The sequence below is a fragment of the Streptomyces sp. NPDC085927 genome (genome assembly GCF_044540975.1).
Taxonomy (GTDB): domain Bacteria; phylum Actinomycetota; class Actinomycetes; order Streptomycetales; family Streptomycetaceae; genus Streptomyces; species Streptomyces hirsutus.
On the sequence record NZ_JBITSN010000001.1, the window covers coordinates 864,258 to 1,070,640 of the forward strand.

Sequence of the window (206,383 nt, forward strand, 5' to 3'; positions counted from 1 at the left end):
AGTAGTCTGCCGCCACGATCTGGTGTGAAGCAATCGCGGCAGCCGGATCGCTGCTGGTCATGTCGAAGCCTGTCGGGTCGAAGCCGGTCGGATCGACGCCGGTCGGTTGCCGCACGTCCGCCCCTCGCTGTTCGACGATCTGTACGCACGGGAGTCTAGGCCCTGATAAGTGCCCCGTAAGCAGCCCGTCACCCCCTGGCACGGGGGTGGGGATTTCCCCAGTGGATATCAGGGGTCCACCTCATGGCGTGGGTCCCCGGGGCCGTGCACGCTATGACACATGACCGAGCCCTTCCCTTCTCCTGCCGACCGCCCGCCACCGGCGCGTTTCGCCTATGACCGGCACACCTGGAAGGAGATCGCCCATCTCCTGGCGAACCTTCCGGTGTCGCTGGTGGGCTTCACCTATGTCGTGACCGTGCTGTTCCTGGGTCTCGGGCTGACCGTCACGGTGGTCGGGTTCCCGCTGCTCGCGGCCGGTCTGATGGGGACGCGGCTGCTGGGCAGGGGGGAGCGGGCGCGGGCCAGGGCGCTGCTCGGAGTGCGGGTGGAGGAACCGAGCCGGCTGCCGCTGCACGGCGCCGGGGGGTTCCTGCCGCGGCTGTGGATGGCGCTGAAGGACCCGGTGGGCTGGCGCACGGCACTGTACGAGGTGATACGCCTGCCGTGGGGCATCGTCACCTTCACCGTCACGCTGACCTCGCTGTTCGTGTTGTGGCCCGTGCTGCCGTTCATCGCGCGGGGGCTGGCCAACGCGGACCGGGCGATGGTGCGCGGCCTGCTGTCGCCGTCCGACGAGCTGGAGCGGCGCATAGCCGAGTTGGAGTCCGACCGGGGGGCCGTGGTCGACACGGCCGCGGCGGATCTGCGGCGGATCGAGCGCGACTTGCACGACGGTGCGCAGGCCCGGCTGGTCAACCTGGCCATGGGGCTGGGCCTGGCCAAGGAGAAGCTGCTGGAGGATCCCGACGCGGCGGCGTCGATGGTCGAGGAGGCGCACGGCGAGGTGAAACTGGCGTTGCAGGAGTTGCGGGACCTGGCCCGCGGCATCCACCCGGCCGTGCTGACCGACCGCGGTCTCGACGCGGCCCTCTCGTCGGTCGCCTCGCGCTGCACGGTGCCGGTGAGGGTGACGGTCGATCTCACCGAGCGGCCGGCCGCGGCCATCGAGGGCATCGCCTACTTCACCGTCTCCGAGCTGCTGCAGAACGTCAGCAAGCACAGTGCGGCGCGTACGGCCTCGGTCGAGGTGTGGCGTTCGGAGGGCCGCCTGCTCATCCAGGTGGAGGACGACGGCCACGGAGGCGCGAGCCTGGACGGCGGTACGGGGATGCGGGGTCTCGCGGACCGGCTGGGCGCGGTCGACGGTCTGTTCGTCGTGGAGTCGCCGGAGGGCGGCCCGACGACGGTGACGGCGGAGCTGCCGTGGCGGGACCGTTCCGGCGCTCTCGCCGAGGACATGCGTACGCCCACGCCCACGCAGGACTCCGTACGGCCGGCCACGTAGCGCGCCCGACCGACTCAGCCGCGCCCGCCTCACGCGCACCCCACACGGTCGCACCCCACACGGTCGCACCCGACGCACCGCCGTGCGCACGGCCGCGCGCACGGCTGTCCGTCCCGGTCGGAGGTAGGGAAAACCCCCCGTCCAAGACTGCGACGTACTCCATGGTCCACCGGCCTGCTGCGGAGGAGCCTGGGGATACGACAGCACAGCCGCCGGACGAGGAGAAGGACGACGCCGATGGCCACCGAGTACGGACAGGGCTACGGGCTCCACAGCACGCCCATCGGACACCCCGGGAGTACCGGCGGTGCCGGGAGGGCGGGTGAGCGGCGGCACCGGGTGCCGGCCGTGCTGCGGGCACCGGTCGAGGCGCGGACCTGGCGCGAGCTGGTGTACGTCCTGCTGAGTCTGCCGATCAGCGTTCTGCTCTTCACCTACGCGGTCACGATGGTGTCGCTGGGGGCCGGTCTGCTGGTGACGTTCCTCGGCGTACCGGTGCTGGCCGCCGGGCTCGCCGGCTGCCGCGGGTTCGGGGCGCTGGAGCGGATGCGGGCGCGGGGGCTGCTGGGCCTGGACGTGGCCGAGCCGGAGCCGCTGCGGATGAAGCGCCAGGGGTTCGTGGCCTGGATGGGGGCGGTGCTGAAGAGCGGCGCCTCGTGGCGGTCGCTGCTGTACGCGATGCTGCACCTGCCGTGGGCGGTGTTCGCCTTCGCCGTCGCGGTGACCGTCTGGTCGATCGGCTGGTCGCTGCTGACCTACCCCCTGTGGTTCTGGGTGTTCCCGATGTACGCCGGTCAAGGCGGGATACAGCTGTACGGCGACGGGCAGCACCAGATCTATCTGGACAACCCGTTCGAGATCACGGTGACCGCGTTGATCGGACTGCTGTTCACCCTCGCCACGCCGTGGATCGTGCGGGCGCTGACCATGGTGGACCGGCTGCTGGTGCACGGGCTGCTCGGGCCGTCGCGGCTGGCGACGCGGGTGGTCGAGCTGGAGTCCGACCGGGGCGCCGTGGTGGACACGGCGGCGGCGGACCTGCGGCGCATCGAGCGCGATCTGCACGACGGGGCGCAGGCCCGGCTGGTGGCGCTGGCCATGGACCTGGGGCTGGCGAAGGAGAAGCTGAGGGAGGACCCGCGGGCCGCGGCGCACATGGTCGACGAGGCGCACGGCGAGGTGAAGACGGCGCTGCAGGAGCTGCGGGACCTGGCGCGCGGCATCCACCCGGCCGTGCTGACCGACCGCGGTCTCGACGCGGCCCTGTCGTCGGTGGCCTCCCGGTGCACGGTCCCGGTGCAGGTCGAGGTGGATCTGGTGGAGCGCCCGGCGCCGGCGATCGAGGGCATCGCCTACTTCACCGTCTCCGAGCTGCTGCAGAACATCAGCAAGCACGCGCGGGCGACCCGGGCGGCCGTGGAGGTGTGGCGGACGGAGAACCGGCTGATGGTGCAGGTCGAGGACGACGGCGTGGGCGGCGCCGAGGTGTCCGAGGGCTCCGGACTCGCCGGTCTCGCGGAGCGGCTGGACGCGGTGGACGGAATCCTGGTCGTCGACTCACCGGCCGGCGGCCCGACCCGGGTGACGGCGGAGCTGCCCTGGCGGACGGAGCGGATGCAGTGACCGGGAGAGCGCGCCGGTGGATGAACAGGACGGCGGTCAGCGCATCAGCAGGTCAACAGGTCAGCCGACCGGCAGATGAGCGGGTGAGCGGGTGAGCGGATGAGCGGCGGCTGACGACGCGGAAGCGACCGACAGGTGTGCGGGTACGGGCGGCGGGCCCGGACCCGCACACACTCCTGTGCCGGGAAACGCCCCTGCCCCGTGCCAGAACATGGCCCTGTCCCGTGCCAGGGCATGGCCCTTCGACCGGTGCGGGCCCCTGCCCGCGAAGACTTCTCCCCTATGCCCCTCCGCATCGCCCACCGGATGCTGGGATGCTGATGCCCTCAGCCGGACCCGCCGCACGGGCGGGCGCGGAGGAGGGGCGTGGGGGCCGAGGAAACATGGAGGACAAGGTGCGCGTGGTCATCGCCGAGGATTCAGTGCTTCTGCGGGAGGGTCTGACCCGGCTGCTGACCGACCGGGGGCTCGATGTCGTGGCCGGGGTCGGCGACGGCGACGCGCTGATCAAGACGATCGCCGAGCTGAACGATCAGGGAGAGCTGCCGGACGTCGTGGTGGCCGACGTCCGGATGCCGCCGACGCACACCGACGAGGGGGTGCGGGCCGCCGTCCAGCTGCGCAAGCAGCATCCGGGTGTCGGGGTGCTGGTGCTGTCGCAGTACGTGGAGGAGCGCTACGCCACGGAGCTGCTCGCCGGTTCCAGCCGGGGCATCGGCTACCTGCTCAAGGACCGGGTGGCCGAGGTGCGGGAGTTCGTGGACGCGGTGGTGCGCGTGGCCGAGGGCGGTACGGCACTGGACCCCGAGGTGGTGGCGCAGTTGCTCGGGCGCAGCCGCAAGCAGGACGTTCTCGCGGGACTCACCCCGCGTGAGCGGGAGGTTCTGGGGCTGATGGCCGAGGGGCGGACGAACTCGGCGATCGCCCGGCAGCTGGTGGTGAGCGACGGAGCCGTGGAGAAGCACGTCAGCAACATCTTCCTGAAGCTGGGGCTCTCCCCGAGCGACGGTGATCACCGCCGGGTGCTCGCGGTCCTCACCTACCTCAACTCCTGAACCTCTGCGTACCTGTCACTCCTGAACCCTGCGCCCCCTGCCTCCCTCCGTCCTTGCGTCCCTGAGCCCTTCCGCCCCTCCGCCCCTCCACCGGAACCCCCTGACCCACCTTCGGGTGACGTCGGCACGCCCCGGCTGACACCGGCACGCTCCGGTTGAACCGCCGGTGGGCGGGGGACGTCCTGGAAGGCAGGAGCCGGTGGGTCGGCGACCAGGGGGGATCCGGGCAGGAGGCGGGACACGTCGGCGCTCCGTATGTCGTACCGGCGTCGCGTGGGACGTCGCCAAGTCGTGTCCAAGATGCGAATGACCCGAGGAAGGCGACCCTTACGGACGTAGGGTTGATCCAGGGACGGCCCGAGGGAGGGCCGGTCCCGGACAGCCGCCCTCGAGGAGGTCCAGTTCAGTGACCAGTCAGGTCAGCAGCCCAGCGGAGCAGGCCGACGGAACAGTCCTAGGAGAGCAGCGCAAAGCGGCGGGTGGGAAGGACGTCCGCCGTCTGGACCGGGTGATCATCAGGTTCGCGGGAGACTCGGGTGACGGTATGCAGCTCACCGGTGACCGCTTCACCTCGGAGACGGCCTCCTTCGGCAACGACCTGTCGACCCTGCCGAACTTCCCCGCCGAGATCCGTGCCCCGGCCGGCACCCTGCCGGGTGTCTCGTCCTTCCAGCTCCACTTCGCCGACCACGACATCCTCACCCCCGGTGACGCGCCGAACGTACTGGTGGCGATGAACCCGGCCGCCCTGAAGGCGAACATCGGGGATCTGCCTCGCGGTGCGGAGATCATCGTCAACACGGACGAGTTCACCAAGCGGGCGCTGCAGAAGGTCGGCTACGCGAGCAACCCCTTGGAGGACGGCTCGCTCGACGGTTACAGCCTCCATCCGGTGCCGCTGACGACGCTGACGATCGAAGCGCTGAGGGAGTTCGACCTCTCCCGCAAGGAGGCCGAACGCAGCAAGAACATGTTCGCGCTCGGCCTGCTGAGCTGGATGTACCACCGGCCGACCGAGGGCACGGAGAGGTTCCTGAACTCGAAGTTCGCCAAGAAGCCGGACATCGCGGCGGCCAACATCGCCGCGTACCGCGCGGGCTGGAACTTCGGGGAGACGACGGAGGACTTCGCCGTCTCCTACGAGGTGGCCCCGGCCGCCACGGCGTTCCCGCCGGGCGTGTACCGCAACATCTCCGGCAACCTGGCCCTGGCGTACGGGCTGGTCGCGGCGTCCCGGCAGGCGGACCTGCCGCTGTTCCTGGGGTCGTACCCGATCACACCGGCGTCGGACATCCTGCACGAACTGAGCCGGCACAAGAACTTCGGTGTGCGGACCTTCCAGGCCGAGGACGAGATCGCCGGCATCGGCGCCGCACTGGGGGCGGCCTTCGGCGGTTCGCTGGCCGTGACGACGACGTCGGGTCCGGGGGTGGCGCTGAAGTCCGAGACGATCGGTCTCGCGGTGTCGCTGGAGCTGCCGCTGCTGATCGTGGACATCCAGCGCGGCGGCCCGTCCACGGGCCTGCCCACCAAGACCGAGCAGGCGGACCTGCTCCAGGCGATGTACGGACGCAACGGCGAGGCGCCGGTCCCGGTGGTCGCGCCGCGCACACCGGCCGACTGCTTCGACGCGGCGCTCGAGGCGGCCCGCATCGCGCTGACGTACCGGACGCCGGTCTTCCTGCTCTCCGACGGCTATCTGGCCAACGGCAGCGAGCCCTGGCGCATCCCGGACACGGAGGAGCTGCCCGACCTGCGAGTGCGGTTCGCGCAGGGCCCCAACCACACGATGGACGACGGCACGGAGGTGTTCTGGCCGTACCAGCGGGACCCGCGGACGCTGGCCCGGCCGTGGGCGATCCCGGGCACACCGGGTCTGGAGCACCGGATCGGCGGCATCGAGAAGCAGGACGGCACGGGCAACATCTCGTACGACCCGGCCAACCACGACTTCATGGTGCGCACCCGGCAGGCGAAGATCGACGGGGTCGACGTCCCCGACCTGGAGGTCGACGACGCGGACGGCGACGCCAGGGTGCTCGTGCTCGGCTGGGGATCCACCTACGGGCCCATCACCGCAGCCGTACGGCGCATCAGGGGCGCAGGGGGCGCGATCGCGCAGGCCCATCTGCGCCACATCAACCCCTTCCCGCGGAATCTGGGGGAGGTCCTGAAGCGTTACGAGAAAGTGGTCGTACCAGAGATGAACCTCGGCCAGCTCGCCACCCTGATCCGGGCGAAGTACCTGGTCGACGCCCACTCCTACAACCAGGTCAACGGCATGCCGTTCAAGGCGGAGCAGCTTGCCGAGGCGCTGAAGGAGGCCATCGATGACTGAGACACTGGCAGACGGCCCGTCCTCTCTCGGCGACTCCCCCCGCGGGGACTCCTCCCACGAGGACTCCCCGTTCGGCGACGCGCTCGCCCTGGTGCCCAAGGCCGAGGCCAAGCAGTCGATGAAGGACTTCAAGTCCGACCAGGAGGTGCGCTGGTGCCCCGGCTGCGGCGACTACGCCGTCCTGGCCGCCGTGCAGGGCTTCATGCCCCAGCTCGGGCTGGCGAAGGAGAACATCGTCTTCGTCTCCGGCATCGGCTGTTCGTCCCGCTTCCCGTACTACATGAACACCTACGGGATGCATTCCATCCACGGCCGCGCCCCCGCGATCGCGACGGGCCTGGCGGCGTCCCGGCGGGACCTGAGCGTGTGGGTCGTCACCGGTGACGGGGACGCGTTGTCCATCGGCGGCAACCATCTGATCCACGCACTGCGCCGTAACGTCAATCTGAAGATCCTGCTGTTCAACAACCGGATCTACGGTCTGACCAAGGGCCAGTACTCGCCGACCTCCGAGATCGGCAAGATCACCAAGTCGACGCCGGTGGGTTCGCTGGACGCGCCCTTCAACCCGGTGTCGCTGGCGATCGGCGCGGAGGCGTCCTTCGTGGCCCGTACGGTCGACTCGGACCGCAAGCATCTGACCGAGGTGCTGCGCCAGGCCGCCGCCCATCCGGGCACCGCCCTGATCGAGATCTACCAGAACTGCAACATCTTCAATGACGGCGCCTTCGAGGTCCTCAAGGACCGGCAGCAGGCCGAGGATGCGGTGATCCGGCTGGAGCACGGCAGCCCGATCCGCTTCGGCGCGGACCGTGCGAAGGGCGTCGTCCGGAACCGGACCACCGGGGACCTGGAGGTGGTCACGGTGACGCCGGAGAACGAGGCGGAGATCCTGGTCCACGACGCGCACTCGGCGTCCCCGACCACCGCGTTCGCGCTGTCCCGGCTCGCCGATCCGGACACCCTGCACCACACCCCGATCGGTGTCTTCCGCTCCGTGGACCGTCCGGTCTACGACACGCTGATGGCGGAGCAGCTGGACAGCGCCGTCGAGCAGCACGGCAAGGGCGAACTCGGCGCGCTGCTGGCGGGCAACGACACATGGACGGTCGTCGGCTGAGCAGTCGCCCGAGGCGGTACGGCCTCCTGAGGTGAGGCCTCCCGCTGTACGGCCGCTCCAGGGACGACCGCACGCGGAACGCCCCGCACGAGGCCCGGACGCTTCAGAGCGTCCGGGCCTTGTCGGCGTGCGTCCGCCGGGCCTCGTCGTACGCCTGGCGGGCGGCCAGTACGCCGTCCATGCGCCGCTCGGTCCACAAAGCCAGCGCGCGCACCTGTTCGGCGGCCTCGCGCCCCAGGTCGGTGAGGGAGTAGTCGACGCGTGGCGGGATCACCGGTTTGGCGTCACGGTGGACGAGGCCGTCGCGCTCCAGCGTCTGGAGGGTCTGGGTGAGCATCTTCTCGCTGACCCTGCCGATCGCTCGGCGCAGCTCGCTGAAGCGGTGGGGCCGCTCCAGGAGCCGGATCAGCACGAGCACGCCCCAGCGGCTCGTCACATGTTCCAGGACCAGGCGGTGCGGGCACATCGCCTCCTGCTCGCTCAGCAGGGGCCCGGACGCCGGCACGGGAGGCGCGAACACACTCGCACTTACTGTCATGCCAGTACCTTACTTCAAAGTGGGTACTTACAAAAAGTTAGTGTGGGTCCTAGCGTTGGCGCCAACGCACCCCCACAAGGAGTTCTGATCATGAGCATCGTCGTCACCGGAGCCACCGGAAACCTCGGCCGCCACGTCGTGGAGCAGTTGCTGGAGAAGGTTCCGGCCGAGCAGGTCACCGCCGTCGTACGCAGCCCGGAGAAGGCTGCCGACCTGGCGGAGCGCGGCGTCCGGCTCGCGGTCGCCGACTACAACGCCCCCGAGACCCTCGACGGCGTGTTCGCGGCGGGCGACAAGGTGCTGCTGATCTCGGGCAACGAGTTCGACAAGGGCCGGGTGCAGCAGCACCGGCGGGTCATCGAGGCCGCCAAGGCCGCCGGTGTCGCCCTCCTCGCCTACACCAGCGCCCCCCGGACGCTGACCGCCGCGCTCGCCGACGACCACCGCGGCACCGAGAAGGCCCTGCTGGACTCCGGCGTGCCGTACGTCCTGCTGCGCAACGGCTGGTACCACGAGGTCTACACCGAGAACCTCGCCCCGGTGCTGGAGCACGACGCGGTCGTCGCCGCCGCCGGTGAGGGCCGTATCTCCTCCGCCGCGCGCGCCGACTACGCCGCGGCCGCCGTGGCCGTGCTCACCGGCGAGGGCCACGAGAACAAGACGTACGAGCTGGGCGGCGACGAGGCGTGGAGCCTCGCCGAGTACGCGGCCGAGCTGAGCCGGCAGACCGGCAGGGAGATCGCCTACCAGCCGGTCACGGCCGAGGAGCTCACCGGCATCCTGGCCGGTGCCGGACTCCCCGAGCCCGTGGCCGCCATCTTCGCCGGCGTGGACCTCTCCATCGAGAAGGGTGAGCTGGTCGTCACCAGTGGCGACCTGGCCCGTCTGGCCGGCCGCCCGGCCACCCCGCTCGCGGACGCCATCGCCGCCGCCCTGAAGGGCTGACCTCCCGCAGGTCCGCAGCCCGGACGCCCCTGCATGTCATGACCGTATTCCGATACGGGCATGACACCCGGGGGCGTCCGGCGTTACCGTCGTCCGGGCGGGCGTCGGGCGTCGTTCGCAGCAGGGCACGCGCCGGGTGCGCCGGTCGCGTCGAGTACGTCCGGTGCATCAGGTGAGAAGGAGGGCCCGTGACCGAGAAGTCGGCCGGCGAGCGGCGCAAGGGACTGCTGAACGGCTTCGCGGCGTACGGCATGTGGGGACTCGTCCCCCTCTTCTGGCCCCTGCTCAAGCCCGCGGAGGCCGTGGAGATCCTGGCCCACCGGATGGTCTGGTCGCTGCTCTTCGTGGGCGCCGCCCTGCTCTTCATACGCCGCTGGGCCTGGCTCGGGGAGCTGCTGCGGCAGCCTCGCAGACTGGCCCTGGTCACGGTCGCCGCGGCGGTCATCACCGTGAACTGGGGCGTGTACATCTGGTCGGTGAACTCCGGGCACGTCGTCGAGGCCTCCCTCGGCTACTTCATCAACCCGCTGGTCACCATCGCCATCGGCGTGCTGCTGCTGAAGGAACGGCTGCGGCCCGTGCAGTGGACGGCGGTCGGGGTCGGTTTCGCCGCGGTGGTCGTCCTCACCGTCGGCTACGGCCGCCCGCCGTGGATCTCGCTCTGCCTCGCCTTCTCCTTCGCCGTCTACGGGCTGGTGAAGAAGAAGGTCAACCTCGGCGGTATCGAGTCGCTGGCCGCCGAGACGGCCATCCAGTTCCTGCCCGCGCTCGGCTATCTGCTGTGGCTGAGCAGCCGGGGCGACTCCACGTTCGGCGCCGAGGGCGCGGGACACGCGGCGCTGCTCGCCGCCACCGGGATCGTCACCGCGATTCCCCTGGTCTGCTTCGGTGCCGCCGCGATCCGTGTGCCGCTGTCCACGATGGGGCTGCTCCAGTATCTGGCCCCGGTGTTCCAGTTCCTGCTCGGCATCCTCTACTTCAAGGAGGCCATGCCGCCCGAGCGCTGGGCCGGATTCGCACTGGTGTGGCTGGCGCTCATGCTGCTGACCTGGGACGCGCTGCGCACCGCCCGCCGCAGCGCCCGCACGCTCGCCAGGGAGCGGGCGAAGGTGGTGGCGGCGGCGGCAGCGACCGGCGCGGCGACCAGCGCGGTGGACCCCTCGGTCGTGGCGAAGCCGGTGGACGCGGTGAAGCCGATGGACGCGGTGAACACGGTGGACGCGGTGGACGCGGTGGACGCGCCGAAGGTCGGGCCCTGACGCTTCTCAGCGCGTTGAATGGCTCCATGACTCAGCCACCGGCATCACCCACGCCCGGCTCGTCCGAGACCTCCGACACTCCTGTCGCTGCCGTCGCTCCCCTCCACTGGAAGCTCGTCATCGACGCGGTCGATCCCCACGCACAGGCCGACTTCTGGGCCGCCGCCCTCGGGTACACGGTCGAGGACAACAGCCCGCTCATCGGGAAACTGCTCGGTCTGGGCGCCGTGACGGCCGACCTCACCGTCGAGCGCCACGGCCGTCGCGCCTTCCGGGACCTGATCGCGGTGCGGCACCCCGACGACCCGTACGAGGAGGAGAGCGGTACGGGTCTGGGGCGGCGGCTGCTCTTCCAGCGGGTCCCGGAGACGAAGACGGTCAAGAACCGGCTCCACCTCGACCTGCACCCCGGTGAGGGGCGCCGCGAGGAAGAGGTGCGGCGACTGGAGCGGCTCGGCGCGAAGGTGCTCCGGCACGTGCGGGAACCGTCCGGTTCATGGAGCGTGATGACGGACCCGGAAGGCAACGAGTACTGCGTGCACTGACGCACTCACCCGTGCTGGGCGCGGGCGCGGTCGGTCAGGCGGCCCATGCGGGCGCGGGCGGACTCCAGTTCCTCGATCTCGTCGGCGGCCGGGCCGTCCTCGGTGGCAAGTGCGGTCCACAGCTCGATCAGGTCGCGCCCCAGCTCCAGCCCGCGCAGCGGGTCGCGCACCGCGCGCCAGGCGGTGGCCGCGCTGCAGACGCTGCCGTAGGCGGCCTCCGCGTCGCCCGCCCGGCGGTGGATCCCGGCGAGCTCGAGAGAGAGCCGGAAGGCGTGCAGCGGCTCGTCGCCGAGGTAGGCGATGTACGCGGTCAGCTCGCGCAGCCGGAGTACCTCGGGATGCTCGGGCCCCAGAGTCCGCGAGGCCTCGGTCACCGTCTCCCCGGCCAGTCGTGCCGCCGTGTCGATCCGGCCCGCCCGGACGGCGTCGTTGATCCGGCCCATGGGCTCGGCCAGACGGGTCTCGCCCGGCACGGCCGGCGGCTCGTCGGCGAGCACCGCCTCCGCCACGGCGTCGAAGCCGCGGGGCGGGGTCGGCTTGGGATCGAGGTCGGTGCCGGTGCCGTGCACGGCCTCCGGGCGCGGTGCGGGCGTCCGGGGACGAACCGCTTCCGGCGCCGGGTCGGCCGTCGCGGGCAGGGGGCTCGGTATCCGGTCGGCCGGGGGGAGGGGAGGCGCCGGGGGCCTCGGGGGCGCCGGCGGGGTCCAGGAGAGGCCGTCGGCCCCGGGAGCGGGGTGCGGCCGCGCGTCCATGGACGGAGGCGGGCCGAACTCGCCCGTCGGCGGCGCGACCGTCCCCGGGGGTGTCGCTCCCGCCGCCCCGGGCACCGGACGCGGCCGGAAGGCGGGGGCGGAGTCCCGTACGAGGTCAGGTGCCGGATCCGGGGCAGGGATCGATGCCGGGGCCGGGTCCGGGTCCGGGGTCGGCTCCGGGTCCGGTGTCGGCGCCGGGTCCGGTACGGGGCGCAGAACGTGGGTGGGCCGGTCACGCCCGGAGCGCGGGGACGGGACGGCAGCCGGGGCCGGGACCGGGACCGGGGCTGCGGAGAAGGGCAGGGCGCCCTCGTGCGGCGCGGCCACCGGCTGCTGCTGGGCTACACCCCGGCCCGGCACCCGTGCCGGGCCGGGCTCCGACGTGGGCTCCGGCCTCGCCCCCGGCTCTGGCTCCGTTTCCGGTGCCATCGGCCTCGGCTCCCCCCTGAAGCGGCTGGCGCCGTCCGGGTCGACCTGGAGCGGGACGACGTAGCCGATGCGTTCGTCGTGGATGGTGGCCAGGACGGAGTGCCCCGAGGCGACGGCGATGCGGTGGAGCCGGTTCAGCACCGCCTGCTGGACCTCCTCACCGGGTCCGGCGATCACCAGCACCCCACCGACGGATGCCCTCCGCGTGCCCGCGCCGCCACCCCCGGCGACGGGCACATGGACATCGATCGGCACTGCCGCAAGATTCGCCGCGTGTGCGGCCTGCTGCTGTTCCCGCTTCTTCTCGCGGCTGAGTCGCGCCATCGTCCCCTCATTCGGGTCGTGAACCTACCGACGAGTCTGTCCGCTGAGCCCGGCTTCTCACGTCACCGCGTTGTCACAGGCTCGTCCCAACGGCCGTCCCCCATTCGGGACCCTTCCCGTGCCCTTCTCACCGTGCCCTTCTCACCGTGCCCTTCTCACCGTGCTCTTCTCCCGTGTCCGCTGTCCGCTGTCTTCTGCCCGCCGTCTTCTGCCCGCTGTCCACCGGCATGGGGACCGGGATGACGAGGCAGGAGAGTGGGCATGCGTACAGACATGCGACAGGGGCCGGAGATCTGGATCCGAGGGCCGGTGGGGGCGCCGGAACCGGGCCCGCCGGAGCCCGCCCACGCCCATGCGGCAGCCCGGCGCTTCTCCTGGGTCGGCGCCCATGGCGGCGCCGGCGTCTCCACGCTCGCCGCGGTGCACGGCGGCCACGACAGCGGCCGCGCCTGGCCCGGACCGGGCGATCCGCAGGCGGTGCTGCTCGTCGCCCGGACCCACGCGTCCGGACTGGAGACCGTCGTCCCGGCCGTGGAGATGTTCCGGCGCGGTGAGGTCCCGTACGGTCTCGATCTCGATGCCGTGGTCCTGGTGGCGGACGCTCCGGGCCGCCTCCCCCGCCCCCTCTCCCAGCGGGTCCGCCGCATCGAGTCGATGATCGACGTCTACCGCGTGCCGTGGGTGCCCGAGTGGCGCCTGGGCAACCTGAACGGCCGCCTGCCGCGCGAGGCCGGGCCACTGGCCCGCCTGACGGGATCGACGCGCTGAAAGGCCCGGCTGCGGAACATCCTCCCCATACCCACCCCTAAATTTATTTCTCTCGCGAGAGAGATACCTTGGTGGAGGCCGGGTTCCGGTGCCGCACAGGCACTCCATGCCCGGAGGTCTCGCACGCATGGAGGAAAGCCGTGACCCTGCCCGCCCTGTCGCCGCCCGCCTCGTCGCCCCGGCCGGCGGCTCCTCCGGCGCAGCGCCGGCCGGGCCGGGCCGTCGTCGCCTTGCTGACCACCACCGACCACAAGCGGATCGGCACCCTCTACCTGGTCACGTCGTTCACGTTCTTCTGCGTCGGTGGCGTGATGGCGCTGCTCATGCGCGCCGAGCTGGCCCGGCCCGGTCTGCAGATCGTGTCGAACGAGCAGTTCAACCAGGCGTTCACGATGCACGGCACGGTCATGCTGTTCATGTTCGCGACCCCGCTCTTCACCGGTTTCGCGAACTGGATCATGCCGCTGCAGATCGGTGCCCCCGACGTCGCCTTCCCGCGGCTGAACATGCTCGCCTACTGGCTCTACCTGTTCGGCTCGCTGATCGCGCTCGGCGGTTTCCTCACCCCGGACGGCGCGGCCAGCTTCGGCTGGACCGCCTACTCCCCGCTGTCGGACGCCATCCGCTCGCCGGGCCTCGGCAACGACCTGTGGATCATGGGACTCGCCCTCCAGGGCTTCGGCACCATCGCGGGCGCGGTCAACTTCATCACCACGATCATCTGCATGCGCGCTCCCGGCATGACGATGTTCCGCATGCCGATCTTCACCTGGAACGTGCTGCTCACCAGCGTGCTGGTCCTGCTCGCCTTCCCGGTCCTGGCCGCCGCGCTCCTCGCGCTCGAGTACGACCGGAAGTTCGGGGCCCATATCTTCGACGCGGCCAACGGCGGGCCGCTGCTGTGGCAGCACCTGTTCTGGTTCTTCGGCCATCCGGAGGTGTACATCCTGGCGCTGCCGTTCTTCGGCATCATCAGCGAGGTCATCCCGGTCTTCTCCCGCAAGCCGATCTTCGGCTACATGGGCCTGATCGGCGCGACCATCGCGATCGCGGGCCTGTCGGTGACGGTGTGGGCACACCACATGTACGCCACCGGGGCTGTGCTGCTGCCGTTCTTCTCCTTCATGACCTTCCTGATCGCGATCCCCACCGGGGTGAAGTTCTTCAACTGGATCGGCACCATGTGGAAGGGCAGCCTGTCCTTCGAGACACCGATGCTCTGGTCCGCGGGCTTCCTGGTCACCTTCCTCTTCGGCGGCCTGACCGGGGTCATCCTGGCCTCGCCGCCGCTGGACTTCCACGTCACCGACTCGTACTTCGTGGTGGCGCACTTCCACTACGTGGTGTTCGGCACCGTGGTCTTCGCGATGTTCGCCGGCTTCCACTTCTGGTGGCCGAAGTTCACCGGCAAGATGCTCGACGAACGGCTCGGGAAGATCACCTTCTGGACGCTGTTCGCCGGCTTCCACGGCACCTTCCTGGTCCAGCACTGGCTGGGCGCCGAGGGCATGCCCCGCCGCTACTCCGACTACCTGGCGGCCGACGGCTTCACCGCGCTGAACACCGTCTCGACCATCGCCTCGTTCCTGCTCGGCATGTCGATGCTGCCGTTCTTCCACAACGTCTGGAAGACGGCCAAGTACGGCAGGAAGATCGAGGTCGACGACCCGTGGGGTTGGGGCCGTTCACTGGAATGGGCCACCTCCTGCCCACCGCCGCGGCACAACTTCCTCACCCTGCCGCAGGTCCGGAGCGATTCGCCCGCCTTCGACCTCCACCACCCCGATATCGCCGCGGCCGAGAACCGGGAGACGCAGCAGCAGGTGACCACCACCGGTCGGAACTGACAGGCCCGGCCCCCCTCCGTCCCGGATCGAGAACGAAACCGTTCAGGAGACATCCATGGATACCCGTCATGAAGCCGCCCTCGGCCTGCACCAGCTCGAGGGGTTCCTCTACCGTGAGGCCGGCCGTCGGGAGGCGCACCGCAAGGCGCGGGACTTCGCCTGGGAGCTGCCCGGTCTCACCACGGACCAGCGCCGCATCGTCGAGGAGGCGTACGCCCAGGAGCAGCTGGCGAACGCCCGCGAGACCACCCGCCGTATCGCTGAACGGATCCAAGAGGTCGAGGCCCAGTACGCGACCCGCCACCGCCGCTTCACGCGGCAGGCCGCCGTCGCCATGACCGTGGTCACCATGGGCCTGATCGGTCTCTGCATCGCGGTGATTCTCGGAACGGCGGCGGGTGCGGCCTGACACCGCCTGCCGCCGTTCCGTTCCGCTCCGCCGTTCCGCTGTTCCTGCTCTGCCGTTCCTGTGTTCCTGCTCTGCCGTTCCTGTGTTCCTGCTCCGCTGTTTCGTCAGCGGGCCTCGTCCTCCAGGGACGCCAAGAGCTTGCGCAGGCCGTCCTTGACCGCGGCCCGCTCCTCCGGCTCCAGAACGGACAGCACCTTCCGCTCCAGGCCGAAGTGCTGTTCCATGACGCCGGCCAGTCTCGCCCGGCCCTCCTCCGTCAGACGGACCAGAGTGCTTCTTCCGTCGTCGGGGGAGGGGCCGCGCTCGATCCAGCCCTCCCGTTCCAGACGGTTGAGCCTCCCGGTGAGACCGGCGGAGGACACGATCAGCGCCCGGCGCAGTTGTCCCGGCGTCAACGCGTAGGGCGGGCCGCTGCGGCGCAGGGCGTGCAGCACATCGAAATCTCCGAGATTGGCGATGGGCCCGCCGTCGGCGCGGCGCAGCTGCGTCACCAACAGCTCTTCCAGGAGTCGAGCGGTTCGCACCAGACGGGCGATCACCTCAGTGGAGGAGACGTCCAGTTCCGGCCACTCGCTCCGCCACTCGCCCACCATCGCGTCCACGCTGTCACCGTCGACGGCGGCCTGGGTCTCTTCGTCCTTACGCATCTCGGCTTCAGCGTATCGGCAGCACGACCTGGGCAGGTCTTCGCCAGGGTTTCCGGCCGTCCGTGCCGGGGAGCCCGGTGCGTCCGCCGAGGAGACCGTGGGAGCCGGGTGGGGATCGAGGGGATCGGTGCGCTGAACAGTGAGGGAGCCGAGGCCCGGGCGTATGCCTCGGCGGTGGAGATCGCCTCCGCGGTGCGTACGGGGACGGTGTGGGCCGTCGATGTGGTCGCGGAGGCGTTGGAGCGGATCGGGCGGGCCGATCCGGTGCTGTGCGCGTTCACCGAGGTGTGGGCCGAGGAGGCACTGCGGCGGGCGGGTGAGGTGGACGCCCTGGTCGAGGCGGGTCCGCCGCGTCCGGTGCATCCGGTGCGTCCGTCCGGTCCGAGCGGGGGTGAAGGTCCCGGGGCCCGCGCGTGGCTGCCGCTGGCCGGGGTGCCGGTCGCCGTGAAGGGACGGCACGGGTTGCGGGCGGCGGTTCCGCTGCTCGCGGCCGGTGGTGTCGCGGTGGGCGCCACCGCGGTGCCCGGGCCCGGCACCGCATGGCAGACCTGGGGTCTCGGGGCACGTGGACGCACCGTCAATCCGTGGCGGGCCGACCGTACGCCGGGGGGTTCCTCGGCCGGGGCCGCGGTCGCGGTGGCGGCCGGTCTGGTGCCGCTGGCGACGGGCAGCGACGGGGCGGGATCGGTCCGCATCCCGGCGGCGTGGTGCGGGGTCGTCGGCCTCAAGGTCACCAACGGTCTGCTCCCGTCGCGCGACCGCACGGGTCTCGCGGCGCCCGGAATCCTCGCCCGCACGGCGGCCGACGCGGCGGCCTGGTGGCGGGCGGTGTCACCGCCGTCCACCGCCGTCGACGTGCCGCCGTCCACCACCGTCGACGCGCAGCCGTCCCTCCCGCGCACCGCTGTCTGGTCTCCCGACCTCGGCTTCGCCCGTCCCTGCCCGGAGCCCGTCGCGCTGGCCCGGGCAGCGGTCGACCGGCTCGTCGACGCCGGGGTCGTACGGCTCGTACGGCCGCCGGCGCCGCCGCTGCTCCTGGACCCGGCCTCGGCCTGGCTTGCCCTGCGCGATCCCGGCACGGACCCGGCGGGACTCGCCGACGCCCACCGTGTCCGGGCGGAGAACAGCCGGCGCCTGGCCCGCCTCTTCGCCGGCGCCGAGCTGCTGCTGACACCTACGGCGCCCACCGCGCCGCACGGCCACGAAGGACCGGGCGATGTCTACTCCACCGCACTCACCTGGGCGTTCAACGTGAGCGGGCACCCGGCGCTGAGTCTCCCGGCCGGGTTCGGCACCGACGGCTGCCCGGCCGGGCTCCAACTGGTGGCACCGCACGGACGGGAGGCACTGCTGCTCGCCGCGGCAGGGGCGGTGGAGAAGGGGGCCGCGGAGAAGCTGAGCGGCTGAAAGGGCCGAAGGACATCCTCGGAGCCGGGACCGTCGCCGGAATCCCTTGGACATTTACTTGCATGTGCATATGATGCACATGCCTGTAATTGGCGTACGCCGATCATCTGGGGGATGACCATGACACGCCGTTTCCTCTTCGTTCTGGGCAGCGCCCGACGCGACGGCAACTCCGCGCTGCTGGCCCGCCGGGCCGCCGAACAGCTGCCCGCGGGTACGGAGCAGCACTGGATCGACCTCACCGAGCATCCGCTGCCCGACTTCGAGGACCTCCGCCACGACAGCGACCACGTCCGCCCCACGGAGGGCAATGTCGCCCTGCTGCTCGACGCCACCGTCGCGGCGACGGACCTGGTGATCGTCTCGCCGCTCTACTGGTACTCGGTGTCCGCGCAGACCAAGCGCTACCTGGACCACTGGTCGGGCTGGCTGCGCACTCCCGGCCTGGACTTCAAGGCGACGATGGCGGGGCGCACGCTCTGGGGCGTCACGGCGCTCGCGGACGACGAGCCGGTGGTCGCCGACCCGCTGATCGGCACGCTCCACCACTCCGCCGCCTACCTGGGCATGCGCTTCGGCGGGGTACTGCTCGGCAACGGCAGCAAGCCGGGTGACGTACTGAAGGACACCGAGGCCCTCGCCCGCGCGAAGACGTTCTTCGCGCCGGACGCCCCCGCCCCGCTCGCCCGCTTCCCCTGCGGGGCCGGGTCTACGCGGTGATGTCCTTCGTGGTGAACCTCGCCCACGCCGCCGAGCCGAACACGGCCGCGTACAGGGCCTGGAGGCCGAGGTTCTTCGTCAGGTCGTCCCAGTAGACCGGTTCGCGCATCAGGTCGGCGAAGGAGAGCCAGTAGTGGGAGAAGAAGTACGGGTGGAGGGCGTCGAGCTGCGGGATCTGGTCGAGGATCTGGACGGTGATCAGTAGTCCCACCGTCGTCGCCATCGCCGCGATGCCGCTGCTGGTCAGCGTGGACACGAACAGGCCGAGCGCCGCCACCCCGATCAGTGACGCGGCGACGACCAGGGCGATCAGCAGGGCTCTGCCCAGTCCCTCCGCGAAGCCGATCCGGGTGCCGGAGATGGTCGTGAGGTCGCCGAGCGGGAACAGGAGTGCCCCCACGGCCAGGGCGGAGAGGGCCACCACGAGAGTGGCGGCCAGGCAGAAGACGAGGACGGTGGCGTATTTGGTGAGCAGCAGCCGGGTACGGCCGGCGGGGGCGACGAGGAGGTAGCGGAGGGTGCCGGCGTTCGCCTCGCCGGCGAGGGAGTCGCCCGCGACCACACCGATCGCCATGGGCAGGAAGAACGGCAGCGTGGCCGCCAGCGCGGTGAAGACCAGGAACAGGCCGTTGTTGGTGATCTGCGAGATGAAGGCCGGTCCCGCGCCGCCCCCTCCCCCGCCGCCGTCCGCGGAACCGTCACCGGTCTCGATCTTCACGGCGATCCCGACCAGGACCGGCACGGCGGCCAGGACTCCGAGCAGGGCGAGGGTGCGCCAGCGCCGGAAGGTGGTCAGCAGTTCGCTGCGGAACAGACCGAAGGCCCCGAGGGCGCGCACGGTCCGCGTCCCCGGCCGGTCCGGTGCCCCCGGCGCTCCCCGTGGTTCCGGTCCCGCTGTCCCCTCCGGCTCCCGGACGGTCTCAGCCCGCGACATCGAAGCCCTCCCCGGTCAGCGCCACGAACGCGTCCTCCAGCGAGGCCCGTTCGACCCCGAAGCCGCGCACCCGGACGCCGCCCGTCACCAGCGCGGCGTTCACCTCGGCGAGGTCGCGCTCGGGCACCTCGCCGGTCACCCGGTCGTCGGTGACCACGACATCGCCGATCCCCTGCTCCTTCAGCACCCGCGCCGCGTCCGCCGGGTCCGGTGTGGTCACCACCAGCCGGCCGCGGCTGCCCGCGGCCAGGTCGGCGACGGGTCCCTGGGTGAGCAACCGCCCGCGCGCCATCACGGCGGCATGCGTGCACACCTGCTCGATCTCGTCGAGCAGGTGCGAGGAGAGGAAGACGGTCGTGCCGTCCGACGCCAACTCCCGTACCAGGGCGCGGATCTCCCGCATGCCCTGCGGGTCGAGTCCGTTGGTCGGCTCGTCCAGGACGAGCAGTCGGCGGGGCTGGAGCAGGGCCGCCCCCAGCCCGAGGCGCTGCTTCATGCCGAGGGAGTACGCCTTCGCCTTCTTGCCCGCGGCGGCCGTGAGGCCCACCCGGTCCAGGGCGGCGGCGACGCGAGCGTGCCGGGTGCGCGGATCGGCGGTCGGGTCGGCGGCGTCGTAGCGCAGGAGGTTGTCGCGGCCGGAGAGGAAGCCGTACAGGGCGGGGCCCTCGATGAGGGCCCCCACCTGCGGGAGCACGGCGCGCGCGAAGCGCGGCATGGGCCGGCCCAGGACGTGCGCCGTGCCCGAGGTGGGCTCGATCAGGCCCATCAGCATGCGGATGGTGGTGGTCTTGCCGGAGCCGTTGGGACCGAGGAAGCCGAAGACGCTGCCCGTCGGGACGGTCAGATCGAGACCGTCGACGGCGAGCTGTCCGCCGCGGTAGCGCTTGGTGAGCGCACGGGTGACGATGACGCCGTCACCCGTGCTCTGCGTGGCGGACGCCTCGCCCATCGGCTCCCTCGTTCCCTGTCGTGCTGTTCCCCGGCGCCGTTCCCCGGGTTACTTCCCTTCGTTGGCCGCCTTCACCAGCGCGTCCTGGGTGACGGCGCCCACGTAGACCTTGCCGTCCTCGGTGAACAGGGCGTTGACCAGGCGGGTGCTGAACACGGTGCCCGTGCCGAACTCGCCCTTCACCTGGTCGCCGAGCGAGCCGAGGAAGCCGTCGAGGTCACCGCCTCCGGAGCCGGTCGGCAGACCGCCCTCGCCGCCGGTGTCGAAGGTGGCGACGGAGTTCCAGCCCTCGCCGAGCACCTTCAGCCCGTCGAGTCCCTTGGCCAGGTCCTCCTCGGACTTCGGGGCGCGCTCCGGCTTCCCGTGCTCCCTGCCCTTCTCACCGCTGCCCTTCTCACCGCTGTCCAGCTCGCCCTCCTCGGTCACCTTGGCGCCCTTGGGCGGGGTGAAGTCGAAGGTCGACGCGGCCGGCCGGTCGAAGCTGACCTTGGTGAAGCCGACGTCCACGACGGCGGCACCGCCGCTCGCCGGGGTCAGCGTGAACTTCAGCGGCGTACCGGTCTTGTGGTCCACCGCGATGCTGATGGCGCCGACCGTGGAGCCGGACTGCTTGGGCTTGACGACCAGCTTGTACGCATCCCGGCCGGCCACCTGCGCGGTGCCGTCGACGGTGACGGAGGTGGTGTCGTCGACCGACTTCAGCGCCTCCTCGGCGAAGTCCTGGGGCGTGGCCGGGGGCTGGTGCTCCCTGTCCTCGTCCCCGGCGGACTCCTCGGTGGTGCTGTGGAAGACCTCGTTGGACTCGCTGTCGTAGCCCCAGACGTCCTTGCCGTTGTGGATCAGGCTGTACTCGGAGGCGTTCCCGAGCAGCGACACCTTCTGCCGGTCGGGGCCGTCGGCCGCGATGCGCAGGGTGTGCGTGCCGGAGGCCAGCTCGGTGAGCTTGGCCGTCGGGTCGGCGGAGGAACCGCCGTCCTCACCCTGGCCCATGGCGCCGGAGGTCAGGCTGCTCTCCAGGCCGCCGAGGTCCGGCAGCCCGAGGTCAGTGGTGATCTTCACGGTGCCGGAGAGCTGCTCGACATCCGACTGGGCGATCTTCTCGATCAGCTGCGCGGCGGTGATCTTCGGCAGGTCCGGGTCGCCGGAGTCGGCGAGCGCGGGGACGAGCCCGATGGTCGCGGCCGCCACTCCCATCACCGTGACCGGGACGACGTACCGCGCGGCCCTGCTCCGGCGTGCGCTCGGCTCGCCGGTCTCACGAGCAGTCGTCGTGTCGTCGGATTCGTACGGTGCCATGTGTGCCCTACCTCCGTGGTCGGCGGCGGCCTGCGTCTCGTGTCGCTCGCACCAGTCACACCCTGAGCCGCCATTCTCACCCGAATCGGTGAGGAGTGGTGATGTCCGTCGTGTTCCATCTGACCAAACCCGGCGGGCAGATGCGTCAGACCCCGGACGCAACTCCGTGTACTGCTGCGGTATGACACGGGGCGATGTTCTGTCCCCCGACCAGTAGGGGTCGGAGGAACTGCCGTAAGGGCCGGCGACGACCGGAGCGGGGCAGTGCGGACCGCTGCGGGCCGGTGTGGGGCACTCTGCGAGCCGGTGCGGGCCGCACCGGGGCCGGAACCGAAGCGGCGGACAGGGACGGCAGGCGGGTCAGCCGGCCCGGTGCACCACCGCGTCGCACAGCTCGACCAGGGCCGTCTTCGACTCGCACTCCGGCAACGGAGCCAGTGCCGAGCGCGCCTCCTGCGCATAGCGCACGGTGTCCCGGCGGGCCTGCTCCAGCGCGGGGTGGGCGCGCAGCAGCCGCAGTGCTTCGGCGTGCCGGGCGTCGTCGCTGAGGTCGGAGCCGAGCAGCTCGCACAGGGCGATGTCCTCGGCCAGCCCCAGCCGGGCCGCCCGCTCGCGCAGCCGCAGCACGGGCAGCGTCGGGATGCCCTCACGCAGGTCGGTGCCCGGGGTCTTGCCGGACTCGTGGGAGTCGGAGGCGATGTCCAGGACGTCGTCGGCGAGCTGGAAGGCCACCCCGAGCCGCTCGCCGTACTGGGTCAGCACGTCCACGACCGTGTCGTCCGCACCGGACATCATGGCGCCGAAGCGGCAGGAGACGGCGACCAGCGAACCGGTCTTGCCGCCGAGGACGTCCAGGTAGTGATCGACCGGGTCCCGGCCGTCCTGCGGCCCCGCGGTCTCCAGGATCTGGCCGGTGACCAGCCGCTCGAACGCCTCGGCCTGCACCCGTACGGCCTCCGGTCCGAGGTCGGCCAGGATGTGTGAAGCGCGCGCGAACAGGAAGTCGCCGGTGAGGACCGCGACGGAGTTGCCCCAGCGGGTGTTGGCACTGGGCACCCCGCGCCGTACGGCGGCGTCGTCCATCACGTCGTCGTGGTACAGCGTGGCCAGGTGGGTCAGCTCCACGACCACGGCGGACGGCACGATGCCGGGAGCGTAGGGGTCGCCGAACTGGGCGGCGAGCATCACGAGCAGTGGCCGGAACCGCTTGCCACCGGCCCGCACCAGGTGCTGGGCGGCCTCGGTGATGAAGGGGACCTCACTCTTCGTGGCCTCGAGCAGCCCTTCCTCGACAGCCGTCATACCGGCCTGGACATCGGCCTCCAGAGCCTGGTCCCGCACGCTCAGCCCGAACGGCCCGACGACGGTCACGAGGGGTCTCCTGTCTGCTGGTGTCCACTGGCGCTTAGACGTCTTGCACAGTTTGTCGATAGGTCGCTGACATCACTCGAGTCAGCGTATCCGGTCATGTTTCGATCACCGCCAGCACCCACATTCCCCGGACTCACCTGCACACGCGTACACGGCGTCTCACGGCACCCTCCGATATCGGATCACCATCAGACCTTTTCTGATCAGTTGGTAACAAAGGATATTCCTCGCCTTTCGGGCATGACGATCCGCCCCGGGGTTCACCCTCGGGACGCACCCTCAGGGCGCCTCCGAAGCACGATCCGGCACGCGATCCGGCACGCAGACCATCCTGCCCGCCCGGGCGCGCGATTTGTCGTAATTACCAAGTAAATCCCTTTTGGTGGCACATGTGAACGCGCGGTGCGGCCAGTGAAGTGAGTCACGCACCCCCCGGCGCGCCCACCCCTCACGCCCACCGGCGATTTCCCTTGCCCCGAAAGCGAGTTGACCCTTGGCGTCCGCAAAGGGGCAAGTGCCGCAAACGCCTCGATGCAAGATCAAACAGCATGATCCGTGACGGTCGCACTTGTTCCCGACAAGTGCACTCGCATACGTTCCCGGCCTGTCGGGCGGACGCCGAATCCTGCCACCGCCCGCGCCACCCATCGATGAACTCACGCACGGCAGGAGCGGGGGACCCAGGTAAGCCGCCGGACCGGTTCGCACCCGGAACGGCTCGGGGTGAAGCCATGCCCGCAGGGGCACGGCCGGGCACTCTCCCGCCCGAACCCGACAGCTCACCTCGCAGGCGTAGGAGAGGAACACAGACATGACCGCATCCGGTTCGCCCCGCCGCTTCGGCCGCTCCCGCCTCGTCCGCTCCTTCGCCGTGGCCGGCGTCGCGGCGGTCGCCCTCCCGCTGTTCGGCGCCACCGCCGCCTCCGCCGCGCCCGCCACACCCGCCGCTGCCGCGACGTCCGCCGCCGGCACCGTGACCGCGTACCCGGACAACCTCGACGGCTGGATCCGCGAGTCGCTGTCCGTCATGGCGCAGCACGGCATCCCCGGCAGCTACGACTCCATCCACCGCAACATCCTGCGCGAGTCGTCCGGCAACCCGCAGGCCGTCAACCTGTGGGACTCCAACGCCATGGCCGGCACCCCGTCGAAGGGCCTGCTGCAGGTCATCGACCCGACCTTCCGGGCGTACCACGTGCCCGGCACGGCCTTCGACCCGTTCGACCCGGTCGCGAACATCACGGCGGCCTGCAACTACGCGGCGGACCGCTACGGCTCCATCGACAACGTCTTCGGCGCCTACTGAGACGCCCGGGCCCCTCGGGACACCGGGACACCGGAACGCCGGCGGCACCGGCCACACCGGCGGTACCGGGGCCTACCGGGGCACCCTCCCGGACCTGGGGCGGGGCAGTACGTGTTGGGGCACGTACGACTCCGCTCCGCCGAACAACCGCTCGAGGACGACGGCCACCCCGTCGTCCTCGTTCGACGTGGTGACCTCGTCGGCCACCGCCTTGAGCTCGGGGTGGGCGTTGGCCATGGCGACCCCGTGGGCCGCCCAGTCGAACATCGGGATGTCATTGGGCATGTCGCCGAAGGCGACGGTCCGCCCGGGCTCCAGCCCCAGGTGCTCGGCGGCCAGCGCGAGACCGGTCGCCTTGGTCACACCGCACGGCTGGAGCTCCACGGTGCCCGGACCCGACATGGTGACCGTGGCCAGCGAGCCGACCGCCGAACGGGCCGTCGCCGCCAACTCGTCGTCGGTCAGGTGGGGATGGCGCAGCAGTACCTTGCTGATCGGCCGGGCCCACAGGTCGTCCCGCCGTTCGACCCGCACGGCGGGCAGCGTCGGGTGCGGCATCAGATAGCCCGGCTCGATCAGGGTGAGTCCGTCCACCCCGTCCTGGTCGACCGCGGCGTACAGCTCCCCGACCTCGGCCTCGATCTTGCCGAGCGCGGCCTCCGCCAGTTCCCGGTCCAGGGTGACCGACCACAGCAGCCGGTCCGTGCCGGCCTCGTACACCTGCGCGCCCTGTCCGCACACCGCGAGCCCGGTGGCCCCCAGATCGTTCAGGAGCGGCCGCACCCTGGGCGCCGGGCGCCCCGTCACCACGAGGTGCCGGGCACCGGCCCGCGCCGCCAGCGCCAGCGCGGCGAGGGAGCGGTCGGAGAGGGTGTCGTCGCCGCGCAGCAGCGTCCCGTCCAGGTCGGTGGCGATGAGCGAGCAATCGGTGGGTGCGGCCATGATCAGAGAATACGGATACCGGGTCCGCCCGACTCACCACGCCCGGCCCCGCCCCACCCGCCCGACCCCGCCCCACCCGTCCCGCCCCGCCCGTCTCACTGCGTCCGTCTCGCCCCGTCCCACCCAGCCCGGCTCTCCCCGCCTCGCCCGCTCCGCCTCGCCGGTTCCGCCTGGCCCGCTCCGCCCGAGGTGCCGCGCCCGGGGCACCATCCGCGGCCTCTGCACCACTTGGCAACAACATGCTCCGCTACCTACCGCCCTCGTGCTCTTGGGCGGTACCTTCCAAGTGTCCAGGGGGGACTTGATCGGGGGGTCAGGTGAGCAGTGGACGCACGCGTGTGCTGAGGCTCGAGGAGCTCGGCGAGGGGGAACGGGAACGGTGGCGTGAGCTGCGTGCCGCGACGGAGGCACCGCGCAGCCCTTTCATGGAACCGGAGTTCGCCACCGCCGTGTCCAGGGTGCGCCCGCAGGCCCGGGTCGCGGTGCTGTACGAGGGGGCGTCCGCCGAGCCGGCCGGATTCCTGCCGTACGAGCGGGGCGCGCTGGGGCAGGGCCGGGCGATCGGGCTCGGCGTCTCGGACTGCCAGGGCGCCGTCCTGCGTCCGGGTCTGGCGCTGGAGACCGGTGAACTGCTGCGTGCCTGCTCGGTGTCGAGCTTCGCCTTCGACAACCTGGAGGCGGACCAGACCCTGTTCGTCCCGCACGCGGCCGAGGAGCACGCCACCTTCGTCATCGACGTGGAGAAGGGGTACGAGACCTACGAGTCCGTACTGCGCGGCCAGTCGCCGAAGTTCCTGAAGACCACCCTGGCCAAGGAGCGCCGGCTGGATCGCCAGGCCGGACCGGTGCGGTTCGTGTTCGACGAACGCGATCCGGCCGTGCTCCGCACGCTCATCGGATGGAAGTCGGCGCAGTACCGCAGGACCGGGCGCCGCGACCGGTTCGCGCAGGAGTGGATCACCCGGCTCGTGGGCCGCCTGGCCGGGACCCGGGCTCCGGAGTGCACGGGCACGCTGTCCGTCCTGTACGCCGGGGACCGTCCCGTCGCGGCCCACTTCGGCCTGCGCTCGGCCTCGGTACTGGCCTGCTGGTTCCCGGCGTACGACCCGGAGTTCGCGAAGTTCTCGCCGGGGCTCGTACTGCATCTGCGGATGGCCGAGGCGGCGGCCGGCGAGGGCATCGGCCTGCTCGACATGGGACGCGGCCCGGCCGAGTACAAGGACGCGCTGAAGACGGGTGAACGCGCCGTCTACGAAGGGGAGGCGACGCGTCCGGGCCTGGGCGCCACGCTTCAGTTGCTGCGCCGAGAGCCCGCCCGCCGCGCGCACGGCTTCGTCGTCGCCCGGCCGCGTCTCGCCTCGCTGGCGTCGCGGACCTTGAGGGGGGCGGCCCGGCTGCGCCGGCCGTGAGTGGTCCCGGCCGCGAGGGCCACTGCGGACGGCAACGGCCGCTCGTGGCAACCGTTCAGCCATTCAACCGTTCGTGAGGAGGGGAGGGCTCATGTCCCGCACAGCACGTACGCAGGAGGAGATACGGCGGTTCCTGGACATCGGTGCGGTTCAGGTCGCCGAACTGGACCTGAGCGGTGAGGAAGCCGCCCTGAGACCCGGTCCGGGGAGCCCGCCGGTGACGCACGGCGAGGTGTTCCTGCTGGTCAGGAGAGACGGCCTGCCGGTGGGCACGCTGCTGGGGAGGGTCCCGGAGGGCGACGATCCGGCGAAGGTCCTGACAGCGCTCGCCCGGCAGGAGCAGGGGCAGGGGCAGGGGCAGGGACAGGAGAAGGGGGAGGCGCAAGGACAGGGGCGAGGACAAGGGCACGACACGGCGGAGGCGGCCATGGAGACCACCGGGCCGCCACCACCCTTCACCTCGGTCGTCGTGGCCACCCGGGAGCGGGCCGGACAGCTCGCCCGCGCCCTCGACTCGCTCCTCACCCAGGACCATCCGCACTTCGAGATCGTCGTCGTCGACAACGCGCCCGTGACGGACGGGACACGCGACCTGGTGCACCGGAAGTACGGGGAGCGCGTGCGGTACGTGCACGAGCCGGTCCCCGGACTCGCGACCGCGCACAACACCGGGCTCGCCCACGCCCTGGGCGAGGTGATCGCGTTCACCGACGACGACGTCGTCGCCGACGCCCGCTGGCTCACCGAGCTGACCGCGCCCTTCGCCGCCGACCCGGAACTCGGCTGTGCCACCGGCCTGATCCTGCCCGCCCGGCTGCGCACCCCCGCCCAGGTCCTGCTGGAGAGCCACGGCGGCTTCGCGAAGGGGTTCACGCCGACGACGTACGACCCGCGGAACCCGCCCCGCGACGAACCGCTGTTCCCCTTCACCGCGGGCCGGTTCGGCTCCGGGGCGAACATGGCGTTCCGTACGGAGGTGCTGCGCGCGGTCGGCGGTTTCGACCCGGCCACCGGTGCCGGGACGCCCGCCCGGGGCGGCGACGACCTGTACGGGTTCGTCCGGGTCCTCGCCCAGGGGCACAGGCTCCACTACACGCCCCGGGCGCTGGTGTGGCACCACCACCGGGAGACCTGGGCCGATCTGGAGACCCAGGCGTTCGGCTACGGCGCCGGCCTCACCGCCTACCTCACGGCGATCCTGGTCAACCGGCCCGCGCTGCTGCCCGCGTTCCTCGCCCGGCTGCCCCGCGGCCTGTCCCACGCCCGCGGCCTCACCGCCGTACGGGAGACCGGGGACGCCGGGGGCGCCGGGGGCGGCTCAGCCGCTCCGGGCAACCACGACACCCGCACCACCCATCCCTGGCCGCGCCGCCTCTCACGGCTGCAGCGCAGGGGGATGCTGTACGGCCCGCTCGGCTATCTGCGGGCCCGGCGGGCGGCGGGCGGTACGACGGGGAAGTCGCCTTCCGGCGGGCGGGCGGCCGGGGGTGCGCGATGACGGCGTCGTCCTCGCAGGATCCGGCGGTGCGAAGAACCCGGGACGCATCGGGTGACAAGGGCGGCGGGGAGGCCGCGGAGCGTCCGGCCGTCCCGGTGTTCCTCTACCACGCCGTGATGGACGACCCGCCCGACTGGATCGCCGAGTTCACCGTCACGCCGAGGGAGTTCGCGGCGCATCTCGACGCCCTCGAGGACAGCGGCCGCACCCCCGTCACCATCAGCACCCTCGCCGCCCATCTCGCCGGGCGGGCGCCCCTTCCGCCCCGGCCGGTGCTCCTCACCTTCGACGACGGCTTCGCCGACCTGCCCGGTCCCACCGCCGACCTCCTGGCCCGGCGCTCCCTGCCGGCCACCGCGTACCTCACCACAGGCGCCATCACGCCGGGCGGCCGCAGCCTGCTTCCGCCGGCGCCGATGATGACCCTGGACCGTGTGGCGGAGCTGGAACGTTCCGGCATGGAGATCGGCAGCCATACGGTCAGCCACGCCCAGCTGGACACGCTGACCGGGAAACAACTGCGTGCCGAACTGTCCGACTCCAAAGCCGTGCTGGAGGACGCCCTCGGCCATCCGGTCCCCCATCTCGCCTACCCGCACGGTTACAACAGTCCCCGGGTGAGGGCCATGGCGTCCCGTGCCGGGTACGAGACGGCGACCGCGGTGCGGCACGCGCTCAGCTCGGAGCGGGACGAGCGCTACCGCATCGCCCGGCTCATCGTCCGCCGCAGCCACACCGTCGCCGACGTCACGGCCTGGCTGGCGGGCGACGGCGCCCGCGTCGCCCCCTACCGCGACGGCCCGAAGACGATCGCCTGGCGCTGGTACCGGCGCACCCGGGCAGCAATCCGTGGACCGGAGTTCGCCGGCTGACTCACGGGCCGGTTCGCGGGTTGCATCACGGGCCGGTTCGCGGGCTGATCCGGCAGGTCGGACGGATCGAGTGGGCAAACGGGCGGGCGGTCGCGGTCGCCCGCCCGGTCACTTCACCGGCTGGTTCAGATGCGGGTCGGCCGCCACCTTGCGCAGGCTCTCCCACGCCGCCTCGTCGGCCACGGCCAGGTTGCAGTGCGGACCGGGGTCGCGGTGGTTCCACTGGAGCGCGGCCTTGACGCCCTCCAGGCCTTTCAGCACGGGCGGCACCTGGGCGTACCACTCGGCCTGCCGCTCCGGCCGGGTGGAGTCGGCCGCGCTGCCGAACTCGGAGAGCATCAGCGGCTTGTCGGCGGAGATGTTCTCGCGTATCCACTCGTGCGTGGCCGTCTGGGTCTGCTCGAAGGTCAGCCACTCCGTCTTGTGGCAGCGGTAGTAGTTGTACTGGTTGTAGCCGATCCAGTCGACGTACTCGTCCCCCGGGTACATGCCCTTGAACAGGTCTCCGTGGTTCAGGTAGCCGGTGATGATCCAGGTCCACACCACGTTGTCCACGCCGAGTTCCCGGAACCGGTCGTGGATGTGCCGGTACGCCCGCACGTACTGGGCCGGGGTGCCGTTGGCCGGGGTGCGCGTGTCCATTTCGAGGTCGAAGGAGAGGAAGACCTTCTTCCCCGTGCGCTGCCCGTACTCCTTGATGCGCCGCGCCTGGACGTCGATCACGGTCGTGTCCAGGTCACCGGCGGCTATCTCCGACCACCTCGGCTGCTGCCCCTTCGTGCCGCCCCACCACTTGCTCTCCCAGGACAACAGCAACATGCGGTCCTCACCGACCCGTTGCTCCTCCGGGTTCAGCAACTGCCCTTCCCTTCGGGTTCCTTCGGGCAGGGACATGTCGTGGTACGTGTAGACGATGTCGAGCTTGCGGCCCACCTTCTCCTCGTAGGCCTCCACCTTCTCCTCCAGGCTGGCCCGTTCGTGCGGCACGAAGGCTCCGAACCAGGCGCCGCAGGGCGGTTCGAGCAGCTCCGTGGGCCGGCACTCCTCGTCCGTCCCGGAGGTCTCCGAGGTGTTCCGCAGCGCGAGTACGGCGACCAGCACCGCGCAGACGACCGCGGCCGAGGTGATCAGCGCCCGCCGGCGGCTCGCGACCACCGGCCCGGCCTTCGGCCTGCGGTGCTGGCCGGTTCCTGTGCTGCCGACGCCTGTACTGCCGGCGCCTGTGCCTGTGCCACCGGTCCCTGTGCGGGATTCGGGGCCGGCAGGAGGGTCGGGGGCCGGGCCGGTGGTCGAGCGGCCGGTGGCCGGGCCGGTTCCTGGTCGAACACCGCGCAGGGCGGCGGTGATACGGCGAAGAGGGCGAGCGAACCTCACAGGACGGAACCCTTCCGTGTCCTCGACGGCGGGGAGGCACGCAGCCGCGGGCAGAACGCGGCGAGCGTGGTCAGCAGGGTCAGGGCCAGCAGGACCCGCTGGGCGTTGAAGGTGTGCGTGGCGATCAGCACCGTCGCGACGATCATCACCGCGGCGATGCTGACGAGAACGGCCAGCATCATCCGCTCCAGCAGGTCGGAGTGGCGGGCGAAGGCGGGGTCGCGCCGTTCGACGGGGCCCCGTGCGGACCGTACGCGCAGCGCGGGACCGCAGAGGCCGACCAGCGCCGTGCCCGGCCCCGCCGCCAGGAAGACGACGACGGCCGCCCCGCGCAGCGGTGAACCGCCGGGCAGGGCGAGTGCGGCGAGCGCCAGCCAGCCGGCGAACGGCGGGAGCATCCGGATCACGAGATCCTGCGGTGTCATCGCTCCCCTCCCCCTTCCGTCCCCTCCACGGCCTCTGTCCCCTCTGTTCCCGCTGCTTCCTCGGGCTGTCTCAGTTCGTAGACCGCCCCCGCGCTGTTCTCCGCCACCAGCCGGAACCGCGGGGACGCGGCGACGGACTCCAGGACGCTGTTCACCTGGGCACCGGTGAGCTGCCCGTTCATTTCGGAGTTCGCCAGTTGGCCCTGGGTGAAGAGGAAGTAGGCCCGGCTCGGGCGGTCCACTCCCGCCATGTCGGTGGCGAGGGTGCCGGCCGGGTCCCGGACGATCTCGTCGACGTGGCTCCGGTCGTCCTCGAGGAACCAGTAGTGGTCGATGCTTCCGTACGAGGCATAGGCGAGCGGGTAGTTGCGGTTGGCGGCGACGACCAGTGAGCCCTCGGGGGCCTCGTCGAAGAGCTGCCCCACCAGGGCCACCTCCTGCGGCGGGAAGTAGTTGATCCGGTCCTTGCCCGAGTAGCTCGGGACGAACGCCGCGGTCCCGGCGAGCAGCACGAGCAGCGGGCCCCAGACCCGGACACCGAAGCCGGTGCGGAACCGGGCGCCGATGCCGCGGCGCGCGGACGGCTCGGCCTCCCGGCGGGCTCCGGTCTCCGCCGCCGCCTCCGCGGCGGCGAGGGTGCGCACCTTGGGCAGCAGTACGGCGGCGGCGAAGAAGGCCACGCCGGGCAGCATGAACATCAGGACCCGGAAGATCATCTCGCTGCCGTAGCTGCTCGCCACGAACATCGGCAGCGGGGCCGCCGTGATCACCAGCAGCGGCATCGCGCGGTACCGCAGTACGGGCTGCCGCCAGACCCCGGCCACCGCCAGCAGCAGAACGGAGCCCGAGAGCAGCCTGGCCGCCCACGAGGTCGCGATCGCGCCGGCGCCGGTCGGGGTGGCGCCGTACCCCCTCTCGACGTTGCCGCCGATGTCGCCCACGGCGCGGATCATGTCCGGCAGCGCGGCGGACAGGAAGGGCAGCGCGGCCGTCGCGCACCAGGCCAGGAAGATGACGACCGTGGTGGCCACCGGCACCCAGTCCCGGTGGCGGCGGAGCAGGACCAGCGCGAGCAGCGACACGACCAGCATGGCCGGGGTGAGCTGGTGCGAGATGACGATCGCCATCACCAGCACGGTGAGCACGACCGTCCAGACCGCCTGCCCCCGCCGCCCGCTGCCCCCGCCCGCGCCGGAACGGCCGTACCGGCGCAGCACCACGGCCAGCACTCCGAGGTGCAGGGCGAAGGCGACGGACTGCGGGGAGAAGTAGTCCTGGCCCACCCAGTTGGCGACGAAGAAGAGCCAGACCCCGGTCCAGACCAGCCGTCGGTCCTCGGTGAAGGTGCGGTAGATCAGCAGCAGCGGGAACAGCAGCAGCAGGCTGGACGCCAGCGGCCACCACGCCATGTACATCGCAGCCGAGTCCACGCCCAGCAGCCGCACCAGCGCCGCCTGCGCGGCGAAGAAGCCCGGCCACTGGTCGTAGACCGCCATGTCACCGATCTGGTCGGCGGTCTGGAGCCCGCCGGCGGTCAGCAGGTGGTCGATGACACCGTCGTGCTTCCACGCCCAGGCGTACAGCGGGGTCGGGTAGAGCACGGCCTGCGTGGCCCGCTCCATCACCAGCAGACCGAGCACGTACGCCGCCGGCCAGCCGCCGGGCCGGCGACGGTCCCGGACCGTGAACCAGAAGCCGGTGGTGAGGACGGCGAGGCCGGCCCAGAAGCTCGGGTGGAGCGCGGTGACCAGGCCGTAGTCGTCGAGCCGCGACACATCGGTGTGCCGTACCGCGTACAGCCACAGTGCGAGCGCCGCGAGCAGCGGCAGGGCGGGCCGGAGCGCGAGGGCGCGCCGCGCGGACCAGAGGGGCGGCAGGTCGGAAAGATCCGTCACGGATTCATGGGCCGGGGTCGACGACTCCGAGGAGGGGTGGGTCCGCGACTCGGTCCGCGAAGGCGGTTCCACGGGGGTGTCCCCAGAGGTGTCCGCAGGGGTGACGGGCGCCGGTGTGCTCTCCGGTGCGGGCTCGGACGAGGATCTCTCGCGTGGAGTGGCTGGCGGACGCACGGTGGTTCCCCCCTGGCGGTTCGGCTACGAAAGCTTGATTCGTTCGCTGGTTCAGCCGTTCGGTTGTCTGTGGTCGGGCAGCCCCGACGCCGGTACGCCACGGCGGAGCGGCGGAAGCCGGAGAAGGAGCAGCAGCAGAAGCAGTGCGGCGAGCAGCGGCGGTGACACGGGGGCGAGCGCGTCCCGCCACACCCAGCCGGCCACGGCGACGAGGTACAGCGCCCCCCAGCGCCCCGGCCAGGACAGCCGGTCGCCGCCCACCCGCTCGAACAGCAGCCACAGTGCGACGAGGCACAGCAACTGGCACGCCTGCGGTGCCCAGCGCAGCAGCGGCTCCGGCCCGTCGGTCCCCACCGCGTCCGCGAGGAATTCGGCGGTCCGGACGTACCACGCCCCGCCCACCGGCGAGGGTTCCCGGCCGAGCGCGACCGGTGCGGCGTACAGGGCGAGCAGGGCCGACCCCAGCGCGGTGCCGGGGAGCCAGGGGTCGGGCGCCGTGCACAGCGTCACCGCGGCGACGAAGACCAGGAGCAGCACTCCGCCCGCCGCGAGCGCCACGAGCGGCAGCCCTTCCAGCAACTGCCGCCCCGTCAGTTCGCCCCGTTCCTCCGGCGACGGCCCGCCGAGCCGGTGCAGCGGGCGTGTCGACGCCCAGAAAGCGACGGTGGCGAGTCCGAGCAGCCCCCAGAGGATGTCCCGCAGCCGCCGGTCGGACCCGTGGCCGACCGGCGACAAGGGGGCCCGGCCGGCCGTGCTCGCGGACGCTTCGGCGGCACCCGCGCCGTCCCGGCCCTCGTCCTCTTCTCCCCGTCCGCCCTGCTCATCGCGCTCATCGCGCTCGTGCGGAGTCTCGTCCCGGACCGGTGCGTGCGCGTTCCGTGGAGTGCGCCCCGCGTGATCGCCGGCCTCCTGGTCGCCCCCGGCCTCGCGCTCGTGCGCTTCGGCGCCCGGGTGCTCCCCGGGCCCGGCGCCCGCACCGGCGCTCGCCCCGGCGCCCGCGTCCGTGACCGGCTCCGAGCCCCCGTCCGGGCCCACAGCCGGCCCGGGGTCCACGTGCGGCTCGGGGTCCACGTGCGGCTCGGGGTCCACGTGCGGCTCGGGGTCCGCGTCCGTGGGGCGGGGCCGGACGATGAACGCCATCGTGTCCGCCTGGAGGGCCTCCCGTTCGTAACCGGGGCGGCCGATGAACAGGGTGACGGTGTCCGCGTCTTCCTGTTCCCGGCCCCTGCCCTCGTACGCGGCCCGGCGGGCCCAGCCCGTGCCGTACCCGGCGGTGGCGTTCAGCCGCGCCCAGCGCGTGCCGTACGCGGGACCGGCGGAGGCGCCCCCCGTCCGTCCCGTCCCGCTCGTCGTACGCGTCGTACCGTCCTTGCCCCCGGCCCCGCCCGCCCGGTCGACGAGCCCACCGCGACCGTCGCGCGTATCGCGCAGCGCCGAGCGCAGGCCGAACACCGAGACGACGGCGACCACCGTCATGCCGATCAGCACCGCCCACCCGGCGCCCGCGATGCCCGCGGGGGTGAACAGCACGGTCGCGCTGCCCAGGACCAGTACGCACATGGCCCCTTGGAGCACGGCGAGCACACCGGTGCGCCCCTGTACCCGCAGCACCCCGATGTACAGCTCCACGACCACCCGGGGCAGCGCCCCGAGTGCGAGCAGCCGCAGCACCATCGAGCCGTGCTCGGCGTAGTCCGCGCTGAACGGCGTGAGGATCAGCGGCGCGAAGACCACCAGGACCAGCACGACCGGCGCCAGCAGCAACGTCATCCGGCGCAGCGCCCCCCGGACCCCGTCCGCGAGCCGGCGCGGGTCGTGCGAGGCGTGGGCGGTGAGCGACGCGGCCATGTTGATGGCCATGAACTCCATGGTGCCGCCGACGGTGTACGCCACGTAGAAGTAGCCGTTCTCGGCGGCGCTGAAGCGGACCGCGACCATCACCGGCAGGAGGTTGATCATCGCCAGGCTGAACAGCGCGCCGAGCGAGTCACCGGCGAGGAAACGGCCCATGTCACGGATCCTGGGCGGTTCCCGGTCGCGGTCGGCGGCGGCCTGGCGCGGGATGAGCCGGCGGAAGATCAGCCAGCCGAGCGGGAGCGTGGAGAACGCGATCGCGACGGCCCAGGACACGAAGATGCCCAGCACGGGCAGCGCGCTCGCGAAGACGGCCAGCAGGACCAGCTTCCCGGTGGAGAAGACGGCGTTCCCGACGGGCACCCACGCGGTCCTGCGCAGACCCGTGAGCACCCCGTCCTGCAGGGTGAGCAGCGCCCAGGCCACACACGCCGCGACGAACAGCGCACCCGCCAGCGGGGTGCCGAGGGGCTCGTACGACGCACCCCACAGGTCGAGCGTGAGCAGGAAGACACCCGCGGCCAGTGCGACGACCAGTGAACTCGCCCCGTACACGCCCCACACCAGGCGCCCGGTCTCGCGCCCGGCGCGCGGCACGAAGCGGACCACGGCGCCGATCATCGTGGTCGCGGTGATGCTGGCGAGCAGCCGCATCGCGGCGATGGCCGCGGAGCCCTGGCCGACCGCGTCCTCGGAGTAGTAGCGCGCGGCCACCAGCCAGAAGCCCAGCCCGAGGACGGCGGACACGCCGGTGCTGAGCATCAGGAAGTAGGCGTTCTTGAACAGTGAGTCGGAGCTGTCGGAGCCGGGTGTGTCGTCGGCAGGTCCGGGCCCGCCGCCGCCTGTGCGCACCGCGGCGGGCTCGTGCACCTGGATCTCAGCCACGAGGCGGCCCCAGTCCTCTCGCCGCGGCCCCCTTCGGCGGCTCCGGTGGCTGCGCCGCCGATGCCTCCGGCGGCTCCGATCCTTCCGGTGACTCCGGTGGATCCGGTGGCTCGGCCGGCTGCGTCCCGGACCGCTCCAGCGCCTCCGCCGCCTCACGCGCCCGCAACGGGTCCACCGGCAGCGCGTGCCGTGCGAACCAGCGGGCGTTCCCGGGGGCGGGCGACGGGTCCGTGAACGCTGCTCCCGCGTAGTCGTCCAGGGGCGGGTCGTAGAGGTAGCCGACCACGATGCGGCGCCGGGCCAGTGCCGCGATCGCCGCGTCCCGGTCCGCCACCAGCAAGGGCACCCGGAACAGCGGTTGCACCGTGCCGTCCGCCGGCGGCCGGGCCCAGGGCGTCGACAGCAGCAGCTCCGTGCCCTCCCGTGAGGCCCGTAAGACGTCGTCCAGCCGCCCGAGACTGCGGTGGACGCGGCGCAACCGTACGGGGCCGGGCTCCAGCCGGTAGTCGTGCATGTCGACCCGCACCCAGGGGTCGTGCGCGCCCAGGTCCGGCGCGGAGCGCACGGCGCCGGCCAGCGCGTCCGGACGCAGCGGCATCCGGATCCCCTCGCGCTCCGTCAGTCCCAGCAGCCCCATCGTGGCCCAGGCGGCCCGGCGCAGCCCCAGCCGCCGCACGGTGGCCTCGGCGTACGGCCGTACCGCGTAGGTGAGTTCGGACGCCATGCTGCGCGGGGCGAGCAGGTCGGCGCAGGCCTCCCGCACCGCCGTGCTCCGGTCCGGGTCGGCCAGCGCGAGGATGCCCCCCGTCTGGGCGCCGGCATGCTTGGAAAGACTGAAAACGGAGGCGTCGCCCCAGGTCCCGACCGGCCGCCCGCCGACCTCGCTGCCGATGGCGTGTGCCCCGTCCTCGAACAACGGGATGCCCAGCGCATCGCAACGGGCCCGCAGTTCGGGTGCCGGGTCCGGGTTGCCGTACAGGTTCGTGGTCAGTACGGCGGACAGCGATCCCCACGTCTCGTCCGGCACCGCGTCGATGTCGATGGACGCGTCGAACGGGTTGAGCGGCGCCTGCACCGGGCGCAGGCCCGCCGCGAGCACCACGAAGAAGATGACGTCGTCGTTGACCGGCGACATCAGCACCCTGCCGCCCGGCGGGCACCAGTGGCGCAACGCCACGAACAGCCCCAACCTGCACGACGGCACATACACACATTCCCGGCCGAGCCGGTCGCGCATGGCATCTTCCAGCCTCTTCGGCTGCATGCCGGAACGCGCCGATCCCGGACCGGCCTCCCCAATGGCCATCCGTCCCCCTGTTGTGCCATCGGAACGCCCCCTCCCCGAGGCCTTCCAGCACCCGCCCAGAGTCGCCCCGTTCGCACCGCTCCGTCAAGATTGCGTCTCCGCCCCGTGGACAACTTCCGGCACGCGAGGGGGAGCAGCGCACGCGTCGTGCCGTCCGGACGCGCACGCCTTCCGCACCGCGGACCCGTCCTTCCGCCTCTGCCCAAGACCACCGCGACACCCGTAACGTGTGGCACGACCACGGACACGTGGAGCACCTGCGCACACGAGAGCGAGGCAGCACCCGATGCCCCCCTTCGATGTCCCCGAGGGCGATCCCTTCGGCCCGCACAATCTGCCGTACGGCGTCTTCTCGCCCCCCGGCTCGTCGGAGCAGAGGGTGGGTGTCCGGCTCGGCGACCACGTCCTCGACGCCGGCGCGGCCGCACACGCCCTGGGTTCCCCGTACGCCTCCCTGCTCGCCCGACCGACCCTCAACCCGCTGCTGGCGGCGGGCCGTACGGCCTGGTCGGACGTCCGGCGCGCCCTCACGGCCTGGGTGACCGTGCCGGCGCACCGGGAGACCGTCGAGCCGCTGTTCCACCCGCTGTCGTCGGTGACCCTGCACCTCCCCTTCGAGGTCGCGGACTACGTCGACTTCTACGCCTCCGAGAACCACGCCCGGAACGTCGGCCGGATCTTCCGCCCGGACGCCCCCGACTCCCTCACCCCGAACTGGAAGCACCTGCCGATCGGCTACCACGGCCGCGCCGGCACGGTGCTGGTGTCCGGCACCGACGTCGTACGCCCCTCGGGGCAGCGCAAGGCGCCCACCGATCCCGTCCCGGTCTTCGGCCCGTCGGTGCGGCTGGACATCGAGGCCGAGGTCGGCTTCGTGGTCGGGGCGCCGTCCGAGCTGGGCCGGCCGGTGCCGCTCGGCGGCTTCCGCGACCACGTCTTCGGCCTCTGTCTCCTCAACGACTGGTCCGCACGCGACGTCCAGGCCTGGGAGTACGTCCCCCTCGGCCCGTTCCTCGGCAAGTCCTTCGCCACCTCGGTGTCGGCCTGGATCACCCCGCTGGACGCCCTGGAAGAGGCCCGGGTGGCGCCGCCGGAGCGCACCCACGCGCTGCTGCCGTACCTGGACGACACGGACGAGGAACCCGGCGGTTACGACCTTCGGATCTCCGTGGCCGTCAACGGGCACGTCGTCTCCGAACCCCCCTTCTCCACGATGTACTGGACGGCCGCCCAGCAGCTCGCCCACATGACCGTGAACGGCGCCTCCCTGCGCACCGGCGACCTCTACGGCTCCGGCACGGTGAGCGGGCCCGCCGAGGGGCAGCGCGGGTCCCTGCTGGAACTGACCTGGAACGGTCGCGACGCCCTCGAACTCCCCGACGGCAAGCGGACCTTCCTGGAGGACGGCGATGTGGTGACCCTGTCGGCCTGGGCACCGGGCCCGGGCGGAGTCCGCGTCGGCCTCGGCGAGGTCACGGGACGGGTGACTCCACGGGCCGACCCCGCGAGCTGACTCCACGAGTCTTCCCCACGAGCTGACTCCACGAGCCTTCCCGACGGGCCGGCTCCGCGGGACGGCCCGCGGGCCGCGTCGTCGAAGCCGCCCGATCCACGCCCACCCCTGCCTCGCACCGCCCTTCGCCGTCATACTTACCTGGCGTCGGGCGGTGTGCGGCTCCCGCACGTCCCGCACCACACGTACCCCGCACGTTGCGCAGCACGCGGCGCACGCCTCATGCCCTCCGCACGTCAGGCAAGGCCCGCACCGCACGCACGTCCCTCACACACGTCCGAAGCTTCCCTCTTCCGACAGGATCCGGAGCCCGTGGCATGACCCTTTGCCTGCTCCTGCTGAGCGTTGTCGCCGTGACGGCCGCCGGGCCCGTGCCTCGTGCGCTGACCCGGGCGAAGTGGCCGGAGCGGGAGCCGGTGGTCGCCCTGTGGGTCTGGCAGTGTCTGGTCGCCACGGTCCTGTTGTGCTGCGTGACCGCCCTGGCCCTGGCCGCCGCGGCCGTCTTCGGCACGGTCCGCGCCCAGCTCTTCGCCCCGGCCCCACCCTCGGTGACCGCGGCGTACGACCTGTCCGCCGCCCCGCCCTGGACGGCCGCCCTCACCGTGCTGCTGGCCTGCGGTGCGGCCTGGACCACGGCCATGCTCGGACGTGAACTGGTCGACGCCCGCCGGCGCCGGGCCCAGGCACGGGCGCATCTGCGGGAGCGCGCCCCCGACCTGCCCGCCGGTCTCCCCGCGGCCCGCGGGCCCCTGCTGGTACTCGAGGACGAGTACCCGGACGCCTGGTGGATGCCGGGCAGCCCGCCCCAGCTGATCGTCACCACCGGCGCCCTGCGCCGCCTCACCGACCACCAGATCGACGCCGTCCTCGCCCACGAGCGGGGCCACGCCCGCGCCCATCACAACTGGCTGCTGCACCTCTCCACCGCCCTGGCCACCGGCTTCTCCCGCGTCCCGCTCTTCGCCCACTTCTGCGACCAGACCCACCGCCTGGTCGAACTGGCCGCCGACGACACGGCTTCCCGCCGCTGCGGCCACATGACCACGGCACTGGCACTGATCGAGCTCAACCAGCACCGAGGCGTCCTGTCCTGCGCCTCCAGCCACCGCCTGCTCGGCGAGCGCGTCGACCGCCTCCTGAAGCCCCCGCCCCGCCTCGGCCGCCGCGACCGCGCCCTGACGACGACAGCGGCAGCCCTGGTCCCCCTCCTCCCCCTCCTGATCACCTTCGCTCCGGGCCTCACCGCCCTGCCGTAACCCCCCGAAGCCGGAAAGCCGACGCCCCTGACGGCTGACGGCTGACGGCTACATCCAGTCCTCGGGCTCCGGCTCGGCGTCCATCTCCGGCCAGTAGTCCTCGGACACGGACCCGGCGTGAGCCTGCCCGGCGCCCACGCCGCCGGCGGCGCTCCCCTCGGCCGGACCCGAGCCTTGCGCCCCGGCCGGTGAGCCGACGGGTGATCCGGCCGGTGAGCCGCCCTGCGGCCCGCCCAGCGCCCCGAGCACCTCCAGCACGCCCTCCCCGTACGTCACGAGCTTCTTCTCGCCCACTCCGCTGATCCCGCCGAGTTCGGCGACCGAGCCGGGCCAGACCGTGGCGATCTCGCGGAGTGTGGCGTCGTGGAAGATGACGTACGCGGGAACGCCCTGCTCGCGGGCCTGTTCGGCACGCCAGGCGCGCAGTGCCTCGAAGGCCGGCAGGAGCTCCTCGGGCAGCTCGGCCGCCGCGGCCTTGGCCTTGCCCTTCCCCGAGCCCGACGATCCCGAGGCTCCCGACCTGGAGGTCACCGGCTTCTTCGGCTCCTTGCGCAGCGGCACCTCCCGCTCGCGCCGCAGCACGGTCCCGCTGGCCTCGGTCAGCACCAGCGTGCCGTAGTCCCCCTCGACCGCGAGCAGCCCCTGGGCCAGCAGCTGCCGGACGACGCCCCGCCATTCGCTCTCTTCCAGATCGTCGCCGATCCCGAAGACGGAGAGCTGGTCGTGGTCGAACTGGATGACCTTGGCCGTGCGCTTGCCCAGCAGGATGTCCACGATCTGCACCGCGCCGAACTTCTGTCCGCGCTCCCGCTGCAGCCGGACCACCGTCGACAGCACCTTCTGGGCCGCGACGGTGCCGTCCCACGTCTCCGGCGGGGTGAGGCAGGAGTCGCAGTTGCCGCAGCCCGCCGGGTCGGGGTTGTCCTGGCCGAAGTAGGCCAGGAGCTGCCCGCGCCGGCACCGGACCGTCTCGCACAGGGCGAGCATCGCGTCCAGGTGCTGGCTGGCCCGGCGCCGGAAGGCCTCGTCGCCCTCGCCCGACTGGATCAGCTTGCGCTGCTGGATGACGTCGTTGAGGCCGTACGCCATCCAGGCCGTGGACGGGAGCCCGTCGCGACCCGCACGGCCCGTCTCCTGGTAGTAGCCCTCGACGGACTTGGGCAGGTCGAGGTGGGCGACGAACCGGACGTCCGGCTTGTCGATGCCCATGCCGAAGGCGATGGTCGCCACCACGACCAGGCCGTCCTCCCGCAGGAAGCGGGACTGGTGCGCGGCACGCGTCCCCGCGTCCAGCCCCGCGTGGTACGGCACCGCCTCGACGCCGTTGCGGCTGAGGAACTCGGCGGTCTTCTCCACGGAGTTGCGGGAGAGGCAGTAGACGATGCCCGCGTCGCCCGCGTGCTCCTCCCGCAGGAAGCTCAGCAACTGCTTCTTGGGGTCGGCCTTGGGCACGATCCGGTACTGGATGTTGGGCCGGTCGAAGCTCGCCACGAAGTGCCGGGCGTCCGGCATGGCCAGCCGTTCGGTGATCTCCTGGTGCGTGGCGTGCGTGGCCGTCGCGGTGAGCGCGATCCGGGGCACGTCCGGCCAGCGCTCGCCGAGCAGCGACAGGGAGAGATAGTCCGGCCGGAAGTCGTGCCCCCACTGGGACACGCAGTGCGCCTCGTCGATCGCGAAGACGGAGATCTTCCCCCGCGACAGCAGATCCAGCGAGCTGTTCAGCCGCAGCCGCTCCGGCGCGAGATACAGCAGGTCCAGCTCGCCGGCGAGGAACTCGGCCTCGACGACGCGCCGCTCCTCGAAGTCCTGCGTGGAGTTCATGAACCCGGCGCGCACGCCGAGCGCCCGCAGCGCGTCCACCTGGTCCTGCATCAGCGCGATCAGCGGCGAGACGACGACTCCCGTACCCGGTCTGACCAGGGCCGGAATCTGGTAGCACAGCGACTTGCCGCCACCGGTCGGCATGAGCACCACGGCGTCCCCGCCCGCGATCACATGCTCGATCACCGCCTGCTGCTCACCGCGGAAGGCGTCGAATCCGAACACCCGGTGCAGCGCCGCCAGCGCCTCGCTCTCCATCACTGCCATCCCACCACTACCGCCCGTCCCACCCATCGTCCCGCCCCCCGTACGACCACTCGCGGCCGCCGCGTCCACTGCGGCCGCTCTCGACCACTGCGCCCACGATAGGCGCCTCCACCGACATCCCCGGAGTTGTCCACAGACCGCCGCCCCGGATGTATCCACAGGGCCCCGCATCGATCACCTCTGCACATCGGCGTTCACGGGCCGGTCACCCTCCGAACAACCGTGACCGGCCACCACGGCCGACCGCCACGTCCACCCGCCTCCCACCGCCCCTCACCCCGCCACGGCCAAGCACGGCAGGACGGCCCGGCGCCCCCCGAGCGGGTGCCGGGCCGTCCTGTCGTCGGCGGGCGCCGGGTCAGCGCACGAACACCCCCGCGTTCCCCGCCAGCTCCAGGAAGTACTGCGGTGCGACGCCCAGCACCACCGTGACCGCCACGCCCATCCCGATCGCCATCATCGTCAGCGGTGACGGCACCGCGACGGTCGGGCCCTCGGGCTTCGGCTCGCTGAAGAACATCAGGACGATCACCCGGATGTAGAAGAACGCCGCGATCGCCGACGCGATCACACCGACCACGACCAGCGGTACCGCGCCGCCCTCCGCCGCCGCCTTGAACACGGCGAACTTCCCGGCGAAGCCGGACGTCAGCGGAATGCCCGCGAAGGCGAGCAGGAACACCGCGAACACGGCCGCCACCAGGGGCGAGCGACGGCCGAGCCCCGCCCACTTGGACAGGTGCGTCGCCTCACCGCCGGCGTCCCGCACCAGCGTCACCACCGCGAACGCGCCGATCGTCACGAACGAGTACGCCGCCAGGTAGAAGAGGACGGACGAGATGCCCTCCGGCGTGGTCGCGATGACACCCGCGAGGATGAAGCCCGCGTGCGAGATCGCCGAGTACGCCAGCAGCCGCTTGATGTCGGTCTGGGTGATCGCGATGATCGCGCCGCCCAGCATGGTGACGATCGCGACGGCCCACATGACCGGCCGCCAGTCCCAGCGCAGGCCGGGGAGCAGGACGTACAGCACCCGCAGCAGGGCACCGAACGCGGCCACCTTGGTCGCCGCCGCCATCAGGCCCGTCACCGGCGTCGGCGCGCCCTGGTACACGTCCGGCGTCCACATGTGGAAGGGGACGGCACCGACCTTGAACAGCAGGCCCATGATCAGCAGACCCGCGCCCACCAGGAGCAGTACGTCGTTGCCCATGGTGTTGACGAGCGCCGGGTCGACCTCCTGGATCGTGCCGTCGACGACCTGCGCGATCGTCGCGTACGACATCGAGCCCGCGTAGCCGTACAGCAGCGCGATCCCGAAGAGGAGGAACGCGGAGGCGAACGAGCCGAGCAGGAAGTACTTAACCGCGGCCTCCTGCGAGATGAGCCGCTTGCGGCGGGCCAGCGCGCAGAGCAGGTACAGCGGGAGGGAGAGGACCTCCAGCGCCACGAAGAGCGTCAGCAGGTCGTTGGCCGCGGGGAAGACGAGCATGCCCGCGACCGCGAAGAGCAGCAGCGGGAACACCTCGGTGGTGGTGAACCCCGCCTTGACGGCCTTCTTCTCTCCGTCGCTGCCCGGCACGGAGGAGGCCTGCGCGGCGAAGGAGTCGACCCGGTTGCCGTGCGCCTCCGGGTCGAGCCTGCGCTCGGCGAAGGTGAACAGGCCGACCAGGGCCGTCAGGAGGATCGTGCCCTGCAGGAACAGGGCGGGGCCGTCGACGGCGATCGCGCCCATGGCCGCGATGCCCGCCTTGGTCGTGCCGTATCCGTCGGCCGCAAGCGCCACGACCGCGGCGAACGCGGCGACGAGGGCGACCGAGGCGACGAACAGCTGTGCGTAATAACGGGATTTGCGCGGTACGAAGCCCTCGATCAGGATTCCCAGGACCGCCGCACCGATGACGATCAGGGTGGGCGCGAGCTGCGCGTACTCGATCTTCGGCGCGTCGATCTTCGCGATCGGGTCGGCCGCACTTGTCCACAGGCTGTGGACGGCTGATGCGCTCACTTGGCCGCCTCCACCTCGGGCTGGGGGTCCTTCTGCTGGACGTCTGACATGGTCTGCTTCACCGCCGGGTTCACGATGTCCGTGACGGGCTTCGGGTAGACGCCCAGGAAGACCAGCAGCACGATCAGCGGCGCGGCCACGGCGATCTCACGCACCCTCAGGTCGGGCATCTTCGCGAGCTCGGGCCGCAGGGGGCCCGTCATCGTCCGCTGGTAGAGGACGAGGGTGTAGAGCGCGGCGAGCACGATGCCGAAGGTGGCGATGACGCCGATCACCGGATAGCGGGTGAACGTGCCGACCAGGACCAGGAACTCGCTGACGAACGGAGCGAGTCCGGGCAGCGACAGCGTCGCCAGGCCACCGATGAGGAACGTGCCGGCGAGTACCGGCGCGACCTTCTGCACCCCGCCGTAGTCGGCGATGAGCCGGGAGCCGCGCCGCGAGATGAGGAACCCGGCCACCAGGAGCAGGGCGGCGGTCGAGATCCCGTGGTTGACCATGTAGAGCGTCGCCCCGGACTGGCCCTGGCTGGTCATCGCGAAGATGCCCATGATGATGAAGCCGAAGTGCGAGATCGACGCGTACGCGATCAGCCGCTTGATGTCGCGCTGGCCGACCGCGAGCAGCGCGCCGTAGATGATGCTGATGACCGCCAGCACCATGATCACCGGCGTCGCCCACTTGCTCGCCTCCGGGAACAGCTGGAGGCAGAAGCGCAGCATCGCGAAGGTGCCCACCTTGTCCACGACGGCCGTGATGAGCACGGCGACCGGGGCGGTGGACTCCTGCATGGCGTTGGGCAGCCAGGTGTGCAGCGGCCACATCGGCGCCTTCACCGCGAAGGCGAGGAAGAAGCCGAGGAACAGCCAGCGTTCGGTGCTCGTCGACATCTCGAGCGAGCCGTTGGCCCGCGCCTCGGCGATCTCGGTGAGCGAGAAGTTCCCGGCGACCACGTAGAGCCCGATCACCGCGGCCAGCATGACCAGGCCGCCGGCCAGGTTGTAGAGCAGGAACTTGACCGCCGCGTACGACCGCTGTGTCGCCGCCGCCTTCTCACCGTGCTCGTGGGCCCGGTCCCCGAAGCCGCCGATCAGGAAGTACAGCGGGATCAGCATGGCTTCGAAGAAGATGTAGAAGAGGAAGACGTCGGTGGCCTCGAAGGAGAGGATCACCATCGCCTCGACGACCAGGATCAGGGCGAAGAAGCCCTGCGTCGGCCGCCACCTCTTGCTGCCGGTTTCCACGGGGTCGGCGTCGTGCCAGCCCGCGAGGATGATGAACGGGATCAGCAGGGCGGTCAGCGCGATCAGCGCGACCCCGATGCCGTCCACCCCCAGCTCGTAGCGGACTCCGAAGTCCGCGATCCAGGCGTGCGATTCGGTGAGCTGGTAGCGGTCGCCGCCCGGGTCGAAGCGCACCAGGATGACGACCGCCAGCGCCAGGGTGGCGATCGAGACCAGCAGGGCCAGCCACTTGGCGGCGGTGCGTTTCGTGGCCGGTACGGCGGCCGTGGCGATCGCCCCGATGGCCGGGAGCACCGCCGTCGCTGTCAGCAGAGGAAAGGACATCGGTATCAGACCGCCCTCATCAGCAGGGTCGCGGCGACCAGGACGGCCGCGCCGCCGAACATCGAGACCGCGTAGGACCGCGCGAAGCCGTTCTGCAGCTTGCGCATCCGCCCGGACAGGCCGCCGAACGAGGCTGCCGTCCCGTTGACGACCCCGTCGACCAGGGTGTGGTCGACGTACACCAGCGAGCGCGTGAGGTGCTCACCGCCGCGCACCAGGACCACGTGGTTGAAGTCGTCCTGGAGCAGGTCGCGCCGGGCGACCCGGGTGAGCAGCGACCCGCGCGGGGCGACGGCCGGGACCGGGCGGCGCCCGTACTGGCCCCAGGCGACCGCCACGCCGATGACCATGACGGCCACTGTGGCCAGCGTGACCGTGAGGGCGCTGACCGGCGCGTGGCCGTGGTCGTGCCCGGTGATGGGCTCCAGCCAGTGCACGAACCGGTCGCCGATGCTGAAGAACGCGCCGGCGAACACGGAGCCGAAGGCGAGCACGATCATCGGGATCGTCATGCTCTTCGGCGACTCGTGCGGGTGCGGCGGGGTGTACTCGCTCGCCACGGCCGGCTCCACGCCGGGCGCCGAGGCCGGGGACGGCTCCGGGGCCTCGCGCCAGCGCTCCTCGCCGAAGAACGTCATCAGCATCACGCGCGTCATGTAGTACGCGGTGATCGCGGCGCCCAGCAGGGCCACGCCACCGAGGATCCAGCCCTCGGTGCCGCCCTTGGCGAACGCCGACTCGATGATCATGTCCTTGGAGAAGAAACCGGACAGGCCCGGGAAACCGATGATGGCGAGGTAGCCGAGTCCGAAGGTGACGAAGGTGACCGGCATGTACCTGCGCAGTCCGCCGTAGCGGCGCATGTCGACCTCGTCGTTCATGCCGTGCATGACGGAACCGGCGCCGAGGAACAGCCCGGCCTTGAAGAAGCCGTGCGTCACCAGGTGCATGATCGCGAAGACGTAGCCGATGGGGCCGAGGCCCGCCGCGAGCACCATGTAGCCGATCTGCGACATCGTCGAGCCGGCCAGCGCCTTCTTGATGTCGTCCTTCGCGCAACCGACGATCGCACCGAACAGCAGCGTGACCGCGCCGACGATGGTGACGACCAGTTGCGCGTCCGGGGCGCCGTTGAAGATGGCACCGGAGCGGACGATCAGATAGACGCCCGCCGTCACCATGGTCGCGGCGTGGATCAGGGCCGAGACCGGGGTCGGGCCCTCCATCGCGTCCCCGAGCCAGGACTGCAGCGGCACCTGGGCGGACTTGCCGCAGGCGGCGAGCAGCAGCATGAGGGCGATCACGGTGAGCTTGCCCTCACTCGCGGCGCCCGCCAGTCCGGCTTCGTCGTGGCTGCCGAGCACCGGCCCGAAGGCGAAGGTGCCGAACCACAGGAACATCAGCATGATCGCGATCGACAGGCCCATGTCGCCGACGCGGTTGACCAGGAAGGCCTTCTTCGCCGCGGTGGCGGCGCTGGGCTTGTGCTGCCAGAAGCCGATCAGCAGGTAGGAGGCGAGACCGACGCCCTCCCAGCCGAGGTACAGCAGCAGGTAGTTGTCGGCGAGGACGAGGATCAGCATCGCCGCGAGGAACAGGTTCAGATAGCCGAAGAAGCGGCGGCGCCGCTCGTCGTGCTCCATGTACCCGATCGAGTACAGGTGGATGAGCGAGCCGACGCCGGTGATCAGCAGGACGAACGTCATCGACAGCTGGTCGAGCCGGAAGGCGACGTCGGCCTGGAACCCCTCCACCGGGATCCAGCTGAACAGGTGCTGCGTCAGGGTGCGGTCGGCGGTGGCCTCGCCCAGCATGCCGGCGAAGAGGACGACGCCGATCACGAAGGACGCCGCGGCGAGCGCCGTGCCGATCCAGTGACCGACGGCGTCCAGCCGGCGGCCGCCGCACAGCAGGACCGCCGCTCCGAGCAGGGGCGCCGCCACCAGCAGCGCAATCAGATTCTCCACGATTCAGCGACCCCTCACAGCTTCATCAGGCTGGCGTCGTCGACCGAGGCCGAGTGGCGGGAACGGAACAGGGACACGATGATCGCCAGCCCGACCACGACCTCCGCCGCGGCGACGACCATCGTGAAGAAGGCGATGATCTGGCCGTCGAGGTTGCCGTGCATGCGGGAGAAGGCGACGAACGCGAGGTTGCAGGCGTTGAGCATCAACTCGATGCACATGAAGACGACGATCGCGTTGCGCCGGATGAGGACACCGGTGGCGCCGATCGTGAACAACAGGGCTGCGAGGTACAGGTAGTTGACCGGGTTCACTTCGATGCCTCCTCGGTCCGCCTCGACGGTGGCGGCTCGATCTCCGTGCGCTCGAGCCGCTCCTCGGAGCTCTGCTCCAGCGCCCGCAGGTCGCTGAGCGCCTCCTGGGACACGTCCCGGATCTGACCGCGGTCGCGCAGCGTGCTGCTGACGGTGAGGTCGGACGTCGTCCCGTCGGGCAGCAGGCCCGGGATGTCCACCGCGTTGTGCCGGGCGTACACGCCCGGGGCCGGCAGCGGCGGGAGGTGCTTGCCCTCGCGGACGCGCTGTTCGGCCAGCTCCCGCTGGGTACTGGCGCGTTCGGTGCGCTCGCGGTGGGTGAGCACCATGGCGCCGACGACGGCCGTGATGAGCAGGGCGCCGGTGATCTCGAAGGCGAAGACGTACTTGGTGAAGATGAGGGCGGCGAGGCCCTCCACGTTGCCGTTCGCGTTCGCCTGGCCGAGGCCGTTGAAATCGGTGAGCGCGGCGTTGCCGATGCCGCCGACGAGCAGGATGCCGAAGCCCAGCCCGCACAGCAGGGCGAGCCAGCGCTGGCCCTTGATGGTCTCCTTCAGGGAGTCCGCCGCGGTGACACCGACCAGCATCACCACGAACAGGAACAGCATCATGATCGCGCCGGTGTAGACGATGATCTGGACGACGCCCAGGAAGTAGGCGCCGTTGGCGAGGTAGAACACCGCCAGGACGATCATGGTTCCGGCCAGGCAGAGCGCGCTGTGCACGGCCCGCCGCATCAGGATCGTGCACAGGGCGCCGATCACGGCGACCGTGCCGAGGACCCAGAACTGGACGGCCTCTCCGGTGGAGGTGGAGTAGGCGGCGAGGTACTCGTTCATCCCCGCACCACCTTCTCCGAGGCCGGTTCGTCCTCACCGAAGGTCGAGTCCGCCTCCTGCACGACCTCGCCCTCGGAGTGGGCGGTCTGCCGCTCCGTGCCGGGGGCGGCCTCGGTCACCAGGCCCCGGTAGTAGTCCTGTTCGTCGGTGCCCGGGTACATGGCGTGCGGGCTGTCCACCATGCCCTCCTCCAGACCGGCGAGCAGCTGCTCCTTGGTGTAGATGAGGTTGGCGCGGCTGGAGTCGGCCAGCTCGAACTCGTTGGTCATCGTCAGCGCGCGGGTGGGGCACGCCTCGATGCACAGGCCGCACAGGATGCAGCGGGCGTAGTTGATCTGGTAGACGCGGCCGTACCGCTCGCCGGGCGAGTAGCGCTCCTCCTCGGTGTTGTCCGCGCCCTCGACGTAGATCGCGTCGGCGGGACAGGCCCAGGCGCACAGCTCGCAGCCGACGCACTTCTCCAGACCGTCCGGATGGCGGTTGAGCTGGTGCCTGCCGTGGAAGCGCGGGGCCGTGGTCTTCTGCTGCTCCGGGTACTGCTCGGTCAGCCGCTTCTTGAACATGGCCTTGAAGGTCACACCGAAGCCGGCGACGGGGTTCTGGAAACCGGGCTTCGTCTGCCCGGCCTCCTTGGGCTCCTCAGCCATCGGACGCCTCCTTTCCATCCAGAGATTCGTCACTGTGAGTATCGGGCCCGCCACTGACAACGAGCTCCCGCTCCCGGCGCGAGCGGCGTCGCGGCACCGGGGGAAGTTCCTGTCCGGGCAGCGGTGGTACGGGGAATCCGCCTGCCATCGGGTCGAAGGCGGCCGGTTCCCCGCCCGGTCCCCCGGTCTCCTCGGCCTCCTTGCCCTTCGAGCGGAACATGTCCGCGACGAAGGACAGCAGCAGCAGGACGAGCACTCCGGCGGCGATGTAGAGGGCCATGTCCGCGAAGTCGTAGCCCTCGTTCCTCAGGGCCCGCACCGTGGCGACGGCCATCAGCCACACCAGGGAGACCGGGATGAGGACCTTCCAGCCGAGCTTCATCAGCTGGTCGTACCGCACGCGTGGGAGCGTGCCGCGCAGCCAGACGAACATGAACAGCAGCAGCTGGACCTTGACGATGAACCAGAGCATCGGCCACCAGCCGTGGTTCGCGCCCTCCCAGAAGGTGCTGACCGGCCATGGAGCGCGCCAGCCGCCCAGGAAGAGGGTGACGGCGACGGCGGAGACGGTCACCATGTTGATGTACTCGGCGAGCATGAACATCGCGAACTTGATCGACGAGTACTCGGTGTTGAAGCCGCCGACCAGGTCGCCCTCGGACTCGGGCATGTCGAAGGGGGCGCGGTTGGTCTCGCCGACCATCGTCACGATGTAGATGATGAAGGAGACCGGCAGCAGCAGGATGTACCAGCGGTCTGCCTGCTGCTCGACGATCGCCGACGTCGACATCGACCCCGAGTAGAGGAACACGGAGGCGAAGGCGGCGCCCATGGCGATCTCGTAGGAGATCATCTGCGCGCACGAGCGCAGTCCGCCCAGCAGCGGGTACGTGGATCCGGAGCTCCAGCCGGCGAGGACGATGCCGTAGATGCCGATGGAGGCGACCGCGAGGATGTAGAGCAGCGCGATCGGCAGGTCGGTGAGCTGCATCGTGGTCCGCTGGCCGAAGATCGAGATCTCGTTGCCGGACGGCCCGAAGGGGATCACCGCGATCGCCATGAAGGCCGGGACGGCCGCGACGATCGGCGCGAGGACGTACACCGCCTTGTCGGCGCGTTTGACGACGACGTCTTCCTTGAGCATCAGTTTCACGCCGTCGGCGAGCGACTGGAGCATGCCCCAGGGGCCGTTCCGGTTGGGGCCGACGCGCAGCTGCATCCAGGCGACGACCTTGCGTTCCATCACGATGGCGATCAGCACCGTCACCATGAGGAAGGCGAAGCAGAACACCGCCTTGACGACGACCAGCCACCAGGGGTCGCGGCCGAACATCGAGAGGTCTTCAGCGGCGAAGTACGGGCTCATGCCTCCACCTCCTTGAGGGCCTCGCCGGCGAGTCCCGCCGGGCCGATTCGGACGAGGGAGCCGGGCAGCGCCCCGGTGTCGGAGGCGACACCGCCGCCGGCGGAGTTCAGCGGGAGCCACACCACGCGGTCGGGCATCTCGGTGACGCTCAGGATCAGTTCGGCCGTCCCCGCGGGGCCGGTCACGGCGATCGGGTCGCCGTCCTTGACGCCGATCTCGGCGGCCGTGGCGGCCGACAGGCGCGCGTGCGCGGCGTGCCGGGTGCCGGCGAGCGCCTCGTCGCCCTGTTGCAGGAGCCCCTGGTCCAGCAGCAGGCGGTGCCCTGCGAGCACCGCCTCCCCGGCGGCCGGCCGGGGCAGCGCGCCCGCGGTCTCCAGCGGTTCGGTGGCCCGCGGGCCGTCCCAGGCGCCGAGCCGCTCGAGCTCCGCGCGGGTGGTGCGCAGGTCCGGCAGACCCAGGTGCACGTCCATGGCGTCGGCGAGCATCTGGAGCACGCGGGCGTCGGTCGGCGGGAGGGTACGGGTCATCTGTTCGGGCTTGAGCGCCGACTCGAAGGGCCGGACCCTGCCCTCCCAGTTGAGGAAGGCGCCGGCCTTCTCGACGACGGCCGCGACCGGCAGCACCACGTCGGCGAGTTCGGTGACCTCGCTGGGCCTCAGCTCCAGCGAGACCACGAACCCGGCCTCGGCGAGTGCCGTACGCGCGCGTGCGGGGTCGGGCAGGTCGGCGACCTCGACGCCGGCGACCAGCAGCGCCTGCAGCTGGCCGGTCGCAGCGGCCTCGACGATCTCGCGGGTGTCGCGGCCGTAGCGGTGCGGCAGGGCGGCGACGCCCCAGACGGCGGCGACCTCCTCCCGCGCGCGCGGGTCGGTCGCCGGGCGCCCGCCCGGCAGCAGCGACGGCAGCGCGCCCGCCTCGACGGCGCCCCGCTCCCCGGCACGCCGGGGGATCCACACCAGCCGGGCGCCGGTCGCGGTGGCGATCCGTACGGCGGCGGTCGGGCCGCCCTCCACGGCGGCGATCCGCTCGCCGACGACGATCACCGCGCCCTCGGCCCGCAGCGCCTCGGCGGCTCTGGCCCCGTCGCCCTCCAGGCCGACCCCGCTCGCGAGCGCGTCGAGCCATTCGGTCTCGGTGCCGGGAGCCGCCGGCAGCAGCGTGCCGCCGGCCTTCTCCAGTCCGCGCGTGGCGTGCGTGGCCAGCGAGAAGGTGCGCTGCCCGTGCGTGCGCCAGGCCTTGCGCAGCCGTAGGAAGACGCCGGGCGCCTCCTCCTCGGCCTCGAACCCGACCAGCAGGACGGCGGGCGCCTTCTCCAGCGAGGAGTACGTGACAGCGTCGGCGGAGTCCGTACCGGACGCGCCCCCGAGGTCACGTCCGCGGCCCGCGATCCACGCGGCGAGGAAGTCGGCCTCCTCGGCGCTGTGCACGCGCGCGCGGAAGTCGATGTCGTTGGTGTCGAGGGCGACGCGCGCGAACTTGCTGTACGCGTAGGCGTCCTCGACGGTGAGCCGGCCGCCGGTCAGGACGCCGGTGCGGCCGCGGGAGGCCAGCAGGCCCTGGGCCGCGATCTGCAGCGCGTCGGGCCAGGAGGCGGGCTCCAGCTCACCCTCGGCGTTGCGCACGAGCGGGGTCTGCAGCCGGTCCCGCTGCTGTGCGTAGCGGAACCCGAAGCGGCCCTTGTCGCACATCCACTCCTCGTTGACCTCGGGGTCGTGGGCGGCGAGCCGCCGCATGACCTTGCCGCGCCGGTGGTCGGTGCGCGTGGCGCAGCCGCCGGAGCAGTGCTCGCACACCGACGGCGAGGAGACCAGGTCGAAGGGGCGGGAGCGGAACCGGTAGGCCGCCGAGGTGAGCGCGCCGACCGGGCAGATCTGGATGGTGTTTCCGGAGAAGTACGACTCGAAGGGGTCGCCCTCGCCGGTGCCGATCTGCTGGAGCGCGCCCCGCTCGACCATCTCGATCATCGGGTCGCCCGCGATCTGGTTGGAGAACCGGGTGCAGCGGGCGCACAGCACGCACCGCTCGCGGTCCAGCAGCACCTGGGTGGAGATCGGGACGGGCTTCTCGTAGGTCCGCTTCTTGCCGTCGAAGCGGGACTCGGGGCTGCCGTGCGACATCGCCTGGTTCTGCAGCGGGCACTCGCCGCCCTTGTCGCAGACCGGGCAGTCCAGCGGGTGGTTGATGAGCAGCAGCTCCATCACGCCGTGCTGGGCCTTCTCGGCGACGGGCGAGGTGAGCTGGGTCTTCACCACCATCCCGTCGGTGCAGGTGATGGTGCAGGAGGCCATGGGCTTGCGCTGGCCCTCGACCTCGACGATGCACTGGCGGCAGGCGCCGGCCGGGTCGAGGAGCGGGTGGTCGCAGAACCGGGGGATCTCGATGCCGAGCTGTTCGGCGGCCCGGATGACCAGGGTGCCCTTGGGCACGCTGATCTCGGCGCCGTCGATCGTCAGCGTGACGAGGTCCTCCGGCGGGACCGCCGCCCGCCCTCCGCCGGAGGCGGCGTTGGTGGTCACGGTCATGCGTGCACCTCCGTGCGGTCGGCCCAGGCCGTCGACCTCGCGGGGTCGAAGGGGCAGCCCCGGCCCGTGATGTGCTGCTCGTACTCCTCACGGAAGTACTTGAGCGAGGAGAAGATCGGCGAGGCGGCGCCGTCGCCGAGGGCGCAGAACGCCTTGCCGTTGATGTTGTCGGCGATGTCGTGCAGCTTGTCGAGGTCGGACATCCGGCCCTTGCCGGCCTCGATGTCGCGCATCAGCTGCACGAGCCAGTACGTGCCTTCGCGGCAGGGCGTGCACTTGCCGCAGGACTCGTGGGCGTAGAACTCGGTCCAGCGGGTGACGGCCCGTACGACGCACGTGGTCTCGTCGAAGCACTGGAGGGCCTTGGTGCCGAGCATGGAGCCGGCGGCGCCCACTCCCTCGTAGTCGAGGGGGACGTCGAGGTGCTCGTCGGTGAACATCGGTGTGGAGGAGCCGCCCGGCGTCCAGAACTTCAGGCGGTGTCCCGGCCGCATGCCGCCGCTCATGTCGAGCAGCTGGCGCAGCGTGATGCCCATCGGCGCCTCGTACTGTCCGGGGCGTGCGACGTGACCGCTGAGGGAGTAGAGCGTGAAGCCGGGTGACTTCTCGCTGCCCATCGAGCGGAACCAGTCCTTGCCCCGGTTCATGATGGTGGGAACCGAGGCGATCGACTCGACGTTGTTCACCACGGTCGGGCACGCGTAGAGGCCCGCGACGGCGGGGAAGGGGGGACGGAGCCGCGGTTGGCCACGGCGGCCTTCGAGCGAGTCGAGGAGTGCGGTCTCCTCACCGCAGATGTACGCGCCGGCGCCCGCGTGCACGGTGAGTTCGAGGTCGAGTCCGCTGCCCAGCACGTTCTCGCCGAGGAGGCCCGCCGCGTAGGCCTCGCGCACGGCCTCGTGCAACCGCCGCAGGACGGGGACGACTTCACCCCGCAGGTAGATGAAGGCGTGGGACGACCTGATGGCGTAACAGGCGATGACGATGCCTTCGATGAGGCTGTGCGGGTTCGCGAAGAGGAGCGGAATGTCCTTGCACGTTCCGGGTTCCGACTCGTCGGCGTTGACCACCAGATAGTGCGGTTTTCCGTCTCCCTGGGGAATGAACTGCCATTTCATTCCCGTGGGGAATCCGGCGCCTCCGCGCCCCCGCAGACCGGACTCCTTGACGTACGCGATGACGTCGTCCGGGGACATGGCGAGCGCCTTGCGGAGCCCCTCGTACCCCTCGTGCCTCTTGTAGACGTCCAGCGTCCAGGACTTGTCCTCGTCCCAGAAGGCCGACAGCACGGGTGCGAGCAGCTTCTCCGGGCCGGTGTCCTTGAGTTCGGGTGCCAAGGTCATCACTCCCCCTCCTCGGCGGTGGGTCCGGCCGGGTGCGCCGGATCGGAGGCCGATGTGTCCTGCGGCGCGTCGTGCGAGCTGAGGTGCTCCGCCGGGGACGGGTCGTGCGGCGGGGTGTCCTGGGACGCCTCGCCGCGCGGGTGCACCACGCGCGCGGGGGCGGTCTCCCCCTTGGCCAGTTGCAGGCCGGCCAGGGAGGCGGGTCCCGCGCTTCCCGTGGCGTCGACGGCACCGTCCCGCTCGTCGGGGAAGCCGGCCAGGATCCGGGCGGTCTCCTTGAACGTGCACAGGGGCGCCCCGCGCGTGGGCGACACCGGGCGGCCGGCCCGCAGGTCGTCGACGAGGCGCTTGGCGCTCTGCGGGTCCTGGTTGTCGAAGAACTCCCAGTTGACCATCACCACGGGCGCGAAGTCGCAGGCCGCGTTGCACTCGATGTGCTCGAGGGTGACCTTGCCGTCGTCGGTGGTCTCGCCGTTGCCGACGCCCAGGTGTTCCTGGAGCTCCTCGAAGATGGCGTCGCCGCCCATGACCGCGCACAGGGTGTTGGTGCACACCCCGACCTGGTAGTCGCCGCTCGGCCGGCGCCGGTACATGGAGTAGAAGGTGGCGACGGCGGTGACCTCGGCCGTGGTCAGGCCGAGCACGTCCGCGCAGAACTGCATCCCGGTGCGCGTGACGTGGCCCTCCTCCGCCTGCACGAGGTGCAGCAGCGGCAGGAGGGCGGACCGGGAGTCCGGGTAGCGGGCGATGACCTCGCGCGCGTCGGTCTCCAGCCGGGCCCGGACGTCGTCCGGGTAGGCGGGCGCGGGCAGTTGGGGCATGCCCAGGCTGACGCCGCGGTCCGAAGGTGTGGTGGTCACCGGTCGACGCCTCCCATCACGGGGTCGAGGGATGCCACGGCGACGATGACGTCGGCGACCTGGCCGCCCTCGCACATCGCCGCCATGGCCTGCAGGTTGGTGAAGGACGGGTCGCGGAAGTGGACCCGGAAGGGGCGGGTGCCGCCGTCGGAGACGACATGCGCCCCGAGCTCGCCCTTGGGCGACTCGACGGCCGCGTACACCTGCCCCGGCGGTACGCGGAAGCCCTCGGTGACCAGCTTGAAGTGGTGGATCAGGGCCTCCATGGAGGTGCCCATGATCTTCTTGATGTGGTCGAGGGAGTTGCCCAGTCCGTCCGGGCCCATGGCGAGCTGGGCGGGCCAGGCGATCTTCTTGTCGGCGACCATGACCGGCCCGGGCTGGAGCCGGTCCAGGCACTGTTCGACGATGCGCAGCGACTGGCGCATCTCCTCCAGCCGGATCAGGAAGCGGCCGTAGGAGTCGCAGGTGTCCGCGGTGGGGACCTCGAAGTCGTACGTCTCGTACCCGCAGTACGGCTGCGCCTTGCGCAGGTCGTGCGGCAGGCCTGTGGAGCGCAGGACCGGGCCGGTCGCCCCGAGGGCCATGCAGCCGGACAGGTCCAGATAGCCGACGTCCTGCATACGGGCCTTGAAGATGGGGTTCCCGGTGGCGAGCGCGTCGTACTCCGGGAGGTTCTTGCGCAGCTTCTTCACCAGCTCGCGGATCTGGTCCACGGCGCCGGGCGGCAGGTCCTGGGCGAGTCCGCCGGGGCGGATGTACGCGTGGTTCATCCGCAGGCCGGTGATGAGCTCGAAGGCGTCGAGAATGAGTTCACGATCACGGAATCCGTAGATCATGATCGTGGTGGCGCCGAGTTCCATGCCTCCGGTGGCGACGCACACCAGGTGGGAGGAGAGCCGGTTCAGCTCCATCAGGAGCACGCGGATGACCGAGGCGCGGTCGGGGATCTGGTCCTCGATGCCGAGGAGCTTCTCGACGCCGAGGCAGTACGCCGTCTCGTTGAAGAACGGCGTCAGGTAGTCCATGCGCGTCACGAACGTGGTGCCCTGGGTCCAGTTCCGGTACTCGAGGTTCTTCTCGATGCCGGTGTGGAGGTAGCCGATGCCGCAGCGGGCCTCGGAGACCGTCTCGCCGTCGATCTCCAGGATCAGCCGGAGCACGCCGTGCGTGGACGGGTGCTGCGGGCCCATGTTGACGATGATGCGCTCGTCGTCACTGCGCTGCGCCGTCTCGACGACCTCGTCCCAGTCGCCGCCGGTGACGGTGTAGACGGTGCCTTCCGTGGTCTCGCGCGCCGAGGCGGCGGACGCCGCGGATGTCGCGGATGCCGTCGAAGAGGTGGTCCCGGAGGGACTCGATGAGGGGTGGTGGCCGGGCGACGGGTTGGGAGTGCTCATGAGTACGACCTCCGCTGGTCCGGAGCCGGGATCCGGGCGCCCTTGTACTCGACGGGGATGCCGCCGAGGGGGTAGTCCTTGCGCTGCGGGTGGCCCTGCCAGTCGTCCGGCATCAGGATCCGCGTCAGGGCCGGGTGACCGTCGAAGACGATGCCGAAGAAGTCGTACGTCTCGCGCTCGTGCCAGTCGTTCGTCGGGTAGACGGAGACCAGCGACGGAATGTGCGGATCGCCGTCGGGAGCGCTGACTTCCAGGCGGATCAGCCGGTTGTGGGTGATCGACCGCAGGTGGTACACGGCGTGCAGCTCGCGGCCCTTGTCGTTCGGGTAGTGCACGCCGCTGACGCCGGTGCACAGTTCGAAGCGGAGCGCGGGATCGTCGCGCAGGGTCGTCGCGACCCGGACCAGGTGCTCGCGCTCGATGTGGAAGGTGAGCTCGTCGCGGTCGACGACCGTCTTCCCGATGGCGTTCTCGGGGAGCAGGTCCTGCTCCTCCAGCGCGCCCTCCAGTTCGTCGGCCACCTCGTCGAACCATCCCCCGTAGGGGCGGTTCGACGCTCCCGGGAGCCGGACCGAGCGGACCAGGCCGCCGTAACCGGAGGTGTCGCCGCCGTTGTTGGCGCCGAACATGCCGCGCTGGACGCGGATCTCCTCGCCCCCGTCGCCCCGCTGGCCGGGAAGGTTCTCGGCGGAGAGGTCCTTCTCGGGGTTCACGCCGTCACCCGCGGTGTCGTTCGCGTCGCTCATCGCAGCAGCCCCTTCATCTCGATGGTGGGCAGGGCCTTGAGCGCCGCCTCCTCCGCCTCGCGGGCCGCCTCCTCGGCGTTCACGCCGAGCTTGGAGCCCTGGACCTTCTGGTGGAGTTTGAGAATGGCGTCCAGCAGCATCTCGGGGCGGGGCGGGCAGCCGGGCAGGTAGATGTCGACCGGGACGATGTGGTCGACGCCCTGCACGATCGCGTAGTTGTTGAACATGCCGCCCGACGAGGCGCAGACCCCCATGGAGATCACCCACTTGGGGTTCGGCATCTGGTCGTAGACCTGCCGCAGCACCGGCGCCATCTTCTGGCTGACCCGGCCGGCCACGATCATCAGGTCCGCCTGCCGCGGCGAGCCGCGGAAGACCTCCATGCCGAAGCGCGCCAGGTCGTAGCGGCCGGCGCCGGTGGTCATCATCTCGATGGCACAGCAGGCGAGTCCGAACGTGGCGGGGAACATGGACGACTTGCGCACCCAGCCCGCGGCCTGCTCGACGGTGGTCAGCAGGAATCCGCTAGGCAGCTTTTCTTCGAGTCCCATGGTCAAAGGCCCTTCAGTCCCATTCCAGCCCGCCGCGCCGCCATACATAGGCGTAGGCGACGAAGACGGTGAGCACGAAGAGCAGCATCTCCACGAGCCCGAAGATCCCCAGGGCGTCGAAACTGACGGCCCAGGGATAAAGGAAGACGATCTCGATGTCGAAGACGATGAAGAGCATCGCCGTCAGGTAGTACTTGATGGGGAAGCGCCCGCCGCCGGCCGGCGTGGGGGTCGGTTCGATACCGCACTCGTAGGCCTCGAGCCTGGCGCGGTTGTACCGCTTCGGACCGATCAGCGTGGCCATGACCACGGAGAAGATCGCAAAGCCTGCCCCGAGGGCTCCCAGTACGAGGATGGGCGCATACGCGTTCACCGCTCCTCGCTCCTCTCAGTCGGCACTGACTGCTGGCGAGCCGGGCTCACTTGCCGCCCCACGCGTCCCACGAACCACGCCCGCCCCGGCGAAGATCGAGAACATGTGAAGCAGGTCACAAGCCCAACCGCTCCGCATCCTATGCCCGCAGGTCTGTGATCTGCGACACGGGGTATTGCACAAGCTTTGTGATCTCCACCACCTGACGAACGATCATGAAGCCGGAGGAGCGGTGATCTTCACACGCGAAGCGTCCGCGCGGTCACCAGAAGTGACATTCTACCGCGTCGGTGCAGGCCAGAGAGGCGTCTCCATATCAAGAGGGTTCCTCTGCATGCAAATTGGTGCTGGACCCGATCACTTGCTAGAGGACGCGTTCACACATCGGGGGGATGCGGGGCGCGATGTGGACGTGTGCACGCGTTCACGAAGTCCGAACGCGGCGGACCCGCCGCGGACCCGACCGCGACCCCGGTGACGACCTCCGCCGCACCCCGACCGAGCGGGAACCCGGCCGGGAACCCGCTCGTGGACCCGGCCGCGAACCGGACGCGGTTCGCGGCCGCCCGACGCCCGACCCGGAACCCGGCCCGAAGCGCACCCCGGACTCGATCCAGGGGTCCGCCCGGACCCGACCCAGGGACCCACTCCGGACCCGACCCGGGGACGACTCCGAACTCACCCCGAGGGCGACTCCGGGCCCGACCCGGGGACGACTCCGGACCCGGCCCGAGCCCGGCTCCGGGCCCGGCCCGAGCCCGGCCCGGCCACGGCGCGGGCGTGGCCCCGCCGCGATCCGGCCGCGACCCCGCCGCAATCCATCCGCAATCCGCCCGTGGCTCGCACACCGGACGCAACGACAGGGGTAACCGTTCCGTGACCTCCGCCACATCCGCCGCGAGGGCACAGGAAGAGGGCTTGGCCAATCGTTTCAACCGATGGTAGGTGCGGGGCAATTCGGACGTAAAGACGAAAGGCCGTGATCACGGGCCCATTGCCCCGCGCCCGCAATGTCCGTTACGGCGTCAATAAGGAGCGACGCACCCGGGTTTCGGCGCCACGATTGAACAACTGTGGCGCAGCACACGTTTCTTGTGGATATGAAGGAGCCCCTGGTACCGGTTGTTCCCATGTCCCACACCGCTCACATACGAAGCCACCGGAAAGCCCGCCGCACCGCGCAGACCACGATGGCGATGCGGGCCGGAGTTGCCGGTGGCGTCCTCGGCACTCTGGCAGTGGCCGGGGCGTCGGCCTCGGCGGTCGCCGCCGAGCCGGTGACCCAGACCCTCGAACTGCCCACCCTGACGGCCGACCTGTCCACTCAGGTCGCCCAGTCCGCGGAGGCCACCCAGCAGGCCGCCGCGAACTACCAGCTGCAGGCCGAGCGTGACGCCGCCGCCGCCACGGCGGCCAAGGCGGCCAAGGCAGACCTCGCCGAGGCCAAGGAGAAGGCCGAAGCGAAGAAGAAGGCCGCCGAGGAGGCCCGCAAGGCCGCCGCCGAGCGCGCCACGCGCGATGCCGAGCGCGCCACCCTCACCGCCGACTCGGGCACCACGAGCACGGCGGCCACCACGACCACCGCCTCCGCGCCGGCCAGTGGCAGCGTCGCGACGGTGATCTCCTTCCTCAAGGCACAGGTGGGCGACGCCTACGTCATGGGCGCGACGGGTCCCAACGCCTGGGACTGCTCCAGCCTGGTGCAGGCCGCGTTCAAGCAGGTCGGCGTGGACCTCCCGCGCGTCTCGCAGGACCAGTCGACGGTCGGCACCGACGTCTCGCTGTCCAACCTCCAGGTCGGCGACATCCTGTACTGGGGCGGCAAGGGTTCCGCGTACCACACGGGTGTCTACATCGGTAACGGCCAGTACCTGGACGCCGCCAACCCGTCCAAGGGCGTCGTCATCCAGGACCTCTCCGGCTACCCCGCGTCGGGCGCCGTGCGCGTGCTCTGAGCGACGTCCGCACGAACCCAAACAACGACCCGGACCCATGGCGGTCCGGGTCGTCGGGCTCGGTTCGCACGGATCCGGGGCGCACGGGCCGGTCCCGCATGCCGGGGGACCGCTGCGCTCGGAGGCCGCTGCCGCTCGCGGGCAGCGGCTCTCTGCGTCCGTGCTCGCGCGCCCTGCTCACGCGCCTCTGCTCACGCGTCCCCCTCGCACTCCATCCGCTCGCGCGCCTTCCCTCCCACTCCGGCCGGCCCCTCCGGTCGACCGAGATCGCCCGCATGCCCGGATTGTCGGCCATTTCGCGAGGATTGACGGGGCGGTAGGCGCCGACCGGGCCGCGTACAGCCGCGTGGTGGGCCTTCACAGCGCCCCGGACACGCGTCGGCGGCCGCGAGCCCACCCCTCCGGCCCCGGCCGCCCACAGCGCCCCTCACGACTCCCGCGCCCCCGCGTTCGCCCCCGCGTACGACGGGACGCGGACACGTGGAGGCGCGGAACGCATCACGCCTTCGGCGCCACCTTGCTCAGACCGTTGATGACGCGGTCCATCGCGTCGCCGCCCGTGGGGTCCGTCAGGTTGGCGAGCAGTTTCAGGGTGAACTTCATCAGCATCGGGTGCGTCAGCCCGCGCTGGGCGGCGATCTGCATGATCTTCGGGTTGCCGATGAGCTTCACGAACGCGCGGCCGAGCGTGTAGTAGCCGCCGTAGGTGTCCTTCAGGACGCGCGGGTAGCGCTGGAGGGCGATCTCCCGCTGGGCGGGCGTAGCCCGCGCGTGTGCCTGGACGATGACCTCGGCGGCGATCTGCCCGGATTCCATGGCGTAGGCGATGCCTTCGCCGTTGAACGGGTTCACCAGGCCGCCCGCGTCACCCACGAGCAGCAGTCCGCGCGTGTAGTGCGGCTGGCGGTTGAAGGCCATCGGGAGCGCGGCGCCGCGGATCGGGCCGTTCATGTTGTCCGGGGTGTAGCCCCAGTCCTCGGGCATCGACGCGCACCAGGCCTTCAGGACCTCGCGCCAGTCCAGTTCCTTGAAGGAGTTCGAGGTGTTGAGCACGCCGAGGCCGACGTTGCTCGTCCCGTCGCCCATGCCGAAGATCCAGCCGTAGCCGGGCAGCAGCCGGTCCTGCGGGCCGCGACGGTCCCACAGCTCCAGCCAGGACTCCAGGTAGTCGTCGTCGTGGCGCGGCGAGGTGAAGTACGTACGGACCGCGACGCCCATCGGGCGGTCCTCGCGGCGGTGCAGGCCCATGGCCAGGGACAGCCGTGTGGAGTTGCCGTCGGCGGCCACCACCAGCGGGGCATGGAAGGTGACTTCCCGTTTCTCCTCGCCGAGCTTGGCCTTCACACCGGTGATGCGGCCGGTGCGGTCGTCGATGATCGGCGCGCCCACGTTGCAGCGCTCGTACAGGCGCGCGCCGGCCTTCTGGGCCTGCCGGGCGAGCTGTTCGTCGAAGTCGTCCCGCTTGCGGACCAGGCCGTAGTCGGGGAAGGAGGCGAGTTCCGGCCAGTCGAGCTGGAGGCGGACCCCGCCGCCGATGATGCGCAGGCCCTTGTTGCGCAGCCAGCCCGCCTCTTCGGAGATGTCGATGCCCATCGACACGAGCTGCTTGGTGGCGCGCGGGGTGAGGCCGTCGCCGCAGACCTTCTCCCGCGGGAACGCGGTCTTCTCCAGCAGGAGCACGTCGAGACCGGACCTGGCCAGGTGGTACGCGGTGGCGGAACCGGCGGGCCCCGCGCCCACCACGATCACATCGGCGGTGTTGTCGGAGAGGGGCTCGGTCACGGCGGGATCTCCCCAAGTTCGAAATCTGCGTGCCGACCGGCACTGGACACGGGCAGTCTATGCAGGACAATTGATCACCCGGCTGAAGGGCTGCCTCAATGCACCGAGCTCTGCCCGCTGTACGGCTTCGCGTACCCACCCACGAGGACGCCTTCACCTGGCACCGGATCTTCGCCGACCCGGACGTCATGGAGTTCCACGGCGGCAGGGCCGCGGAGCTGTCGGTCTACGAGGAGCTCACCGCCCGCCAGCGGCGGCACGACGCCGAACTCGGCTTCTGCCTGTGGACCATGGTCGACGAGACGGACCGCGTCATCGGCTTCACGGGCGCCCAGCCCTGGGAGCGGGACTGGGGTCCGACGGGCGAGATCGAGATCGGCTGGCGCCTCGGCCGGGAGCACTGGGGCAAGGGGTACGTCACCGCCGCGGCCCACCAGACGCTGGAACGGGTGCGCGCCACCGGCGTGCGGGACGTGGTCGCGATGGTCGACGCCCGCAACACCCGCTCGACGGCGGTCGCCCGGCGGCTCGGGATGCGTCTCGCCGAGGCGTTCGTGATCCCGGCCTCGCATCAGGAGGGTCACTGCTACCGGCTGGCCCTCTGAAATCGGAATCAGCAACTCCCACTTCAGTCACCTGCTGTGACCGATTGTCACAGTAAGCCACGGAATGCTTCCTTCCGGCGCGTGGTCATGCCTACGCTGCCGGTACCGCTGGGGGTGACATCCGTGCGTATACAACCCAGAACGCCCGAGGTGCGCGTTCCGCGCCTGGTCGGCCTGATGGCCGTGGACGCGCGCGAGTCGGCCCGTGCGCGCGGCCTGCACCTCGAGGCCCCGGACCGGCCGGACTTCCACCTGACCGTCGTCGAGTACGTCGTACGCCAGTATCCGCAGCCCGGTGCCGAAGTGCCGCGGGACTCCCTGGTGCACGTGTGGTTCGACTTCGGCGAGGGGGACGGCGGTGGAGGCGTGCGCGAGCCGCGCGGACCCGTACCGCCCGGCGGCGGCCTCCAGCGGGAACGGGACGAACCCGGCGCCCCCGACGCGGCCGTCCCCCGCGCGGCGACGGCCACCCTCGGCCCGCCCTGACCGGTCAGTGCCTTCCCCGGCTCGTCCTGACCGGTCGGGGCTGCCTTCCCCGGCCCTTCCCGACCGACCCCGGCCCGGCCCCTCCTCCGGCGGCCCGGCCCGCCTCGCCTCAGCCCGCCTTGAGGCCCCGGTGCAGCGCGACCACGCCGCCCGTGAGGTTGCGCCAGGCCACCTTCGTCCAGCCGGCGCCCTGCAGCCGCCCGGCCAGGGCGGGCTGGTCGGGCCAGTCCCGGATGGACTCGGCGAGGTAGACGTACGCGTCGGGGTTGGACGACACCGCGCGGGCCACCGGCGGCAGCGCGCGCATCAGGTACTCGGTGTACACGGTGCGGAACGGCGTCCAGGTGGGGTGTGAGAACTCGCAGATGAGGATGCGCCCGCCGGGCCGGGTCACCCGGTGCATCTCACGCAGCGCCGCGTCCGTGTCCTGGACGTTGCGCAGCCCGAAGGAGATGGTGACGGCGTCGAAGACGTCGTCCTTGAAGGGCAGCCGGGTCGCGTCACCGGCGGTGTACGGCAGCCAGTTCCGGCGCTGCTTGCCGACCTGGAGCATGCCGAGGGAGAAGTCGCAGGGGACGACGTAGGCACCGGCCTGCGCGAAGGGCAGCGAGGACGTCCCCGTACCGGCCGCCAGGTCCAGGACCTTCTCCGCGGGGCGTGCGCCGACCGCCTTCGCCACCTCCTTGCGCCAGATCCGGTCCTGACCGAGCGACAGCACGTCGTTGGTCAGGTCGTACCGTTCCGCGACGTGGTCGAACATCGAGGCGACTTCGTGCGGCTGCTTGTTCAAGGATGCGCGGGTCACGGGCCCATTGTGGCAGGACGGGCCCGCCACGGTCCCGGAGCCCCCGGGCGCCGGGCGGCAGGCCTGGCTACCGGCGCCGGTGCACCAGTCGTCCCGCCAGGACCGTCGCCACGCACGTGACGGCTCCCCGTTCGCCCAGCGCGGCCTCGTCGGGGACGTCGAACACGGCGAACGTCGCCGTCGAGCCCCGGCTCGGGAACGGCGTCACAAGCGCCTTGGCCGGAGACCGGCCGCCCAGCGGGTCGAGGCACGGCACGCCGTCCGAAGACGCGCCCCCTTCGCCGGCGGCCCCGGCAGCGACTCCGGCCGGCCTCGGCTCCACGCTCAGCCCGGCCCGGCGCACCGCGTCCACCACGGCGGGCCGGCGCAGCTCGCCCGCGACGGCGACGGTCCCGTGCGCCAGCATCCGCTGCACCCCGCGCCGCGCGCTCGCGCCCCAGCGGGCGTCCGTCATCAGCAGCGCCGCGAGCGCCTCGCCGACGAGTGGTTCGGTGCCCAGCTCGTCGGCCTCGCGCGGGTCGGGATGGTAGGCGTGCTCCAGCAGCTCGGAGCCGTACGGGTTCAGCAGACCGGGGGCGAGCAGTCCGGGCCAGCGTCGTACCCGGGCCGCGGGATGTGCGGCCGCCAGCTCCTCGTACGGGCCGACGGCCGCGACCGTCCGCCCGTCGACGAGTACCGCACCCCGTGGCACCGGCGGCCGGCCGTCCCCCGCGACCAGCAGATCAGCGGCGTGAAGTGTCGGCATGCGGAGCCTAGTTGGAGGCCAGGAGCTTCAGCTCCGGGTGGGCCGTGCCGCCCTCGATCGCCGTGGAGGAGATGTGGGAGGCCACGCGGTCGTCGACGGGGTCGTTCGCCGGGTCCTCGTGCACGACGAGGTGCTCGTACGTGGTCGACCGCTGGGCGGGCACCCGTCCGGCCCGGCGGATCAGGTCGATGATCTCCAGCCGGTTGGAGCGGTGCTTGGCACCGGCCGACGACACGACGTTCTCCTCCAGCATGATCGAGCCGAGGTCGTCGGCGCCGTAGTGCAGGGAGAGCTGGCCGACCTCCTTGCCGGTGGTCAGCCACGAGCCCTGGATGTGGGCCACGTTGTCGAGGAAGACGCGGGCGATGGCGATCATCCGCAGGTACTCGAAGAGGGTGGCCTGCGTCCGGCCCTTCAGGTGGTTGTTCTCGGGCTGGTAGGTGTACGGGATGAAGGCGCGGAAGCCGCCGGTGCGGTCCTGCACGTCCCGGATCATGCGCAGGTGCTCGATGCGCTCGGCGTTGGTCTCGCCGGTGCCCATGAGCATGGTGGACGTCGACTCCACGCCCAGCCCGTGCGCGATCTCCATGATCTCCAGCCAGCGCTCGCCGGACTCCTTCAGCGGCGCGATGGCCTTGCGCGGGCGCTCGGGCAGCAGCTCTGCGCCGGCCCCGGCGAAGGAGTCGAGACCGGCCTCGTGGATCCGGGTGATGGCCTCCTCGACCGGCACCTTCGAGATCCGGGCCATGTGCTCGACCTCGCTCGCCCCCAGGCTGTGGATGACGAGCTGCGGGAACTCCTTCTTGATGGCGGAGAAGTGCTTCTCGTAGTACTCGACGCCGTAGTCCGGGTGGTGGCCGCCCTGGAACATGATCTGCGTGCCGCCCAGCTCGATCGTCTCCGCGCAGCGGCGCAGGATGTCGTCGAGGTCGCGGGTCCAGCCCTTGGCGGTGTCCTTGGGCGCGGCGTAGAAGGCGCAGAACCTGCACGCCGTGACGCACACGTTCGTGTAGTTGATGTTGCGCTCGATGATGTACGTGGCGATGTGCTCGCTGCCGGCGTACTTCCGCCTGCGTACGGCGTCGGCGGCGGCGCCCAGCGCGTGCAGCGGGGCGTCGCGGTAGAGGTCGAGCGCCTCTTCGGGGGTGATCCGCCCACCGGCGGCGGCACGGTCGAGGATGGGCTGAAGGTCGGCCTTCTCGGTCACCGGGCGTCCCTTTCGTAAGGTTCGTAAGGGGTGTGGACGGGCTGAACCAGCCTACGCCAGCGGCCCACGACGCCCGACGTCAGGCCGATGGGCGCCCCGTCGCACCTGCCCCGCCGTCACGCCGTGTACGCGCCGATCAGCAGCCCGGCGAGCGCTCCGGCGATCAGGAACGGCCCGAACGGGATGGCCGTCCCGCGCCCCGCCCGCCGCGTGACGACGAGGGCGCCGCCGTACAGCGCCCCGAACAGGAACCCGGCGAAGGTGCCGAGCATCACGGTCGGCCAGCCGTACCAGCCGAGGACGGCCCCCGCGCCGAGGGCGAGCTTCACGTCGCCGAAGCCCATGCCGGCCGGGTTGACGAGGAACAGGACGAAGTAGCCGGCGCCGAGCGCCAGGGCGCCCAGCAGGGCGGTCGTCCAGCTGCCCGCGTGCTCGGGGACGAGGGCGACGACGCCGAGCAGGGCGAGGGCGGCCGCGGCGAAGGGGAGGGTGAGCGGGTCGGGCAGCCGCTGCACCCGGAAGTCGACGACCGCCAGCAGCACGCCGACGGGCGCGAGCAGCAGCCAGACGGCCAGCTCGGGCCGGGTCCCGGTGGCGGCGGCGAGGGCGGCGCACACGAGCGCGGTGGCGGCTGCGGGGGCGACGGGTCCGGTGCCGTACGACGTCCCGGCCGTGCTCCCTCCTTCTCCTTCTCCTTCTCCGTCTCCGCGCGGGGCGTCCTCTCCGCGCCGGACGCCCTTCCCCCGCGGGGCGCACTGGCCGCACCGGGCCCGTCCGAGCCACCCGCGCAGCGGGTGCCCCTCGGGGCACCGGGTGTGCCACGCCTCCCCCGCCGGGACGGCGAACCGGTACACCGCACGGGGCAGCAGCGCGCCCGTCACCGCGCCCCACACCACGGCGACCAGCACCACGGCCACGTCCGGCACCGGACCGGCGACCACCGCCGCCGGAAGGCCGCTCACGCGTCCCTCATCCCGCGGCCGCGGCCGCGGCCGTGTCGCGCCAGGCCGGCAGCAGTTCGTCGAGCAGTGCCTCGGTGCGCGGCGGCAGCCCACGGGCGCCGCTGCGGCCGATGAGGTCGGCGGCGAGGGCGGTGAGCCGGGAGGGGTCGTCGAGGGCGTGGGTGGCGCGCAGCAGTTCGTTCCACAGCCGCTCGTCGGCCGGGGCGGTGCGCAGGGCCGCGTCGAGCGCCTCGATGGCCTTCTCCGCGCGGCCCTTCTCCATGTGGAACTCGGAGAGGGCGAGCCCGGTGTCGGCGACGAGCAGCGGAAGCTGGGCGTCGACGATCTCGTGGGTGAGCCAGCGGTAACGGCCCTCGGCCCGGTCGGCGAGCAGCGGCCCGCGCACCAGCACCAGCGCGTCGGTGAGCAGCCGCCCGCGCACGGCCCGGCTGTCGACGCCCTTGCCCTGGGTCGCCTCGTGGTACAGCGACCGCAGCACGTCCAGGTCGGAGACGACGGACTTGGCGAGGGTGAGCCGCCCGGTGCGGTCGGTGCCGAGGCGAGGGGTGCCGTCGGGGTCGGTGCCGAGCCAGGCGCGCAGCCGGTCCAGGAGCGCCTCGCGCACGTCGTCGGTGACGCCGCGCGGCCACAGCGCGGACGACAGCACGCGCGGGTGCACGCCCTCGCGGTGCAGGAGCAGCAGGGCGAGCGCCTCGTGGAGCAGGGCGCTGCGCTCGCCGTCCGGGGTGTCGAGGCCGATGATCTCGTACGGTCCGACGAGTCGCGCGTACACGGCCGGCCGGCCCTGCTCGCTGATGTCGACGAGGAACGGCGGGGTGTTGACCGGCCCCGGCCCGTCGGGTCCGCGGTCCGGGTCGGCCGCCACGAAGAGTTCGACGACCGCGCGCTGCTGGGCGGCGGGCAGGAGCTGTGCGTCGAGTTCGAGGCCGAGCAGGGGCGCGAGCAGCTTGCCCTCGCCGGTGATCTCCATCTCCCAGGCCGCGCCCGGCAGGTCACCGCTCCCGGTGCCGACGAGGTAGCCGATGCCGAGGCGGCTCGCGTCGGCGGCGAGTTCGGCGAGCTTGACGGCGTCCTCGGCGGACGGCTCGGCGGCGAGCAGGACGAGCTGCGGGGCCCACCGGGTGTGCTGGGCCGGGCCGGTACGTCCGGTGAGGACGGAGTCGTGCCCGGCGGCGCCCAGCGCGCCCCGCCGCTGCCGTGTCTCCGCCTCCATGGTCTCGAGGAGCGCCTCGATGTCGTCGAGGTGGCGGAGCCGGTTGGGGGCGAGCGGGGTCAGGTCCTCACCGAACCCGACGAGGGTGATGGTCATACGGTCCGACCATCCGTTGGTCGCCAACTCGGCGGCGACGGAGGCGAACACGGCCGCCCGGTCGGCCTCGCTGCCGCTCAGCGAGACGATGCCGGGGACGGACTCCAGGTTGAGCAGCAGCCGCGAGTCGTCCATGGTGCCGAGGCTGACCAGACCGGGGTAGGGGGCGGCGGTGTCGACGTCCTCGTACTGCCCGGCGTCGTCCTTGGCCAGCATCCAGAACGTCTGGTCCTGCCCGAGCCGCCACGGCGCCGGGGGCTTGCCGGCCGGCTGGGCGAGCTGGAGGTGCAGGTCGCCGGCGCTGAGCCAGGCCGCGTACACGACCGGCAGGGCGCGCGACTCGGCGGCGAGGGAGGCGGCGAGCCCGCGCAGGGACCGGTCGAGCAGCCGTACGCCCTCGGGGTCGGCGCCGACGAGCAGCGCGTCCTGAACGTCCTGGGCATCGCCTTCCGGCGTGGGCGGCTCCATCCCGCGCCGCCCGCCGACCGCCCCGAACGCCGACTGCCACAGCGCCTGCCGGCGCCGGTGCCCGAGGGCACCGAGGAGGCCGGCGGCGAGGAGAGGGGCGGTGAGCAGGGCTTCGGGCAGGCCGAAGGAGTGCCCGGCCTCGGCGGGGGCGGCGTGCTCCTGCCCGGCGCTGGAAGCGGGGGCAGGGGCGGGAGCCGGGTTCGCCGGGGCGGGCGCGGGCCGCTGTTCGGGAAGGGAGACGCGGGCGTCGCTGCCGCCACCCTGGGATCCGGCTCCCCCGCCCCCTTGCGCGTGGTCCCCGGTCCGGGCGTAGTCGTGGATCTGCTGCTGCACCTCGGGCGAGACCTCGGGTGCCTCGTCGGGCATCTCGACCAGGTCGCCGCCGCGGGCGTCGCCGGGCATCTCCATGATCCAGCCGGGCCGGATGAGACTGGCCTCGGAGAGCTTGGAACCGTCCGGCTGGGTGCGGTCCTTGTTGAGGGCGAAGATCTCCTTGTACCGGCGTCCGTCCCCGAGGTGCCGCTCGGCTATCTCCCAGAGGGAGTCGTGGTGACGTCCCTCGGGCGGCTGGATCCGGTAGAACTTCGTGTCGTCCTGCCGGGCGGTGCCGCCACCCGCCTCGGCCTGCGCGGCGGCGTGGGACGCCTGCTCGGCGAGAGCGGCGGCCGTCCCGGCGGCCTGCTCCTGCTGCTGGGCGAAGAGCCCCGGCGTCTGCTGGGCGGTGGCGGCGGTGGGCTGCTGGTTCCCCTCGACGCTCTGCCCCAACTGCGAGAGCCCGGGCGTGAAACTCGCCGCGGCGGCGCCGACGAGCAGCAGCGCGGCCACGAGTTGACGCGCGAGCAGCTGACTGGGCCCGGCCCCGGGCACCCGCCCCGGCACCCCGACCCCGGACAGCGCGGCCTTCATCTCGACGAGCACGCAGGCGGTGAACTGGGCCCAGGCGAGCCAGACGAAGAACACCAGGATGTTCTGGAAGGTCTCGACGGAGACGTCCGCCTTGAGCCACTTCATCGGCTCGAACGTGCTCGGCAACGGCCAGCCCGCCACCGTCGCGAGTGCGGCCGGCACCCCCACCACCAGCACGAGCAGCGCCACGAAGGCGAAGAACGCCTTGACGAAGTCCCCGAACGAGCGCCTCCGTATCCGCACCGGCTGAGGCGTCCGGTTCCGCGGAGCGGCGGAACCCCCGCTGCGGTCTCCCGTCGCACTGGACGAGCTTGAACTACGGCGTCGTGGCATGGCGGGTGTCCCGGGTCGCGTGGTGGGGGAGGAGTCGTGGTGACGGCGTGGGGTGAGGCGGGATCAGGTGATGAAGGGCGCACTGAGCGTACTGAGCCTACAGAGATCCTATGGACTCGCACCGGCCCCGTCGAAGGGCATCCTCACCCTCACCACGCCACACTTCCCGCACATCCCTCCAACACCTTCAAGTGCCCGCCGCCATAAGCCGGAACCGCTCAGGCGCGGCGGTTCCGACAGTCACACGAACCCCGTCAGCGAAACAGATCCTCCGCCGCTTCCGCGTGCACCGCCCGCTGCGCCCAGACCTCGAGCTGCTCCAGGTCGGCGCACGCCAGCACCTGCTCCCGGACTTCGTCCGGGACGGGGATGCCGCGCCACTCCAGAATGCGGAGCGTCATCTCGGCACCTTCCTCGATCCGGCCTTCCTCCCGACCCTCCTCGCGCACCTGTTCGGCCACCGGGTGTCGGAAGAAGTAGTGGATCGCCGCCATCAGGTCCCTCCAGATTTCCTTCGCCTGGGAATCGACCAGGCACGAGTCGACGAACTGAACGAACACCGCCGCGCTCTCGGCATCGACGGTCCGCAGGGCGGTGGCCAACGGCTCCAGTATGGCGGTGGCCTGCTTCCCGCGGCCATGTGTCATGGCCGAGAGCACCGCGAGCGGCACATCCCGCTCGGCCTCCTTCTCGTCCACGATCAGCGGGACGTTCTCAGGTCCCAATACCAGCGGCCGAACGGTCAATGAATGCCACCCGGGCAGGCCAAGCCGAATAGGCCGTGCCGCCCAGCGCGCCGTGGCGCGGCTCGGGGAACGGAACGTGGAGTACGCGTTGCAGTGCTCTCGTCAGCAGCGCGGGGTCCTTCTGGAAAACCCGATGCAGTGCCTCGTGCGACGAGCTGACCATCAGCCCTCCCTCCTGATCTGCATGATCAACGCCTCAGACCCTCACAAGGTCACACCACACGTACTTGCCCCGGCTTCCCTCCCCGGCCAGCGGCTGCCAGCCCCACAGGTCCGCGCACGCTCGCACCAGGGCGAGTCCCCGCCCTTCCTCCGCCTCGGCAAGCGAATCCGGCATCCCCGGCGGCTCGGGCGGCTCCGGGTCCGCGTCCCACGCCCCGATCCGCAGCACGCCGGCCGACCACCGCACCCGCAGCGCGGCAGGCCCCTTGGTATGGCGTACGGCATTGGAGACCAACTCGGTCGCGAGCAGTTCGGCGGTGTCGACGAGTCCGATCAGGCCGTGCATGGTGAGGATCAGCCGGAGGGTGCGGCGGGAAATGGTGACGGCGCGTGGGTCGTTCGGGACGTGGAGGGTGTACTCCCAAGGGGTCGTCGAGTCGATGGGCTCGCTTTCGGGCATGAATGAACTCCGCTCGGAGAAGGGGGATGTCGGCCGGTGGCACCGCCGCTCCATCAGGGCATGACGAAGCAGTGCACTTCCGGCACCGAGTAATGCCGCACCGTGTGCGGCACGCCACCGACGGTATTTCCTAGTTTTAGGAAACTACAAGCGGCTGTCGTATTCTGACCCTCGAACGAGGTACGTGGGCTAGGTACTTGAAACCAGGAGGCATCGGTTGCCGCCGAAGAGACATCTCACGGCCCACAGGGTGCGATTGGGCGCTGAGCTGCGCAAACTGCGCGAGGCGATGGGCATGAAGTCCAGAGAAGCCGCGGAGCTGCTCGGCGCCGACTCCGTACAGATAAGCCAGATCGAGTCCGGTGTCGCGGGTGTGAGCGCCAAGCGCGTACGTCGCCTTGCGGCGCACTACGCCTGCACGGACGAGGGGTTGATCGACGCGCTGGTCACCATGGCCACCGACCGCACCCGTGGATGGTGGGAGGAGTACCGGGGAGTGCTGCCCCCGGTGTTCCTGGACACCGCCGAAGTCGAGCACCATGCGACAGCCCTGCGCGAAATCGTGATCACGCACGTCCCTGGGCTGCTTCAGACCCCTGACTACGCCCGCGCGGTGTACACGTACATGCTGCCGGGCCTGCCCGAGAGCGAACTGACCCCTCGCGTGGAACATCGGATGCGGCGACGTGCCGTGATCGAGGGGGACAACCCGACGCCGTACGAGACGATCATCCACGAGTTCGCCCTTCGGGTCCGCGTGGCCGGCCGTCAGGTGGCCCAGACGCAGCTCTGTCAGATCCTGGAGCAGATCGAGGACGGTCACGCGACCGTACGAGTCATCCCCACCAACCAGGATGGCTTCGCCGGCGCCGAGACCTCGATGATGCACGCACGCGGCCCCGTGCCCCAGCTGGACACTGTGCTCCGGGACTTCCCTATCGGGACTGCCTTCATCGACGCGGAACCTCAGCTGAACCAGCTTCGAACACTGTTCCGTAAAGTGGAGAAGGCGTCGCTGGACCCCGCAGCGTCGCAGGACTTCATCCACCGATTGACGAAGGAGCTGTGAGGCGAGCCATGACCGAGCCCTTGCATTGGCGGAAGTCCTCGTTCTCCGGCGGCGGCGACGGCAATACCTGCGTGGAGATAGCAACCCTTCCCGCCCGCATCGCCATACGCGACTCCAAACGCCCCACCCACGGCCCCCTCTCCTTCCCCCCCGGCGCTTTCGCGAACTTCGTCGCGACCCTCAAGGCCACCGACGTACCGGCCCTCCGGTGACCGGCAAGCCGAACACCCAAAGGAACCACAGCGACTGCGCCTCCCGCCGCAGCGTCGAGGGGGAGGGCCGGACAGTCCGGCCCTCCCCCCTGTGTGTATGGGGTGTTACTCGGTGACCTCGTGGTCGTGGCCCTCGTGCAGGCCACCACCGCTGCCCGCCGAGCCCTTGGTGTCCCGCGGCACCACCGGCTTGCTCAGCAGGCTGGTGTCCCAGGCGTACTGGCCCACCGCGTTGGCGATGACGTCGACGTTGACGTCGAACGCCTTCATGTTGATGTTCTTCAGGTTGTCGCAGGCGGCGTGGTAGCAGGCGTCGTACGCGACACCGGCCTTACCGCCGTACCGCTTTGCCTGCTCGGCCGTCTTGACGCCCTCGGCGCCGGTGAAGGTGCCTCCCGAGGGGATGCCCACCTCGATGAACGGCCCGTAGTCCGACCGGCCGGTGAAGTCGGTGCCCTCGTGCGGGATGCGCCGGCTGTCCAGGTAGTCGGTGATCTGCCGCTCCAGCTGTGCCGAGCCCTCCGGGCCGGGGCCGGCACCGACCTGGTCGGAGTCGTCGCCGTCGTAGACGAACTGGGCGTAGTTCGGTGAAGCGATCATGTCGAAGTTCAGGTACAGCTTGACCTTCGCACGGTCCGCCGCCGAGAGGCTGTCGACGTACGCCTCCGAGCCCAGCAGGCCGAACTCCTCGGCCGACCACCAGGCGAAGCGCACCTTGTTCTTGGTCTTCTCGTGGGCGAGGTTCAGGGCCACGTCGAGGATGCCGGCGGAGCCGGAGCCGTTGTCGTTGATGCCCGGGCCGTCCGCCACCGAGTCCAGGTGGGCGCCGAACATCACCACGTTGTCGGCCTTGCCGCCCTTGGTCTCGGCGATCACGTTGTAGGTGCGCCGGGTCTCCGAGAAGGTGCGGATCTCCAGGTTGACGGTCACGGTGCCGGCGGCGGTCTTGGCCGCGAGCGCCTCGCCGTCCGCCTGCGTGACACCGCCGGTCGGGATCCTGGCGACGGACGGGTCTCCCAGGGTGCCGCTGAGCGCGCCCTCGGTGTTGTTGTAGATGATCACGCCGACCGCGCCCGCACCGGCGGCGGTCTCCTGCTTCTCCGCGAAGGTGCAGCCGCCGCGCTTGATCAGCGCGATCTTTCCGGTGAACGTCTCGGAGGCGTAGTCCCCCGGCTCGCAGCCGGTGGTGTCGTCGACCGGAACCACCGCGACCGGGGCGGTGATGCCGCCGACCGGACTGCTGGCGGAGTACGTCATGGCGGTCACCGGGACGTCCTGCTGCTGCGGCGACACCACCCGCAGGCTCTGCGCCAGCGTCTCGGTGAACGGGAAGTCGAACGCGTTCCGGGTCACCGAGTACCCGGCCTTCCGCAGCAGGCGTTCGACGTACTCGGCCGACTTCCGGTGCCCCTCCGACCCGGCCACCCGGGTGTTCCCGTTCTTGTCGGCTATTCGCTGGAACTGTCTCAGATGCTCGTAGGCATCCTTGGCGTCGCTCTTCTTGACGAGCTTCTTCGCGAGCTTGGCAGCCTCCTTGGCAGGGTCGCTGTGGGCGGAGGCGGTGCTCGATCCGATCAGCAGCAGCGGCGCTATGAGCCCTGCGACGGATACGGCGGCTACCGTGGTGCGGCGGTTCCGAGCGTTCAAAACGCTTCCTTTCGGCGGTCCATGAGGAATGGGCGTACAACCGAAAACAGGCCGAACGACGTACAAGAGCACTCCGGGCAGGCAGGAACGGCCGGATCGCTCTGCCCTCCCCTGCCACCGGCAAGGAGAAAGGTATCTGCTCAGTAAACGCTTGGTAATGGGTTGACGGGAATCTCCGGTGCCGACGCCACCCGAGCGCACCAATCGGCTGCCGGCCCCACCGAAGTCGGCTGGAAGCCACCGGTGCCGACCAGGGCCGCATCAGACAACGTTCGCCCCGTGGTGATGTGTCACCCGGTTGCCACGACGGGCGGTGCCGGACGGCCGGAATGATCACGTGGCTGAACGTGTGCGGGTCCGGGAGACCGCCGACGACGAGGGCAGGCGGCTGCTGCGGATCATCCGCAGAGGCAGCGGACCGACGGTGATCCGGCGGCGGTCCCGGACGGTGCCGCTGTCCGTGCAGGGCCTGCCCGGGGCGACGTACGCCGGGCGGGCCGTCGGGCCGGGAGTCAGTGGCTGTCGGAGAGCTGGCCGGCCAGGCGTTGACGCATGCCGGCGCCTGGCTCGTTGAGGCCGATGATGGTGACCTTCTTGCCGCGCTGGGCGTACTTGGTCTCGATGGCGTCCAGGGCCGCGACGGACGGGGCGTCCCGGATGTGGGTGCCGGAGAGGTCGATGACGACGTCGTCCGGGTCGCCCTCGTCGTCGAACTGGTGGACCAGGTCGTTGGAGGAGGCGAAGAACAGTTCGCCGGTGACGGAGTGGACGACCTGCTTGCCGTCGGGGTCGACCACCCCGGAGACGTCGGCCAGGTGGGCGACCCGCTTGGCGAAGACGACCATCGCGGCGATGGAGCCGACGCCCGCTGCGAGACGCCGCGCGCCCGTTTGGAGATGGCCGGGGGCTTCGCGGGAACGCTGCGCCGCCTTCGCCGACTTCGTCGCATCCTTCAGGCTCCCGGGCACACCCACCCGCCGCTGACAAGCCGGTTGAGTCCGCTCATCCCCTCGAACAGCTCCTGGTAGGTCAAAAACGCTTTCTCGTAAGCGCGTTGCGAGTGTTACGGGGGTACACGCGTGCCGATCAGACCGACCGAGTGGCACATACTCGACTTGGAGCGGGATCCGACTCCGGGCGATCCGCAGCGGATCCGCAAGCCGGCCGGTGTCCTGCACAACTTCGCCGACGACGTCGGTGAGGCACTGCGGGACCTCAAGGGGATCGCCAAGGAGGACGAGATCCTCTCCTGGGCCGGCAAGACGGCCGATGTGTTCGCGGAAGAGTTCGCGGACGCCCCAAGAAGTTGCGGAAGCTGAGGAAGTCGTACGACCTGGCGGGCGACGCGCTGGCCACTTTCTGAACTTCGACGGCGTGCCGCTCTCCGCGACCGTCACCGTGTCCGTCCTCGGTGCCAAGAACCAGCAGGGGGCCACCCTGTCCACCGATCCCCGGGCCATCGCCGAGAACCTGGGCACGATCGCCGCTCGCCGCGAGGGCGACGCCTGGCGCAAGGTCACGACCGTCGACATCCCCGAAGTGGGCACGGCCGCGCGGACGTACGGGGTGGAGGACGTGCCCGTCGCGCGGGGCGACAGCCGTGCCCTCCGTATGGTGCTGACCCAGACGTACATTCCCGTGCCGGGAACCACCGCCCAGGTCGTCCTCATCTCCGGAGCCAGCCCGGTGCTGGACCTCGCCGAGGCGTTCCACGACATCTTCGACGCCGTGACCAGCACCTTCCGCTTCGTCTGAGCCGATCCGCAGAGAGGACTCCGGGCCATGAGCAAGAGCGACCTCGCACTCCCGCTGTCGGAGATGGAGGACTACGGGCACCGGCTGCGGTCGCTCGAGAAGCGGCTGAACCACACCAAGAAGCTCTTCGAGTCCTACCGGGACGACATCGGCGACGGCAGCGTCAATGACGCGCTCTCCGACTTCGAGTCCAACTGGGAGGACGGCCGCGAGGACATCACCCAGCAGCTCGACGCGCTCGCCAGTATGTCCGACGCCGTGGTCCGCGAGTTCAAGAAACTCGACGACGACCTCACCAAGCAGGTCAAGGACAAGGTGAAGGTCAAGGAGGAGCGGGGCGGCAAGGGCGACACGTAGCGTCCCACCGTGCCTCTGTACGCCGCTCCGCGGATGCGCCGTGGGCCCCGGTTCCGGAGGGGAACCGGGGCCCACGGCGCATGTCCTGTCAGTACTGGTCAGTACTGGTCAGTACTGGGTGACGGCGAGGCCCCCGGGGGAGACGGAGGCGCCCGCACCGGCGGTGATGCCGACGTTTCCGGCCTCGACGTGGACGCCGAGGGCACCCGGTTCGGCGTGGACCCCGAGAGCGAGGTTCACGGCGGCGCCGGCGCCCGCCTGGCCACCGGAGACGAGGTCCAGGTCGGCATCGGGGATTTCGGCGGTGTCGACCCGGGGGGCGAGGTTCATGGCGGACGGTCCCTTCGTATGTGAAATGAGCGGCGCGGAGTTCACCCGATTTCCGAATCCGGGGTCTCCCACCGGAAAACCGGCGAAATGGCGAACCGCGCGACCCGATCAAAGCACGCGGGGAATGAAGCGACCAGCGGCGCCCGAACCGCACTCCTCTTCCACGCGTCGTGGAATTCACGAGTGTGGTGAAGCGGTCGGCCGAACGTCTCACTTCCTTCACTCGTACTCGTCCGGAAGCGGCCCGTCGGCGGCCCGGGAAGGGAATGCGGCGCGGCTGCCCCGGGTCTCGTGCCCGTCGTACGACTTCGCAGTGAACGGTGTGCGGATCCTCGGGATTTTCCAGAACCGGGCGCCTGGGGAACGGGGTTCACCTGCCCGGTGCGGCCCGAAAGCAAGACCTTCAGAGCGACAGCGTCTGAGCGATGCCGTCCACGATGCCTTCCAGGGGTTCGTCCAGGACCGGCTCCGTCCAGGACACGGGGAGGGTGACCGCGGCGTCCGTCGTGGCCGGACGGACGCCGTAGAAGAGGGTGCGGATCACCGGGCGCGGTCCGAGGAGGCGTTTCCTGTCCTCGACGACGTTCTGGCGGATGCGCACGGCGTCGCCGAGGGGCAGCCGCGTCTCGCGGACGTCCGGTTCGCCGAAGTCCCGTGCCGACATGGACTCGGTGAGCAGGGCGAGGGTCACCTCGGGGCAGGTGGCGTCCGGACGGATGGCGTCGAGCTCCAGGACGGCCGCCACCGACTGGTGCCCGCTGACGTACCAGCCGAAGGCACCGAGGGGATCGCGGGTACGGCAGTCGGCGGCGGCGCGCTTGAGGTCGCGGGCCAGCAGGCGGGCGTTGCCCTTCTCCCCGTCGCGCTCGTACCGCTCGGCCAGGTCCTTCGCCTGGTACTTGGCCCAGTGGTCCAGGTCCAGCGTGCTCGGCAGGGGGAACGGCACCCAGTCCTCCGAGCACTCCAGGCCGAGGTTCGACAGGTCGTCGGTCATGTCCGTGGTCACTCCGTCCCGGGCCGAGGGAGGTGCCCGCGCCCTTCGAGGCCACCAGAGGATCGTTTCTGTCCCGTACCACGTGCAGCGGTATCCCCGCAGACCGCAGCAGCCCGGCCACCCCCGACCGGGCGAGCACCTGCTCCCCCTGCACGGACCTTGCGGGCAGCGCGGGTGCCTCGGGCAGCCAGTCCTCGATGTCGAAGCGGCCGATCAACGCCCCTTCTCTGTCCTGGAGTTATACCTCCCCCCAGGAGCCGGGGAGGTCGGGTCCCCCGCGTGTCCTGCCTCTGCGCGTCCTGCCTCCGCGCGTCTTCTCCCTACGCGTCCTGTCGCCGCCCGTCGCGCCCGTCGTGCCCGCCCCGCCCGCCGCGTCGACGAAGACGGCACGGGCGATTCCGGCGGTCCCGCCGACCGGGAAGCGGCGGGTACGGCCGGGGATGCGCAGGACGATATCGCCGTTCCGTACGAAGAGGCGGGAGGCGTGGCACCGCTCCAGGCCGGGGCCTCGCGAGGCGGCAGGCCGGAGGGCGTGCTCGGGGAACACCGGGTCGCCCCGTCGTGAAGAGTCCGCTTCCCGATCCCCCAGGGGGCTCCTCCCTCGCCCTCTCGCGTCAGCCGACCTCGTTCTCCGCCACCGCCTGGCCGCGGACCACCACGTCACCGCCGTAGAACACGCCGGTGAAGACGGGCGAGTACGTCAACTGGACCTGCACCTCCACCCCTTGGGCGCTGGCCGCCACGCAGTGGGTGCCGGCGACGTCCGCGCCGGACATGTCCATCTCGCGGGCGAAGGCCTTCACCCGGGCGTCGCAGTTCTCGTAGTTGATGGGCGCGGGCTCGTCCACGTTCTCGTACAGGGCCTCGCGGTCGATGTCCTGGGCGGCGTAGCGGGCGGCCTGTTCGGCGATGTCGGCGGCGCGCTCGCGCTGGGAGATGGAGAGACCGCCGTCGATGACGAAGGCCGCGAGGGAGATGAAGACCAGCGCGAAGACGATGACCGCGCCGGCGCCCGAGCCGCGGTCGTCGAGTCCCTGCCCGCGATACGTCAGCCACCTGCGCACACGTGCTCTCACGCCGTCCTCCGGTACGGGTCCAGCGGTGAGCTGAAGCTCGCTGACAGGGTCGTCGGGATGTTCAGGCCCAGGGTGGCCAGCCCACGGACCTCGCAGCTCACCTCGACCGTGAAGAGGGTGTCCGGTTCGAAGCCCTGGCTGGTCTGTACGACGTTCACCGGGCCCGAGCAGATGTCCGCGAGGTTCGCCTCCGCCGCCTGGCGTGCTTCGGCCATCGCCCGTACGTGGTCCTTCTGGATGGAGCCCGCGCGTGCCGCGTCCCGGGCCGCGCCGTCCAGCGCGCCGCGACCGCTGACCAGTTGGCCGAACGCCACCAGCACCAGGATGAACAGGATCATCACCGGGGCGAGGATCACCACTTCGACGGTGGACAGGCCGCGGTCGTCCACAGGTGTCCGGCGGGACGGGCCCCGGCCGGCCGCCGGTCCCCGGTGCTCCGGCCGAAGGGGGACGTCCATCTAGTTCTCCCCCTCTTCCACGAACCGCTCCACCGGCCCCGCCGACCGGGCGTGCACCGTCAGGTCGAAGCCCGGGAACACCGTCGGGATGCGTGCCGTGATCTCCACGCCCACCGTGTCCTGCTCCGGCTGGAGCATCCTCACGTCCGGCGACAGCACCAGCTGCGGCCCCAGCTGCCGGATGTAGCTGTCCACCACGTCCCGCGCCTCGCCCCGCCAGCCGCCCGGCTGGGCGTCCGCCGTCGCACGCGCCTTGCGCGCACCCGCCTGCGCCGCCGCCTGGGCGACGTGATCCGCGAAGAAGTACAGCGCGAACTGCACCGTCGCGAAGATCATGAAGAACAGGACAGGCGTGAGCAGCACGAACTCGATCGCGGTCATGCCGGAGTCGCCGCGGGCGGAGGCGGCCTCCACCCGTCGGCGTACCCAGCGACGTACGCGCACCGGCATTCCCCGTCCCAGTCCTGTCGCGGTCCTGTCCCCGACCTCGGCGTACGTACGCTCAGCAGGTGCTGCCGGCGTTCGCGCCCTTGATGCAGTCACCGACCTTGTTGGCGCCCTCGCTCAGCGCGGCGTTGATGATGGCGGCGACCACGCCGACGATCGCCACGACGACCGCGGAGATGATGACCCACTCCACCGCGGAGGCGCCGCGGTCCAGTTCGCCGGAGCGGGCACGCTGCACGCGGGCCCGCATGAAGGTGACCAGGAAGTCCACGGCGGGGAGGCCGGTGTGGAAGGTACGTCCGTTCATGACGCTTCGTCCTCTCGTATTCGGTTCACAGATGCTCTGACGTACGGGTCACGGTTGTCGGTTCGCGGTCGGCGGTGCACGGTTCGGTGCACGAGTCATGGTTCACGGCGCCACGGCTTTCCGTTCACGGTTCTCACACCTGGAACACCCGCATCGCCGCCGGGAAGATCAGGAACACCAGGAACCCCGCGCACAGCAGCAGCTGCGCCACGAGCATCGACTGGGACTTCTCGCCCGCGCTGCCCTCGATCTCGGAGAGTTCGCGGTGGCGCATGGTCTCCGCGCGGGAGGCGAGGGACTCGCGGACCTTGGCGCCGTCGTCCGCGACCAGGGCGAGGGAGGCGGAGAGGTCCTTCAGTTCCTCGACGCCCAGGTCCTCGCCGAGCTGTCCGAGCGCCTGCCACTGGCTGATACCGGTGATCCGGGCGTCGGCGAGGGCGTTGCGGATGCGCTGCGTCGCCCAGCCGTCGGACACCTCGGCCGCCGCCATCAGCGCCTCGGGGAGGCCCCGCCCGCCGGCCAGGCTCATCGACACCAGGTCCAGGTAGGCGCCGATGACCCGGCGCAGGTCGCGCCGCTTCTCGGCGGCGTCCCGGCGCACCTCCAGGTCGGGCAGGAAGAAGAAGACGACCGCGCAGAGCAGAGCCAGCCAGACCGGGACGATCGGGCTGCGGCTGAACCCGAGCGTCCAGACGACCGCGAAGAGGAACGGTCCGAAGAACAGGCCCCCCGCCGCCAGCAGCACCTTCGTCGCCAGGAACTTCTCCCAGCTCCGCTCCAGTACGGCCAGATCGGCGCGCAGCGAGCGCTGCTCCCAGCCCTGCTGGAGATAGAACTCGGCGATGCGCGCGCCCACTTCGCCGCGCAGGGACGCGAACCGGCCGGTGTCCTTCTGCGTGCGGGCCGACTCGTACGCCGCGCCCCGTGCCCGCATCGCGTCGATCCGGGCGACCTGGGCGACCGCGCTGCGCCTGGTGGGCATCAGGGCCCGGATCAGGACGTAGACGCCCAGTCCGAGGACCGCGCCGACGACCACCGGCATCGTCAGTTCGTCGTTCACCGTCGTACCCCCCTGCCCTGCTGGTCCCTGCCCTGCTGGTGCGGGAGCCGCAGCGACGGCGCGTTCCCCTGCTCCGCCTGCTGCTGGGCCGTGGCGGTCGCCGCCCCCGGCGTACGGGGCCGTACGAACTGGACCGCCGCCTCGTCGCGCACCAGGAAGCGTTCGGGGGTCTCGATGGTGGACAGCTTGCGCAGCCACCAGAAACCGAGTGCGAACAGCCCGCAGACACAGGCGAGTACGAGCTGGCCCACGGCCGTTCCGTACGGCTCGACGAAGTCCCGGTTGAAGATGGCCAGTCCGAGGACGAACGCGATCGTGACCGCGACGACGATCTGCACCGACCGACGGGTGGACGCCCGTTGGGCCATGACGCGCTGCCGCATGTCGACCTCTTCGCGTGCCGACTTGGCCAGCGCGCCCAGCACCTGCCGCAGACCGGGGCCGCGCAGCTTGGCGTTGAGGATGAGCGCGGCGACGATGATGTCGGCGGAGGCGTCGTCGATCTCGTCGGCGAGCAGCTGGAGCGCCTCGGGCAGCGGGGTCCGGGAGCGCAGCCGGTCGACGAGCGCGTCGAGATGGGGGCGCAGGACGGGCGCGGCCGCCCGTGCCGACGCCGGAATGGCCTGCTCGAGGCCCACCGCGCCGGCGATGGTGTCGCGCAGCGACTCCGTCCAGGACGCCAGGGCCTCCACGCGCCGCATGGCGGCCCGCTCCTCCGCGGCTCCGCCGAAGAGGCGGTCCCAGAAGAAGACGAGGATCGCGGCGGCGACACCGGCGACGGTCCAGCGGGTCAGCAGCAGCACGGCGAGGCCGACGATCGCGGCGAGGGAACCGCGCTGCCCCGCGAACCGGACCAGCTCGGCGGCGCGTCGGCTCGCCTTCCGCTTCTCGTGCTCCGGCTTGGCGGGCAGTCCGCGCACGGCGACGACGAGCAGCGCGAGGCCGCCGCCGACGGCGACACCGCATCCGAGCGCGTACAGGACGGTGGTGGAGAACAGGCTGCCCATCGAGCCGAGCGAGGCGGTCGCGGCGAGGTCCGTGGCCGTACGGATCACCGGGTCACCCCCACGTTCCGCTGGGCCGGTAGCCGTAGGCCATCAGTTCCTCCAGGCAGGCGATGGGGGCGTGCGGCACGACCCGGCCGTCGGACGACCGGGTGAACACCTCGCTGGACAGGACGCGTCCGTCGACGCCGTTGACCTCGCGGACGGAGGTGACCATGCGCTGGAGCCGGCCGCCGTTCTGGAACTCGTTGCGCCGCTCGATGAAGACGACGAAGTTCACCGCGCCCGCGATCAGCATCTGGCTGGCCTCGATGGGCAGCCGCTCCGTCGCCTGCAGCGCGTACGTCGAAATACGGTTGAAGACCTCGCTGGAGCTGTTGGCGTGGATCGTGGACAGCGAACCGTCGTTGCCCTGCGACATCGCGTTCAGCATCGTCACGATCTCGTCGCCGAGCACCTCACCGACGATGACCCGCGAAGGGTTCATGCGCAGCGACCGGCGCACCAGCTCGGCCATGGAGATGCTGCCCTGTCCCTCGGAGTTGGGCAGCCGCTCCTCGAACGCCACGACGTTCGGGTGGAGTTCGGGGAAGGAGTCGAGGCCGAGCTCCAGGGCGCGTTCGACGGTGATGAGCCGTTCGTGCGGCGGGATCTCGTTGGCGAGAGCGCGCAGCAGCGTCGTCTTGCCGGCGTTCGTGGCACCCGCGATCATGACGTTCTTGCGGGCCCGCACCGCGCAGGCCAGGAAGTGCCCCAGCTCGGGGGTGAGCGTGCCGTTCCCGACCATGTCGGAGATGAACACCTTGCCCATGCGGGCCCGTCGGATGGACAGCGCGGGGCGCCTGGTCACGTCCATGACGGCGGAGAGCCGGGAACCGTCCGGCAGCCGCAGGTCGAGCTGCGGGTTCGCGGAGTCGAAGGGCCGGGAGGAGAGACCGGAGTACGCGCCGAGCACCTGGATGAGCTCGATGAGCTCCTCGTCGGTCTCGGCGACGGGCTCGCCCTGCGCCTCGTGGCCGTCCGCGTAGCCGACGAACACCTGGTCGCAGCCGTTGATGTCGATGTTCTCGACCTCGGGGTCGTCGAGCAGCGGCTGGAGCCGCCCGACGCCGAACAGCGCGGCGTGCACGGCGGCCGCGTACTGCTCCTCGGTCTCGGCGTCCAGCGGCGTACGGCCCGCGTTGATCTCGGAGCGGGCGTGTTCCTCGAGGATCTGGGCTATGACGGCCCGCGCGAACTGGCGCTCGTCCTCGGTGGACATCGGCGTGACGCCGTTGACCTGGTCGAGGCGGCGCTGTTCGGAGATGCGGTCGCCGGCGTCCTGACGGAACCGCTTGACCAGTTGATGGTCGACAGCGGTCATCGCCCGGCTCCGGCACGGCCGTCGGACGACCGGCCGCCCTGCGAGGCGTCCTGCGGACCCGGCTGACCGGGCTGACCGGGCTGTCCCGGCTGGTGCTGTTGGGCCGCCGGTGCGTACCGACCCTGCTGGGACTGGGACTGGGACTGGGACTGGTGCTGGGCCTGCTGCGGGTGCTGAGGCTGATGGGACTGTGCGGCGTGGGCGGACGCGGCCCAGGCGGCGCCGTACTGCTGGTACAGGTCGGCGGTCACCTTGCGGGCGGTGCGGATCAGCAGCGACTTGTCGAGCCGGCCCCGCCGGCGGCCCGCCAGCTGCTCGGCGCCGGCCGGGTCGTCGGCGAGGGTGCCGACCACGCGGGCACCGGTCTGGGCGTGCACGAGCATGTCGTTGACCTGCGAGGCGAGCTTGGCCGCGCTGCCGGTGTCGGTGATCAGGACGACGCCGACCATCGGACTGCCCGGCCCGGCGACGCGCGCACCGCCGTTCAGCTTGCCGGCCAGGACGGCGGCACGGTCCCGGACCCGGGCGAGCGCCTCCGGTTCGGTACGCGAGACGAGCAGGACGAGGGAGGCGTGCGGGAACAGCTCGGCCGCCGGGGTGTCGCCGCTGATCCGCCCGCAGTCGGCGATGACGTCGGCGGCCGCGTGCGGGGAGTCGGCAAGGGAGGCGAAGGCGCGCCCGAGGGTCGGCCACAGCCCGGCGAGGCCGGCGGCCTGCTCGGAGTTGCCGAGTCCGACGAGCACTTCGAGACCGCCGCTCAACGGCTGGACGTGGTCCCACAGCTGGTCGGGCACGAGCCCGCGCCGTGCGGTGGCGGCGATGGACAGCATGCCGGTGTTGGGGTTGAGCGGACCGCCGTGGGCGGCGGCGCTGCGGTAGACGAGGTCACTGCCCGCCGGGTCGGTCTCGGCGAGCAGTACACGCCGCGGCCAGACCGCCGCGAGAGCGACGGCCGCGGTGGTGACGCCGGGGGAACCCTTGTCGGCGGCGAGGGCGATCAAGGCCATGAGTGAAGTGCCGCCTTCTAGTTGCCAGGAACGAGGACGAGAGCCACCTCGCCGTTGGAGGCGGCCTGGGCGAGTGCGGCAGCCTGGGCATTGTCGACGACCAGCGTCACGGGCAGGTTGGCGCTGCTGACGATGCTGCCGTCGCCGCCCTCCTGGTTGGGCACGGAGGCCACGCGAGCCTGCTCGACGATCACGGACCCGCCGGTGCCGGCCGCGGAGCCGCCGTCCTCGTCGGCCTCGTTCCCGGAACCCGATCCCCTGCCGCCGACGCGGTACGCGGCAACGGTGTCGCCGGCCTCGAGCCCGGCCGGATACTGCCCCTCCTTGAGGGACAGCCCGACGACGGACTTGCCGTCCGGAACCTTGGCCTCGTTGCGGAACATCTCACCGACGGCGACGACGTTGGCCGGGATGGTGCTGACGGCCTTGAGGCTCTTCAGCGCGTCCAGCTGGGTCCACGGAATGTAGTTGATCTCCGGATCCTCGACGACGAGCACGGACTCGACATTGCTGCCGCTGACCGACTGCCCCGCCGGAATCTCCTTGGTGACCTTGACGACCTCGATCCGGTCCCCCACCTGGAGCACCAGCATCGTGGCACCGAGCGCGCCCACGAGGATCAGCAGCACCGCGAGCGCGGCCAGCGCGGGTTTGCGCTCGCGAGGCGGAGTGGGAAGCCGGTCACCGACCGACGGCTGAACCGGAGCGGCGGAACGCCCCGCGCCCGCCCCCGTACGCTCCTGGATCTTCACGCAACCGCTCCCCGTACACCCAAGATGATGTCTGCCAAGTACCCCGGAAACCTGGACACTTCCCCCCACGTCCACTCGCGCACAGACATGCGGGACGCGGCCGGACCTACCGGCCCGACCTGGGCTGATATCCAGCGTCGAGGTGAGTGTCAAGCCATGGCACCGTACCAGTCACACATCAGCCCCTCAAGGCACACCCAACGTCACGGACACCACATGACACCCCGTTACTCATCTGCAATTTCACCCTTGAACAACCCAGTTGGCAGCAGCGCCGAACAGCAGTCCACCCCCTGTGCGCCGGCGAACCGCCAAGCCCGCCGGACACCCACCACACCCGCCCGTTTCCTCACGTGCCACCCATGAGGCCCGCACGAATCACCCACAAGGCCGCGGATGTGCCGTGCCATGATTTTTTCCGGATCGGCGACGGGGAGGACACGGGGAACGCTGATGGACCTTCTTCCGGTGAACAGTGCGGCCTTGGCATCCGACCCGCGGGTCCTGCAGGCAGTCCGCGCCGTGGGCGAGCGATACGGGGTGGACTACACCGACGACACGACAGTGACCGAGTTGCTCACGGAGCGACGGCGGGCATTGCAGGCACAGCAGCGCGGCCCGGTTGTCTGGCTCGCCGCCCTGACACTGGCCACGGGATCCCTCTGGCCAATCGTGGGCCATGCCGTTCCGGCCTTCGCCGGAAAGCCGGTGCTGGCATACGCCCCGGCAGGTCCGCTTCTTGTCGTCGCCGTCGCAGCGCTGGCCCTCGTCCACGTTCGCTGGAAGCGCGAACTGAATCACCCGACACTGGCCGGCTACCGCGTGGCCCTGGGTGTGGTCCGTGCCCACGGCATCCCCTTGGCCTACGTGCCGGCCTGGCTGGAGGGCCGTTCGTCAGGCGGAAGCGGAAAGGGGACGGCACCGATTCCGCCGTTCCCACCGGTTGAGCCCTCGACGGCCGAACCCTTGACGACCGAATCCGCGCAGACCGACCAACTGCCGACCAACACGCCCGACGCATCAGGTCTCGTGTCCTCCGCGACCGTACCTCCGAAGCCTCCGGCGGTGACGGCCTACGAACGACTTGCGGACGCGGGCGGCTGGCACGACGAGGCGGGCTACCTCTTGGTGGCAGCCGGCGCGGGCGGCGCACTCTGGGCGTGGGCCTCGGACGCGCCGATCGGCTACGGCGCTCTCCTCCTCATCCCCGCAGCACTTCTGGTCTGGCTCGCGGGCAGTCGTCAGGGCGACGAGAAACACCGCCTCCGCGAAGAGGCGGTGGCGTACGTCAGGGTGGTCGCGGCGGCGCAGGCGGCCGGGGCACAAGTGCCGAAGCTGTCACCCGTCCTGCAGAAACTGGTGGATGCCGACTGAGCCCCCGGCTCTACCGGCATCCCCTACCCCCCACCTCTTCAAGGAACCCAATGAAGCGCGTCACGTCGATCACCCTCTCCGCTCTGTCCCTGATCTCCCTCGCGGCGCTCAGTGCCTGCGGCGGGAACTCCGGCTCGGGTACGGACGAGGACGCGGCAGCAGACAAGCCGAAGGCGACCGCGTCCAAGGAGAAACAGGCCACTCCGGCGGAGCGGTTGAAGCAGTTGATGATCACGAAGGCCGATGTGTCCGACAAGAACGTGAACGAGCCCGACAGCGAGTTCGCCTTCGCCGCGTCCCAGAAGGAGGTCACGGTCGAGAAGCCGGTCTGTACCCCACTGGCCTACGCCATGAACCAACTTCCTCTCGGCGAGCCTCAGGCCGACCTCACTCGTGTCGTGAACGGCGGCCTGAACCAGGCGTTCACGTACGTCACGCTCACGACGTACGACTCCGGCCGGGCCGAGTCCGCCATGGCCGGCCTTTCGGAGGCGGTCGACGCCTGCGGCGGAGGCTTCACCGCCAAGACGAACGACGACACGAGCGCGTACGACTCCGTGACCGCCGAAAAGCCCGTCGCGGAGGCCGGCGACGAGTCCCTCGCGTTCCAGTCCACCCTGACGTTCCGGGGCACCCCCCACACCATGCACACCCAGGTCGTGCGCAGCGGCGACGTCCTCGCCGTGTACTTCTCCGTCGACGGCACGGCCATCGCCAACAGCAGGCCGAGCGACGCGAAACTGCCGGCGGCGGTGGTGAAGGCGCAGAACGCGAAGCTGGGGTGAGCCGGCGCACCGAGCTGCCCTCGGAGGGCATCGGGGCCGACGAGGCGAGCGATGTCAACCCTGCGCACGAGGGCTCCACCGAGAGGCTGAACACAGCTACGAGTCTCTTGCGCCAAGAAGTGCGGATATCTCCACAGAGTTCGCTGTGGCGAAACCAAGAAGCACACCGATACCGTCGTTGCCCGTGACCATGCATCTGTCTCACGGGGGAGTCACTGTGAAGCGCCGCTCTTTGCCCGTTGCTGCCGCGTTCGCCGCCACCGCAACCCTGCTACTGACCGCCTGCGGGGGCGGGGACAACAACGGGAAGGCCGCTGACAAGATCGCCGGCGCCGACCAGGGCACAGAGACGCCGACGAAGTCGGCGGAGCCCTCGGGAGCGCCGGCAGAGGACAAGCCGGACGGCGTGGACGTCTCCCTGCCCGCGGACATGAACCTGGTCTTCGACTGGGAGAAGCCGAAGAACGAGAACGAGGCGGCTGCCATGTCCGACGCGGCCAACTTCTTCCGTGCCATCTACCGAGGCGTCGACAAGCGCACGCCCAAGGATGCGTCCGTGGCCGCCTATGCCACCGGCGAGGGGCTGAACTACGCGGAAACGCAGATCAACGCCTGGATCGAAGGCGGCTGGACCGCCACCGGCACACTGCGCCACTACGACGCCACCACTCGGTCCGCCGAGAACGGCACGTCGGTGGAGGTGGCGTTCTGTGCTGACTCGGGCAAGTTCTACGGCAAGGAAATCAAAACCGAGAAGGTCCTCGAGACCGAGCCCGGCATCGAGGACTTCGATCATTACAAGATCATCATGGTCAAGTACCCCACAGGCACCGGCCTGTGGCAGGCGTCCAAGGTGTTTGTCGAGACGAAGGCGGCGAAGTGCCAGTGAAGGGAGCACTTCGCACGTTCATCGGCACCGCGACGCTGACGCTGGCCATCAGCACCCTCGTCCTCGCTGAATCCGCCTACGCAGCGAAACCGGTGGGTTCCGACAAGGGAGCCAGTACAGAGCAGACGGGCGGAGGCGACGGCACCGGCATCTACGCCGCCGCACGCATCCAGTACTCCGGCTCCGTCGCCAAGAACGGCAACACGGGAAACGTGACGTCCTCCGACGTCAACTGGGCTCCACCGCCCTGCTGGTACGCCCCCTACCTCGGTGCCGAGGACTTCAAGAAGAAGATGTCCAAGGACATCAAGGACGCCAAGGGTGCACCCGGCATGGGCGGGCACGCAGGCGCGGCGATCAACGAGCTGGAACGCCACTATGAGGACGAGTACGGATGGACCGACACCCCCGGCTACAAGGACTACAACGTCGAGAAGGACGGCGAGGGGATGTTCTGGGCCGGTGTCCAGAATCCCAACGAGCCTGACGTACTCAAGCGGAGCTCCTGCACCGACCTCCCCTTCTGGGTCGACAACGGGGAGGCCCCGCCGCCCCAGTACGAGGAGGCCATCACCCCGGAGATACTCGCCGCCCTCGCCTACCAGCACATGCAGCTTCCCGACACCGAGGTGAGCCTCGCCCCCGAGGGGACAACGAAGGTGAATCTGCCGACCTGGGCCTGGCTCGACAAAGCCGTCTTCGACGAGGTCCAGGCCACGGCGGCCATCAACGTCCCCGGCTTCGCCATCCAGGCCACGACGACCGCCAAGCCGGTGTCCCTGAAACTGGAGCCGGGCACCAAGGACGCCGAGACCTACCCCGCCTCTGGCGAATGCACCATCAACGCCGACGACTCCATCGGTGAGCCCTACGCCAAGGGCAAGGCCGACCGGACTCCGCCCTGTGGAATCAAGTATCTCCGCTCCTCCGGCGACGGGACCTACGCTCTCCAGGCCACCATCACCTGGGAGATCGCCTGGACCGGCACCGGCGGCGCCGGCGGCGACCTGCCCGACGGGAGCTTCGGCAACGAACAGGCGGTCACCGTCCAGGAGATCCAGGCCGTCAACCGCTGAAGGAAGGCAAGCACACGCCCGCAGCCGCATGGGACTGTCCCGTCATCGAGAGGTGCATACCGCCCTCGTATGCGTCAGCAGCCGCGCTGTGCAGCTACGACAAGGCCGTCCCCGGCGACCTCTGGGGGACTCCCCGGCGGCCCTTGGGGGAGACCCCTCCGGTCATACGCCCATCGCCGTTCCGAGGGCCCTTTGACGCCCGTCAGGTACCCGAAGACGATCTGGGATACCGCCGGACAGTGGTGGATTCCGGATGCGAAGGTCACCGAGGCCGAGTACACCGCATCACCGGCAAAGCGAAGAAGTACCGCACTACCACTCGGCTGTTGGTCTGCCGGGTCAAGCAGCTGAAGGACGTCCATGTCCTCAACGGGCAACGCGAGTTGTTCCCCGCCGGGAGCTCCCACGCCGGGGGCACCGACAGCCCGTTCCCGACCGTCGCAGCAGAGCGGTGCCACCGTGCGCACGCGATCGCCGAACACGCCTTCGCCCACCTGGCGAACTCGGCGTCGGCCCACCTGCAGTCGGGGAATGTCGCCGCGAACGTGGCAGAACGCCTTCGAGGCCCTATGGACAGCCACGGCTGCCGCCTGCGCACCTGACCTGCCCGTTGCTCTGCCGTCCACGCCTCAGGGCCTCGGGTCGTCCTGCCGCCGGGACGGCCGCCCGGCGGTCGCCCACGCTCACCGGCGGAAACCTGCACCGGAACTCCGGTGTCAGGCGCTGTTGCGGTACGAACGGGCCTCCGCCGCCGTCACCTTCTCGGGCTCGTTCCGGATGGCTGCGTCGACCAAGGGAAGCAACTTGTCGACCTGCTCGCCCAACTTCCTGTGACGACCCTGCAGTTCCCGGTGCCAGGCGCGGGCATTCTTCCCCACCCAGACCTTGTCGCCGCCGATGTCCTCGGCCGGCTTCTTCAGCGCCTTTCTGAGCTGTTCGACCTCCTTGGCCAGATCGCTGCGCAGTTTCTCCAGATCCGCCTTTCTCGGATTGTCCACCTTGACCTCGGGATCCGCCACAGTCGTCCTCTCATTCATGGAGTACCGGTAAGTCATGGGTCAATTCGCCGCGGCTCACCCCCTTTCCTTCAACAACTTACGGCGCCGCATCACCAGGAGGATCGTGCCACCCAGCAACAGTGGCGTGAATGCCAGCGTGATGAGCATGGGAAGCGTCATGAAGGGCGGATCCTCGACCCACTCCGCCGTCAATACTCGGGTCGGTTCCCGAGGGTCGTAGGTCACCGGCACCGCGGCTCCTTCAAGCAGACCTTCAGGGCGCTTTCCGCCCCAGTCGCCGAGCACGGTTTCAACCTCGCCATTGGGGCCGCTGAATCGAACCTTGACGTTCCCCGCCTCGCCGTACTTGTTCTTCGGCGAGGCCGTGATCTCGGCCGCGACGGACACTCCGCGGGAGCGCAGATCGTTCACGAGCGACTGCGAGGGCAACCAGAACACGAGGAAGGCTACGCATGACCCCAGCGCCATGACGAACAGCGTCAGTATCAGGCGCCGTTGCGGCAACGGCGGCTGGCGCACCGCAGTTCGAAACTGTTTCGACTCCCGGTCTAGAGACTGTCGTTCCGCCGACTTCGGAGGCAGTGTCCAGTCGTCCCGCGACCGCTTCTTTTTCTTCTTTTCCATGAGATCCAGTTCCTGTGCGTCAAAAACCTAGCCAGCCCCCCACTTTTTTGGCCGCTCCTCCAATGCTCTTACCTATGTCCTTGGCTGTGTCGGTCACGGCATGCACAACCTTTTTCCCGGTATCGGTATTGAGGGCGTAGTAAGCAGCGTATCCAAGACCCGCGCCCACTACGATGCCTGCTGCCACACCCCAGCCCACCGGCCCGCCAAGTGCCGCCACGGTTGCCACACCGGCCCAGGTGCCCGCCATTCCGGCCCCAAGGGACGCGACGTTCGAGGCGATCGCCACATCGGTGTCCGCGTCGTTGACCTTGATGTCGTACGCGATGCCGCCGATGGTCAGCAGTGAGCCGACCAGCGGCACACGGCCACCTGCCCTGAAGGCCTTGCCGAGCCAACCGCCCTTCACAGCGGCCGGAGCCTTAATGTATGGAACTTTGTCGGCAAACCAACGGGCGGAGTCACCAAGCGATGTCTCCATTAGGCGCGAGAACGAGCCCAGGCCGTACTTGGCGAAGGTCCGCTCGGCCTGCCGGGACGCGGCCTTCGAGGCCTTGGCGTTGGTCCGCGTCTCCTTCTTGAACTGGGCACGCTCCGCAGGCGTCATGGCATTGATACGTCGCTCATAGGCCGCCTTCGCCGCCTGTGAGAACTTGCCGGCCTCGTCCCAGAGTTGGTCCGCCAGTTTCGACTGAACACCGATGACGCCGGCCACGAGACCCGCGTGCACGGTCCAGGTCGCCTTCGGGTCGCCGAGGTCCGTGACCGCCTTCTGGAGATGCTTCCAGGCGGTGTCCCACATATCGGGATCGTCCCCCTGCATCAGTGCGCGATTGAAGAGGGCGCCGGGTTCGTCCTCGGGAAGATCGCCGTGGAAGAGATCCAGCACCTTGTTGAAACCCGGCGCGGGTTTCTCGGCGTTCGCCGCGGTGGTGAACGCGGTGCCGAACACCTTGGCGTCCTCCTTGGCCGTCGGCGCGTTGGCCACCGCGATCGCCATGGGGAGGTTCTTGACGAGATCAGGATCCATGCCGGCGTAGAACGCCGAGGTGTAGTCCGGATCCTTGCTTCGTTTGGCCAGTTCCTCGGCGATGCGGTGGAACGCGGGGCCCGCCTCGTCAGGGCCCATGCCCGCGAGCTCGTTGGCCTCCTTGGCCAGCTTCTCGCCCTCGTCGTGCGCCTGCTTCACGGTCCACACCGGCTCACGCAGCTGAACCATGGGCGGCTTGGGCCCCACACCCTCGAACTCCATGGCAGCGGCGAGCGCTTGGCGGCGACGCAGCATGGGCAGTTCGTCGTCGACCCAGGAAGCTATCTTCCCGAGCTCCGCGAGATGGCTCGTGTCCAGCCCAAATTTCTGAAAGCGACTGAAATAGGAAGCCTTTCCCTGATGAAGCGTCTTGCCGCCGGAAACCAGACTGTTGATCGTCTTCATCAGGTTTGCGGGGTTTATCCCCGAAAAATTCGGATCAACCATTCTTTGCGCCCCCCGCGCCCCCCGCGCCCCCCGCGCCCCCCGCCGGCTGCGGGTCGAGGAGAACTGCCTGAGCACCCGACCCCTGCAGCGCCTCTTCGAGCTTGCCGCTGGGGATCGCGACCCACGATTGTTCCTCTCCCATCGCCTCCACCAGGCCGACCACGGTGGAAAAAGCGAGAGCGACGAGCTGCGTCCCACCCGACTCGGCTTCCAAAGGGATGAGCATCACCTCGACCGTGCCCTCCAGACGAGGCGCGCCGTCGTCGTCCCGTGGCACATCCGTCATGGTGGGAACCACAAGGACTTCCGGGGCTTCTTGAAAAGACTGAGCCGAATCCATCCGCACAGACTATGAGGATGCCTGAGTGCGGAGCAATTGTGCGCGCGACCTGCCTGCCGACCGCGCACCGAGCTTGCTCAGGGCCCTGTGGGAGACCGATCCGGACCACGTCCTGCTGGACGGCACACGCGCCGAGTGCGACCGGTTGGACGACGAACGAGCCGCCCCTGTCCGGTCGGCGAACCACTCACATCCTGCTGAACAGTTACCCGCGGACCGTCCGAAGACAATCCTGAAGAACCAATGCGGTGGAGCGGTGGCAATCGGAGAGATTCCGTTCCGGAAGCCGTGGGACGGAACCAGCTCTCGTATGCTGCAACGGAACTGTCATGAAGTCATCCGCGCGAAATGGCAGCAAATGACCACAACGGGGGGACGCCAGACGTGGGGCCCAGCGAGGACGCCGCCGAGTTGAAGAAACGCGCGAAGAGGCTGCGGGAGTGCGCCCGGGAAGCGCGGGCGCTTTCCCGTCGCCTCGGGCCGTACCTCGACGACGCGGTGAAGAAGGCCACGCCCCGCGCCGGCGGCTTCCGTACCGGTGACGACAAGGGCGCGATCTGGCAAGGTCCGTTCGCCGACGAGTGCACCAGCACGCTCCAGCAGCGGCAGCACACGCTGAACAGCATGGGCACGGCTCTGCTGACGGACGCGACCCGCTGGGAGAACCAAGCGGACGAGCTGGACCGCCAGGCCAAGGAGAAGGACAGGTCCAAGGCCGGAACGGGCGGCAACTGATGGCATTCAGGGGATTCGACGCCGCCAAGCTGAGGTCACTGGCCGGCGATCTGGACGCCCTCGCCGGGCACTCGGGGCAACTGCACGCCCAGCTCGCGACCCTCCTCACCAGTGCCCAGCAGAACCTGCCGCCCGGCCAGAGTGCGTCCCGCGACCCCGCCCTCCAGGGGCTCGTCGGCGACCTGATCCCCCTCCCGTCGTTCTTCGGTGGCCGCCGGCGCCTGCCCGGGTCCCTCCAGGGCGAACTCGGCGACATGCAGGCGTCGATGAAGCGCCGCATCAAGCAGCTGGAGGGCCTCAGGGAACTGGAGAAGCTCGGCTACCCGGTCAGCGACGGCAGCGTCTTTCTGGACGAGAAGCCACCCGACGCGAAGAAGATCGACGCCGCCCTCCGCGATCTCCAGGCCCTGCAGGGCAAGGACTTCGGCACCAACGGCAACCGGGACGACCTGGAGAAGGTCTCCGGTGGGCTGGACGGGCTCACCGCGGCCGAGCTGGACGCGCTCATGACGAAGGCATCACCCAAGGACCTCGCCTTCTACAACGAGTTGATCACCGACACCGGTGACTCCGTCTGGAGCCCGTTCGACCACAACGGCCTGCCCGAGGCCGCACGCCGGGACACGCTGAGCCTGATGCTGTCCAAGATCAGCCCGCAGAACGTGGGCAAGTTCCAGGCGGCGTTCCCGGGGACGCAGCCGACGTTCACCAACACCGGTGCCTACGAGAGCGGCGGCAACAACCAGAACGGCCAGACCAACAACGGCATCCACTGGGCGCCCCCCTCCGACCCGTTGTTCCGGGACGGGGTCTCCGCCGACGACATCAGCCAGAACCAGTTCGGCGACTGCTGGTACGTGGCCTCGCTGGCCGGACTGACCCAGAAGGACCCGAAGTTCATTCAGGACGGCATCAAGCAGAACCCCAACGGCACGGTCAGCGTCCGCGTCTGGGACAAGCAGGGCAAGCACCACTGGGTGACCATGACCGCCGATCTGCCGTCCGATCAGAACGGCAACCCGATCAGCACGTACGGCAACGGTGAGACGTGGCCGGCGTACTACGAGAAGGCCTTCGCGATGGTCTACTCGGACGACGGCGAAGGCGAACGCGGGTACGGCGGCATCGAGGGCGACGACCCGAAGAAGTCCGCCCCCTACCTGACCGGCCAGGAGGGCGAGGACCTGGAGACGGGCGGCTTCCTCGGCATCGGCGAGCACGACGACAAGGACATCGCCTCGCTGAGGAGGGCGTACGAATCCGGGAAGGTCGTCACCCTCTCCACCCCGGACGACGAGAGCCTGGACAAGAACCACCCGAAGGAGTGGGGCAGTACGTACCACAGCAACCACGCCTACTACGTCCGCGGTTTCACCGACGACGGCAAGGTCATCCTCGGCAACCCCTGGGGTGTCCACGGTTATCCGCCGATCACCGTCAGCCAGGACCAACTCGACAAATACTTCCAGGGACCCGAGGCCTTCGATGTCCCGTGACGATGCGCGACAGGTGAGTGCAGTGCCCGACCAACCGCAGGTGAAGTACCCCTTCGAGTTCGACGGCCGGTGGGTGCTCCGCTACCACGTCCCGTACACCGTCCAGCACGAGGGCCTCCCGCACCGCATCGTGGCGACGGTCTTCGCGCAGCCGTCGGTGCACGGCCGCATCCAAGTCAGTTGTGAGGGTCGGCCGCCCGTCGAGCACGACGGGTTGACGGCGGGCGACACCGTGGAGATCACCGGCGACATGTGGCGGGTCGCGGAGGTCGACTACCGCACCCGCGTCGTCCTGGAACGCGCGGCCGACGCCGTGGAGGAGGAGACCAGTGTTCAGGCCGGTGAGTAGGTACGGCATCACGGGATCGGTCGCCTTCCTGGCCCTGCTGGCGCTGACCGGATGCGGTGCGTCGTCCGACGGCGGTGACGAAGACGGCGACGGTGGCGCGACCCCCGCGGCGCGGGACAAGGGCCCGGCATGCGTGGGCACCGCCCCGGCCGACGGGGCGCACGTCCTGCGCGGTGGCGGCTTCAAACTGCCCGGCGGCGGTGGCGTGCAGTACGCCGGGGCCGACGCGGACGGCACGAAGCGTACGGCGACACTGCGCGACGGCGCGAAGTACGCGTCGGGGCAGCGGGAGTGGACCGTCGAGCCCGGGGCGGAGGTCACCGTCTCCGGCCATGACTACACCGTGCGGCAGATCTGCTCCTACCGCGTGGTCCTCGAGCCGAAGGCCGCCGAGGACCGAGCCGCGCTCGCCGCCGCGCCGAAGTCACTCGAACCCCGGCAGGGCGCCGCCGACGAGGGCCTCTGCTTCACCACCGACCGCACCGTCCTGGCCACCGCCGCCAAGGGCTTCCCGGCCGAGGGCAACACGCTCTCCCTGCTCGACAACGGCGGGGTGCAGCGCTTCCCCACAGGCCTGTCCCTCACGGTCTCCTACATCGACCCCGCCGCCGGAACGGCCGGCATCGACGCGAACTGCGCCGCGATCCCGGTCGCCGGCTACAAGGACGTACGGGTCGGGGAGACGGTGGAGTTCGCGGGGGTGCTGTTCGAGGTGTCGGCACTGACGGAACAGGCCGTCCAGCTCACCCGCACGAGCACGTAGCGGAGAATCCGGTACCGGCCAAGTACCTGGGCGGAGCCGTTCGGCGAGCGTACGGAAGGCAGCCGGAGAGAGGCCGCACCGCCTTACAGCCCCTTCGCCCCTCCTCGCCTCATCACACCTGCCCACCAGCACGGCTACCTGGGACGCTCGAGGGCCGGCGGGAATATGGCGGAAGCCGGTCGGCCCGTCAACGGAGAAGAAGAAGGAGCTGGGCCCGCGCTGAGCGGGCACCGGCTGCGTCCCCTATTCCGCTTCGTCCGGGAAACGCTGCATCAGGGCGAAGGGAGACGACAACGCGGCGCCGGCAAGAGTGAGGACGTCGGTGTTCACCTCCTCCAGCACGATGGCAATGGCGAGGTCCACGGCGTCCACCAGGCCGGTGGCCGTACCCGCGCCGGCGATATCGGCCGGTGGGATTTTCCGGCCGGGTTCGATGGTGGCCCGGACTCCCTCCCTCTCCAGAAACTTCGCCTTGCCCAGACCCACTGACGAGTACACATACTCCCAGCCGTCGTACGCGATGCGCAGCACCCGGTCTTCGCGCTTCAGAGCCCTGGCGTTGAACCGCAGCTCCGCACGCCGTCCGTCGAGGGTGAGTTCGGCCTTGAACAGCGACGGCCGTCCCGACCGGCGTTTCCCCCGGAAGACCGCCTCCGGAAAGGCGGGGCCGCTCAGCCGAGCGGTGTCCATTCCCTTTTCAAGTGGCCGGTGGAGCGGGCAGCGCTCCACGACGACGGGGTCGAAATGCCCCACACTTCCCTCGAGCCCGGCCTTGGGCCGCTCCCGCTTCTCCGCCTTGGTTCTGTACGGCAGCAGCTCGAACTCCCAGGACGCACTACTCGTTTCCACGGCGGCAACTACTCATTTCGAGCGTAGGTTTTTCCGGAACTCTGGATCTTGCTCTCCGCGGTCTCCCCTTGCTGGTCGTACGGGTTGAGTACGCTGCCCAGCCGCGGTGCCACCCACCCTTCCGGGTCGTCCACGGGCATGACGTGGCTGCCCGTCGTGAGGTCGTCGTCGCAGCTGCCGGTGTCGCCGACCTCGACGGTGCGTCCCCGGGCCGGTGCCGGTCAGGACGACCGTGCACACCGGTTGTTCACCAGAAGATCCCATCTGCAACAGCAGTGAACGGGAACTGTTGTTGGTGTTGTAGCGTCCACTGTTGCGAACGGACAGTCCGCTTGCCTCTGATGACACGGGGAGGAACGCCCATGGATCGCGGTGCAGATCTCACACGGCTCCGGGAACTGTCGAAGCTGTACGCCCGCAAGGCCCACGACCTGCAGCTCCTGATCAAGGACCTGCAGTCGGGCACGGCGGACAGCTCCGGCTACTGGAAGGGTCCGAAGGCCGACCGGTTCCGGGACGACTGGCGTGATGTGAAGCCGACCTTCGACAAGTGGGTCACCACACTGAACGACGCCAGCAAGGCCGCGAACACCAGCGCCGACAACATCGAGCGCGCCACCTGATTCCAGGGCGAATCGCGCTGAGCGTACAACCGGCCGGGGCGCCGGGACCACAACCCGTCCGGGCTTGGTCCCGGCGCCCCGTCGGCATTCGTACGAGATCCGGCGTCAGGCGCCGTTGTGGTGCGAACGGGCCTCCGGCGCCGTCACCTTCTCGGGCTCGCCGCGGATGGCCGCGTCGATGACCGGCAGCAGCTTGCCCACCTGTCCGCCCGGCTTCCGATGCCGTCCGGCCAGCTCCCGATGCCAGGCTCGGGCGTTCTTCCCCCCATCCCCACCTTGTCGCCTCCGATGTCCTCGGCCGGCTCTTTGAGAGCCCGCCTGAGGTTCTCCGCCTCCTCGGCGAGCTCACCGTGCGGCTTCTGCGGATCTGCCTTTCTGGGATGAGGGGCGCTCGATTCAGATTCCGCTATTAATATTACCTTCTGAATTCCATTTCGCGCCCGGAATTGCCCCTGCCCTCAGCGCCTCATAATCTAAGTCAATGGCCTCCAGCGGTACGCCCGAGAGAAATCCCGAATACCTCGCCCCGTCCACCATGAGCGAGGTGCGGAAGTCATCCGACGGCTCCCCTCTTGGCGACAGTTCCATCGAGGTGACCCTCGTTCCCATAGCCGCGGCCGAAGGTCAGGAGCAGCTCGTCGCACTCACGTTCACCTCGGTGTGCCTGCTGGTCGAGGCGATGGGAGAGCAGCAGACCTGGGGGGTCGTCCCCACCGGCGAGGCCGAGGGGGCCCTGAAGGGATCGGGCGCCCGGGCCGTCCTGGCCGATCCCCGGCTCGCCGTCTGCTCGGCACAGGAACAAGAAGGGGAATCCACCGGTGGTCGACCCGAACTTTTCCGGAATCAACCCGGACAACCTGCTGCGGACCATCAAGGACCTGGAATCCGGCAGCAAGGCGCTGCACAGCGCGAAGACCTCTTATTTCTCCAGATTCCAGAAGTTCGGCCTGGACACGGCGGACTTGACGGAGATCAAAAAGATCGCCGGCTGGACGGATGACGAACTTCCCATACTGCGTCGGAGGCAGGCTCTGGCAGCAGCCATGGAGACGGACACAGGAGGAATCAAGCGCGGGGCCATGGTCCAGTTACGTGAGCCCGTCCCGAGTGTCGGCGAAGCGCGGGAGGACGGAAAGAAGCTTGCCGAGGAGATCAACAAGGCAGCTGACCTCGACCCGAGCAAGGCCGGCGCAGAATTCCACCGGATCGCGGTGGAGCTGGCCAAGCACAAAGGGGACCCCGATTTCACTTCGGCGTTCTACGCCAGGATGAAACCGCAGCTGCTCAAGATCCTGCCGGTGGCAGTCGCCGCCGCCGACGCGCCTTCCGCCGAGAACGACGTCAAGGCCTTCGGTTCCGCGTTCACCACCGCGGTCAAGGCCGCCTCCCCCGCACCCGGCTTCGACAGGACAGCAGCCCTGTTCCACGGCGACATCGGCAAGGACGAGCCCACGGCCGTGTTCAACCGGGCGCTCATGCAAGGTGACGACACCGACCTTTGGGCAATCGCCTGGAAGCACACGAAGGTCGCTGTGACAAAGCTCGGCGACCCGGCGGACACGTGGTCCGACACAGCAGGGTTGCTGGCCTCCGTCATCGGTATGCAGGCGAAGTACGCCGGTCACTTATGGGAGCGGTCGCAAAAGTTCTCCGACGAAGCAAGTCGGCTGTACCAGCGGCGCATCAACAGCATGAGCCCGGAAGATCGGAGAAAGTTCAAAAAGGACACCAGGCGAGCGGCTCGAGCCGCCAGACAGTCCGCTCACGAGGCTGAACGCATTCTCACCAAGTACGGTATGGGCTCGTTCTCCCGGTTGTTGGAGGTCTCCATCACCGATGGCGGCAGTTGGCTGATCGGCAAGGTTCCCGGTCTCAGACCCCCCAGCTCGGCAACTCTCTTCGGCCGTGCACTCCACGCGGGCGGCAAGCTGCCACTGGTGGGTACGGTCCTCACCGTCGGGGCCATCGGGTGGGACATCGGTCACGGGGAGGAGAAGGACGTCGCTGTGGCGGCCAACGTCGGTGGGATGGCTGCCGGGGCTGGCGCCACCCTAGGAGCGATGGCGCTGGTCGGGGGCCCCGTCGGATGGAGCATTGCGGCCGGGGTGGTGGCTGGCTTCGGAATTGGCTACGGCACTTCTTACGTAATCAAGAGCCCAATTGGCAGGGAGGCAGTCAATATTGTCACGGGTGCAGCAAAAGAAACGGGTGAGGCAATCAGTAACACAACGTCCAGCGTCAAAAAAACGGTGATTGGGTGGTTCTCGTGAGGCGGATCAAAGATGGCTAAGAAGAAGCACCCCGCGGATCAATACCAGTTGCCGCCCCATGTCATGAAAGGAAAACGGCTGGCCGCCATGCGCGCCGCGTGGACGCCTCGCCCAAAACTACCAAAACGCCGCCTGATCCTCGGCATTTTCGGCATTTTCTTGCTCGGTCTCGTCTTGTCCCTGGCCCTATGGCTTCCTCCTCGCTTCCTGTTGCACGACCTTCGCGCTCACGGGATCACTGCCGCTGCCGTGGTAACCGGAGTCGACAACAAACCCAAGTATGTGAAGGTCAGGCTCGTCCAGGGTCCCAAGTCAGGAATCGAAGTCAAACTGGGGGACTACGCTGGCATGTACCCCGACGCTCAGACCGGCGACATAATGCTGGTCACGTACGACCCCAAAAACCCGTCTCACAGCCTCTCCCACAGTTGGGTCATCGATCCTCCCTTCAATGTGCCTGCGTATGGCACATCTGCCCTCACTGCCTTTTTCCTGACTGGAACAGTCGTTATGACGCTCCGCCGCCGCCGAATCCTCCGCACCCACGTCAGCCGTTCATCACCGCCTGAACCGGCATGAACGACCCGCCGGTCACGAACAGGCCGCTGCCCGCGGGGCCTCCGCCGCTGTTGGACGGGAGCCGGATGCCGAAGAGTTCGCCCTCCGACGGGCTCTGGGGCGTCAGGAGCAGGCCGTTGCGGGACTTGCGAGCCTCGACGGCGAAGCCGCGGTACTGACCCGAGAGGCTGTCGGTGGAGCCGGCCGCGATGAGGCCGATGCCGCCGTCGGCGCCCTTGCGGACCACGGCTTCCAGGGCCTCGTCGAGGCTGGTGTCATAGAGGAGTTCGGCGTCGTCGACGATCACGACGTATGAGCCGCTGGACGCCTTGTCCACCAGTTCCTCCAGGTCGTCCTCGCGGCTGTCGGCGTTCAGGAGGCCCAGAACGCCTTCCCGTCCCTCCAGGCCGCGCAGCGGCGAGCGTCGCGGAGCGACGAGTACCACCGGCGTGCCGACGCGCAGCAGCGACTCCGTCGCGGCCATCAGGGTCGTCGAGCGGCCTGACTTCGGCGGGCCCGCGATGACGAAGCCGGGGCCGTTCTCCTCCAGGTCGATGCCGATCGGGTGCAGTTCGTCGCCGCCCACGCCGAGCAGCGCCCACAGGGCGGACGGCGGCGTGAAGTCGGGGTCGAGGGCGAGGGCGTCGGATGCCGTGATGTTCGAGGGCAGTGCGTCCACGCGCATCGGGCGGCGGCCCGCGGGCGCCCGGCCGTGGCGGGCGGCGGCCTCCTCGGCGATCTCACGGAGCGCACGTACCTGGGCCTGGCCGGCCCGGTCCGCCGAGAGCAGACCGATCTGCGTTTCGTCCACGCCGGTGTCCGTGATCCGCAGGGCACGGCCCGGGGGCATGTTCTTCGGGACCTCGCGGGCGTGGAGTCCCGCCGTGGAGTAGTCGTTCGGGTCGGCGAAACGCAGGACCAGCCGGTCGGCGAAGGCGGACGAGACGTGGCCGCTCAGGCCACTGCGGTCGGCGCTCATGACGACCTTGAGGCCGACGGCGGAGCCTTCACGGAAGATGCGCTGGGCTGCTTCGAGAAGCTGGCCGTAGTTGTACGCCTCGAAGGTCGAGGCGAAGCCCTCCCAACCGTCCAGCAGCAGCACCATCCAGGGGAGTCGGTCCTGCGGCGTGGCTGTCGCGCGTTGCTCGGCGGCGCTCGACGCGCCTTCCATGGCGAGCAGTTGCTGCCGTCGGGCAATCTCCGCCAGCAGGCGCTCGATGAGGCGGCGAACCCGGTCCGGCTCGTCACGCGTGACCACGGCGCCCACGTGGGGCAGGCGCATCAGTGGCAGCAGCGCGTTGGAGCCGCAGTCGATGCCGTAGAGATGGACGTCATGCGGAGAGGTGCTGCGTGCCAGCGAACCCGCCAGGGACCGCAGGGCCGTCGAGCGGCCTGAGCGGGCTCCGCCCAGGATCATGGTGTGCTCGCCATGCACCAGGTCCAGGGACAGTGGCATACGGGTCTGCTTCGCCGGCAGGTCGATCAGGCCGTACGGGATCGGCGCGACGTCGGCGGGAGGCGCGGTGTCCGGTTCGGCTTCGTGCGCCGGGGCGTACGCCACCACCTCGTCGAGGGTGACCAGTTCGGACAGGGGGTCCAGCCACGGGCTGCGCTGCTCGCCGAAACCCATCCGCCGCGCGCCGTCGCACACGGCATCCACGAGAACGGCCAGGTCGGTGACCATGGTGCCGTCGTCCTCGGCCTCGTCCCGTTTGGGCAGCGGGCGGCCGTAGGCATGCCACGGCAACGGCAGCAGGGTCGTCTTCGGGCCGGTCCCGCCCGTCGCGGGACGGCGGCCGCCGATGCGGGCGGACTGTACGCCGACCAGGGACTGCGCACCGGAGCGCACATACATGCGGCCGGGAGTCGACTTGGCGATCGCACCCGAGTCGGGAGCGTCGATGACGTCGATGGACTCCGAAGCGTCCGTCACCCTCAGCGCGATGCGCAGGTTGGTGTTGGCACGGATGTCCGCGCTGACGACGCCGGCGGGCCGCTGGGTGGCCAGGATCAGGTGCACGCCCAGGGAACGGCCGCGGCGGGCGATGTCGACCAGGCCCGCGACGAAGTCGGGGAGTTCGGCGACCAGGGAGGCGAACTCGTCGATGACCAGGACGAGTCGGGGCATCGGCTCCAGTTCCGGGCGGAGCTTGCGCGTGTCGTTGTAGTCCTCGATGTCCTTGGCGGCGGCGTCGAAGAGGATCTTCTCCCGGCGGTGCAGCTCGGCCGCGAGCGAGGCGAGGGCCCGCTCGGTCAGATGGGCATCGAGATCGCTGACCATGCCGACCGTGTGCGGCAGTCGGGCGCAGTCCATGAAGGCGCTGCCACCCTTGTAGTCGATCAGCACGTAGTTCAGTGCGTCCGGCCGGTTCACGACGGCGAGCGAGGTGATGATGGTCTGCAGCAGCTCGGACTTGCCGGCACCTGTGGTGCCCGCGACCAGCGCGTGCGGGCCGTCCCGCCGGATGTCCAGCACGAATGGGCCGTCCGCGGCGATGCCGACGGGTGCGGCGGTCGTCGAACCACCCGCCCGCCAGACGCGCTCCACGTCGGTCCCGTCCGGGTCGGGCATGCCCAGCAGCGACAGCAGCCGCGCAGAGGTCGGCAGTGCGCCGCCGGCGTCGTCGCGGCTGACGTCGCGTACCGGCGCGAGGGACCGGGCAAGCAGCTCGCACCACTCGGGCGCGACCTGGTCGGCCAGTACGTCACCGACGGATTCCAGCCCGTGGCCGCGCACGCGGACGTGATGCTGGACGTCCGGGGACCAGGCGACGACGGCCTTGCACTCCTCCGGCAGCAGCCGCTCGTCCTCGTCGACGCAGAGGGCGAGAATGCCGTACCGCGGTCCTTCGCTGAGAAGTTGCGGCACACCGGGCACGCGGCGCAGCAGGCGTGCCCCGTCGAGGATCAGCAAGACGTTGGGGTCCGGATAGAGCTGGCCCGTCATGGTGTTCTGCTCGCGGGCCGCCTTCCGCCGGGCCAGTTCGTTCAGCAACTCGTTGACGCGGCGGGTGACGGTCTCGGAGTCGAAGCCGACCAACGCTACGCAGTCCTGCCCCTGATCGGGACTGGTGTGGGGCAGCCAGTGGAGCCACTGCCACGCGGCACCGGCACTCGGGGCGGCGGTGAGCAACACCAGGGAGAGGTCCCGCGGGCTGTGCAGGACCGTGGCCTGCACAGCGAGCCAGCGGGCCGTGGCCAGCGCTCGGTCCCGGTCGCCGGCGACGCCGACCACGCCGAGTTCGGCGAAGGGGAGGGTGACCGGGACATCCGTGAGTACCGGCGGTTCCGGACCGTCCTCCTCGTGCAGGGAACCGCCGCGACCCATGACGAGTTCCACGTCCGAGGGCAGGTCACCGACCCCGATCCTCAGCTGCATGGCGTCAGGGTCGGTGAGGCGGCGCTCCCACAGGCGGCGGCGGGGCCCGGTGGCGAAGAGCAGGATCTCGGCCGGGTCGGGAGCGTCCGCCCGACGGGCGCGCTGCTCCTCCTTGGCGAGGGCGACCAGTTCTGCCTCGTGGGCTGCGAGGTCCTTCTTGTACTGCTTGAGCGACGTCCGGTGCTTCTTTTTGCCCTCACGGTTCTCGCTGATCCACTGGGCAGCCATCATCAGCGGGCTCATCAGACAGAAGAGCAGCATGTAGATCTGCTTGGTAAGGAAATACATGCCCAGTCCGAAGGCCATGGGCATGAACGCCATGAGGACTTGGAATCGGGCCCGCTCCCCCTTGTTCGGCGCCACCGGCACCGCGAGCCGTCGGCGGGGTCGCAGAGGGGCCAGCCTCGGCGGACGGTTGTAGGCCAGGCCACCTTCATTCATTGCGGACAGGTGCGCGTCCGGCGCGGCGACGCGGGCAAGGACCAGAAGTGAGTCGCCGATCCGGACGACGCCGTCCGGCGGCCAAGGCGTCCCGGACGCCGCCACCGGTATGTCGTCGAGCTGGATCCGGGCCCCGTCCTGAGGGCTGAGCGTGGCGTTGCCCTGCATGTCGATCGCCACCCGGAGCGCGATCGGCGGCAGCGAGGCACCTGGCAAGGGAAGCGAGCAGGTGGGCGCCGAGCCCAAGGTGGTCACACCGACGCCGAGCCGGACCACGCGCCCGGAGGCAGGGCCGCCGGCCACCCTCAGCTCCAACTGGCCGACGGGCTCGCCCTTGCGCAGCAACGGGCCCATGGAGTCGTCCACGGTGACCCGCATGCCGTCCTGCAGCACCTGGGCCACGGGTGCCGCCGGGTCGCAGAGCACGCCGTCGGCCCACAGGGACGGCCCGCCACCCCCGTGACCGGGGAGCGGGGGCGGCGCCATGACGGGCAGGACACTGACGTTCGCCGGCATGCCCGTCGGGGCGCCGCTTCGGCCCGGTTCCGTCGACAGCGCCTGCACGACATCGCCGGCCGTCGCGGTGTCGTCCGCGGTGACGACGACGTCGTGCGGCTCACCGCCCTCGCTGACGACCGTCACCAGCATCCGCATGGTGGTCTTCCTCCCCGTCGGCTTCTGTTGCCGTATTCATTGCTCCGGCAACGGAGACTACTGTCCGTCTCCGGCTGCAAGCTCGGCCGCCCGTGTCTCAGACCGCCGGCAGCGCGTAGATCTCCGGCCCGTGCGTGACCAGCAGCCGGTTCCCGAAGGTGGTGACCTGCCACGGCTCGCCGACGGCCTTGCTGTCGCTGTAGGTCCAACGGAGTTTGCCCGTCTTGGCGTCCAGGGCCACGATGCCGCCGTCCAGGGATCCGGTGGCGCCGTACAGTGCCGTCCCGGACCGCAGGAACGTCTCGGGCCCCTCGACGTCCAACTCGTCGCAGAGCCACGTCCGTTTGCCGCTCTTGACATCCACGGCCCACACGCCGTCGTCGTGGTCGCTGGTGTAGAGCACACCGTCGATGACCGTGGGGTTGCCGAAGCCTCGGCGACCGTTGGGGGACAACGTCCAGACGGTGCTGCCCGTGTCCGCGTCCACGGCTACGAGTTCCTCTCCCGGAAGGAAGACGAGGCCCTTCGCGGCCGTGGGCCGCCAGGTCCATTCGTCGCCGATCTTCTTCGTCCACAACTGACCGCCCGTGGCGGTGTCCCGGACGGTGAGGTTGTAGTTCGAGTCGGCGTAGACCAAGTACTTGCCCGAGACCGAACCCTGGACGTCGTAGTCCTTGGTGCCCCAGTCCCGCGGCTGGAGCCACGCCGTCCTCCCGGTGGTGTGGCTGATGGCCGCGATGGCCGTACGGTACTTGGTGGCGCTTTGCGACTGGCCGTAGTCGGTCGCCGTCACGTAGACGTTCTTGTCGTCGATGGCGATCGTGTCCTCGACGGACAGCTGTTTGCCGAGGCGGCTGCGCCAGACCTCCTCGCCGCTCTTGACGTCGTAGGCGACCAAGACGCCGTCGTAGTCTCCGTCCGCGAGGTACACCCTGCCTTCGTGAAAGAGGAGTTGGGCTCCGGGGCGGCAGATGTCCGGCTTGGTCCAGCGGGCCTTGCCCGTCCTGACGTCGTAGGCCACGAGCGGATCGCCGCTGACCAGGAGCAGTCCGTCGTGCGTCAGGAGCGGTACGTCCGTCGTGGTGCTGTCCTCCACGGCCGACTCGTGCCACAGCGGTTGGGGTGCCACCCCGGCGGGTGGGGACGTGAAGTTCTCTTCCACCGGCTCGGCCGAACCACCCTTACCCGAAGCATCCTTTGCCCCGTCGGAGGCATCGTTGCCCGACTTGAGTACCCACGCGGCACCACCACCGGCCGCCGCAACGGCCGCTGCACCACCGAGCGCAATACCGAGCGCCCAACGCCGAGAACGGGCCGGAGCAGGTGCTCCGTCCGCACCGAGCTGGACTGTGCCGGGAAGGGGTGTGCCGTATGCGGGTGCCGGCATGCCACCGGGCGGGGCACCGTACCCGGCCGTCCCGGTCGGCGGTGTTCCAGTCGGCCGCGTCCCGTCCAGCATCGTCGGCGCCGGGCCGAAGGTCGCCGCGGCCTGGGCCTGCGGGGCGGCCGGGGGCGCCCCGGGAGTCTCCAGGTCCAGGATCCCCGCGGCATGGGTCGCGATCGTCGAGGCGACCGCGGAGGGCAGCCAGTCCCGCAGGGCCGCGTCTATACCCTGCTCGGCCAGTGCCGCCACGATCTCCGAAGGTGCCGGTCGCTTCTCCGGATCCTTCATCAGGCAGGCGTGGACCAGACCGAGCAAGGACTGCGGTACGCCGGTGAGGTCCGCCTCTCCGTGCACGACCTGGTACAGGAGGGCGGCGTGCGAGGCCGCGCCGTCGCCGAAGGCGCTCCGCCCGTCGCCGCGTACGCCAGGACGGCGCCCAGGGAGAAGACGTCCGCCGCGCCCGTGGCGCCCTTGCCCAGGATCTGCTCGGGCGACATGTAGCCGGGCGAGCCGATCGACACACCGGTCGAGGTGAGGGAGGCCGTGCCGTCCATCGCGCGGGCGATGCCGAAGTCGATCAACAGCGGGCCGTCGAGGGTGAGGAGGACGTTCGACGGCTTCACGTCCCTGCGCACCAGGCCCCGTTCGTGCACCGCCGTCAGCGCCTCGGCCAGGCCCGCGCCCAGCACCCGTACGGTGTGGGCGGGCAGCGGGCCGCCGTGCGTGACCGCCACCGTGAGGGACGGGCCCGCCGCGTAGGCCGTGGCGACCCATGGCACGCGCGCCTCGGGGTCGGTGTCCAGGACCGGGGCCGTCCAGGTACCGCCCACCCGCCGCGCGGCCTCGACCTCGCGCCGATGGGGGTCCCCCCTGCTCGTCAAGAGCTTGGGGGAGGGCGCGGAACTCCTCGTCCAGCGCGAAGTGCGGGTGCACGATCTTCACCGCGACCGTGCGGCCGCCGGCGCTGCGGCCCAGGTAGACCCGGCCCATGCCGCCGGCCCCCATCTGCCCAGCAGCCGGTACGGACCCCCCGTCGTGGGCTCGTCGACATCGAGCGGCCGCATGGAGTCCGCCCCGTCCGCCCCGTCCGCCCCGTCCACCCCTCCCCGTCCCACTCGTACGCGGGCGTCTGCCAGCAGGGTAGTGGGAGGCTTCCGCCTCCTCACGGGTGCGGCGGGCCGGCTTTCACGGCTGGAGCAGGTCGACCTTCACGTCCGCCGGGAAGCCCGTCGTCGGGCCCACCCTGCGTGCGAACGCCTCGACCGCCGCCAGCTGCGGCGGGCCGAAGCTGAAGTCGAGGGTGGTGAAGTACTGGGCCAGCGTCTCCTCGTCGAAGGCCTCCCAGCGGGACGCCTGCTCGGCGACCTTGCCGACCTCCTCCAGGGAGAGGTCACGGGAGGCGAGGAACGCCTCGTGCACCTTCCGGGTGATGACCGGCTCGCGCTCGAGGTAGTCGCGGCGTGCCGCCCAGACGGCGAAGACGAACGGCAGCCCCGTCCATTCCTTCCACAGCGCGCCCAGGTCGTGCACGTCGAGCCCGAAGCGGGGCCCGTCGATCATGGTCGCGCGCAGGGCCGCGTCGCCGATGAGGACGGCCGCGTCGGCGTCCTGCATCATCAGGCTGAGATCCGGCGGGCACGTGTAGTAGTCGGGCCGCACGCCGTACCGCTCGGCGAGCAGGAGCTGGGCGAGGCGTACGGAGGTCCGCGAGGTCGACCCGAGGGCGACCCGGGCGCCGTCCAGCCGGTCCAGCGGGACCTGCGAGACGATCACGCACGACATCACCGGGCCGTCGCAGCCGACGGCGATGTCGGGAAAGGCGACCAGCTGGTCGGCGTGCTTGAGGAACTCGACCAGGGTGATCGGCCCGATGTCGAGATCTCCCTGCACGAGCTTCTCGCTGAGCTTCTCGGGGGTGTCCTTCGACAGCTCGAAGTCGAGGAGGGTGCCCGTTCTCGCAAGCCCCCAGTAGAGGGGCATGCAGTTCAGGAACTGAATGTGTCCGACGCGCGGCCGGGTGCGAGAATTGTCCACATCGCGAGGCTAGCCCTCATGCCTCGGGGCGGGTTCCCCGGGCCTGGTACCGGCCCGATCGGCACGTCGGAGCATGTGGCGGAAGTGGCATTCAAACTTTCGGGTGACGTGATCTTGACCTCTATTGCGCGCGGGCGGTCGCATGCTAGGCTCGTCCGCAAGTTGCAGTTTGGTTTCCCTTGCAGTACAGAGCCTGCGGAGCATGTGACCGCGGGCTCTCGTCGTTCTCAGACGGATGCGATTGTGCAGAATTGGTCTTCACACTTGCTGGGTTCTGGAGCAGGGCAACCCTTTGGGCCCAAGGAGGGCTTATGGCTACCGGAACCGTGAAGTGGTTCAACGCCGAAAAGGGCTTTGGTTTCATCGCCCAGGAAGGCGGCGGCCCCGACGTCTTCGTCCACTACTCCGCGATCAACGCGAGCGGCTTCCGCTCTCTCGAGGAGAACCAGCAGGTGTCCTTCGACGTCACGCAGGGTCCCAAGGGCCCGCAGGCGGAGAACGTCACCCCGGTCTGATCCTCTCCGATCCGGGAACGACTAGCAGTACCCAAGGAGCCCCCCGCCGTCAGGCGAAAGGGGCTCCTGCCTTTTCCACCGCGGAACCCGCCACGGACTCGCCACGGACTCGCCGCGGAACCCGCCACGGACTCGCCACGGACTCGCCGCGGAACCCGCCACGGACCCAGCACGTAACCCGCCGCGAACCCGCCCCGGAACGACATCGGCGCGGCCAAGCTCCCCGCCCATGACGGACACCGCCCCCGCCCCCGCTGCTGCCGCCCCGGCTCCGGACCACATCGTCGCCACCCGCGCCTTCTACGACGCCATCGCCGAGGACTACGCCGACCGCTTCCGCGATGTTTTCGCCGCCCAGCCCCTGGAGCCGGCGCTGCTGGCCGGATTCGCCGGGCTCGTCAAAGCGAGCGGCGTCGGTGGCGAGGTCGCCGACCTCGGATGCGGTCCCGGATGGGTGACGGCCCACCTGGCCTCCTGCGGCCTGGACGTCTTCGGCCTCGACCTGTCGGAATCCATGCTCGGGGTCGCCCGCCGAGAGAACCCGGGCCTGCGGTTCGAGCAGGGGTCGATGCTGGAGCCGGGCGTCCCGGACGGCACACTGGCCGGCATCGTCTCGTGGTACTCGAGCATCCACACCCCGCAGGACGAGCTGCCGGCGCTCTTCACCGGTTTCCGCCGGCTCCTGGCGCCCGGGGGCCATCTGCTGCTCGCCTTCCAGGTGGGCGAAGAAGCCCTTCGACTCGAACGTCCATTCGACCACCCGGTCACCCTGGACTTCCAGCGGCGCCGCCCGGACCGGATGGCCGAGATCCTGGAAGCGGCCGGGTTCACGCTCGTCCTGCGCGCCGAGCGGGCCGCGGACGAGGAACAGGGAGAGTCGACGCCCCAGGCCTTCCTCATCGCCCGCGCCCCGGACTCCGGCCGCTAGTACGGCCGCTCACCCCACGGCCCGCCCTTCATGAGCCCGGGTACAGCCCCTCCACCTCCTCCGTGAAGTCGCGGAGGATCGCTTCGCGGCGCAGCTTCATGGACGGGGTCAGGTGGCCCGCGTCCTCCCTGAAGTCGACGGGGAGGACGGTAAAGCGGCGGATGGACTCGGGGCGGGAGAGCGTCCTGTTGACCTCGTCGACGGCACGTCGCAGGACCGCCCGCAGATCCTCGTCGTCGATCAGGAGCTCGGCCGGGACCGGGTGCTTGCCGTTCATCCGGCGCCAGTGGGTGATGCCGTCGAGGTCGAGGGTGATCAGGGCGGAGACGTAGGGGCGGCCGTCGCCCAGGACCATGCACTGCGAGATCAGGGGGTGGGAGCGGAGCCAGTTCTCCAGCGGGGCCGGGGCGACGCTCTTGCCGCCCGCCGTGATCAGCATCTCCTTCTTGCGGCCCGTGATGGTCAGGTAGCCCTCGTCGTCCAGTTCGCCGAGGTCGCCGGTCGCGAGCCAGCCGCCGGGGGCCGCGGGGACGACTCCCCCGGCCTGAGGGTCCCAGTAGCCGCGCAGTACGTGCTCGCCCGCGACGAGGATCTCGCCGTCCGCCGCGATACGGATCCGGGTGCCGGGCAGCGGCCAGCCCACCGTGCCGAGCCGGGGCCTCAGCGGGGGCGTCACCGTCGACGCGGCGGTGGTCTCCGTGAGGCCGTAGCCCTCGAAGATCTCGATGCCGGCGCCGGCGTAGAACGCGCTCAGGTCGCGGCCGAGCGGGGAGCCGCCGCAGATGGCGTAGCGGACCCTGCCGCCCATGGCGTTGCGGATACGGCGGTAGACCAGGGGATCGTAGAAGGCGCGGGAGACCTTCAGGGACCCGCTCGGGCCGGGGCCCGTACCGGTGTGACGGGCGTCGACGGCCTCGCCGTAGCGGCGGGCCACCGAGGCGGCGCGGTCGAAGGCGGCCGCCCGTCCGCCCGACTCCGCCTTGGCGCGCGCGGTGTTGAAGATCTTCTCCAGCATGTACGGGATGGCCAGCAGGCACGTGGGCCGGAAGCTCGCCAGGTCCGGGAGCAGTTCCTCGGGTTTCAGGCTCGGCGCGTGGCCGAGCCGTACCCGGGCCCGGACGCAGGCGACGGCGACCATGCGGCCGAAGACGTGGGACAGGGGGAGGAAGAGGAGGACGGAGGCCTCCTCGCTGGTCCGGGCCTTGAAGATCGGGTAGAGCAGCTCGATGGCGTTGTCCACCTCGGCGAAGAAGTTGCCGTGGGTGAGGGCGCAGCCCTTGGGGCGGCCGGTGGTGCCGGAGGTGTAGACGAGGGTGGCGAGGGTGTCCGGGCCGAGGACCCCGCGGCGTACCTCCACCTCCTGGTCCGGGAGGTGGGTGCCGGCCTCCGCGAGCCGTTCGACGTGGCCCTTCTCCACGACCCAGACGCGCCGGAGGTCGGTGAGGTGCCCCAGTTCGGGGCCGAGGGCGGCGGCCTGGGCGGTCGTTTCCGTGACCAGGGCGACCGCGCCCGAGTCGTGCAGGATCCATCGGGCCTGGTAGACGGAGGAGGTCGGGTAGACGGGGACGGTGACCAGTCCCGCCGCCCAGGCGGCGAAGTCGAGGAGCGTCCACTCGTAGATGGTGCGGGCCATGACGGCGATCCGGTCGCCCGGGTTCAGGCCCTCGGCGATGAGCCCCTTCGCCACGGCCATCACCTGGGCGGCGAACTCGGCGGCCGTCACATCCGTCCAACCGCCGTGCCCTCCATGCCCTCCGTGCCCTCCGTTCTCTCTGCTCCCGCCGTTCCTGCCGTTCCTGTCCGGCCCCGGGCTTTTGGGGCGGCGGCTCAGAACCACCGTGTCCGGGGCCGCGTTCGCGTTGTCGAAGGGCAGGTCGGCGAGCGATCCGTGCCGCACCGGCCGTGCGAGCGGCGGTACGGCCGCCTCCCGTACGACCCCGTCCAGCCGCCGCGTCTCGGGCGCGACCGGGACCGGCTCGCCGGAGGCGTCGCTCGGGGCGGCGGTGGAACGGACGACGTCCGGGACGGTGGGCGAGGCGGCGGGCGGGACGGCGTGCGACGGGACGGTGGCCGGGCGCCCGTCGTACGCGTCGTAGGAAGGGGCGGCTGAGGACGGGACGGCGGACACGGGCGGCTCCTGGGGCGTGCAGCGGGACCTGCTTGCTGCGATGACGTACGTGCCTCGCACGCCGAGGCGCTCACCGGCGCCCTCCGGTGTTCTCCGGTGTTCTCCGATGCCTTCGGAAGGCAGGAGTCACGGAGTCACGGAGTCACCGCCGGTTCGGACTCGGGATCGTACGGGCCCGGCGTGACGGATTCGTGCGGTTCCGGAGAGGGTCCGGCGCCGGGGATGTGCAGCATCGGGAGATACATGAGGGAGATTCAGGTTCGCTCCAGAATGGCCGTCACCCCCTGCCCGCCCGCCGCGCAGACGGAGATCAGGCCGCGGGCGGGGGCGTCCCGCTCGGCCAGGAGTTTCGCGAGGGTCGCGACGATGCGGGCGCCGGTGGCGGCGAAGGGATGACCCGTCGCCAGGGAGGAGCCGGCCACGTTCACCCGGGCGCGGTCGACCGGGCTCAGGCCCCGCTTCTCCCAGGCGGCCAGGGTCGCGAGCACCTGGGAGGCGAAGGCCTCGTGGATCTCGATCAGGTCGAAGTCCGCGAGGTCCAGCCCGGTGCGCTCCAGCATGCGCGGGACCGCGTACGCGGGGGCCATCAGCAGGCCGTCCTCGCCGTCCGCCACATCGCCGTGCACGAAGTCCACGGCGGCCGTCTCGTACGCGGTCAGGTACGCCAGCGGCTCCAGGCCCCGTGCCTGCGCCCACTCCTCGCTCGCCAGCAGCACCACCGCCGCTCCGTCGGTGAGCGGGGTCGAATTGCCCGCCGTCATCGTCGGATCGGGGCCGTCGACGCCGAACACCGGCTTCAGGGCGGCGAGTTTCTCGACGGTCGATCCCGGCCGGAGGTTCTGGTCGCGGGCCAGCCCGCGGTGGGGCACCACCAGGTCCTGGAAGAAGCCGCGTTCGTACGCCGCGGCCAGCCGCTGGTGGCTGGCCGCCGCCAGTTCGTCCTGGGCCTCGCGGGTGATGCCCCAGGTGCGGGCGGTGACCGCGGCGTGCTCGCCCATGGACAGGCCGGTGCGCGGTTCGGCGTTGCGCGGGATGTCGGGGACGAGGTGCCCGGGGCGCACCTTCGTCAGGGCCTTGAGGCGGGCGCCGAGCGTCTTCGCCCGCCGCGCCTCCAACAGCACCTGCCGCAGGCTGTCGTTGACGCCGAGAGGCGCGTCGCTCGCCGTGTCGGAGCCACCCGCGATCGCGGACTCCGTCTGGCCGAGGGCGATTTTGTTGGCGGCGGCGGTGACGGCCTGAAGACCGGTGCCGCAGGCCTGCTGGATGTCGTAGGCGGGGGTACGGGCGTCCAGCGCGGAGCCGAGGACGGTCTCGCGGGCGAGGTTGAAGTCGCGGCTGTGCTTGAGCACCGCGCCGGCGACGAACTCCCCGACCGAGCCCGGCGCCTGGAGCCCGTACCGCTCGACGAGACCGTCCAGGACGGTGGTCAGCATCTCCTGGTTGGAGGCGGTGGCGTAGGGGCCGTCGGAGCGGGCGAACGGGATGCGGGTACCGCCGATGACCGCGACCCGCCGCACGGCGGCCGGCCGCACCGGCCGCGCGGACTCCACCGACCGTGCGGACTCCGCCGGTTCGCGCGGCTCCACCGGTCCGCCCTGCCCACCCTGTCCGCTCTGCCCGCCCGGTCCACTCGGCTTGCTCGGTTTCCGAGGGCTCATCTCGACCCGCTCCTCACACTGACGTAGGATTACCATCGGTAACCTTACTTCAGAGTAAGTTCTGCTGGAACACGTGCACCAGCACGTACGCACCTACGCACACCGGACGCATCCAGGGCTGGGAGTCGCACATGGCCGACCGCTATCTGAGCTTCACCGGGACCACGCCCGGCCGCTTCCTGAGCCGTCGGCTGGGCCTTCCCCAGCCGGCCTCGCTGAAGCGCTGGTCAGCGGCGCGGCCCGACCTCGGCGGCGGTCTGCTCCACCTCACCGCGGGCAAGTCCGGCCTCGGCCTCGCTCCCGTCCTCGCCCGCACGGGACTCTCCACGGGCGAGCCCGGCGACGCGAACGACACCGGCCGCCCCGCCGCCGTCGTCCTGGACGCCACCGGGGTGCGCGACGTGGAAGACCTCGTCGAGGTGCACGCGGCCCTGCATCCCGTCGTACGGTCGGTCGCCGCGAGCGGCAGGATCGTCCTGCTCGGCTCCCCGCTCGACGCCGCCGACCACCACCAGGCCGCCGCCCAGCAGGCGTTGGAGGGCTTCACCCGCTCCCTGGGCAAGGAGATCGGCCGGGGCAGCACCGTGAACCTGGTCCGCCTCACCGACGCGGACGCCGCCGAGTCCACCCTGCGCTTCCTGCTCTCGCCCAAGTCGGCGTACGTCAGCGGCCAGGTGATCGAGGTCGGCGCCGACGCCACTGCCGCCACCCCCGCACCCGTGGCCGCGGCCGGCGAGGGGGGCCTCCCCCTCGCCGGCCGCACCGCCCTGGTCACCGGCGGTGCCCGCGGTATCGGCGAGGCGGTCGCCGGGACGCTGGCCCGGGACGGTGCCAAGGTCGTCGTGCTCGACGTGCCGCAGGCCGAGGCGGACGCCCGGCGCGTCGCCCGACGGCTCGGCGGCCTCGCCCTCCCCCTCGACATCACGGCCGCCGACGCGGGCGCCCGGATCGCCGAGGCGCTCCCCGACGGCCTGGACGTCCTCGTCCACAACGCGGGCATCACCCGTGACCGGCGGCTGGCCAACATGCCCGCCGAACGCTGGGCCCCGGTGCTGGAGGTGAACCTGGCGAGCGTGCTGCGCACCACCGACGCGCTGCTCGCCGCCGGAACCCTGAAGCGGGGCGGGCGGATCGTGGCGACGGCGTCCATCGCCGGGATCGCCGGGAACACGGGCCAGACGAACTACGGGGCCTCCAAGGCCGGCGTCATCGGCCTGGTCCGCTCCCTCGCCCCGCGCGCGGCGGCCGAGCACGGGGTGACGGTGAACGCGGTCGCCCCCGGGTTCATCGAGACGAAGATGACCGCGGCGGTCCCGCTGGTCATCCGCGAGGCGGGCCGGCGCATGAACTCCCTGGCCCAGGGCGGTCTTCCCGTCGACGTCGCCGAGACCACCGCCTGGCTCGCCCACCCGGCTTCGGGCGCGGTCAACGGACAGGTCGTACGAGTCTGCGGCCAGAGCCTGCTGGGGGCGTGACCGCCATGGCCTCCGTACCCCCCGCCGCCGCACCTCCGGCCTCGGTGACCCTCGCCCGCTCCCCCTCCCTCGCCCCCCTGCTGGCGCGCGGTGCGCTGCTGTCGCCGGTCAAACGTCCCCGCCCCGACGCCGCGTTCCCGCGGACCCGGCTCGTCCTGCCCTCCCTGCGGGTGGATCCCGCGAGGCTGGCGGCGTACGAGCGGGTGTGCGGCTTCCCCGCCGCAGGAACAGGACAAAGCCAGGAGACCCGGGAGAACGCGAAGACCCAGGAGACCGGAGAAGCCGGGGGGACCGGGGAGGGCTCCGGCGCGCTGCCGCTGACGTATCCCCATGTGCTGGGCTTCCCGGCGGCCATGCGGCTGATGAGCGGCCGGGACTTCCCGCTGCCGCTGCTGGGGCTCGTCCACACGTCGATAGAGATCACCCGGCGCCGGGCCGTGCCCGGCGCCGGGACGCACGGACTGAGTGTGCACATCGAGGGGCTGGCACCGCACCGGCGCGGTACGGAGGCCACCGTGGTCACCGCGCTGCGGTCGCCCGGCGGTGACCTCGTATGGGAGTCGCGGAGCACGTATCTGGCCCGGCACCGCACCTCCGGGCCGCCCTCCTCCGGGCCGTCCTCCCCCGGGCGGTCCGCCCCGCGTCCGGAGGAGGAATCGGCGACGGCTCAGCCGCTGCCCGTCGTCGACGCGTGGCTGCTGGCCGGGGACACGGGACGGCGGTACGGTGCCGCGTCCGGCGACCGCAACCCGATCCATCTGTACCCGTTCACCGCACGGCTCTTCGGCTTCCCCCGTGCGATCGCGCACGGCATGTGGACCGTGGCCCGCTGCCTCGCCGCGCACGGCGTCCCGGAAGCGGTGACGGTCCGGGCCGACTTCAGAGCGCCGGTCCTGCTGCCGGGGACGGTGACGTTCGGGGCGCGGGACGGACGCTTCGAGCTGCGCGGTCCCGGCGACTGCCTTCACCTCACCGGGGAGGTCCGCCCGGCGTGAACGACCGCGCCGGCACCAGCGTCTTCGACATCGGCACCGGTGTCCAGGGCTTCACTGTCGGGCGGTGACCAGGGGCGGCCCGCCATCAGGTCGCCCAGTCCCGCCCAGGCGAAGTTCATCAGGGTGGCCGACGCCTGCCGGGCGGTGACGCCCGGGGTGCTGTTGGCCCAGTCCGCGAGCGCCTCGGCGGCGCCGACCAGTGCTTCCGCGAGCCCGGCGACCTCGCCGCCGGGGAGGCGGGGGTCCGTGGGGGTCCCCCCTGCTCGTGGGGGTGCCCCCTGTTCGAGCGACGTCGAGAACTTGGGGGAACAGCCGAGAGCTTGGGGGAGGGCTTCCCGGGCGGCGGCGAGGATCAGCTCGGTCACGAACGTCACGATGTCCGCGCGCATCGCGGCGACTTCGGCGGCGAACACCTCTCCGTGCGTACGGGCCTGGAGGTGCAGCACGGCCCAGCCGTCCGGGTGCCGCGCGGTGTGGGTGAAGAACGCCGTCAGCCCCGCCCAGAGCTGGCGGTCCGCGGGGAGCACGGGACGGGCACCGGCGCGCACCGCCTCGACGAGGGCCTTCGCCTCGCGGCGGATGCACGCGATGAACAGGTCTTCCTTGGAGTTCAGGTACAGATAGACCAACGGCTTCGACACGCCCGCCAGTTCGGCGATCTCGTCCATCGACGCGGCCATGTAGCCGCGCTGGCCGAAGGTCTGCACGGCGGCGTCCAGCATCTGCTGTTCGCGGACCGCACGCGGCATCCGCTTGCTCTTCACGGCACCCATACGGAGCAGCCTACGGGGCGGCGGCACCCTCGCCCGCCCGCGCGGGAAACCCACCCCGCCCGAACCGGACACATGCCTCCGGAGCCCTACGAGGCCTTCGCCTGCTCCTGGTCCTGCTCCTGCGCCTGGCCCTGCGTGCCACGGGCGTCGTCGTCGGCGTCGTCCTCCTGGCTGCGGTTGGCGTCCAGGTTGGCCTTCGCCCGGTCGACCCGGCGCACGATGTTCTCGGAGGCCACGTCCCGCTGCTTGCGCAGGACGACGAAGCTGATCGGTGCCGAGAACACCAGGGCGAGCAGGATGATCCACAGTCCGTTGGAGTCGCCCAGGCCGCGCGGGGCGAGGCCGGAGTAGACGAGGCCCCAGACGACCAGGAGGCAGCCCACGAAGATCCCGAAGCGCATCAACGTGTAGCGGAGCATCTTCTTCCACTCTCCCGGACGAACGGCCAGAACATATCCCAAGGGGCTCTCAATGGGACACCTCCAGTGAAGCACGCCCGCGTCCGTACACCTGCGGCGGGGGCCCTGCACAGACACGTACATGACATTCTCGCTGAACCCGGACCCGGACCCGGACCCGGACCCGGGCCCCGGCCCGGAGCTCGCCCCGGACCCGGGATCAGGTCAGGGGCAGCAGCATGATGATGTCGTCCCGGTCGTCGTCCGGAGCCACCCTGATCGCACCGGGGACCCGGCCGACCTCCTTGTAGCCGCAGGAGCCGTAGAAGCGCTCCAGGCCGAGGCCGCCGCGGCAGGTGAGCCGGATCGCCTCGATGCCGGGAAGGGTGCGGGCGGCCCGCTCCGCGGCGGCGAGCAGGTCGCGGCCGTACCCCTTGCCCTGGTGGCGGGGGTGGACCATCACCGTGTACAGCCAGATCCAGTGCGTCATCAGGCGGTGGGTGTTGAGGGTGAGGAACGCCGTCGCGGCGACCCGCCCCTCCTCGTCGAACCCGACGAGGAGGCGGGACCGTCGCTCCTCCATCGCCACGAACTGCCGTACCAGCTCCGGCCGGACGTCCTCCCGGGTCACCGGCGGCACGAAGCCGACGGCTCCGCCCGCTTCGGTGACGTCCACCCACAACTCCAGGATGCCGTCACGGAGTCCGGGGGTGACGGGCGGATCCAGGGTGAAGGTCAGGGGCACGGGACGGGGGCTCTCCGGTAGGGGAGGGGGGCTCTCCGGCATGGAACGGGGGTTCTCCCTCAGACCCGCATCGGCTGCGGGGACTCGCGGCGGGCGGGGTCGGCGGCGTCGTACTCGCGGAGGATCTCGTACCGCGTGTTGCGCTCCACCGGGCGGAAACCGGCGTCGCGGATCAGGTCCAGCAGGTCGTCGCGGGTGAGCTTGTTCGGCGTGCCGAAGTCGTCCGCGTCGTGCGTGATCTTGTACTCGACGACCGAGCCGTCCATGTCGTCCGCGCCGTGCTGGAGGGCGAGCTGGGCGGTGTTGACGCCGTGCATCACCCAGAAGACCTTGACGTGCGGGACGTTGTCGAAGAGGAGACGGGAGACGGCGAACGTCTTCAGCGCCTCGGCGCCGGTCGCCATCTGCGTCCTGGACTGGAGGCGGTTGCGGATCTTGCCGTCCTTCATGTCCACGAAGTCGTGCTGGTAGCGCAGCGGGATGAAGACCTGGAAGCCGCCGGTCTCGTCCTGGAGCTCACGCAGCCGCAGCACGTGGTCGACGCGGTGGCGGGGCTCCTCGATGTGGCCGTAGAGCATGGTGCAGGGGGTCTTCAGCCCCTTCTCGTGCGCCAGCCGGTGGATCCGCGACCAGTCCTCCCAGTGGGTGCGGTGGTCGACGATGTGCTGCCGGACCTCCCAGTCGAAGATCTCCGCGCCGCCGCCGGTGAGGGACTCGAGCCCGGCGTCGATCAGCTCGTCGAGGATCTCGGACGCGGACATCCCGGAGATGGTCTCGAAGTGGTGGATCTCGGTGGCGGTGAACGCCTTCAGCGACACGTCCGGCAGCGCGGCCTTCAGCTCGCGCAGGGAGCGCGGGTAGTAGCGCCAGGGCAGGTTGGGGTGGAGTCCGTTGACGATGTGCAGCTCGGTGAGGTTCTCCGCCTCCATCGCCTTGGCGAGCTTCACCGCCTCCTCGATCCGCATCGTGTACGCGTCCTTCTCCCCCGGCTTGCGCTGGAAGGAGCAGTACGCGCAGGAGGCGGTGCACACGTTCGTCATGTTGAGGTGGCGGTTGACGTTGAAGTGGACGACGTCGCCGTTCTTCCGCGTCCGCACCTCGTGCGCCAGCCCGCCCAGCCAGGCCAGGTCGTCCGACTCGTACAGCGCGATGCCGTCCTCGCGGGACAGCCGCTCACCGGAGCGGACCTTCTCCTCCAGCTCGCGCTTGAGCCCGACGTCCATGCGGATACCTCTTTCCTGACTGTCTCGACTGTCCGGACCGGCCTCGACCGTCCGGACCCGGCCTTGCCTGTCCCGGCCGGCCCCACCGGCCGACCGTCCGGGCTTCTGCCCGCCCCGCCCGGCACGCGCCGGCTCCGCCCACCGTAACGCCCCGGCTACTGGACCTCTTCGGGCAGCTCACCGACGCGGTTCTCCCACTTCGTGGAGAGCACGATGGTGGTACGGGTCCGGGAGACGCCTTTGGTCCCGGACAGCCTGCGGATGATCCGCTCCAGCCCGTCCACGTCGGCCGCCCGCACCTTGAGCATGAAGGAGTCGTCGCCGGCGATGAACCAGCAGTCCTCGATCTCGCTCAGGTCCTTCAGCCGCTGCGCCACGTCCTCGTGGTCGGCGGCGTCGGAGAGCGAGATGCCGATCAGGGCGGTCACCCCGAGGCCGAGCGAGGCGGCGTCCACGGTGGCGCGGTAGCCGGTGATGACACCGGCCGCCTCCAGCCGGTTGATCCGGTCGGTGACGCTGGGCCCCGACAGGCCGACGAGGCGCCCCAGCTCGGCGTAGGAGGCCCGGCCGTTCTCTCTCAGGGCCTGGATGAGCTGCCTGTCCACCGCGTCCATGCGATCGAAGCCTTCCGCTGAAGAGGTCTGCACGTGATTGAGAATCGGTGAGTGGTACGTCGGGGTGCACCGGGGGACACGGGGACTGCGCCGGGGGTGCGGGTGCCGCTCAGGCGGTACGGGACGGTGATGACCCACCCCCGAGCTCGCCCTTCCAGCGGCGGTACAGCTCGTGCTCGACGCCCGCCGCGTCGAGCACGCGGCCGGCGACGAAGTCCACCAGGTCCTGGATGTGCGTCGCGCCCGCGTAGAAGGCCGGTGAGGCGGGCACCACGGTCGCGCCAGCGTCGTCGAGGGAGACCATGTGCCGCAGGGTCTGGCCGTTCAGCGGGGTCTCCCGTACGGCCACGACCAGTGTGCGCCCCTCCTTGAGGGTCACGCTCGCCGCCCGTTGCAGCAGGTCCTTGGACAGCCCGAGCGCCACCCCGGCCACGCAGGCCGTGGAGGCGGGCACGATCAGCATGCCCTTGCTCGGGTACGAGCCGGAGGAGGGGCCCGCGGCGAGGTCACCGGCGCCCCAGTGCCGTACGCCGTCGAGGTCCACGGTGAAGGTGTCCGGCTTGCCGTCCGCTCCACGGGACAGCCATTCCCGCAGGTCGTCGCGCCAGTGGGCGTCCCGGAAGGAGATGCCGGTCTCGTCCAGCAGGGTGAGCCGCGAGGCACGGCTGACGACGAGGTCGACGCTCTCCCCCGCCTGGAGGAGCGCACGGAGGACGGCCGCCGCATATGGCGTGCCGGAAGCGCCGGACACCCCCAGGATCCAAGGCGTTCGGGTCGTCTCTCCTGGCTTGAGATGGTTCACGACACCGAGCCTATCCGGCATCGTGGGAAGGGAACCGGCCAAGGGGTCCGGTCCGTTTCCCACGCGGACGATCGATGCGCCACGCGAGCGGGCGATCGATCCGTTTCCGGGGGACGATCAAGGCGAGGGGGTTGCCGTGTCCAACACGGATGTGCGGTGGTCGGGGCGCGAACGGGCGAAGACGGCGGCCGTGGTGATGGTGGCCTGGGTGGCGCTGCTGTGGCTGCTGGAAGTGGCCGACGTGGTCTCCGGTCACGCCCTGGACGACTTCGGCGTCGTACCGCGCACGACCTCGGAGCTGGTCGACGTCGTCCCCTCCGCCTTCGTCCACTTCGGCTTCGCCCATGTCGCGGCGAACAGCGTGCCGCTGCTGGTGCTCGGTTTCCTCGCCGCCCTCGGCGGCCTGCGCCGGTTCGCCGCCGTGTGCGCGCTGATCATCGTCTGCGACGGGCTGGGGGTGTGGCTCATAGCCCCGGCGCACACCAACACGGCGGGCGCCTCCGGCCTGGTCTTCGGCCTCTTCGGCTTCCTGCTGTGCAGCGGCTTCGTGGAGCGCCGGCCGATGGGCGTCGTCGTCGCCGTGCTGGTCGGCGCGGTCTGGGGCGGCTCGATCCTCGCGGGCATCGCGCCCGGTCAGACCGGCGTGAGCTGGCAAGGCCACCTCATCGGCCTGCTGGCCGGCGTGGCATCGGCCTTCCTGTTCCGGCGCGGACCCGTCCGCCGGGACGCGCTCACCTCCTGAGGCCGTGCGGGAGGCCGCGGCCGGCCTCCCGCACCGCACGCACACACGCGTCAGTGCGTCAGACCGTCAGCCCGCGCACCAGAAGGTCCAGCAGCGCGCAGACGAACAGCGCGATGCCGATGAAGCCGTTGACGCTGAAGAAGGCGCGGTTCAGGCGGGTCAGGTCGTTCGGACGGACGATGGTGTGCTCGTAGACGAAGGCCGCCGCGACGATCACCAGGCCGAGCCAGAAGAACGCGCCGGCGCCGGTGAGCACCGCGTACCAGACGAACAGGGCCGTCGTCACGGCGTGGCAGGCGCGGGCGCCCCAAATGGCGGCGGGGATGCCGAAGCGGGCCGGAACCGACTTCACGCCGACCTCGCGGTCGGTCTCCACGTCCTGGCAGGCGTAGATGAGGTCGAAGCCGCCGATCCAGATGCCGACCGCGAGGCCGAGGACGACCGCGTCCCAGGACCAGGAACCGGTGACGGCCAGCCAGCCGCCGACCGGGCCCATGGCCTGGGCGAGCCCGAGGATGGCCTGCGGGAAGTTCGTGAACCGCTTGCCGTACGGATAGACCACCATCGGGATCACCGCGACCGGCGCGAGGACCAGACAGAGCGGGTTGAGCAACGCCGCCGCGCCCAGGAACACCACCAGGGCGATGATCGCGCCGGTCCACGCGTGCCGGACCGACATCGCGCCGGTGACCAGCTCGCGGTGGGCGGTGCGCGGGTTACGGGCGTCGATCTCGCGGTCGATGATCCGGTTGGCGGCCATCGCGAAGGTGCGCAGGCCGACCATGGCGATCGTGACCAGGAGCAGCCGGCCCCAGTGGATGTTCTCGTCCCACTCGTACATCGCGGTGAGGGCCGCGATGTAGGCGAAGGGCAGCGCGAACACGGAGTGCTCGATCATCACCAGGCGCAGGAAGGCCTTCACCCTGCCGGTCGGCCGCGGTGCCGCCCCCGAGTCCACGATCCCGTCGGCGGTGGTCATCATGCGAGGCTCCCGAGGAACGCGTCGAGGTCGGCCAGCAGTCCGGCGACCGGCAGCGGCCCCGTCTCCACCGTCAGCGGCGTCCCGGCGTCGTCGTCGGACGGGTCTTCGGGCGGGGTGAGGTGCACGGTGAAGGCGTAGGCGTCCGCCGCGGCCGGGCGGGCGTCCAGTCGCAGCAGCGCGCCGCCGTCGACCGTGAACGGCTCGCCCGTCCCGGCGGCCAGCTCGGCGCGCAGCTGTTCGGCGAAGTCGGCGGGCTCCGTGTCGCGCACCCCGGGCAGTTCGAAGCCGCCGCCCTCGCCGTCGTGCTCGGTCAGGACCGCCCAGGTGTCACCGGCGCCCGCGAACTCCTCCGGCGAGACGCCCGCCTGCTCGGCGGCCTGCCGGACTCCGGGGTCGGCCGGGTCCAGCTCGGGACGCACGAGGGCCACGTAGTCGGTGTCGGTGCCGATGAAGAGGGCCGGGCCGCCCGCGGCGACGGGACTCACAGTCCGTACTCCTTCCAGCGGCGGTCGACCAGCGCGGCCGTGGCCGGGTCGGACTCGACCATGTCGGGCCAGCCGCCGTCGCGCGTGTACCCCTCCTCGGGCCACTTCTTCGTCGCGTCGATGCCCGCCTTGCCACCCCAGAACTGCTGGTAGGAGGAGTGGTCGAGGTGGTCGACCGGGCCTTCGACGATGCTGAGGTCGCGGGCGTAGTCGGTGTTGCCGAGGGCCCGCCAGGCGACTTCGTGCAGGTCGTGGACGTCGCAGTCGGAGTCGACGACCACGATCAGCTTGGTCAGCGACATCATGTGGGCGCCCCAGACCGCGTGCATCACCTTCTGCGCGTGCTTGGGGTACTTCTTGTCGATCGAGATGATCGCGCAGTTGTGGAAACCGCCGGCCTCGGGGAGGTGGTAGTCCACGATGTCCGGAATGATGATCTTGAGGAGCGGGAGGAAGAAGCGCTCGGTGGCGCGGCCAAGCGGCCCGTCCTCGGTCGGCGGACGGCCGACGACGATCGACTGGAGCAGCGGGCGCTTGCGCATGGTGACGCAGTCGATCTTCAGTGCGGGGAACGGTTCCTGCGGGGTGTAGAACCCGGTGTGGTCGCCGAAGGGGCCCTCGGGGAGCATCTCGCCCGGCTCCAGCCAGCCCTCGATGACGACCTCGGCGTGCGCCGGGACCTGGAGCGGGACCGTCTTGCAGTCGACCATCTCGATCCGCTTGCCCTGCAGGAACCCGGCGAAGAGGTACTCGTCGATGTCGCCGGGGAGCGGCGCGGTGGAGGCGTACGTCACGGCGGGCGGGCAGCCGAAGGCGATGGCGACCGGCAGCCGCTCACCGCGCCGGGCGGCCACCTGGTAGTGGTTGCGGCTGTCCTTGTGGATCTGCCAGTGCATGCCGATGGTGCGCTTGTCGTGGCGCTGGAGCCGGTACAGGCCGAGGTTGCGGATGCCCGTCTCGGGGTGCTTGGTGTGGGTGAGGCCCAGGTTGAAGAAGGAGCCGCCGTCCTTGGGCCAGGTGAACAGGGCGGGGAGCTGTTCGAGATCCACGTCGTCGCCCTGGAGGACGACCTCGTGCACCGGGGCGTCCTTCACCTTCTTCGGCGGTACGTGGGTCATCGAACCGAGCTTGCCGAACGCCTCGCGCATGCCCACGAAGCCGTTGGGCAGCTCGGGCTTGAGCAGACCGCCGATCTTCTCGCTGATCTCCGCGTACGACTTCAGGCCGAGCGCCTTCAGCAGACGGCGGTCGGTTCCGTACACGTTCATCGCGAGGGGCATGCTCGAGCCGCGCACGTTCTCGAAGAGCAGTGCGGGACCGCCGGCCTTCTGCACCCGGTCGACGATCTCACCGACCTCGAGGTACGGGTCGACCTCGGTCTTGACTCGCTTGAGGTCGCCCTCGCGGTCCAGAGCCCTCAGCAGGGAGCGAAGATCGTCGTAAGCCATGGGGTCAAGTATCCCCGAGCGGCTACCCTTGCCCTGTACCTGGGGGCCGTGGCCGTGCCGACACCCCCGACGATCCTTCTCTGGAGAGGCCCATGCTCAGGGTGTTGATGTTCCTCGTCCCCCTCGCCCTGAGCGTCTACGCGTTCATCGACTGCATCAGCACGAAGGACGAGGACATTCGTCACATGCCCAAGCCGCTGTGGGCGATCCTCGTGCTGCTGTTCCCGCTCGTCGGTTCGATCTCGTGGATCCTCGCCGGCAAGAAGCGGCACCCCGCGGGCACCGGCGCCGGCTCCGCCTGGAGCCGGGGCGGCGGCCGGCAGCAGTGGGTGGCCCCGGACGACAACCCCGACTTCCTGAAGTCCCTCGGCGAAGAGAAGAGCGGGCCCGGGGAGAAGGGCCTCGACCCCGACCCGGATCCGAGCAAGGACAAGGGCAAGGACAAGGGCAAGGGCAAGGAACGGGACGAGAAGCCCGAGACCGACTGAAGCACCTCGCCCGCCGCAGGACGGACGCCTCGGGCTCGGGTCGGCTCACCCGCGGCCGGCGCGCCGGCCGGCTTGTCCGGTCCTTCTCGTCCCGCGCCTCCACGGCCGGGAGAAAAGCGCCCTGCTCGACGGTCTCGGGACGCGGCGGTGCGTCCGCCCCTGCGTTCCGCGGGACTTGTCCCGGTGCGGGCCGGAACATGGTGACGGCCTGGAGGCGCCGAGCGCGGGGAGGCCGAGCGGTGGGGGGCGAGGTGCGGTTCCGGTCCGTCGATCTGGCGCGGTCGGCCGGGGTGTCGACGCAGCAGATCCGGAACTACGAGGAGTCCGGGGTGCTGCCGCCCGCGCCGCGGACCGAGTCCGGGTACCGGGTGTTCGAGGAGGTGCACCGGCAGGCGCTGCTGGTGTTCCGGGCGCTGATGAAGGGGTACGGGCCGGTGACCGCGACGCCGGTGATGCGGCGGGTGCACGGCGGGGACGTGCCGGGCGCGCTGGCGCTGGTCGACGCCGCGCATGCCGCGCTGCACGAGGAGCGGGTGGCGCTGCGTGCCGCGGACGAGGCCCTGCAAGCGCTGGCCGGCGCCGGACCCGCCGCGTCGTCCCGCCCGGCGCTGCGCATCGGGGAGGTGGCCGGGCTGCTGGGCGTACGGACGTCGGCGCTGCGGGTGTGGGAGGCTGCCGGACTGCTGACGCCCCGGCGGGAACGCGGCACCGGGTACCGCCTGTTCGATCCCGCCGACGTCCGTGACGCCCGGCTCGTCCACACCCTGCGGAACAGCCACTACCTGTTCGACCGGATCCGCCCGGTGCTGGACGGGCTGCGCCGGGAGGGCAGCAGCGAGGCGCTGCGGGCGGCCCTCGTCGCGCGCGGCGAGGCGCTCACCGCACGCACGCGGGCGATGCTGGAGGGCGCGGGGGCCCTCCACGCCTACCTGGGGTTGGTCACTGCCGGGGATTCCGCCGGTGGTTCTGCCGGGGATTCTGTCGATGGTCCCGCCAGGAGTTCTGCGGGGGATTGAATTCCGTCGCCCGGCCGGCCCGTCATCGGCCGTGGAGGTCGAGCGGGTTCGGGGAGACTGGCCGCCATGGAGCCGATGGAGCCGATCGATGCGGAAACGGCCCGTGCCTGGCTCGCCCCCGCCGTCGCGGAGGCCCGTGCCGGGCTCGCCGAGGGCGGCGTTCCCGTCGGCGCCGCGCTGTACGGGGCCGACGGGACCCTGCTCGGCCGGGGCCGCAACCGCCGGGTGCAGGACGGTGATCCGTCGGTGCACGCGGAGACGGCCGCCTTCCGGGCGGCGGGACGGCAGCGTTCGTACCGCGGGACGACGATGGTGACGACCCTGTCGCCCTGCTGGTACTGCTCCGGTCTGGTCCGGCAGTTCGGCATCTCGCGGGTGGTGATCGGCGAGGCGGCCACCTTCCGCGGCGGGCACGACTGGCTCGCCGAGCACGGCGTGCGGATCGTGCTGCTGGACGATCCCGAGTGCGCCGCGATGATGCGGGACTTCATCGCGCGGCGCCCCGAGGTGTGGAACGAGGACATCGGGAGGTGACGAAGGCCGGTTCCCGTGCCCGGTGTCCGGGGTACGGGAACCGGCCTTCGCGGACGGTGCCTCGGGGTGCCGCTCAGAAGCCGATGGCGGTGAGGGCGTTCATGCCGACGTCGGCGTAGGAGTGCTTGCCGGAGACGAAGATGTTCACGCCGTAGTAGTTGAACAGCCAGCAGCCGAAGGCGAGCAGGGCCAGGTAGGCGGCCTTGCGGCCCTTCCAGCCGGCGGTGGCGCGGGCGTGCAGGTAGCAGGCGTAGGCGACCCAGGTGATGAAGGACCAGGTCTCCTTGGGGTCCCAGCCCCAGTAGCGGCCCCAGGCGTCGCCGGCCCAGATGGCGCCCGCGATGATCGTGAACGTCCACAGCGGGAAGACGGCCGCGTTGACGCGGTAGGAGAACTTGTCGAGCGAGGCGGAGGCGGGCAGCCGCTCCAGGACCGAGGTGGCGAAGCTGCCGGGCTTGCCACCGCGCGCGAGCTTGCTCTCGTAGGAGTCCTTGAACAGGTACAGGATCGTGCCGACCGCGCCGACGTAGAAGACCGCGCCGCACAGGATCGCGGTGGAGACGTGGATGTACAGCCAGTACGAGTCGAGCGCGGGGACCAGCTGGTCGCTCTCGGTGTACAGGACGGTGACGGCCAGACCGAGGTCGAGGAGGACCGTGGTGGTCAGGAACAGGCCGAGCCAGCGCACGTTCTTCTTCAGGGCCAGCAGCAGGACGTACACGCCGACGGCGGTCGTGGTGAAGGTGATGTTGAACTCGTACATGTTGCCCCAGGGCGCCCGCTGCACGGACAGCGCCCGGGTGAGCACTCCGCCGAACTCGACCAGGAAGGCGAGCACGGTGAGGGAGACGGCGATCCGCCCGTAGAGGTCGCCCTGCGCGTCCCCGCCGTGCGCCCCCGGCCCGTCGGGCACGTCCCGCGCGCCGGCCGCGGCCCGTACGACGACCTTCGGCCGCTCCAGTACGGCGGTGCCGCCCTCCTTCTTCACGGTGACGGCGGGTGCCTTCCTCGCCGCCTCCCCGCGGGGGGTGAGTGCGGCGGCGGTGCGGGCGACCTTGCTGCGGCTGCCGAAGATCCATTCGGCGATGTACGCGAAGAAGGCCAGGGTGTAGACCGCCATCGCGGAGTAGATCAGGACGTTGCTGATCTCCGCGAGGTTCTCGTTCTGCGCGGCGGCCAGGCTCGTGGCGGTGACCAGATCGGGTGCGGCTGCGAGAGTCACGGCTTCTCAGCCCCTTCGGCAGGTACGGCTTGAGGGTCGGGGGAATCGGGGGGACCCGACGAACCGGATGGATCGGACGGATCGGATGGTTCGGGGGAAGGCTCGGGGTCCGGGGCGCCCGGGGCCTGGTCGTAGAGGATTCCGGCGAGGTCGCCGAGTTCCTCGGGCACGGTGGCGGACTCGCTGCGGCCGAGCCCGGCCATCTCGACGACGGTGACGCCGTCGGGGCCCTCGACCGCACGCACCCACACCCGGCGCCGCTGGATGAACAGGGAGCCGGCCAGACCGGCGATGGCGACGAGGGAGCCGCCGAGGGCCCAGCCGCCGCCCGGTTCCTGGACCATCTGGAAGCCGGCCCATTCCCTGACGTCCTTCTCGAAGGTGACCGAGCCCGCTCCGCCCGGGAGGGTCATGGTCTCGCCGGGCGTCAGCATCTTCTTGAACAGCTCGCCGTCGGAGTCCTTGAACTCCTTCATCTTGGTCTTGTCCATCTGGTACACGCTCTGCGGAATGCCCGAGTCGGCCTTCAGATCGCCGTGGTAGGCGGACAGCGCGAGCACCGGATAGTCGAGGCCCGGGAACTGGGAGAGCATCGTGCCGCTCTGAGAGCCGCCGAAGGTCGGCACGAAGAAGGCGTTGAAGCCGAGCTGCTCCCTCTCGCCCTCGGCGTTGCGGTAGCCGTCGAGGACCTTGACCACACCGGAGGAGGTGACGTTGGAGTCGAGCGGCAGCAGCGGCACGGCGTCCTTGAAGACCACCTTGCCGTCGCCGTCGCGGACGGTGACCACGGGCGCGTAGCCGTGGCTGACGAGGTAGACCTTGGCGTCGCCGATCCGCAGCGGCTCGTTGACCTTGACGGTGGTCTTCTTCTCCTCGCCGTAGGCACCCTCGTTGTAGGTGAGGTCGGCCTCGTAGGTGCGCGGGGTTCCCTTGTTGGGGCCGGTGCGCTCGTAGGTGCCCTTGAAGTCCTTCAGGTCGAAGCTGAACGGCTCGAGGTCCTCGTCGACGGAGAAGAGGTTGCCGAACTTGCGGTCGTCGTACTGCGGGATCGCGTTGGAGAAGCCCTGGCCCTCGACGATCAGCTTGTTGCCCTCGAACTTGAACAGCTGTCCCCAGGCGAAGGCGATCAGCATCACGATCAGGGCGAGGTGGAAGGCGAGGTTGCCGGCCTCGCGCAGGTAGCCCTTCTCGGCGGCGACGGCGTCACCGACGCGGTGGGCGCGGAAGCGGCGCTTCCGCAGCAGGGTGAGCGCCGCCTCGCGGACCTGCTCGGGATCGGCTTCGGTGCGCCAGGTGGTGTACGCGGGCAGCCGGGTCAGGCGCTTGGGGGCGCCCGGCGGGCGGCCGCGCAGCTGGCCCACGAACTGCCAGGTGCGGGGCGTGATGCAGCCGATGAGGGAGATGAACAGCAGGATGTAGATCGCCGAGAACCACACCGAGCTGTAGACGTTGAACAGGCCGAGCTTGTCGTAGATCGGCGCGAGGAACTCGTGCTGCTCACGGAAGTCGGCGACCCGGGTCTGGTCGACTCCGGTCTGCGGGACGAGCGAGCCGGGGATCGCGGCGAGCGACAGCAGCAGGAGCAGCAGCAGCGCGACCCGCATGGAGGTGAGCTGCCGCCAGAACCAGCGGGCCCAGCCGATGACGCCCAGGGCGGGCAGGTTCGGCAGGTCCTCCTTGGGCGCGGTGGACAGCTGGGAGCCGGCGGCGCCCAGATCCTGGTCCTGTTCCCGCTCCCGGGCAGCCGCGTCGGACGCGGCGCCCTCGGATCCCGCCGGGGTGTGCTCCGGCCCGGTTTTGGATGTCGTGCTCATCGACGTCAGATCCCCACAGTGAAGCCGTTGGACCAGGTCTGCATCTCGACCACGAGGCTGTCCCACACCCCGGTGAGCAGCAGCACGCCGGTCAGGATCATCATCGTGCCGCCGATCCGCATGACCCAGACGTAGTGCCGCTTGACCCAGCCGAAGGCACCGAGCGCCTTGCGGAAGGCCACGGCCGCGAGGACGAAGGGCAGACCCAGCCCCAGACAGTACGCGACCGTCAGTACGGCCCCGCGTCCGGCGCTCTCCTGCTGCGCGGAGAGCGTCAGCACGGAGGCGAGGGTGGGGCCGATGCAGGGCGTCCAGCCGATGCCGAAGAGGGCGCCGAGGACGGGCGCGCCGGCCAGGCCGGCCGCCGGACGCTTGTGGAAGCGGAACTCGCGCTGGGTCAGCCAGGGCATCATCCCCATGAAGAAGACGCCCATGAGGATCATGAGGACGCCGAGCACCTTGGTGAGGATGTCCGACTGTTCCTGCAGCGTCTGCCCGAAGTAGCCGAAGAAGGCCCCGCCGGAGACGAACACGACGGTGAAGCCGAGGACGAAGAGCGAGGCGCCGGCGAGCATCCGGCCGCGCCGGGCCTCCGCCAGGTCGGTGCCGGACACTCCGGTGACGTAGGAGAGGTAGCCGGGGACCAGCGGCAGGACGCAGGGCGAGAAGAAGGAGACGAGCCCGCCGAGCAGGGCGATGGGCAGCGCCACCAGCAGGGCGCCGTTGAGCACCGTGCCGTTGTAGGCCGGGTCGGCGGCGAGGTGCGCCGTCCCGGCGGAAAGGGCGCCCACCTCGGTCGCGAGCGTGGTGAGGGCGGTCACGTCACTTCTCCGCGAGGACCGGCTTGAGCATCTTCAGCAGCCGTTCCTCGCTGAGCGCGGTCAGCGAGCGGGCCGCGATCCCGCCGTCCCGGTCCAGGATCAGGGTGGAGGGGATCGCCTGCGGGTTGAGGGTGCCCTTCTCGAAGCGGAGCATCAGCTTGCCCGTGGGGTCGTACAGGCTCGGGTAGGTGATGCCGAAGTCCTTCTCGAAGGCGAGTGCCGAGCCGGCGCTGCTGTCACGGGTGTTGATACCGACGAACTGCACGCCCTGGTCGGCGTACTCCTCGGACACCTTGGCGAAGTACTTGGCCTCCGCGCGGCACGGGTTGCACCAGGAGCCCCACACGTTGAGGACGACGACCTTGCCCCGGAAGTCGGCGACGTCGAGGGGTTCGCCCTCGAGGGTCTTGCCGGACAGGCTGGGCGCGGTGGCGCGCTCGCCCTTGTCGGCGGTGGAGATGCCGTCGGTGCCGGTGACGAAGTTGGTGTTGCCGCCCCCGTCCGATGCTCCGCCGGAACCGCATGCGGTGAGCAGCAGCGCGGCCGCCGCGGTGCCCGCGGTCACGACGGCACGACGACGGGCGCGGAGGCGCGGGACGCGCACGTGGAGGTCACGGACGCCGGGGTCATGGACGCCGGTGGCGCTGTTCGAGCGCTGGGGGGCACGGCTGGCGGCACTCATGTGAAAAGTTTCGCATGTCCGTTCCGGGGATCTTGGGCACCCCCCTTGCGGGTGGAATCCCGCATATCAGGCGCCGCTCGCGGCCCCCGCTCCCGCGCCCGCCCCGGTCCCCGTCCCCGCGGTGCCGCCGGAGCCGCCCGTACCGCCGGAGCCGCCCAGGAAGTCCTTCCAGCCCCCGGCCGGCTCCTGTCCGACCCCCAGTGTGCGCAACTGCTCCAGCATCTCGGGCTTCTGCACGTCCAGCCAGTCGGTGAACTGCCGGAAGGAGACCATGCGGACGTCGCCGCCCTTCTCCTTCTCCCGCGCGATGTGCTTGATGGCACCCTCGACGGCGTCCATGTAGATGCCGCCGTTCCACTGTTCGAAGTGGTTGCCGACGAAGAAGGGCGCCCGGTTCGTCTCGTATGCCCGCTTGAATCCCGATATGAGCGCCTGAGTGGCCTGTTCCCGCCAGGCGGGGTGGTGGCGCGCGGGCGCGTTGGTGGAGTTGACGGACTGGTTGGCGAGGATGTTGTAGTCCATCGACAGGACCTCGAAGGACCGCCCGGGGAACGGTATCTGCTGCAGGGGCAGGTCCCACATGTCCTGGCGCTTCGACGGCCAGACCTGAAGGCCGCCGGGCGAGGAGGCGTCGTAGCGCCAGCCCAGGTCGCGGGCGGTGGTCAGCAGGTTGTCCTGGCCGAGCAGACAGGGCGCACGGCCGCCGACGAGTTCCTTGTCGTAGTCGAACGGCAGCGACGGCAGGTCCGTCCAGCCGGAGTTGGTCCGCCACTCCTTCACGAACGACTTCGCCTGGTCTATCTCGCTGCGCCACTGCTGCGGCGTCCAGTTGCCGACGCTGCCGGAGCCTGCGCAGAAGTGGCCGTTGAAGTGGGTGCCGATCTCGTGGCCCTCGAGCCAGGCGCGGCGGACGTTCTTCAGCGTGTCCTTGATGTGGTCGTCGGTGAGGTAGCCGATGTCGGAGGCACCGCGCGGGTTGTTCGGCGGGTCGTACAGCCGCTTCTTCGACTCGGGCAGCAGATAGACGCCGGAGAGGAAGAACGTCATGTGCGCGTCGTGCTCCTTGGCGAGGTCCAGGAAGCGCGGGAAGAGGCCGTTGCCGACCTCGCCGGCCCCGTCCCAGGAGAAGACGACGAACTGCGGCGGGGCCTGACCCGGCTCCAGCGGCACCGGCCGGGAGGGCTGGTGGGGCTGCTTGCCGGTGAAGGAGGTGGAGCCGTCACCGATCGGCCGGGCGGTCTTCGTCGGCTCGGGCTTCCCGGAACGGTCGCCCCCCGCGGAGCCACCGCCCTTGGAGTCACCGCCCTTGGAACCGCCCGTACGCCCCGAGCCCGTTTCGCCGCCGCAGCCGGCCAACGTGACAGCCGCGGCGGCCCCTGCGCCGAGTCCGAGCATTCCCCTGCGGGTGAGCGCGCGCATGACATCCCCGATCGTCACGTCCTCCGGTGGTCACTTCTTCAGAGGACGTGACGGGAACAAAAGTTCCTCACCCCGTGCGAAGGTTCCGCAACGAACGTCACGAGAGTGTGCCGGGCCGTCAGGTGCGCGGCCCACCCGGGCGGGCCGCGCCGGGGCTAAGCCCCGAAGGCCTTGCCCTGGGGGGCGCCCCTGCCCTTCACCGGCTTGGCGCCGGCGAGGAGATGGGCGGGGACGAGATCGCGGGCCGGCTCGCTGTAGCCGACGGAAACGATTTTGTCGCCCAGGTAGGTGAAGGTGGTCAGCGAGGCGAGGGTGCACTGCCGCTTGCGCGGGTCGTGCCACAGCCGCCGCTTCTCGACGTAGGACCGCACGATCCAGATCGGCAGCTGATGGCTGACCAGCACCGCCTCGTGACCGCGCGCCGCGTCCTTCGCCGCGTCGAGCGCGCCCATCATGCGGACGACCTGCTCGACGTACGGCTCGCCCCAGGACGGCTTGAACGGGTTGACGAGGTGCTTCCAGTTCTCGGGCCGGCGCAGTGCTCCGTCGCCGACGCCGAAGGTCTTGCCCTGGAAGACGTTCTCGGCCTCGAGGAGCCGGCTATCGGTGGCGATGTCCAGGCCGTGGGCCTTGGCGATCGGCTGGGCCGTCTCCTGGGCCCGCTCCAGCGGGGAGGCGCCGACGTGGACGATGTCGCGGGGGGCGAGGTACTCGCCGACCCGGTCGGCCATCCGCCGGCCCAGCTCGGAGAGCTGGTAGCCGGGGAGCCGGCCGTAGAGGACACCCTCCGGGTTGTGGACCTCGCCGTGCCGCATGAGGTGGACGACGGTGAGGTCCCCGTTCCCCGTGCTCCCCGCGCCCGCGCTCTCGTCCGTGCTCTTGTCCGTGCTCTTGTCCGTGCCGTCGCTCATGCCGTCGCCTCCGCCGCCGCTCGGGCCGCCGCGGGAAGGGCGTCGGCGATCCGCTGGACGGCCCGGTCGTCGTGCGCGGTGGACACGAACCAGGACTCGAAGGACGAGGGCGGCAGGTAGACGCCGTTCTCGAGGAGGGAGTGGAAGAAGGCCGTGTAGCGGAACGACTCCTGCGTCTTGGCGTCCTCGTAGTTCCTCACCGGCCGGTCGGTGAAGAAGACCGAGAACATGTTGGAGGCGTTCTGCAGCGTGTGCGCGACGCCCTCCTTGGTGAGCGCCTCGGTGACGAGGGAGCGGATCCGCTCCGAGACGGCGTCGACCTTGTCGTACGCGGCGTCGTCGAGCAGTCGCAGCTGGGCGAGCCCGGCGGCGGTGGCGACGGGGTTGCCGGAGAGGGTGCCGGCCTGGTAGACGGGCCCGGCGGGGGCGAGGTGGGCCATGACGTCGGCCCGCCCGCCGAAGGCCGCGGCCGGGAAGCCGCCGCCCATCACCTTGCCGAAGGTCATCAGGTCGGGCCGTACGCCGTCGACGCCGAACCATCCGGCGCGGCTGGTGCGGAACCCGGTCATGACCTCGTCGGAGATGTACAGCGCGCCGTTCGCGGCGCAGGCGTCCTTGAGCCCCTGGTTGAACCCGGGCAGCGGCGGTACGACGCCCATGTTGCCCGGGGACGCCTCGGTGATCACGCAGGCGATCTCACCGGGGTGCGCGGCGAAGGCGGCGCGTACGGCGTCGAGGTCGTTGTAGGGCAGGACGATCGTGTCGCCGGCCTGGGCGCCGGTGACGCCGGGGGTGTCCGGCAGGGCGAAGGTGGCGACGCCCGACCCGGCGGCGGCGAGCAGCGCGTCGACGTGGCCGTGGTAGCACCCGGCGAACTTGATCACCTTGGCGCGCCGCGTGAAGCCGCGGGCGAGCCGGATGGCCGACATGGTGGCCTCGGTGCCGCTGGACACCAGCCGGACCTGCTCCAGCGGCTCGATCCGGGCGACCATCTCCTCGGCGAGCGCGACCTCGCCCTCACCGGGTGTCCCGAAGGAGGTACCGCGCGCGACGGCGTCCTGCACGGCGGCGATCACCTCGGGGTGCGCGTGCCCGAGGATCATCGGCCCCCAGGAGCAGACGAGGTCGACGTACTCCCGTCCGTCGGCGTCGGTCAGGTACGGGCCGGTGCCGGACACCATGAACCGGGGCGTGCCGCCGACGGCCCGGAAGGCGCGCACCGGTGAATTCACGCCACCGGGGGTGACGGCCGCGGCACGATCGAACAGCGCCTGCGAGGCTTGGGCTTCGTACGGGTAGGGCAGTTCGCTCATGACCTGCGACTTCTCCGGCATCTCCGACATCTCGGACTCGGGCTGCGAGTGACCTGTTCAGGGTAGGCCAGACGCGGGCGGGGGCCGGAGTCCGGCGCCCGCCGGGCCCGGGGCGGTAACGGCACCCCTCGCCCGAAGCCCTCCGTGGGACCGGGTGAGTAATCCGGCCCCACCTGCCCGTACCACCCCTTCGTACAACTGTTTCGCACGCCTGTTTAGTACGGCCGCCCCCCGCGGCCGTTCACGGACGCGGGTATTCGGTCTCCCGCAAGAGCATCCGGTCCCGATTCGCCCGTGATCTGCGAAACTGGCGTGGGAGTGCACACGGTTCACCCGGTCCGGGGCGGCCGGGGGCTGAGAAGGACCCGCGGGCAGATGCAGCACCGCACGTTTCGGCGGGCGGCCGTGGGGGAGGTCACTGACACGATGATCGGGTTGCGCGGCGGGGCCACGCGGCCTAGAAAAGCAGTCGGGTGGAGATATGCATCGCGGTGGCGGACTGGGCGAGGGGACTGACGACCTCGGTCCTCGACGTTCCCGGCGGGGAAGGCACCGGCGCGAGGCGGAAGAGGTGGACGAGGCCCGACGGGCACACGGTGCTCCGGGTGGGGCCGAGTCGATCGACCCGTCGAGTGCGGGGAGCAGGAATGGTGGTCGAGTGGGGGTGACCTACAAATACTTCGGCGCGCCGGACGGCGCCACCGCCGCCCGCGTCCCGATCTCGATGCGCCCCGAGGAACTCGGCGGCGACGAGCTCGGCATGGGCGGCATGTTCACCAAGATCAAGCCGGAGACGATGGCCGCCATGGTCCTCACCGGCATAGAGGGTGTCCCCCTGCACAAGGTGCCGCCGCTGGAACTGGTCGTCCTGCACCCCGACTACGCGGTCGTGAAGCTCCCGATGACGGCCGTCGACCCCCTCCGCGACATAGGCGAGGAGGCAGTGGGCGCGGCCGCCTTCATCTGGTCCACGGTCCCCGACCGCGGCGGCCCCAGCGACGCGTTCAACGTCTACCGACTGCTCCACGAGTGGCAGGACTTCTCACACCGGCTGCATGAGGCGGGGCACCAGCCGTATTGCCTGGTGTGGCCCTGATCGAGGGCTTCACGCATACCGGGCGGGACTTTCGGGTCCCGCCCTCTTCATGTCCGCGTGCCGGAAGGGGCCTTCAGGCGGCCGGACCGCATTGCGGGCACATGGGTTCCGCCCAGGGCACCGATGTGTCCCGGGCGGCTTCGTGACCGGCGTCGCCGTCTCCACCATCCCGGCCGGTCCCTGAGCTCCCGCCCCTGCCGGACGCAGCCGGCCGGGAGGTCCCCTCCGAGAAGCTCCGTCCGGCACGGGGCGCCCACCCCCCGCACCGGACGGATCGGCCAACCCAGCCCCTCCGTACCGAGGGGGGCGAGGCGGACGGTGCGCCGCCCCCTCGGCGATGCGGGCACCCCTGCCCTCCGGTGCCGCAGTGGACGCCCGGAGCCTTGGAAGAAGCATCGGAAACGGGATCATTCCACCTCGAAAAATACCCCCCTGGGTATTCCTGTTAGGGTGAAGGACAGATACCCCCGGGGGTACACCGTTCCGGGAAGGAGCCATACCTGTGTTCTTCATCGACACTCTGGAGTTCGAGGGCCTGGGCAACCGCAGCTACCTGGCCGGCGGTCCGCAGGCCGCGGTCGTCGTCGATCCGCCGCGCGACGTCGACCGGGTGATCGCGGCCGCTGCCCGGCGGGGGGTACGGATCGCGTACGTGGCGGAGACGCACGTGCACAACGACTACGTCACCGGCGGCCTGGACCTGGCCCGCCTCACCGGCGCCCGCTACCTGGTCCCGGCCGCCGCGGACGTCTCCCACTCCCGTACTCCCGTCGCGGACGGCGACACGGCCGAGGTGGACGAGCACCTGGTGCTGTGCGCGATCGCCACCCCGGGCCACACCCCGCACCACACCTCCTACGCACTGGAGGAGAACGGACGCGCGGTGGCGGTGTTCACCGGCGGCTCGCTGCTGATCGGCTCGGTGGGCCGTCCGGATCTGGTGGAGCCCCGGCTGACCGAGCGGCTGGCCCGTGCCCAGCACGCCTCCGTCCACCGGCTCGTGGACGCGCTGGACGACGAGGTACCGGTGCTGCCCACGCACGGGTTCGGAAGTTTCTGCTCCTCCTCCCAGGCCGAGGGGGAGGCGACCACGATCGGCGGGGAACGCACCGACAACGACGCCCTCACTCTGGACGTGGACACCTTCGTCGAGCGGATGCTGTCCGGACTGGAGGACGTGCCCGCCTACTACGCGCACATGGGCCCGGCCAACGCCGACGGCCCCGCACCCGTCGACCTGACCCCGCCCGAGCCCGCCGACGCCGCACAGATCGCGAAGCGGCTGGCGGCGGGTGAGTGGGTGGTGGACCTGCGCAGCCGGGTCGCCTTCGCCGAAGGGCACGTGGCCGGCTCCTTCAACTTCGAGGGCGACGGCAAGCTCGCCACCTACCTGGCCTGGCTGATCCCGTGGGGCAAGCCCGTCACCCTGCTCGCCGGGACGCCCGCGCAGATCGCCGACGCGCAGCGGGAGCTGGTCAGGGTCGGCATCGACCGGCCGGCCGCTGCCGCCACCGGCGACCCGACGGACTGGGTGCGCGCCGGGGAGGAGCTCGCCTCGTTCCCGCGGGCGACCTTCGCCGACCTGGCCGCCGCCCTCGAACGGGGTGAGCAGGTGGTGGTGCTCGATGTGCGTCGCGACTCCGAACGGGCCGAGGGACATGTCGAGGGCTCGGTGCACATCCCGGTCCACGAACTGCGCAGCCGTCTCGGCGAGGTTCCGGACGGCACGGTGTGGGTGCACTGCGCCGGTGGGATGCGCGCGGCGATCGCCGCCTCCCTGCTGGACGCGAGCGGGCGCCGGGTCGTCGCGGTCGACGACGGCTTCGAGGCCGTCGCCGGCGCGGGGCTGACCCTCACCCGCCCGTGAACACCTTGCTCCCACCCGCACAGCGAAGGCATGTGATGTTCCTCCTCCGCCGCGGCTCCGGCCGCCTCACCCCCGAACAGGTCCACGCCCGCAGCAGCGCCGGCACCGCCGCCCTGCTGGACGTACGCGAGACACCCGAGCGGCGGGCCGGGCACCGCTCGCAGCAGGCCGCCGAGCTGCCGGCCGCACGGGGCGTCGACGCCGTGGACGTCACCGGCGGCATGAACACCCGGGCCGGGGCAGGACGGCCGGTGGCCGAAGAGCGCGGACAAGGCGGCCGCACAGCGTGAGCGCCCTGGTCCTGGCCCTGATCGCGGGGGCCGTCGTCGGCCTGGCGCTGGGTGCCCTCGGCGGCGGCGGCAGCGTCCTGGCCGTCCCGGTCCTGATCTACCTGCTCGGCTTCACCCCCGCGGCAGCCACCACCGCAAGCCTGCTCATCGTCACCGCCACCTCGCTGACGGCCCTGTACGCCCACGCCCGCGCCGGTCATGTGCGCTGGCGGGCCGGTGCGGCGTTCGCCGCCGCCGGCGTCCTGCCCGCGGCGCTGGCCGGAGCCGCTGCCGCCCGCCTGCCCCAGACGGTCCTCACCGCCGCGTTCGCCGTCATCGCCGCCCTGGCCGCGGCCCGCATGCTGCGGCCGGCCACCACCGGATCCGGGGCCGGCAACCGGCGGACGCACCCGGGAAAGGCCGCGGGAACCGGCGCCGGGCTGGGCGCCCTGACCGGTCTGCTCGGGGTGGGCGGAGGCTTCCTCGCCGTCCCCGCCCTGGTCACCGTGCTGGCCTTCGAGATGCAGGCCGCCGTCGGCACCAGCCTGCTGGTCATCACCGTGAACTCCCTGGCCTCCCTGGCCACCCGCTCCGGCGCCGCCGTCACACTCGACTGGGCGGTCATCGGTCCGTTCACGGGGGCCGCGATCCTGGGCGCCTGGGACGGCAGACGCCTCGCGGACAAAGTCTCCGGACCCCGCCTCCAGCGGGTGTTCGCGCTGGTACTGCTGGCCGTGGCCGCTTTCATGCTCGCCGACACGCTGACATGACCCGCACCTCGGACAGACCCGCACCTCAGGCAAGGGAGAGGAAGAGCTTCTCCAGCCTCGCCCGCATCTGCTCCCGGTCGCCGGCCTGCTGCCCGCCCTCGGCCAGGCAGTGCTGCAGACCCGTGGCGATGATCGCGAACCCGGCCCTGTCCAGCGCCCTGGAGACCGCGGCGAGCTGCGTGATCACGTCCTCGCAGTCCCGGCCGTCCTCGATCATCTTGATGATCCCGGCGATCTGCCCTTGAGCCCGCCGCAGCCGGTTGAGCACGCTTTTGAGCTCGTCGGCCGCCATCTCCAGCTCCACGTTTCCTCCTGAATCGATACCCCCTCGGGTATTCTAGTCCGTTTGACACCCTCCGAGAAAAGGAATCCCAGCACGTGAACACCCCCACCGCTCTCGACCCCGCCCAGGCCGCCGACGAGCTGCACCACTACACCGTCATCGACGTACGCACCCCCGGTGAATACGCCTCCGGCCACCTCCCCGGCGCCCACAACATCCCCCTCGACCACCTGCGCACCGCACTCCCCGCCCTCAAGACGGCGGCCGCCCGCGGCCGGCTGCTGATGGTCTGCGCCTCCGGCAACCGCTCCGCCACCGCCTGCGAACAGCTCGCCGCCGCCGACATCCCCGCCGCCACCCTCACCGGCGGCACCACCGCCTGGATCCAGCAGGGCCACCCCGCCGACCGCGACACCGGCAAGGCCGCCTGGCCCATGGAGCGTCAGGTGCGCCTCGCCGCCGGAGCCCTGGTCGTCACCGGCCTCGCCCTGGGAACCCGGTATCCGTCCGCCCGGCGGCTGTCCGCCGCCGTCGGCGCCGGCCTGGTCTTCTCCGCCGCCACCAACACCTGCGGCATGGCCGCCCTGCTCGCCAAACTCCCCCACAACCAGCCCCGCGCCACCGACCTCGACGCCACCCTCGACGCCCTCGGCCGGTAACGCCCACCGACGCCCCCTGGGCGCCCGGGGTCTTCCGTCCGGAGCAGGCGGTGGACACCGCCGCGCCCGGGACACCCTCGCCGGTGCGGGGTGTCCCGGGCGCGGTCCCGGTGGGGATGGGCGTCAGTGATGGGCGTGGACGACGGCGTGCCCCTTGCCGCGGCCGATCATCCACTTGTTCACCGGCGTGGTGACCAGGAAGGCGACGACGAAGCCGCCCAGCAGTGACGACCAGAAGAGCCCCTCGGACAGGTGGGCGTCCATCGCGCCCGGGACCAGGGCGATGATGCCGTTGTCGACGAGTTCCATCACGGCGATGGAGACGGTGTCGGCGGCGAGCGCGACCTTGATCGCGGCCTTGAGGCCCAGGCCGGCCCGGCGCACCGCGAACAGCGTGAAGGAGTAGCCGAACACGAAGGCGAGCACGATCGCCAGGGCCATGGTGGGCACGTTGCCCCACAGCAGGGCGGTGCCGATGGCCATGCCGAGGATCTCGCCGACGGCACAGCCGGTCAGGCAGTGCAGGGTCGCCCTCGCCGCCGTCGCCCACGACGTCCCGGACGTATGCCCGCCGTGGCCGACACAGCCGGAGTGGTCGGCGTGGTCGACATGGTCGGCGCGGTCGGCGTGGTCGTGTCCGGCACCGGCGTGGTGCGCTGCGTGGTCCATGACCTTCATCCCCCTTCGCGTCCAGTGTGGTCCCTTGCATCGCCGGGTTCCACACCCTCAACCACATACCCCCCTGGGGTATTTCGGAGGTGGCGTTCCACCTACCGGGACGGCCGGGGCGAGGCCGCACCCGCCACCCGCGAGGCCCTGCACCCGTACGGCGCCAGGGGTTCGTCCGGCAGCAGTCGACCGGTCCACGCACGACCGCAGCCGGTCGCGCACACCGGAACCCACCAGGGTCCGCGGCACTCGACGCGACGCCACTCGACAGTCGAGACGGCCTCACATGGCGCCACTCGACAGTCGAGACGGCCTCACATGGCGCCACTCGACATCACATGACGCCACGTGGCGCCACACGGCGCCATTCGGTGCCACATGGTGCCAGTCAAGCGCCACACGGCGCCATCGAAGCCGACATCAGCCACTCCGGCGCCATCCCGGCACCTTTGCGCACCGCCCCACCCCCCTGCCCCCACCTGCGGAAACCAAGGCCGCAGGGGATTCGCGACACCATCGCGAGGCGCCAACTCGCCATCCGGGCTTGCCAATGGTGCCAAACAGGTGCCACTATGGCGTCATGGATCTCACGCCGTATGTCGACACCCTCCGCCGGGAACTCGCGGTGGCCGCCGAAGCCGGTGGGGAGGACGCCCGCGAACTGGCCGAGCGGCTGACCGCTCCGCTGGAGTCGGCGACCAGGCTGACACTGCTGAACGTGCTGTCCGCCGCCATGGACGAGATCACCCGTGAACTCGCCCCCGGCTCGGTCGACGTACGGCTGCGCGGACTCGACCCCGACTTCGTCGTGACACCGCCGCCGGGTGACGCCGGTTTCGAGAGGCCGGCCGGCCGGCCCGAACCGCTGAAGGCCCCGGCCCCGGTGCCCGCCGACGAGGACGGCACCACCGCGCGGGTCAATCTGCGCCTTCCGGCCCCCCTCAAGGCGCGCGCCGAGGAGGCGGCCGCACGCGAGGGCCTGTCGGTCAACGCGTGGCTGGTGCGCGCGGTGAACTCGGCCGTCGAAAGCGGCGACATCCGAGCCCGCTCCACCACGTCGAACAGGAGCGGCGGACAGCAGTACACCGGCTGGGTGCGCTAGGCCCCACCCGGGCCCGGACCGCACCGCACCGCCGTACGGACACAGACTTCGAGAACTTCGCGAGCAGCCAAAGGACGGGACAGCCATGCCTTCTTTCGAGACCCCGGAACCGATTGCAGTGACCGTTCAACTCGGCGCGGGAGACCTGCGGTTCCTCGCCGACGACCGCACCGACACCGTGGTGGAGGTGCTGCCCACCGACCCCGAGCGGGACGGCGACGTCCGGCTCGCCGGGCAGACCCAGGTGACGTACGCGGGCGGGCGGCTGCACATCAAGGCTCCCAAGCAGCGCTCGCTGTTCGGCCGGCCGCCGTCCGTGGACATCGTCGTCGAACTCCCCGCCGGTTCCCAGGTGGAGTCGGACGTGGCCGGGGCCGACTTCCGCGCCGAGGGGCGGCTGGGCGAGGTACGGGTGAAGTGCTCGTCCGGCGACATCCACTTGGCCGAGACGGGACCGCTGCACCTGCACACCTCGTACGGGCGCATCACGGTGGACCACGCCGTGGGCGACGTCGAGGCGCAGACCGGTTTCGGCAGCATCCGCATGCGCGCCGTCGAGGGCGGTGCCGTGCTGAAGAACTCGCACGGTACGACCACCGTCGGCACCGTCACCGAAGAGGCCAGGATCAGCGGCGCCAACGGCGACATCACCGTCGGACGGGCCGGCGCCGGGGTGCGTGCCACCACCGCGCACGGGATGCTCCGGGTCGACGAAGTGGCCCGCGGTTCGGTGGAGTTGGAGACCTCCTCCGGTGACATCGAGATCGGGGTGCGGGGCGGTACGGCCGCCTGGCTGGACGCGAGTTCCGGGCACGGCCGGGTACGCAACCTGCTGACCGCCTCCGACAGCGCGGGGGAGACCGAGGACAAGGTGGAGGTGCGGGCCCGTACGCGCTACGGCGACATCGAGGTCCGACGCGCCGCCGTCTGACCCGTCCCCACACGCGCCTCGACACCACCCGACGCCCCCATCGCCCCGCCCCACTTCACACCTTCACTCCAGGAGAGGGCCATGCCCACCTCTGTCATGCCCATGTCCAATCCCTCCATGGACGGCGCCCCCTGCGCCGTCTCCACCATCGGCCTGCGCAAGTCCTACGGGGACAAGGTCGTACTCGACGGCATCGACCTGCACATCCCGGCCGGCAGCGTCTTCGCCCTGCTCGGTCCGAACGGCGCGGGGAAGACCACCACCGTGCAGATCCTGTCCACGCTGGTCTCCGCCGACGGCGGCCGGGCCCAGGTGGCCGGGCACGACGTCACGGCCTCGCCCGACGGAGTGCGCGCCGCGATCGGTGTCACCGGGCAGTTCGCCGCGCTCGACGATCTGCTCACCGCCGAGGAGAACCTGCTCCTGATGGCCGATCTGCTGCGGCTCGGTAAGCGCGAAGGGCGCGGTCGCGCAAAGGCGTTGCTGGAACGCTTCGAGATCGCCGAGGTCGCGCACAAGCGGGCGGCGACGTTCTCCGGCGGCATGCGGCGCCGTCTCGACCTCGCCATGACGCTGGTCGGCGACCCGGAGGTGATCTTCCTGGACGAGCCGACGACCGGGCTCGACCCGCGCAGCCGCCGCACCATGTGGGAGACGGTGCGCGGCCTGGTGGCCGGCGGGGTCACGGTCTTCCTCACCACGCAGTACCTGGAGGAGGCCGACCAGCTCGCCGACCGGATCGCCGTGCTCGACGGCGGGCGCATCGTCGCCGAGGGCACCGCCGACGAACTCAAGTCCCGTATCCCGGGCAGCCATGTGCGGCTGCGGTTCACGGACGAAAGCGAGTACGACCGGGCGGCGGCCGTCTTCCCGGCCGCGGCCCGCGACGCCGAGGCGCTCGCGCTGCGCATCCCCGGCGACAGCGGCATCGGCTCCCTGCGCGGCCTGCTCGACCGGCTCGACGAGGCCCGGGTGCGGGCCGCCGACCTGTCCGTGCACACCCCCGACCTCGACGACGTGTTCCTCGCCCTGACCGGCGGCGACAGCACCGGCAGCACCCTTCACGCCAAGGAGACCCTGCGATGAGCTCTCTCACCTACGCCGTGCACGACTCGGCGACCATGTTGCGGCGCAACCTGAAGCACGCGATCCGCTATCCGTCCGTGTCGCTCGGCTCGGCCGCCCTCCCGGTGATGATGCTGCTGCTGTTCGTGTACGCCTTCGGGGACTCGATCGGCGCCGGCATCGGCGGCGCGGGCGCCAGCAGGGACGTGTACCTGGAGTATCTGACGCCCGGCATCGTGATCATGGGGGTGGCGGCCGGGTCCATGTCCACCTCGATCGCCGTCTGCTCCGACATGACCGAGGGCATCATCAACCGTTTCCGCACCATGAACATCACGCGTTCGTCGTTCATGACGGGGCATGTGCTCGGCAGCGTCATCCAGACCGTGTTCGGTGTGGCGGTGGTCGTCGGGGTGGCGCTCGCGATCGGATTCCGGCCGGACGCGAACGTCCTGGAGTGGCTGACCGCGCTCGGGCTGCTGGTGGCCATCGCCTTCGCCCTGACCTGGCTGTCGGTCGCGCTCGGCCTGATCTCCAAGACGGTCGAGGCGGCCAGCAACAAGCCGCTGATCATCCAGTTCCTGCCGTTCATCGGCTCCACGTTCGTGCCGGCCGATTCGATGTCGCCGGGGCTGCGCTGGTTCGCCGAGTACCAGCCGTTCACGCCGATGACCGAGACACTGCGCGGTCTGCTCACCGGCAGCGCCATCGGGAACGACGCGTGGATCGCGCTCGCCTGGTGCGCCGCCATCGCCCTCGTCGGGTACGTGTGGTCACGCTCCCTCTTCAACCGGGGCACCACACGCTGAGCCCGCCCCGCTCACCACAGCGGTGAAATTTCACAGCAAACCACACTGAAACATGCCATGCCAGGTGCTCACGTCGCTTCCCGGCCCTCCGGGTCCCCCGCAGGGCCGGGAAGCGACGTGAGCACCGGTGTTTCCCCGGAACGGCCGGGCCGGGGCGACGGCATGGCGGGCCCGATCAGCGGCCGAACACCTGGGTCCAGGTCCAGTCGCTCGTGACCACGCCGATGCCCATTGTTTCGAGCGAGCAGTTGAGGATGTTCGCGCGGTGGCCCTCGGAGTTCATCCACGCCTCCATGACGCTCTCCGCGGAGCCCTGGCCGCGGGCGATGTTCTCGGCGCCCGGGCTCGGGTGGCCCTGCGCCGTGACGCGGTCGACGAAACTGCTGCCGTTCTGCCCGGTGTGCGAGAAGTAGTTGTTGGCGGACATGTCCTCGCTGTGCAGTTGGGCCGCCTTGTTCAGCCGGTTGTCGAGCGACACCGGCGAGCAGCCCGCCGCGGCCCGTTCGGTGTTGGTGAGGGCCAGGACCTGGGCGGCCTGGGTTCCTCCCGGAGCGGCCGCGGGCGCGGTGGGCGGCGCCGGCTCGGGGCGCGCCGACGTCTTCTCCGGCTGTACGGGGGCCGCGGCGGCGGACTTCGTACGGGCCGCTCCGGAACTCGGTGTGGCCGAGGACTTCGGCTTGCGTGACGCGTCCGGAGAGGCGGAGGCCGAGGGTGAGGACGACGCGGAGGCGGAGGCAGTGGCGGACGCGGAGGGGGAAGGGCTCGGTGACGCAGGCTCGGACGCGGTGGAGCCGGGGCGGCCGGTGGAGGCCGACTGCACCTTGTCCGCCTCGCCGTCCGGTGCCAGGAGGGCCCACCCGGATATCGCGCCGCCGGTGACCAGCAGCGCCGCGGCCACGGCCGCGATGTTCCTGCTCCGCCTCTTCCGTGCGCGGTTCTGCGTGCGGCTGCCCGCGAGGCCGTTCGCACGGTCGCCGGCGGGGCGGTTCTCGCCGTGGTTCGTACGGCGTCGGCCCACCTCCACCGTCCCGAAGGTCTCGGCCGGGGAGCCGGTGGACGCCGGGCCGCCCGTGTCTCCATACGGCTCCGTCGGCACGTCCCCGTACGACCCCGTTGGCACGTCCCCGTACGACCCTGTCGGTATGTCCCCGTATGGCCCTGTCGGTATGTCTCCGTACGGCTCTGTCGCCATGTCCCCCGGCTCCGCCGTCGCGTGGCCCGCGAAGGACATCGGCGCCGCCTCCGCCGTCCCGGCGCCGAGAGCGGCGAGCAGGCCCGCCGCCACCGGCACCAGGCCCAGTCCGACCAGCAGGCCCTCCGCCGGGACCAGCCCCGACTGGAAGCCCGCGCAGACGGTGCAGTCCCGGGCGTGGCGCGCGATGCGCTTGCGCCACAGGGCCGAGGGGACGCCGTCCCAGGCCAGGGTCATGTCGTCCAGCAGGACGCAGCGCGGCTGCGCGGACATCGCCCGCACCACCAGCCGGGCCGTCTCCAGCTGGGCCTTCATCCGCTGCACCCGCACCGCGGTGTGCTGCGGCGACAGCTCCAGCGCGGCGGCGACCTCCGCCCGCGTCAGCTCGCCCGCCGCCTCCAGCCACCACAGCGACAGCAGGTCCTGGTCGTCGGGCTCCAGCCAGCGGGTGGCCTCGGCGGCCTCGCGCCGCTGCCCCTCCAGTCCGAGCCGCAGGATCGTCAGGTCGACGAAGTCGGCCCCCGGGTCGGCGATGTCGTAGGCGTCGTGCAGGCCCGAACCGACCGGCGCCGCCCGGCCCTGGCTCTCGGCACGCCAGTGGTGGCGTATCTGGTTCATGGTGATGGCGACCAGCCAGGACCGGAAGCTGCCGGGGTCCATCAGCGAGTTGAGCGAGCCGAGGGCGCGGAGCATGGTCTCCTGCACCACGTCCTCCACGTCGGGGTGCCCGTTCAGGGCCCGGCCCACGATGTTGTAGACCAACGGGAGGTGGGCGGCGACGAGTTCGTCCTGGGCCCGCATGTCGCCGCGCCGTGCGGCCTCGACCGTCTCCCTGCCGGGTTCGCTGCTCGCTGCCACGCTCGTCCACGCTCCTTCTCGGTCCTGGCTCGTACTGCGCTGTCACAAGAGGAGAGCCGTCACCGAGGGCCGGATAACAAAAAGCGCGGGAGTCATTCCGGCACGCGCACACCCCCGCGTGCGTACGCGCGTTCGACCACGACGGGGCGAGTGTGGCACAGGGCCCCGTGCGGGACAGTGAGCGTCGTCACCGTCCGCCTCACTTGGTCCCCACCGTCCTGAGCACCGTGAGCACCAGGGTCCGGGCCGCCGCCACCGTCTCCCGCAGGGACACGTGCTCGCGCGCGCTGTGCGCCACCGCGATGTCCCCCGGCCCGAACTGCAGCGTCGGTATCCCCGCGCCGGTGTAGTGCCGCAGGTCGCTGCCGTACGTCGCCCCGCGCTGCCGGAGGGCCGGGCCGCCCGTGGCGTCCGTGTACGCGGCGCCGACGACGTCCGGCAGCGGGTGTCCCTCCTCCAGCCGGCCGCTCGCGAACCGGCCGCCCGGCCAGGTCACCGTCGCCGGATGGTCGCGCAGCCAGGGGTCGGCGGCACAGGCCCGGGCCACGCACCGTTCCAGGTCGGCGCGCGCCTCGGCCGGGTCCTCGCCGAGGCGTACGCCCAGCCGGCCCTCGGCGACCAGCAGGTCCGGCACACTGCTCGCCCAGTCCCCGGACCGTACGGTGCCCACCGACAGCGCGTACGGGATCGGGTACTCGGCGAGCAGCGGGGACGGGTCCCGGTTCCGCTCGGCCTCCAGGTCGGCAAGCGCCCGGTGCAGCGGCAGATACGCGTCGACCGCGCTCACCCCCTGCTCCCGCGCGCTGCCGTGCGCCGCCTTGCCGGGCACCGCGAGCCGGAACGTCAGCGCGCCCGCGTTCGCGGTGATCAGGGTGCCCGCGGTGGGCTCGGCGATGACGCAGGCGTCGCCCCCGTGCCCGCGCTCCAGGGTGCCGAACGCGCCGATGCCGCCGTCCTCCTCGCCCACGACGAAGTGGGCGGCGACCCGGCCGCGCAGGCGTATCCCGGCCGTCCGTATCGCGGCGAGGGCGGCGAGGTGCGCGGCGAGCCCCGCCTTCATGTCGCAGGCACCGCGTCCGTGCACGACGTCCCCGGTCACGCGCGGGACGAACGGGTCACCGTCCCCCCAGGCCTCGGGGTCGCCGGGCGGTACGACGTCGACATGGCCCTGGAGGATCAGGGTGGGCCCGTCACCGCCGTCGGGGGTGGTCCCGACCAGGCCCCACGCCTCCTCGCGGGGCACCTCCATGCCCGGGAAACCGGGGTGGGCGCGCAGCGCGGGCAGGTCCATGGACCACAGGTCGACCTCCATCCCCATCCACTCCAGCCGGCCGGCCAGTTGGTGCTGGAGTTCGGACTCGGCGGCGCTCCCGGTCACGCTCGGCACACCGATCAGTTCCAGCAGGGTCCGCCCCAGGGCCGCCTCGTCGATCGCCGCCAGCGCGGCGGTCTCCTCATCGGTCAGCACGTCGCCACTCCTCCCCTTCGGGGCGCGTACGGAGCGCCCCCGCTCGCATACATGCTCGCCTCCGACGGTCCGTACGCGGCGACGGCAGCGGCGACGGTGACGGTGACGGTGACGGTGACGGTGACGGTGACCGCAACGGCCACGGCAGGGGACCGGCAACGGCGACGGCGACACGGGACCGGCACTGACACCGGCACCGGCACCGGCACCGGCCCGGCACGTCAGGGGCCCAGGTCCTCGTCGGCGGGGTCCGTCAGCGTGCCGCCGCCCACCGTGAAGCCGATCACCGTTCCGCCGCCGGGCCGGCGGACTGCGTACGGGGCGCCCCCGTGGGCCAGGGCCACCTCGCGGACGATGGACAGGCCGAGGCCCGAACCGGGGAGGGAGCGGGCGTCGGCGGCGCGGAAGAAGCGGTCGAAGACGCGGACCAGATCACCTGCGGCGATGCCGGGTCCCCGGTCGCGGACCTCCACCCGTATCGTGCCCGGCCGCGCGGGCCCCGCGACCGTGATGTCGATGGGCGCGGTGCCGTTCCGGTCGAACTTGACGGCGTTCTCGACCAGGTTGGACACCGCGCGCGTCAGCATTCCGGGCCGTCCGTCGGTCGTGGTGTCGCCGCTCGCGTGGACGGTGATCTCGCGTCCGCCCCGGCGCCGGGCCAGTTCGGCCACGTCCTCGGCGATGCCGGCGAGGTCGACCCGGCACGGCGGCTCGGTGTCGGACTGGCCGGCCGCGAGTTCGACGAGTTCGTTGACCAGGTCGGTCAGCTCACGGGCCTCCTGGGTGAGGTCGGCGACGAGATCCTCACGGGTGTCGGGAGGGAGCTCGTCGATACGGCGCAGCAGGGAGATGTTGGTCCGCAGGGAGGTGAGCGGGGTGCGCAGTTCGTGGCCCGCGTCCTGGACGAGCCGGCGCTGGTCGTCCTCGGACTGGGCGAGCCGGCCGAGCATCCGGTCGAAGGCGCGGCCGAGCCGCCCCACCTCGTCGTGACCGGTGACGGGCACCTGGATGCCGAGCCGGCGGGTGCGGGCGACGTCCTCGGCGGCGGCGGTGAGGACGACCAGGCGGCGGGTGATCCGCCGGGCCAGCCACCAGCCGAACAGACCGGCCGCGACCACCACCGCCGCCATCAGGAGAAGCGTGCGCCGCTGGAGGGTCCGCAGCAGGTCCTCGGTGTCGCTGAACTCCTGCGCGATCTGCACCGCGCCCCGGCCGTCGCCCAGCGCGACGGTCGCGACGCGGTAGATGTCGTCGCCGACGTCGACGTCCGCGTGCTCGACCACCCGCCCGGCCGTAGCGGCGCCCGCGACCGTGCGGTCGGCGGCGACCACCGGCAGCCCCGGGTCGCCCGGGTCGACGATCCGGCCGTCCGGCCCGAGCACCTGGACGTCCGTCCGGGCGGGCCGCACCAGGTCGTGGCCGGGGGCGGCGGAGGAGAAGTCGACCGGTGACATCCGGTTCGTCCGGACCTCGCCGCGCAGGTCCTGCACGACCTCGTCGAACACCATCTGCTGGTCCACCCGCAGCAGCCGGGCGGCGGCGCCGTACGACAGGATGCCGACCAGAACGGTGACCGTGGCCGTCACGGCGGCGAAGGCCACCGCGAACTTGGTGCCGAGCGACAGCAGCCGCAGCCGACGCCGTCCGGCCGGGGCACCCGACGTGCGCGACGCACCCGGAGCGCGCGACGCACCCGGAGCGCGCGACGTACCCGGGACACGTGAGGTGCCCGGAGTAGGCGAGGCGCCCGGAGTAGGCGAGGCGCCCGGGGCGCCGGCGGTGCCGTGCGCCACTCAGTCCTCCCGCAGCACGTAACCCACCCCGCGCACCGTGTGGATCAGCTGCGGCGCCCCGGGTTCGTCGAGTTTGCGGCGCAGATAGCCGACGTAGACGGCGAGGTTCTTGGAACCGGGGCCGAAGTCGTAGCCCCAGATGCGGTCGTAGATGGTCGAATGGTCGAGGACGATGCCCGCGTTGCGGATCAGCAGCTCCAGCAGCTCGAACTCGGTCCGGGTCAGTTCCAGCTCCCGCTGGCCCCGCCAGGCCCGGCGCGCCCGTGGGTCCATGTGCAGCCCGGCCGCCTCGACGAACCGCCCGGCCGCCGGGGCGCCCGGCCGCCCGTCCGGCGTCCCGGAGTTCCTGGGTGTCCCGGAGTTCCTGGGTGTTCCAGGGGTCTCGGGCGCCGAGTTCCGCGTCGACGACTCGACGGGCCCGGGTGCGGGTGCCGCCCGGCGCAGCAGGGCGCGCAGCCGGGCGAAGACCTCCTCGACGTCGAACGGCTTGACGACGTAGTCGTCGGCGCCCGCGTCCAGCCCCGCGATCCGGTCGGCGGTCTCCACCAGCGCCGTCAGCATCAGTACGGGGGTGCGGTCGCCCTCGGCGCGCAGCACCCGGCACACCTGGAGCCCGTCGATGCCGGGCATCATCACGTCCAGCACGAGGACGTCGGGCCGGCTGCGGTGGGCCTGGGCCAGCGCCTCGACTCCGTCGGCGACCGCGGTGACCCGGTAGCCCTCCAGGGTCAGGGCGCGCTCCAGGGCGTTGCGGATGGCACGGTCGTCCTCGGCGAGCAGCACGGTGGGGGTGTGGGACGCGGTAGGGGGCACGGTGCCAGTCTGCCAAGGACCGCCGCCCCGGCGAACGACCGGTGGCCCGGACACCGCCGCCTTCTCGGCCCTCCCGCCCACTCCCTCGGGCTGCCGTACGGTCCGTGATCCCGTCGCGGTCCGACGCACGGCCCTGCCCGCGGTCCGGTCGCAGGCGTCCCCGCCCACGACCGGAACCTCGCGAGCGACCGGAACCGGAGGGGACCGGTCGCCTCACCCGACGGCCACTGTCCAGGGAAGACCGCCGGGAGTCCTGCACTCAGCGCCTTCGGCACCTGCTGCGCCTTCGGCACGTTCGACGCGTTCGACGTCCTGGTGCGCTCAGCCCGCCGACCGCAGCGCGGCCAGCTGCTCCTCGAACGGCACCACGTTGCGCGCGTCGAACTTGTCGTCGGCCACGCCCCCGCGCGTGACACTGATCGCACCGGCGCCGTCCGTACCGCCGGAGGCGGCCGACAGCGCGCCCGTCAGGGCGGCCAGCTCGCCCGCCGCCCGCTCGATCCGGGCGTCCAGGCCCTTGTCGCCCCAGTCCTGGGACGCGGCGTACACCCCCGTGGGGACGACGACCGCGCGCAGGTGGGCGAAGAGGGGGCGCAGGGCGTGCTCCAGTACCAGCGAGTGCCGGGGCGTGCCCCCGGTCGCGGCGATCAGCACCGGCTTGCCGGCCAGTGCCTCCCGGTCCCGTACGCCGAGCACGTCGAAGAACGACTTGAACAGTCCGCTGTACGACGCCGAGAACACCGGCGTGACCACGATCAGCCCGTCCGCCCCGGTCACGGCGTCCATCGCGTCGGCGAGTGCCGGCGCCGGGAAACCGCTGGTGAAGTTGTGCGCGATGTCGACCGCGAGGTCCCGCAGCTCGATCACCCGCACATCGGCCGGGGCCTGGCCGGTGGCCGCGGCGGCCAGCCGCTCCCCGAGCAGCCGGGTGGACGACGGCACGCTCAGCCCGGCCGATACGACGACGACGCTCATACCTTGGTCACCTCCCGGCCGGCCAGCAGCGAGGAGTGGGTCGGGGCGTCCGGCGCGTCGGCCGGGCGGTCCTTGGCGAACTCCTTGCGCAGCACCGGCACGACTTCCTCGCCGAGCAGGTCGAGCTGCTCGAGCACGGTCTTCAGCGGCAGTCCCGCGTGGTCCATGAGGAACAGCTGACGCTGGTAGTCGCCCGCGTAGTCGCGGAAGGACAGCGTCTTCTCGATGACCTGCTGCGGGGAACCCACGGTCAGCGGGGTCTGCCGGGTGAACTCCTCCAGCGAGGGCCCGTGCCCGTAGACGGGGGCGACGTCGAAGTACGGACGGAACTCGCGCACCGCCTCCTGCGAGTTCTTCCGCATGAACACCTGGCCGCCGAGGCCGACGATGGCCTGCTCGGGCGTGCCGTGCCCGTAGTGCGCGTACCGGGCCCGGTACAGCTCGATCATCCGCTTGGTGTGGTCGGCGGGCCAGAAGATGTTGTTGTGGAAGAAGCCGTCGCCGTAGTACGCGGCCTGCTCGGCGATCTCGGGCGAGCGGATCGACCCGTGCCAGACGAACGGCGGTACGTCGTCCAGCGGGCGGGGCGTGGAGGTGAAGCCCTGCAACGGGGTGCGGAACCTGCCCTCCCAGTTGACGACGTCCTCGCGCCACAGGCGGTGCAGCAAGGCGTAGTTCTCGATGGCGAGGTTGATGCCCTCGCGGATGTCCTTGCCGAACCAGGGGTAGACCGGCCCGGTGTTGCCGCGTCCCATCATCACGTCCACCCGGCCGTCGGCCAGGTGCTGGAGCATCGCGAAGTCCTCGGCGATCTTCACCGGGTCGTTGGTGGTGATCAGGGTGGTCGAGGTGGAGAGGATCAGCTTCTCCGTGCGTGCGGCGATGTAGCCGAGCATGGTCGTCGGCGAGGACGGCACGAACGGCGGGTTGTGGTGCTCGCCGGTGGCGAACACGTCCAGACCCACCTCTTCCGCCTTCAGCGCGATGGCGACCATGGCCTTGATCCGCTCGCGCTCGGTGGGGGTACGCCCCGTGGTCGGGTCGGGCGTGACGTCACCGACGCTGAAGATCCCGAACTGCATGGCCGCTCACCTTCCAGGTTGTTGACGGTTCAACTATACCCGTGAACGGGCCCCCTGCCCCCGTTATTCCGAAACCCCGCGTGTGAAGCTGTCCGCATGCTGATCGCCCGCTCCGCCGCCCTGTTCGTCCTCGCCGCGATCCTGGAGATCGGCGGCGCCTGGCTGGTCTGGCAGGGCGTACGGGACCAGCGCGGCTGGATGTGGGCGGTCGGCGGTGTCCTCGCCCTCGGCGCGTACGGATTCGTCGCGACCTTCCAGCCCGACGCGCACTTCGGCCGGGTCCTCGCCGCGTACGGGGGCATCTTCGTCGCCGGTTCCCTCCTGTGGGGCGCGGTCGCGGACGGCTACCGCCCGGACCGCTGGGACATCGCCGGCGCGCTGATCTGCCTGGCCGGGATGGCCGTGATCATGTGGGCCCCGCGCAACGGCTGACCCCCACGGGCCCACCGCCCCCACCGCACCCCGTGGCCATCGCACTCGCGTACTCGCTCGCCCGTGCACCCATGCACCCGTGTGCCCGCGCGGTCCGGGGCCGCCCCGGCGGACCATCCGCTCCCGCATATCCTGGCCGGGCCCGGCACCGCAGTCGCCCGCGTGGAGGAACCCCATGGCCGCCGCAACACCGTCCGCAGCGTCGCGTATCGCCGTCGTCACCGGCGCGAGCAGCGGGATCGGGGCCGCCACGGCACGCGGACTCGCCGAGGCCGGTTACCGCGTCGTCCTCACCGCCCGCCGCAAGGACCGGATCGAGGCGCTCGCCGAGGAGCTGAACGCGGCGGGCCACACGGCGACCGCGTATCCGCTCGACGTCACCGACCGCGCGGCCGTCGACGAGTTCGCCACCGCGTTCAAAACCGTCGGTGTCCTGGTCAACAACGCCGGCGGAGCGCTGGGCGCCGACCCGGTCGCGACCGGCGACCCGGAGGACTGGCGCCGGATGTACGAGACCAACGTCATCGGCACCCTGCACCTCACCCAGGCCCTGCTGCCCAAGCTGGAGGCGAGCGGCGACGGCACGGTCGTCGTCGTGTCCTCGACCGCCGGGCACTCCACCTACGAGGGCGGCGCCGGCTATGTCGCCGCCAAGCACGGCGCCCACGTCCTCGCCGAGACCCTGCGCCTGGAGATCGTCGGCCGGCCCGTCCGCGTCATCGAGATCGCGCCCGGCATGGTGAAGACCGACGAGTTCGCCCTCACCCGCTTCGGCGGCGACGAGGCGAAGGCCGCCAAGGTGTACGAGGGCGTCGCCGAGCCCCTCACCGCGGCGGACGTCGCCGACACCATCACCTGGGCGGTGACCCGCCCCAGCCACGTCAACATCGACCTGCTGGTCGTCCGCCCGCGCGCCCAGGCGTCGAACAGCAAGGTCCACCGGGAACGGTGAGACGGCACCGACGCCCGGGTCCTGTCCGGCGGATCACGTCGGACCATGCCGGACAGGTCCTGGTCAGCCCTTCACACAGACGACCTGCTTCAGCTTCGCCACGACCTCCACGAGGTCCCGCTGCTGGTCGATGACCTGCTCGATCGGCTTGTACGCGCCCGGGATCTCGTCCACGACACCGGAGTCCTTGCGGCACTCCACGCCCCGCGTCTGCTCCTCCAGGTCCTTGGTCGAGAAGCGCCGCTTCGCCGCGTTGCGGCTCATCCGGCGGCCGGCGCCGTGGGACGCCGAGTTGAAGGAGTCGGCGTTCCCGAGGCCCTTGACGATGTACGAACCCGTGCCCATGGAGCCCGGGATGATCCCGAACTCGCCGGAGCCCGCGCGGATCGCGCCCTTGCGGGTGACGAGCAGGTCCATTCCGTCGTAGCGCTCCTCGGCCACGTAGTTGTGGTGCGCGCTGATCTCCGTCTCGAAGGCCGGCTTCGCCTTCTTGAACTCCTTGCGGATGACGTCCTTCAGGAGCGCCATCATGATCGAACGGTTGCGCTTCGCGTACTCCTGGGCCCAGAACAGGTCGTTCCGGTAGGCCGCCATCTGCGGGGTGTCCGCCACGAAGACGGCGAGGTCGCGGTCGACCAGGCCCTGGTTGTGCGGGAGTTTCTGGGCCACGCCGATGTGGTGCTCGGCGAGTTCCTTGCCGATGTTCCGGGAACCGGAGTGCAGCATCAACCAGACAGAACCGGTCGTATCCGTGCACACTTCGACGAAATGATTTCCGCCGCCCAGTGTCCCCATCTGCTTGCCGGCCCGCTCGTGACGGAACTTGACCGCTTCCGCCACCCCGTCGAACCGCCCCCAGAAGTCGTCCCAGCCGCCGGTCGCGAACCCGTGCAGGCGGGCCGGGTCCACGGGGGTGTCGTGCATTCCGCGCCCGACCGGGATCACCTGCTCGACCTTCGAGCGCAGCCGGGACAGGTCGCCCGGCAGGTCGTTCGCCGTCAGGGACGTCTTCACCGCCGACATGCCGCAGCCGATGTCGACCCCCACCGCCGCCGGGCACACCGCGCCCCGCATCGCGATGACCGAGCCGACCGTCGCCCCCTTGCCGTAGTGCACGTCCGGCATCACGGCGAGGCCCTTGATCCAGGGCAGGGTCGCCACGTTCCGCAACTGCTGGAGGGCGACCTCCTCCACCGACGCCGGATCCGTCCACATGCGGATCGGCACCTTCGCACCCGGCATTTCCACGTACGACATATTTTCCTCATTCCCCCGAAAAGCAACAGAAGTCCGAAAGCGCAAAAACCGTCGCCAGGGTCGACGAAAGGGACTTCGGACCGGCGTTCACGGCAGTGCGTGCGATACACATTGTCTGCCGGGGGTGCCCCCGTGCGGCAAGCGAATAAGCAGCAAGGACACTGGTAGACCCGGCGGGCCGAGGCCCGCGCCCACCGTCGAGAGGAGCCCGGCCGTGCAGCGGAGGGCCTACGTACCCGGCGTCGCCGCGCTCCTCGCGGCCCTGTTGGCCGGATGCACCGGCAGTTCGGGCGACGGGAGCCGGTCGGACAACTCCAACCCGGGCAGCGCCGGGACGGCGTCGCAGGCGGCCCAGCCCGGCAGGTACGCCACGCTTCCGGAGCCCTGCGGCGCGGTCGGTACCGGGACGCTCGACGAACTCCTGCCCGGTATCGGGGAGATGACCGACGAGGCCCGGCGGACGAAGGCGTACGCGGGCGAGGCGACGCTCACGTACGACACCGACCGCAAGGTGGGCTGCAGTTGGAAGGTGGAGTCGGCCGAGGCCACCAACCGCCTGGTGGTCGACTTCGAGCGGGTCTTCTCCTACGACAACGCCGTCAGCGACGACAACCAGGCCGAGGAGCTCTTCGCGACGAAGCGGGCGGCGGCGGGCCTTCCGGAGCCGACGGCCACCGAGTCCGGTTCCGCGGGCACGGACGACGAGGCCGGTGAGGACGGCGGCAGCGCGTCCGCCGATCCGGACGCGTCCTCGTCCCCTTCGGCCCGCCCCTCCGGTGCCGACGCCGCGGCGGCCACCAAGACCTCCGGCTCCGGCTCGCCGTCCGAGGGCGAGTCCTCCCCCGCGTCGCCGTCCGTCCCGCCCGCCGACCTCCAGCCCCGCCTCCTGGACGAATTCGGCGACGAGGCCTTCATCGACGACGAGCTGAGCAGCTCCGGATCGACCGTCAAGCAGCGCTCGGTGACTGTGGCGTTCCGCACGTCCAACGTGATCGTGACGATCGAGTACGCGGAGCAGCCGGTGACCGTCGGCACCGTCCCGGACAGCGAGGAAATGCAGGACAGGGCACGGAAACTGGCCTCTCTGCTGGCCGATTCGCTGGGCGGCTGAGCCTCGTCCACGCCTCCTTCACGGCCCTGCGCGAAGCGTCCGAAGGAAGACCACACGGTGGGCTCACCGCGTACCGTGACCCCCTGGACCCCGTTTTGACCGCAGGGAACACAGGCTTGACCGCAGGGAACACAAGCGTCATGAGTGAAGGAACCATGCAGCGACGAGCACAGCGAGACATGGAGGCACCACCCGCGTCGTCCAGGCAGTGGGGGAGAACGAAGCGCCTCCACCGCGTCCTTGTCGGCGCGGCGGCCGTCCCCGCGATGCTGATCGCCGCCGGCTGCTCCTCGGACTCCGGCTCCGACGACGGCAAGGACAAGGCGGCCGACAGCCCGGCGTCGGCGTCCGCGTCCGCGAGCCCGTCCCCGACGGTGCGGGCTGCGGTGTACAAGGACCTGCCGGAGGCGTGCGACGTCCTGTCGAAGAAGACCCTGGAGGACCTCGTACCGAAGGCGAAGTCGGGCAAGGAGAGCCAGTCCGACGACATCTCGACGCGCGCCGGCTGCTCCTGGGACAGCCTCGCCAACAAGGGTGTGGACGGTTCGCAGTTCCGCTGGCTGAGCGTGTCGATGCTGCGCTTCGAGTCGGACACCACGCGGGGCGCGGGCGACGAACTGGCCAAGGACTACTACGACAAGCGGGTCAAGGAAGTCCAGGCCTCCGAGGATGCCAAGGACATGGCGTCCGAACCCGTCGCGGACACCGGCGACGAGGCGACGGCCGTGCGCTACGACCTGAAGAAGAAGGAAGGCACCTTCAAGCAGCAGACGGTCGTGGCCCGCGTCGAGAACGTCGTCGTCACCCTCGACTACAACGGGGCGGGTCTCGCCGGCGACAAGTCGCCGAGCGCCGACGACCTGATGAAGGACGCGAAGAAGGCGGCGAAGGAAGCGGTGAAGGCCGTGACCGGGGCCAGCGGCGGCAAGAGCTCCGGCGGGGCCGCCGAGAGCGGTTCGCCGTCGAAGCCGGCGTCCTCCTCGGCTCCGGCGAAGGACTGAGGTCCGGCGGCCACGGCGACGTGCCCCGGGACGGGCTCGAAGACGGGCCCGAGACGGGTCCGAAGGCGGTCCCGAAGGCGGGCGGTGAAACTCCGATACGGAACCGGCCACTCGTTCTCCGCACACATGTGCCACTCTGTTGCGCGCAACAACACGCTTGAGGAGGGGAGTACGGGTGGCCGCGCCCATTCAGCTGACACGGACGCACCGGATTCTCATCGGTGTGGTCGTCGCCGGAGCCGTGGTCATCGCCGGCATCGGCTTCGCGGGGTCCTACGCGGCCGTCCGCGAACTGGCCCTGCAGAAGGGCTTCGGAAACTTCAGCTACGTGTTCCCGATCGGCATCGACGCGGGCATCTGCGTCCTGCTGGCCCTGGATCTGCTGCTGACCTGGATCCGTATCCCCTTCCCGCTGCTGCGTCAGACGGCGTGGCTGCTGACGGCGGCGACGATCGCCTTCAACGGCGCGGCCGCCTGGCCGGATCCGCTCGGCGTGGGGATGCACAGTGTGATCCCCATCCTGTTCGTGGTGTCCGTGGAGGCCGCCCGGCACGCGGTCGGCCGGATCGCCGACATCACCGCGGACAAGCACATGGAGGGCGTCCGCCTCACCCGGTGGCTGCTCTCGCCGATACCCACGTTCCTGCTGTGGCGGCGGATGAAGCTGTGGGAACTGCGGTCCTACGAGCAGGTCATCAAGCTGGAGCAGGAACGTCTCGTCTACCAGGCCCGGATGCGCTCCCGCTTCGGCCGCAGCTGGCGCCGCAAGGCCCCGGTGGAGTCCCTGATGCCGCTGCGCCTGGCCAAGTACGGCGTCCCCCTCGCCGAGACGGCCCCGGCCGGTCTGGCGGCGGCCGGCATCGAACCGGCGCTGATCCCGCCGGCCCCCGAGCACCAGGCCACCGTGGGCGGTCCGGCCGCCGCGGCACCGGCGCTCTCCCTGCAGAAGGCGGCCCCGCCCGCCGAACAGCGCCCCGAACTGACGGGCGGCCCCGGCGACCGCGGGGATCACGGCACCTTCGGTGACGAGAACGACGGCGGCGCGTACGACGAGGACCACCGCGACGGCGGCCACCGCGACGCCCAGGACCCCCGGGCCTTCCGCGACGCCCGCACCACCCGGGGCGTCCAGGACGCGCAGTTCACGCCCCCGTACGAGCAGCACGGCCCCAACGCGCCGTACGAGCAGCGGCAGCCCGACCCGGACCAGAGCCTGTGGCTGCACGCCCGGGACCCGCAGTCCGTCGAGTACCACGGCGGCTACGACCCCACCTACGACCCCACCCAGGACCCGCAGTACGCCGACTGGGCCGCGGAGCAGGAGCGGGCCGAGCAGTACCGCGGGCAGTTCGAGGAGGCGCCCCCGGCGCGGGAGCCGTCCCCGGAGGACACCGGCACGTTCCCCATCCCGGTCGGCCCCGGCCGCACCCGTGAGCTGGGCGAGGGCGGCGGCACTCCGGAGCCCTCGGCCCCGGTCCCCGACGAAGAGGGCTACTACCAGATCTTCAAGCAGTCGATCAGCGGCAGCGGCTACCCGACTCCGCGCGAGTTCGGCGACAACGTCGAGGCGACGTACGGCCGGCCCCTGCCGGACGCCGAGGCCAAGCGCATGGTCATGGACTTCCAGAACCGGCACTCCGCGGAGCTGGAGGAGGACCACATCGCGTGACCCGCGTGACCCGCGCCACGCGGACTTAGGCATACGACGAGGGGGCGCCCGGTGCGGAACACCGGGCGCCCCCTCGTCGTATGCCTACGCGTCGATCAGTCCCCGAGCAGCCGCCGCACCCGCTCCTGGCCCACCGCGAGCAGCAGGGTGGGCAGACGCGGACCGGTGTCCCGCCCGACCAGCAGGTGGTAGAGCAGGGCGAAGAACGACCGCTGCGCGGACTTGATCTCCGCGGGCAGCTCCTTGGGCGTGGCGTCGGCGGGGAAGCCGGCCTGGACCTTGGGAACGCCGTAGACGTGGTGGGTCAGCCCGTCCAGGGACCAGTGGTCGGCCAGCCCGTCGAGGAGCAGCCGCAGCGACTGGCGGCCCTGCTCGTCCAGGGACTTCAGCAGCTCCTCGTCCGGCTCCGTGCGCACGATGGTGCGCTGGTCGGCCGGGACGTGGAGGGAGATCCACGCCTCGGCCTTGTCGTAGCGCGGCCGGGCCTCGTCGAGCGAGGTGAGCGGCTGGGCGGGGTCGAAGTCGCTGAGGATGCGCAGCGCCTGGTCCGCGTGCCCGCCGGTGATGTCGGCGACGGAGGCGAGGGTGCGGTACGGCAGCGGCCGGGGCGTCCTGGGCAGGGCGCCGCCCGCCGTGCCCACCGCGCGGGAGTGCGCGGCGACGTCGGCGGGCAGGGCACTGCCGTCGGCGACCTTGGCGTCGAGCCGGTCCCACTCGTCGTAGAGGCGCTGGATCTCCTGGTCGAAGGCGACCTTGAAGGACTGGTTGGGCCGGCGCCGCGCGTACAGCCAGCGCAGCAGCTGGGGTTCCATGATCTTCAGCGCGTCGGCGGGCGTGGGCACGCCGCCGCGTGAGGAGGACATCTTGGCCATGCCGCTGATGCCGACGAAGGCGTACATGGGGCCGATGGGCTGCTCGCCGCCGAAGATGCCGACGATCTGCCCGCCGACCTGGAACGACGAGCCGGGCGACGAGTGGTCGACGCCGCTCGGCTCGAAGATCACGCCCTCGTACGCCCAGCGCATCGGCCAGTCGACCTTCCAGACCAGCTTGCCGCGGTTGAACTCGTTCAGCCGGACCGTCTCGGAGAAGCCGCAGGCGGTGCAGGAGTAGGTCAGCTCGGTGGTGTCGTCGTCGTAGGAGGCGACGGTGGTGAGGTCCTTCTCGCAGTTGCCGCAGTAGGGCTTGTACGGGAAGTAGCCGGCGGAGCCGGTGCTGCCGTCGTCCTCGGCGGCGGCGCCGGAGCCCTCCGCCGCCTCCAGTTCGGCCTCGTCGACCGCCTTCTGCTGCTTCTTCGCCGGGGCCTTCTTGGTGCGGTACTGGTCGAGGATCGCGTCGATGTCGCCGCGGTGCTTCATGGCGTGCAGGATCTGCTCGCGGTAGACACCGGAGGTGTACTGCTCCGTCTGGCTGATCCCGTCGAACGCCACGCCCAGCTCGGCGAGCGACTCGACCATGGCGGCCTTGAAGTGCTCGGCCCAGCTCGGGTACGGGGAGCCCTTGGGGGCGGGGACCGAGGTGAGCGGCTTGCCGATGTGCTCGGACCACGTCTCGTCGACGCCCTCGACCCCGGCGGGGACCTTGCGGTACCGGTCGTAGTCGTCCCAGGAGATCAGGTGGCGGACCTGGTGGCCGCGGCGGCGGATCTCGTCGGCGACCAGGTGCGGGGTCATGACCTCGCGGAGGTTGCCCAGGTGGATCGGACCCGAGGGGGAGAGTCCGGACGCGACGACGACCGGTTTGCCCGGGGCCCGACGCTCCGACTCCTCGATGACCTCGTCCGCGAAACGGGAGACCCAGTCGGTGGTCTCGGTGCTCTGAGCCACGATCGGCACGTCCTTCTTTCTGCTCGGGCAGCCGGTACGGTCGCACGGCTGACCTCTCCATTCTCCCAGCCCGGACCGCATCCGCGAAAACCGCTTTTCACCGCGTGGGATACTCGGCTTCAGCAGTAGTCACCTGTAGTAGCCCTCCGTAGAAGTCAACAGCTCCACAACCCGAGCAGAACGGCAGCCACTCCATGGCCTCGGTCACGTCCCTCAGCGACTCCGTCCAGCAGCATCTCGCGTCCGCGCTCTCGGCCACCCGGCCGGAGGCCGCCGGCGCGGACCCGCTGCTGCGACGCAGCGACCGGGCGGACTACCAGGCCAACGGCATCCTGGCGCTGGCCAAGAAGGCGAAGGCGAACCCGCGGGAGCTGGCCGCCGAGGTCGTCTCGCACGTCGTCACCGGTGACGAGCTGATCAAGGACGTCGAGGTCTCCGGCCCCGGCTTCCTCAACATCACGATCTCCGACCGGGCGATCACCGCGAACCTCGCCGCGCGGTACGCGGACACCGAGCGCCTCGGCGTGCCGGTCTCCGCGAACCCGGGCACCACGGTGATCGACTACGCCCAGCCGAACGTGGCGAAGGAGATGCATGTCGGCCACCTGCGGTCCGCCGTGATCGGGGACTCGGTGGGCCGGCTCCTGGAGTTCACCGGGGAGAACGTGGTGCGCCGCCACCACATCGGCGACTGGGGAACCCAGTTCGGCATGCTCATCCAGTATCTGGACGAGCACCCGCACGAGCTGGACCACAAGTCCTCCGAGGACGGCGCGATCTCCGGTGAGGAGGCGATGTCGAACCTGGACCGCCTCTACAAGACCGCGCGGAAGCTGTTCGACTCCGACGAGGAGTTCAAGACGCGCTCCCGGCGCCGGGTGGTCGACCTCCAGGCGGGCGATCCCCACACGCTCTCCATCTGGCAGAAGTTCGTCGACGAGTCGAAGATCTACTTCTTCTCCGTCTTCGAGAAGCTGGACATGGAGATCCAGGACGCGGACATCGTCGGCGAGTCCGGCTACAACGACATGCTCGCCGAGACCTGCCGTCTGCTGGAGGAGTCGGGTGTCGCGGTCCGCTCCGAGGGCGCGCTGTGCGTGTTCTTCGAGGACGTCCTGGGCCCGGACGGCAAGCAGGTCCCGCTGATCGTCCAGAAGTCGGACGGCGGCTACGGCTACGCGGCGACCGACCTGTCCGCGATCCGGGACCGCGTGTTCCACCTGAAGGCGGACACCCTGCTGTACGTGGTGGACGCCCGGCAGGCGCTGCACTTCAAGATGGTCTTCGAGACCGCGCGCCGGGCCGGCTGGCTCGGGGACGGCGTGAAGGCGGTCCAGCTGGCGTTCGGCACGGTCCTCGGCAAGGACGGCAAGCCGTTCAAGACCCGTGAGGGCGAGACGGTGAAGCTGGTGGATCTGCTGGACGAGGCGATCGACCGCGCCTCCGCGGTGGTCCGGGAGAAGGCGCAGGACCTGTCCGAGGAGGAGATCGCCGAGCGGGGCGCCCAGGTGGGCGTCGGCGCGGTGAAGTACGCGGACCTGTCGACGTCGGCGAACCGGGACTACAAGTTCGACCTCGACCAGATGGTCTCGCTGAACGGCGACACGTCGGTGTACCTCCAGTACGCCTACGCCCGTATCCAGTCGATCCTGCGCAAGGCTCCCGAAGGCGTACGCCCGTCCGCGCACCCGGAGCTGGCCCTGCACGAGGCCGAGCGGGCGCTGGGCCTGCACGTGGACGCGTTCGCGGAGACGGTGGCGGACGCGGCACGCGAGTACGCCCCGCACAAGCTGGCCGCGTACCTGTACCAGCTGGCGTCCCTGTACACGTCGTTCTACGACAAGTGCCCGGTGCTGAAGGCCGAGTCGCCGGACCAGGTGGCCAACCGCCTGTTCCTGTGCGACGTCACGGCCCGCACGCTGCACCGGGGCATGGCACTGCTGGGCATCCGGACGCCCGAGCGGCTCTGACACCCGGCGCCCCTCGTCTAACGTTCCTCGTCGTCGGCCTCGGTCCGGGATCCGGACCGAGGCCGATGTACGGTGCCCACCCAGGTGCCGTACAGGCCGCCCATGGCGACGACGACGATCGCCAGGGACTCCGTCGGTACACCGATGAGAAGCAGACCGACGACCGTCAGCAGGACAGCGACGAAGGCCAGCAGATCGGTCAGCCGCTGGGGGCGGTTCATTGGTCCTCCACGGGGTGGTGTCCCCGGACGGCCGGTCCGTCCGGGGACACCAGCCTCGTCCGCCGAAACGTTGTCCTCCTCCCTTGATTCCGAACATGCTGATCAGGGGTATTACCCCGGCGCACAATGGGCGTTGTCCGCGGACAACGGACAAGCGGACGGTTGCGGGGGGACATGGACGCACAGGACCACGTCGGTACGCGGGGCGGCACAAGCGGGAAGCCCCCGGCGCGGCCCGGCCGCAAGTTCGGCCCGTTGCGGGACCGTTCACAGGAGTACAACGCCCTGGCCCGCTTCCTGCGCAAGCGGATGGAGGAGGCCGGCCTCACTGTGGCCGAGCTGATGGATGCGACCGGCTTGCGCACATCGGCGATCAGCGAGCGGCTGGCGGGTGCCAAGCTCGATGCGGAGTTCGTGGATGCCGTGGTCGTGGCATGCACTCAGTCGCATGAACTGTTGCCGAGGCGGGCCCGGTTGCGGAAGAAGGCGACCGAGCTGCTGCAGACGGCCGAGGAGCGGAGCACACCGGTACCCGACCTGACGCGGCAGCCGAAGGCCGTCCGCACCGTGGTGGAAAAGTCCCAGGAGGAACTCCTGGACGTGTACCGGGAACTGCGCCGCAAGAGCGATGAACTGGAGGTTCTCTCCCGGGTCCAGCAGCAGTCCCGGCTGGCACTGAGCGAGGCAACGGAACTCAACTCGGCCCTGTCCGCCTGGGTTGTCGTACTCGCCAACGAGGTCGAAGAACTCACCTTGGAAAAGGAGTTGGCGATGACCTCGCAGCCTTTGGATCCGGCTCGTCTGGCGACCGTGGACACCGAGTTGGCGAGTGTGGTCGAACGGCACGGCCGTACGGCGACAACCCTGGCGAGAGCCGAGCAGGACCGCAGGCTCGCCACTGAACTACTGGCGGAGGCGTTCACCCGGACCCGGCGCGTGCGGAAGGAGGTGCGACACCTGCGGGAGGCGGCGGCACTGCCCGTGGCGGACGGTGCGCTCCCCGGACCACGGGCGAAGCAGGACGCCACGCCCCTGGCCCCCTTCGGTGACGATGTCGATGCCGCTCTCGCCCGCGCCGAAGCGGTCAGCCGGCGCATCTCCGACCGCCTGAGCGGAGCTCTGACGGGCCTGGACCCAGACGCAGAGACCCGGCGGCTGCCCGAGGATCCGGCCACGGACAACGCGGACAACGCGGTGACCGGCGCGAACGGCGCGGACAACGGGCCGTTGTGGAACGACGTGACCGACGTGCCCACGCCGACGTTCCTGTGGGCCGAACAAACGGCCCTCGTCCTCCTGCGGGACCGCGATCCGCACGACCCGCGTTTCCCTGACATCGCGGCGCGCCGGCCGGCACGGGAGGTCGTGCTCCTGGCGGACCGCCTCATCGATCACCACTGGTGGGAAGGGGCGGTCCGGCTGTGCATGACGTTGGCCAGGTCACTCGCGCCGGAGGAACTCGCCCGGCTGGTCCTCGTCCTGTTGAACGCCGAGGACGCGGAGGAACCCACCAAGCTCGGCGCGCAGATGCTGCACGAGGCACTGTGGAACCGGCCTCCGGCGGATGTTGCCGCTCTGTACCGCCTCATGCCGTACCACCAGAGGGAAGCACCCGATGTCGTACGCAGGGCGTTTCGCGTCGCGGCACGACGCCCCTACGCGGACGTCGTGCTCATGGTGCGGGAGTTGCTCACGACGGCACCGCGCCATCTGCACGGTGACAGCGTGTTGCTCCAGGCGATCGTCCATCACAGACCGTCCGCGGAAGTCGCGGACCTCGTCACGGAGCTGAAGGGCGTGGGGGGCCACGGAATCGACTTCGCGGTCTTCAGCGCCCTTCCCGTTCCGCCGGCCGGCCACACCGAGTTGCTGGTACGCCTGCGTGCCGTCCTGGGCCCGGGGCCGTTCGCGGAGATGCTGCCGGGCCTCTACCAGGAATCGTCCCCTGGCCTGGTCTCCCACATCGCGGAGTTGCACGGGCCCTGGCCGAAGGATCTGGCCGTCGCGGCCGAGACCCTCAGGGCGGAGGCCATGCCGTTGATCATTCGCGGGACGACACTGGGGTGGCTCGAATACGCGAGGAGGGCGCTGGAACGGCGCGGCCTCTCCTACGACGAGATCTTCGCACCGTACGCGGCCCTCTTCCCCCACATGCCCACACCACCGGCCGACTAGCGGCCGGCCCGGGCCCGGCCGTCCCCCGCGCACGAGGCCGGAGGGCCTGTGGAGGCGCCCTCCGGCGGCATCATCGTGGAACCCGTCCGGTCACGGCGCCGGACGCTTCCGCGGGCCGAGCCGGACCCGCAGGCGACCGACAGGGTCCGCAACCACCGCAAGGTCCGGTCCCGGGGCGGCCGTCAGGGCGCCCCGCGTCAACGAGCGGCGTTCAGCTTCCGCGCCACCTCGACGGCCCAGTAGGTGAGGATGTTCTGCGCGCCGGCCCGCTTGATGCCGGTCAGGGACTCCAGGACCGCCCGGTCCCGGTCGATCCAGCCCTTCTCGGCGGCGGCCTCGATCATCGCGTACTCGCCGGAGATCTGGTACGCGGCGACGGGCACGTCCACGGCGTCGGCGACCTTGGCGAGGATGTCGAGGTAGGGCCCGGCCGGCTTGACCATCACCATGTCGGCGCCCTCCTCGAGGTCGAGCGCCAGCTCACGCATCGACTCACGGATGTTGGCGGGGTCCTGCTGGTACGTCTTGCGGTCGCCCTTGAGCGACGAGCCGACGGCCTCGCGGAAGGGCCCGTAGAAGGCGGAGGCGTACTTGGCGGTGTAGGCGAGGATCGCGACGTCCTCGCGGCCGATCTGGTCGAGGGCGTCACGGATGACGCCGATCTGTCCGTCCATCATCCCGCTGGGCCCGACGACGTGGGCGCCCGCGTCGGCCTGGACCTGCGCCATCTCGGCGTACCGCTCGAGGGTGGCGTCGTTGTCGACGCGGCCCCGGTCGTCCAGGACTCCGCAGTGCCCGTGGTCCGTCGTCTCGTCGAGGCACAGGTCGGACATGACGAGCAGGTCGTCCCCGACCTCGGCCCGTACGTCCCGCAGGGCGACCTGGAGGATGCCGTCCGGGTCGGTGCCGGGGGTGCCCAGGGCGTCCTTCTTGGACTCCTCGGGCACGCCGAACAGCATGATCCCGGAGATCCCGGCCGCCACGGCCTCCGCGGCCGCCTTCTTCAGGGTGTCCCGGGTGTGCTGCACCACGCCCGGCATCGCCTCGATCGGCACCGGCTCGCCCACCCCCTCGCGCACGAAGGCGGGGAGGATGAAGTCGGCGGGGTGCAGCCGGGTCTCGGCCACCATCCGGCGCAGGGCGGGGGTGGTCCGCAGACGCCGGGGCCGGGTGCCGGGAAAAGATCCGTACGTCGTCATGCCTCCCACGCTACGCCCGCCCGCCCGCTGCCTTTACCGACGGCCGGTCGGCCCGGGCCCCGGGGTCCGGGGCCCGCCGCCCCGCCGTCAGCGCGGTTCGAGGACGCCGGGTGCCAGCCCCAGCTCGGACTCGGCGAGGGTGCGGACCATGTGGGCGACCGGGGCGGCACGGTGCTCGGCACTGGTGTTGATGTAGGCGCTGGTCCCGTCGATCGCGACGAGGATGCGTACGGCCGCCGCCCAGGGGTCGTCGCAGCGGAAGTCTCCCGTCTCCACCCCGGCGGCGACGACCCGCTCGATGCGCCGGCACCAGAGCAGCTCCTGCTCGACGACGTGATCGCGGAGCACGGGACGGTAGCGCGACAGGTGCCGGGCGTTGAGCCAGAGCTTGCTGATGTTGTCGAAGTCGGCGCTGGAGGAGAGGGCGAAGAAGCGGCGGAGGGTGCGTATCGGGGTGCCGGGTCCGGTGCCTCCGGGCGCGGCCCCGGTGTCGGCGGCCTCCTCCGGGTCCGGGAGGAGGCCGTCGAGTTCCGCCATGGTGGCGCTGGTGAAGGCCTCGGCCACGAGTTTGTCGGCGGCCGGGAAGTAGTGACCGACGAGACCGGACTGCACGCCCAGCTCGTCGGCGACCCGGCGCAGGGTGATGCACTCCAGTCCTTCGGTGAGCCCGATCCGCGCGGCGGTGGTGACGATCTCGTTGCGGCGCTCGGCCGGCGCCTTGCGCACTCGCTTGCCCGTACCCCTTGACGTCATACGGGGAATGTTATTGAGTGTGCGACCAATCAGGTAATTGGCCAGGCGCCCAATAGCTGCCCACCGGCAGTCGGCCCCTCCCCTCCCCGGTCGAGCCGCCCCTCCGGCACGCACCACTGTCAGGAGCAGCACATGAACGACTCTCGCACCGACGCCGGTGACCTCGCCGAATACGGCTATCAGCAGGAACTGAAGCGCACTCTGTCCCCGTGGGCCGTGTTCGCGATCGGGTTCGCGACCATCTCCCCCGTCGTCGGCATCTACGCGGTCGTCCAGCTCGGGTTCGTCTTCGCGGGCCCCGCGTGGATCTGGGCGGTCGTCGTGGCCGCGCTCGGCCAGCTCCTGGTCGCCACGGTCTACGCCGAGCTGTCCTCCCAGTTCCCGATGACGGGCGGCGTCTACCAGTGGGTGCGCAGGCTGGGCGGGCCGCGCCTGGGCTGGCTGACCGGCTGGATCTACCTCGCCTCCGCGATCGCCTCGCTGACCACGGTGGCCTACCTGGGCGCGAGCTGGCTGTACATGCTCTTCGCCGACGGAACCCCGTCGGCGGCGGCCCACGTACTCCTCGGCGTGGTCTTCATCGCCGTGGCGCTCGGGATCAACCTCCTCGGCGTCAACCCGGTGAAGCACTTCCTCAACGCGGGGATCATCGCCGAGGGCGTCGCCTCCATCGCCATCAGCGTGATCCTGCTGGTGTTCATGCGCAACAACGGCTTCGGCATGCTGTTCGAGAGCCTGGGGGCCGAGGACGTCTCCGGCGGTTCCGTCCTGGCCGGCTTCCTGACCTGTCTCGCGGTGGCCGGCTGGGCGTTCCTCGGCTTCGACGCGACCACGCAGGTCGCGGAGGAGACCGAGCGGCCGCGGCGCAGCGTGCCGCGGGCGCTGCTGCGCGCCTACCTGTTCGTCGCGTTCACCGTGCTGCTGACCGGCATCGCCGTGACGCTCTCCCTGCGCCGGCCCGAGGACGCCGTGGCCGGCGAGATCGCGGACCCCGTGTTCGCCGCGGTGACGGAGGGCCTCGGCGACTGGAGTGCGAAGCCGTTCGTCCTCGTCGTCCTGATCGCGTTCATCGCGTGCGCCATCTCGATCCAGACGTACATCGGCCGGGCCGTGTTCGCGTTCGCCCGCGACCGGCAGCTGCCCTTCTCCCCGACCCTCGCCACCGTCGGCGCACGCCAGATCCCGTACGTCTCGCTCATCGTGACGGCCGTGCTCGCCGCCCTGGGGCTCCTGCTCGGGCTGAACGGCAACGCCGCGGCGACCCTGATCTCGTTCGGCTCCGGCGGCTTCTACTTCATCTTCCTCACCGTCGCGGTCGTGGCGCTCGTCGCCCGGCTGAAGGGCCGGTGGAACCCTGCCGCCGGGCAGCTGCGGCTGGGCAGGACGGGCCTGGTGATCAACGTGCTGGCTGTGGTGTGGCTGCTCTTCGAGGCCGTCAACATCGCCTGGCCGCGCGCCGAGCTCGCCCCGGTCGGCGGCAGCTGGGTCCAGGTCTGGGCCGTGATCCTGGTCTTCTCCGTGCTGTTCGCCATCGGCCTCGTCTACGTCGCGGTCGCCAAGCCCCACACCAAACTCGCCGGGAACCCGGCCAAGGAAGAGGTGAAGGTCCCGTGACTCCCGCGACCCCCGCGGCCTCCGTGCCCCCCGCGAACCGACCGGGCCCGTCGAGCCCCTCCGCTCCGCCCTCCGCTCCGTCTTCCGCTCTGTCCTCCGCCGTCGTCTTCGACCCGGAGTCGGGGCTGGGGTCGCGCGAGGTGGCGCTGCGGTCCGCCGGGCCGGGCGAGGTGGAGATCGAGGTGCGCGCGGCCGGCGTGTGCCACTCGGACCTGCACATCGTGACGGGCGACTGGCCCACCGACCGCCCGCTCGTCCTCGGCCACGAGGCGGCCGGGGTGGTCACCGGCGTCGGCGCCGGCGTCACCTCCGTACGGCCCGGCGACCATGTCGTCCTGTCCTGGTTCGCGCCGTGCCGCCGCTGCCGCAAGTGCGTGGCCGGAACGGCGTGGCTGTGCACCGGCACCAAGGCGGTCGAGAACACGCTCCCCGACGGGGGCACCCCGTTCACCGACTCCCGGGGCGAGGCGGTGTGGCCGTATCTGGGCCTGGGCGCGTTCACGAACCGGCTGGTCGTGCCCGAGACCGCGGCGGTGAAGGTCCCCGAGGAGCTGCCGTTCGGCATCGGCGCCCTCCTCGGCTGCTCCATCACGACCGGCATCGGCGCGGTCATGAACACCGCCCGGGTCCGCCCCGGCGAGTCCGCGGTCGTCATCGGTACGGGCGGGGTGGGACTCAGCGTGGTGATGGGTCTGCACCTGGTCGGGGCCGACCCCGTCGTCGCCGTCGACCTCTCCCCCGAACGCCTCGCCGTGGCGAAGCGGTTCGGCGCCACCCACACCCTCGACGGGGCCGGGACGGACGTCGCGGCCTGGTGCCGGGAGGAACTCGGCGGCGTGGAGTTCGCCTTCGAGGCGATCGGCAACCCCACCGTCATCGAGACCCTGCCCGCGATGCTCGCCCCGGGCGGGGCCGCGGTCCTGGTCGGCATGGCCCCCGCCGGCGCGACGGGTTCGTTCGACCTGTTTGACCTCGCCGACCAGGGGAAACGTATCCTCGGCTGTAACTACGGCTCCAGCATCGGGGAGATCGACATCCCGAAGCTGGCCCGCCTCTACCTGGCGGGCAGGCTCCCGCTGGACGATCTGATCGGCACCACCCGCCCCCTCTCCGAAGCGGGGGCCGCCTTCGAGGACCTCAGGTCGAACACGGGAGTGCGGACCATCCTCGAACCCTGAGCCGGGTACCGGGCCGGTCCCCACAACCGAAGACGTCCCCCGTCCCGCCCCCGACCGTCTCCAGGAGATCCGATGTACGCCGTCACCGACCCCACCACCGGCGAAGTCGCCGAGCTCTACCCGACCGCCAGTGACGCCGAGGTCGAGGCGGCACTGACCGCCGCCACCCACGCGGCCACCACGTGGGGCCGCGGGAGCACCGTGGCCGAGCGCGCGGCGCTGCTGCGCAGGATCGGCGACCTGCACCAGGAGCACAGCGAGGAGCTGGCGGCGAGCATCGTGCGCGAGATGGGCAAGCCGCTCGCGGAGGCCGAGGGCGAGGTCGGCTTCTGCGTCGACATCTACCACTACTACGCCGACCACGCCGAGGAGTTCCTCGCCGACGAACCGCTCGACGTCACCTCCGGCCCCGGCAGCGCCGTCGTCCGGCGCAGCCCGCTGGGCGTCCTGCTGGGCATCATGCCGTGGAACTTCCCGGCCTACCAGGTGGCCCGGTTCGCCGCCCCGAACCTCGCCATCGGCAACACCGTCGTGCTCAAGCACGCCCCGCAGTGCCCGGCCACGGCGGCGCTGCTGGAGCGGCTGTTCACGAAGGCCGGCTTCCCGGAGGGCGCGTACGTCAACGTCTACGCGACCAACGAGCAGATCGCCGGCGTGATCGCCGACCCGCGCGTGCAGGGCGTCTCGCTCACCGGCTCGGAGCGGGCCGGATCGGCCGTCGCGGAGATCGCCGGGCGCCACCTGAAGAAGGTCGTGCTGGAGCTGGGCGGCTCCGACCCGTTCATCGTGCTGTCCACGGACGACCTGGACGCGGTCGTCGACTCCGCGGTCGCCGCGCGCCTCGACAACACGGGTCAGGCGTGCAACGCGGCCAAGCGGTTCGTCGTCGTCCAGGACCTCTACGACGCGTTCGTGGAGAAGTTCACCGCCCGCCTGCTGGCCGGCGCGACCGGCGCACCCCTGTCCTCGGTGGCGGCGGCCGAGAACCTGGGCCGCCAGGTGGACGCGGCGGTCGCCGAGGGCGCCACGCTGCACACCGAGGGCGAGCGCCACGGCGCGTACTTCCCGGCCGGCGTCCTCACCGGTCTCACCACCGACCACGCGGCCGCCCGGCAGGAGCTCTTCGGCCCGGTCGCCATGGTCTTCCCGGCCGCCGACGAGGACGACGCCCTGCGCATCGCCAACGACACGCCGTACGGTCTCGGCTCCTACCTCTTCACCACGGACCCCGCCCAGGCCGAACGCGTCGCCGACCGCATCGAGGCCGGCATGGTCTTCGTGAACGGCGTCGGCGCCGAGGGCGCGGAACTCCCCTTCGGCGGCATCAAGCGCTCCGGCTTCGGCCGCGAACTCGGCCGCCCGGGCACCGAGGAATTCGTCAACAAGAAGCTCATCCGCACGGTGGCCTAGCCGGGCTGTCAGCCGTGGGCCCGGGGCCGCAACGGGCAGACGGCCCAGGAGAAGCGCCGTGATCGCGCCGGTCCGACGTGCGTGGCCGTGCTTCGTGGCGCCCCTGAGCTTCTCCCGCTGTGCGGGGTGGGCCCGTCGCAGGGCGGGCCCGGGGAACGCCGGAGGGCGTGTCACGGCCGGCTGCCGTGACACGCCCTCGGGACGGTGAATCAGCGCTGGTGGCGGTCGCGGTCGTTACCGCGATCGTTGCCACGGTCGCGGTCGTGGCCACGATCGCGGTCGTGGCCACGGTCCCGGTCGTGGCCGCGGTCGTTGCCACGGTCCCGGTCGTGGCCGCGGCCACGCCCCCAGCTCTCGGTGTCGACGACCGAGCCCCGGCGGTTCGACAGGGTGGCCCGGTCGGAGCGGTTGTCCCAGATGTGCTCGCGGCGGTCCTGGTAGACGTCATGGCGGGTGTCACGGCCGAGTCCCGTGTGCACCTTGACCGTCGAGCGGCCGTTCAATCGCAGGTGGCGGAAGGTGTACTTGTCTCCCTCGCTGTTGCGCAGGGTCCAGCCCTTCAGGTCGACGCTCTGGCGGGACCGGTTGGTGATGTTCACCCACTCGCCGTTCAGCGAACGGTTGCTGCGGGTGTCCGGGCCGGGAGCGTTGTACTGGACGTCGCTGATGACGACCTGCTGACGGTCGGGGCCCCTGTCCTGGCCGGCGGACGCCGGCAGGGCGGCGGCCGCCACGACGGAACCGGTCACCAGGGCGACAGCGGTCAGACGGCGAACGGCGGAAGAAGCAGACACGTGGTCCCCTTCGCATTCGTGCGCCGGCCCACCCGGCGTAGGGACGGGCGGCGCTCTCCGAGTGGTACGTCCCGGCTGACTGCCGAGGTCCCACACTCTGCCGCCGTAGCGGGCTCTTTCGTAGGAAGTCACCGCACTGGAGACGTAATGCGGACATGTCCGCAATACTCGGTTGCCAGATGCACACATATCATTCGATTACAGAGTTCGAATCGATGCGTCACACATCGACCCGTGGCCTGTCCGGGTCCGTCGTAGTTCAGCCAGGGTCGCGCCTTGGTGCGCCACCACGCACGCCACCCCGACGTTCACCCGGAAGTGGGTAACAGGGCCGACGGGGCACCGGGGGGTGGAGGCCTTCCCTTCACCCGGTTCCGCAGGGGCAGGAGCGGCGTGCGTCGCCGGACCGATCCGATCCCGGGCTGCGGCCCCGGTGCCGAAGAGCGCGCCTCGTCCGGAGACGTCGAATGAGCGCTGAAGGACGTGAGCACAGGAGGCACGCCGAGGCACCGCGCCATGGTGAGGAGGGCTTGCCCACCCGCGGGGACGATCGAGGCGGCGACGAGGACCGGCGAGAAAGCGCTGTGAGAGGAATGCAAAAAGGCAAGGAGGCGAACCCACTCCTTGCCACTCTCAACGTATAGCGCACCGGGGGGCTTGCGGCAAGGCCCCCGGCATGGCGCAGAATCGCTCCTCGTGAAGCCGACTAACCACCCGACCATCAGCCCTGCCGGCGTGTTCGATCTCCCCGAGCGTCTTTCCGCGAAGGCCGACCCGAAGCTGATCGCCGGCGACGAGGCGCACTTCGTGGCCATCGCGGAGAGCCTGGAGCAGGCGATCGCCGAGCTGTCCGACCTCCGTGACGCCACGCTCAGGGCACCCGGCGGCGTGGGGCGGGAGGCGATGGACCGGGACCTGGAGGTGCACCGGCTGTCCGCCCGCCTGCGCGCCCTGCGCCGCTTCGGTCTGGACCTGTGCCTGGGGCACATCGTGAGCGCGGACGACCCCGAACCCGTGTACATCGGACGCCTCGGCCTCACCGACAGCACGGGCCGCCGCCTGCTGCTCGACTGGCGCTCCCCCGCGGCGGAGCCGTTCTTCGCCGCCACCCACGCCGATCCGATGGGGCTGGCGAGCCGCCGCAGGTACCGCTGGACCGGCGGCCGGATCAGCGACTACTGGGACGAGGTGTTCACCGCCGACGGCCTGGAAGGACATGCCGCCGCGCTCGACGACCACTCCGCCTTCGTCGCCAGTCTGGGCGGCGACCGGTCGGCCCGGATGCGGGACGTGCTCGGCACCATCCAGGCCGACCAGGACGCCATCATCCGCGCGGGTTCACGCGGCGCCCTGGTCGTCGACGGCGGCCCGGGGACGGGCAAGACCGTCGTCGCCCTGCACCGCTCCGCGTACCTGCTCTACTCCGACCCCCGCCTCGGTCACCGACGGGGCGGGGTGCTGTTCGTCGGCCCGCACCAGCCGTACCTGGCGTACGTCGCCGACGTCCTGCCCAGCCTCGGCGAGGAGGGCGTGCAGACCTGCACACTGCGCGACCTCGTCCCCGAGGGGGCCGGGGCGGCGGCCGAGACCGACCCGGAGGTGGCCCGCCTGAAGTCGTCCGCGGACATGGTGAGGGCGATCGAGACGGCCGTACGGTTCTACGAGGACCCGCCCGCCCGGGGCATGACGGTGACCACCCCCTGGGCCTCCGTCCCCCTGACCGCCGAGGACTGGGCCGAGGCGTTCCGGGCCCCGGAGCCCGGCACCCCGCACAACGAGGCGCGCGAGCAGATCTGGGACGAGCTGGTCACGATCCTCGGGGACAAGCACGACGGCGAGCTCCCGCCCAGCCTGTTCCAGCGAGCCCTGCGCAGCAACCACGAGCTGGTCACCACCCTCAACAACGCCTGGCCGCTCCTCGAACCCACCGACGTCGTCTCCGACCTGTGGTCGGTCCCCGCCTACCTGCGCATGTGCGCCCCCTGGCTCGGCCCCGACGAGGTCAAGCGCCTGCGGCGCGAGGGCGAGGACGCCCAGTCCTGGACGGTGTCCGACCTACCCCTCCTGGACGCGGCCAGGCAGCGGCTCGGTGACCCGAAGTCGTCCCTGCGCAAGCGCCGCCACGACGCCTCCGTCGCCGCCCAGCGCGAACGCATGGCCGGTGTCATCGACAACGTCATCGCCTCCGACGGCGACGGCGAGGGCGCGGTGACGATGCTGCACGGCCAGGACCTGCGGGACAGTCTGATCGACAGGAGTGCCCTGCCCACGGCCGAACCGGACGTGCTCGCGGGCCCGTTCGCCCACGTCGTGGTGGACGAGGCCCAGGAACTCACCGACGCGGAATGGCAGATGCTGCTCCTGCGCTGCCCGTCCCGCAGCTTCACCATCGTCGGGGACCGCGCCCAGGCCCGGCACGGTTTCACGGAGTCGTGGCAGGAACGGCTCGAACGGGTCGGCCTCGACCGGATCGACGTCGCCTCCCTGAACATCAACTACCGCACCCCGCAGGAGGTGATGACGGAGGCCGAGCCGGTCATCCGCGCCGCCCTCCCGGACGCCAACGTCCCGACCTCCATCCGCAGCAACGGCCTCCCCGTCGTCCACGGCCCGGTCTCCGACCTGGAGACGATCCTCGACACCTGGCTCGCCGAGCACTCCGACGGCAACGGAGTCGCCTGCGTCATCGGCGACCCCACGTTCCGGGGCACGTCCCGCGTCCGGTCCCTGACCCCGGCACTGTCGAAGGGCCTGGAGTTCGACCTGGTCGTCCTCGTCGACCCGGACAGGTTCGGCGAGGGCATCGAGGGAGCGGTCGACCGCTATGTGGCGATGACCCGGGCGACCCAGCGACTGGTCGTCCTCACCAGCGGCTGACGGGCCGTCGGGGACCGGACCGCGAACACGGGTACGGAACCCGGGGCCGACACCCGCCCCGGGCTCCGTACGTGGACCTGTACCTGGTCCCGGCGAGGCCGGTCAGGACACGTACAGCTTCTTCGGAATCGGGTAGCTGGACCGGTACGACTTGAGCTGACGGGCGTCGGCCGGCTTGAGCTTGATGCAGCCCAGCGACTTGTAGTCGCCGTTTCCGTCCCAACGGGTCGGTTCGGTCCTGCCCTGCTTGCCGTTCGACTTCATCTCACTGTGGATGAACAACTCGGTGCGCTTGGCCTTCTTGCCCTTGCACCACTTGTCCTCCAGCTTCCAGACGTGGCCGTTGATCGTGCCCGCGAAGTTGTTCTTGAAGTACTCGATCTTGTAGGTGCCGTTCGGCAGCCAGCCGACGCTCTTCTTGCAGGCGTCCTGACCGTACTTGCTCTTCGCGTTCTTCTTGGTTCCCAGACCGGAGCCGGCCCGCCAGGTCTTGACGGTCCAGCTGCGGTTCTTGTCGGCGTTGACCTGCTGGACGTAGATGAGGGAGAGACGGGAGTTGGACGGATCCTTCTTGTTCTTCTTGTACGACAGGTACGTGTGGCTCTTGGCCGCGGCGGCCTGCACGGTCGCGGCCTGTGTGCCGGCCGTTGCCCGCGGCGCCTCCTGCGCGGTGGCCGCGACGGCGGGGAGGGCCGGAAGGGCGGTGGCGAACACGGCCGCCGTCGCGAGCGCGGCGACTCGGGCCGGAGTACGGGTGGGCTTCCTGACGGACGTCTGCATGAGCGTTCCTCTCCGGGTGGGCGCCTCCAGGGCGGAGGCGCTGCGGCGGTCCCAGGGGACCGGCCGACCACCAGTCCAACAGCGCCCGCAGTTGTTCAGCAGGCCCCTTCCGTGCAGGTGAACAAAGTGGTGGGCCGTCACCGAGAGGCTGAAACGCCGCTTGCCGCTGTTGCGCGGGGCCCCTAACGTGACCGCCGCGCAGGGCAATTGCCGTGTGCATGCAGTGACGGGGGCAGGGAACATGGGGCGTCCTGAAACGCCGGTCGATCCGGCGGCGGGGCCGGTGCAGCAGTTCGCGTACGCGCTGCGGAAGCTGCGGCGCGAGGCCGGCGGCATCAGCTACCGGGAGATGTCCCGCCGTGCGCACTACTCGGTGACGGCCCTCTCGCAGGCCGCGTCCGGCGATCAACTGCCCTCCCTGCCCCTGACCCTGGCCTATGTGAAGGCGTGCGGCGGAGCCGAGGACGAGTGGGAGCGGCGCTGGAACGCGGTCGATTCCGAGCTGGCGGCGACCGTCCGCGAGGACGACGCCGAACCGCCCTACCAGGGACTGGCCCGCTTCGAACCGAGTGACCACGAACGGTTCTTCGGGCGCGACGAACTCGTCGGCGAACTCGCGCGGACGGTCGCCGTACACCGTTTCACAGCGGTGTTCGGTCCCTCGGGCAGCGGCAAGTCGTCGCTGCTGCGCGCCGGCCTCGTCCCGAGGCTGCGCGGCGGCGCCTCCGCTTTCCGGTTGGCCGCCATCCGGCTCCTGGCGCCGGGAGAACACCCGTTGGACACCCACGCCGCGGTGCTCGGACCCCCGGCCGGGAGCGGACCCCACCCCCCGGACACCCTCCTGGTCGTGGACCAGTTCGAGGAGGTGTTCACCCTCTGCCGGGACCAGGCCGAACGCACCGCCTTCATCGACCTGCTGCTGCGCGCGAGGGATCCGGACAGCGGACTGCGGGTCGTCATCGCGGTCCGTGCCGACTTCTACGGCCGCTGCGCCGAACACCGTGAGCTGGCAAGGGCCTTGCGCGAGGCGAGCGTCCTGGTGGGCCCCATGAACGCCGCGGAACTGCGGCAGGTGGTCGTCGGTCCGGCCAAGACGGCGGGTCTGATCGTCGAACGGGCGCTCACCGCACGGCTGGTGCGGGAGGTCGAGGACCGGCCCGGCGGGCTGCCGCTGCTGTCGCACGTCCTGCGGGAGACCTGGTTGCGCCGCCAGGGCCGTACGCTGACCGAGGACGCGTACCGCGCGGCGGGCGGACTGGACGGAGCCGTCGCGCAGACCGCGGAGGACGTGTTCACCCGGCTGCCTCCCGGGCAGGCGGCGCTGGCCCGGCCGCTGCTGCTGCGGCTGATCGCCCCCGGCGACGGCTCCCCGGACACCCGCAGACCCGTGCCCCGGGCCGAACTCGACATCGCCGGCACCGACGACGTCGACGAGGTCCTCGACCGCCTGGCCCGCGCCCGACTGCTGACCCTGGACGACGACACCGTCACGCTGGCCCACGAGGCGCTGATCACGGCATGGCCCCGGCTCAGCGGGTGGATCGACGAGGACCGGGAACGGCTTCGGGCGCACCGCAGGCTGACCGAGGCCGCCCGGGTGTGGCTGGACCTGGACGAGGACGACGGCGCCCTCTACCGGGGAGCGCGGCTGGTCACCGCCGAGGAGATCTTCCGGTCGCCGGGCCTCGCCGGCGTCGGCCCCGCCCCCGCCCTGACGCCCGCCGAGGACGCCTTCCTCACCGCCTCACTGGCGGGCCGGACCCGGTCACGCCGCCGTCGGCACGTCCTCCTCGCGACGCTCTGCGCCCTGCTGGCACTGGCCCTGGTCGCCGGTGCGACGGCCTGGCAGCAGAGCCGTACCAGCGAGGCCCGGCGGATCGAGGCGGAGGCGGGACGGCTGGCCGTCGTGGCCACCGGCCTGCGCAGCACCGATCCGCAGCGGGCACGGCGTCTGAGTGTCGCCGCCTGGCGCCTGGCGTCCACCCCCGAGACCCGCTCCGCGCTCCTCGGCGCGCTCGGGCAGCGGGAGCGGGACGTCTTCGTCGTCCCGGACGACACCGGCACCGCGTCGCCCGGCGGCACCGGGGACCCGTCCGCGGCCGATGCCGCTCCCGCCCCCTCCCCGGACGCCGACCGCTTCCTGTCGGCGGACGGCCGCACGCTCCTGTCCGTGTCCGCCCGCGGTGTCACCTCATGGGACGTGACCGCGCACCGCCGCACCGGCATCCGCCCCCTGCCCGGCGCCGACTTCCCCGACGCCGAGGTGACCACGTGGACCGTCGCCGGCCCGGACAACCGCACCGTGGCGCTCCTGGAGAACGACGGGATCCGCCTGTGGGACGTGCGTGGAGGCCGCTTCACGGGCAGGCTGGCCACCGCCCCGCCCCTGTCGGCGGCCTTCGGCCCGGACGGCCGCACGCTCCTCGTCGAGGGCTGGGACGAGAAGCACGTGGGGGAATCCCTGTTCGAGGTGTGGGACATACCGCGCGAACGGCGGCTGCTCACCCTGCCCGGCGGCGAGAGGGCGATGCTGGAGAACACCGCCGTGAGTCCCGACGGGCGCCTCATCACCGCGTGCACCGGCGAGCGGCTCGTGATCCGCCACCTCCGCGAGCAGGGCGGACGCCCGTTGCGGTGGCCCGGCAGCGTTCCCTGCGCGCGGAGCAGCCACGCCTTCACTCCCGACGGCCGCACCGTCGCGTTCACCACCGAGGACGGTTTCCACCTCGTCGACGCGCGTACCGGCCGCACGAAGCAGCATGTCTCCGCACCGGAGTTGGCCGAGTTCCGCTTCAGCCCCGACGGCCGGTTCCTGCTGGGTGTCTCCCTGACCGACGAGATCCTGCTGTGGCGGCTCGCCGCGCCCGAATCGCCCGCACTGCGCTACGTGCCCTCGGGCGAAAGCCCCACCGACGTACGCCTCGACGTCGACGGCCGGGCGATCCGCTACCTCTCCGCGGGCGGGACGACGGTCCGTACCCTCTCCCTCGACGACATCCTCACGTCCGGCCGGCGCGGGAGCGCCGTCGACAGCGCCCGGTGGAGCCCGGACGGACAGTCGCTGGCCGTCGCCGAGTCCGGCGGCGAGCACCCCGCGTACCTGCTGGCGGACGCCCGTGGACGGGAGACCGCCCGCCTGCCGGGCACCCCGTGCCCGCCGGTCCCCCGGGAGGAGACCGACAGCCTCCCGGTGTTCGACTTCGGCGCCGAGGAGGAGGTGATCGGAGCAGCGGATTCGGGGGTGCCGGTCGACTGCGTCGACCACCTCGCCTTCGGCGCCGACGGCCGCCGCCTCGTCTACGGCGCCCTGCCGCAGACGCCCGAATCGCACACGACACCGCAGCGCGTCACCGTGTGGGACGTCCGCGAACGACGTGCCGTCACCACGATCGACCTCGCACGCGGCACCACTCCGGGGAAGGACGACGAGATGCCGTCGGAGGTCACCGGCCTGGCGATCACCGCCGACGGCCGCACCCTCGCCGTGTCCCGCAGTGGCGAACGCAGCGTCCTCGAACTCTGGGACGTCCGCCGCGGGACCCGGCTGCGCACGCTGTCCGGTTTCTCGGGACCCGGCCCCCTCTGGCACCCGGACGGCACCACCGTCGTCTCCCGGGGCGGCTCGGTGGCCGACGTGCCCTCGGGCACGGTCCGTGACCTGGTGCTCAGCGGTGAGGAGGTCACGGCACTCGCCTTCAGCCGCACCGGCGACCGGCTGGCCGTCGGCGACGAACTGGGCCGCGTCACCGTCTGGAACGGCACACTGCGCGAACGGATCGACACCGTCGCCGCACTGGACTCCACTCCGAGCGGAGAATACGACGAGGCCGTCAGCGCCCTCGCCTTCTCACCGGACGGCAGGACCCTGGCAGTGGGGGGCGACAACGGAACCGTTCAGTTGTGGGACGCCGCCTCCCGGCGCCTCACCGGCACCCCGCTGCCCACCCCGGGTGAAACGGTGTTCTCCCTCACCTTCGACGCCTCGGGCGACCGGCTCCGCACCACGACCGGGCACCTGCGCGCGCACACCACGGACCTGGCTCCCGACCGTGTGGCCGACCGCCTGTGCGCGTCTCTCAAGTCGGGCCTGTCGCAGGCCGAATGGCGCTCCTACCTCCCCACCGTCCCCTACCGGCGCACCTGCTGACCCCGCAGCCCACCGCGCGGACGGCACAGCCCGGAGCCACAGATCCGGGGCCCGCCCGTCCGCGCGTGCGGCAGCACGGCAATCGCGGCACAGTCCTCCGGGCTCCGGTGCGCGGAAGACCCGCCCGTCGGCGGTCCGCTCCCGCACCCGGGCCAGGTAGCCGCAGGCCTCCAACTCCCGCAGCGCGAAGGCGATCCGGTCCCGCCCCTCGGGGAAGCGCTCGGCGAGCGTCCGGATGTCGATGGGCGACCCTTCCGGCAGCGACAGGATGTACACGGCCAGCCCGATCGCGGTGAGCGACAGCGCGCGGTGCTGGGCGAGGTGGTTGCCGACGATCGAGTACCGGTCGGATGGGTACTCACGTACGTGCGTGACACCGGAGGGGGTGGCGGTGCGCCGAAGACCCTGACTCGGGAGCACGGCGGCGTTAGGCTTCATCACAGCCATGGGGAAGGGTCGACTTCCTTGTTGGTCAGGCCCTCGCACTGGGATTGCAGTCCCGGCGGGGGCCGAAGTGTGTGTGGAGTGGTACGAGGCCGAGACTGCCCGCCCGACCAGCCAACACGCCGGCCAAACCGTCCCGTTTCACCCACTCGAGTGATGCTCACGAGGTTTGGGTTGGTTGGGAGGGTTCTTTCCCCGAGTTCTTTGGTTCTTTTAGCCGCCCGCCACCCCGACGCACGGCTCACCGGGTCCCGTGTTCCCGGGCGTCGGCGGGCTCCTGCCCGGCATGCCGATGCGAAGACCGCATGTCAGTGCGAGCGGCTACGGTACGCCCGTGAACGAGTTGACCGGTGACGACCGCCGCCTTCCGCCCGCCCTCGCCGACGTGGCCCGCGCCGGGTTCGACTACGACGACGGGAACGGAATCGACTTCGAGCCCTACGAGGCCTTCTGCCCGGCCGAGGAGACCACCGACCGGCTGCGCCAGTGGACCGGGAACCCCGAGCTCGACGGCGACGCCTACCGGCTGTTCGGCCAGGACGGCACCGGCGGCCTCGCGGCCCTCTGGTACGGGCGGCCCGGTCGCCCCCTGGCCGAGCAGCCCGTGGTGTTCATGGGCTCGGAGGGCGAGTGCGGTGTGGTGGCCGGGAACCTGTCCGACTTCCTGTGGGTGCTGGCCGACGGCTGCGGGCCTTTTGAGGCCGTGATGTACGGGGCCGACGAGTCACGCCCCGACGCGGCCCTCACCGCACTCGCCGAACGCCACGCCACCACCCCCCGGCGGCCGGCGCGCGACATCCTCGCCGAGGCCCGCGCCGAGTTCCCGACCTTCACCGAGGACATCGACGCCCTCTGCGGCTGAGGTCACCGGAGGCGGCCGAGTTCCAGCTCGGCCCACACGGTCTTGCACGGGAACGGCCCCGGCAGCACACCCCAGTCGTCGGCCGACTCCTCGACCAGCAGCAGGCCGTAGCCCGACTCGGCGGGCTCCGGCGAGGCGCTCCCGCGCGCGGGTGCCTTCTCGCCCCTGGGGTCGGTCACCTCGATGCGCAGCACCCCGTGCGCGGTGACGGTGAGGGTGAGCCGGAAGCCCCGGCCGGGGACACGGCCGTGCACGACGGCGTTCGTGGCGAGTTCGGTGACGATCAGCCGAGCCGGGTCCAACGGCAGCCCCCAGGCGCCCAGTTGCTCGGCGGCGAGCAGGCGGGCGAGACGGGCGCCCCGGCGGGTGGCGGAGAGCGGCACGGTGAACTGGTGCAGCGGGGTGTACGGTGCGACGGTTTCATGATTCATGTCACCCAGCGTGTTCAGCCGCGTGCCCGCTGTGAAGGAGAGCGGCCCGTGCGACCGGCGGCTGTCCGTGGTGTGCCCGGTCCCGTCCGGGCTGCCCGGCGGGGCGGTGGGCGGCGCGGGGCACTCGCCCTCAGGGCGACGGCAGGGACAGGCAGGGAAACCGCGGGTGCCGTAGGTGCTGCCCGCCGTCGTGGACGCACAGGGTGAAGGTCTCCGGTCCCGGCCGTCCGGCCGAGTCGTAGACGTCGAGAACCCGCTCGACGCTCTCCCACAGCCTGAGCGGCCCGCCCTCCCGCACCCGCCAGCCACCGTCGCCGTCCGGGGTCAGCGTGGCGGCCGATCCGCTGACCACGTCGACCAGGTGCACGATGTCTCCGACGGTGGTCAGTTGCGCGTCGGGCACCGCGCTCTGCACGAGGAAGCGCAGGTGGAAGGCCTCCTCGGTCGCGGCGGTGACCCGCTCGGGACCGTGCCGGGCGATCCGCGGCCTTCCCGGCAGCCCGGCCGCCCAGTGGGCGGGGTTGCCGAACGCCGGCGCCGCGTGCGCACGGGCCGGCATGAAGGAGACGGTGCCGCCCAGCAGACGTCCCTCGGCAGTGCCGCCCCCGGCGACCGTGAGCAGCACGCGGGCGTACCCGTAGAGCCAGCCGGAGAGCGTCAGGAGGATCTTGCCTCCCGGCCGGGTCTGGGCGACCAGGGCCGGCGGCACGGCCCGGAAGGAGCAGGCCGCCACGACCCGGTCGAACCGCGCCTCGGGCCAGTACCCGTACAGCCCGTCCGCGACCGCGAGCGTCGGCGCGTAACCGCAGGCGTGCAGCGCGCTCGCGGCCCGCTCCAGCCGGCGCGGGTCCACCTCGATGCTCGTGACGCCGCCGGAACCGAGGCGTTCGCAGGCGAGCGCGGTCGAGTAGCCCGTCCCCGTGCCGATCTCCAGCACCGTGTGCCCTTCGCGGACATCGGCGTCGGCCCACATCCGCAGCACGAGCGAGGGCAGGGTGGAGGACGAGGTCGGGGCCCCTCCGTACCGCTCGGCCGGGTTTCCCCAGTCGGGTTCCTCACCGTCGAACTGCGTGATGAGCGTGGTGTCGGAGTACGCGGCGGCCAGCCAACGCCCGTGGTCGAGCGCGGCGGTGACCGGCTGCCACAGGGTCAGCCCCTGCCCGTCGCACTCCTCGCCGGGCAGGTAGAAGCCGGGCACGAACCGGTGCCGGGGCACCGTCTCCACGGCCGCCCGCCATGCCGGATCGTCCAGCGATCCGCGTGCGGCGAGGTCCTCCGCCATGACTGCGCGCAGCCGTGCAGCATCGGTTTCGAGGTCGGCGGGCATCGTCATGGACGGCCCTCTCTTTCCACGGTGAGGAGGTCGGCGAACGCCTCGGTGATGTCCTCGGCGTCGGGGAGCCATCCCCACTGCCCGTTCGGGTTGCACTCGATCGCCGTCCAGTGTTCCGGGTCGTCCCCGTCACCGGTGAGCGCGAAGTCGAAGCAGCCGAAGAGCAGACCGAACGAGCTGAGGTAGGTGTGCAGCGCCGCCTCGATGGGCGGCGGCACGGTGATGGGTGCGTGGAGCAGGGCGCCCCAGTCGCCCCGGCGCCAGTCCAGCGCGCCGTCGGGTGCGGCGATCTGCTGGGCGAAGACCCGGCGGCCGACCACGGTGACGCGTACGTCACCGGTCTTGGGGATCTCGGCCTGGAACAGGTGGGCGGTCACGGCGAGCGTGTCGTCGAAGGTCTCCGGGTCGACCCGCTGGGTCCAGATCGCTCCGGTGCGCCCGTCGTCGGCGGCGGGCAGGCCGCGGAACGTCTTGCAGACAACGGGGCCGTACGAGGCGGTGAACTCCTCTGCGGCGTTACGGTCGTTGGTGATCAGCGTCGGGGAGATTCCCAACCCGAGCCCGGCGAACCTCCGGAGCTGGGTGGGCTTGAACTCCGCACGGGCAACCGCGGCCGGATGGTTGACGTACCGGGCGCCGGGCAGGTCGTTCAGGACACCGCCGAGCCCGTGTCTCGCCTCGGCGGCGGCGAAGTCCCGCTGCTGCCGGGTCAGATGCGCGAACCGGGTGCCGTACGGAGTGGGGCGGCGGTAGTACACCGCCGCCACCTCCCCCGCCTCCACCTCCCGGCTCGCCGTACGCAGCCACCCACTCCACGCCGAACGGTCCGCGTCGATACGGAAGCCGAACGTCAGGGCGGGCCCGATGTCGGCGGGGTCGACGCGGACGACGGGCACCCCGCGCTCGTTCAACGCGGCGACGACCCGGTCCGCGGTGACGTCCTCCAGCGCGGTGACGACCAGGACGGTGGAGGCCATCGGTCAGTCCGACTCGTAGTCGGTGGTGCTGTCGTCCTGCTTCTGGGACTGCGGGCCGTTCCCGTCGCCGCCCCCGGACACGGACGCGGTGCCGGTCGTCCTCGACGTCCCGTGCTTGCCCATCTCGACCGGCCGCCCGGCCGCGTCGGTGTAGCGGGCGGTCTGCGTGACGGGGTCGAGCGTCACCGTCGCGTACGGCGACGGCCCGGCCGGCAGCCGGTCGGTGACCAGGCGCAGCGCCCAGGGGGCCTCGGGGGTGAGCGTCGTCATGGGGTGTCCCTTCTCTGCGGTGTGGAGTTTCCCTGATCCACATCACCCAGTGTGCTCACGCGCGCATTCTGAGTGAAGACGGGTGGAGCGTACGGCTGGTGGCTGTACGTGACTGCCCGGTTTCCGTCCGGGCTGCCGGGGGTGACCGGGTGGGGACGGCCGGAGTTGGTCCGGGGAAGGGCGCGCGACGGGAGGACGACGGGCATGAACGAGTGGGAAGCGGGACTGGACGACGAAGAGGCCGGGGCCGTAATGCGGACGGTCGTACGGCAGTTGAAGCTGTGGCGGGAGGCAGCCGGCCTGACCCAGGCGGAGTTCGGGGCGGCGATCCAGTACGGGGAGGAACTGGTCTCCTCGGTGGAGCGGGGGCGGCGGATCCCCAGGCCGGAGTACCTGGACGCGGCGGACGAGGTGCTGGGCGCGGGCGGCAAGATCGCCGCGATGAAGAGGGACGTGGCGGAGGCCCGGTACCCGAAGAAGGTGCGGGACGTGAAGCGCCTGGAGGCGGAAGCCGTCGAAATCTGCTCCTACAACAACTCGGTCATCGACGGGCTGTTGCAGACCGAGGCATACGCGCGGGCCGTGTTCGGCTCCCGGCGACCGCAATTCACAGAAGAAGAGTTGGAACAGCGGGTAGCCGCTCGCCTGGATCGACAGGAGATCTTCTGCGCCCCAACAACCCGCCCACTCTTCAGCTTTGTGCTGTGCGAAGCGACGCTGCGTCGTTTGATCGGGGGCAAGATGGTGATGCGCAACCAGCTCGAACGGCTGTCGGAAGTGGCCCGGCTACGGAACGTCGACCTACAGGTGTTGCCTCTGAGCCGGGAGGAGAACTCAGGCCTCGGCGGCCCCTTCCGACTGCTCAAGCTCAAGGACGGAGCGGCCGTGGGTCTGAACGAAGTCCAGCTCACCAACCGCGTGATCACCGACCCGAAAGAGACCACGATCCTCGACATGCGCTATGGGATCATCCGGGCGCAGGCTCTCACACCACGGGAGTCGCTGGCCTTCATCGAGAAAGTGCTGGGAGAGTCATGACCCTCAAGCCCTCTGACGGAGCCGATGGCAAGCTGGAGTGGATAAAGAGCAGCTACAGCTCGGACGACGGTCCGTCCTGCGTCGAGGTCGCCACCACTCCGGCAACCATCCATGTGCGCGACTCCAAGAATCCGAACGGGCCCCGCCTCGCCCTTGCCCCCACCACCTGGACGACCTTCCTGCCGTACGCGTTCGGGCACTGACGGAGTGCACATACGCGGCCCGCACCCGAGTTCACGGGTGCGGGCCACCTCTGCGTGTCAGCCGGCGACCGGAGCCGCCTCCACCGCCGGGCCCTCGCCCCGGGCCTGCTGCAAAGTCTCCGCGATCGCGGCGAACTCCTCCGGTGCGATCTGAAAGGTCCTCGAGGATCTCGGTGGCCGGTACCTCGGGCCCAGGCAGGCTGTCCGCGTCGTCGAGGCCGGAGTCGCGCAGCCGGGCGATGCCGGGGTCGGCCTTGCTCCGGGTGATCGGCTCCTCGTACCTGTACGCCTTGAAGCGCTCCGTCTCGACCCGCTGGGCGCGGCCCTCGTCGGCTCGGTAGCACCGCACCGGGACTTCGACCGCGCGACGCTCTCGCTTCCCCGCCCGCAGCCTCACCCGCCGGCGCCGCCCCGGGAAGACCCACCGGTCATCGCATGACGAGCTCTAGGACGAGACCCGGACAGTACCTTGCAGGATCTTGTGATCGCTGAGTTTCCCCGTCCTGTAGCGCTGAGACCCGGTGTAGATGGGGTTTCCGTTGAGGAGATCCCACCCGTAGTCACTGAAGAACAGGTAATCGATCTTTCGGCGATTTCCCTTTCCGTCCTGGTGCGTCCAGCCCTTCCTGTCCGTGTCGGCCTCGAAGTTGTGGTTGTACAGGGGCTTGAGCTCCGAGGCATTGGGCTTCGCGTTGAAGTCGCCACCCGCGATGGTGCGGTAGCCCTTCTTCTGCCACACCCTGAGCTGATCATGAAGGCTCCGCGCACTCGCGGCCCGCTGACCCGCTTCCTTCCCCGCGGGGAGGTGTGCCGCACATGCGACGATCTTGTTCCGGTCGTCCTTGATGCACGCCGCCCCCTGCGTTCCCTTCGGGCGGTTGCCCGTACTGGGGAAGGTCATCGGCAAGCGCTTGGGGTTACCGTTGCTGAATTTCTTCATCGCGATGGTGATGCCCGCGTCCTTGCGCTTCTCCGGATCCGCGGCACAGGTGAAGTGGGCGCCGGTGTTGATGTTCTTCCCCTTCATCGTCACCACGGTCCAACTCCCGCGGCCGAGTGCGTTCAGGCGGTTCTTCAGGTAGCCGCCGTAGTAAGCCCCGCAGCTCTCATTGAGCATGACCACGCTGACTCGGGAGTCGTTCTTCGCCCAGCTGACGACTTCGCCGATCTTCGCTGCGCGGTCTCCGAAGGAGAAGTTGCGGCACGCGGTCCAGGATGCGCCGCAGATGTTCCACGTGAGTGCTCGAACGTCCTTGGGTATGCTGCGCTCCGCACGGTCGGACTGTCCGGATGCGTTCGCCGGGCCCAGGCCGACTGCCGCCAGGCATACGCTGACCACTGTCACACTTCCGACTCTGGCCATTCCACGGAAATTTGCCATGATTCCCCCTCGTTGTCTTCCCTTGTAAGGGGCGCGACTGATGGTTCATCCCATGCCTCGTCGCCGACAACGCCCCCGTTGCGCACGATAAAACGTACGATGCAAGGACTGTAGGGAACAGCACCAGACTTCCGCAGGCGTGATCTGGCCAAGTTTTCACGGTAACCACATTCTGCGATCTTGACGGTTCGTGGGGCAAGCAGGTGATGACGGTCGTGCGTCGTCGGTAGCTCGCCGAGGACGCCTCCCCCATCCGCACCAGTCACCCATCCCACTGGGCGGCCGGCTTACGCAATCTCCCGATAGCGGACAGAGCGCCTCGAAGCCATCGGTGTTGAAGCCGTGCATCACGTCCCGGGCCCGGTCCTCACTGGTGAACGTCACCTCAGCGATCTTCACCACTTTCATGCCCTGCGCGGACAGCAGCACCATCTGAGCCCGCCACCAGGTCACCACCGGCCCCGCGCCCCGACGGACGATCCGCAGCGGCCGCTTCCCTTCAACGCCGTCGGTCCCCGCACGCGTTTCGCCATCCAGGACGTGTCCCGCTTCGTCAGTGGTGACCGGTGTCGATGACGCAGAAGCGGTTGCCCCCGGGATCGGTGAGCACAGCCTCCGCCGTGGCCTTCGATGAGGATGCCGCAACGGCCGGTGATGACGGGTTGACCGGCCCCGAAGGACAGCCGGGACCGTATGCCCTTGCCGGTCAGGGCAGGCACGGATATCCAGGCGGCAGGCCGAGAGCACAAACTCGTGGACCCCGCCCGCCTGAACGAACCCGTGCCCCGGGAACCGCCTGACGGCGGTTCCCGGGGCACGGGTTCACAGCGGGTGGAGCGTTACGTCGTCGACCGGCGCCTGCGCGCCCCCGGGCGCCGTTCGCTCGGCCGGGTCACCGGGTCGCCGGCCTCCAGCGCGGCCAGCCGGCGGCGGGTGCCGAAGTCGGCCAGGGCCTCCGCCAGCTTGTGCACCGACGGCTCCGGCGCCATGACGTCGACCCGCAGCCCGTGCTCCTCGGCCGTCTTCGCCGTCGCCGGGCCGATACAGGCGATGACCGTCACGTTGTGCGGCTTGCCCGCGATACCGACCAGGTTCCGTACCGTCGACGACGAGGTGAAGAGCACCGCGTCGAAGCCGCCGCCCTTGATCGCCTCACGGGTCTCCGCGGGCGGCGGCGAGGCGCGCACCGTGCGGTAGGCGGTGACGTCGTCGACCTCCCAGCCCAGGTCGATGAGACCGGCCACCAGTGTCTCGGTGGCGATGTCGGCGCGCGGCAGGAAGACCCTGTCGATCGGGTCGAAGACCGGGTCGTAGGGCGGCCAGTCGTCCAGGAGCCCCGCGGCCGACTGCTCGCCGCTCGGCACCAGGTCCGGCTTCACGCCGAAGGCGATCAGCGCCTTGGCGGTCTGGTCGCCCACCGCGGCGACCTTGATCCCGGCGAACGCGCGGGCGTCGAGGCCGTACTCCTCGAACTTCTCCCGCACCGCCTTGACCGCGTTGACCGAGGTGAAGGCGATCCACTCGTAGCGGCCCGTCACCAGGCCCTTGACCGCGCGTTCCATCTGCTGCGGGGTGCGCGGCGGTTCCACGGCGATGGTCGGCACCTCGTGCGGCACCGCGCCGTAGGAGCGCAGCTGGTCGGAGAGCGACGCCGCCTGCTCCTTCGTCCGCGGCACGAGCACCTTCCAGCCGAACATCGGCTTGGACTCGAACCACGACAGCCGGTCGCGCTGGGCGGGTGCGGAACGCTCACCGACCACGGCTATGACCGGTCGGCCGCCCTCGGGCGAGGGCAGCACCTTGGCCTGCTTCAGCGTCTGCGCGATCGTGCCGAGCGTCGCCGTCCAGGTGCGCTGCCGGGTCGTCGTGCCCGCGACGGTCACCGTAAGCGGGGTGTCGGGCTTGCGACCGGCGGACACCAGTTCGCCCGCCGCCGCGCCCACCGAGTCGAGCGTCGCGGAGACGACCACCGTGCCGTCCGACGCCCCGACCTCGGTCCAGCACCGGTCGGACGCGGTGCGCGCGTCCACGAACCGTACGTCCGCGCCGTGCGCGTCCCGCAGCGGCACACCGGCGTACGCGGGTACGCCGACCGCGGCCGCGACGCCGGGGACGACCTCGAAGGGCACCCCGGCCGTCACGCACGCCAGCATCTCCTCGGCGGCGTACGCGTCGAGGCCGGGATCACCGGACACCGCACGGACGACCCGCCTGCCGCCCCGTGCGGCCTCCATGACAAGATGTGCCGCATCCCGCACCGCGGGTGCGCCTACGGTTGTTGACGCGCCGTCAACAACCGTGAGCTGAGGCGTGCCTGTGCCCGGAGCGGACAGCGCGGAGGAACCCGCCGAGTCCGTTTCCGTGGGCACCTCGGCGACGCCCTGCCTGGCATGCCGGCGTACGACGTCGAGCACCTCGTGCTCGGCGACGAGAACGTCCGCGTTCGCCAGCGCCTCCACGGCGCGCAGAGTCAGCAGTCCCGGATCCCCGGGTCCGGCACCGAGGAAGGTGACGTGCCCGTGTTCCGGAGGAGGTGGAAGGGTGGTGGGGCTCACTGTGCTCGCTCCCCCATCAGACCGGCCGCGCCCTGCGCGAGCATCTCGGTGGCGAGTTTGCGACCGAGCGCCATCGCCGCCTCATGCGTCTCGGGGACGGGACCGGTGGTGGACAACTGCACCAACGTGGTGCCGTCGGTCGTGCCGACGACGCCCCGCAGGCGCATTTCCTTGACATTCGACCCGTCCGTCTGGGGGTCCCCCCGGTCTCGAGCGAAGTCGAGAACTGGGGGAAGATCGGCCAGCGCCCCCACAGGGGCGGTGCAGCCGGCCTCCAGGGCGGCGAGCAGAGACCGCTCGGCCGTCACGGCGGCCCGTGTGAACGGGTCGTCGAGCTCGGCGAGCGCGGCGGCCAGCTCCGTGTTGCGCACGGAACACTCGACCGCCAGGGCCCCCTGGCCGGGGGCGGGCAAAACCGTGTCGACCGACAGGAAGTCGGTCACCTCGTCGCTGCGTCCGACCCGGTTCAGGCCGGCGGCGGCCAGCACGACGGCGTCCAGCTCACCGCCGGTGACGTACCCGATCCGGGTGTCGACGTTCCCGCGGATCGGCACCGTCTCGAAATCCAGGCCGTGACTGACCGCGTACGCGTTCAGCTGGGCCATGCGACGTGCCGAGCCGGTGCCGATGCGGGCGCCGCGCGGGAGGTCGGTGAGCTTGAGCGCGTCCCGCGCGATCATCACGTCCCGCGGGTCCTCGCGCACCGGTACGGCGGCCAGGACCAGCTCGTCGTGCGGCGCGGTCGGCAGGTCCTTCAGCGAGTGCACCGCGAAGTCCACCTCGCCGCGCACCAGGGCCTCACGCAGCGCGGCCACGAAGACGCCGGTCCCGCCGATCTGCGCGAGGTGCTCGCGCGAGGTGTCGCCGTACGTGGTGATCGGGACGAGCTCGACAGGCCGTCCGGTCACCTGGCTCACGGCATCCGCCACCTGCCCGGACTGGGCCATGGCGAGCTTGCTTCGCCTGGTCCCGAGCCTCAGTGCCTTTCCAGTCATGCCGGCCCTCGGTTCTCTGCGATGTTCGCGTTCGTCGCGTTCGTCGCGTTCTTCTCGGTGCTTTCCTCGGCTCGGGAGACGGAGGCCACCGTCTCGGGGTCGAGGTCGAACAGGGTGCGCAACGCGTCCGCGTACCCGGCGCCGCCGGGTTCGGCCGCGAGCTGCTTGACCCGCACGGTCGGTGCGTGCAGCAGCTTGTCGACCACCCGCCGTACGGTCTGGGTGATCTCCGCGCGATGCTTGTTGTCCAGGCCGGGCAGCCGGCCCTCGAGGCGGGCGATCTCACCGGCCACCACATCCGCGGCCATGGTGCGCAGGGCGACCACGGTCGGCGTGATGTGCGCGGCCCGCTGTGCCGCTCCGAACGCCGTCACCTCGTCGGAGACGATACGCCGGACCTCGTCCACATCGGCAGCCATCGGAGCGTCCGCGGACGCATCCGCGAGCGTCTCGATGTCGACCAGCCGCACCCCGGCGAGGCGGTGCGCGGCGGCGTCGATGTCGCGGGGCATCGCGAGGTCGAGCAGGTAGAGCACGGGTTCCGGGCGGGGCGGCTCGGCCACCGGCTCCGGACGGCGCCGCTCGGGGATCCGGCCGACGCTCGCCGCGGTCGCGGCCAGCGCGCCGATCAGCTCGGGGTCCGTCTGGTCCGCGTCGACGCCGCGCCGGACACTCTGGCGGCGGTCGACGGTGCCGCCCGCGGCCCACGTCGCGTGCTGCTCCAGCGTCGCCGCGTCCATGCCGGCCACGGCCGCCTCGCCCATCACGGAGAAGCCGGGCTGCACGGAGGCCAGGTCCAGCGGGCAGTCCTCGTCGGCACCGGTGCTCACGGGAGGCAGGGGCGCCGTCCGCGCCTCCGGCACCTCGCCGCGCACGGTTTCCGGCTGCGCCCCGACCCTGCCCTCGACACCGGCGGCGATCGCTTCGGCGGTGAGGACGAGTCCGGTCGCGCCCGTACAGGAAACGACGACGTCGGCACGTGTCAGCTCGAACGGTACCGATGCCATCGGTACCGCGCGGGCCAGCACGTCCGTGTCGTCGCCCTCCGTCAGGATCTCGGCGAGGCGCTCGGCACGGTCGGCGGTGCGGTTGGCGATCACTATCTCGGAGACACCGGCCCGCGCGAGCGTGGCCGCGGCCAGTGACGACATCGAACCGGCGCCTATGACCAGGGCCTTCTTGCCCTGCGCCCAGGTCGCGACGGGTGTGCCGAGGGCCAGCTGCTCCAGGCCGAAGGTGACCAGGGACTGCCCGGCGCGGTCGATACCGGTCTCCGAGTGGGCACGCTTGCCGACCCGGAGCGACTGCTGGAACAGGTCGTTCATCAGCCGGCCGGCGGTGTGCAGTCCCTGCGCACGCGCCAGCGAGTCCTTGATCTGGCCGAGGATCTGCCCCTCGCCCACCACCATCGAGTCCAGTCCGCAGGCCACCGAGAACATGTGGTGGACGGCCCGGTCCTCGTAGTGCACGTAGAGATGGGGAGTGAGCTCGTCCAGGCCGACCCCGCTGTGCTGGGCCAGCAGCGTGGACAGCTCGGCGACACCGGCGTGGAACTTGTCCACGTCGGCGTACAGCTCGATGCGGTTGCAGGTGGCGAGCACCGCGGCCTCGGTGGCCGGCTCGGCGGCGACCGTGTCCTGCAGCAGCTTGGTCTGCGCGTCCAGGCTCAGCGAGGCCCGGTCCAGCACGCTGACCGGCGCGCTGCGGTGGCTCAGTCCGACGACGAGAAGACTCATGTCGGCATCACGGCGGGTACGTCCCCGTCGGGTCCCTGGTCGGCGACGGACTCCTGGCCGGCGGCAGCGCCCCGGCGCGCGGCAGCGGTCTCCTGGCGGGAGGCGGCGGCCGGGACGACGGTCCCGGCGGCGGCCAGCTCGCCGGCCTTGCGCTGCTCGTGGAAGGCGAGGATCTGCAGCTCGATGGAGAGATCCACCTTGCGCACGTCGACACCGTCCGGGACGGACAGCACGGTCGGCGCGAAGTTCAGGATGGAGGTGACCCCCGCGGCGACGAGACGCTCGCAGACCTGCTGGGCGGCACCGGCGGGCGTCGCGATGACGCCGATCGACACGCCCTCGTCCTGGATGATCTTCTCGAGTTCGTCGGTGTGCTGCACCGGGATCCCCGCGACGGGCTTTCCGGCCATCGTGGGATCGGCGTCTATGAGCGCGGCGACCCTGAATCCACGGGAGGCGAACCCGCCGTAGTTGGCGAGCGCGGCACCGAGGTTACCGATCCCGACGATCACAACCGGCCAGTCCTGGGTCAGGCCGAGTTCACGGGAGATCTGGTACACGAGATACTCGACGTCGTAGCCGACACCCCGAGTCCCGTAGGAGCCCAGGTAGGAGAAGTCCTTGCGCAGCTTCGCGGAGTTGACGCCCGCAGCAGCCGCCAGCTCCTCCGAGGAGACCGTGGGCACCGAGCGCTCGGAGAGCGCGGTGAGGGCGCGGAGGTACAGCGGAAGCCTGGCGACGGTGGCCTCGGGAATCCCTCGGCTACGGGTCGCCGGTCGGTGAGTTCGGCCAGTTGCCACGGTGCTCCTGCGGGTAGAGCGGGGCTTCAGGCGGTCATACGTCCCCGGACCGCCCCGTCGAATGCAGGCTATGTCTTTGTGAACGCGTGCACAAAGATTGTGTCCGTTTTGCCCACCCAAAGTGACCGGGGTCACGCGCCCCCGGCGCACGCATACGGAACGGGCGCGCGAGCACCATCGCTCCCTTTGTTCTGGGGGCAAAACCGCACACTCTCCTCTGTGTATCCCGCCCCCGAGACCTAGCCGCCATCGATCCTAAGCGACTTTCCGTCGCTTTGTACTGGCTGGTCAGTCACACTCTCAGTCGGCCAGGGCCTTGCGGAGGCGGATCTCGTCGACGCGCCAGAACGTGTGCTGACGGCCGTCGACGAGAACGACGGGAATCTGCTCCCAGTACTGCTCGTGCAGTTCCGGGTCCTGGGTGATGTCCTTCTCCTCCCATGCGGCCCCGAGGTCACCGCACACCTTCTCCACCACGGCCCGGGCGTCGTCACACAGATGACAGCCGGGTTTGCCCACGAGGGTGACGAGACGATCCTGCGGAGCCTTGCGGCGGAAGAGCGGACTCATGCCAGCCATTCTCACCCCGCGGCGAGGCAGGGGAACCCCTCTGCGGCCACTGGTTCCCGGTGAGCCGGGAGGGGTGCTTTAACGACACGGACGTGCAGAGTTCACGGTGTCCAAACCTCTCGACTCCGGAACCGGCGGGTGGACTGGCTATGCTCACGCCATGGCCGCTCTCGGATGGCTCACCCCCCGTAGGCGCTCCGCCACGGCGCGGAGCGTGTTGGCTGGCGAGGCCTCGGCGGAGGCCGCACGCAAGTCCACCCAGGAAGTTTCCGCCCGCGAACCGGATTTCCCGGTTCACGGCGACGAGCGGGCTGCCGCGTTCTTCGACCTGGACAACACCGTGATGCAGGGCGCGGCCCTGTTCCACTTCGGCAAGGGCCTGTACAAGCGGAAGTTCTTCGAGACCCGCGACCTCGCCCGGTTCGCGTGGCAGCAGGCGTGGTTCCGGCTGGCCGGCGTCGAGGACCCCGAGCACATGCAGGACGCGCGCGACTCCGCGCTCTCCATCGTCAAGGGGCACCGGGTCTCCGAGCTGAAGTCCATCGGCGAGGAGATCTACGACGAGTACATGGCCGAGCGGATCTGGCCGGGCACGCGGGCGCTGGCGCAGGCGCACCTGGACGCGGGCCAGCGGGTGTGGCTGGTCACGGCGGCGCCGGTGGAGATCGCCCAGGTGATCGCGCGCCGGCTGGGCCTGACCGGAGCGCTCGGGACGGTGGCCGAGTCCCTCGGTGGCGTGTACACCGGCAAACTGGTGGGTGAGCCGCTGCACGGCCCGGCGAAGGCCGAGGCCGTCCGTGCGCTGGCGACCGCGGAGAACCTGGACCTGGGCCGCTGCGCGGCGTACAGCGACTCCCACAACGACATCCCGATGCTCTCGCTGGTCGGGCACCCGTACGCGATCAACCCGGACTCCAAGCTGCGCAAGCACGCCCGCGCCATGGACTGGCGCCTGCGGGACTACCGCACGGGGCGCAAGGCCGCGAAGGTCGGCATCCCCGCGGCGGCGGGCGTGGGCGCGGTGGCCGGCGGCACGGCGGCCGCCATCGCGATGCACCGGCGCCGACGCTGACTCCCGCGCCGGACCCGGCGCACGGCACGGTCCGGACACCGGCGCCGCCGGCCTCGGCCGTATCCCCCGCTCCGGCCGCCCCGGCCGGTCAACTCCGCGGCGACGGACACCCGTACGGCCGCCGGTCCGATCACCCGGGAACAGAAGTGGCGCCTCTCCCGTAAACCCGGCCAATCCAACTGCCGTACCCCGCAACCCCGCTGTCCAGTCCTCTTGGCTGCACACGGCCACAACACATCCCGTACCGAACCGGAATGCGAAGCATTTCGGTCAACATTCGGTCACCATCGGGTGCTTGACTTATCGTCAATAGGTCACGGAAACGACGTAATCGGTGATTTCAGCAACTCGGCGTAGCAGCGCCTGCACGAAGCGTTATTCTCCTCAGACGCAAACCGGCACCCTTCCGTCGCTACGACGGGTGAATGGTTCCGCACTGCACGTGATGGAAGCTCTGCCTCTGGGAGTCCCGTGTACCCACACGTCGGGGTTGACGACCCGGGCCTGACCGCACTGCGCACAGCAGTCACGGCGGCCCGGGAGTTGCTGCGCGGCCTCGCCCCCGCCGCATACGCCGTCCCCGCATACGCCGTCCCCATCCACGCCACCGCACCCGCACCCGCACCCGCCGGTCCCTGCCCCACCACCGCCGACGCTCCCGTCGGTCCTTGTTACGCCCTCGCCGAGGACAGCACCGCGGTGGGCAGACGCGGGCGTCCGTCCCGCGCCGCCACCGCCCGCCGTCCCGCCGCGGACAGTGACAGCGCCAGGATGATGGAGCTCGTGGAGCGCGCCCAGGCGGGCGAGGCCGAAGCCTTCGGACGGCTCTACGATCAGTACAGCGACACCGTGTACCGCTACATCTACTACCGGGTGGGCAACAAGGCGACCGCCGAGGACCTCACCAGCGAGACCTTCCTGCGGGCACTGCGCCGCATCGGCACCTTCACCTGGCAGGGGCGCGACTTCGGCGCCTGGCTCGTCACCATCGCCCGCAATCTCGTGGCCGACCACTTCAAGTCCAGCCGCTTCCGCCTCGAGGTCACCACCGGGGAGATGCTCGACGCCAACGAGGTCGCACGGTCCCCCGAGGACTCCGTCCTCGAATACCTGTCCAATGCCGCCCTCCTCGATGCCGTACGACGTCTCAACCCCCAACAGCGCGAATGCGTCACGCTCCGATTCCTCCAGGGTCTCTCCGTCGCGGAGACCGCCCGCGTGATGGGCAAGAACGAGGGGGCGATCAAGACCCTCCAGTACCGGGCCGTCCGCACCCTCGCCAGACTTCTCCCCGAGGACACGCGTTGAGCGGCCCACCGAGCGGAACGGGCCCGCTGCCGACGCGTCACCATCAGTGACGGCCGGCCCGCTTTGAATGACGCTGCGTTGACTTCCCGAACCGGCCCACCGGCGCGCGTAACCCAAGGACCGGGCCACTCGTTGTGCGGGATGCAGGCTCCCTGTGGTCAATCCCCGACCGACTTCGATCACCCGATCGTGTGGACATGGTCAGGGGGTGGAACCCTCAGGACCCCCTGGGGAGTCGACCGTCATGATGAGAGGAGGTGCCGCCAGTGATCGCGAACGTATCGGCGCACCGGCGGGCGAACGCCTTCGCCCAGGCCCTGGAGGAGCAGTCCGACCGGGGCACGGCGGCCGAGCAGTCCGAAGGATCGGCCCCGGCCGCCGCGGAGACCGAACAGGCGCGGCTGCTCACGCTGGCCGCCGGTCTCGGCGAGTTGCCCAAGCCGGAGCTGGATCCCGAGGTCAAGGTCGTCCAGCGGGCCCGACTGGTGGCCGCGTTCGAGGCCATGCTCCAAGAAGGCACCGCCGCGGGCGAGGCAGCGGATTCGTCCGTACCCGATCAGCGTTCACGCCGCGCCCGGGGCGCACACCGGGCAACCCCGCTGGGGAAGCTGAGACCGCGCTCGCGCCTGGCCAAGGGCCTCACCGCGGGCGGACTCGGCGTCACCGTCGCCGCGGGCGCCTTCGGCGGAGTCGCCGCCGCCAGCTCCGACGCCCTGCCCGGCGACTCGCTCTACGGCCTCAAGCGCGGCATAGAGGACGTCAAGCTCGGCCTGGCCGACGGCAACGACGAGCGGGGCCGCGTCTTCCTCGACCACGCCTCCACCCGCCTCGGCGAGGCCCGCAGGCTGATGGAGCGCGGCCGCAGCGGCCCTCTCGACCACGAATCCCTCGGCGAGATCCGCCGCGCCCTGTCCGGCATGCGGCACGACGCGTCCGAAGGCCACCGGCTGCTGCGTGAGGCGTACCGGAACGACCCGGACTCCCTGCGCCCCATGCAGGCCCTCTCCTCCTTCTCCGACACGCACCGGCAGACCTGGGGCTCCCTCCGCGACCGGCTGCCCCCGCAACTCGGTGACGTCAGCGAGCAGGTCTCGTCGGTGTTCGACGCCATAGACGAGGATGTCGCCCCGCTGCAGTCCCTGCTCCCCGAGCCCCCGTCCCGGGAGGGCGGCGGCGACGGCAGGGGACGGCGCGGTGGCCCCGGGCCCACCCCGAGCGACCCGTCCGGTACGGACCGCTCCCAGGCGCCCAGCACCGGCACCGACGGTGCCGCGGACGAGGACGGCGCCGACAGCAGCGCCCCCAGCGGGTCCGCCGACTCCGGCGACCGGAGCGAGGGTCTGCTCGGTGGCAACACCGGTGGGCTGCTCGACCCGCCGGCGGAGAGCGGCGACACCAGCGCCTCCCCGCCGGCCGGCGGCGGTGGCGCGACCGCGCCGGCCCAGCCCGACGTCACCCTCCCGCCTCTCCTCCCCGGTCTGCTCCCGGGACTGGGCATCGACAGCGAGGACGCGGAGTGAGGACGTCGGCCGGGAAGCCGTAGAGCCGGAGAACCGGAGAACTGGAATACGTGGTGTGGGGGGGGGGCCCCCGGCCCGGGGGGGCCCCCCCCCCCCCCGCACGGGGTGGTGAGTATAACCGCCCGCGGCGGGCCCCCCCCGGGGGGGGGGGGGGGGGGGTGGGTTGGGCGGGACCCCGCACCCGCGGATCACCGCTTTACTGGATGGGGGGGGGGGGGGGGCCCCCGGGGCGGCGGGGCCCCCCCCCACACCACGTACAGGGCTTCTAGAAGAACACCGACCGTCGCTGCACCAGCAGCTTGTAGAGGGTGTGCTGGATCTGTTCCCGGACCTGGTCGGTCAGGTTGAACATCAGCATCGGGTCCTCGGCCGCCTCCGGCGGGTAGCTCTCCGTGTGGATCGGCTCGCCGAACTGGATGGTCCACTTCGTCGGCAGCGGGATCGCGCCGAGCGGGCCGAGCCACGGGAAGGTCGGCGTCAGCGGGAAGTACGGGAACCCGAGCAGCCGCGCGACGGTCCTGGCGTTGCCGATCATCGGGTAGATCTCCTCGGCCCCGACGATCGAGCACGGGATGATCGGCGTCCGCGCGCGCAGCGCCGTGGACACGAAGCCGCCGCGGCCGAAGCGCTGCAGCTTGTAGCGGTCGGCGAAGGGCTTCCCGAGGCCCTTGAAGCCCTCCGGCATCACCCCCACCAGCTCCCCCTGCTCCAGCAGCCGTGCCGCGTCCTCGGCGCAGGCCAGGGTGTGACCGAGCTTGCGGGCGAGTTCGTTGACCACCGGCAGCATGAACACCAGGTCCGCCGCGAGCAGTCGCAGATGCCGGTCGGCGGGGTGGTTGTCGTGGACGGCGACCTGCATCATCAGACCGTCCAGCGGCAGCGTCCCGGAGTGGTTGGCGACGATCAGGGCGCCGCCCTCGGAGGGGATGTTCTCGATGCCCTTCACCTCGACCCGGAAGTACTTCTCGTACACCGGGCGCAGCAGGGACATCAGGACCTGGTCGGTGAGTTCTCCGTCGTAGCCGAAGTCGTCCACCGCGTAGTCCCCGGTGAGCCGGCGGCGCAGGAAGGCGAGCCCGCTCGCGACCCGCTGCTCCAGGCCGTCGGCTTCTTCCCCGGAACCGGATTCCGCGCCGGGGACGGCGCCGGATGCGGCGGCACCGCCCTCGTGCTCTGTACGGGGCTCACGGGATTCACGGGATTCACGGGATTCACGGGGCACCGGAGCATCGTCCCCGACGGACGCCCGCCCCGGCAGGGGCTGGACGTCGCCCATCGCGGCAGTCCCCGCGCCGTGTCGCCGGCTTCCCGCGCCACGGCGGCGCGCCGGGCGCTGCGCGGCGCCCCCGGCGCCTCCTGCTCCCCCACGGGAGCGGTCGTCGTCGAACGGAATGACCTTGGCGTCCGCCATCGTTGCTGCGCTCCTCAGTTGGCGCTCTGCTTCGGGGGGTGACCGCTGCCCGTGCCCGGCAGTGGCAGCGCGGCGATCCGGTCGACGGCCCCCGCGAGGGCCTCCGGCGGAAGCAGCCCGGGGCCGCGGCTGCGCACGAAGTCCGCGAACGTTTCTGCAGTCGTGTACTTCGCCGTGAAGCCCAGCGTCTCGCGCATCTGGTCCGTCGCCACCGCCCGGCCGTGTGTGAGCAGCCGGACCTGCTCGGGTGAGAAGTCCGACATCCCCAGCGTACGCACCAGCGAGCCCGCCCAGGTGACCGCCGGGAGGAGCAGGGGCACGGTCGGCCGGCCGAGCCGCCTCGAGCACTGGGACAACAGCAGGACGCCGTCCCCGGCGATGTTGAAGGTGCCGCTGTTGAGTGTGCCGCGCCGGGGTTCGTACGAGGCGAGGCGCAGGACGTCGATCACATCGTCCTCGTGCACGAACTGCAGCCGCGGGTCGTAGCCGAACACGGTCGGCAGGACCGGCAGCGAGAAGTACGCGGCGAGCGGGCTGTCCGCGGCGGGGCCCAGGATGTTGGCGAACCTGAGCACGCACACGGCGACGTCCGGGCGGCGGCGCGCGAAGCCGCGCACATAGCCCTCGACCTCGACGGCGTCCTTCGCGAAGCCGCCGCTGGGCAGGGACTTGGGCGGGGTCGTCTCGGTGAAGACCGCCGGGTCGCGGGGCGCGGAGCCGTAGACGTTCGTACTGGACTTCACGACCAGCCGCTTGACGGTCGGGGACTTCTGGCAGGCACCGAGCAGTTGCATGGTGCCGATGACGTTGGTCTCCTTGAGTGCCGTCCGGCTGCTGCCGCTGCCGAGCGGCGTGCCCGTGACGTCGAGGTGCACGACGGTGTCGGCGCCGGCCTCGGCGAGCACGCGCGCGACGGTGGGCTGCTGGATGTCGGTCTGGACGAAGTCGGCGCCGCCCAAGTGGTGCGCGGGCCGGACCGCGTCCACGGCGACGACCCGGTCCACGTCCGGATCACGCTGGATCCTCCGGACGAAACGGCCCCCCAGCGGACGGGCCACTCCGGTCACCAGCACGACTTTCCCCACGACAGCGCCTTCCTCTTGCCTTCGCCACGAGTCCGACCCATGTGATGACAGTGGCCCCCCACCGATGCGGTGGGGGGCCACTGGACACGCTTCCGCGTCGTCGCTTACTTCTTGTTGCGACGCTGAACGCGCGTGCGCTTGAGCAGCTTGCGGTGCTTCTTCTTGGCCATCCGCTTGCGCCGCTTCTTGATAACAGAGCCCACGACTACCCTCGCTCACTTCTCATCACTCGGTGTTTGGGCGCCATGGGCCCACACGACCTACGAGGGGCTAGCCTACCCGCCCGAGCGCTGAGGTTGTAATCGAGGCGACCGGGGAGGCCCGTGAGTGTCCTTGTCGGATCTCCCCGGCTCACCGTCAGGCCGTTTCCACCCCCACATAGCTCTCGCGGAGGTACTCGTGAACCGCTTGCTCCGGGACGCGGAAGGACCGCCCCACCCGGATCGCGGGCAGATGACCACTGTGCACCAGGCGGTACACGGTCATCTTCGACACTCGCATCACCGAGGCGACTTCCGCCACGGTAAGGAACTGAACCTCGTTCAGAGGCCTCTCGCCAGCTGCAGCCATGACACACCTGAACCTTCCGCACTCGACGGGCACCGGCTTCCCCTTCCGGTGACTCTTCGTCGTTGCGTGCTCACTCCCCAATGTAGGGGCGGGTGATGCGAGTGGGGAAGAGGTGCACCCATCGGCGGCCTACTGTGACAGACACGCTCGATTGAGTACGTAGCGGGTCAGCGGCAGGTAGTAAGCGGACCGCGCACCGTCCTCAAGTGGAACGACCACCGAGAGGCACCCCTCGGCCTCCCCCACGAACGGGGCGGGGTCGTTCACATCGGCCAGCGCGATGGCCTCGAACCCCAGCTGACCTGCCCCGCAGGCCCAGCCGTGATCTCCGATCACCAGCCCGGGAAGCGGTCCGCCGGCCTCGGCGGCCGCGGCGAGCGCGGTCCGAACCGGGAGCGGGGAGTGCGTGTGTGCGCCGGGTTCACCACCGGGGCGTTCGGAACGTGCGCCCCGGACCAGCGCGACCCCTCGTACGTAGTCGAGGTTGTGCGTGCGTAGACCGAACCGGGTCGTTATGTCGACACAGCGACCCTGCGCAGGGGTGAGGACCTCACATCCCGCCGCCGACAGAGCGTCTGCCAGGGCTGCGTAGAAGCCGAGCAGCCTGTGCGGGTGACCGGTGCCGAGCAGCACGGGCGCACCGCTTTGGGCCGCGGCCGCGACCCGTTCCGCATAGGCGTCCAGGGCGGCCAGGGTCCGCTCCGGGTCGATCACATCATGCCCGGAAACGTGATGAGGATCGGCCGAAACACCACACCTGGCCGCCATCAGTTCGATCAATTCCCGCTGCCCCCACGTCCCTTCGGGGTCGAGGCCGATCAGTGCGCGCGGGTCCCGGGCGGCGAAGAGCCGGTAGCTCCGCAGGCTCTCCTCCCTCGTGGTGGCCACGGTCCCGGACAGCCGGGCGGCCAGCAGATGCGCACGAAGACCGGCGACGCCCGGACCGCCGGGCGGACCGCCGGGCGGGCCGCCGGGCAAGTCGGCGGACGGGTCGCCGGGAGGGCCGGCCGGCGGATCAGCGGATAGGCCGGGCGGAGGCTCGGCGGATAGGCCGGGGGGAGGCTCGGCGGATAGGCCGGGGGGAGGCTCGGCGGGCAGGCCAGGGGGCGGGCCGGCGGGCGGGCCGGGGGGAAGGTCGGTCGTGGTCGGCACGGCAGCGATGGTGCGCGATCCGGTCCCGGGCCACCCCCGGAACCCGGGAAACACCGCACGGTCGGCGTAACCACGCGGGAGCGACAACGCAGGGCCGCACCCCCGCCCGGTAGGCCTAGGGCAGCAGCCCCCGCAGCGGGAACACCGCGCGCCGGGTCGCCAGGACCGCCTGGTCCAACCGGTCCGCCGGGTCGTAACCGGCCTCCCAGGAGGCCCAGGACACGGGCCACCGGCCGTCGGTCATCCGCATCGGCCCCAGCTGCCGGGTCCGGGCGTACACCTCCTGCCGCCAGCTCTCGGGGATCATCGTCCCCGGATCCACCGGCTTCCCGGCCGCGATCCCCACCAGATGCGTCCAGGACCGCGGGACGACCTCCACCACCGCGTAACCGCCGCCGCCCAGCGCCACCCACCGGCCGTCGGCGTACTCGTGCGCCAGCTCGTGGCACGCCACCTGCACCGCGCGCTGCGCGTCCAGCGACACCGCCAGATGTGCCAGCGGATCCTCGAAGTGCGTGTCGGCCCCGTGCTGCGTCACCAGCACCTGCGGCCGGAAGTCCGCGAGCAGCTCCGGCACCACGGCGTGGAACGCCCGAAGCCATCCCTCGTCCCCGGTCCCGGCCGGCAGGGCGACATTGACGGCACTGCCCTGCGCGCTGTCCGCCCCGGTCTCCTCCGGCCACCCGGTCTGCGGGAACAGGGTCCGGGGATGCTCGTGCAGCGACACCGTGAGGACCCTCGGGTCCTCCCAGAACGCCGCCTGTACCCCGTCCCCGTGATGCACGTCGACGTCGATGTACGCGACGCGTTCGGCGCCCAGCTCCAGCAACCGGGCGATGGCCAGCGCCGCGTCGTTGTACACGCAGAACCCCGAGGCCGCCCCCGGCATCGCGTGGTGCAGCCCGCCCGCGAAGTTCACGGCGTGCAGCGCCTCTCCGCGCCACACGGCCTCCGCCGCGCCCACGGACTGCCCCGCGATCAGCGCCGACGCCTCGTGCATCCCGGTGAAGGCGGGATCGTCCATCGTCCCCAGCCCGTACGACTGGTCCGCGGCCGCCGGATCCGCCGACGCCGCCCGGACCGCGCCGATGTAGTCCTCGCGGTGCACCAGCTGCAGCGTCGACTCACCGGCCGTCTTCGCCGCGACCACCGTGACCTCTCGGTCCAGCTCCAGGGCGCTCACCAGACTCCGGGTCAGCGCGAGCCGGACCGGGTCCATCGGATGGTCCCGGCCGAAGTCATAGCCCGTTACTGCCTCGTCCCACATCAGCTGTGCGCGGCCGCTCATGCCCGCCACCGTATCGGTCCGGTTCAGGAGTGAACGACCGGGCGTACACGAGTGTCACCAGGACCAACACCATCGGCACAAGCATCGCCCCGCGATAGCTCCAGACATCCCCGAGCACTCCGACCAGCGGGGAGCCGATCAGGAACCCCACGTAGTTGAAGACGTTGAGCCGTGCGACGGCCGCGTCGGACGCCCCCGGGAACAACCGCCCCGCCGCCACGAAGGTCTGCGGCACCAGCACACAGAGCCCCAGTCCCAGCAGCGTGAACCCCAGCATCCCCACCCACTCCCCCGGCGCCCCGGCGACCACGGCGAACCCCGCCGCCGCCACCAGCGCTCCGGCCCGCACCACCGCCACGGCACCGAAGCGCCGCACCCCGAAGTCCCCGATCGTCCGCCCCAGCAGCGTGGTGACCATGTAGACGTTGTACGGAACGGTCGCCATCTGTTCCGAACTCCCCAGCACGTCCTGGAGGTACTTCGCGCTCCAGTTCGAGACCGTCGAGTCCCCGATGTACGCCACCGTCATCACCAGACACAACGGCAGCAGCAGCTTGAAGGCCACGGACCCGGTCCCGGTCCCGGTCCCGTCCACACGCTCGGCGGCCGGCCCGGAGACATGCTCCTGACCCCGCTCCTCGCCCCGGCCCTCCTGCTGCTCCTGGTCCACGTACCACCGGCTCCCGACCAGCGCCGCCGGCATCAGCACCAGCACGACCGGCAGGTACGACACCCACAGCGCCAGCTGCCAGTGCGCCCCCACCCACGCGAGCGACGCCCCGGCGATTCCGCCCAGGCTGTAGGCGGCGTGGAAACTCAGCATGATGCTGCGTCCGTATGCCCGTTGGAGACTCACCCCGAGCATGTTCATCGAGGCGTCCAGCGCCCCCACGGCCAGCCCGAACACAGCCAGCGCCACGGCCAGCCCGGCCATGTGCTCCCCCGCTCCGACCCCGAGCAGCGCCAGCAGCACGACCGGCTGCGACCACCGCAGCACCCGGCTCGGCGGCACCGCCTTCACCAGCCGCTCCGTGGCCACGCTCCCGATACCGGCGAGCACCGGCACCGCGGCGAGGAAGGCGGGCAGCAGCGCGTCGGAGACCCCGTACCGGTTCTGGATGGCCGGGATCCGCGTCACGAGCAGAGCGAAGGCGACTCCCTGCACCAGGAAGGCGAACGCCAGCGAGGCCCTGCCGCGCCGCAGCACATCAGTCATGGCGGCGAGCGTAGGGCCCCGGCGTACCGGTGGGTAGATCCGGCCAAAGGTGAATTGTGCTCAGTTTCAACGGAGTTCGGGAGTGGCGACGACGCCGGGAGCGGTGACGACGCCGGAAGAGGTTGCGGGAGCCGCTGCGGGAGCGGGGACCACGGCCCCCGGTGTCTTCGCCTCGGCGGCCACCATGGCCAGCATGGGACCGGCCCCCAGCGCCCCACCGACCAGGAACGCCCCGCCCATCGTGACGATCATGATGACGGTGCCGAGCCAGACCATGGTGTCCACCGGCAGGGAGTACGCCCCGACGACCCGCACCACACACTCCCCGAGCAGCGCCGCGCCCCACACCACGGAGAACCTCCGCTCGGCCCGCCGGAACGCCTCCGCCCCGGACTCCAGCCGCGTCCATGCCGCTTCCCGCGCGGCCTGCCCCCTGGTCACCCACGGCTTCATGCCCGTGGTCATCATCGGCTTGCCCAGCATCACGGACACCAGCACCCCGATACCGATGACACTGCCCACCGCGCTCTCCTTGACGAGCATCAGCCGGGCGTCACCCGAGACGAAGCCGAGCAGCAGCGAGACCACGTTCACGAAGAGGATGAGCGCGGCGAAGGCGTTGAGCGTCCGCTCCGCCACCGCCGCCCACCCGGTCCGTACGGCCGGTATGACGCTGCTCCACGCGAGCGAGGCGAACGCGCTCATCCCGAACCCGTTCCTCAGGAGGTAGTACGCCCCGATCGGCGCCGCCACGTCGAGGACGATCGGCAGAAAGGTCCGTCGCCTGCTGCTGGGAGTAACCGAGTTCGTCGTCATGCACCCAGCTTCGTGGCCGGCCCCGGCCCGGCAGTAGAAACGAACGTCCGCTGCTCCGCATGACAATTGTCAGCCGCGGACGCGGGTCACTCCGCCCACAGGCCCGGCAACTCCCGCAGCTCCGCGAAGAGTCGGGTGACCCCCACCAGCTTCTCCGCGGGTGTCATCGAGGTGAACCCGTACACGTCCATCCCGGCCGCGACCGCCGCCTGTACGCCCAGCGGGCTGTCCTCGACCACGACACACCGCGCCGGAGCGACACCCATCCGTTCCGCCGCGTACAGGAACAGGTCCGGAGCCGGCTTGCCCCGCCCCACATCCTGGGAGCTGAAGATCCGCTCGTCGTCGAACCACCGGTCGAGCCCGGTCGTACGGTGCCCCACCCTGATCCGCTCGTGGCTCCCGGACGAGGCCACGCAGTACGGCACCCCCTCGGCCGCCAGCGCCTCCAGCACATCGGCAGCACCGGCCACCGGCTTCAGCTCCCGCTCGAACGCGGCGAAGACGCGGGCATGGAACACGTCGTCGAAGTCGTCCGGCAACCGCTGCCCGGTCCGCTCCTCCACCAGGTCGTGCACCCGATGCATGGCGGACCCCATGTAGTCCCGGATGGAGTCCTCGTACGACGTCGGATGCCCGAGCTCGGTGAGGTGGCCGGCCAGTAGCCGGTTGGAAATGGGCTCGCTGTCGACGAGGACACCGTCATTGTCAAAAATAACCAGGTCATAGCGCATGACCCCGACCCTAAACGCGGAAAGCCCCGTGCCGAATGGCACGGGGCTTTCCCCTTCTAAGAATTGTTCGGCGGCGTCCTACTCTCCCACAGGGTCCCCCCTGCAGTACCATCGGCGCTGTAAGGCTTAGCTTCCGGGTTCGGAATGTAACCGGGCGTTTCCCTTACGCTATGACCACCGAAACACTATGAAACACTTCAACCGCACCACGCCGTGACCGGGCATGGGGTCGTTCGTGGTTTCAGAACCAACACAGTGGACGCGAGCAACTGAGGACAAGCCCTCGGCCTATTAGTACCGGTCAACTCCACACGTTACCGTGCTTCCATATCCGGCCTATCAACCCAGTCGTCTACTGGGAGCCTTACCCTCTCATGGAGGTGGGAGTCCTCATCTCGAAGCAGGCTTCCCGCTTAGATGCTTTCAGCGGTTATCCCTCCCGAACGTAGCCAACCAGCCATGCCCTTGGCAGGACAACTGGCACACCAGAGGTTCGTCCGTCCCGGTCCTCTCGTACTAGGGACAGCCCTTCTCAAGACTCCTACGCGCACAGCGGATAGGGACCGAACTGTCTCACGACGTTCTAAACCCAGCTCGCGTACCGCTTTAATGGGCGAACAGCCCAACCCTTGGGACCGACTCCAGCCCCAGGATGCGACGAGCCGACATCGAGGTGCCAAACCATCCCGTCGATATGGACTCTTGGGGAAGATCAGCCTGTTATCCCCGGGGTACCTTTTATCCGTTGAGCGACGGCGCTTCCACAAGCCACCGCCGGATCACTAGTCCCGACTTTCGTCCCTGCTCGACCCGTCGGTCTCACAGTCAAGCTCCCTTGTGCACTTACACTCAACACCTGATTACCAACCAGGCTGAGGGAACCTTTGGGCGCCTCCGTTACTCTTTAGGAGGCAACCGCCCCAGTTAAACTACCCATCAGACACTGTCCCTGATCCGGATCACGGACCCAGGTTAGACATCCAGCACGACCAGACTGGTATTTCAACGACGACTCCCCCTGAACTGGCGTCCAGGGTTCACGGTCTCCCAGCTATCCTACACAAGCCGAACCGAACACCAATATCAAACTGTAGTAAAGGTCCCGGGGTCTTTCCGTCCTGCTGCGCGAAACGAGCATCTTTACTCGTAGTGCAATTTCACCGGGCCTATGGTTGAGACAGTCGAGAAGTCGTTACGCCATTCGTGCAGGTCGGAACTTACCCGACAAGGAATTTCGCTACCTTAGGATGGTTATAGTTACCACCGCCGTTTACTGGCGCTTAAGTTCTCAGCCTCGCCACCCCGAAGAGTGACTAACCGGTCCCCTTAACGTTCCAGCACCGGGCAGGCGTCAGTCCGTATACATCGCCTTACGGCTTCGCACGGACCTGTGTTTTTAGTAAACAGTCGCTTCTCGCTGGTCTCTGCGGCCACACCCAGCTCAGG

General features: G+C 70.8%; 179 protein-coding genes, 2 rRNA genes, 7 pseudogenes and 1 riboswitch (2 of these 189 only partly in view). Of the genes and pseudogenes, 74 read left to right on the forward strand and 114 right to left on the reverse strand.

Annotated elements, in window-relative coordinates:
* On the reverse strand, positions 1 to 61 hold the beginning of the coding sequence (locus ACIF80_RS03995; protein ID WP_399799432.1) for an NADH-quinone oxidoreductase subunit A. It extends 359 nt beyond the left edge of the window; 61 of the gene's 420 nt are visible here — the first part of the coding sequence; its start codon is at positions 59 to 61; its stop codon lies off the left edge, out of view.
* Positions 62 to 280: 219 nt separating this feature from the next.
* Between ACIF80_RS03995 and ACIF80_RS04000 the strand changes: the two genes are divergently transcribed.
* From ACIF80_RS04000 to ACIF80_RS04020, 5 genes are all read left to right on the forward strand, one after another.
* The gene (locus ACIF80_RS04000) at positions 281 to 1,507 is read left to right on the forward strand and encodes a sensor histidine kinase (protein WP_399798968.1); all 1,227 of its coding nucleotides are present in this window, start codon (positions 281 to 283) and stop codon (positions 1,505 to 1,507) included.
* Between the two features lie 237 nt (positions 1,508 to 1,744).
* Complete coding sequence (locus ACIF80_RS04005) at positions 1,745 to 3,130, forward strand: sensor histidine kinase (protein WP_399798970.1); 1,386 nt, start codon at positions 1,745 to 1,747, stop codon at positions 3,128 to 3,130.
* 383 nt (positions 3,131 to 3,513) lie between these two features.
* Positions 3,514 to 4,185, forward strand: coding sequence for a LuxR C-terminal-related transcriptional regulator (locus ACIF80_RS04010; RefSeq protein ID WP_399798972.1), 672 nt, complete (start codon positions 3,514 to 3,516; stop codon positions 4,183 to 4,185).
* A 406-nt stretch (positions 4,186 to 4,591) separates the two neighbouring features.
* On the forward strand, positions 4,592 to 6,523 hold the full coding sequence (locus tag ACIF80_RS04015; protein WP_399798975.1) for a 2-oxoacid:acceptor oxidoreductase subunit alpha: 1,932 nt from the start codon (positions 4,592 to 4,594) through the stop codon (positions 6,521 to 6,523).
* A gap of 118 nt (positions 6,524 to 6,641) precedes the next feature.
* Complete coding sequence (locus tag ACIF80_RS04020) at positions 6,642 to 7,643, forward strand: 2-oxoacid:ferredoxin oxidoreductase subunit beta (RefSeq protein WP_399799435.1); 1,002 nt, start codon at positions 6,642 to 6,644, stop codon at positions 7,641 to 7,643.
* 103 nt (positions 7,644 to 7,746) lie between these two features.
* On the opposite strand, the gene ACIF80_RS04025 is transcribed toward ACIF80_RS04020, so the two are convergent.
* Complete coding sequence (locus ACIF80_RS04025; protein WP_399799437.1) at positions 7,747 to 8,109, reverse strand: winged helix-turn-helix transcriptional regulator; 363 nt, start codon at positions 8,107 to 8,109, stop codon at positions 7,747 to 7,749.
* A gap of 162 nt (positions 8,110 to 8,271) precedes the next feature.
* On the opposite strand from ACIF80_RS04025, the gene ACIF80_RS04030 reads away from it, so the two are divergent.
* From ACIF80_RS04030 to ACIF80_RS04040, 3 genes are all read left to right on the forward strand, one after another.
* A complete protein-coding gene (locus ACIF80_RS04030; protein ID WP_399798978.1) occupies positions 8,272 to 9,126 on the forward strand; it encodes an SDR family oxidoreductase in 855 nt (284 codons plus the stop codon).
* 188 nt (positions 9,127 to 9,314) lie between these two features.
* On the forward strand, positions 9,315 to 10,385 hold the full coding sequence (gene rarD, locus ACIF80_RS04035) for an EamA family transporter RarD (RefSeq protein WP_399798980.1): 1,071 nt from the start codon (positions 9,315 to 9,317) through the stop codon (positions 10,383 to 10,385).
* Between the two features lie 26 nt (positions 10,386 to 10,411).
* Positions 10,412 to 10,930 (forward strand): VOC family protein, encoded by a 519-nt coding sequence (locus ACIF80_RS04040; RefSeq protein ID WP_399798983.1) that lies wholly within the window; start codon positions 10,412 to 10,414, stop codon positions 10,928 to 10,930.
* A 5-nt stretch (positions 10,931 to 10,935) separates the two neighbouring features.
* Here the strand turns inward: ACIF80_RS04040 and ACIF80_RS04045 are convergent, their stop codons facing one another.
* Positions 10,936 to 12,435, reverse strand: coding sequence for a tetratricopeptide repeat protein (locus ACIF80_RS04045; RefSeq protein ID WP_399798985.1), 1,500 nt, complete (start codon positions 12,433 to 12,435; stop codon positions 10,936 to 10,938).
* 261 nt (positions 12,436 to 12,696) lie between these two features.
* Between ACIF80_RS04045 and ACIF80_RS04050 the strand changes: the two genes are divergently transcribed.
* The 3 genes from ACIF80_RS04050 to ACIF80_RS04060 all read left to right on the forward strand — a co-directional run bounded on the left by ACIF80_RS04050 (position 12,697) and on the right by ACIF80_RS04060 (position 15,459).
* On the forward strand, positions 12,697 to 13,203 hold the full coding sequence (locus ACIF80_RS04050) for a DUF6668 family protein (RefSeq protein ID WP_399798988.1): 507 nt from the start codon (positions 12,697 to 12,699) through the stop codon (positions 13,201 to 13,203).
* Between the two features lie 146 nt (positions 13,204 to 13,349).
* Positions 13,350 to 15,050 (forward strand): cytochrome c oxidase subunit I, encoded by a 1,701-nt coding sequence (gene ctaD / locus ACIF80_RS04055; protein ID WP_399799440.1) that lies wholly within the window; start codon positions 13,350 to 13,352, stop codon positions 15,048 to 15,050.
* Positions 15,051 to 15,105: 55 nt separating this feature from the next.
* Positions 15,106 to 15,459 carry a hypothetical protein gene (locus tag ACIF80_RS04060; protein ID WP_399798990.1) on the forward strand — a complete coding sequence of 118 codons (354 nt, stop codon included), beginning with the start codon at positions 15,106 to 15,108 and terminating at the stop codon, positions 15,457 to 15,459.
* A gap of 104 nt (positions 15,460 to 15,563) precedes the next feature.
* Here the strand turns inward: ACIF80_RS04060 and ACIF80_RS04065 are convergent, their stop codons facing one another.
* Positions 15,564 to 16,106 carry a MarR family winged helix-turn-helix transcriptional regulator gene (locus ACIF80_RS04065; RefSeq protein WP_399798993.1) on the reverse strand — a complete coding sequence of 181 codons (543 nt, stop codon included), beginning with the start codon at positions 16,104 to 16,106 and terminating at the stop codon, positions 15,564 to 15,566.
* A 114-nt stretch (positions 16,107 to 16,220) separates the two neighbouring features.
* On the opposite strand from ACIF80_RS04065, the gene ACIF80_RS04070 reads away from it, so the two are divergent.
* Positions 16,221 to 17,513 carry an amidase family protein gene (locus tag ACIF80_RS04070; protein ID WP_399799441.1) on the forward strand — a complete coding sequence of 431 codons (1,293 nt, stop codon included), beginning with the start codon at positions 16,221 to 16,223 and terminating at the stop codon, positions 17,511 to 17,513.
* A 120-nt stretch (positions 17,514 to 17,633) separates the two neighbouring features.
* Positions 17,634 to 18,233, forward strand: coding sequence for a flavodoxin family protein (locus ACIF80_RS04075; protein WP_399799444.1), 600 nt, complete (start codon positions 17,634 to 17,636; stop codon positions 18,231 to 18,233).
* Here ACIF80_RS04075 and ACIF80_RS04080 read toward each other — a convergent pair.
* The 4 genes from ACIF80_RS04080 to ACIF80_RS04095 form a co-directional block, all read right to left on the reverse strand.
* On the reverse strand, positions 18,223 to 19,167 hold the full coding sequence (locus ACIF80_RS04080; protein ID WP_399798995.1) for an ABC transporter permease: 945 nt from the start codon (positions 19,165 to 19,167) through the stop codon (positions 18,223 to 18,225). The genes ACIF80_RS04075 and ACIF80_RS04080 overlap by 11 nt on opposite strands.
* On the reverse strand, positions 19,154 to 20,116 hold the full coding sequence (locus ACIF80_RS04085; RefSeq protein ID WP_399798998.1) for an ATP-binding cassette domain-containing protein: 963 nt from the start codon (positions 20,114 to 20,116) through the stop codon (positions 19,154 to 19,156). Before ACIF80_RS04085 ends, ACIF80_RS04080 begins: the two co-directional genes overlap by 14 nt.
* Before the next feature lie 48 nt (positions 20,117 to 20,164).
* Complete coding sequence (locus ACIF80_RS04090) at positions 20,165 to 21,412, reverse strand: outer membrane lipoprotein carrier protein LolA (RefSeq protein ID WP_399799000.1); 1,248 nt, start codon at positions 21,410 to 21,412, stop codon at positions 20,165 to 20,167.
* Positions 21,413 to 21,772: 360 nt separating this feature from the next.
* Positions 21,773 to 22,783 carry a polyprenyl synthetase family protein gene (locus tag ACIF80_RS04095; RefSeq protein WP_399799002.1) on the reverse strand — a complete coding sequence of 337 codons (1,011 nt, stop codon included), beginning with the start codon at positions 22,781 to 22,783 and terminating at the stop codon, positions 21,773 to 21,775.
* Positions 22,784 to 23,421: 638 nt separating this feature from the next.
* A riboswitch (cyclic di-AMP (ydaO/yuaA leader) is annotated at positions 23,422 to 23,589 on the forward strand.
* 5 nt (positions 23,590 to 23,594) lie between these two features.
* Between ACIF80_RS04095 and ACIF80_RS04100 the strand changes: the two genes are divergently transcribed.
* The gene (locus tag ACIF80_RS04100) at positions 23,595 to 24,089 is read left to right on the forward strand and encodes a transglycosylase SLT domain-containing protein (RefSeq protein ID WP_399799005.1); all 495 of its coding nucleotides are present in this window, start codon (positions 23,595 to 23,597) and stop codon (positions 24,087 to 24,089) included.
* A 72-nt stretch (positions 24,090 to 24,161) separates the two neighbouring features.
* Here ACIF80_RS04100 and ACIF80_RS04105 read toward each other — a convergent pair whose 3' ends face one another.
* Complete coding sequence (locus tag ACIF80_RS04105) at positions 24,162 to 25,031, reverse strand: HAD family hydrolase (RefSeq protein ID WP_399799007.1); 870 nt, start codon at positions 25,029 to 25,031, stop codon at positions 24,162 to 24,164.
* A 317-nt stretch (positions 25,032 to 25,348) separates the two neighbouring features.
* Between ACIF80_RS04105 and ACIF80_RS04110 the strand changes: the two genes are divergently transcribed.
* The 3 genes from ACIF80_RS04110 to ACIF80_RS04120 all read left to right on the forward strand — a co-directional run bounded on the left by ACIF80_RS04110 (position 25,349) and on the right by ACIF80_RS04120 (position 28,810).
* A complete protein-coding gene (locus tag ACIF80_RS04110; RefSeq protein ID WP_399799009.1) occupies positions 25,349 to 26,440 on the forward strand; it encodes a GNAT family N-acetyltransferase in 1,092 nt (363 codons plus the stop codon).
* A gap of 91 nt (positions 26,441 to 26,531) precedes the next feature.
* Complete coding sequence (locus ACIF80_RS04115) at positions 26,532 to 27,938, forward strand: glycosyltransferase (RefSeq protein ID WP_399799012.1); 1,407 nt, start codon at positions 26,532 to 26,534, stop codon at positions 27,936 to 27,938.
* A gap of 116 nt (positions 27,939 to 28,054) precedes the next feature.
* Positions 28,055 to 28,810 carry a polysaccharide deacetylase family protein gene (locus tag ACIF80_RS04120; RefSeq protein WP_399799446.1) on the forward strand — a complete coding sequence of 252 codons (756 nt, stop codon included), beginning with the start codon at positions 28,055 to 28,057 and terminating at the stop codon, positions 28,808 to 28,810.
* A 108-nt stretch (positions 28,811 to 28,918) separates the two neighbouring features.
* Here ACIF80_RS04120 and ACIF80_RS04125 read toward each other — a convergent pair whose 3' ends face one another.
* From ACIF80_RS04125 to ACIF80_RS04145, 5 genes are all read right to left on the reverse strand, one after another.
* Positions 28,919 to 29,965: a glycoside hydrolase family 26 protein gene (locus ACIF80_RS04125; RefSeq protein ID WP_399799014.1), complete on the reverse strand. Its 1,047-nt coding sequence runs from the start codon at positions 29,963 to 29,965 to the stop codon at positions 28,919 to 28,921.
* A 215-nt stretch (positions 29,966 to 30,180) separates the two neighbouring features.
* Positions 30,181 to 30,609, reverse strand: coding sequence for a hypothetical protein (locus ACIF80_RS04130; protein WP_399799017.1), 429 nt, complete (start codon positions 30,607 to 30,609; stop codon positions 30,181 to 30,183).
* Positions 30,606 to 32,504: a glycosyltransferase gene (locus tag ACIF80_RS04135; RefSeq protein ID WP_399799019.1), complete on the reverse strand. Its 1,899-nt coding sequence runs from the start codon at positions 32,502 to 32,504 to the stop codon at positions 30,606 to 30,608. The genes ACIF80_RS04130 and ACIF80_RS04135 overlap by 4 nt, the downstream gene beginning before the upstream one ends.
* A 225-nt stretch (positions 32,505 to 32,729) precedes the next feature.
* The gene (locus ACIF80_RS04140) at positions 32,730 to 35,417 is read right to left on the reverse strand and encodes a lipopolysaccharide biosynthesis protein (protein WP_399799022.1); all 2,688 of its coding nucleotides are present in this window, start codon (positions 35,415 to 35,417) and stop codon (positions 32,730 to 32,732) included.
* Positions 35,410 to 36,654 (reverse strand): DegT/DnrJ/EryC1/StrS family aminotransferase, encoded by a 1,245-nt coding sequence (locus ACIF80_RS04145; protein WP_399799448.1) that lies wholly within the window; start codon positions 36,652 to 36,654, stop codon positions 35,410 to 35,412. Before ACIF80_RS04145 ends, ACIF80_RS04140 begins: the two co-directional genes overlap by 8 nt.
* 355 nt (positions 36,655 to 37,009) lie before the next feature.
* Between ACIF80_RS04145 and fahA the strand changes: the two genes are divergently transcribed.
* Both fahA and ACIF80_RS04155 read left to right on the forward strand, forming a co-directional pair.
* The gene (gene fahA / locus ACIF80_RS04150) at positions 37,010 to 38,236 is read left to right on the forward strand and encodes a fumarylacetoacetase (protein ID WP_399799024.1); all 1,227 of its coding nucleotides are present in this window, start codon (positions 37,010 to 37,012) and stop codon (positions 38,234 to 38,236) included.
* Positions 38,237 to 38,553: 317 nt separating this feature from the next.
* A complete protein-coding gene (locus tag ACIF80_RS04155; protein ID WP_399799026.1) occupies positions 38,554 to 39,492 on the forward strand; it encodes a M56 family metallopeptidase in 939 nt (312 codons plus the stop codon).
* A 48-nt stretch (positions 39,493 to 39,540) separates the two neighbouring features.
* Here ACIF80_RS04155 and recQ read toward each other — a convergent pair whose 3' ends face one another.
* The 15 genes from recQ to ACIF80_RS04230 all read right to left on the reverse strand — a co-directional run bounded on the left by recQ (position 39,541) and on the right by ACIF80_RS04230 (position 58,084).
* Positions 39,541 to 41,607, reverse strand: coding sequence for a DNA helicase RecQ (gene recQ / locus ACIF80_RS04160; protein WP_399799028.1), 2,067 nt, complete (start codon positions 41,605 to 41,607; stop codon positions 39,541 to 39,543).
* Between the two features lie 331 nt (positions 41,608 to 41,938).
* Entirely contained in the window at positions 41,939 to 43,588 is a 1,650-nt protein-coding gene (gene nuoN, locus ACIF80_RS04165; protein ID WP_399799031.1) for an NADH-quinone oxidoreductase subunit NuoN, read from the reverse strand.
* Entirely contained in the window at positions 43,585 to 45,156 is a 1,572-nt protein-coding gene (locus ACIF80_RS04170) for an NADH-quinone oxidoreductase subunit M (protein WP_399799033.1), read from the reverse strand. The genes nuoN and ACIF80_RS04170 overlap by 4 nt, the downstream gene beginning before the upstream one ends.
* Positions 45,157 to 45,161: 5 nt before the next feature.
* Positions 45,162 to 47,123: an NADH-quinone oxidoreductase subunit L gene (nuoL, locus tag ACIF80_RS04175; protein ID WP_399799035.1), complete on the reverse strand. Its 1,962-nt coding sequence runs from the start codon at positions 47,121 to 47,123 to the stop codon at positions 45,162 to 45,164.
* Between the two features lie 14 nt (positions 47,124 to 47,137).
* Entirely contained in the window at positions 47,138 to 47,437 is a 300-nt protein-coding gene (gene nuoK / locus ACIF80_RS04180; protein ID WP_003974374.1) for an NADH-quinone oxidoreductase subunit NuoK, read from the reverse strand.
* The gene (locus ACIF80_RS04185) at positions 47,434 to 48,276 is read right to left on the reverse strand and encodes an NADH-quinone oxidoreductase subunit J (RefSeq protein ID WP_399799038.1); all 843 of its coding nucleotides are present in this window, start codon (positions 48,274 to 48,276) and stop codon (positions 47,434 to 47,436) included. Before ACIF80_RS04185 ends, nuoK begins: the two co-directional genes overlap by 4 nt.
* Positions 48,273 to 48,923 (reverse strand): NADH-quinone oxidoreductase subunit NuoI, encoded by a 651-nt coding sequence (gene nuoI, locus ACIF80_RS04190; protein WP_399799040.1) that lies wholly within the window; start codon positions 48,921 to 48,923, stop codon positions 48,273 to 48,275. The genes ACIF80_RS04185 and nuoI overlap by 4 nt, the downstream gene beginning before the upstream one ends.
* Positions 48,916 to 50,289: an NADH-quinone oxidoreductase subunit NuoH gene (gene nuoH, locus ACIF80_RS04195; protein ID WP_399799042.1), complete on the reverse strand. Its 1,374-nt coding sequence runs from the start codon at positions 50,287 to 50,289 to the stop codon at positions 48,916 to 48,918. Before nuoH ends, nuoI begins: the two co-directional genes overlap by 8 nt.
* Positions 50,286 to 52,811 carry an NADH-quinone oxidoreductase subunit G gene (locus ACIF80_RS04200; RefSeq protein ID WP_399799045.1) on the reverse strand — a complete coding sequence of 842 codons (2,526 nt, stop codon included), beginning with the start codon at positions 52,809 to 52,811 and terminating at the stop codon, positions 50,286 to 50,288. Before ACIF80_RS04200 ends, nuoH begins: the two co-directional genes overlap by 4 nt.
* A complete protein-coding gene (nuoF, locus tag ACIF80_RS04205; protein WP_399799047.1) occupies positions 52,808 to 54,154 on the reverse strand; it encodes an NADH-quinone oxidoreductase subunit NuoF in 1,347 nt (448 codons plus the stop codon). Before nuoF ends, ACIF80_RS04200 begins: the two co-directional genes overlap by 4 nt.
* Positions 54,154 to 55,014: an NADH-quinone oxidoreductase subunit NuoE gene (nuoE, locus tag ACIF80_RS04210; protein WP_399799050.1), complete on the reverse strand. Its 861-nt coding sequence runs from the start codon at positions 55,012 to 55,014 to the stop codon at positions 54,154 to 54,156. The genes nuoF and nuoE overlap by 1 nt, the downstream gene beginning before the upstream one ends.
* Positions 55,011 to 56,414, reverse strand: coding sequence for an NADH-quinone oxidoreductase subunit D (locus tag ACIF80_RS04215; protein ID WP_399799052.1), 1,404 nt, complete (start codon positions 56,412 to 56,414; stop codon positions 55,011 to 55,013). Before ACIF80_RS04215 ends, nuoE begins: the two co-directional genes overlap by 4 nt.
* Positions 56,411 to 57,160: an NADH-quinone oxidoreductase subunit C gene (locus ACIF80_RS04220; protein WP_399799055.1), complete on the reverse strand. Its 750-nt coding sequence runs from the start codon at positions 57,158 to 57,160 to the stop codon at positions 56,411 to 56,413. The genes ACIF80_RS04215 and ACIF80_RS04220 overlap by 4 nt, the downstream gene beginning before the upstream one ends.
* Positions 57,157 to 57,711, reverse strand: coding sequence for an NADH-quinone oxidoreductase subunit B family protein (locus ACIF80_RS04225; protein ID WP_055595532.1), 555 nt, complete (start codon positions 57,709 to 57,711; stop codon positions 57,157 to 57,159). Before ACIF80_RS04225 ends, ACIF80_RS04220 begins: the two co-directional genes overlap by 4 nt.
* A 13-nt stretch (positions 57,712 to 57,724) precedes the next feature.
* Positions 57,725 to 58,084 carry an NADH-quinone oxidoreductase subunit A gene (locus ACIF80_RS04230; RefSeq protein ID WP_055570452.1) on the reverse strand — a complete coding sequence of 120 codons (360 nt, stop codon included), beginning with the start codon at positions 58,082 to 58,084 and terminating at the stop codon, positions 57,725 to 57,727.
* A 1,100-nt stretch (positions 58,085 to 59,184) separates the two neighbouring features.
* On the opposite strand from ACIF80_RS04230, the gene ACIF80_RS04235 reads away from it, so the two are divergent.
* The gene (locus tag ACIF80_RS04235) at positions 59,185 to 60,039 is read left to right on the forward strand and encodes a C40 family peptidase (protein ID WP_399799058.1); all 855 of its coding nucleotides are present in this window, start codon (positions 59,185 to 59,187) and stop codon (positions 60,037 to 60,039) included.
* Positions 60,040 to 60,537: 498 nt separating this feature from the next.
* Here ACIF80_RS04235 and ACIF80_RS04240 read toward each other — a convergent pair whose 3' ends face one another.
* The gene (locus ACIF80_RS04240) at positions 60,538 to 61,821 is read right to left on the reverse strand and encodes a geranylgeranyl reductase family protein (RefSeq protein WP_399799061.1); all 1,284 of its coding nucleotides are present in this window, start codon (positions 61,819 to 61,821) and stop codon (positions 60,538 to 60,540) included.
* Positions 61,822 to 61,919: 98 nt separating this feature from the next.
* Between ACIF80_RS04240 and ACIF80_RS04245 the strand changes: the two genes are divergently transcribed.
* Both ACIF80_RS04245 and ACIF80_RS04250 read left to right on the forward strand, forming a co-directional pair.
* Entirely contained in the window at positions 61,920 to 62,426 is a 507-nt protein-coding gene (locus tag ACIF80_RS04245) for a GNAT family N-acetyltransferase (protein WP_399799064.1), read from the forward strand.
* Positions 62,427 to 62,576: 150 nt separating this feature from the next.
* Complete coding sequence (locus ACIF80_RS04250) at positions 62,577 to 62,912, forward strand: PASTA domain-containing protein (protein WP_399799451.1); 336 nt, start codon at positions 62,577 to 62,579, stop codon at positions 62,910 to 62,912.
* A 109-nt stretch (positions 62,913 to 63,021) separates the two neighbouring features.
* Here the strand turns inward: ACIF80_RS04250 and ACIF80_RS04255 are convergent, their stop codons facing one another.
* The 7 genes and pseudogenes from ACIF80_RS04255 to ACIF80_RS04285 all read right to left on the reverse strand — a co-directional run bounded on the left by ACIF80_RS04255 (position 63,022) and on the right by ACIF80_RS04285 (position 71,015).
* A complete protein-coding gene (locus ACIF80_RS04255; RefSeq protein ID WP_399799067.1) occupies positions 63,022 to 63,717 on the reverse strand; it encodes a demethylmenaquinone methyltransferase in 696 nt (231 codons plus the stop codon).
* A gap of 67 nt (positions 63,718 to 63,784) precedes the next feature.
* A complete protein-coding gene (locus ACIF80_RS04260; protein WP_399799069.1) occupies positions 63,785 to 64,462 on the reverse strand; it encodes an imidazolonepropionase-like domain-containing protein in 678 nt (225 codons plus the stop codon).
* 7 nt (positions 64,463 to 64,469) lie between these two features.
* Positions 64,470 to 65,669, reverse strand: a complete 1,200-nt coding sequence (gene mqnC, locus ACIF80_RS04265) for a cyclic dehypoxanthinyl futalosine synthase (RefSeq protein WP_399799071.1) — start codon at positions 65,667 to 65,669, stop codon at positions 64,470 to 64,472.
* Positions 65,670 to 65,785: 116 nt separating this feature from the next.
* On the reverse strand, positions 65,786 to 66,631 hold the full coding sequence (locus ACIF80_RS04270) for a prepilin peptidase (protein ID WP_399799073.1): 846 nt from the start codon (positions 66,629 to 66,631) through the stop codon (positions 65,786 to 65,788).
* A gap of 7 nt (positions 66,632 to 66,638) precedes the next feature.
* Positions 66,639 to 69,647: a BTAD domain-containing putative transcriptional regulator gene (locus ACIF80_RS04275; protein ID WP_399799075.1), complete on the reverse strand. Its 3,009-nt coding sequence runs from the start codon at positions 69,645 to 69,647 to the stop codon at positions 66,639 to 66,641.
* Between the two features lie 254 nt (positions 69,648 to 69,901).
* Positions 69,902 to 70,556, reverse strand: a pseudogene (locus tag ACIF80_RS04280) (hypothetical protein).
* A 33-nt stretch (positions 70,557 to 70,589) separates the two neighbouring features.
* Complete coding sequence (locus ACIF80_RS04285; protein WP_399799077.1) at positions 70,590 to 71,015, reverse strand: ATP-binding protein; 426 nt, start codon at positions 71,013 to 71,015, stop codon at positions 70,590 to 70,592.
* A gap of 217 nt (positions 71,016 to 71,232) precedes the next feature.
* On the opposite strand from ACIF80_RS04285, the gene ACIF80_RS04290 reads away from it, so the two are divergent.
* Together ACIF80_RS04290 and ACIF80_RS04295 are read left to right on the forward strand one after the other, a co-directional pair.
* Positions 71,233 to 72,084, forward strand: a complete 852-nt coding sequence (locus tag ACIF80_RS04290; protein WP_399799079.1) for a helix-turn-helix domain-containing protein — start codon at positions 71,233 to 71,235, stop codon at positions 72,082 to 72,084.
* Positions 72,085 to 72,092: 8 nt separating this feature from the next.
* Positions 72,093 to 72,296 (forward strand): DUF397 domain-containing protein, encoded by a 204-nt coding sequence (locus tag ACIF80_RS04295; RefSeq protein WP_399799081.1) that lies wholly within the window; start codon positions 72,093 to 72,095, stop codon positions 72,294 to 72,296.
* Between the two features lie 105 nt (positions 72,297 to 72,401).
* On the opposite strand, the gene ACIF80_RS04300 is transcribed toward ACIF80_RS04295, so the two are convergent.
* Together ACIF80_RS04300 and ACIF80_RS04305 are read right to left on the reverse strand one after the other, a co-directional pair.
* Positions 72,402 to 73,943 (reverse strand): M28 family peptidase, encoded by a 1,542-nt coding sequence (locus tag ACIF80_RS04300; RefSeq protein WP_399799084.1) that lies wholly within the window; start codon positions 73,941 to 73,943, stop codon positions 72,402 to 72,404.
* Positions 73,944 to 74,455: 512 nt separating this feature from the next.
* A pseudogene (locus ACIF80_RS04305) lies at positions 74,456 to 74,809 on the reverse strand (STAS domain-containing protein); the annotation flags it as partial.
* Between the two features lie 213 nt (positions 74,810 to 75,022).
* On the opposite strand from ACIF80_RS04305, the pseudogene ACIF80_RS04310 reads away from it, so the two are divergent.
* The 3 genes and pseudogenes from ACIF80_RS04310 to ACIF80_RS04320 all read left to right on the forward strand — a co-directional run.
* A pseudogene (locus tag ACIF80_RS04310) lies at positions 75,023 to 75,303 on the forward strand (WXG100 family type VII secretion target); the annotation flags it as partial.
* A gap of 2 nt (positions 75,304 to 75,305) precedes the next feature.
* Positions 75,306 to 75,698, forward strand: a pseudogene (locus ACIF80_RS04315) (hypothetical protein); the annotation flags it as partial.
* A 27-nt stretch (positions 75,699 to 75,725) separates the two neighbouring features.
* Positions 75,726 to 76,055, forward strand: a complete 330-nt coding sequence (locus tag ACIF80_RS04320) for a hypothetical protein (protein ID WP_399799087.1) — start codon at positions 75,726 to 75,728, stop codon at positions 76,053 to 76,055.
* A 108-nt stretch (positions 76,056 to 76,163) separates the two neighbouring features.
* Here ACIF80_RS04320 and ACIF80_RS04325 read toward each other — a convergent pair whose 3' ends face one another.
* The 11 genes from ACIF80_RS04325 to ACIF80_RS04375 form a co-directional block, all read right to left on the reverse strand.
* Positions 76,164 to 76,385 (reverse strand): hypothetical protein, encoded by a 222-nt coding sequence (locus ACIF80_RS04325; RefSeq protein WP_399799089.1) that lies wholly within the window; start codon positions 76,383 to 76,385, stop codon positions 76,164 to 76,166.
* Positions 76,386 to 76,788: 403 nt separating this feature from the next.
* Positions 76,789 to 77,379 carry a hypothetical protein gene (locus ACIF80_RS04330; protein WP_399799091.1) on the reverse strand — a complete coding sequence of 197 codons (591 nt, stop codon included), beginning with the start codon at positions 77,377 to 77,379 and terminating at the stop codon, positions 76,789 to 76,791.
* Positions 77,380 to 77,993: 614 nt separating this feature from the next.
* On the reverse strand, positions 77,994 to 78,455 hold the full coding sequence (locus ACIF80_RS04335; RefSeq protein ID WP_399799093.1) for a pilus assembly protein TadG-related protein: 462 nt from the start codon (positions 78,453 to 78,455) through the stop codon (positions 77,994 to 77,996).
* The gene (locus ACIF80_RS04340; RefSeq protein WP_399799096.1) at positions 78,452 to 78,913 is read right to left on the reverse strand and encodes a TadE/TadG family type IV pilus assembly protein; all 462 of its coding nucleotides are present in this window, start codon (positions 78,911 to 78,913) and stop codon (positions 78,452 to 78,454) included. Before ACIF80_RS04340 ends, ACIF80_RS04335 begins: the two co-directional genes overlap by 4 nt.
* The gene (locus ACIF80_RS04345; RefSeq protein ID WP_055594190.1) at positions 78,914 to 79,363 is read right to left on the reverse strand and encodes a TadE family protein; all 450 of its coding nucleotides are present in this window, start codon (positions 79,361 to 79,363) and stop codon (positions 78,914 to 78,916) included.
* Positions 79,364 to 79,415: 52 nt separating this feature from the next.
* Complete coding sequence (locus ACIF80_RS04350; protein ID WP_399799099.1) at positions 79,416 to 79,667, reverse strand: hypothetical protein; 252 nt, start codon at positions 79,665 to 79,667, stop codon at positions 79,416 to 79,418.
* Between the two features lie 133 nt (positions 79,668 to 79,800).
* Entirely contained in the window at positions 79,801 to 80,709 is a 909-nt protein-coding gene (locus tag ACIF80_RS04355; protein ID WP_399799453.1) for a type II secretion system F family protein, read from the reverse strand.
* Between the two features lie 14 nt (positions 80,710 to 80,723).
* Positions 80,724 to 81,734 (reverse strand): type II secretion system F family protein, encoded by a 1,011-nt coding sequence (locus tag ACIF80_RS04360; RefSeq protein WP_399799455.1) that lies wholly within the window; start codon positions 81,732 to 81,734, stop codon positions 80,724 to 80,726.
* Positions 81,735 to 81,786: 52 nt separating this feature from the next.
* On the reverse strand, positions 81,787 to 83,094 hold the full coding sequence (locus ACIF80_RS04365; protein ID WP_399799101.1) for a CpaF family protein: 1,308 nt from the start codon (positions 83,092 to 83,094) through the stop codon (positions 81,787 to 81,789).
* Complete coding sequence (locus tag ACIF80_RS04370) at positions 83,091 to 84,101, reverse strand: hypothetical protein (RefSeq protein WP_399799104.1); 1,011 nt, start codon at positions 84,099 to 84,101, stop codon at positions 83,091 to 83,093. Before ACIF80_RS04370 ends, ACIF80_RS04365 begins: the two co-directional genes overlap by 4 nt.
* 17 nt (positions 84,102 to 84,118) lie before the next feature.
* Positions 84,119 to 84,853, reverse strand: coding sequence for a hypothetical protein (locus tag ACIF80_RS04375; RefSeq protein ID WP_399799106.1), 735 nt, complete (start codon positions 84,851 to 84,853; stop codon positions 84,119 to 84,121).
* 453 nt (positions 84,854 to 85,306) lie between these two features.
* On the opposite strand from ACIF80_RS04375, the gene ACIF80_RS04380 reads away from it, so the two are divergent.
* The 4 genes from ACIF80_RS04380 (at position 85,307) to ACIF80_RS04395 (ending at position 88,977) form a co-directional block, all read left to right on the forward strand.
* Positions 85,307 to 86,227, forward strand: coding sequence for a hypothetical protein (locus ACIF80_RS04380; protein ID WP_399799109.1), 921 nt, complete (start codon positions 85,307 to 85,309; stop codon positions 86,225 to 86,227).
* Between the two features lie 50 nt (positions 86,228 to 86,277).
* Positions 86,278 to 87,012 (forward strand): hypothetical protein, encoded by a 735-nt coding sequence (locus ACIF80_RS04385; protein ID WP_399799111.1) that lies wholly within the window; start codon positions 86,278 to 86,280, stop codon positions 87,010 to 87,012.
* A gap of 217 nt (positions 87,013 to 87,229) precedes the next feature.
* Positions 87,230 to 87,901, forward strand: a complete 672-nt coding sequence (locus tag ACIF80_RS04390; protein ID WP_399799458.1) for a hypothetical protein — start codon at positions 87,230 to 87,232, stop codon at positions 87,899 to 87,901.
* On the forward strand, positions 87,898 to 88,977 hold the full coding sequence (locus ACIF80_RS04395; RefSeq protein ID WP_399799114.1) for a hypothetical protein: 1,080 nt from the start codon (positions 87,898 to 87,900) through the stop codon (positions 88,975 to 88,977). Before ACIF80_RS04390 ends, ACIF80_RS04395 begins: the two co-directional genes overlap by 4 nt.
* Before the next feature lie 716 nt (positions 88,978 to 89,693).
* On the opposite strand, the gene ACIF80_RS04400 is transcribed toward ACIF80_RS04395, so the two are convergent.
* From ACIF80_RS04400 to ACIF80_RS04415, 4 genes are read right to left on the reverse strand one after another with little or no spacing between them, the layout of a single operon-like run.
* Entirely contained in the window at positions 89,694 to 89,996 is a 303-nt protein-coding gene (locus ACIF80_RS04400) for a hypothetical protein (protein ID WP_399799117.1), read from the reverse strand.
* Between the two features lie 54 nt (positions 89,997 to 90,050).
* On the reverse strand, positions 90,051 to 90,620 hold the full coding sequence (locus tag ACIF80_RS04405; RefSeq protein ID WP_399799120.1) for a DUF3592 domain-containing protein: 570 nt from the start codon (positions 90,618 to 90,620) through the stop codon (positions 90,051 to 90,053).
* A gap of 19 nt (positions 90,621 to 90,639) precedes the next feature.
* Complete coding sequence (locus tag ACIF80_RS04410) at positions 90,640 to 92,055, reverse strand: hypothetical protein (RefSeq protein WP_399799122.1); 1,416 nt, start codon at positions 92,053 to 92,055, stop codon at positions 90,640 to 90,642.
* Between the two features lie 34 nt (positions 92,056 to 92,089).
* Positions 92,090 to 92,437 carry an SAV_915 family protein gene (locus ACIF80_RS04415; RefSeq protein WP_399799125.1) on the reverse strand — a complete coding sequence of 116 codons (348 nt, stop codon included), beginning with the start codon at positions 92,435 to 92,437 and terminating at the stop codon, positions 92,090 to 92,092.
* Between the two features lie 49 nt (positions 92,438 to 92,486).
* On the opposite strand from ACIF80_RS04415, the pseudogene ACIF80_RS04420 reads away from it, so the two are divergent.
* The 5 genes and pseudogenes from ACIF80_RS04420 to ACIF80_RS04440 form a co-directional block, all read left to right on the forward strand.
* Positions 92,487 to 92,600, forward strand: a pseudogene (locus ACIF80_RS04420) (IS5/IS1182 family transposase); the annotation flags it as partial.
* A 221-nt stretch (positions 92,601 to 92,821) separates the two neighbouring features.
* Positions 92,822 to 93,172 (forward strand): hypothetical protein, encoded by a 351-nt coding sequence (locus tag ACIF80_RS04425; RefSeq protein ID WP_399799127.1) that lies wholly within the window; start codon positions 92,822 to 92,824, stop codon positions 93,170 to 93,172.
* Complete coding sequence (locus tag ACIF80_RS04430) at positions 93,172 to 94,668, forward strand: C2 family cysteine protease (RefSeq protein ID WP_399799129.1); 1,497 nt, start codon at positions 93,172 to 93,174, stop codon at positions 94,666 to 94,668. The genes ACIF80_RS04425 and ACIF80_RS04430 overlap by 1 nt, the downstream gene beginning before the upstream one ends.
* Positions 94,669 to 94,690: 22 nt before the next feature.
* Positions 94,691 to 95,017: a hypothetical protein gene (locus ACIF80_RS04435; protein ID WP_399799132.1), complete on the forward strand. Its 327-nt coding sequence runs from the start codon at positions 94,691 to 94,693 to the stop codon at positions 95,015 to 95,017.
* Positions 95,010 to 95,780, forward strand: a complete 771-nt coding sequence (locus ACIF80_RS04440; protein WP_399799460.1) for a hypothetical protein — start codon at positions 95,010 to 95,012, stop codon at positions 95,778 to 95,780. The genes ACIF80_RS04435 and ACIF80_RS04440 overlap by 8 nt, the downstream gene beginning before the upstream one ends.
* 243 nt (positions 95,781 to 96,023) lie before the next feature.
* Here the strand turns inward: ACIF80_RS04440 and ACIF80_RS04445 are convergent, their stop codons facing one another.
* Complete coding sequence (locus ACIF80_RS04445) at positions 96,024 to 96,629, reverse strand: hypothetical protein (RefSeq protein WP_399799133.1); 606 nt, start codon at positions 96,627 to 96,629, stop codon at positions 96,024 to 96,026.
* A gap of 362 nt (positions 96,630 to 96,991) precedes the next feature.
* Here ACIF80_RS04445 and ACIF80_RS04450 point away from each other — a divergent pair, with 362 nt between their 5' ends.
* The 3 genes from ACIF80_RS04450 (at position 96,992) to ACIF80_RS04460 (ending at position 100,101) form a co-directional block, all read left to right on the forward strand.
* Positions 96,992 to 97,252: a WXG100 family type VII secretion target gene (locus tag ACIF80_RS04450; RefSeq protein ID WP_399799136.1), complete on the forward strand. Its 261-nt coding sequence runs from the start codon at positions 96,992 to 96,994 to the stop codon at positions 97,250 to 97,252.
* Between the two features lie 818 nt (positions 97,253 to 98,070).
* On the forward strand, positions 98,071 to 99,522 hold the full coding sequence (locus ACIF80_RS04455; RefSeq protein ID WP_399799138.1) for a hypothetical protein: 1,452 nt from the start codon (positions 98,071 to 98,073) through the stop codon (positions 99,520 to 99,522).
* 12 nt (positions 99,523 to 99,534) lie between these two features.
* Complete coding sequence (locus tag ACIF80_RS04460; RefSeq protein ID WP_399799141.1) at positions 99,535 to 100,101, forward strand: hypothetical protein; 567 nt, start codon at positions 99,535 to 99,537, stop codon at positions 100,099 to 100,101.
* Here the strand turns inward: ACIF80_RS04460 and ACIF80_RS04465 are convergent.
* The 4 genes and pseudogenes from ACIF80_RS04465 to ACIF80_RS04480 all read right to left on the reverse strand — a co-directional run bounded on the left by ACIF80_RS04465 (position 100,070) and on the right by ACIF80_RS04480 (position 107,972).
* Positions 100,070 to 104,554, reverse strand: a complete 4,485-nt coding sequence (locus ACIF80_RS04465) for an FtsK/SpoIIIE domain-containing protein (protein ID WP_399799143.1) — start codon at positions 104,552 to 104,554, stop codon at positions 100,070 to 100,072. The genes ACIF80_RS04460 and ACIF80_RS04465 overlap by 32 nt on opposite strands.
* Before the next feature lie 97 nt (positions 104,555 to 104,651).
* Positions 104,652 to 105,683 carry a PQQ-binding-like beta-propeller repeat protein gene (locus tag ACIF80_RS04470; protein WP_399799462.1) on the reverse strand — a complete coding sequence of 344 codons (1,032 nt, stop codon included), beginning with the start codon at positions 105,681 to 105,683 and terminating at the stop codon, positions 104,652 to 104,654.
* A pseudogene (locus tag ACIF80_RS04475) lies at positions 105,675 to 107,002 on the reverse strand (serine/threonine-protein kinase); the annotation flags it as partial. The pseudogene ACIF80_RS04475 and the gene ACIF80_RS04470, both read right to left, overlap by 9 nt.
* Positions 107,003 to 107,123: 121 nt before the next feature.
* Positions 107,124 to 107,972 carry a menaquinone biosynthetic enzyme MqnA/MqnD family protein gene (locus tag ACIF80_RS04480; RefSeq protein ID WP_399799145.1) on the reverse strand — a complete coding sequence of 283 codons (849 nt, stop codon included), beginning with the start codon at positions 107,970 to 107,972 and terminating at the stop codon, positions 107,124 to 107,126.
* 311 nt (positions 107,973 to 108,283) lie between these two features.
* On the opposite strand from ACIF80_RS04480, the gene ACIF80_RS04485 reads away from it, so the two are divergent.
* Together ACIF80_RS04485 and ACIF80_RS04490 are read left to right on the forward strand one after the other, a co-directional pair.
* Positions 108,284 to 108,487: a cold-shock protein gene (locus ACIF80_RS04485; protein WP_003992177.1), complete on the forward strand. Its 204-nt coding sequence runs from the start codon at positions 108,284 to 108,286 to the stop codon at positions 108,485 to 108,487.
* Positions 108,488 to 108,716: 229 nt separating this feature from the next.
* Positions 108,717 to 109,415: a class I SAM-dependent DNA methyltransferase gene (locus ACIF80_RS04490; RefSeq protein WP_399799148.1), complete on the forward strand. Its 699-nt coding sequence runs from the start codon at positions 108,717 to 108,719 to the stop codon at positions 109,413 to 109,415.
* 28 nt (positions 109,416 to 109,443) lie between these two features.
* Here the strand turns inward: ACIF80_RS04490 and ACIF80_RS04495 are convergent, their stop codons facing one another.
* Both ACIF80_RS04495 and ACIF80_RS04500 read right to left on the reverse strand, forming a co-directional pair.
* The gene (locus ACIF80_RS04495) at positions 109,444 to 111,360 is read right to left on the reverse strand and encodes an AMP-dependent synthetase/ligase (protein WP_399799464.1); all 1,917 of its coding nucleotides are present in this window, start codon (positions 111,358 to 111,360) and stop codon (positions 109,444 to 109,446) included.
* 437 nt (positions 111,361 to 111,797) lie between these two features.
* Positions 111,798 to 113,201, reverse strand: a complete 1,404-nt coding sequence (locus ACIF80_RS04500) for an acetyl-CoA C-acetyltransferase (RefSeq protein ID WP_399799151.1) — start codon at positions 113,199 to 113,201, stop codon at positions 111,798 to 111,800.
* Between the two features lie 131 nt (positions 113,202 to 113,332).
* Between ACIF80_RS04500 and ACIF80_RS04505 the strand changes: the two genes are divergently transcribed.
* Together ACIF80_RS04505 and ACIF80_RS04510 are read left to right on the forward strand one after the other, a co-directional pair.
* Complete coding sequence (locus tag ACIF80_RS04505) at positions 113,333 to 114,676, forward strand: 3-oxoacyl-ACP reductase (protein WP_399799154.1); 1,344 nt, start codon at positions 113,333 to 113,335, stop codon at positions 114,674 to 114,676.
* A 5-nt stretch (positions 114,677 to 114,681) separates the two neighbouring features.
* The gene (locus tag ACIF80_RS04510) at positions 114,682 to 115,671 is read left to right on the forward strand and encodes a MaoC family dehydratase (protein ID WP_399799465.1); all 990 of its coding nucleotides are present in this window, start codon (positions 114,682 to 114,684) and stop codon (positions 115,669 to 115,671) included.
* Here the strand turns inward: ACIF80_RS04510 and ACIF80_RS04515 are convergent.
* The 6 genes from ACIF80_RS04515 to ACIF80_RS04540 all read right to left on the reverse strand — a co-directional run bounded on the left by ACIF80_RS04515 (position 115,641) and on the right by ACIF80_RS04540 (position 120,226).
* Positions 115,641 to 116,444 (reverse strand): TetR/AcrR family transcriptional regulator, encoded by an 804-nt coding sequence (locus ACIF80_RS04515; RefSeq protein ID WP_399799156.1) that lies wholly within the window; start codon positions 116,442 to 116,444, stop codon positions 115,641 to 115,643. The genes ACIF80_RS04510 and ACIF80_RS04515 overlap by 31 nt on opposite strands.
* A gap of 86 nt (positions 116,445 to 116,530) precedes the next feature.
* Complete coding sequence (locus tag ACIF80_RS04520) at positions 116,531 to 116,863, reverse strand: DUF4229 domain-containing protein (RefSeq protein ID WP_399799468.1); 333 nt, start codon at positions 116,861 to 116,863, stop codon at positions 116,531 to 116,533.
* Positions 116,864 to 117,062: 199 nt separating this feature from the next.
* Positions 117,063 to 117,587: a GNAT family N-acetyltransferase gene (locus ACIF80_RS04525; protein WP_399799159.1), complete on the reverse strand. Its 525-nt coding sequence runs from the start codon at positions 117,585 to 117,587 to the stop codon at positions 117,063 to 117,065.
* Between the two features lie 59 nt (positions 117,588 to 117,646).
* Complete coding sequence (mqnE, locus tag ACIF80_RS04530; RefSeq protein WP_399799162.1) at positions 117,647 to 118,810, reverse strand: aminofutalosine synthase MqnE; 1,164 nt, start codon at positions 118,808 to 118,810, stop codon at positions 117,647 to 117,649.
* A gap of 155 nt (positions 118,811 to 118,965) precedes the next feature.
* On the reverse strand, positions 118,966 to 119,424 hold the full coding sequence (locus ACIF80_RS04535) for an Lrp/AsnC family transcriptional regulator (RefSeq protein ID WP_055595914.1): 459 nt from the start codon (positions 119,422 to 119,424) through the stop codon (positions 118,966 to 118,968).
* A gap of 109 nt (positions 119,425 to 119,533) precedes the next feature.
* Positions 119,534 to 120,226: a UbiX family flavin prenyltransferase gene (locus tag ACIF80_RS04540; RefSeq protein ID WP_399799164.1), complete on the reverse strand. Its 693-nt coding sequence runs from the start codon at positions 120,224 to 120,226 to the stop codon at positions 119,534 to 119,536.
* 196 nt (positions 120,227 to 120,422) lie between these two features.
* On the opposite strand from ACIF80_RS04540, the gene ACIF80_RS04545 reads away from it, so the two are divergent.
* Entirely contained in the window at positions 120,423 to 120,968 is a 546-nt protein-coding gene (locus ACIF80_RS04545; RefSeq protein WP_399799470.1) for a rhomboid family intramembrane serine protease, read from the forward strand.
* A 58-nt stretch (positions 120,969 to 121,026) separates the two neighbouring features.
* Here the strand turns inward: ACIF80_RS04545 and mqnP are convergent, their stop codons facing one another.
* Genes mqnP through ACIF80_RS04560 form a run of 3 tightly spaced genes read right to left on the reverse strand, consistent with a single transcriptional unit; the run spans position 121,027 to position 123,883 of the window.
* Positions 121,027 to 121,950, reverse strand: coding sequence for a menaquinone biosynthesis prenyltransferase MqnP (gene mqnP, locus ACIF80_RS04550; RefSeq protein WP_399799167.1), 924 nt, complete (start codon positions 121,948 to 121,950; stop codon positions 121,027 to 121,029).
* The gene (locus ACIF80_RS04555) at positions 121,947 to 122,435 is read right to left on the reverse strand and encodes a hypothetical protein (RefSeq protein WP_399799169.1); all 489 of its coding nucleotides are present in this window, start codon (positions 122,433 to 122,435) and stop codon (positions 121,947 to 121,949) included. Before ACIF80_RS04555 ends, mqnP begins: the two co-directional genes overlap by 4 nt.
* Positions 122,432 to 123,883: a menaquinone biosynthesis decarboxylase gene (locus ACIF80_RS04560; protein WP_399799171.1), complete on the reverse strand. Its 1,452-nt coding sequence runs from the start codon at positions 123,881 to 123,883 to the stop codon at positions 122,432 to 122,434. The genes ACIF80_RS04555 and ACIF80_RS04560 overlap by 4 nt, the downstream gene beginning before the upstream one ends.
* Positions 123,884 to 123,975: 92 nt before the next feature.
* On the opposite strand from ACIF80_RS04560, the gene ACIF80_RS04565 reads away from it, so the two are divergent.
* From ACIF80_RS04565 to ACIF80_RS04575, 3 genes are all read left to right on the forward strand, one after another.
* A complete protein-coding gene (locus ACIF80_RS04565; protein WP_399799174.1) occupies positions 123,976 to 124,371 on the forward strand; it encodes a PLD nuclease N-terminal domain-containing protein in 396 nt (131 codons plus the stop codon).
* 197 nt (positions 124,372 to 124,568) lie between these two features.
* Positions 124,569 to 125,387, forward strand: coding sequence for a MerR family transcriptional regulator (locus ACIF80_RS04570; protein WP_399799177.1), 819 nt, complete (start codon positions 124,569 to 124,571; stop codon positions 125,385 to 125,387).
* Positions 125,388 to 125,462: 75 nt separating this feature from the next.
* On the forward strand, positions 125,463 to 125,921 hold the full coding sequence (locus ACIF80_RS04575; RefSeq protein ID WP_399799179.1) for a nucleoside deaminase: 459 nt from the start codon (positions 125,463 to 125,465) through the stop codon (positions 125,919 to 125,921).
* A 73-nt stretch (positions 125,922 to 125,994) separates the two neighbouring features.
* On the opposite strand, the gene ccsB is transcribed toward ACIF80_RS04575, so the two are convergent.
* From ccsB to hemL, 7 genes are all read right to left on the reverse strand, one after another.
* Positions 125,995 to 127,143, reverse strand: a complete 1,149-nt coding sequence (gene ccsB / locus ACIF80_RS04580; protein ID WP_399799182.1) for a c-type cytochrome biogenesis protein CcsB — start codon at positions 127,141 to 127,143, stop codon at positions 125,995 to 125,997.
* Positions 127,140 to 128,957, reverse strand: coding sequence for a cytochrome c biogenesis protein ResB (locus ACIF80_RS04585; protein WP_399799185.1), 1,818 nt, complete (start codon positions 128,955 to 128,957; stop codon positions 127,140 to 127,142). Before ACIF80_RS04585 ends, ccsB begins: the two co-directional genes overlap by 4 nt.
* 5 nt (positions 128,958 to 128,962) lie before the next feature.
* Positions 128,963 to 129,748: a cytochrome c biogenesis CcdA family protein gene (locus ACIF80_RS04590; protein ID WP_399799473.1), complete on the reverse strand. Its 786-nt coding sequence runs from the start codon at positions 129,746 to 129,748 to the stop codon at positions 128,963 to 128,965.
* 31 nt (positions 129,749 to 129,779) lie between these two features.
* Positions 129,780 to 130,460 (reverse strand): TlpA family protein disulfide reductase, encoded by a 681-nt coding sequence (locus ACIF80_RS04595; protein ID WP_399799188.1) that lies wholly within the window; start codon positions 130,458 to 130,460, stop codon positions 129,780 to 129,782.
* A gap of 66 nt (positions 130,461 to 130,526) precedes the next feature.
* Positions 130,527 to 131,879 (reverse strand): polysaccharide deacetylase family protein, encoded by a 1,353-nt coding sequence (locus ACIF80_RS04600; protein ID WP_399799191.1) that lies wholly within the window; start codon positions 131,877 to 131,879, stop codon positions 130,527 to 130,529.
* A 155-nt stretch (positions 131,880 to 132,034) separates the two neighbouring features.
* Entirely contained in the window at positions 132,035 to 132,694 is a 660-nt protein-coding gene (locus tag ACIF80_RS04605; protein WP_399799476.1) for a histidine phosphatase family protein, read from the reverse strand.
* A gap of 92 nt (positions 132,695 to 132,786) precedes the next feature.
* Positions 132,787 to 134,103 carry a glutamate-1-semialdehyde 2,1-aminomutase gene (gene hemL, locus ACIF80_RS04610; protein WP_399799478.1) on the reverse strand — a complete coding sequence of 439 codons (1,317 nt, stop codon included), beginning with the start codon at positions 134,101 to 134,103 and terminating at the stop codon, positions 132,787 to 132,789.
* A 481-nt stretch (positions 134,104 to 134,584) separates the two neighbouring features.
* Here hemL and ACIF80_RS04615 point away from each other — a divergent pair, with 481 nt between their 5' ends.
* The 4 genes from ACIF80_RS04615 (at position 134,585) to ACIF80_RS04630 (ending at position 138,105) form a co-directional block, all read left to right on the forward strand.
* Positions 134,585 to 135,199, forward strand: a complete 615-nt coding sequence (locus ACIF80_RS04615; protein WP_399799193.1) for a hypothetical protein — start codon at positions 134,585 to 134,587, stop codon at positions 135,197 to 135,199.
* A gap of 502 nt (positions 135,200 to 135,701) precedes the next feature.
* Complete coding sequence (locus ACIF80_RS04620) at positions 135,702 to 137,066, forward strand: rhodanese-like domain-containing protein (RefSeq protein ID WP_399799196.1); 1,365 nt, start codon at positions 135,702 to 135,704, stop codon at positions 137,064 to 137,066.
* Positions 137,067 to 137,101: 35 nt separating this feature from the next.
* Entirely contained in the window at positions 137,102 to 137,356 is a 255-nt protein-coding gene (locus tag ACIF80_RS04625; protein WP_399799198.1) for a rhodanese-like domain-containing protein, read from the forward strand.
* Positions 137,353 to 138,105 carry a sulfite exporter TauE/SafE family protein gene (locus tag ACIF80_RS04630; RefSeq protein WP_399799200.1) on the forward strand — a complete coding sequence of 251 codons (753 nt, stop codon included), beginning with the start codon at positions 137,353 to 137,355 and terminating at the stop codon, positions 138,103 to 138,105. The genes ACIF80_RS04625 and ACIF80_RS04630 overlap by 4 nt, the downstream gene beginning before the upstream one ends.
* 25 nt (positions 138,106 to 138,130) lie before the next feature.
* Here ACIF80_RS04630 and ACIF80_RS04635 read toward each other — a convergent pair whose 3' ends face one another.
* Positions 138,131 to 138,409: a metal-sensitive transcriptional regulator gene (locus tag ACIF80_RS04635; protein WP_399799202.1), complete on the reverse strand. Its 279-nt coding sequence runs from the start codon at positions 138,407 to 138,409 to the stop codon at positions 138,131 to 138,133.
* A 74-nt stretch (positions 138,410 to 138,483) separates the two neighbouring features.
* Here ACIF80_RS04635 and ACIF80_RS04640 point away from each other — a divergent pair, with 74 nt between their 5' ends.
* A complete protein-coding gene (locus ACIF80_RS04640) occupies positions 138,484 to 139,047 on the forward strand; it encodes a rhodanese-like domain-containing protein (protein ID WP_399799204.1) in 564 nt (187 codons plus the stop codon).
* A 123-nt stretch (positions 139,048 to 139,170) separates the two neighbouring features.
* Here ACIF80_RS04640 and ACIF80_RS04645 read toward each other — a convergent pair whose 3' ends face one another.
* Positions 139,171 to 139,716 carry a DUF4396 domain-containing protein gene (locus tag ACIF80_RS04645; protein WP_399799206.1) on the reverse strand — a complete coding sequence of 182 codons (546 nt, stop codon included), beginning with the start codon at positions 139,714 to 139,716 and terminating at the stop codon, positions 139,171 to 139,173.
* A 580-nt stretch (positions 139,717 to 140,296) separates the two neighbouring features.
* Between ACIF80_RS04645 and ACIF80_RS04650 the strand changes: the two genes are divergently transcribed.
* From ACIF80_RS04650 to ACIF80_RS04665, 4 genes are all read left to right on the forward strand, one after another.
* Entirely contained in the window at positions 140,297 to 140,818 is a 522-nt protein-coding gene (locus tag ACIF80_RS04650; protein ID WP_399799209.1) for a toxin-antitoxin system HicB family antitoxin, read from the forward strand.
* A gap of 85 nt (positions 140,819 to 140,903) precedes the next feature.
* A complete protein-coding gene (locus ACIF80_RS04655) occupies positions 140,904 to 141,749 on the forward strand; it encodes a DUF4097 family beta strand repeat-containing protein (RefSeq protein ID WP_399799211.1) in 846 nt (281 codons plus the stop codon).
* A gap of 81 nt (positions 141,750 to 141,830) precedes the next feature.
* On the forward strand, positions 141,831 to 142,835 hold the full coding sequence (locus tag ACIF80_RS04660) for an ATP-binding cassette domain-containing protein (protein WP_399799214.1): 1,005 nt from the start codon (positions 141,831 to 141,833) through the stop codon (positions 142,833 to 142,835).
* Positions 142,832 to 143,623 carry an ABC transporter permease gene (locus ACIF80_RS04665; protein WP_399799217.1) on the forward strand — a complete coding sequence of 264 codons (792 nt, stop codon included), beginning with the start codon at positions 142,832 to 142,834 and terminating at the stop codon, positions 143,621 to 143,623. The genes ACIF80_RS04660 and ACIF80_RS04665 overlap by 4 nt, the downstream gene beginning before the upstream one ends.
* Before the next feature lie 175 nt (positions 143,624 to 143,798).
* Here the strand turns inward: ACIF80_RS04665 and ACIF80_RS04670 are convergent, their stop codons facing one another.
* The 6 genes from ACIF80_RS04670 to ACIF80_RS04695 all read right to left on the reverse strand — a co-directional run bounded on the left by ACIF80_RS04670 (position 143,799) and on the right by ACIF80_RS04695 (position 151,804).
* Positions 143,799 to 145,673 carry a sigma-70 family RNA polymerase sigma factor gene (locus ACIF80_RS04670; protein WP_399799219.1) on the reverse strand — a complete coding sequence of 625 codons (1,875 nt, stop codon included), beginning with the start codon at positions 145,671 to 145,673 and terminating at the stop codon, positions 143,799 to 143,801.
* 199 nt (positions 145,674 to 145,872) lie between these two features.
* Entirely contained in the window at positions 145,873 to 147,141 is a 1,269-nt protein-coding gene (locus ACIF80_RS04675) for an ArgE/DapE family deacylase (RefSeq protein WP_399799221.1), read from the reverse strand.
* Positions 147,142 to 147,362: 221 nt separating this feature from the next.
* Entirely contained in the window at positions 147,363 to 148,742 is a 1,380-nt protein-coding gene (locus ACIF80_RS04680) for an ATP-binding protein (RefSeq protein WP_399799223.1), read from the reverse strand.
* A gap of 192 nt (positions 148,743 to 148,934) precedes the next feature.
* Complete coding sequence (locus tag ACIF80_RS04685) at positions 148,935 to 149,747, reverse strand: response regulator transcription factor (RefSeq protein WP_399799226.1); 813 nt, start codon at positions 149,745 to 149,747, stop codon at positions 148,935 to 148,937.
* A 321-nt stretch (positions 149,748 to 150,068) separates the two neighbouring features.
* Positions 150,069 to 150,722, reverse strand: a complete 654-nt coding sequence (locus ACIF80_RS04690; RefSeq protein ID WP_399799228.1) for a CE1759 family FMN reductase — start codon at positions 150,720 to 150,722, stop codon at positions 150,069 to 150,071.
* A complete protein-coding gene (locus ACIF80_RS04695; RefSeq protein ID WP_399799230.1) occupies positions 150,719 to 151,804 on the reverse strand; it encodes an LLM class flavin-dependent oxidoreductase in 1,086 nt (361 codons plus the stop codon). The genes ACIF80_RS04690 and ACIF80_RS04695 overlap by 4 nt, the downstream gene beginning before the upstream one ends.
* 96 nt (positions 151,805 to 151,900) lie before the next feature.
* Here ACIF80_RS04695 and ACIF80_RS04700 point away from each other — a divergent pair, with 96 nt between their 5' ends.
* Together ACIF80_RS04700 and ACIF80_RS04705 are read left to right on the forward strand one after the other, a co-directional pair.
* On the forward strand, positions 151,901 to 152,236 hold the full coding sequence (locus ACIF80_RS04700) for a YnfA family protein (protein WP_399799233.1): 336 nt from the start codon (positions 151,901 to 151,903) through the stop codon (positions 152,234 to 152,236).
* Between the two features lie 175 nt (positions 152,237 to 152,411).
* Positions 152,412 to 153,188, forward strand: a complete 777-nt coding sequence (locus tag ACIF80_RS04705) for an SDR family NAD(P)-dependent oxidoreductase (RefSeq protein WP_399799236.1) — start codon at positions 152,412 to 152,414, stop codon at positions 153,186 to 153,188.
* A 63-nt stretch (positions 153,189 to 153,251) separates the two neighbouring features.
* Here ACIF80_RS04705 and ACIF80_RS04710 read toward each other — a convergent pair whose 3' ends face one another.
* A complete protein-coding gene (locus tag ACIF80_RS04710) occupies positions 153,252 to 154,445 on the reverse strand; it encodes an RtcB family protein (RefSeq protein ID WP_399799238.1) in 1,194 nt (397 codons plus the stop codon).
* A 214-nt stretch (positions 154,446 to 154,659) separates the two neighbouring features.
* Between ACIF80_RS04710 and ACIF80_RS04715 the strand changes: the two genes are divergently transcribed.
* The 3 genes from ACIF80_RS04715 to ACIF80_RS04725 all read left to right on the forward strand — a co-directional run bounded on the left by ACIF80_RS04715 (position 154,660) and on the right by ACIF80_RS04725 (position 158,226).
* Positions 154,660 to 155,556 carry a DUF3558 domain-containing protein gene (locus ACIF80_RS04715; RefSeq protein WP_399799241.1) on the forward strand — a complete coding sequence of 299 codons (897 nt, stop codon included), beginning with the start codon at positions 154,660 to 154,662 and terminating at the stop codon, positions 155,554 to 155,556.
* A 140-nt stretch (positions 155,557 to 155,696) separates the two neighbouring features.
* Entirely contained in the window at positions 155,697 to 156,557 is an 861-nt protein-coding gene (locus tag ACIF80_RS04720) for a DUF3558 family protein (RefSeq protein WP_399799244.1), read from the forward strand.
* 175 nt (positions 156,558 to 156,732) lie between these two features.
* Entirely contained in the window at positions 156,733 to 158,226 is a 1,494-nt protein-coding gene (locus ACIF80_RS04725; protein ID WP_399799246.1) for a DUF2637 domain-containing protein, read from the forward strand.
* Between the two features lie 95 nt (positions 158,227 to 158,321).
* Here the strand turns inward: ACIF80_RS04725 and lysS are convergent, their stop codons facing one another.
* Positions 158,322 to 160,061 carry a lysine--tRNA ligase gene (gene lysS, locus ACIF80_RS04730; RefSeq protein WP_399799249.1) on the reverse strand — a complete coding sequence of 580 codons (1,740 nt, stop codon included), beginning with the start codon at positions 160,059 to 160,061 and terminating at the stop codon, positions 158,322 to 158,324.
* 185 nt (positions 160,062 to 160,246) lie between these two features.
* On the opposite strand from lysS, the gene argS reads away from it, so the two are divergent.
* Positions 160,247 to 162,022: an arginine--tRNA ligase gene (gene argS / locus ACIF80_RS04735; RefSeq protein WP_399799252.1), complete on the forward strand. Its 1,776-nt coding sequence runs from the start codon at positions 160,247 to 160,249 to the stop codon at positions 162,020 to 162,022.
* Positions 162,023 to 162,039: 17 nt separating this feature from the next.
* Here argS and ACIF80_RS04740 read toward each other — a convergent pair whose 3' ends face one another.
* On the reverse strand, positions 162,040 to 162,243 hold the full coding sequence (locus tag ACIF80_RS04740) for a hypothetical protein (protein WP_399799255.1): 204 nt from the start codon (positions 162,241 to 162,243) through the stop codon (positions 162,040 to 162,042).
* Positions 162,244 to 162,417: 174 nt separating this feature from the next.
* Between ACIF80_RS04740 and ACIF80_RS04745 the strand changes: the two genes are divergently transcribed.
* Complete coding sequence (locus ACIF80_RS04745) at positions 162,418 to 164,418, forward strand: hypothetical protein (protein WP_399799257.1); 2,001 nt, start codon at positions 162,418 to 162,420, stop codon at positions 164,416 to 164,418.
* Positions 164,419 to 164,615: 197 nt separating this feature from the next.
* On the opposite strand, the gene hemB is transcribed toward ACIF80_RS04745, so the two are convergent.
* Positions 164,616 to 165,617 carry a porphobilinogen synthase gene (gene hemB, locus ACIF80_RS04750; protein ID WP_399799260.1) on the reverse strand — a complete coding sequence of 334 codons (1,002 nt, stop codon included), beginning with the start codon at positions 165,615 to 165,617 and terminating at the stop codon, positions 164,616 to 164,618.
* 87 nt (positions 165,618 to 165,704) lie between these two features.
* Positions 165,705 to 166,370, reverse strand: a complete 666-nt coding sequence (locus tag ACIF80_RS04755; RefSeq protein WP_399799263.1) for a TetR/AcrR family transcriptional regulator — start codon at positions 166,368 to 166,370, stop codon at positions 165,705 to 165,707.
* A 132-nt stretch (positions 166,371 to 166,502) separates the two neighbouring features.
* Between ACIF80_RS04755 and ACIF80_RS04760 the strand changes: the two genes are divergently transcribed.
* The 3 genes from ACIF80_RS04760 (at position 166,503) to ACIF80_RS04770 (ending at position 170,572) form a co-directional block, all read left to right on the forward strand.
* A complete protein-coding gene (locus ACIF80_RS04760; protein WP_399799265.1) occupies positions 166,503 to 167,984 on the forward strand; it encodes an APC family permease in 1,482 nt (493 codons plus the stop codon).
* A complete protein-coding gene (locus tag ACIF80_RS04765; protein ID WP_399799267.1) occupies positions 167,981 to 169,162 on the forward strand; it encodes an alcohol dehydrogenase catalytic domain-containing protein in 1,182 nt (393 codons plus the stop codon). Before ACIF80_RS04760 ends, ACIF80_RS04765 begins: the two co-directional genes overlap by 4 nt.
* Before the next feature lie 72 nt (positions 169,163 to 169,234).
* Positions 169,235 to 170,572, forward strand: a complete 1,338-nt coding sequence (locus ACIF80_RS04770; RefSeq protein ID WP_399799270.1) for an NAD-dependent succinate-semialdehyde dehydrogenase — start codon at positions 169,235 to 169,237, stop codon at positions 170,570 to 170,572.
* Positions 170,573 to 170,781: 209 nt separating this feature from the next.
* Here ACIF80_RS04770 and ACIF80_RS04775 read toward each other — a convergent pair whose 3' ends face one another.
* Positions 170,782 to 171,366 (reverse strand): lamin tail domain-containing protein, encoded by a 585-nt coding sequence (locus ACIF80_RS04775; RefSeq protein ID WP_399799273.1) that lies wholly within the window; start codon positions 171,364 to 171,366, stop codon positions 170,782 to 170,784.
* A 696-nt stretch (positions 171,367 to 172,062) separates the two neighbouring features.
* Here ACIF80_RS04775 and helR point away from each other — a divergent pair.
* Positions 172,063 to 174,243, forward strand: coding sequence for an RNA polymerase recycling motor ATPase HelR (gene helR / locus ACIF80_RS04780; protein ID WP_399799275.1), 2,181 nt, complete (start codon positions 172,063 to 172,065; stop codon positions 174,241 to 174,243).
* A gap of 102 nt (positions 174,244 to 174,345) precedes the next feature.
* On the opposite strand, the gene ACIF80_RS04785 is transcribed toward helR, so the two are convergent.
* Positions 174,346 to 175,023: a hypothetical protein gene (locus tag ACIF80_RS04785; RefSeq protein ID WP_399799276.1), complete on the reverse strand. Its 678-nt coding sequence runs from the start codon at positions 175,021 to 175,023 to the stop codon at positions 174,346 to 174,348.
* Positions 175,024 to 175,264: 241 nt separating this feature from the next.
* Between ACIF80_RS04785 and ACIF80_RS04790 the strand changes: the two genes are divergently transcribed.
* Both ACIF80_RS04790 and ACIF80_RS04795 read left to right on the forward strand, forming a co-directional pair.
* Positions 175,265 to 179,170 carry a DNA-binding protein gene (locus tag ACIF80_RS04790; RefSeq protein ID WP_399799278.1) on the forward strand — a complete coding sequence of 1,302 codons (3,906 nt, stop codon included), beginning with the start codon at positions 175,265 to 175,267 and terminating at the stop codon, positions 179,168 to 179,170.
* 778 nt (positions 179,171 to 179,948) lie between these two features.
* Complete coding sequence (locus tag ACIF80_RS04795; protein WP_399799281.1) at positions 179,949 to 180,476, forward strand: SMI1/KNR4 family protein; 528 nt, start codon at positions 179,949 to 179,951, stop codon at positions 180,474 to 180,476.
* Between the two features lie 2 nt (positions 180,477 to 180,478).
* On the opposite strand, the gene ACIF80_RS04800 is transcribed toward ACIF80_RS04795, so the two are convergent.
* The 4 genes from ACIF80_RS04800 to ACIF80_RS04815 all read right to left on the reverse strand — a co-directional run bounded on the left by ACIF80_RS04800 (position 180,479) and on the right by ACIF80_RS04815 (position 183,487).
* Entirely contained in the window at positions 180,479 to 180,907 is a 429-nt protein-coding gene (locus tag ACIF80_RS04800; RefSeq protein ID WP_399799283.1) for an ATP-binding protein, read from the reverse strand.
* Positions 180,908 to 181,037: 130 nt separating this feature from the next.
* Complete coding sequence (gene tgmC, locus ACIF80_RS04805) at positions 181,038 to 182,240, reverse strand: ATP-grasp peptide maturase system methyltransferase (protein WP_399799286.1); 1,203 nt, start codon at positions 182,238 to 182,240, stop codon at positions 181,038 to 181,040.
* Positions 182,237 to 183,217: an ATP-grasp ribosomal peptide maturase gene (gene tgmB / locus ACIF80_RS04810; protein ID WP_399799287.1), complete on the reverse strand. Its 981-nt coding sequence runs from the start codon at positions 183,215 to 183,217 to the stop codon at positions 182,237 to 182,239. The genes tgmC and tgmB overlap by 4 nt, the downstream gene beginning before the upstream one ends.
* 3 nt (positions 183,218 to 183,220) lie before the next feature.
* Positions 183,221 to 183,487, reverse strand: a complete 267-nt coding sequence (locus ACIF80_RS04815) for a putative ATP-grasp-modified RiPP (protein WP_399799289.1) — start codon at positions 183,485 to 183,487, stop codon at positions 183,221 to 183,223.
* A gap of 204 nt (positions 183,488 to 183,691) precedes the next feature.
* Between ACIF80_RS04815 and ACIF80_RS04820 the strand changes: the two genes are divergently transcribed.
* Together ACIF80_RS04820 and ACIF80_RS04825 are read left to right on the forward strand one after the other, a co-directional pair.
* Complete coding sequence (locus tag ACIF80_RS04820) at positions 183,692 to 184,525, forward strand: helix-turn-helix transcriptional regulator (protein ID WP_399799291.1); 834 nt, start codon at positions 183,692 to 183,694, stop codon at positions 184,523 to 184,525.
* Positions 184,522 to 184,728, forward strand: coding sequence for a DUF397 domain-containing protein (locus ACIF80_RS04825; protein ID WP_399799294.1), 207 nt, complete (start codon positions 184,522 to 184,524; stop codon positions 184,726 to 184,728). Before ACIF80_RS04820 ends, ACIF80_RS04825 begins: the two co-directional genes overlap by 4 nt.
* 445 nt (positions 184,729 to 185,173) lie before the next feature.
* Here the strand turns inward: ACIF80_RS04825 and ACIF80_RS04830 are convergent, their stop codons facing one another.
* From ACIF80_RS04830 to ACIF80_RS04860, 7 genes and pseudogenes are all read right to left on the reverse strand, one after another.
* The gene (locus ACIF80_RS04830; RefSeq protein WP_399799296.1) at positions 185,174 to 186,073 is read right to left on the reverse strand and encodes an endonuclease/exonuclease/phosphatase family protein; all 900 of its coding nucleotides are present in this window, start codon (positions 186,071 to 186,073) and stop codon (positions 185,174 to 185,176) included.
* Positions 186,074 to 186,415: 342 nt separating this feature from the next.
* Positions 186,416 to 186,646, reverse strand: a pseudogene (locus ACIF80_RS04835) (helix-turn-helix domain-containing protein); the annotation flags it as partial.
* A 302-nt stretch (positions 186,647 to 186,948) separates the two neighbouring features.
* Positions 186,949 to 188,664, reverse strand: a complete 1,716-nt coding sequence (locus ACIF80_RS04840; RefSeq protein WP_399799298.1) for a uroporphyrinogen-III synthase — start codon at positions 188,662 to 188,664, stop codon at positions 186,949 to 186,951.
* Positions 188,661 to 189,659, reverse strand: a complete 999-nt coding sequence (gene hemC / locus ACIF80_RS04845; RefSeq protein WP_399799301.1) for a hydroxymethylbilane synthase — start codon at positions 189,657 to 189,659, stop codon at positions 188,661 to 188,663. Before hemC ends, ACIF80_RS04840 begins: the two co-directional genes overlap by 4 nt.
* Positions 189,656 to 191,395, reverse strand: a complete 1,740-nt coding sequence (locus ACIF80_RS04850; protein ID WP_399799304.1) for a glutamyl-tRNA reductase — start codon at positions 191,393 to 191,395, stop codon at positions 189,656 to 189,658. Before ACIF80_RS04850 ends, hemC begins: the two co-directional genes overlap by 4 nt.
* The gene (locus tag ACIF80_RS04855; RefSeq protein WP_399799307.1) at positions 191,392 to 192,195 is read right to left on the reverse strand and encodes a redox-sensing transcriptional repressor Rex; all 804 of its coding nucleotides are present in this window, start codon (positions 192,193 to 192,195) and stop codon (positions 191,392 to 191,394) included. Before ACIF80_RS04855 ends, ACIF80_RS04850 begins: the two co-directional genes overlap by 4 nt.
* A 300-nt stretch (positions 192,196 to 192,495) precedes the next feature.
* On the reverse strand, positions 192,496 to 192,774 hold the full coding sequence (locus tag ACIF80_RS04860) for a glutaredoxin family protein (RefSeq protein ID WP_399799309.1): 279 nt from the start codon (positions 192,772 to 192,774) through the stop codon (positions 192,496 to 192,498).
* Between the two features lie 151 nt (positions 192,775 to 192,925).
* On the opposite strand from ACIF80_RS04860, the gene ACIF80_RS04865 reads away from it, so the two are divergent.
* The 3 genes from ACIF80_RS04865 (at position 192,926) to ACIF80_RS04875 (ending at position 196,665) form a co-directional block, all read left to right on the forward strand.
* Entirely contained in the window at positions 192,926 to 193,837 is a 912-nt protein-coding gene (locus tag ACIF80_RS04865) for an HAD family hydrolase (RefSeq protein WP_399799312.1), read from the forward strand.
* 471 nt (positions 193,838 to 194,308) lie between these two features.
* Positions 194,309 to 195,145: an ECF subfamily RNA polymerase sigma factor, BldN family gene (locus ACIF80_RS04870; RefSeq protein WP_399799314.1), complete on the forward strand. Its 837-nt coding sequence runs from the start codon at positions 194,309 to 194,311 to the stop codon at positions 195,143 to 195,145.
* 266 nt (positions 195,146 to 195,411) lie between these two features.
* Entirely contained in the window at positions 195,412 to 196,665 is a 1,254-nt protein-coding gene (locus tag ACIF80_RS04875; protein WP_399799316.1) for a DUF5667 domain-containing protein, read from the forward strand.
* A 265-nt stretch (positions 196,666 to 196,930) separates the two neighbouring features.
* Here ACIF80_RS04875 and ACIF80_RS04880 read toward each other — a convergent pair whose 3' ends face one another.
* From ACIF80_RS04880 to ACIF80_RS04930, 11 genes are all read right to left on the reverse strand, one after another.
* Positions 196,931 to 198,076 (reverse strand): lysophospholipid acyltransferase family protein, encoded by a 1,146-nt coding sequence (locus tag ACIF80_RS04880; protein ID WP_399799317.1) that lies wholly within the window; start codon positions 198,074 to 198,076, stop codon positions 196,931 to 196,933.
* Positions 198,077 to 198,090: 14 nt separating this feature from the next.
* Positions 198,091 to 199,161: an NAD-dependent epimerase/dehydratase family protein gene (locus ACIF80_RS04885; protein WP_399799319.1), complete on the reverse strand. Its 1,071-nt coding sequence runs from the start codon at positions 199,159 to 199,161 to the stop codon at positions 198,091 to 198,093.
* Positions 199,162 to 199,265: 104 nt separating this feature from the next.
* Entirely contained in the window at positions 199,266 to 199,364 is a 99-nt protein-coding gene (locus ACIF80_RS04890; RefSeq protein WP_003948845.1) for a 30S ribosomal protein bS22, read from the reverse strand.
* Positions 199,365 to 199,518: 154 nt separating this feature from the next.
* The gene (locus ACIF80_RS04895) at positions 199,519 to 199,731 is read right to left on the reverse strand and encodes a helix-turn-helix domain-containing protein (RefSeq protein WP_004984898.1); all 213 of its coding nucleotides are present in this window, start codon (positions 199,729 to 199,731) and stop codon (positions 199,519 to 199,521) included.
* A 129-nt stretch (positions 199,732 to 199,860) separates the two neighbouring features.
* Positions 199,861 to 200,646, reverse strand: a complete 786-nt coding sequence (locus tag ACIF80_RS04900) for a phosphatase (RefSeq protein WP_399799480.1) — start codon at positions 200,644 to 200,646, stop codon at positions 199,861 to 199,863.
* Between the two features lie 352 nt (positions 200,647 to 200,998).
* Positions 200,999 to 202,171, reverse strand: coding sequence for an acetoin utilization protein AcuC (locus tag ACIF80_RS04905; RefSeq protein ID WP_399799321.1), 1,173 nt, complete (start codon positions 202,169 to 202,171; stop codon positions 200,999 to 201,001).
* Complete coding sequence (locus ACIF80_RS04910; protein WP_399799324.1) at positions 202,122 to 203,387, reverse strand: MFS transporter; 1,266 nt, start codon at positions 203,385 to 203,387, stop codon at positions 202,122 to 202,124. Before ACIF80_RS04910 ends, ACIF80_RS04905 begins: the two co-directional genes overlap by 50 nt.
* Positions 203,388 to 203,453: 66 nt before the next feature.
* The gene (locus ACIF80_RS04915; protein ID WP_399799327.1) at positions 203,454 to 204,203 is read right to left on the reverse strand and encodes a VC0807 family protein; all 750 of its coding nucleotides are present in this window, start codon (positions 204,201 to 204,203) and stop codon (positions 203,454 to 203,456) included.
* A gap of 86 nt (positions 204,204 to 204,289) precedes the next feature.
* Entirely contained in the window at positions 204,290 to 204,937 is a 648-nt protein-coding gene (locus tag ACIF80_RS04920) for an HAD family hydrolase (RefSeq protein WP_399799329.1), read from the reverse strand.
* Positions 204,938 to 205,002: 65 nt separating this feature from the next.
* Positions 205,003 to 205,119, reverse strand: a 5S ribosomal RNA gene (gene rrf / locus ACIF80_RS04925).
* A gap of 89 nt (positions 205,120 to 205,208) precedes the next feature.
* Positions 205,209 to 206,383, reverse strand: a 23S ribosomal RNA gene (locus ACIF80_RS04930); it runs 1,721 nt beyond the window's last position.

What these genes read in the sequence shown, in the direction of transcription:
- ACIF80_RS04585 (WP_399799185.1), bottom strand. Translation starts at nt 128,957, where the DNA reads ATGAGCACGACATCCAAAACCGGGCCGGAGCACACCCCGGCGGGATCC.
- ACIF80_RS04745 (WP_399799257.1), top strand. Translation starts at nt 162,418, where the DNA reads ATGGACGCACAGGACCACGTCGGTACGCGGGGCGGCACAAGCGGGAAG.
- ACIF80_RS04605 (WP_399799476.1), bottom strand. Translation starts at nt 132,694, where the DNA reads ATGCGGCACGGCGAGGTCCACAACCCGGAGGGTGTCCTCTACGGCCGG.
- ACIF80_RS04185 (WP_399799038.1), bottom strand. Translation starts at nt 48,276, where the DNA reads ATGAACGAGTACCTCGCCGCCTACTCCACCTCCACCGGAGAGGCCGTC.
- ACIF80_RS04085 (WP_399798998.1), bottom strand. Translation starts at nt 20,116, where the DNA reads ATGGGCGAGGCGTCCGCCACGCAGAGCACGGGTGACGGCGTCATCGTC.
- ACIF80_RS04155 (WP_399799026.1), top strand. Translation starts at nt 38,554, where the DNA reads ATGACCCTTTGCCTGCTCCTGCTGAGCGTTGTCGCCGTGACGGCCGCC.
- ACIF80_RS04415 (WP_399799125.1), bottom strand. Translation starts at nt 92,437, where the DNA reads ATGGATTCGGCTCAGTCTTTTCAAGAAGCCCCGGAAGTCCTTGTGGTT.
- ACIF80_RS04910 (WP_399799324.1), bottom strand. Translation starts at nt 203,387, where the DNA reads ATGACTGATGTGCTGCGGCGCGGCAGGGCCTCGCTGGCGTTCGCCTTC.
- ACIF80_RS04865 (WP_399799312.1), top strand. Translation starts at nt 192,926, where the DNA reads ATGGCCGCTCTCGGATGGCTCACCCCCCGTAGGCGCTCCGCCACGGCG.
- ACIF80_RS04755 (WP_399799263.1), bottom strand. Translation starts at nt 166,370, where the DNA reads ATGACGTCAAGGGGTACGGGCAAGCGAGTGCGCAAGGCGCCGGCCGAG.
- ACIF80_RS04115 (WP_399799012.1), top strand. Translation starts at nt 26,532, where the DNA reads ATGTCCCGCACAGCACGTACGCAGGAGGAGATACGGCGGTTCCTGGAC.
- ACIF80_RS04465 (WP_399799143.1), bottom strand. Translation starts at nt 104,554, where the DNA reads ATGCGGATGCTGGTGACGGTCGTCAGCGAGGGCGGTGAGCCGCACGAC.
- ACIF80_RS04040 (WP_399798983.1), top strand. Translation starts at nt 10,412, where the DNA reads ATGACTCAGCCACCGGCATCACCCACGCCCGGCTCGTCCGAGACCTCC.
- ACIF80_RS04820 (WP_399799291.1), top strand. Translation starts at nt 183,692, where the DNA reads ATGAACGAGTGGGAAGCGGGACTGGACGACGAAGAGGCCGGGGCCGTA.
- ACIF80_RS04245 (WP_399799064.1), top strand. Translation starts at nt 61,920, where the DNA reads ATGCACCGAGCTCTGCCCGCTGTACGGCTTCGCGTACCCACCCACGAG.
- ACIF80_RS04600 (WP_399799191.1), bottom strand. Translation starts at nt 131,879, where the DNA reads ATGCGCGCGCTCACCCGCAGGGGAATGCTCGGACTCGGCGCAGGGGCC.
- ACIF80_RS04650 (WP_399799209.1), top strand. Translation starts at nt 140,297, where the DNA reads ATGGATCTCACGCCGTATGTCGACACCCTCCGCCGGGAACTCGCGGTG.
- ACIF80_RS04105 (WP_399799007.1), bottom strand. Translation starts at nt 25,031, where the DNA reads ATGGCCGCACCCACCGATTGCTCGCTCATCGCCACCGACCTGGACGGG.
- tgmC (WP_399799286.1), bottom strand. Translation starts at nt 182,240, where the DNA reads ATGACGATGCCCGCCGACCTCGAAACCGATGCTGCACGGCTGCGCGCA.
- ACIF80_RS04510 (WP_399799465.1), top strand. Translation starts at nt 114,682, where the DNA reads ATGGCCTCCGTACCCCCCGCCGCCGCACCTCCGGCCTCGGTGACCCTC.
- ACIF80_RS04275 (WP_399799075.1), bottom strand. Translation starts at nt 69,647, where the DNA reads ATGCCACGACGCCGTAGTTCAAGCTCGTCCAGTGCGACGGGAGACCGC.
- ACIF80_RS04385 (WP_399799111.1), top strand. Translation starts at nt 86,278, where the DNA reads ATGAAGCGCGTCACGTCGATCACCCTCTCCGCTCTGTCCCTGATCTCC.
- ACIF80_RS04770 (WP_399799270.1), top strand. Translation starts at nt 169,235, where the DNA reads ATGTACGCCGTCACCGACCCCACCACCGGCGAAGTCGCCGAGCTCTAC.
- tgmB (WP_399799287.1), bottom strand. Translation starts at nt 183,217, where the DNA reads ATGGCCTCCACCGTCCTGGTCGTCACCGCGCTGGAGGACGTCACCGCG.
- ACIF80_RS04515 (WP_399799156.1), bottom strand. Translation starts at nt 116,444, where the DNA reads ATGGGTGCCGTGAAGAGCAAGCGGATGCCGCGTGCGGTCCGCGAACAG.
- ACIF80_RS04215 (WP_399799052.1), bottom strand. Translation starts at nt 56,414, where the DNA reads ATGAGCACTCCCAACCCGTCGCCCGGCCACCACCCCTCATCGAGTCCC.
- ACIF80_RS04220 (WP_399799055.1), bottom strand. Translation starts at nt 57,160, where the DNA reads ATGAGCGACGCGAACGACACCGCGGGTGACGGCGTGAACCCCGAGAAG.
- ACIF80_RS04920 (WP_399799329.1), bottom strand. Translation starts at nt 204,937, where the DNA reads ATGCGCTATGACCTGGTTATTTTTGACAATGACGGTGTCCTCGTCGAC.
- ACIF80_RS04545 (WP_399799470.1), top strand. Translation starts at nt 120,423, where the DNA reads ATGGTGGCCTGGGTGGCGCTGCTGTGGCTGCTGGAAGTGGCCGACGTG.
- ACIF80_RS04850 (WP_399799304.1), bottom strand. Translation starts at nt 191,395, where the DNA reads ATGAGTCTTCTCGTCGTCGGACTGAGCCACCGCAGCGCGCCGGTCAGC.
- ACIF80_RS04520 (WP_399799468.1), bottom strand. Translation starts at nt 116,863, where the DNA reads ATGCTCCGCTACACGTTGATGCGCTTCGGGATCTTCGTGGGCTGCCTC.
- ACIF80_RS04260 (WP_399799069.1), bottom strand. Translation starts at nt 64,462, where the DNA reads ATGCCGACACTTCACGCCGCTGATCTGCTGGTCGCGGGGGACGGCCGG.
- ACIF80_RS04785 (WP_399799276.1), bottom strand. Translation starts at nt 175,023, where the DNA reads ATGCAGACGTCCGTCAGGAAGCCCACCCGTACTCCGGCCCGAGTCGCC.
- ACIF80_RS04760 (WP_399799265.1), top strand. Translation starts at nt 166,503, where the DNA reads ATGAACGACTCTCGCACCGACGCCGGTGACCTCGCCGAATACGGCTAT.
- ACIF80_RS04905 (WP_399799321.1), bottom strand. Translation starts at nt 202,171, where the DNA reads ATGAGCGGCCGCGCACAGCTGATGTGGGACGAGGCAGTAACGGGCTAT.
- ACIF80_RS04645 (WP_399799206.1), bottom strand. Translation starts at nt 139,716, where the DNA reads ATGGACCACGCAGCGCACCACGCCGGTGCCGGACACGACCACGCCGAC.
- ACIF80_RS04815 (WP_399799289.1), bottom strand. Translation starts at nt 183,487, where the DNA reads ATGACGACGCTCACCCCCGAGGCCCCCTGGGCGCTGCGCCTGGTCACC.
- ACIF80_RS04880 (WP_399799317.1), bottom strand. Translation starts at nt 198,076, where the DNA reads ATGGCGGACGCCAAGGTCATTCCGTTCGACGACGACCGCTCCCGTGGG.
- ACIF80_RS04535 (WP_055595914.1), bottom strand. Translation starts at nt 119,424, where the DNA reads ATGGACGCGGTGGACAGGCAGCTCATCCAGGCCCTGAGAGAGAACGGC.
- ACIF80_RS04330 (WP_399799091.1), bottom strand. Translation starts at nt 77,379, where the DNA reads ATGACCGACGACCTGTCGAACCTCGGCCTGGAGTGCTCGGAGGACTGG.
- hemC (WP_399799301.1), bottom strand. Translation starts at nt 189,659, where the DNA reads ATGACTGGAAAGGCACTGAGGCTCGGGACCAGGCGAAGCAAGCTCGCC.
- hemL (WP_399799478.1), bottom strand. Translation starts at nt 134,103, where the DNA reads ATGAGCGAACTGCCCTACCCGTACGAAGCCCAAGCCTCGCAGGCGCTG.
- fahA (WP_399799024.1), top strand. Translation starts at nt 37,010, where the DNA reads ATGCCCCCCTTCGATGTCCCCGAGGGCGATCCCTTCGGCCCGCACAAT.
- ACIF80_RS04030 (WP_399798978.1), top strand. Translation starts at nt 8,272, where the DNA reads ATGAGCATCGTCGTCACCGGAGCCACCGGAAACCTCGGCCGCCACGTC.
- ACIF80_RS04340 (WP_399799096.1), bottom strand. Translation starts at nt 78,913, where the DNA reads ATGGACGTCCCCCTTCGGCCGGAGCACCGGGGACCGGCGGCCGGCCGG.
- ACIF80_RS04065 (WP_399798993.1), bottom strand. Translation starts at nt 16,106, where the DNA reads ATGCGTAAGGACGAAGAGACCCAGGCCGCCGTCGACGGTGACAGCGTG.
- ACIF80_RS04120 (WP_399799446.1), top strand. Translation starts at nt 28,055, where the DNA reads ATGGACGACCCGCCCGACTGGATCGCCGAGTTCACCGTCACGCCGAGG.
- ACIF80_RS04690 (WP_399799228.1), bottom strand. Translation starts at nt 150,722, where the DNA reads ATGAGCGTCGTCGTCGTATCGGCCGGGCTGAGCGTGCCGTCGTCCACC.
- ACIF80_RS04450 (WP_399799136.1), top strand. Translation starts at nt 96,992, where the DNA reads ATGGATCGCGGTGCAGATCTCACACGGCTCCGGGAACTGTCGAAGCTG.
- ACIF80_RS04485 (WP_003992177.1), top strand. Translation starts at nt 108,284, where the DNA reads ATGGCTACCGGAACCGTGAAGTGGTTCAACGCCGAAAAGGGCTTTGGT.
- ACIF80_RS04010 (WP_399798972.1), top strand. Translation starts at nt 3,514, where the DNA reads ATGGAGGACAAGGTGCGCGTGGTCATCGCCGAGGATTCAGTGCTTCTG.
- ACIF80_RS04825 (WP_399799294.1), top strand. Translation starts at nt 184,522, where the DNA reads ATGACCCTCAAGCCCTCTGACGGAGCCGATGGCAAGCTGGAGTGGATA.
- ACIF80_RS04350 (WP_399799099.1), bottom strand. Translation starts at nt 79,667, where the DNA reads ATGAACGGACGTACCTTCCACACCGGCCTCCCCGCCGTGGACTTCCTG.
- ACIF80_RS04020 (WP_399799435.1), top strand. Translation starts at nt 6,642, where the DNA reads ATGAAGGACTTCAAGTCCGACCAGGAGGTGCGCTGGTGCCCCGGCTGC.
- argS (WP_399799252.1), top strand. Translation starts at nt 160,247, where the DNA reads ATGGCCTCGGTCACGTCCCTCAGCGACTCCGTCCAGCAGCATCTCGCG.
- ACIF80_RS04360 (WP_399799455.1), bottom strand. Translation starts at nt 81,734, where the DNA reads ATGGGCAGCCTGTTCTCCACCACCGTCCTGTACGCGCTCGGATGCGGT.
- ACIF80_RS04500 (WP_399799151.1), bottom strand. Translation starts at nt 113,201, where the DNA reads ATGAGCCCTCGGAAACCGAGCAAGCCGAGTGGACCGGGCGGGCAGAGC.
- ACIF80_RS04295 (WP_399799081.1), top strand. Translation starts at nt 72,093, where the DNA reads ATGACCGAGCCCTTGCATTGGCGGAAGTCCTCGTTCTCCGGCGGCGGC.
- ACIF80_RS04000 (WP_399798968.1), top strand. Translation starts at nt 281, where the DNA reads ATGACCGAGCCCTTCCCTTCTCCTGCCGACCGCCCGCCACCGGCGCGT.
- ACIF80_RS04365 (WP_399799101.1), bottom strand. Translation starts at nt 83,094, where the DNA reads ATGACCGCTGTCGACCATCAACTGGTCAAGCGGTTCCGTCAGGACGCC.
- ACIF80_RS04615 (WP_399799193.1), top strand. Translation starts at nt 134,585, where the DNA reads ATGCATCGCGGTGGCGGACTGGGCGAGGGGACTGACGACCTCGGTCCT.
- ACIF80_RS04790 (WP_399799278.1), top strand. Translation starts at nt 175,265, where the DNA reads ATGGGGCGTCCTGAAACGCCGGTCGATCCGGCGGCGGGGCCGGTGCAG.
- ACIF80_RS04145 (WP_399799448.1), bottom strand. Translation starts at nt 36,654, where the DNA reads ATGCGCGACCGGCTCGGCCGGGAATGTGTGTATGTGCCGTCGTGCAGG.
- ACIF80_RS04800 (WP_399799283.1), bottom strand. Translation starts at nt 180,907, where the DNA reads ATGAATCATGAAACCGTCGCACCGTACACCCCGCTGCACCAGTTCACC.
- ACIF80_RS04660 (WP_399799214.1), top strand. Translation starts at nt 141,831, where the DNA reads ATGCCCACCTCTGTCATGCCCATGTCCAATCCCTCCATGGACGGCGCC.
- ACIF80_RS04505 (WP_399799154.1), top strand. Translation starts at nt 113,333, where the DNA reads ATGGCCGACCGCTATCTGAGCTTCACCGGGACCACGCCCGGCCGCTTC.
- ACIF80_RS04655 (WP_399799211.1), top strand. Translation starts at nt 140,904, where the DNA reads ATGCCTTCTTTCGAGACCCCGGAACCGATTGCAGTGACCGTTCAACTC.
- ACIF80_RS04665 (WP_399799217.1), top strand. Translation starts at nt 142,832, where the DNA reads ATGAGCTCTCTCACCTACGCCGTGCACGACTCGGCGACCATGTTGCGG.
- ACIF80_RS04740 (WP_399799255.1), bottom strand. Translation starts at nt 162,243, where the DNA reads ATGAACCGCCCCCAGCGGCTGACCGATCTGCTGGCCTTCGTCGCTGTC.
- ACIF80_RS04410 (WP_399799122.1), bottom strand. Translation starts at nt 92,055, where the DNA reads ATGAAGACGATCAACAGTCTGGTTTCCGGCGGCAAGACGCTTCATCAG.
- ACIF80_RS04705 (WP_399799236.1), top strand. Translation starts at nt 152,412, where the DNA reads ATGGCCGCCGCAACACCGTCCGCAGCGTCGCGTATCGCCGTCGTCACC.
- ACIF80_RS04430 (WP_399799129.1), top strand. Translation starts at nt 93,172, where the DNA reads ATGGCATTCAGGGGATTCGACGCCGCCAAGCTGAGGTCACTGGCCGGC.
- ACIF80_RS04720 (WP_399799244.1), top strand. Translation starts at nt 155,697, where the DNA reads ATGAGTGAAGGAACCATGCAGCGACGAGCACAGCGAGACATGGAGGCA.
- ACIF80_RS04460 (WP_399799141.1), top strand. Translation starts at nt 99,535, where the DNA reads ATGGCTAAGAAGAAGCACCCCGCGGATCAATACCAGTTGCCGCCCCAT.
- ACIF80_RS04405 (WP_399799120.1), bottom strand. Translation starts at nt 90,620, where the DNA reads ATGGAAAAGAAGAAAAAGAAGCGGTCGCGGGACGACTGGACACTGCCT.
- ACIF80_RS04625 (WP_399799198.1), top strand. Translation starts at nt 137,102, where the DNA reads ATGTTCCTCCTCCGCCGCGGCTCCGGCCGCCTCACCCCCGAACAGGTC.
- ACIF80_RS04285 (WP_399799077.1), bottom strand. Translation starts at nt 71,015, where the DNA reads ATGCCCGAAAGCGAGCCCATCGACTCGACGACCCCTTGGGAGTACACC.
- ACIF80_RS04565 (WP_399799174.1), top strand. Translation starts at nt 123,976, where the DNA reads ATGCTCAGGGTGTTGATGTTCCTCGTCCCCCTCGCCCTGAGCGTCTAC.
- ACIF80_RS04170 (WP_399799033.1), bottom strand. Translation starts at nt 45,156, where the DNA reads ATGTCCTTTCCTCTGCTGACAGCGACGGCGGTGCTCCCGGCCATCGGG.
- ACIF80_RS04895 (WP_004984898.1), bottom strand. Translation starts at nt 199,731, where the DNA reads ATGGCTGCAGCTGGCGAGAGGCCTCTGAACGAGGTTCAGTTCCTTACC.
- ACIF80_RS04695 (WP_399799230.1), bottom strand. Translation starts at nt 151,804, where the DNA reads ATGCAGTTCGGGATCTTCAGCGTCGGTGACGTCACGCCCGACCCGACC.
- nuoI (WP_399799040.1), bottom strand. Translation starts at nt 48,923, where the DNA reads ATGGCTGAGGAGCCCAAGGAGGCCGGGCAGACGAAGCCCGGTTTCCAG.
- mqnP (WP_399799167.1), bottom strand. Translation starts at nt 121,950, where the DNA reads ATGATGACCACCGCCGACGGGATCGTGGACTCGGGGGCGGCACCGCGG.
- ACIF80_RS04575 (WP_399799179.1), top strand. Translation starts at nt 125,463, where the DNA reads ATGGAGCCGATCGATGCGGAAACGGCCCGTGCCTGGCTCGCCCCCGCC.
- ACIF80_RS04005 (WP_399798970.1), top strand. Translation starts at nt 1,745, where the DNA reads ATGGCCACCGAGTACGGACAGGGCTACGGGCTCCACAGCACGCCCATC.
- ACIF80_RS04370 (WP_399799104.1), bottom strand. Translation starts at nt 84,101, where the DNA reads ATGGCCTTGATCGCCCTCGCCGCCGACAAGGGTTCCCCCGGCGTCACC.
- ACIF80_RS04320 (WP_399799087.1), top strand. Translation starts at nt 75,726, where the DNA reads ATGAGCAAGAGCGACCTCGCACTCCCGCTGTCGGAGATGGAGGACTAC.
- ACIF80_RS04050 (WP_399798988.1), top strand. Translation starts at nt 12,697, where the DNA reads ATGCGTACAGACATGCGACAGGGGCCGGAGATCTGGATCCGAGGGCCG.
- ACIF80_RS04080 (WP_399798995.1), bottom strand. Translation starts at nt 19,167, where the DNA reads ATGTCGCGGGCTGAGACCGTCCGGGAGCCGGAGGGGACAGCGGGACCG.
- ACIF80_RS04560 (WP_399799171.1), bottom strand. Translation starts at nt 123,883, where the DNA reads ATGGCTTACGACGATCTTCGCTCCCTGCTGAGGGCTCTGGACCGCGAG.
- ACIF80_RS04225 (WP_055595532.1), bottom strand. Translation starts at nt 57,711, where the DNA reads ATGGGACTCGAAGAAAAGCTGCCTAGCGGATTCCTGCTGACCACCGTC.
- ACIF80_RS04380 (WP_399799109.1), top strand. Translation starts at nt 85,307, where the DNA reads ATGGACCTTCTTCCGGTGAACAGTGCGGCCTTGGCATCCGACCCGCGG.
- ACIF80_RS04700 (WP_399799233.1), top strand. Translation starts at nt 151,901, where the DNA reads ATGCTGATCGCCCGCTCCGCCGCCCTGTTCGTCCTCGCCGCGATCCTG.
- ACIF80_RS04045 (WP_399798985.1), bottom strand. Translation starts at nt 12,435, where the DNA reads ATGGCGCGACTCAGCCGCGAGAAGAAGCGGGAACAGCAGCAGGCCGCA.
- ACIF80_RS04595 (WP_399799188.1), bottom strand. Translation starts at nt 130,460, where the DNA reads ATGAGTGCCGCCAGCCGTGCCCCCCAGCGCTCGAACAGCGCCACCGGC.
- recQ (WP_399799028.1), bottom strand. Translation starts at nt 41,607, where the DNA reads ATGGGTGGGACGGGCGGTAGTGGTGGGATGGCAGTGATGGAGAGCGAG.
- ACIF80_RS04060 (WP_399798990.1), top strand. Translation starts at nt 15,106, where the DNA reads ATGGATACCCGTCATGAAGCCGCCCTCGGCCTGCACCAGCTCGAGGGG.
- ACIF80_RS04100 (WP_399799005.1), top strand. Translation starts at nt 23,595, where the DNA reads ATGACCGCATCCGGTTCGCCCCGCCGCTTCGGCCGCTCCCGCCTCGTC.
- hemB (WP_399799260.1), bottom strand. Translation starts at nt 165,617, where the DNA reads ATGACGACGTACGGATCTTTTCCCGGCACCCGGCCCCGGCGTCTGCGG.
- ACIF80_RS04490 (WP_399799148.1), top strand. Translation starts at nt 108,717, where the DNA reads ATGACGGACACCGCCCCCGCCCCCGCTGCTGCCGCCCCGGCTCCGGAC.
- ACIF80_RS04235 (WP_399799058.1), top strand. Translation starts at nt 59,185, where the DNA reads ATGAAGGAGCCCCTGGTACCGGTTGTTCCCATGTCCCACACCGCTCAC.
- ACIF80_RS04570 (WP_399799177.1), top strand. Translation starts at nt 124,569, where the DNA reads ATGGTGACGGCCTGGAGGCGCCGAGCGCGGGGAGGCCGAGCGGTGGGG.
- ACIF80_RS04710 (WP_399799238.1), bottom strand. Translation starts at nt 154,445, where the DNA reads ATGTCGTACGTGGAAATGCCGGGTGCGAAGGTGCCGATCCGCATGTGG.
- ACIF80_RS04355 (WP_399799453.1), bottom strand. Translation starts at nt 80,709, where the DNA reads ATGCCGGTGGTCGTCGGCGCGGTCCTCGGACTGGGCGTCTACGTCCTG.
- ACIF80_RS04915 (WP_399799327.1), bottom strand. Translation starts at nt 204,203, where the DNA reads ATGACGACGAACTCGGTTACTCCCAGCAGCAGGCGACGGACCTTTCTG.
- ACIF80_RS04345 (WP_055594190.1), bottom strand. Translation starts at nt 79,363, where the DNA reads ATGCCGGTGCGCGTACGTCGCTGGGTACGCCGACGGGTGGAGGCCGCC.
- ACIF80_RS04075 (WP_399799444.1), top strand. Translation starts at nt 17,634, where the DNA reads ATGACACGCCGTTTCCTCTTCGTTCTGGGCAGCGCCCGACGCGACGGC.
- ACIF80_RS04130 (WP_399799017.1), bottom strand. Translation starts at nt 30,609, where the DNA reads ATGACACCGCAGGATCTCGTGATCCGGATGCTCCCGCCGTTCGCCGGC.
- ACIF80_RS04860 (WP_399799309.1), bottom strand. Translation starts at nt 192,774, where the DNA reads ATGGCTGGCATGAGTCCGCTCTTCCGCCGCAAGGCTCCGCAGGATCGT.
- mqnE (WP_399799162.1), bottom strand. Translation starts at nt 118,810, where the DNA reads ATGGACGTCGGGCTCAAGCGCGAGCTGGAGGAGAAGGTCCGCTCCGGT.
- ACIF80_RS04025 (WP_399799437.1), bottom strand. Translation starts at nt 8,109, where the DNA reads ATGTGCCCGCACCGCCTGGTCCTGGAACATGTGACGAGCCGCTGGGGC.
- nuoF (WP_399799047.1), bottom strand. Translation starts at nt 54,154, where the DNA reads ATGACCTTGGCACCCGAACTCAAGGACACCGGCCCGGAGAAGCTGCTC.
- nuoH (WP_399799042.1), bottom strand. Translation starts at nt 50,289, where the DNA reads ATGAGCCCGTACTTCGCCGCTGAAGACCTCTCGATGTTCGGCCGCGAC.
- ACIF80_RS04090 (WP_399799000.1), bottom strand. Translation starts at nt 21,412, where the DNA reads ATGGCACCGTACGAATCCGACGACACGACGACTGCTCGTGAGACCGGC.
- ACIF80_RS04200 (WP_399799045.1), bottom strand. Translation starts at nt 52,811, where the DNA reads ATGACCGTGACCACCAACGCCGCCTCCGGCGGAGGGCGGGCGGCGGTC.
- ACIF80_RS04325 (WP_399799089.1), bottom strand. Translation starts at nt 76,385, where the DNA reads ATGAACCTCGCCCCCCGGGTCGACACCGCCGAAATCCCCGATGCCGAC.